Raw genomic sequence first — 230686 nt, 5'->3', positions numbered from 1 at the left:
TTGATAGAACCCTCAGCTTTTTTTTCATCATTCGAAGCCTTGGTCTTCAATTCATGATTGAAATGGAAAGGAGATACCACATCCTTTTTTAAAGAAATATGGTAAATCTTCATCTGCTTGTGCCAGTAAGGTTCGGGCTGTCGGGTACCCCAAGGTGAACCTACTTTAGTCTCGAAGTTTCTATCAGAAAGGAAATAAATCCAATTCCCATCAGGACTCCATTGCGGATTGTTGCTATTGGCCTTGTCTGTGGTCAGAGCAATCCTTTTGCCCGTATTGAATTCATAAGCAAATAATTGTGAAAAAGTATTGGAAGCCGTCTGGGCATAAGCTAGCCACTGACTATCAGGTGACCAGGCCATAGCCCCACTGATGCCCTCCCGATTAGTTGAAACTTTCACTTGCTTTTGGCTACCCAATTCCATGATCCACAAGTCCCTATTCAAATCGGTATAAGCCAATCGCTTTCCATCAGGAGAAGGAGTTAAATTGAATCTCAAGGTCTTTCCATCTTTTGTCAACTGCTTCCCAACTTCCAAACCCTTACTATCATATTCAAATATTTCAAACTCTCCACTTTCATCAGAAAATACATAGATGGATTTACCATTAGGAGCAAAGACCGCATCCCGAAACCTGACCCCATCTTTCCTGTCCAATCTCACTAGTCGACCTTCTTTTGCAGGTAAAACAAAACCCCTACCCCTTGCTGTCAAAGCGACAAAGTCCCCATCATTGCTCACAGAAATACCTGAAATATAACTCTCAGGATTAGTCACCCACTTCTCTCGCATTTGATCAAAATCAGAACTCAAACGAATATCCAATTTTTGCTCACTTCCCTCACGCAATTGATGTAAGTAAAGATCCGCTCCTACTCGATAGGCCATCAAGTTGCCATAAAATGACATCTCTCGCACATCATAAGAGTCCTGTTTGGTATGCTGTTTCAAGTCTTTACCATCCGCAGTCATAGACCATACATTCTGTATACCATCCCTTGATGATAAAAAGTAAACTCTTCCTTGATGAAAAGTGGGATGATGGTCTTCTCCTTTGTAATTCTGAGTCAACTTAACAGCCTCTTCGGAGCCATTGGTGTATTTCCATATCTGCCGAGCTGTCCCTCCCTCGTAACGTTTAGTAACATTGTTGTGAAAAGTTGGCCTTACAAAAAAATAAGTACTACCATCATCGGTAAAACTTCCCTCAGCGGCCATTTCAAGTGGTAATATAGTACGCTGACTCGTTTTGATATTTACAGTGATTGTTTGTAACCTAGGCAGTGTAGCATACTGATTGGTGGTATAGGCTAATTCCTCTGCTGATTTCCATGCTGTAGGTACCGATGCCGCAGCCTCGTAAGTCAATCGCTTTGGAATCCCTCCATCGATGGGGATGACATAGACTTCAGTTGGACCCTCGTAAGAAGCGGCATAAGCCACCCATTTACCATCGGGAGATATCTTAGGAGACATTTCCTCTCCGTGATGCGTTGTCAAACGCGTAGCAGTTCCCCCAGTAGTAGATACTTTCCATAAATCTCCCTCGGCCACAAACACAATCACATCTCCATGCAGATCAGGATGCATGTAATAACCTAATTCTTGCGCATGCAAGCCTTGAAGTACAAAAACAAATAAAATAGAGTAGAGGAATTGTCTCATGATTTTTTTAGGTAAAGTCAAACATTGCGTTAATTTAAATCATCCAACTACAATATCAAAACCACCCAAAAATCAAGTCAATTTTAATTCGATGTTTGATTACCTGTTTATTCACCACAGCAGGGTTAACAATTAAACTCCTTATCTACTAAGCATATAAAAAGAAACGGGGCACCAGAAACCGTAAATCCCGTGCCCCAAAAAAATAAATAAGATCATTTATAAGGTCCTAAAAATCAGCTTAAACTTTCCTTATATAGTTACAGATGAAAACTAATATCAAAACGATTAATCACCTTCGTAAAATTACTTAGCCAATAACCCAAAAAAAATACCCTGTTCAGGGTATTTTTCAACTCAAATTGCATTCAAAATTGTACCTTTTAAAGAAAACAAAACTATTCTTAGTAAAAAAACACACTGAACTCTTAGCTAAAAATCTTCCAATCTTCCTCAAATCCAAAATCTCTCCCATCTCTCGGCTTTAAAATCCCTTATTCCAAATAACTATTTAACTAAATAAAAAACAGCGGGGTGATGAACTAAATCCATCACCCCGCTTCACTCACGTAGAATACCAAAAATCAGTTAAGCTTTTCCTACATAGTTTTGGAATAAAATTAAACGAAAAAGTTGCTTAAATCACCCAAAACAAATGTAGACAGTCTATCACAAATAAAAAATACCCTGTTCAGGGTATTTTCACACTAATTTATCTCAATTTTCATCCATAAAGTTAAATTCTCTTAATCCTTTCCCTATAACTACCTATCCTCTTACCATCTCCATCAACGTGTTGCTTAAACTTTTAACACTTTAACATCCGTGTCCAGCTTAATCCTTAACGATCCTCCGCTATTTTTACAAGAACCCTTTCCCCCTTTCCATTCTTTGCCCCTCTGCACCCTTAGCGAGCCCCTTTTTCCTTTCCCCTTTCGTGTCCACGGGATCTCTCCTAAAAAGTTATTCAGTTAAGCGATTAAACATTCCTTCCTCCTCGTTTAACCTTTTTCCCTTTATCCTTTTCCCTAAAAAAAACTTAATCCACAATCAACGCCACCGTGTCAGCCTTCGTCCTCACCTTCAACCATTCCTCAAAGCGCTTCAGCTCTTGATTACCTGGTCTTTGGCGAAACTTCGCATAAGCCATCAACAAAGTGTCTTGCTTATTCTCAGCAATATTGGCCAATACAGCCCTATTCATAGAGAAAGTCAACAAACCAGTATGATTCACTTTCGCTTCCTTGGCTAGATCCATGACCTGTCTACTAGATTCAGCATACTGTGACAATTCACTTTCCAAAAAGGCGATCTTTTGATCCTTGTTTTGAATTAAAACCTCATTTCGCTCATAAAGGTCCTTTAAAACATCCGATCGCAAGAGATTTAAGTCGGGCGTGCCATCACCACTTTGCTTGACTTTCAAAAAAGTATTAGGAAGATTGAAAATCGAAAGCTTCTTCTGCAACCGCTCAATTTCTTCATCAGTGATCCTTTCACCTACCAATGAAACTTCTATACCGCTACTATCTGAAGCAAAATTAAAAGTGCTAGCAATTACCTGTGTTCTTGGAAAATCCATTTCAGTTAAGACAAATTGCTTTGCGTTTTTTTCCCAAAACGTCCTTGTTACTATATTATATGCCAAATAAATGCTAGGTATGATTGTCAATAAGGTAAAAATTGTAATATATCTTTTTACTGTCTTTTCCCTATTAGGATCTAGAAACTCCTTCTTAGGAAATTTCATAAATCTCACAATTAGATAAGTTGATAAACTAATGAAAACAGAGTTGATAAAAAATAAGTAGAAGGCACCAAAGAAATAATACAAGTTACCAGTAGCCAAACCATAACCCGCGGTACAAAGTGGAGGCATCAAAGCGGTAGCGATCGCTACCCCTGGAATGGCATTGGATTTTTCTTTTCTCGAGCCTGCTACGATTCCTGCAAGCCCACCAAACAAAGCAATCAAAACATCCCAAATACTAGGTTCGGTCCTCGCCAAAAGTTCAGACTGAGCGTCACTCAAAGGGGTAAAAGAAAAGTAAAATGTACTCGTGAGGATACTGATGACTACAGCAATTCCTAAATTTTTCATGGATCGCTTTAGCAACTCAAAGTCATTGATACCAGCAGCCATTCCTATACCCATGATCGGACCCATCAAAGGAGAAATTAGCATTGCACCGATAATCACTGCCGTGGAATTCACATTCAATCCGACGGATGCAACAAAGATTGCAAAAATCAAAATCCAAAGATTTGCACCTCGGAATTCGATGTTCTTTTTGATATAATCTATGGTCTCAAGTTCATCTTCCTTGCCTTCATGCAAATCAAATCTGTCCTTAAAAAAGAGTAAAAGTTGTAGTATCCTATTCCTTAATCCAATGGGGTGCTTATCCTCTTGCTGCTTCATTATCGTCTTTTAATTCTGACAACCAAGATATAGAATTTTTCAAAAACTATCGGCAAAATCATTCTATCCTAATTCAATACTTTAGACTTGGAAACTAATCCTTGCAGTTTTCAAATTGGCCTTTTCCACTATTCATGCTTCCTGCAATTATCATTTTTACTTCCCAAATCTAATCCAAACCAATTCATTCTCCATCAATTCAACGAGGGTAGGAGGGGTGTTTTTGTACAATCGAATATTAATGAAAACACCTCTCACCATAGTCTTTCAAGACTTAAGATATTCCTTAGAGCTGTATAGTTTGGCCCTCAATCTTAGCAGTTTTCAAACTGCTTTATTGGCAAGTTTAGGACCCCAGTCATTGACTCTGGTAACCAAATTTTTATTGTTTAAATATCCTTACTACCCTTCAAATCAATAAGGATCATCATAACAGATCAAAGCACAAATATAACTTAAATTAAAATTTTCTTGAAATTATTTAAGGTGTTGATATTATAGTCTTTAAATAAAGTTTAGCCAAGCCATAATATGTAATACCTAAATTAATTAGTCAATCCTAAATCAATAAATCATCCTACCAAAATCTCAATCAACCAATAATTACCTTCTCAATCTTACAATCCAAGCTACCACTTCTAACAAATAACTTTTTCCCAAATTTCTAACATTCTAACCCATCCTAAATTTCCGTTGCTTTCTCTCCACATCGATCGCTCAGCTCTTCCGTTGCGATGGCTACGAGTATCTAACCAACCGTCCTAAAACATGTGGTCCTTTTATGGTCAAAAGGAGACGAGGATTATCTTGTTTTCTAGTCACCATAGATTCCTACAGAGTCAACAATTTTCCATCATATGATCACTTCCCCAACTTTCCAACAACCCAATATTTCAACTTTCCTATCCAATCCCTTAATCAATCAATAACCAACTGCATTTCTCCATTTTTCAAATCTAAAATTCAAATACTATCGCTTCATCAGATAAAACCTTATTTTTGTGGAGACATATTATTGATAGCTTTAAAGAGAACCGAAAGAATCTTAAAAGTCGTACATCTTTAAAGTTTGATTAACATCAAGGAAAACTTTCATCAAATTCTTTTTTGAAACAATGGACAGAGCAATCAACAAAATCATTTTTGTGGATGATGATAAAATCCAGCATATGATCAACAAGAAAAATATGCTACGCATTAAACCGGATTTGGAACTTATTTTCTTTCAGAATCCTTTTTCGGCATTAGAATGGCTAGAGACTAATGACTTTGATCTCCTACTTTTGGATATCAATATGCCTGAAATGAGCGGCTGGGAATTTTTGGATGTTTTGGAAGAAAAGAAAATTCAAATACCAGTCAAAATGCTCAGCTCATCCATGGATCCTGATGATATCGCAAAAAGTAATGCTTACCAAATGGTAGAAGGCTTTTTGGTAAAACCACTTCAAATTGAAGTAATTGAGGAGTTACTTAATTGCCAAAAATGAAGAATATCTGTATAAGAATAATTGCTATATTTAATATAGAACATGTTAATCACTGAAACATAATATGTTTATGTACTTCTTTTCCGGAAGGTTCAATTCCATGATATATGTGCTAGCATTGATCCATATTAGTGAATATCTCAACTTCCTGCATAGGGCAGGTATCAATCAACATCTTTAAATAAAGTCAAACTGATAATTTGCTAAGATTCCCTTTTAACATACTAATTTCACATCAGTTTTAATTCAAATTGTTTACTTTCGTTAGTTAGAAAGAGATACTTATGTCAGAAAATATAGAAAGAAACAAACCTGTGATATCAAAAAAACTGGATAAGTTTTTTACCGGACTGGCAGATGCATTTCGCTTCGTCAAAAGGTTTTTTCAAGAAGTCTGGTTTCCTCCTTACGAGTTTAAAGAAGTTTTGCGCCAATGCTATGAAATTGGCTATCGCTCCTTACCCTTGATCTCGCTCACAGGTTTTATCGTCGGAATCGTATTTACCAATCAGTCTAGGCCCTCTTTATCAGAGTTTGGTGCTACCTCTTGGCTACCAGCCTTGATTTCTATAGCCATCATCAGAGCTATGGGGCCTTTGGTGACAGCCTTGATCGCAGCGGGGAAGGTAGGATCAAGCATTGGTGCTGAAATTGGCTCAATGAAAGTGACTGAACAGATTGATGCCATGGAGGTCTCAGCTATCAATCCATTTAAATACTTGGTGGTCACTCGAACTATTGCCACGACCTTGATGATTCCCATATTAGTGCTTTACACTGATTTTGTTGCACTCATCGGCTCTTTCATCAATGTTAACCAAAATGAATTGGTCAGCTTATCTACTTTCTTCGTCCAAGTATTCGAGGCGATTTCATTTTTGGATGTCTTTTCATCTTTAATCAAATCCCTAGTCTTTGGATTCACCATTGGTATCGTAGGATGTTATAAGGGATACAACTCCTCAAATGGAACCGAAGGAGTAGGAAAGGCTGCAAATGCCTCTGTGGTCATGTCCATGTTTTTGATATTCATCGAAGAGTTACTTGCACTTCAAATCGTAAATGCCATCCGATATGCCTAGTGACTACACCAAAAAAATCGTAGAAATCAGAGGAGTGAAAAAATCCTTTGATGAAAACCACGTTCTCAGAGGAGTGGACTTAGATCTCTATGAAAGAGAAAACCTAGTGGTTTTGGGAAAATCAGGTAGTGGAAAATCCGTTCTAATTAAATTGATGGTGGGTTTACTCCAGCAAGATGAAGGAACAATCAATATCTTTGGGCAAGATACGACCAAATTGTCACTCAAAGACCTTAATAAACTTCGCTTAAAAATAGGCTTTGCTTTCCAAGCTTCTGCACTATATGATAGTATGACCGTGAGGGAAAATATGGAGTTCCCCCTTGTGAGAAATGTCAAAAACCTCACGAGAAAAGAAATCAATCTCAAAGTGGAGGGACTTTTGGACTCTGTAGGTCTTCCCAAAACAATCAATCAAATGCCTGCAGAGCTTTCTGGTGGTCAAAAGAAAAGAATTGGTATCGCCAGAACTTTAGTGTTAGAGCCAGAAATCATGCTTTATGATGAACCAACGGCAGGTTTAGATCCAACTACCTGTATCGACATCAACAACTTGATCAATCAGGTAAGAGAAGAATACAACACCTCTTCTATCGTCATCACCCATGATTTAACCTGCGCTAAAGTGACTGGCGACCGGATGGCAGTTTTGATAGAGGGACAATTCCAAGCCATTGGAAGTTTTGAAGAAGTTTTTGCACAAGCCAAAGACCCAAAAGTAAAATCATTCTACGACTATAACTTCATTCAATAATGAGAAACGATAATAAAAAAACAGTTTTGGTTGGTGTATTCGTATTGATCGGAATCATCATCTTGGTAGCAGGAATCATGACCCTTGGGGGACAGCAGAAGAAATTCGTCAAAAGCATCAGCCTAAAAGCTGTATTTGATGATGTGGCAGGACTTCAGACTGGTAACAACGTCTGGTTTTCAGGAGTGAAAATCGGTACAGTTAAGAAAATCAACTTCTATGGAGATTCTCAAGTAGAGATCGAAATGAATGTTGAATCTAAGTCAAAAGAATATATCCGTAAAGATTCCAAAGCAACAATCAGCTCTGACGGGCTTATTGGTAATAAAATCATTGTCATTTATGGAGGAACTTCTCAGGCTCCTGTAGTGGAAAATGGTGACAGGTTGATTTCTGAAATGCCCTTGGACACAGATAAAATGATGGAGACACTTCAGGAAAACAATAAGAATCTCGTATCCATTACCAATGACCTCAAAATATTGACTGGCAAAATTGCAGATGGAGAAGGAATCATTGGAGCTGTTTTGACCGACTCTACCTTAGCGGTGAACTTCAGAAGCATTCTGCTAAACCTAGAGAGAACAGCAATCAGAAGCAATCAAATGGCCAATGATCTATCAAAGCTTTCCGCAAGTCTCAATCAAGAGGGAAATCTAGTACATGATCTCCTTACCGATCAGGAAATGTACGGCAATCTCCAAAAATCAATCATTGACCTTCAGTCAACTGCTGATAATGCTAAGCAGATGACAGATAATTTGAATATCGTCACCAACAAACTCAATGGTACGGACAATGCCATAGGAACGCTCTTGAATGACCCAGCCTTCAATGAAACTTTGAAAAGCACTTTTATCAACCTTGACAGTTCTACAATGAACCTCAATCGAGGTCTTGAAGCCTTAGAATACACTTGGCCATTTCGCCGTGGCTTTAAACGCATGAACAAAGCCAACGAAAACTAACCTGACTTACGTTCAATAAAATACCAAAACCCTTCCATCCGAAGGGTTTTTTTACACCCAATTGCCTAATTTCACTCCCGATTCCTCGAGGAACTCACTCAACAAGTACCCATACTTCACTAGTTTTGTTAAGCGTTAAAATTGTTCACCGTTAAAGGTAAGTTACCAGTAAACTCACGGTCTTCCTATTCTTAACACTTTCCCCTAATTCCCTAATCCCCTAATCACTCATTAACCACTTTCCAAGACTCCATCCTATTTTTCCGCAGGCATATTTCTACCATATATCGCAAAGCATATTTCACTCCAAAACCTTCCAACCCAATCCCTCAATCCCTCAATAACCCAACCACTCAGTAACTACTTCCCATTCCTTTAAAAATGCGTTTCTATTTCGCCGCAGGCATATTTCTACCATATTTCGCAAAGCATATTTCACTCCAAAACCTTCCAATCCAACCCCTCAATCCCTCAATAACCCAACCACTCAGTAACTACTTCCCATTCCTTTAAAAATGCGTTTCTATTTCGCCGCAGGCATATATCTACCATATATCGCAAAGCATATTTCACTCCATTACCTTCCAAGCCAATCCCCTCAATCTACAATCTCCTCGATCCCTAGGGGTTGAAATCTAAAATTTAATCCCCATTCCCTCCCCAAACTTTGCTCCTTTGCGGGACTCCGCGTCCTCCCTTTCTCCTTCCAAATCCATTTTTCCCCGATCATAGAGCCTTGTTTTGATTCGTTTAGGTCTTAGTGTATTTTCGTACATAGACAATAATCAAATAACTATGAAAAAAATATACCTCTCCTTTTTGGCGATCATGCTCTTTGCTGTCAGCATGGCTCAGCAAATCCCTTCGCCAAAAGAGCACTTTGGTTTCAATATCGGAGATGATTACATGCTCGCGACCTTTGAAGCTACAGATGCCTATTTTAGAAAAGTTGCAGAACTATCTGATAGAGTGAAGTTTGTAGAAATAGGGCCATCCGAAGAAGGAAGACAAATGCCAATGATGATCGTCACTTCTCCGAAAAACCACCAAAATCTCGCACAGTACAAAGAGATTTCCCAAAAACTCGGCAGGGCAGAGGTGGCAGAAGATGAGGCCAAAAGACTATCCAAAATGGGTAAGCCAGTAGTATGGATCGATGGAGGACTCCACTCCACTGAAACAGTAGCATCCCATCAATTGATCGAAACCTACTACCAATTGGTTACCAGAAATGATGAGGAGACTCTTAGGTTATTGGATGACTTGGTGATTTTGCTAGTTCATACCAATCCCGATGGACAGGAGATCATCACCAACTGGTACATGAGTCAGGAAGATCCTGAGAAAAGAAACATGCGCTCTCCTTACATGTACCAGAAATATGTGGGGCATGACAACAACAGAGATTTTTTCATGAACAACATGAAAGAATCCACCAACCTTTCCCTACAACAATATGTAGAATGGATTCCTCAAATTATCTATAATCACCATCAAACATCCCCTGCAGGAACTGTAGTTGCAGGTCCTCCATACAGAGATCCTTTCAATCATGTCTTTGATCCCTTGATCATGACAAGTTTGGATGGAGTAGGTGCTGCCATGATCAACAGGTTGAATGTTGAGGACAAGCCGGGCTATACCAGACTGAGTGGCTCTGTTTTTTCCTCCTGGTGGAATGGCGGATTGAGAACTACCCCTTATTTCCACAACATCATCGGAATTTTGACAGAAACGACAGGAAGCCCCACACCATCTGAAATTCCTCTAGTTCCAGAGAGGTTGATTCCTACACATGCGACACCTTACCCAGTGGAGCCTCAAGCTTGGAATTTCCAGAGATCTATCGATTATTCTGTATCCATGAACTATGCGGTCTTGGACTATGCCAGCAGAAATGCTGATGCTTTGCTTTTCAATATTTACAAGATGGGGAAAAATGCCATCGATAGGGGTAATATGGACCACTGGACCAAGTATCCAAAAAGATCAGCCGCAGTGACAGCAGCTTTCGAAGCTGATAGATCCAATGACAGCGGTAATAATAATTGGAGAAGGGGTGTTCCTACTGAGTTTTTTGACAAAATCTACAAAGATCCTGAATTGAGAGACCCTAGAGGTTTTATCCTTCCAGCAGACCAAACAGATTTCCCTACAGCAGTAAAGCTCTTGAATGCATTGATCAAATCAGGTATTCAGGTACACCAAGCCACCGCTGACTTTCAAGTAAATGGCAAGGCCTATCCAAAAGGTTCTTACATTGTCAAAACAGCACAAGCTTTCAGACCACATATCTTGGATATGTTTGAACCACAAGATCATCCAAATGACTTCCAATATCCAGGGGGACCTCCAGTTAGACCTTATGATGCAGCAGGCTGGACTTTGGCATTTTCCATGGGAGTTGAATTCGATAGGATTTTAGATGGATTTGATGGTCCTTTTGAAGCCTTGGCTTATGGTGAAGTGTTGCCTATGCCAGCTCAGACTTTGGCTGCTGGTTCAGGATTCATGCTAGATGTAAGAGTCAACAATACCTTTATAGCCATCAACGACTTGCTCAAGGCTGGTGTGGATGTGCAAAGGACAACCGAAGAAATAAATGGCATGCCAGCAGGTTCATTCTTTGTGGCAGCTAGAGGAAGAAATATCCTTCAGAAGGCAGCTCAAGAACATGGAGTCAAGGCTGTCCCCGCTTCCAAACCAAGAAACACAAAAAAAGTAACCCCTTCTAGAATAGCACTATTTGACTATTATGGAGGTTCTATGCCTTCTGGTTGGGTGAGATGGATGCTGGAGCAGTACAACTTCCCTTTCCAAGTGGTATATCCACAAGAGATTGACAAAGGAAACCTCAATGCCAAATATGATGTCATGTTATTTATCGGTCCTGGCATGCCAGGATTAGGTAATTCACCTTCTAGAAATCAAGCAGACCCAGCTGATATTGCTGAAGAGTTCCATGCACTACTAGGTACATTATCAACAGATACTTCCATTCCTGCCATCAAGCAGTTTATGGAAAATGGAGGAAAGGTAGTCGCAGTAGGAGCAGCAACTTCCCTAGCTTATCACTTAGAACTACCAGTAAAAAATGCACTGGTAGAGACTACTGCTGATGGCAGAGAGAGAAATTTGACCGGAGACAAGTATTACATCCCCGGAAGTATTCTCAGAGCCAATATCGCAACTGATAGTCCAGTGAACTATGGGATGAATCCTACAGCCAACATGATTTTCAACAATTCCCCTGTGTTCAAGTTGGCAGACAATGTGCAAGGTGTGAAACCTTTGGCATGGTTTGATGAAACTTCCCCACTTGTCAGTGGATGGGCATGGGGAGAAGACTATCTTAAAAATGGTGTAGTCGCCTTTGAAGCAAATGTAGGAAAAGGGAAACTCTATGCTTTCGGCCCCGAAATTACCTTCCGCGCTCAAGCACACGGCACCTTCAAAATGCTCTTCAACAACCTTTACCAAACAAAGTAACTCAAGAACCTTTGAGGTTTTCCAAAACCTCGAAGGTTTTTTACCTTCGCCTTTAATTTTCAGAATAGTAGATTAGATATGTAAGTGTAGATGCAATCTACACTCAGGAATAATCACTAATCTTTCATTAATCCAAAAAAAGCCTTTGAGATCCCTCTCAAAGGCTTTTTTTAATCTTCAATCCCCTTATTCCATCAAGGCAAAGAACTTATCCAAATCAGGAATAATCACAATCCGAGTTCTTCTGTTTTTTGACATGTTTTCTGGACTATCATTATCCACTAAAGGCACGTAGCTACTTCTTCCAGCAGCAATCAGTTTTTCAGGAGCTACATTGTATTTACTTTGAAGCGCCCTCACAATAGATGTTGCACGCTTCACGCTCAAGTCCCAGTTGTCTTGCAGTACAGCGGTATTGATACTTCTTGGGTCAGTATGCCCTTCGATCATTACTTCCATGGATGGCTCTGAATTGATCACTTCTGCCAATTTACTTAGTAAGCCGTCTGCATTTCTGCTGACTACATAGCTACCTGTATTGAAAAGTAAGCGATCAGAAACGGAAATCATGACAACAGTCTTATCTATATCGATTTGAATATCGTCATTCTCTTGTGCAGAACCGTCTGTGATTGATTTTTTGAGATTATGGGAGATGGCCAGATTTACAGAATCCTCTAATGTTTGCGCATTGGCGAGATTTTCAGGATCTACCTTAGCTAGTGTAGCTTTCAATTTGTCCCTGCCATTGTTCGACATAGGTACGGCTCCATCTAGAGTATACTTGCTATCGCTTTCCTCTCTTAAGGAGTTGATCTTAGCATTGTACTCTTCGACCCGTCTTTCTATTCTGGCAAATCGCTCTTCTAGAATGCGGTTTTCCTCTTCTAGTTTTTCCTTCTCTGAGGTAGTCTCAGAAAGCATATAAGCTGTAGTATTGTAGTCGTTTTCTAGGGCTACATACTTCTTCTTAGATACACAGGATGCTAACAAAGCTCCTGATAATAAAGTGATTGCTATTACTCTTTTCATAAGTCGGTTAGTTTAATTTTTACCAACTTTTTCAAAAACAAAGCCACAGTAAATCAGCTAGTATTTTTTACCCTATAAATGTCTATCTCAGAGCGTATTTTGTTAAAAAATAGCCAATAATATCACACATCCCAAACCTACAAACCCTCCTCGATTAACCCTTAACGACTTGTCCGCTATGGCGGATTTAACAGTTTACTCGCCACGACGGGCTTAACTTATAATCTACAGCATTGAATGTTGATTTGTTCATCGTTCTTTGTACTAATTGTGAAGTATCAAAACTTCAATATAAACTCCTGTAAATTATCCTCTCTAGTCAAATTCAGTTTCTTCCGTAGACGGTATCTAGCTATCTCAACTCCTCGCACAGAAATGTTCATCAAATAGGCAATTTCTTTGGTACTTAGATTCATTCTCAAATAAGCACTCAACTTGATTTCCTGAGGGCTGAGGTTCTCATGAATTTTCTTGAACCTTGACATGAAATCTCCATGAACTTGATCAAAGTGAATTTCGAATTGCTCCCAATCTTCATCTTCAGCAATGTTTTTCTCAATATTTTTAATCACCTTTTGTATTTCATTTTTGACTTCCTGATTCTTACTCTTTTTGATAATTCCCGTCAGATTACCCTTTACATGATCAATGAAACCATTTTTGGTAATCAAATGCATGGTTGCAGCGGCTAGCTCTTTATCTTTCAATTGAATTTCCTGCTTGAGTTTTTCATTTCTCAATCTTTCTAGCTCCTCTTGTGAGCTTCTCAGCTCTGAATTTTTAGCTTCTATGACTTTTCTTGAGGCACTTTTCAATTGTCTTGCCCTTTTTTGATATTTCTTTTCTACACTCAGATAACCCGTGAAACCTAATACACAGAATAGAAGGAAATAAATACCATAGGCCACCTGACTCCTGTACCAAGGTGGTAAGACTTCAAAACCCCAACTCGTCTCCTCTGCTAGTTCCCCATAAAGATTTCTGCTTCTGACATGAAAAGTATACTTATCTTCTCGGAGATTAGTATAAGCCTTCTCTCTTTTATCAATCCATTCTCCATATCCTTCCTCTAAACCCTCTAACCAAAACTGAAACTCCAAATCCTTTTCATTATTTGGGGTAGGATTACTGCTTTCAAATCGAATATTGGCTTTTTGGAAAGGAATTTTGATTGGCTTTTGATTGGCTTGTTTTGGAATTGAATAGGCATTTCCATCAAAAATCAAAGAGTCAACTGCACCAGTTAGGAAAACAGAACGAATAAGTGTAGGAAATTCATTGGGTTGATAGTTGTTTTGGTTAAGACTAAAACGAATAAATCCTTCATTTGCTGCAAATAATACCTCGTTACCTCGAGTCGTAGCGATATTTTGAAGGTCATCATTGAGCAAGGGGAGGAGTTGATTGAAAATCTGATGGTGCTTGACAAAGCTTCCATCTACTTTTTTCTCCAATACACCAGCTTCATTTTCTGCTATAAAATAAATATTGCCCAGTTGATCCTCTTGTAGATAATGTATGATATCTCCTGCACCAAAGTAATTCAAGAAAAAAGGATCTCTTTCAAATGACTGGTCTGATTCATTGAACTTAAATATCCCCGCTTGAGTAGTGAATATCAATCGATTGGCGACCTTCCAGACATTATTCAGTGTATTGGTAGGGAGTCCAGAGTCTGGCCCAAAAGCTGTCACGCTCACAGCTTCGAGTGCCTGATTTAATTGAAGCCTATAAATACCCTTATAGCCATGCGCTACCCAAATATTACCCTTCTCATCCTGTTCTATGATTCTACTCGATTCTGAAAAACCTTTGATTTGTTTTAAAAATCGTACTTGCTGATTACTAATTTCATAAAGGTAAAGTCCATTGTAGCCGCCAACTAAAATCAGGTTGGGATGATTTTTTAGTCTTTGAAAATTCCAGATACCTGCTGGTCCTTCTATTTTTTTTGCTTCATTTCCTTTAATGACAAATACCCCGTCATTATGGGCTACCAAAAGCTGATTTTGAATGGGCTTCAGCTGGTAAACCTGTCCATTTGAATTATTAATAAAATTAGCTTTTGAGTCAGTGTTTTGAACGTAAACTCCATTATTCGTCCCGAAATAGATTTTGTCATTAAACAAGGCTGAATGATAGCCTGTACCCGTCAAACCTGAGAATTGGTTGATTTTTCTAAACGGCTTACTCAACTCAATCAAGGTAATACCATTGTTATGCCCTATCCAAAGATTTCCAGAAAGATCCTCAAACAGGGAGACAACAGAGTTGTTATTGAGACCATTGTTATTGTTTAGATTCAAAAGGTTTTCTCCTCGTTCTGTTAGAATAAAAAGACCTTTGCTCTGGGTACCTATAGCAATGTTACCATTTTTTAATCGTAAAGCTGTATTGACACTACTTTGAAAGCTGTCTTTCCATTTTTTTATTTCTTGGTTTTGAAGCTCAAATATGCCCTCGTCTCGAGTAAAAATGATTTGCTGATTGCCTGAAAGCTGTAAAACGCCCGTAATCAGATTATCAATTAAAACATTTGAATTAGTTAAGCTGATTAGCTGACCATTTTGTAAGATATATAAGCCACTGCTAACTTCATTGACAAAAAGTTGATTGTTTTGATAATGAAAACTCTCAAAAGAACTTTTAGAGGTAAGATCATATTTATAGTTTTGATTCTTATCAAAAGCAAAGATTTGTTTAGTCGTACAAAAAATAATCTCCTCAGATGTAATGTAGACTTTCCAAACTTCTTCTAGGTTTCTAAATGCTTCTGGTAGCTTGATTTTTAAAGAATGGAATGTTAACTGACCTATATGATTTGGTTCGAAGTAACCAAAGTCTCCTTGTCCTGTCACATAGATTTGTCCATCCTCGTCTAATTGTACATGTCTCAATTTTGCTCCAGATGGCAAAGCATATCTTCTCCAAGTAGTTCCATCATATTCTAAGAGCCCATAATTATTGGCAATATAAATCAGACCTTTGGCACTCTGAGTAATAGCATAATTTTGAATTCCTCCCTGATACTCCTGACTAGAATAATACTTAGAAAAAGGTAAACCTATATCCTGTGCAATAATAGTGGCTTGAATGAAGAGAAAAACTAGGAGTAAATAGACCTTTTTCATATGCAATTTTATAATCTAGTTTCTAATTTAATAAATTTTTATTGATGTAGTCTTTCAGACAGGAGAATGAGTTTTATAGAAAAATGAAAATGCCTATTTATTTCATTTCAATCGATGTTTTTAATTACAATGTTGAGTTTTTGTGAAATAGTAAAAATGTTTTTGATGTAGTATTGATGTAGGACTTTTTTTCTAGTTATGGAAGTTTAAAACGACATTCGGAAATCAATAAATCCAAAACAAATGAGAAAACTATTACTAATGTGTATTGTGCTCTCACTCCACTATGGAGCATGGGCACAAGGAGAGGTAGTGAAAGGACAGGTCAAAGATGATACTGGCTTTCCGCTACCTGGTGTAAGTGTTTTGAAGCTAAAGTCTACAGTAGGTACTGTGACAGATCTCGATGGAAATTTCTCTATCAATGCTACAGCGGGAGATCAGCTTCAGTTTACTTTTATGGGGTTCAAACCTCAGACAGTTACAGTAGGTAGCAGTTCTACGATAGATGTAACTTTAATGGAAGACATCTCTAATCTCAATGAAGTCGTTGTTATTGGCTATGGTACTGCTACCAAAAAGGAATTGACAGGTGCTACATCTCAAGTCAAAGGAGAAGCCATAGAGCGGATGAACATGCCGAGGGTAGACCAAGCTTTGCAAGGTCAACTCGCTGGTGTCAACATCACAACCAACTCAGGTGCTCCAGGTGGAACTTCTAATATTAGAATTAGAGGATTAGGTACTTTTGGCGATAATGACCCATTGATTTTGGTGGATGGTGTAATCTACGATGCTGCTGGACTTAATGCCCTCAATCCAAATGATATAGAATCAGTAAACGTCCTCAAGGACGGTACTGCAGGGATCTATGGTGTAAGAGCGGCAAATGGGGTTATTCTTATCGAAACTAAGAAAGGAAATCTAGGGACAAAGCCTAGAATGGATTTTTCAGCTTTTTATGGTGTCCAAGAGACCGCCCGTAAGCTTGACCTACTCAATGCAAGGGAATATGCAATTTTAAAGAATGAAGCCTTTGCAGCTGGCGGACAGCCTATGCCTTTCAATAATGTTGAATTGGGAGAAGGTACTGATTGGCAAAACGCTGTTTTCCAAACAGCTCCTATTCAGGAATACAACATGACTGTAACAGGCGGATCTGAAAAGACCTCTTACTCAATAGGTGGATCCTACTTTGGACAGCAAGGTATCGTGGGCGGACCTAAAGCTAATTTTGAAAGATATACAGCTAGAATCAATTTTATCACTGAATTGGCTCCTAAAGTGAAATTAACCAATGTTTTGCTATATACAAGAGAAGAAAGCAAAGGTCTACCACAAGGAGGAATTGGGTCAGTATTATATAATACCATCAATGCTTATCCAACTGAGCCAATATTTGTAGGAAATAGATTTTCATACTTGGACAATGTCAATGATATCATTAATCCATTGGCACAAATGCAAAATACCTTCAATGATACTTGGGTAAATAAGCTCGTAGGTAAAGAAGAGATTGAATATAAGATCAATAGTAATTTCACAGCGACAGGTAGAGCAGGGTACAACTTTGCCATGGTAGATACCAAAGTATTTAATCCATTAGTTTGGTATGGTCCGGGAAAATTTGCCAACACTGCTAGAAATGCGAATCTAGATCCTGTTCTTGTAGATGTAGGCGGGGTTCAAATTGAAAGAGGTGCCAATGTGTTTGAGTCTAGGAATACATTCTTAGACTATAACCTTGAAGCCTTCTTGAATTATGAAAATAAGTTTGGAGAAGATCATACTGTAAAAGGTATGTTTGGTGTTTCTTTGGTTGGCAACAGAAGTGAAGGATTGAATGGTACAGGATTCAATATTCCTAACAATGACTTGAACTTCGCAGATATTTCTGCCAATCAGGCTCCTGGAGGATTTTTGAATAATGTAGGCTCATTCCAAAGCAGGCAAAGATTGACATCTGCCTTTTTGAGAGGTGAATATGATTACCAAAAAAGATATTTTGTCTCTGCTATCTTGAGAAGAGATGGCTCGTCTAATTTCGGACCTAACAATAGAATAGGGTATTTCCCTGCTATTTCAGGAGCTTGGTTGATATCTGATGAATCATTTTTTAATGTGAGTTTTATTGATTTCATGAAGTTGAGAACCAGCTTTGGTATTTCTGGCAATGACCAAATTGGACTTTTCCGATACAGAGGTTTATTGAATGGTTCGGCAACCTATGTTTTCAATGACCTCATCATCAATGGAGCTGCTATCGGAGCTACGAGTAATCCTGACTTAAAATGGGAGACTACATATCAGACCAATATCGGTTTGGACTTCTCTTTGTTCAATACCTTGGATTTCACAGCCAACTATTTTATCAAAAACACCAGAGACCTACTTTTCCAGCCTGATGTATCCGCCTTGTTGGGTTCTTATGGCCCAGGTGGATTTCCACCTGTGATCAACGCAGGTGATGTATTGAACAGAGGTTTGGAATTGGAATTGGGCTATGGAACTTCTAAGAAAGAAGGTGTCAACTTCAGATTTGATTACAATGTCACATTCTTACATAATGAAGTAACCGCTGTTCCCGAAGGGTTTGAGTTTATCCCTGGTGCAGCCTTTAGTGTAGGAGGAAATGTTGCGACAAGATTCCAAAAAGGATTTCCGATTGGATATTTCATAGGTTATCAGACTGATGGTATTTTCCAATCACAAGAAGAGATTGCTTCAAGTCCAGTGTCGCAAGCTGGTGCAAGACCAGGTGATTTGAGATTTGTAGATCAAAATGGTGATGGTGTGATCAACTTTGGTGATGATTCAGACAGAACCATGATCGGTTCTCCAATTCCAGATATGGTGATGGGTTTCAATTTCTCGGTAGATTTCAAAGGGTTTGACTTGGGAGCAAATATTTATGCGGCCTTAGGTCAGGATATCATTAGAAACTACGAAAGACAGCAGCCTTTCGCCAATCAATTGGCTTATAATATCAACAGATGGACTGGTCCAGGAACGACCAATGAAGTACCAAGATTGACTACAGGACCAACTAGAAATACTGTATTCTCTGATTTTTATGTTGAAGATGGCTCTTTTGTGAGATTGAGAAATGTACAACTTGGATATACTATTCCTTCTGTAATCTCTCAGAAAATCGGCATGCAATATTTTAGATTCTACGTTGCTGCCAACAACTTGGTAACCTTGACAAGATATCAAGGTTTCGATCCTGATGTGGGATCTGGTAATCCACTATTTGCTGGTGTGGATAATGGTATCTACCCGCAAGCTAGAACCATCATGGCAGGTGTTAACATTAAATTCTAAAAATCATGAGACGAATATATAAATGGTTATTAATTGTTCCCTTGGGAATATTCTCAGCCTGCGACAGTTGGCTGGATATTGATCCTGAGTTTACTCAGGATGCAGAGAACTTCTTCAATACCCAAGAAGACTTCAACAGAGCCATCATAGGGGTCTATGATATGATGCAGCCCGCCTATCTCAATATGTGGATAGGAGAGATTGCTTCGGACAACTCCATTGCTGGTGGTGAAAGTGTCAATGATACTAGAGGGCTACACGAGATCCAAGACATGAATCATGGCGGAGTCAATGAAGAATTGAGAGCAGTGATGCGTGTAAATTATACAGGTATCGCTAGAGCCAATTACATCTTTGAGAATCAGGATAAAATTGATTTTCCAGGTAAAGATTTGATCCTTGCAGAAGCCAAAATGATGAGAGCATATTTCTACTTCAATTTAGTAAAATATTTTGGTGATATGCCTCTGATTGTAGATAGAAGGCTTTCTATCAATGAAATATCTAGTACCCCACGTTCTCCCAAAGCTGAGGTCTATGCACAGATTGAGTCTGACTTACGAGCCTCTATTGAGGTGCTTCCTGCTACTGTGAATGAAACAGGTAGATTGACTTCAGGAGCAGCTAGTGCTTTACTTGGGCAAGTATTACTCTATCAAGATAAATTTTCAGAAGCTGCTACTGTACTGGGTAATTTGATTGATACAAATGCAGGTGGCTATGGTTTGTTTCCTGATTATACCACCATGTTTTTGGTTGCCAATCAAAATGTATCAGAGGATGTATTTACTATTCAATTTTCTGGCTTACAAGGTGGAGATTACGGTTGTCTGATTTGTCTAAATGGTAATGCTGCGGTAGGTTTCCATGGTATTAGACAATATGAAGGTCCATTCTATGCAGATGGGAATAGCTATAATTTACCTACTCAGGATCTCTATGATGCATTTGATGCAAATGATATCAGAAGAGACGCTACGATTTTGGATATAGAAGCTTTTATCTCTGCTCAACCAAATTCAGCTGATATTACTTACGCCATTGGTGGTGGTGGTCATACAGGGTATTATCAAAACAAGTATATCAAAAGAGCTGATGAAAGAGGCTTACCAGATGATGATTTGACGAGTCCATTGAATTACAGAGTGATCAGATGGGCAGATGTATTGTTGATGGCAGCAGAAGCATTCCAAAGGTCTGGAAATGATGGAAGAGCAAGAACTGAATTGAACAAAGTACGTGAGCGTGTCAATATGCCTGCAATCAATGCCTCTGGTGATGCTTTATACCAGGCTATTTTGAGAGAAAGGAGACTGGAATTGTCCGGAGAAGGATACAGATTCTGGGATTTGGTGAGAACGGGACAAGCTGCTGATCGCATCAGCGGGTTTGTAGTAGGCAAGCATGAATTATTTCCAATCCCTCAAGTTGAAATTGACCTAGCGGGTGGTATTTGGAATCAAAATCCAGGTTATTAATCAGACATTACCATGAAAAATATATTTAAATACCTTTGGCTATTGCTACCACTCGTGGTAGTCATGGCCTGTGTGGAGGAATATTCCTTAGATGGTGCTCCACCAACAGAAGCAGATGCAAATTTCACTTTCACACCTACAGCTGAAAGTGATAACATCCTCAGATTTACAGCAGATGGAGATTTCTTCATGATGAATTGGGACCTAGGTAATGGACAAACAGGTGAAGGAAAAACCATCACAGGTACTTATCCTTTGGCTGGTACATATACCGTGTCCTTGACAGTTTTCAATTCTGGTGGTAGTGCTACTTTCACAAGAGATATTGTGATTGAGCAGACAGATCCATTATTGCTCGATAGGCCAATATTCAATTTATTGACAGGAGGAGTGGATGCTGTGGAAGGAAAGACTTGGAAAATAGATGCAGGGCGAGCAGGACACTTTGGTGTAGGTCCAAATATCCCAACAAGTAATTTCCCTGAGTGGTACCAGGCAGTAGCCAATGAAAAAGCTGGCTCAGGAATGTACACAGATCGCTATACCTTTTTCCTTGATGGATTTAGATTTGTGATGGAGACCAATGGCCTTGTTTATTTGAATAGTGCACAAGGCAGCAATTTCCCCGGTGCTTTTGATCCAGGAGTGGGCGATTTGTCTGCACCATACGAGGCGCCAGATAATCTAAGGTGGTCTTTGGTTGAGCCTGAGGGACAATTACCAGAACTTTCTGTGACACAGGGTGGCTTCTTAGGCTATTTTGCAGGAGGTAGAACTTACCAAATTGTAAGATTGGAAGAAAATGAAATGTTCTTAAGATTCGTAGATCAAGCGAATACTGACTTGGCTTGGTATATCAGATTGATTCCAGAAGGTTTCGAACCTGATCCAGAACCTGAGCCAGAGCCAGAACCTGTAAATCCGGATGTGAGTTTCACACAAAGTGATTTGGTTGGTAATGGAAGAAAAGTTTGGGTACTGAAGCCAGCTGCTGGTGCATTTGGTGTAGGACCTAGTAGAGGTAGTGACTCTTTCTTCCCTAATGGAGATGATATTTCGGGTGATCGACCTTGTCTGTTCAATGACCTTTTTATCTTCAATTCTAATGGAACCTATGAGTACAATGCACAGGGTGATGTTTACGGAGAAGCTTACTTGGGTATTCCTGATGGCTGCCAACCAGAGGAAGACCTAATCGGTACTGCTGCGGAAGCTTGGGCATCAGGTTCTCATCAATTTAGCTTTACTCCAGGAACGCCTACAGAATTCCCTAAAATCACTGTAACGGGCACAGGTGCATTCATCGCTTTGCCTAAAGCCTTTAACGGTGGAGAATACAGCGCCGCTCCTCCAAGAGCTAATGAATCCGTAACTTACGAAGTGATCGCTTATGACGAAGCTACAGAGGAAATGACCATCTCCATCGATATCACCAATGATGGATCCGTTTTCTGGAATTTCACATTAATTCCTGCTGCGGATCAGTCAGTAGGTCAAGAAGCATTAACTGTTGCAGATCTAACAGGTGGTGGAGAGAGAGCTTGGAAATTGAAACCTGCCGCAGGTGCATTTGGCGTAGGTCCGCGTCCAGGAAGTGATGAGTTCTTCCCAAATGGAAATGATATTTCAGGTGAAAGAGATTGCTTATTCAATGACCTATTTATATTCAAGTCAAATGGAGAATACAGCTATGATCCACAAGGAGATATTTTTGCTGAAAGTTATATGGGTACTGGCTCTGAAGGTTGTCAACCAGCCAGTAACCTAGTAGGTACTGCAGGAGAAGCATGGGGCGCTGGAACGCACGAGTTTTCCTTTACACCTGCTTCTGATGGAGCAAATGCAAAAATTTCGGTAACTGGTACTGGCGCATTTATTGCACTTCCAAAAGCCTACAATGGCGGAGAATATTCAGCAGGACCTCCTAGAACAAATGAAACGGTTACTTATGATGTGTTAAACTACAATAGTAGCACGCAGGAGTTGACCATTGCCATTGATATTACAGACTCTGGGGCTGTTTGGTGGACTTTTGTCCTAGTTCCTGATAACGATTAAAAAATGATTATAATGACAAAAATGATTCAAGCAATATTCCTGTTCCTCACCCTTGCCGCAGCCAATAGCTGCAATCAAGACAATGGTGTGGAGCAGGTATTGCTCCCAACCAATTTGAATGTAGTGGTAGAGGAAAAGGGAGATGGATTGGTAGAAGTGAATTTCTCTGCTGATAGGACTAATTTCTTCCGAGTAGGATTTGGTGCAAATAACCAAGAACCGGAAATTGTACCTGGTAGCCGAGCTTCATTTAGATATACAGCTCCGGGAGATTATACCATTACAGTTCAAGCGCATGCGACTGAAGCTGATTTTATAAAAGAGGAGAAAAAAGTCACCATTACCGAGCAAACCCTTGGTCTAGGACTTCCTTCCACTGGATTTGAATCCCCAATGGAGTACAATGGGTATTCTTTGGTTTGGAATGATGAATTCAATTCCAACTCCCTTTCTTCTGATTGGGTATTTGAAATCGGTGATGGTTGTCCAAACCTATGCGGTTGGGGAAACAATGAACAGCAATTCTACAGAAGGGAAAATACAGAACTAAAGGATGGCTTTCTAATAATTACTGCCAAGCAAGAGAGTATAGGAGGTAAAAACTTTACTTCTTCACGAATCAAAACCCAAGGTCGTAAGAACTTTACTTTTGGTAGAATTGACATCAGAGCTGCTATGCCAAGAGGTCAGGGAATTTGGCCAGCACTTTGGATGCTGGGTGAAAGTATCACGGATATCAGTTGGCCTGCATGTGGTGAGATCGATATCATGGAAATGATCGGTGGCAATGCTCCTGGAAGAGATAATACAGTACATGGAACATTACATTGGGACAACAATGGTTCTTATGCCTATAGAGGTGGAGAGAAAAGACTCAGTGAAGGAGTTCTAGCTGATAATTTCCATGTTTATAGTATTATTTGGGATGAGAGAAAAATCACTTGGTTGCTAGATGATGTGGTATACCACGAGCAAGATATCACACCTACGTCCATGAGTGAGTTTAGAGAGCCTTTCTTTTTTATCATCAACCTTGCAGTAGGTGGGAATTGGCCAGGCAATCCAGACAGTTCGACCATCTTCCCACAGCAGTTGGCGGTAGATTATGTCCGAGTATTTCAAAAAGATTAAACCTATACCAATTTCGTAGATTCAGTTTGGATCATAGTTTAAATAAGGCCATTGGGAGACCAATGGTCATTTCTTTTGGATGTTGGGTAGATTATTTAGTGCCATTTGACTTATGAACGTATGATGACTATTTGATTTTTTTGATAAGATCCAAGATTTGATATCTTGACAACAATATTCAGATATATGTATATGCGCTTTCATGCAAGTAACCATATTTGATTAGGTAAATACTTTGAATTCATCTGAAATAGACTATTGACGAATTTGACCTTGCCTGAATTTCGTTTACACATTAGTGTCTAGTTTCATTGCGGATAATCACATTAAGATTAGTAAACTTTTAAAAAATGATCAAAACGTTTAAATCAGTAAACTTAATTAATTGGTGCGGATTTTGAAGAAAGATATATGTCTCATTAAGAAAAGCATGTAAAATATCACAGTATCTAAATCCTGCGGAATGGGAATATTCCCCTATATTTGAACTTTTAACCCGCTTTATTAATGCCAAAGTTAATTCGAATCACCACTGTCCCACTTTCACTCAAACTTTTGCTAAAGGGACAAATGAATTATATGAAATCTGCAGGATGGGAAGTATTGATGGTCAGTGCAGATGGTAGAGAAATTTATGACATCACCAAAAAAGAAGGTTGTAGACATCAGATTATACCCTTTACTAGACAAATTACCCCTTTTTGGGATCTATACTGCCTCTGGCTACTATTCAAACTTTTGAAGAGGGAGAAGCCAGATATCGTACATACCCATACCCCTAAAGCCGGTTTGCTAGGAATGATTGCTGCAAAGTTGGCCGGAGTCAAAGTGAGAATCCATACTGTGGCTGGAATGCCCTATATGGTCGCAGAGAAAAATAAGAAAAATCTCTTGATCAAAGCAGAGCGCTGGACTTACAAATATGCAACAGAGGTATGGCCTAATTCATATTCTCTAAGTGAGTTGATCATCAAAGAAAAACTTTGTAGCCCTACTAAGCTAAAGGTAATAGGTAAGGGGTCTAGCAATGGAGTTGATTTGCAGCATTATAGCAGGGAAGCTTTAAAAGAAAATCACTTGGTAGCAGCCACCATGCGTGTGATGCCTGGTGAAAATGAATTCATTATATTAGCTGTCGGTAGATTGGTCAAAGATAAGGGGATAGAAGAGTTGGTTAAGGCTTTTCTCGATTCTAAGATTGTCAATAGAGCAAAGTTGGTTTTGTTAGGCTCTTTTGAGCAAGAACTCAACCCGATCGATGACCATACTTTGAGACAGATTCAAGATCATCCCAAGATCGTTCAGATAGAATGGACAGAACATGTGTCGCATTATATGGCTATTTCGGATGTTTTGGTACATGCTTCGCACAGGGAAGGATTCCCTAATGTCCTGCTAGAAGCTGCGGCGATGCAGCTTCCGGTCATTTGCTCTAACATCATTGGGAATAAAGATATCGTGACAGATAGAAGTACGGGTTTGATGTTTCCAGTAAAGAAAGCTGATGTTCTCAAAGAAGCGTTAGAATTTGCCTATGTCAAAAGAGAATACATGCAGAAGCTTGCAGATAATTTGTACCAAGAGGTCACTATAAATTTTGAACGCAAGCAAATTCAAAATTTAATAAAAGAAAATTATGAACGTCTTCTAGAAGAAGAAGCTTCGAAATAAAGAATTTAAAAAGGGCTTATTCAAGTTATTCACAGATTTGGACACTTATTGATATTAGTGAATGGCAAGCGATGAATTGATGTTAAATGCAAAATAACTCACCATCATCCCAAGCTTTTCAATCCCGATACGTGGGACAAGCTCTTCAAACAATTAACCAATAACCAATCAGCTCAATTACTAATAACTAATAACCAACCCCAATCAAAAGATGAAATATTTCATAACTGGAACAGCTGGATTTATAGGTTTTCACTTGACTAATGTTTTGATCCAAAGAGGAGATGAAGTGGTTGGCGTGGATAATATCAATGATTATTATGATGTCAATCTAAAATACAGCAGATTGGAAGCAGCGGGTGTGTCGAGAGAGGTTATAAAAGTCGGCAAGCCAATTGAGTCAAACAGTCTAAAAGGATATACTTTCATTCAAATGGATATCTCAGATAAGCAGTTGATGATGGACATATTTGAAAGGGAAAAATTTGATGTAGTAATCAATTTGGCTGCCCAAGCTGGTGTAAGGTATTCATTAGAAAATCCCGACGCTTATATCCAAGCTAATATTCAGGGGTTTATGAATATCCTTGAAGCATGTAGAGCATTTCCTGTGAAGCACTTGGTCTATGCTTCTTCAAGCTCAGTATACGGAGCAAACACCAAGATGCCTTTTGCCACTACAGACAATGTAGACCATCCCGTAAGTCTTTATGCAGCCACCAAGAAGTCCAATGAATTGATGGCGCATACCTACAGCCACCTTTTTCAAATTCCTACCACTGGATTGAGATTTTTTACAGTATATGGCCCATGGGGAAGACCTGATATGGCACTGTTTCTTTTTACTGATGCGATGAAAAAGGGAGAGAAAATCAAGGTTTTCAATCATGGGAAAATGAAAAGAGATTTCACTTATGTGGATGATATCGTGGAGGGAATTGTCAGGGTATCTGATAGACCTGCCAAGCAAAACCCAACTTGGTCTGGAAACGATCCCGATCCAGGGAGTTCTTACGCACCCTTCAAGGTCTATAACATAGGGAACAACAATCCCGTGGAATTGATGGATTATATCGGTGCATTAGAAAAGGCACTAGGAGTGGAAGCAGTGAAGGAAATGCTCCCAATGCAAAAGGGTGATGTGCCAGCTACATTTGCAGATGTAACTGATCTTAGCGAAGATACAGGATATAAGCCAAGCACCTCAGTAGAGGATGGAGTGGCCAAGTTTGTAGCTTGGTACAATGATTTTTACAAAAAATAAAGTTTGCTCAATATGTCAAAGAATATTCTTATTACGGGTGGTGCGGGATTTATAGGCTGTCATGTGGTCAAACTCTTTGTCAATCGCTATCCTGCATACAAGATTGTAAATCTAGATTGCCTGACTTATGCAGGCAATCTTGAAAATCTCAAAGATATAGAGCATGCTGAAAATTACTTTTTTGAAAAAGTCAACATCTTGAATGCTGAGGAGCTCATGCGAGTATTTGAGCAATATCAAATCACAGATGTGATTCACTTAGCAGCTGAATCTCATGTAGATCGCTCGATTTCATACCCACTTGCATTTGTCCAAACCAACGTGATAGGCACAGTGAATCTGCTGAATGTTTGCAAGCAAACCTGGCAGAGTCTTGAGCAACATCTTTTTTATCATATTTCTACTGATGAGGTTTATGGTTCTTTGGGAGAATCAGGGTATTTTCTCGAAACTACCCCTTATGATCCCCAATCTCCTTATTCGGCATCCAAAGCCTCATCTGATCATTTTGTGAGGGCTTACACCAATACTTATGGGATGAATACTGTAATTAGCAATTGTTCCAATAATTACGGCCCAAACCAGTTTCCTGAGAAGCTGATTCCGCTTTGTATACATAATATTAGAAACAATAAACCACTTCCTATCTATGGGAAAGGTGAGAATATCCGCGATTGGTTATTTGTAGAAGATCATGCCAAAGCCATTGATTTGATATTTCATCGAGGGAAATCAGGTGAGACCTATAATATTGGAGGGTTCAATGAATGGAAAAACATTGACATCGTTCGCTTGATTTGCGATAAAATGGATGAAAAGTTGGGGCGAGCAGCAGGTACTTCAAAGCAGCTGATCACGTTTGTCAAGGATAGGGCAGGACATGATATGCGTTATGCCATTGATGCTCACAAAATCAAGCAAGAGTTGGGATGGGAGCCAAGCTTGCAGTTTGAAGAGGGCATCAGCAAAACTATTGACTGGTATATGGAGCATGAAGCTTGGCTGAATAATGTGACCTCAGGAGGTTATCAGAAGTATTACGAGGAGCACTACGAAGAGAGGTAGTCTTGTTTTGAGTGTTAAGAAACTTAAGTCTTGAATCTTAGGTAAAGTTTCACGCTATAAAAGCATGGGGCACGCTAAAGTAAAAATTTAATTTAGAAGTAAAACCCTTCTTGTGATTGATTCGAGCTCCTCTTAGGAGCCAGCGTGAAAAATTAACCTTAGAGATATCAAAAATAGACCTCAAAGGCTATCAGAACTTTGATCTTTGGAGATTCTAATAATTCTAAAGGTTTTAATAACTTTATTCCACTTAAACATAAAAAGCCACCCTTCCGGATGGCCTTTTTTATTTAAAATTCAATGCGAGGCATCAATTGATGTCTACCATTTCAATTTCCTTGAAGATATCGATTTTAGTATTTCTAGCCTTTTCTTCAAAAGCTTTCCAGTCATTATCGAAGAAGGCTTTCCAAACTTCCAATGCTTCAGCAGCACTTTCTTTGGCTTGATCAAAAAGACGCTGTTCTGTAGGGCCTGGAGCACCATAAGATGATGCTGCATAGCTTCTAGGAGTACCTAACCTGCTCATGGTAGTTGGATACAAGTTTCTGACGATTCCTTGACCTTCTCTGCTTGGTCCGTAAAATGCCTCTCTCGTCTTATCCAATTTCTTTCTGATATCTGCTACTTCCTTCATCAAGGCTTTTACTTCAGGACTATCTACATCTCTCGCATAAGCAGTCAGCTTGTCAAGTGTAGATCGAGCATCATCCAATTGTCTAGTGGCTTTACCTACTTCAGCACCAAGGGTTTCAGTTTGTTTGATAAAGGCTTCTCTAGCTTTCAAGTCAGCTAGATTAGCTTCGATTCTTGGGTCACCGTACACATTGATCATGGTTTCGGAAGTTTCTCCTCCATATGAGAATACAAGTTTGTAGGCTCCTGGGATAGCTGGTCCGCCTCCTGGCTCAAAGAATCCTCTTCCTCCTCCTCCAAATCTTCCACCTCTACCAAATGAACTTGCATCAACAGAAGATTTTCTATCCAAATTCCAGATCATTCTATTGACTCCTTGTTGAGGAACTGTTTTCAAAGTTCTGATTTGTTCTCCATCTGAATTGAAGATGGATACGGTAACGGTATCTTTTTTCTCTTTATCATCATTGATGATAAAGTGTAATCTTCCTCCAAAGACTCTGTTTTCTCCAGCATATTTGCCATCTGCTGGGAACCTTTCACCATGAGGCTGGTGAATTTCAGCTTGGAATGCATCAGAAGGTTGTACTGCTGTGATTTTTGCCGATGGAGCTTTTCCTTGATTTTGAGCATAGACCCTCAATGGTCTGATATCATCCAATACATAAAGGGACCTACCAAATGTTCCAATCACCAAATCAGCTTCTCTCTCCTGTATCACCATGTCATAAGTAGAGTTGGCATTAGGATAGCCATGTCTCCACTGATTCCAAGTTTTGGCGTTGTCAAAAGATACATATAAGCCAAATTCAGTTCCAAGGAAAACCAAATTAGGTTCTACAGGATCTTGGATGATGGATAGGGCATAGCCCCAAACTTTGCTATCATCAGCTATTCTTTCGTAGCTATTGCCAAAATTTTTTGTTCTATATGCATAGGCTGAGAAATCATTATTTCTGTAGTTGTTGGCTACTATCCATGCTTCCCCTGCATCATATCTTGAGGCTTGAATCTGCGGAATCCAACTCGCTTTCGGTAAGCCAGTGAGTTTGGCAGCTGTATTAGTCCAAGTCTTTCCCCCATCTCTGGTTACTTGTACATTACCATCATCTGTCCCTACCCAGATTACATTTTTATCTACTGGGCTTGGAGCAATAGCGATAATAGTCGTATGATTTTCGGCACCAGTAATATCAAAAGTTAATCCACCTGTCTCCTGTTGTTTTTGTTTTTCAGGATCATCAGTCGTCAAGTCTGGTGAGATGATTTCCCATGTTTCTCCTCTGTCTGTGCTCTTATGAAGGAACTGGCTACCATAATAAATAGTACCAGCGTCATGTGGACACTGAGCAAGTGCAGCGTTCCAGTTGAACCTCAAAAACACATCTTTGTCAGGATGAGTGGGTCTGATGTTTCTTTTATGTCCTGTTTCCTTATCAAACCTCGTTACATTACCGCCTTGAGACATGGAATAACCATATCTTGAATCTTCAGGGTCAGACGAGGCATCAAAGCCATCTCCGAATTGTAATTCTTGCCAATAAGTATTTCTGATACCATCTCTTCTCCACACATAAGCAGGACCTACCCAGCTGCCATTGTCTTGAAGACCCCCGTAAATATTGTAAGGGATCTCGTTGTCTACATTGATATGATACCATTGTCCTACAGGGATGTTTTCTGCAAAGTACCAAGTCTTACCACCATCTCTTGTAATGTTCAAACCACCATCATTACCATCGATCATTAATCTAGGATCATTGGGATTGATATACCAAGCGTGATGATCAGGGTGAACACCTTCGTATTGCAACAACTGGGTGAATGATTTCCCTCCATCTTCACTCATGCCAACTCTGGAATAGAGTGTGTAGATGCGATCTGCGTTTTTAGGATCTGCATAGATTTCATAGTAATAGAAAGGTCTATCACCAATTTCACCTTTGTCATTGACCAATCTAAATCTATTGCCTCCATCCTCGGATACATAAAGGCCATTTTTGGTAGACTCTACCAACGCATATACCTTTTGGCTATTTGACTTGGATATTGCAAGCCCCATTCTTCCATATGGGCCTTTCGGTAAGCCATTTTTCTCGTCTAACTTTTTCCAATTCTCCCCGCCGTCAATCGTTACAAATAATCCTGAAGAAGGACCACCTGAGTTGAAAAACCATGGATATCTTCTATGTTCCCACATATTGACAAATAGCTTATTTGGGTTATTTGGGTCCATAATCATTTCACCAACACCTGTTTTGGTGTCGATATAAAGGATTTTTTCCCAAGTTTTTCCGCCATCAGTAGTTTTGTACACACCCCTATCTTCTTGCTCTCCCCAAGGAGAACCGATAGCTCCTACATAAATCGTGTTGGGATCATCTGGATGTATAATGATTCTATGAATGGCTCTCGTTTTTTCCAAGCCCATCAATTCCCATGTTTCTCCAGCATCTAAGGATCTATAGATACCATAACCAAGGTTAAGGGAGTTTCTAGGATTGCCCTCTCCAGTTCCTACCCATACAATGTTTGGGTTTTTCTGATAGACAGCAATGGCTCCTATAGAGTGAACTTTTTCTTCTTCAAAAATCGGTTTCCAGGTAATTCCACCAGAGGTTGATTTCCATACACCTCCAGATGCAGCACCTGCATAGATAATGTTTGGATCATTGTCTATGGCAGCGACGGCGGTGATTCTACCACTCATGCCTGCAGGTCCTATGCTTCTGGTTTTCATGGTCTTGAACAGATCCATGTCTACTTGCTGTGCCGTCACAAACTCTGGTAAGCTCAGTAAAACCAAAAGAGCTAGTCCCCAAAGTTTGAATTGATTAAGCATTCTTCTTTGTGTTTTCATTGGGTATCAATTTTTCAAAATATTTTCTTTCAATTAAGGTTATAAAAACCAATGATAATACTGAAATCTTGTGGAGGGAAATTAAGGTTGATGAAAGGTAATTCCTTTTGAGAAAATGCTTTCCTATGGATTGGGCAATGGTATTGACCTTATAGTTATATGATTTCTGAGTGCAGCTTAGTGGAGTCCAATAGGTTAATGTGTGTTTTAGAGCAATTGATGCACAGATAACTAATCGACTAATAACAGTTAACGATTATCCGTAAGAATATTTGTGTTAAATATGTACACTGGTATAATTACGGATAATCAGATTATTTGACCAATGGCTTGCAGCGGGCTCAGATTTTGGGTTATTTTAGCAAAAAAACTTAGATAAATATGTTCAAAAGATTATGGTTTGCTGTGTGTGTTGCCTCATTGATGGGCATTTCCACACTTACATTTGCACAAAAGGACCGTTTCCAGCAAAAGGTCAAATATGAAATGGATGTGACCATGGATGTGGTGAAGAACCAATATACTGGTACACAGAAGCTACAATATACCAACAATTCCTCGGATACACTGACAAGAGCATTCTATCACTTGTATTACAATGCTTTCCAACCGAATAGCATGATGGATGTGAGGTCAAGAACGATCGCCGATCCGGACAGAAGGGTAAGAGATAGGATCCAAAACCTCAAGCCAGAAGAATATGGGATTTTGGAAGTCAGGAAATTGACCATGAATGGCAAACCAGTAAAATTTGAGCATGAAGAAACCATCCTAGAGGTAGATTTGGCTGAACCAATATTACCAGGTCAAACAGTCGTTTTTGACATGGAGTTTTTTGGTCAAGTACCACTTCAAGTAAGAAGAGCGGGTAGAGATAATGCAGAAGGAATCAGATATTCCATGTCACAGTGGTATCCTAAAATGGCCGCTTACGACGTAAGAGGATGGCATGCAAATCCATACATAGGGAGAGAGTTTTATGGTAATTTTGGAGACTTTGATGTAAAAATCACTATTGACAAAGATTACCTACTTGGTGGAACTGGCTATTTACAAAATGCCAATGAAATAGGGAAGGGCTATGAAGATGCGGGAGTGAAAGTGCCTGCGCCAAAAGGTAAGAACCTAACTTGGCACTTTGCAGCGCCAAATGTTCATGACTTCATGTGGGCTGCTGACCCGAATTACACCCATGATATGGTTCAGATGGAAAATGGACCAATGGTTCACTTGCTTTATGTGAAAAATGAAAAGACTGAAGAAAACTGGGCTGCTTTGATGCAATACACCATAGATGCGATTAAATATTGTAGTGAAAATTTTGGGACATACCCATATGAGCAATATTCTGTGATCCAAGGTGGAGATGGAGGGATGGAATATCCTATGGCTACTTTGATCACTGGTCATAGAAATCTTAGAAGTCTCGTTGGTGTGACAGTTCATGAATTGATTCATAGCTGGTATTATGGTGTGCTTGGCTTCAATGAATCTTCGGAACCATGGTTAGATGAAGGATTCACTACTTGGGGTACTTCAGTCGTGATGGATGCAGTATTTGAGAAAGATCCAAATTTTACGCACAATGGAAGCTATAGATCATACTTCAGGTTAGCAGAAGCTGGATACGAAGAACCTTTGACCACACATGGTGATCATTATAACTTGAATTCAGCTTATGGTCCTGGTACTTATAATAAAGGTGCTGTTTTTGTAGAACAGCTGTCGTATGTAGTAGGAAGAGAAAATTTCAATAAGGCTTTGTTGAGACTTTGGGATGATTGGAAATTCAAGCACCCTAATGGTAATGATGTGATCCGTGTATTTGAAAATGTAAGTGGATTGGAGTTAGACTGGTATTATGATTATTTCATTGCTTCTACCAAGACCATTGATTATGGAATCAAGTCTGTGGAAGCAGCTGGCAATGACACCAAACTTACGTTAGAGAGAGTGGGTATGATGCCTATGCCTGTGGATGTAGTAGTAACCTATCAGGACGGTTCGCAGGAGATGATTTATCTGCCATTGGTGATTCAAAGAGGAAGCAAGCCTGAGGAGGCTGGCATGCCTAAGCGAGTGAAGACGCAGAAATGGCCTTGGACTAACTATACGACTGAAGTGATGGTAGGCAGACCTATTGCCGATATCAAAAGTATAGAAATCGATCCTAGCCTAAGAATGGCTGATGTCAATAGAGAAAACAATAGGGTAGAAGTCTCTACTGAGATGGAAAAAAAGTAGCATTTTTTCATTTTAAAAAATATTTTCAAAAAGTCCTATCAGATAATTTCTGGTAGGACTTTCTATTTAGCAATAAGGCTTTGTTCCAGATAATACATTAGAATTAGTAGTGGTCTGTCCCAATTACCATAGAGAAGAGGTCAAAATGCAAAATATTCTACTAATTAGTGATCGCAGCATAGGTGTCTCTATAGGAGTGAGCTAAACCCTGCGAAGCGATAGGTTATAAAGCGTTTCACCCTCGAAATAAATGGTAGTCGTGGTGTAGAAATTCTAAGTCTTGTTTTGAATATATGTATAGCCGCTTTCATAGCAATAGCTAAACGAAATGGTGTCTTTTAAAGCAATTGATGCACTGATAACTAATCGGCTAATAACTATTATTTGCAAGAATATTTGTGCTAAATACCCATATTGTTTTCATTTCAGATAATCATATTAAGTATAAGTTTTTGCTACTATCTGAGTGATTGACTATAAAAAAATTGGCAAAAAAAAAGGAGATCATTATGATCTCCTTTTTATAAACTATGGTTTTTAGAATCAACCAGCGTTTTTCTTGTCCTGAACTTCCTTACGGATGTCCTGTGCCAAATTCTTAAGATCTTGCATTCCTTTTCTTACTCTAGTACCGGCAGCTTGGTTGCCTTTGTCATAGAATTTTTCGAAGTCTGCTTCTAGACCCATTACAAGATCTTTAATTTCGCTAAATCTGCTCATAGTAAAAGTTAATTTTAAGGTTGATGATATGTTTAATTATTGGTTCAATATATGCAAAATGTTTATAAAACAACAATAGGAGGCACTTTTTTAGAGAATTTTTTTATTCCCCGAATGATATTGCGAGTTCAGTAGTCTTATAATACCCGCTTGTAAGCTTCTCTTTAACAGCTTCGAAGGCAGCGATTGTTTCTGCCACATCTTCCAAAGTATGAACTGCGGTAGGTATTAACCTCAAGATAATCATGCCTTTAGGGACTACAGGGTAGATGACAACGGAACAGAAGATGTTATAATTCTCTCTCAAATCCTTGCTCATGGTAGCAGCTTCACCCACAGTACCGTTCAAAACGACAGGTGTAACTGGTGAATTGGATTTTCCTATGCTAAATCCTTTCTCAATCAACCCATTTTTTAGTGCATTGACGATTTTCCAAAGGTTATCTTTCAATTCAGGCTGTGTTCTCAGCATATCCAGTCTTTTTAGCGCTCCTTCTACTAGTAGCATTGGTAATGACTTAGCGAAGATTTGAGAACGCATATTATATTTCAAATAGTGAATCACTTTTGCGTCACCAGCTATAAATGCTCCGATAGAGGCCATGGATTTTGCGAAAGTAGAGAAGTATAGGTCTACTTCCTCTTGTACGCCTTGTTCTTCAGCTGTTCCGGCACCAGTCTGACCCATGGTACCAAAGCCATGTGCATCATCTACCAAAAGCCTGAAATCAAATTTTTCTTTCAATTTGACGATTTCTGCCAATTTACCTTGGTCACCTGTCATACCAAAGACACCTTCAGTAATCACAAGTATACCACCTCCTTGTTCTTGTGCAAGTTTGGTAGCTCTTTCAAGCTGCTTTTCACAATTATCAATATCATTATGCGGGAACACATAACGTTTACCAAGGTGCATTCTCAAAGCATCTATGATACAAGCATGGCACTCACTGTCGTATACGACTACATCTTTTCTATCAAGAAGAGAGTCTATCACAGACATGATACCTTGATAGCCATAGTTGAGTAAGTAGGCACTTTCCTTGCCAACGAATTCCGCCAACTCTCTTTCCAACTGCTCGTGAAGATCAGTCTGTCCAGACATCATTCTTGCACCCATAGGGTAGGCAGCACCCCATTTGGCAGCTGCTTCAGCATCTGCTTTACGGATGTCCGGATGGTTAGCCAAACCTAGGTAATTATTCAAACTCCAAGTCAAAACTTCCTTGCCTTTGAATTTCATCCTAGGGGCAATTTCCCCCTCGAGTTTAGGGAATGTGAAGTATCCTTCTGATAATTCAGAATGCTTGCCCAAAGGGCCAAGGTTCGTATTTAATTTATCAAATAAATCCAATGCTTTCAAACGTTTGGTTTTACAAAATTTTTCGTCGCAGAGTATACCGCTAAACTCGCCAAAAGTAATACATTTTGCCCACCCCTGCAAAATTTGAAAGGTCAATTCAAATATTCTTTCCTATCCTCGTTTTATTTTATTTACTTCGTGGGTTAAGCTTTTTGACACATAGAAAAAGACCCAAATATGAAAAAAATACAAAAGCTTTTGGTGGCTAATAGGGGAGAAATCAGTCTCCGTATCATGCGTACAGCTAAAGAGATGGGTATCAAAACGATAGCTGTCTACAGTGAAGCAGATAGGGATGCTCCTCATGTCAAATACGCCGATGAAGCAGTTTGTCTAGGGCCACCTCCATCTAATCAATCTTACCTTTTGATGGATAAGATCATACAAGTATGTAAAGAATTGAATGTAGATGCTATTCACCCGGGCTATGGATTCTTGTCTGAGAATGCTAAATTTGCCAGAAAGGTTGCCAATGCTGGAATTATATTCGTAGGACCTTCTCCTGAAGCAATTGAAGTAATGGGCTCCAAGCTTGCAGCCAAGCATGCAGTATCAACATACGATATTCCAATGGTCCCTGGAACTGAAGATGCAATCTCAGATATCCCTGCTGCCAAAGTTAAGGCTCAAGAAATTGGCTATCCAATCCTGATTAAAGCTAGTGCTGGAGGTGGAGGAAAAGGCATGAGGGTGGTGGAGCATGAAGGGGAATTTGAGGAGCAAATGCAAAGAGCTATTTCTGAAGCCCAGTCAGCTTTTGGAGATGGTGCTGTTTTTATAGAAAAGTTCATCACTTCACCAAGGCATATAGAAATACAAGTACTCGGAGATCAGCATGGTAATGTAGTGCATTTGTTCGAAAGGGAGTGTTCTGTACAGAGAAGACATCAGAAAGTAATAGAAGAAGCTCCTTCCGCGGTGGTTTCTGAAGCTATGCGTCAAGCTATGGGAGAAGCTGCTATTAAGGTGGCCAAAGCCTGTGATTACTATGGTGCAGGTACCGTGGAATTTATTGTGGATGAAAAGTTGAATTTCTACTTCCTCGAAATGAACACCCGCCTTCAAGTGGAACATCCTGTAACAGAAATGATTACGGGGAAGGATTTGGTGAAGGAACAAATATTGATCGCAGAAGGTCTACCACTGAGCTTTGAGCAGAAGGACTTGAAAATACACGGCCATGCAGTAGAGGTGAGAGTCTACGCCGAAGATCCAAGGAACAATTTTCTTCCTGATATTGGGAATTTACAAACTTATATTAGACCTCAAGGTTCAGGAATCAGAGTGGATGATGGATTTGAACAGGGCATGGATATACCTATTTATTATGACCCTATGATTGCTAAGTTGATTACCCATGCTGATAATAGAGAAAAGGCCATGGACAGAATGATTCGCGCCATTGAAGAATATCAGATCACTGGTATAGAGACCACCTTGGGTTTTTGTAAATTCGTGATGGAACATGAGGCTTTTAGAAGCGGTGAATTTGACACCAAGTTTGTTGATAAATACTTTACTCCAGATAAATTAGATATTCAGTGGACAGATTTGGAACTAAAGCTTCTAGGAGCCACAGCAGTAGAACTTTTGGAAAAACAGAAAAATGACCTTCGCAAAGTAAAGTCAATGCAGGACGGATCGATGCCAAGGACAAAATGGAAAAATAGATTGCTCTAATGGCAGAGATATTACCGATTAAAGCATGGCGCTACCATGAAAAATACAGCCGTCAAATGGAAGATTTGACGGCTCCGCTTTTTGATGTAGTATCAGCTAGTCAAAGAGAAGTACTTTACGTCAATCCACTCAATAGTATTCATCTTTCTGTTCCTTTAGGAGTTGCTCCTGCTGAAGAGGCAAAAAAGACATTGGCTGATTGGAAAAGTAGGGGAGTGATCTCTCAAGATCAGATCCCTGGAATCTATGTTTATTACCAATATTTCAGACTCCCAGGAGAAGAAAAAGAGATTTGCAGGAAGGGTTTTATTGCTCAGATTAAAGCTTATGATTGGGATGAAAACGTGGTGCTTAGACATGAAAGCACCATAGCCAAATCTGTAAATGATCGGGTGGAATTACTTAGGGAAACAAAGCTCCAATCAAGTGCCACGCATGGACTCTACGAGGATGAGGATCATTTATTAGAGGCTTATATGGACAAAGCCATAGAAGATCCTATTTATGATTTGGAGGATTATCAGGGAGTGAGAGAGGTTTTGGCAGTGATTCAGGATGCTTCAATTATCAAGAAATTTGTAAGCCTAATTCGCAATAAGCAAATCATTTTGGCAGATGGACATCATCGTTATGAAGGAGCTATCTCTTATAGGAAGGAGATGATGATGCAAAATCTAACTTCTCAAGGGAATGAAGCCTATAATTTCCACATGATGTATTTTACGAATGCATTGGATAGCAACCTCAGGATTTTACCTACTCATCGATTGTTTCTGAATTTTGATATTTCTGAAGGAGATTTATTGGAGAAATTAGAACATTACTTTACTATCAAGAAACTCAATGATGTGGAGGAGATTGAAGAGTTAATACTTCACAAGCAATGGGCTTTTGGTTTGATAGTAGGGGAGAATGCTTATAAAATTAGGCTTATACCTGAGCAGATAGATTATATGCCAGCTGATTTACCTCAGCCTGTAAGGCATTTAGATTTGATGGTTTTACATTATTTTCTGGTTGAAAAAGTATTAGGAATTCCTCTGAAAGAGCAACGCTATTCGGATCAGATTGAATATGAACGAAACCTTAGGAGATGTTTGAAGAAGGTTTCTTCGAGCAATGCTACTTTTGCAGTGATCACTAGAGATATTGCGATGCAAAAAGTAATGGAAGTGTGTAAGTCCGGCTATACCATGCCTCAAAAATCAACCTATTTTTATCCCAAGACCTTATCTGGATTACTGTTTGCGTCAGTGGATGAGGAGGAGTTTAAGTTTCCCTATGAAATGTTTCAATGATGATTGATTTAAAAGAAAACAAATTGGTTTTAGCCTCCAAGTCTCCCCGAAGAAATGAGCTTTTAAAAGGCTTAGGTGTGGATTTTACAGTGAGGTCTAAGGATACTGATGAAAGTTTTCCTATGGATATGGATCCATTTGAAGTAGCCGGATACCTTTCCAAAAAGAAAGCAGATGCATTTGTAGATGAATTGGCTGATGATGAAATAATTCTGACAGCTGATACTGTTGTGATTCTCGATGGTCAAATCCTCAATAAGCCAGCTGACGAGCAAGAGGCTTGTGAAATGATTGCTGCTTTGTCAGGAAAAGTACATCATGTGGTGACAGGAATTACCATAGGAAAAAGCTCCCATTTAGTTACCAAACAGGATGTTGTCAAAGTGCACTTTAAGGAATTATGCAAAGAAGAAATTAACTATTATGTCAAAAACTTTCTACCGTTTGACAAAGCTGGTGCTTACGGAATTCAGGAGTGGATTGGCTACATTGCTGTGGATCGCATAGAAGGATCATTTTATACCGTGATGGGATTGCCGGTTCATTTAGTATACGAGGAATTGAAGTGTATTTTATAAAGGCAAATCAATTCCTATTCACAATCCCTAAGATGTTAAAAACTATTGGTACTATAATTTCTCTTTTTTTGATTTCCCCATTTAAAACGTATGGAGACCATTTTTCAGGGTAATTTTTTACTAAATTATAAGCTACATTTGCTAAAGCTGGATGAATTTCTTCAGGGTATAATACTTCTATATCTTCAATTTCACCAGATTCATTTATAAAAAATGACATGTTTATCCTTGTCACTTTTTTCGAATAGCGCACTTCTTTAGGAACCCTAATGTTTTGGGCAATATAAGTGTTCCAGCCTATTTGGCCTAAATGTGGCTCGGGTAATTGTTCACTAATCTTTTCTATTTCATTTCCATTTTCATCAAAATATACTTCATCATGAATTAGGTTTCCAGTGAATACTTTTTGAAAAATAGTATTTCCTTCTGAATTCAATTCTTTAGATACAGTGAATCCAGTTTGTAAATTTCTAGTGATTTCAAAAGTGATATCACCAAATGAGTTAAACTTTGTAATTGATTCACTGATAGCATTTCCATCTTTTCCTTTTTCAAATACTCTTTTTCTAATTAATGTAGTGTCAGATAAAGTGTAAAAAATTTCCTCAATCTTTGTTTCAGTTTCTTTTGTTTTTGAAAAAAAGAAAGGGTTGGATTTTTTCTTATGTTCAACGGGGAAAAAGAATTCATTATAAAATTTCAATTCTTGACCGAAGGTTAAAATATAAGTAAATAATAAAGCTGTGGTTAAAAGTATTCTTTTCATAATTTATTATTTAGGTTGTAAACTTAAAAATCTCGATTTGAAAAACAAATAAAAAGGAGCATCAAAGTCAATTGATGCTCCTTTTTATTATAATTGGTGATTCAATTATTCAGTCTTTTTTGTCACTTTGAGCAAATCATCATTTTTGAGTTGTTTGCTTACAGTGAAATAAGGTCCTGAAATCACTTGCTCACCTTCAGTGATCCCTTCCAGTACTTCGATGTTATCGAAGTCAGAGATGCCTGTTTTGATTTCTTTTTGTACGGCTCTACCATTCTCCACTACAAAAATCAGCTCTTTTGGTTTTTTGCTTCCATCTGCTGTGGTATTGGTCTGATCTTCTCTTGTAGTCACAGCTGCCAAAGGAACTGAGAGTATATTTTCTTTTTTCTGAGTGATGATATCAACACTTGCTGTCATCCCAGGTCTGAAAGGGAATCTGTTTTTCTCAGTTACCAGTTCGGCGTAAGAGTCGTTGATAATTCTAATTTTAACCTCAAATTCTGTAACCGCATCCATACTAGCTTTGGTATTGGCTGAGTTGGCTATAGAAGTGACTATCCCCTTGAATCTTTTTGCTGAAGATGCGTAAGAATCCACATCAATAAGTGTAGTGTCTCCCAGACTGATTCGGATGATGTCATTTTCATTTACATTGACACGAACTTCCATTCTGCTGAGGTCAGCGATTCGGAGCATCTCGGTACCAGCCATTTGTTGGGTTCCAACTACACGTTCACCTTTTTCAACTAGTAATTTGGATACAGTACCATTTACTGGTGCATAGACATTGGTTAATCTCAGATTTTCAGCCGCCTCGTTGACTGTTGCTTGAGAGCTTTTGATGATATATTCTGCACCTAGTACTGATTGATTGGCCGATTCCAGATCATTTTTAGCTGTAAGGAAGTTGGCTTGCGCTAGTTCCCAATCAGAATCAGAGATGACTTTGTCATTGTAAAGTTTCTCATTTCTTTTATAATCTAATTCGGCTCTGGTAAATTGTGCCTCAGCTCTTTTTAAGTTAGCTTTAGATTGTGCAAGGTTGGCCATTTGCTGGTTTAAATTTGCCTTGGCTCTGTCCAAAGCAGAGATAAAGTTGTCAGGTCGGATTTTGACCAACAAATCTCCAGATTTTACAGAGTCTCCTTCCATAACATTCAACTCAATGATCTCTCCTGCTACATCAGGGCTGAGCTTGACTTCGATTTCAGGCTCAATCACACCGGATGCCGAAACCTTTTCAATGATCGTATTTTTTTTAGCTAGTGTGGTCTCTACTTGTATTTCTTTTTCTCCACCTATCCATCCAGCTGATCTGCCGATGATAGCGAATATGATCAATGCACCTACTATTCCTAATAGGATAAATAATACCTTGTTTGATTGTTTTTTTGCCATGATTTTGATTATAAACTAAGTGGATTTCCTAGGTAAAAATCCAAGACCTTAACTCTGAAAATATAATTGTATTTTGAATTGATTAAATCTGCTTGCGCATTGAATAGGTTATTTTGTGCCACTTGATATTCTACTGAGTTGATTGCACCAGCATCAAATCTCTGTTGTGCAATCCTGAAAGCTTCTTCCAAGGAAGCAACTCTAGTCTGTGATGCCCTGTATGAAAGTCTTGCAGCATTAGCTGTGGTGTAAGCTGATTCAATATCCTGTCTCAATTGGTTTCGGGTTTCAAATTCATTGATTTCACTCAATCTCATTTGTAACTTGGCTCTTTGTAATCCAGATTTATTTCTGAAATTAGAAAAGATCGGGATACTCAATTGTAAGTTAGCTGCTTGAGACAGGTTATTTTCTATTTGTGTAATAAATGAAGGTCTGTCAAATCCAGGAACTGTTCGGTCAATATAGTTTGAAAACAAGTTGGCACTAGCTCCTAATGTAGGGAGAAAAGCACCTCTTGCAGCCCTGACTCCATACTCAGCACTCAGTACAGAAAGCTCAGCAGCTTTGATCTGAGGAAGAATTTCTGCTGAAACTTGAAATATTTCATCTACATCTTGGCTGATCATAGCAATCTGATTGGGATCCAAATCAGGCGCAACTACATCCATCTCTTCTACAAAAGGAAGCTGCATCGCTTGTAAAAGATTAAGCTTTGCGATTCTTAGGTTATTTTCCGCATTAATGACCTCTAGTTCATTGGTTGCATTTTGTGCTTCCAAGTCCAATTTACTTGCAAAAGGTAAGGCGCCTGCCTCCACTCGCTTACTAGTCACTTCTAATTGTTCTTGGGTCGTTTTTAACTGTGTTTTTGCAATATTCAATTGCTCTTTTGAAAAGATTACATTGATAAATAAGTTAATCACATTCAAGCTGATATTATTCTCAGTAGCCTTGACATTGAGTTGGTTGACTTGGATATCAGTTTTAGCTTGATTGATAGAATTAGTAATCTGTCTACCGGCGAAAAGCGTCACATTTGAATTTGCAGAGACGTTAATATTACCAATTCTATTGGTTTCAAAGAGGTTGGTAACAGGGTTGATCGATCTACCCCATCTATAGCCAGTACTTCCTCCAGCTGAAATTGAAGGTATTCTCTGACCTTGACTTTGTAAAAGCGCTGCTTCGCTCAGAGCAAGGTTTGTTTCGCTTCTTTTGAGTGTCAGGTTATTTTCTAAGGCTATTTCTATGCAAGTTGCTAGATCTAGTCTTGTGATATCTGCATTTTGAGCAAATGTAATTTCAGAAAATAGGGAAACTGCTGCGATGAAGCTTAAAATTTTGTACTTGTTTATCATTTTTTATAAGTCAATATCTGGTATATATATAATTTGTTTGATCCATGGGATGCTGCGAAGATATTCTATTGTAATGGCTTGGATGCCAGAGTCCATTTCTATCACGTGGCATGCTTCATCATTTTTACCCTTTCTTGATACGGACATGGTAGCGATGTTGGCTTTTTCCTGAGCGATTACACTAGATATAAATGCAATAGCGCCCGAAATATCCTGTGCCTTGATGATCAGCGTATGGGATTGAGCAGTAAAATCTGCATTGAAACCATCTACAAAGGCGATATTAATCAATCCACCACCGAGACTTTCTCCTATGACTTCCACTTTTTGCTCCCCCTTGCTAATGTTCAGCTTGATGGTGTTTGGATGATAGACTGAAGCATTGCCAACTGACTTGAACTTATATTCTAAGCCCTGTTCTTTGGCTATTTCGAAGGCTTGCTTGATTTTTGGATCATCCGTTTTGAAGTCCATTAACCCTCCAATAATCGCCTTATCACTTCCATGTCCTTCATAAGTTCTTGCAAAGGAATTGTAAAAGGTGATTTCGGCCTTGTCTGGTTTAGCCCCAAGAACTCTTATCGCTGCCCTAGCGATCCTCACTACCCCCGCTGTATGGGAAGAGGAAGGCCCGATCATCACTGGCCCGATCATGTCAAATACACTGCTTTTGCCACTCATGTTTCCTTAGTTTTTCAATTTTTGTGCTAAAATAAGACTATTATTTATGGCATTTGTGAAATTGTCCTTTATTCCTGATAGATGGCATTAATTTTTGATTATTTAATTAATTTTAACGGATAGAGAAGAAAACATTATTTGAATTTGTACGATAACGAACAAAAAGATGAACGCTGGTGAGACAGTTTTTCGGAAGAAAATCAATTTTTCTAATTGGGTAGCGGCTGAACCGGAATCCTTCAATAGAGGGCTTCTTTTTGGAGATGGCTTATTTGAAACCATGATCTTTGATCAAGGTAAAATTAGATTTTCAGAATTTCACAAAGCAAGATTACTAGATGGCTGTAAGATACTAGGTTTGGAGGTCACAGGCTTGAGTACCATAGAAGAACTTGAGAGGTTGCTCAGATTGAATTTTGGAGATGAAAATCCTAAACGGATAAGGTTGACAATCTTTAGAAAAGGGGAAGGGAAGTATACGCCTTTGACAGATGAAATTCATGAAATCTTGCAAATACAGCCATTTACCCCTGCACCCTCGTTCAAAAACTCAGCCTTCGTTCATCCAGAAATATACCTTTCCCATAGCCCTTGGAGCCATTGCAAAACGATCAATGCACTTCCATACGTACTAGCCAATAGGGACCGTGCTCAATTGGGAATGGATGAAGTGCTGCTGTTGAGTCAAGGAAGTTATTTGTCAGAAGGAGGATCATCCAACCTTTTTTGGGTCAAAACAGGAGAGTTTTTCACCCCCTCACTTGCCACAGGATGTATTGCTGGAGTGGGAAGAAGTGTGATTAAAGCATACCTGTTGAAACAGGGTATTACCCTTCATGAAGGTTTTTATAGAATAGAGGATTTGTATGAAGCCGATACAGTTTTTACCAGCAATGTCACGGGAATTAGCTATTTGCGCATGATAGAAGGAAAAATGCTAGGTCAGGAGCGATTGAGAATGATAGAGCAACTGTTTGAATTGAGTGGTTGTTGATCCTTACCTAAAAAATATGTAAAGAGAAACCTTTAAACTGACTTTTTAAATAGGTGATATAGCCTAATTCGATATTGATTGATCCTAGATATCAATAAATATTAGCATAAGCAGAACTAATTGCTAATGATAAAAGCATTTCCTTAATGCTCAATAAAGCACTTATAAAATTTTTATAACTTGATTAGACTGCAACTGCTGCTTTGATATGTGGGTGTGGGTCGTAACCTACCAATTCGAAATCCTCAAACTTAAAATCAAAGATATCCTTTACTTCAGGATTGATCTTCATCGTAGGAAGTGGTCTACAATCTCTTGATAGTTGCAAGTTTGCTTGCTCCAAATGATTGCTGTAAAGATGTGCATCACCAAAAGTGTGAATGAAATCGCCCAACTCTAAATCACAAACCTGGGCAATCATCATCGTAAACAAGGCGTAAGAAGCAATATTGAAGGGTACACCCAAAAACACATCAGCACTTCTCTGATAAAGCTGGCAAGAGAGTTTGCCATCCGCTACATAAAATTGGAAAATAGTATGACAAGGAGGTAAGGCCATATTGTCCACATCCGCAACATTCCAAGCGCTGACGATATGCCTTCTACTATCTGGTTTGGTCTTGATTTGGTGAATAAGATTCTTGATCTGATCGATTTCTCCTCCTTTGCTATCAGGCCAATGTCTCCATTGGTAGCCATAAACAGGGCCTAGATCACCATTTTCATCTGCCCATTCATCCCAAATACTTACCTTATTGTCATTAAGGTATTTGATATTGGAGTCTCCTTTGAGAAACCAAAGCAGTTCGATGATGATAGACCTTAGGTGACATTTTTTGGTGGTGACTAGTGGAAAGCCATCCTGCAAATTGAATCGCATCTGATAGCCAAATACACTCAAAGTTCCTGTGCCAGTTCTGTCCCCTTTTTGGACACCATTGTCCAAGATATGTCTCATCAAATCGTGATACTGCTTCATAAATTTCAATTTACCTCATACAATTTGCCAAGATAAAAAGATTATAAATAATCAGAAAGACGTTTTGATGGTTTATATCTTTGAAACTTGTATTCAGTTGAAAATATGTTTGATAGAAAAAAATCAATGCTAGGTTTAGGTCTGGCAGCTTTGATCTCCGTACTTTTTGTAATTCTCCAACCTCAGGTCAAATTTGACTATGATTTTGAGCAGTTTTTTCCACAGGATGATGAAGAGCTACGTTTTTATCAAGAGTTCCGAACAACATTTGGGAATGACAATGATTACTTGCTGATCGCGCTGGGGCAAGAAAGGGGTGTTTTTGACCAAGAATTTTTAGATGAAGCCCTTGCTATCCAAGACAAAATCCAAGCTTTAGATTTGGTGGAAGCAGTCTTTTCTCTTTTGGAATTAGAGGAGCCTATCATTGGAGCTTTGGGTGTGAGCTATAGAAATGCCTTGGATTGGTCTTCTGATCAGAAATTGGAGCAATCCAAGAAAAGGTTGCTCAGTCATCCACAGTATGCTGGAAATCTTATCAGTCAAGATGGGGATTACCTGCTACTGATGGTCAGTAATAAGCAGCTGATTAGTAAAGAAGAAGGCGATGCGCTCAATTTAGCAATTAAGGAAATCCTATCAGACTCGGGAATCCCCCTTTTTTTTACAGCAGGCAAGATCAAGGCGCAGGGAGAATTTGTCGACTTGCTGCAAGCAGAGTTTGGGTTTTTCTTGGCAATTTCATTTGTGCTGATTTTATTGCTTCTTTTCCTCATTTTTCGCTCTTGGTGGGGAGTCTTGCTGCCTGTCATCGTACTGAGTGTGGGAATTGGCTGGACGATTGCACTGATTCTTTTGACGGGAAAGGCTTTGGATGTGATGTCTGTCATGCAACCTACCATCCTGCTGGTGATAGGCTTAAGCGCTTTGGTTCACTTGCTGAGCTACTATTTAAAATATTTGAGAAATGGGGTAGAGAAGTCCAAAGCAATCGCTTTGACCTTTAAGGAATTATTTCTTGCAGTCTTTCTGACTTGCTTTACTACTGCTTTAGGGTTTTCGACTTTGTATTTTACGAGTGCAGTGAGTCTGAAGCAATTTGGGATTTATACCGCATTGGGAGTTATGGTCATGTTTTTGGCTGTCCTATTGATTACCCCTGGCTTGTTACATTTGTTTAGTCCGTTAAAAGCTGCTGAAAATGATCGATTCAAGGAGTTTTGGAGGGTTTATTTGGGAGATGCGTTGCGATGGACTTGGGGAAATAGGAAGTTGGTTTTGAGTGGGTTTTCCATCCTTACCATGTTTTCAATCTTTGCATTAAGTGATCTGAAGATCAATGGTTATCTGCTGGATAATTTACCTAGAGACCACGAGTTAGTGCAAGAGTTTGAGTTCTTTGATCGGGAGTTTGGCGGATCTAAGCCGCTAGAGATCTTCTTGGAAGCGGGTGAGGAAGTCGAAGATGTCTTCGATTTGGAATTTCTAAGAGTGCTAGATAAAGTAGAACATTTTGTGAATGAGCACTATGAGTCTGGCGTAATCATTTCTCCATTGTCATTGGTCAAAGCGCTGAATCAAGCTCAAAATGGTGGTAATCCGAAAGCTTATGATTTACCATCTAGGGGGCAGTATCAGCGGATTCAACCTTACCTTGATCAAGCACTACTACAATCAAATTTTAAATTATCAGATTCGACTAAGCGAATTGGGAGGCTTTCGACGCGAACAGCAGATATGGGAAGTCATCGGAGTTTTGAGATCAAGAGGGACTTAGAGACTTTTGTCAAACAAGAGGTTGACCCTGAGATCTTGAAGATCCAACTCACAGGAACATCCAATTTGATTGATAAAAGTCATGAAACCATTTCTACTCAGATGGCTAGAGGACTAGGAGTGGCAATTATTTTGGTGGGGATCATAGCTGGATTTTTGTTTCGGTCTTGGCGGATTTCCCTGATGGTTTTGATTCCTAATGTACTACCATTGCTTTGGATGTGTGGTGTGATGTGGCTTTTGGATATTGAATTGAAGCTGACCACAGCGGTGATTTTTACAGTGGCATTTGGGATAGCGGTGGATGACAGCATACACTTCATGACCAAGCTTTACAATGAATTGGGTAAAGGAAAGCGATTGCTTTATGCCCTGAAAAGAACTTACATGGAAACAGGAAAAGCGATTATTTTGACGACCATCATTTTGGTGTCAGGGTTTGCCATTTTGACTTTGAGTGAATTTGGTGTGACCTTTTATGCAGGCTTGTTGATCAGTTTGGCTTTGTTTTTCGCGCTTTTGGCAGACTTGCTACTATTACCAATCCTGCTATTGCCTATGGATAAGGTTTGGCGGGAGAAGAGTAGGAGGAAGAATGAGTAATTGATTAATTGATAGGGGTTGCTACGGGCTATAAAATCTTGGTTAAATGCAGCTTCTACTTATTAGGTTAATTTAACAAAGTTGTCTTCTATTTTCACATTGAAGTTTATTTCTGCTTTCAATGCCCTGAAAACTTTCATAATAGTGTCTATTGTTGCACTATTAGCACTGCTTTCCAGTTTAGAAATTTGAGACTTTTGAACCCCAATTAGTTTGCCTAATTCTTCTTGTGTCATTTTTCTTTCAATTCTAGCTGACTTGATCATTCTACCTAAAATTTCCATTTTCAATTCGTACTCGTAGGAGTCTCTTTCGGGTGTTCCTTCTTTTCCGATGTATAGATCTTTCATCTCGGCCAATGTTGTCTTTTTCATTTTTTCAGAAGTTTTTTATTTGTTTTTTTTCTTTTGTTCAAAATATCCTGTTCTAATTGTAATAGCTTTATCTATTTCTTTTTTAGGAACCTTTTCAGATTTTTTTACAAAACCATGAGTTGCCAATACCAATGTTTCTTCGCTACCATCTTTGTCCCAAAAAGCAAGCAATCGAATTTGTAAGCCCAAATACTTTGTTCTGAATTCCCAAATTTCTCGCTCAAGTTTTTTTAGAAGTTTAGGGTCTTTAGTTTGTTCGGCGATGTCGATATTGTATAGCACTTTCTTGATGGTTTTTACATCAAGCGTAGCTACAAAATCTTCAGCTTCTTTAAGAAAGACAGTCTCAAAGTATTTCATTGATTGTCTGATTGTTGTGAACGTTCAAAAATAGAAAAAGTTTCTAAATATAGCAACTTATTAAGATGTATTGGGAATTGTTTATTTTAGATCTAACCCTTTTCAATTCTTTAACTCAATCACTCAATAAATCAAATAAACCTGACTCTCTTCTCTAAACTTTTCCAAATCAGCTTGCCATGAAGCTCTGATGTCAGCCTCTGATTTTCCTGCAATTATGTCTTTTCGGAGTTGGTCTGTACCGGCGAGTTTGTCAAAGAAACTGTTGAAAAACTTATCCTTCTTGCCGCTGATCTGATAGGCTTCTAGTAAATATGCTAGGGTGAATTGATGTGTCAAGGGTTCATTTCTCAGGTCTCTGCCATAGCATGTTTTGTCTTGGTGAGGTGGATTTTTGGACATGCCAGCTATGCTGACAGGTTTGAAGGTGTATTCCCCATATTTCTGATCTGGATAGCCAAATACTTGAAATGGGAAGTAAGTGCCTCTGCCTACGGAGATATCTGTGCCTTCAAAGAAACAAAGTGATGGATATAATCGGATGGATAAGTCATTGGGTAGGTTAGGAGATGGCTTTACGGGAAGGCTGTAAGCCATGTCTCTTGACCAATTTTCAATTTTAACTATTTCTAGCTCTGTTTTGACGTTGTTTTTTAACCAGCCCTCCCCATTGATCATCTGGGCAAGCTCAGCCACAGTAAGTCCATGGACTACGGGAATGGGGTGCATACCTACGAAACTTTCGAATCCCTTTTTCAAAACAGGTCCGTCTATGTAGTCTCCATTTGGATTTGGTCGGTCAAGGATCAGCATGGGGATATTATTTTCCGCCGCACTTTCCATGACATAATGCATGGTGCTGATGTAGGTATAGAATCTCAAGCCCACATCTTGAAGGTCATACACGATGATATCTAAGTCTTTGAGCGATGTTGGAGATGGCTTTTTGTTATTCCCATAGAGGGAGACAAGGGACAAACCTGTGCGCTGATCGATTTCATTGCCCACGGCTTCTCCTGCATCTGCATCCCCCCTGAATCCATGCTCAGGAACAAATACCCTTTTGACCTCAATTCCTTCCATCATCAGAAAGTCTACCAAATGGATATTTTGCTTGGTGGTCAAGATACTCGTTTGGTTGACTACCAAACCAACTCTTTTGCCTTCTAGTAAGGGAAGGTATGCTTCTGGTCTATCAGCTGCGGGTAGGATTTCTGTTGGGGAGAGGCTATCTTGAAGCTCGGTATTGGTTTGTGGATTTTTACAAAAAGCCATACTATGAAGTAAAAAACTAAGAAGGAATAAGATTTTCATTTGCTTCATGTTATTTTGCGCTAGATTTCTAACAAATTAAAGAAACTTCATTGAACCTTTCTTATTTCATTGCCAAAAGAATCAGTTTTAAGCGTACAGGTGGATTTACCGGGACGATACATCGCATAGCAGTAGCGAGTGTAGCGATAGGGCTAGCGATCACCATGATTTCATTTATGATTCTTGGTGGATTTCAGAATGAAATTTCGAATAAGGTTTTTTCATTTACAGGTCATTATCAAGGTCTGAAGTTCGTTTCAGGAAATGCATTTGAAGAAGTCCCTGTGTCGATGAATTCAGATTTTTTCCAAAATTATGGTTCTTTAGATTTTATTCGTCATGTACAAGTTTTTGCTCATAAGCCAGGATTGCTTAAAGGCGACGAAGAAGTAGAAGGGGTCTTGATGAAGGGCGTAGGGCCTGATTTTGACTCGCTGTCTTTTAAGCCATCTATCATCAAAGGACGTTTCATTCAGTTTTCTGATTCCGCTGCCAGCAATGAGGTGGTCATCAGCAAAAAGATAGCCAATAAATTGCTCCTAGATGTGGGGGAACGAGTGACCATGTATTATGTGCAGGAGCCTCCGAGATTTAGAAGGTTGGAAATTGTGGGGATTTACGAGACATTTCTGGAAAATTTTGATGATAAAATCCTCATAGGGGATATTCAGACCATTCGGAATCTAAGTGGCTGGTCAGATGACCAAGTTGGTGGATTCGAAATCTTTGTAGATGATCCCAAGAAAATAAATTATTATGCAGAGGGGCTATATGACTTTATGGATTTTGACCTACGCTTGGTCAAGGTTACTGATAAATACCTAGAAATATTTGATTGGCTACAGCTCTTGAACAATAATGTCTATGTGTTTCTAGGTTTGATCTTATTCGTAGCGGCTTTCAACATGGTCTCCATCTTATTTATTTTGATCATGGAGCGTACACAGATGATTGGAATTCTAAAAGCAGTAGGAGCTCAGAATAGACAAATCAGGAAGGTGTTTGTTTGGAATGGGATAAGAATCATCGGGAGAGGGATGTTGATAGGTAATGGAATAGGATTGGTGTTTGGTTGGCTGCAGGATCAGTTTAGGTTAATTCCCTTGGATCCAGAAAACTACTACATGAGCTTTGTTCCCATAGATTGGAATTGGCCAGTATTCATCATGCTCAATGTGGTAGTATTGGTGGTTACTACTTTGGTGCTTTTTATACCAGCGATGCTTATCAGCAATATCAAACCCATCAAAGCAATCAGATTCGATTGATGGATTGGTAGGATTTGAAGATACTTTTGATCTTCATGTAGATCACCCCAAAAATTGCTTCTTTGAAAATTCCAGAACTCATTTTGGAAGTACCTCTAGTTCTGTCTGTGAAGATGATCGGGACTTCTACGATTTTGAAGCCAAGCTTCCATGCAGTGAATTTCATTTCGATCTGGAAAGCATAGCCTATAAACTTGATCTTGTCCAAGTCCATGGCACGAAGTACACGAGCGGTATAGCACTTGAATCCTGCTGTGGTATCCTTGATTGGGATGCCGGTAATGAACTGAACATATTTACTAGCAAAAAAAGACATCAACACCCTTCCCATTGGCCAATTGACTACATTGACTCCAGTGATGTATCTAGAGCCAATGGCCATATCATTATCTTCTTCAGCACATGCCTTGTAAAGTCTGATCAAATCCTTGGGATCGTGAGAAAAATCAGCATCCATTTCAAAAATATATGAATAACCCTGATTGAGCGCATATTTGAACCCTTCAATGTAAGCTGTACCAAGTCCCAACTTCCCGGATCGCTGAATCAGGTGAAGTCTTTCAGGGAATTTTGTAGCAAGGTCTTTTACAACCTTAGCTGTACCATCAGGGGAATTGTCATCGATAATCAATAGTTCAAAATCACCCTCAAGATCCATGACGGTCTGTATCATGTCTCGAATGTTTTCAAGTTCATTGTAAGTTGGGATGATGACGAGTTTTTCTTTTTTCATAATGCAAGCTTCAAAAATAGAAGTTAATCATGGTTTTAGTAATGAATTTTTGATAAAATGATCTAATTTCAATTTCACAATTAAGTTTTGATACATATAAAATGAGTAAAATTGCTGTAATTACCTATGAAGCAAGGGGTTCCTACGCGGCAAGTACCGTAGCTGATGAAGATGAATTATTGAAAGAAATATTAACTAGCGAGGGCTATGATTTTGATTTTCAGGTTTGGTCTGATCCAATGGTAAATTGGGAAAAGTACAATAAGATACTTTTGAAATCTCCTTGGGATTATTTTGATCGCTATGAGGAATTCTTAAAATGGTGTGATCATATCAGAACGTTAGGCATACCCGTATTGAATAGTATTGAGACAGTTATCTGGAATTCAGATAAGCGGTACCTCCAAGAATTGGAGGAAAAAGGTTTTCCCATTGTACCTACCGAGTTTTTGAGTAAGGGTACAGCCGCCGAAGAGGTTAGAGCCTGTTTTGAGACCTTTGACACAGCTCATTTAATTATGAAGCCAGTAATCAGTGGTGGTTCTAAGCATACTTTGAAGCTGTCTATCTCAACTTGGGATCGATGGGAAGAGGAAGTAGGCTTGCTTTTGAAAGATGAGGATTTTATGATTCAGCCTTTTGTGGAAGAGATTGTCAAGGTGGGGGAATATTCCTATTTATTTTTCAATGGAGGTTTTTCCCATGCAGTTCTAAAGATCGCCAAAGAAGGAGACTTCAGAGTACAACATTTCTTCGGTGGGCAAATTGCTCTTGTGCAGCCGACTTCGGAGCAACTTGCTTATTTGAAGCCTTTGGTTGATACTTTTGCCAAAGATACATTATACGCCAGAGTGGATGGGGTATGGAGAGGAGAGGAGTTTCTATTGATGGAATTAGAATTGATAGAACCTTATTTGTTTTTATTTACATCGGAAGTCGCAAAGGCAAATTACGTACAGGCACTTAAAGAAAGACTTGGCTGATTTTACCAGAAGTATCCTTTGAACAGTTTGTCTAATTGTTTATTTAGGACCTTGGGATCTAGAGGTTCTTTATCCATAAGGGTGGAGCTTTTGAAGAAAATTGGCTGCGAAGTCTGATTGTCCACTATCGCTATGAATAAGGTGGAATTTGACTTGGATGGAACAGGGTAGTACATACCCATGGTCAATACACCTATTCCAATTGATTTGAGAATCTGCCCTGTATAGTTACCCTTTCTTCTTGTGAAACCACTATGAGCGCTAAGTAATCCAAATCTGCTCTGCTCAGCATCTAATGCTGCTATGACCATTGGTGGAACAGGTATATCTTGAATATTTTTACTGACAGCTAGCATATCTAAAAACTCGACAGTTTGCTGCGCTATAATCGAGGACTCGTGTGCATCATCGATATTGAGTTTAGAAATCTTAGGTAAGCGATATTGGTTCTGTTTGATGACATCCACCCAAAGTACTTGTGAATAAAAGGATAGACTGTCACTCAGTTCTGATTGATTACCTTTATTGATTCCATGGATGAAAGATACAGGTTCTAAAATACTCAGCTCAGAGATGGCACTTGGATCTGTTCCATTGGTCTTAAACTTTCCAGATGCACAGCTGCCGAGAAGTAGTATCGAAGCAGCAAAAATTGAATAAACTTTACTTTTCATCATAAGGGGTTAGTTGGTTCAAATATGATTAGAAATTACAGATTAAAAAATGGATCATCAGAATAAAATTTCAAATAAACTAAAAAGTTTTTTAAATTAGGGATCATTACTATTTTGATAAGTCGAAAAATGATCATCATCTTATATTTTCGAGAAAAATACGGCACTTTTTTAGGCACGCTGAAAAAAAAATGAAAATTTTTTAATTTTTTTTTCGAGCATGAATCAATCAAGAATTTGTGGTGAAATACAAATTATTCCAAGTGATAATCATTTACTTTTTTATGTAAAAATTATATGTCTATAATTATAGTTTGTTTATAGTTTTCAAACTGTATCACAGTGCTTTAGAGAGTTTGGAAATAAAAAATAAAGTGCAATCTTAGGGTATGAATTAGCTTAAAATCGCTTGAAAGAGGCTGAAATTCATGCTCAAAAAATGTAAAACCTTAACAAATTATAATCATATGAAGAACACAACGAAATTGATTTTGGCAAATGCATTTGCACTTCTAGCTGTGGTAGTATTTCTTACAGTAGGAAGCACATTTGGAGTAGAAGTAAAGAGTGCTTCTGCGTCATTGATGGTAAAAGCGCTATTCTTTTTGGTACCTCAGATGGGTTTTATTTACCTATACTGGAATTCTTTGAAAAAGGAAGCGCATAGAGAGATTGCTTAATAACCCGTAAGCAGTTCGGCTTGATCCCCAAAAACCCAAGATTCAGGTCTTGGGTTTTTCTTTTTGGAAAAATTTCTGTCAGAAAATCAGGACATTAATTATAGCTGTGATTTTTTAGGGATTGTCTGTTTGGAAAATTAAGGATTAGAGCTACCTTTGCAAACCGTAAGACATAAAGATGTATTGCGGAAATAATAGAGGAGTGGCAGATTTATCTGCCATCAATCTAGATACATTAAAGGATTTGGCAGATTTATCTTCCATCATCCTAGAAACAATAGAGGAGTGGCAGAGTGGTCGATTGCGGCGGTCTTGAAAACCGTTGTACCGCGAGGTACCGGGGGTTCGAATCCCTCCTCCTCTGCAAAAACAGTGTTTAAATCTTTTAAGATCAATTAGTTATAGATTTAAAAAAGATTCACTCACCGCTTTAGGATCAAAAAATAGCCAAAGACGCTTTATTTGAGCTTTAAAAGCAAGTTTTACAATTTTAAAAACACAAAAACCTACATCGGATAGATGTAGGTTTTTTGTGTTTTAAAGGCTTTTTGATCAAGATTTTCAAATAATATCAAATTTGAAATGCATGATTCGGTGAGTAATTTTTGAAAATAAAATCACTCCCTAGAATGGGTTTGAAATATTGAAAATTAACATGTTTGATTGAAGTGTATCATTGACGAATGACTCACCAAATCCTATCTTAAACTTTAAAATTGAGTCATTATGTTAGAATCAACATTCACAGTCCTATTTTATCGTAAACCTTTTCGTACCAAAAGCATGCATGCTTAAATGGTATATTTATTCAAGGATTACAGATGATAATCAGAGAGTAGAAATTTCTACAAAATTATTGTGGAATAAGTCAAATTGGAGTGTAATAATAAATAGAGCTACTGGGAAATCAGAGTATTCGAGACAGGTAATCGCCTTTATGGAAACCTTTCAACTAAAGGTCTTTTAGGCTCCCAAACTCATATTTGATAGATGTTAAAAAATTTCAACTTCCGTTTAACTTTTCACCTTTGGCTGAAAGCTCAGCTATCTGCTCTATTCTTGCTTTTCTCGTCTTTTCAGTTTTGGCTAATTTGATCCATCGAAGTACGAAGCGCTTACTCGAATCATTGATGGCATAGAAAAATTCCTTCGCTCTGGGCTTGTTATTCAAAGCTTCTTGTAAGTCCTCTGGGAAGAAAAGCTTGTCCACATCATCCATGAAGTCCCAAAGTCCATTTTGCTTGGACAGCTCAATAGACCGAAATCCGGCCTCCTGCATTTTTCCTACTTCAATCAACTTAGCAGCTCAGTCTTTGTAGGTCTTGGCCCAATGCTCTACTTTTCTTGGTGATATAAGCTGCATGGTTCTGTGTTCATCCAACTTCCTTCTGATTCCATCAATCCATCCAAAACACAAGAGTTCGTCTAAGACCTGAGAGGTGGAAAGGTATTTTTCTGGGATTGATTTTTTAAATGTTACTAGCCATACACTCTCTTTTTGCTGATGATTTTGCACCAACCAATTTCTCAATTCTTCTTGTGTAGTTATTTCTACTTTCTCAAAATTGTCTGTTTGGATCATTAGAGAGAGTTTTTAGTTCTTTTCCATATACTACCTAGCTTAACTCTTGATTGGATCAATAGTTTTGTATGGAACTTAACACAAAAAAAGTTTATCTTAACCTTCTTTCTGATTTCTTGTCGCTAAAATTTCTGGCTTAAGATTTGATCATTATTTTCATGTCCGGCGAGGACTTAAAAACAACAAAAAAATGAAACAAATCTTTGCTTTGATGTTGGTGGCTGGAATGGCTGTAGCAACATCTTGTGGCAACAAAGCTACTGAAGATGCGGTAGTAGAACCTGAACAAACTGAACAATTGGAAGAAACTCCAACCACAGAAGAGGTTCAAATCCAAGAAGAGGTCCTAAGCACCGATTCAGACACAATTGGATAATTTTGAAACAGACAAAAGGCGCTCAAAAGGCGCCTTTTTTTCTTTTGAGGTTTTCCTACTTTACCTCAATATTCAATTGCCTTCCCTCTTCCTTTGCTTTTTAATGCTTTTCAGAGTACTGCCAAAGGTTGCAAATCTCCACGAGCTCCTAAAGTAAGAATAGCAATATTCATCATGCGGGTTGGCTATCTTTTGATATTAGCTTCATATACCGCTATCCATTCTTTTACACTCACTTTTGCCATCAAGGCTCCGATAAGCTCAAATGGTATTTCTTCAAATTTTTTGAAACGGATACAACTCTTGCCCATATCTAACTTTCTGGAGCTATATTTTGGATAGGCTTCAAGAAACCACTTCAAAATACTCGGATCTGAATAAATCCCCATATGATAAAAATTGATGGAATGCTTTTGCGAAGCAATTCCTGCAAAAGGTAAAGGTTCACTAGGTTTGCAATGATAGCCTGATGGATAGATTGAATGAGGAACCACATAACCCAACCCACCATAACTAACGGCCACCTCAAAACCATCTGGTAGATTAGCAACAATAACTTGGTGTAGCCTATAGAAATAAGGAGCCCTATCTGATGGAATATTGCTTAAAATTTCTTCAACAGTGTTTCCAGGTACTAACATTTGATTGATTATGGAATCTAAGTTAATGGTTGCTTTTTTTTACAAAAATTTAGCCCTCTGAAATTTCCTTTAACTTTTCCAAGGCTGTTGGATAGGTTGTGGTAAAATAGTCTATGTATTCGTCTATTGTGTCCAACTCCACTATAACGGTTGTAACACCAATATTTTCCCGAAATGAATAATTTTCAAGACCGCCTGCCCATTGCTCGTGATAATGATTATAATATCTCGCAACCTCTTCTACTGTATTGATACGCTTTTCTTGAATCAACTTGACTAATGGGGGGCAATCCTGAAAATACGCTGATAATAATTGCCGCTTTAAACCAAACATTCCTTGAGTAGCACGTACCATCACAAAATCATTCTCCTTCAAGAAAAATGGAGCTGTATGAATCTGTAAATCATCATCAACAAAGTAATCAAGATAAATGCTTAATTGCCCTGCTAACTGTATCTCAAAAATTTTGTAATTCCTACCAGCATCAATTGCATACATTTCTTTGAATAAAGCATTGTTCCTTTTTACTCGCCAACTTACAAATTGACGCTCCCCCATGGTATAACCAGAGATTTTATGAGGTTTATATTTTTTGGCTGGACCTTTTCCACCTGGTTTTACCCTTACGCTTTCCAGGAATTGATCCCTGAATCCATGTTTTACATTGGCAACGTCACCGGCAATGACTTTTCCATTCTTCAGGGTAACTGAGCCTTCAGCATAATTGTATCTCTGCTTGCCCGGTTGGGCAATAGTTAAGCTAATGGGTAGCATCAATGCAAATAGGAAGCAAGTTATCTGTCTAGACATATTTAATTTTTATTATTTCCCTTCATTCCTTTAAGGTCTCACAATTCAATAATTCTATTCAATCAACTCCAATCTGCTATTTTTAATACAACATTACCTGTCTTTTGGCCAGTTTCAACATATTCATAAGCCTCTACTATTTGCTCCATGTCATATTGCCTGTCGATTACAGGTATGTAATGTCCTTCTTCAAAAAGCTCTCTCAAAAAACATGATCACCTTTTTTGAAGGTTGTAACATCCTTGCCAGTTTCTTCAACAATGCCTGAAAACTCACAACCTAATATTTGATATTTAGGACGAAACAATCCAGAAAAAAATCTTGACACAAAATACTCGGCACTGCGAAAACCTGCATCAGTTCGATTTACAGTAGAAGCAAATACTTTCATCAATATTTCATTGTCCTTGGGTTTGGGTTTTGGAACTTCCATCAACTTGGCTACGTCAGGAGGCCCATATTTGGAATATACTATTGCTTTCATTTGGATTAAACTTATTGGTTGATGGTTGTGTATTGCTATATTGTTAAGGATTTATTTTTAGATGTATCCGCTTTCTTGCATCTAGCCAAACAATAGATTGTTGGATGTACGTTTTCTAGTTCGGTTGACTATCGTCTCTTGACGGATATCCGTAAATTTTAACGCCTCTTTTCACATAACCAGTAACATTGCGGATAATTATCTAAATTGTCTACTATAGATTACAAGTAAAGGTCTTTTCATTTTATTTCGAATTTTTTTTGGCGAATTCTGAAGTATAGATGCCTACTTTTAATCAATGATGCAATTTTTTCACATAATTATGCAAGACTTTCTCCAAATTTCCTTTTCACCTTTGTTGGGATAGCACAAGTGAAAGATTTTCTAAGCACGAAGAGCAAGTATGAATTTGACATGAGTGATTAAACACAACACTATGAAAAACCTAAATCATAAACCTTTGAATCCAAAATATAGCCTAGTTGTGATGCAGCCAAACATAAAAGGCATTACCAATTCATTTCCATCGAAACAATATATCGAAAATGAATAAGCTTTTTAGAGGACTCTTTGCAGGATATGGTGCCCAGAAATTGGGGGGTGGATGCTTTGGTACAATTCTGATTTTTATCATCATCTACATGTTGTTAGGTCAATGCAGTTAAAAATTAAGTACACATTCAAATTTATAAATTAATCTAAACCAACTTAATTATGAAAAACCCAAATATTGAAGATCAAGCGCTGAGAAATGGGCCTAGAGAAGAAAGAGTGCTTACTGGAATGTTCGCTGACCGTGAAAGTACTGAAAATGCTTTTAATGCCCTCCAAGAAAGAGGTTATAGCCAGGAAGAAATCAACTTGATCATGTCTAAGGAGACTAGAGAAAATCATTACAACGAAGAATCTGCCGATAAAACGGAGATAGGTACTAAAGCAGCAGAGCATGCTGGTAAGGGATCTGCCATAGGTGGTACTTTAGGCGCAATCGCTGGTGTGATAGCGGCTATAGGAACTAGTGTAGTCATACCTGGTCTTGGAATTTTAATTGCTGGCCCTATAGCAGCAGGTCTGGCTGGTGCAGGAGCAGGAGGCTTGGCTGGTGGAGTGATTGGTGCATTAGTAGGTTCTGGAATACCGGAAGCTAGAGCTGAGCTATATGAATCAGGGATCAAAGAAGGTAATGTGGTGATTTCGGTAACCCCAAGAAATGAAGAAGACGCCAAATATTTAGAAGATAATTGGAAGAATAATCGTGGACAAGAAATCCATTATTAGGAAATGATTATCGAGTAAAGGGTCTGAAAAACCCTCTACTAAACTGAATTGAAAAAATACAAGAATAATATCTTGAAAATAGTTAGGTCAATTGATGCCATAGGATTAGCAGATTTATATAAGAGTGCTCTCCTTCATTTGACTATAGTTCTCAAGATTGTCACGAATCTCTAAAATATTAACCATAAAAATCATGAAAAATTTAATCAACTATAACACAATCCTGATGTACAGTTTGTGCTTCGTAGGACCAATATTTCTAACTACTGCTTGCTCAGAGAATAAAGCAAATGATTCTATGAAAGTAGCAAAGACTGAAAATACAGCTAAACTTACATCAAGAGATACTACAATACTCGTCATAGAAAATGATGATGATGCCAAGTTCTTGATGAAAGCTGCAGAATTGCAAATGGAAAGAATTAGCCTAGGTAAACTAGCTCAGCAGAAGGGCAACACTTCTCACGTCAAAGAACTGGGTAAGACAATGGAGACAGATTATTCAAAGTCTCATGCAGAGCTTAAGACCTTAGCTTTGGGGAAATCTGTATCTATTCCAAATACTTTAACAGATGATTCAAAGAAAGCTTATGAAAAGTTGAATGAAAAAACAGGAGCTGAATTTGAAAAGGCGTATAGCACTATGATGGTCGATGATCATAAAGATGCAGTTAAACTCTTTGAAAAAGCTTCTACTGACTCTGAAGATCCAAAAATAAGAAACTGGGCTTCTTAAATGCTTCCTACACTAAGGAAACATCTAAAACAGGCAGAGGAATGCAAAGACAAATCCCATAACCCAAAATCTTAAACCATATTTTTTTGTAGTGCAGTGGACATAGTCCACTGCACTTTTTTTATTAAACAAGACATTACGAAGAACAGAGGATTTTGCAAATACAACCTTTGCAAAAGAACAAAGTAGGATGATTTTTAAGTTTTTTGCTTTGGCAAAACTTACCACTTCCTATAATGGTTCAATCCAATGTTTTGTCCTTCTAACTCAGAATTGACTGCTGTATGATCGATGCTGATTTTATCGATATTAGGACTTCTTTGGTTTAGGACACGACCTGCGAGTTGTTGATTCTTGGCCCTAGTGTAGTCGAAGATTGCCGAATGATAATCTTTGAATTACTCCGATACTGGTATAATTGCAGATAATCATATAAGATTTCTATTAAACACCAGCATAAGCAGAAAAACCCCCATCAACTGGAACTATTAATCCTGTAATGAAAGCAGATTTTGGATCCAATAGCCAAAGCAAAGTAGAGGTAAGGTCTTCAGGTTGGCCAAATCTTCCCATAGGTGTCTGATTGATGATTTGTTGACCTCTTGCCGTCAGCGTTCCGTCATCGTTGGTCAATAAAGCCCTATTTTGATCTGCTAGAAAGAATCCTGGTGCGATCGCATTGACACGAATACCTGTCTTTGAAAAATGTACAGCCAGCCATTGAGTAAAATTATAGATGGCAGCTTTGGCACTACTATAAGCAGATACTTTTGTAAGTGGCTTGAGAGAAGCAATTGAGGCTATATTTATGATGGTACAGTCAGATCTTCCAATCATATCCCGAGCAAATACTTGTGTGGGAAGCAGTGTCCCCAACAAGTTGAGTTCGAAGACGGATTTGAAACCAAGGCTGTCTAAATCAAAAAAAGTTTTGATATCGGCATGATCCAGATCCCCACTTTCCATAAAAGGTTTATCTGTAATTCCATCAGGATGATTGCCCCCAGCACCATTGATTAAAATGTCACAAGGTCCTAAGTGATTCTTGATTTCTTGATTGACCTTTTCTAACTCCTCCTGATCAAGTACATCTGCTTTGACACCAAGCGCCTCAGTTCCTAGTTGTTGAAGTTCTTTGGCTAATGATTGAGCTTTTTCGAGATTTCTTCCTAGAATGGCGACTTTGGCTCCTTCATTTGCAAGAGTTTTGGCCATAGCTTGGCACAGTACACCATAACCTCCTGTGATGACTACGACTTTTCCCTTCAATGTTAATTTATTATGGTTCATATATTTATTGAAATCCTTTATTTAGATGCTCCAAATATGGCAGCAAGTGTATAAAAATAGATGATCAAAGATGTAAATTGATCAATAGAAATACAAGTTAAGGATTTGAAGTTATATTGACGGTGCTTTTGGTTTGTTCCCTGTGTTTTGAAATTCTCTTTCGATTCAAAATCTGTAATCCTTTCTGTTTTCGTAATTTGTATATGGTTTATATAATTCTAATTTTAGTTGTTGCTTTTTTTGCTTACAGCAATAGAGCAAATGAATCTGATGAATTATCTAAACCCGTACATTGTAGCATGGTAAAAAACATTTTTTTGGGAATTTTGACTTTCATGATGATGATGCAAGCGAAAGGTCAGCAAGATTCTATTGCCGTCAAACCAGTTATTTCTGTTTTACCACTTGTTTATTATACCCCTGAGACCTCTTGGTCTTTTGGTGCTGGAGCAGTAGGGAATTTTAAATTAGGAAATCCAGCTTTAGAGACTTACGAAAGCCAATTGGTAGTTGGGACAGCTTACACGCTTTTAGATCAGTTTCTTGCTTACAGTAGTTGGCGGGTATTTACAGAGGAAAATAAAAATTTATTCGCAGGAGAAATAGGCTGGTACCGGTATGTGTTTTTTTTCTATGGACTAGGCAATCAAGTTCAAGAAAGCGATCGAGAGCAGTATGATGCTGCCTTGCCAAGATTAAGATTTGATTACCTGAGGAAAGTTAGAGCGCATTTTTATCTGGGACTGAGGTATCATTTTGATGAATTTAATATTACAACTGTTGAAGAAAATGGACTATTGGCAAATGGTAACTTCTTAGGATCAGAAGGTGGTCGCATCAGTGGTTTTGGACCAATGGCTTATTATGATTCTAGAGATAGTCAGCTATACCCAACGCGTGGAATATTTGGCGAAGCAAGTTTTCAAACATTTAATCGGGCTTTGGGAAGTGATTTTCATTACAGTCGTTGGTTGATGGATTTCCGAAGTGTTCATGCTATCAATTCAAAATCAGTCTTTGTTTGGAATGCCTATTCAGAAGTTCTCGTTGGGGAGACACCTTTTTTTGCCTTGCCATTAGTAGGAGGTAATCGACTTTTGAGAGGTTTATTTGAAGGGAAGTTTAGAGATCAAAACCTCGCGCTTTTACAGGCCGAATACAGGTATAAGTTTCTATCACGCTGGGGCGCGGTTGTTTTTAGTGGAGTAGGGAATGTGTTTTCTAAGGAGAATTCTTTCCAATTCAATCAAAGCAAATTGACTTACGGAATCGGAGGAAGATTCCAATTGAGCAAAAGAGAAAAACTGAATCTTCGGCTTGATTTGGCACATGCTCCAGGTGAAGATTTTCGAATTTACTTGACTTTTGGTGAAGCTTTCTAATCAAAGTAATTAACTGAGAATTTTTAGCTCTAATTATTGATCTACAATTTTTTGTAAGATCGCGGAAAATTCAAAAAGTCTTGGGCTGCTGATGATGACGGGGGACTTTCTGTTTTGTAGAAAAATTTCTATTACGCCATTTTCAGAAGATAAGTAGATATCCTCAACCTCTCTAATGCGATAAAATCGGGAATCCCTACCAGCAGTAATTCCAAAGGATTGTTCCGATATACTGAGTCTACCTTCCATTTCGAGTTTATAGCCCATGTTTTTGTATCTCACACGGTTTTGTTGCCAAGTATCCAAGACACGGAGATTGAGTAGGCGACCTTCTGCCTCGAAATACAGCAATTGATCACTATCAGCCTTATCGAGTGGCTTTAACTCTTCGAATTGGATTTCCCTTAACCTTTTGAAAGCCGCAATCAGCTTTTTTTCTTCCTGAACCACAGGAGTCGCAATGTTCCACTTGACTTCTATGTCCGAAATAAGCGATTCTTCCTCCTCACTCAACTGATGGTCTGCAAGCACAGACTCGACCGCATCTTTGTAGAGCAAGAGAATCAGACCTTCAAGTGTTTTGGGCTCAACTTTAAGAAAATTTTGAATGTTATGAATTGGGATGATTTCACCTTCCTGAATCTGTTTTTCCAGCCAGTTGACTACACAATGAAGGGCAAGACGCTCTTGGTCTTTGAGAGCTATTTTCTCAGTATAATGATCCCAATTGGCTGCTGTCTGATCACTTGGCTCCAGTTGTAGCAGGTTGGCTGCTGATTGGTGGAAGTTCTTAGAGATCTTTTTATTTTTTTGATTCCAGAAGATCATAGCTGCACCCATGATTCCAAGTATGATTTTTGCCTCTATAGCTCCCACAAATAAGGCGATGAAAATCAACATAAAACCAATCACGAGTTTTGAGTTCCCTACTTTTTGAAATAAGGGAGGTAAGGAAAAATCAGGTTTCCCCATACTTTTGGGTAGATAAGTCAGGCCCGTATCGGTGAAAATCTCGGATTCTTCCAAAGCCCTACGGCCAATAGAATTTCCTGTTCCACCGGGAGATGGGTTGAAGGAAGAAAGATTTTTACGATAATACAACCCATGCCTTCCACCATGTACATAACTTTGCCCCCTTGAGTTTACGCCTAGACGCGCACCTTTGACTCCGGCAGATACGCCAAGGCCACTTTTTGATAGATTTATCCTGATTGGGCCAAAGTTAAATCCCTTTCTTAAGTAAAAAGCCATAATAAAAATTAGATGAATAGATTAAAATTCATTTTTTAAAAATATATTTTTTTAGCCCACTCTTTCCTTGGTTCTGATGTATAAGTCTTCTACTTTCTTTCTTGCCCAGTCAGTTTTGCGGAGAAACTTCAAACTTGAATTGATCGATGGATTGTTGTTGAAGCTATTGATATTGATTTTTGCACCAAGACTATTCCAGCCGTAGTGATTGACTAGATATTCTAGCATGTCAATTAATCTTACACCATGGAGAGGGTTGTTGATTTGAGTTTCTTTTTTAGGATTATCATTCATGGAGTAAATTTAAGTTAAAAACTATGCTTTTTCAAGAAGGAGATTCAAGACGAGAGATGCAAGATACAAGAAATTGCTGTATCGGGAATTTTGGAAATCAATCAAATATTAGCTGGTAGATGGAACACAGATGACGCTGATTGGGCGGATGATAGCGGATAGTTGAAGATAGTCCGACTAATAGGCACTTGAATCCCACTTTCAATCCCGATTCTCAGGACAAGCCCGTCCAACATTCCAACTTTCCAACCTTCAAACCTTCTAACTTTCCAACTTTAAAACCCCAATCTTCCAATCTTTCCCTCAAATCCCATCAAAAAGTTCAAAACTCTCCAGATATTCAGGAATGGTGGCATCCCAATCTAGCTCTTCCTTTAGTTTTCGTTGTAGGGCGATCCTGGCTTCATCTTCTCCATGGACTAAGAATGTGACTTTGGGCTTACTGGTAAACCCTTCCACCCAGTCGATCAATTCTTCCTGATCAGCATGAGCAGAAAGCCCTTCGATGTAGGAAATATTTGCTTTAACGGGAACGTCTAAGCCATACATACGAACACTAGTGTCACCATCGATCAGTTTTCTCCCTCTGGTGCCTTCCGCTTGATACCCGACGAATATGACCGAATCCTGCTCATTTGGCAATCTATTGTAAAGATGGTGCATGATTCTTCCTCCAGTAGCCATACCGCTAGCTGAGATGATGATGGCATCACCTCTTACGGCGTTGAGCGATATGGAGGCTTCTTGGCTTTGGTAATAGTGTAGATTTTTATGTTGGAATGGATTACATTGATCTTCTTCGAATAGTGGCTGCAACCTGTGACATTCCCCAAAAGCCTTATAAAGCTTGGTGACATCTATCGCCATGGGGCTATCTACATAGATGGGGATATCTGGAATTTTCCCTTTCTGCTGCAAGCGGTGCAAGTAGTAGAGCATCATCTGAGTTCTACCCACAGCAAATGCTGGTATCAATGCCACCCCACCTCTTCGATAGGCCTCTCGAATTGCCCTACCCAATTCTTCTTCAGGGTTTTTGATTTTGGAAACTCGGTCTCCATAAGTTGATTCTAAAAATAGTATGTCTGCAAATGGAAGTCTTGCAGGTGGATTCAGAATAGGATCATGATACCTTCCCAAATCTCCCGAGAAAACGATTTTTTTGACTTGCTGTGCACCATTTACTTTCAATTTGACGATAGCAGCACCTAGAATATGGCCTGCATTGTAAAAAGTAAAGTTAAATTCAGGATACTCAGACTGCTCTTCTTCGAAATCGGCACCTTTGAGGAGTGGAAAGACTCTCTCTGCATCCTCGATGGTGTAGAGGGGCAGAGGTTTCTCGTGCTTTGAGTAGCCTTTTTTCTGAGCATAAGCTGCTTCCTCCTCTTGAAGCTTTGCAGAATCGAGTAAGAGGATTTTGATAAGTTCCAAAGTGGCTTCCGTTCCATAGATAGGGCCTTTGAAACCCTCCTTGACGAGTTTGGGTAAGTAGCCACTGTGGTCAATATGAGCATGTGTCAAGATGACCATGTCTATTTCAGATGGGGAAATGGGGAAAGCCTCCCAGTTTCTCACTCTATAATCCTTGAGCCCTTGAAACAATCCACAGTCGACAAGTACTTTCAGGTGATTGATTTCGAGTAAATACCTTGATCCTGTCACTGTACCAGCTCCACCCAAAAACTTAACTTTTACCTTCATGATGATTTGTTTGATGCTTACTACCTAAAGATAAGGTAAAATAGGTAGATTGGTGTATAATTTTTTTAACTCAAATGATCTCTTTTATTAGAAGTAAATCTTAAGCCCAAAAGAAACTTATTTACACATTATTTCAATTATATTTTCACTATAGTGGCTGCCCAGGATGTATTGATGCAGGTTTTGATTTTGCACAAAAACAGCTTGATAAAGAATGCATTACTATTGTACTGACGAAAATTTCTAATCTTCGAAACCTGAAAATCAAATTTGGATATGAAAGTGTAGCTTCAAAAAATGTTTTCCTTGATACATTGGGGCTCTTTGAAGAAAAAGTAGCGGGTTATCCTAGGTTATTCAAATCGAATGAAATTTTTGATCTTGATAACTCTAATTTGAGAAAATACAAGGAGTTGGAGCAGATTTTATCTGAATGTGAATAGGGGAGTAGAAAGTCAAATTCCCTCAGCACTTTAAAAGTACTGCGGGAATTTTTCATCATATTATCTGCTTTTTATTACTGCCAAATCTAATTTCTATTTCAACTACATGTCAATATTGGTTTTAAGGTATTAATATCAAAGAACTCCGTGTTTTTTTAAAGGTCTTTAAATCAACCCGATGTGTTTTCAAACTAAGTAAAAAATATTTGACTAAAAACTTGTTTCTTTCTTTCTTTCTTTCTTGTGGAAGACTTATTTAGTGGCCACTTTTAAGTTTTTAATCAATTTATAACTATTTAAATTTATTTATCATGAAAAAGTCAATGTTTGTGCTCTTGTTAACAGTTGTTAGTTTGTCAGTTTATCCTTGTTCAGGTACATGGTATTCTTGTGGTGACTCTGAGGATTTGATAGATGATGCAATATTAAATTGTTGTGCAGGATCAGGATTTAATATTATTGATTGTGAAAAAGGGAGTATCTTCGTGAGTATTACAGAGGATGGACCAAATTCAAGTTGCATTGCTCAATAATGATGAAATCACATTACTTAAATTTTCTTTTATTAATAAATCTAGCCTGTACTCATCAAAGGATTGACAATGTACAGGCTGGATTTATTATAGGCTTAGAAGAGGTTCAAGTGGATTTTTCTAATACCTTCCTTTCTTCCAATGTTGGATTTATTTCTTGTCAATCTTTGAATAAAGAAAAACTATTAATTTTCAATCAATTTAACTGGAAATTAGAAACGATTGATTTCGAATCTTTTTTAGTTGAAGAAGTAATACAATTGGAGCAAGATGGACCTTCAAGTGTTTTTTATCCTGTTCATATTTTAGATTCAGAAGAGTTTTGGCTTTTTTTTGATCAATTTAACTTTGCAAGAATAAATAAATTAACTTTTGAGGCTGAGCGCTGGAATCTAAGAAAAAGTAAAAATCAAAACTTGGAAATTGGTTTGTCAGATTTAGAGTATTTGAAAGGATTAAACACTTTGAATACAATTTCTGATGTGGGGGGTAGGCGTAGAAACAAAATCTTTTTGTGGACAGAAGATATTAGAAATGGCAAATGGAGATTTTTGCAGTTTGACCCCGATAATGTAGTGTTGGAAGAGTTACCGTCGCCTTGGGAAATTAATTTGATAGAAGATCATACGATCCAAGTGGATCATGGGCGTGCCAAGATTCGAAATCAAGCTTTACCAAGTATTTTACCTATTCAAAATAAATTTGTAACTACCTATAATTTTAAAAATCAAATTGATATCTATGATCAAGACAGCGGAAACCAGATTTTTAAGAGATTTTTTCAAAGTAAGATGTATGAAAATGAAAAAGAAAAGCCCCGGAGAAATCAAAATGGTGTTGGGAAAGAATCTGATAAAGAAGATATCTTTGATTGGAATTTAGATGTTGAGTTTGGTCAACTTTACTACCAAAAAGAAATTGATAAATATATTCGTTTAGTTAGGTCTAAAACAGAAGGAAGTATCAAGAATGGATTTAAGGTATTTCTTTCCATTTATGACTCTAAGATGAAAATTGAAGGTGAAATTTCTTTGAGTGAAATGGAGGGTGATTTATCTTTCGAGCACTATTTTGTCAATCAAAATCTTTATATCAAAGCTTCAACAAATGAGGCTGAAGACAAAATGAAATTTTATAAACTTAAGTTTATGAATGAATAGACTTTGATCTTCAGATTCTTTTTTGAATATTGATGGAGTGGGTGCTTAAAAACAATTGGTCAAAAAAACACTATTTATTAGCATTGACCCAAGTTACAATGTAAAACTTGAAGAACACTACCACCACCTATAATTCTTCTTTTGGCAGTGGTAGTGTTTATTTTTCATTTCATAAAGTAGGCTCCACTAAACTTCACTCTAGACAAAGAGTCTGATTTGCTTTGCTTGTGTTCTGAGCGACAGTTCAGACAGAGCAGCCCATCTTCATTGAAAACCCAGTGATTTTGTAAATTCACATCTCTGATTTTATAACCATTTTTACCCAAAGTAGATCTGATAATTGGAATGGTACTTTTGTCCAAAACAAAAACCTGATCGTATGGAATCTCTAAAATCAAGTCCAATTCCTGTACCCTGAATTTGCCCATGCTGCTCAGGTCTACAGACCTATCCAATACCAACATGCTATCTACTAGTGTGTAAGAGTAAGGAATAGCTTGAGCATTAGCTATGGCGTCATCATAATTTTTTCCTCTGGCTTTGAATTCTTGGATTAGGGTAGTTTTGCCGCTATCCTTGCCAGCTATTTTTAAGGATACGTTTTGTTTGATATTGATTTTGGCAGTATTCTCTGCTGCCGAGATTACCAATGTTTGCTTAGGAAGGTCTAGCTCCTCCATTAGCGTATGTGTTCCTTCTGATTTGAACTGATTGATGACCGATGGGATCTGGAAAGCACAGATTCCCAAACTCAAAAGCCAAATTCCAAAGGCAATAAAGCCACTTTTTGCATCCAAAACACTTCTTTTGACCCAGACGCTAATGGCTAGAATAATCAAGATTAGTCCAGGGATCAAGATGACCAAAGAAGCTGCTATCGCCAGCCATTCTGATACGATTTCACTGATCCAAGCAGTGGGAAGCTGTGCACCGTCAAAGAGGTAATACTCTTGAGTTGGAACCAAGTTGAAATAAACAGCCAGTACGGCAATGGGAGCAATTGTGATAGCCAATCCAATAGCGAAGATAATCAACCCAAAGACGACTCTAATGATGGTCAACAGTACCAAGCCAAGTGGTCCTAGGGCTTTACCAAGATTATTGATAATCATTCCTAATAGCCTGAATGGTGCCAAGACTATTTTTTTGAAAGTGCCCTCCTCTTTTTCCATGACAGGATTTAAATTTTCCCTTATCGTGGTCTCTATATTGTCCAAGGTAATCGCTCCACCTTTCATTTGGATTCGCTCAGTGATAGATTTGGCCATTGGCGTGATGATCCAGAGGATCAAATAAATCACTAATCCTGATCCACCAGCGAAGATCAATGCTATGAATATCAACCTTGCCCACAATACTTCTATGCCAAAGTATGCAGCTAAGCCACTTGCAACTCCACCCAAAGTCCTATCATCTGGATTTCTGTAGAGTTTTTTGATTTGTTTACTCTCGGGGTCTTCGTGTGATACTGGAAGCATCACCCACAATACGATGTATGCAATCAAGGCAAAGAACCCCAAGGAAAGAGAGAAGTTGAAATTCCATGGGAAGGTTTCAAACTTAGCTCCACCTAGCTTCAGGTTACCGCTAAATAGCAGAAGAATAGCGATCAGTCTTGTCCACAGGGGATCAATAGAGAAATAATGTGCAAATCCCGCACAAACGCCACCGAGGATTTTCCCCTTTTCCATACGCATAAGCTTTTTATAGCCTCCAGCGTTGGTATCTTGAGGAGGAGTGATGTATTTGTAGAAATCATTCTCTTGCTTATCTTCACTTTGATTTTCGGTGGTTTCAGATTGGATTTCTTCTTCTTCTATGGCCTTAAAGTCAGCTATAGTCCCCATTTTTTCGATCAGATGACTGACATCCTCAGCTGTGATGACTTGCTTGTTGTTTTTGAGTTTACTCAGAAAGATTTCAGCGATTCGGTTTTCTATATCTGAGATGATCTCCTGGTTATCTTCATAGTGAGAAAAGTGCTTGTTGATAGCTTCCAAGTACTTTTTCAAAGTAGCGTACCCATCTTCTTCTATATGAAATAAGATGCCGCTGATATTGATGCTTATAGTCTTTTTCATGATTTAGTGCTTTGAGGTGATGAATTGGATGGATTGGATTAAGTCTTCCCAGGTTTGATCCAGAGTCACTAAGAAGTCTTTTCCTTCCTCGGTGATGGTGTAGTACTTTCTTGGTGGTCCCGTCTCTGACTCTTTCCACTGATAAGCTACTAAACCTGACTTTTTGAGCCGATTGAGTAGGGGATAAAGTGTGCCTTCCACTACGATCATTTTGGCTTCTGTCAGTTCATCAATCATATCCGAGGCATAGACCTCACCTCTGAATATGATGTGTAAAATGCAGAATTCCAATAGGCCCTTCCGCATTTGTATTTGGGTGTTTGAAGCGTTCATATATTATTATTTTTCTTTTCTTATTGGAGTTTATGATTAGCCGATTTGTACATGTTCAGCTAATACCCTGTGCCAAGAATGAGAGAAAAACTATACCAAAGTTAAAGAAGCTACCTTGTTATACCAGTTTCTTGGTATGGCCACAAGAGAAAATTTTTGTATCCTGCTAGAAAATATTTCTTAATTTCATTTAAAAGCCATTTTTGAATTTTTTGGGCTGAAAAGATTTTTTTGACACTCAAAAGACAAGTTAGCACCTAGCAAATCCTACTGTGGTTGAAGCGAACAATTTCTTGTCCGAAACCGAACAGAAAACTCCAAAAAAGACTGCTTTAATTTTTTGAAAATAAGCCAAATACTTCTTTTTTTATCATTACTTTGCAGTTGCGAATTGGGCTATTACATGGGAGTTTTTAAATATTTTGTGGTCTTTTTGGTAGGTCTTGGACTGATTGGAAGCAGTCATGCCCAGTCTATTGTACCGAAGTATTCTAATGAATTTATGAATATTGGGATTGGCGCCAGAGCGCTGGCTATGGGTGGCGCTCAAGTATCCTCTGTCAAAGACGTCACAGCAGCCTACTGGAATCCTGCGGGTTTACTTGGGGTAAAGCATGAGTATGAGTTTTCGCTGATGCATGCAGAGTACTTTGCAGGTATAGCCAAATACGACTATGCCGGATTTACCACTAATATTCAAGAGGATAATCAAATTGCGGTTTCTCTGATTCGCTTTGGAGTAGATGACATACCTGATACCAGATTTCTCTACGATGCAAACGGCGCCTTGAATTATAACAATATTCAATTCTTCAACGCCGCAGATTATGCCTTGCTTTTATCCTTTGCAAGAGATGTTAGCGATATTTTCAAATTTGGGGTGAATACCAAAATCATCCATAGAAATGTTGGAAAGTTTGCTCACGCTTGGGGATTTGGATTGGATCTAGGAGGGATGGTATTGCTAGATGAATGGAGAGTTGGCGTCATGCTCAGAGATGTGACCTCGACTTTCAATGCTTGGACGCACAATGCTGCGATGGTTAGAGAAGTCTATGCACAGACTGACAATGAGGTTCCTATCAATTCCATTGAGCTCACTTTACCCAGAGCGATTTTCAGTGTGACAAGAGATTTTGAGTTGAATGACGATATTCGCTTCCAAGGTGTTTTTGATTTGGATTTCACATTTGATGGACAGCGGAATACCATTATAGGTACAGGTATAGTAAGTGTTGATCCAAGATTGGGCTTGGAGGCTGGCTATAAGAATCTCTTTTTCCTTCGTGCTGGGGGTAGTAATATTCAGAGAATTCAGAATTTTGATGCTACACAATCATTTGCCTGGAGGCCAAGTTTCGGATTGGGGGTTTTTCTCAATGAAAAATTCCACATTGATTATGCACTTTCTGATATTGGGGGAGTTTCCCAAACCCCTTATTCCCATGTATTCAGTGTAAAAGTAAGTTTAAATCCTCTGGATGATAAGTTCAGATTGAATAAAGGTTGGAGGTATTGATGATGAAAAAATTATACTTCATAGCATTTTTGATGGTGGCTTATAGTTCTGTGTTTGCTCAGAACAATTGGATCAACTTTAATAACACATACTATAGAATTCCTACTGTAGAAGACGGGATTCACAGGATTTCATTTACCACACTTTCGGCTTCTGGTATCAATACAACAAATCTAGATCCAAGAGATATTAGGCTTTTTCACAGAGGAGAAGAAGTAGCCGTATTTATTCAAGGTGAAAATGACGGGCGATTCGATCAAGGAGATTATTTGGAGTTTTATGGTAAAAGAAATGATGGTACCCTAGATGCCAAATTTTATAAGGACCCTTCGCACGTGGGCAACACCATGTTCAATACCCACAATGATTCCACAGCTTATTTTTTCACAGTTACCCCTGGTGTCAGAGGAAAGAGAATGGCTACCAGACAAGCAGCTGATTCAAATTTGCCTAAGCTCAATAGTTATCGTACTCAAAAAGTAGAAATCTTTTCAGATCAGTATAACCTAGGTCCAACCTATTTCCCTGGTTCCAGATTATCCGAATTTGAAGAGGGCCAAGGTTGGGTTTCTGCACCAATTGTCAAAGGTACTCCAAGAAATATTGCGTTAAGTAATTTAGGGAATATCCCCGCCAATCAAACAGCCACATTGAGAATCGGCCTTACAGGAAGATCACAGACGCCTCACTTGACGGTAATTCGTGTTGGTCCAAATTCGTCTACCTTAAGAGAAGTGGGTTCCTTTGAGTACAACAACTTCCAGGCAATTCATGCGGAGGTGACAGTGCAGTCTTCAGATTTCAATACAGATGGTAGTTTGGCGATTCAAGTTATTTCAAATGGTGCTGCCAACCCTGATAATACTTCGCTTGCTTATGTGCAGCTTACTTATCCTAAGTTGATAGCGAATAGAGATTTAAGTAGTGAAATTATCATTACCCCAGCAGAGGAGAGTATACTTGAGTTGAGTGGATTAGTTTCTGAGTACCTCGCTCACGATATCCAAGATCCCAATAATCCTGTCAGGATTCCTGTAACAAAGGTTGGCAATAATGTAAGCCTAAAAGCAGGAGAAGCTGGAAGGACGAGTAAGATTTTCTTTGAAAATCAGCTCAAGGTAAAAGAAGTTAATGTCATGCGACCTGTGAAGTTTAGAAATTTTCTAGCACAGGCAGCAGACTACATTATCATCACCAACAGAGCATTACGTAGGCCTTCTGCTACCTATGGAGATCCAGTGACCGCTTATGCTGCACATCGTGCGTCTTCCGCTGGAGGAGGTTATGATACCCTTGTGGTAAATATCGACGAGCTTTATGATCAGTATACTTTTGGAGAAAAGACTCCTTTGGCGATTTATGAATTTCTGAGGGCTTACTATCCTGTACACAGACCAGATTTTCTTTTTCTTATCGGTCGATCTACAGGGATTTTTAGTACTGCTAGGGAAAACGGTGTCAATTATTTTTACAGAAATAGACCCTCGGCTTTTCAATTTCAAGATATGGTACCACCAGCTGGGTATCCTTATGCAGATAATAATTTCTCAATAGGTCTAGACCCACTTAATCCATTTGTCTCTACTATTCCAATAGGTCGAATTCCTGCCCGTACACCTAACCAAGTAGCTGATTATTTGGAAAAGGCCAAGGAGAAAGATGCCCTTGGTGTTTCTGAACCTTGGCAAAAAGAAATCATTCATTTAAGTGGAGGAGTTACTGCTTTTGAGTTAGATAGGTATTTCAATTTCCTCAATGGATTTAAAAACACAGCAGAAGGTCCTTTCTTAGGTGGTAATGTGACAACTTACAGGAAGAGATCCAATTCCACTGTAGAGTTGATTGATATATCTGGAGATGTGAACCGCGGCGTGAGTTTGATTACTTTCTTTGGACATGGAGCTCCTACTGTAATTGATATCGAAATAGGCTTTGCCTCTGACCCAACCATGGGCTACAACAATCAAGGGAAATACCCTATGCTATTACTCAATGGTTGTGATGCAGGAAATGCTTTTGGAAATGCCTTTACCTTTGGGGAAGATTGGGTGTTGACGCCAAACAGAGGATCCACCAACTTTATGGCACATGCCAATATTGGTGTAGATATTTACTTGAGACGTTACAGTGAATCTTTTTATGCAAAAGCTTTTGCGGATTCCTCAATGATCTATCAACCCATAGGGACGATTAGGCGAGAAACGGAAAAGCTTTTTTATCTCCGATATGGGACATCAGAAGTGAATAGAGCTCACGCAGAGCAATTAGTCATGTTAGGAGATCCAGCTATTAGAATGTTTCCAGCCAATAGACCTGATTACTCATTGAATGTAGAAGAAGTAAGTTTGAGTAGCTTTGATAACGAACCTTTCAATGCACTTGCTGATTCATTACAACTATCTGTTGTAGTTAGAAACTTGGGAAGGGTAGATTTTGATTCCATAGATTTCAGGGTAAGTAGGCGCTTGCCTGATGGTACGAATATCACATACCCGTCAAGAATGCTCGCTCCCATCAGTAGAAGAGATACGATTAATTTCACTATTCCTAATACAGGCATCCCTGCATTTGGGGATAATCTATTTACCATAGAGGTCAATAGGAGTAGAGATGTGGAAGAATTGACATTTGCTAATAATAGCATCACCTCTTCACAATTTATCCCATTGAGTGGTACGCTTAATCTACTCCCTTTCAATTTTGGCATCGTCAATGAACGTAATATCGAATTGATCACGCAGATTCCTGGGAAATCTGTGGAAGACCGTACCTTGATCATTCAAATGGATACCGCAGCAGATTTTACTTCTGCAAGGAGAAGGGAACGCAGAGTGACCACTTCGAATATTTCTAGGTGGAATATTGACTTATTTGAAAATATTGCAGCAAAGGATTCCATGACTTTCTATTGGAGATCTAAGTTTCTCAATCCGAGACAAGGAGAAAGTGACGAATGGGTGAATTCTAGCTTCTCTTATATACAAGATGGACCTGAAGGATGGACGCAACGAGCCATGCCTCAATTAGAAAGCAATAACTTGAACAATCTTGAGGTCGACAATACCAAGAAAGAATGGAAATACACGGATACCAAATTGAGTTTCGGTGTGTTTACTTTTGGTGTAGAGGCCGATAGTTTGACATTTAGAAATACGCAGTTTTACCTAGATGGTGTACCACAGATCATAGATAATGTGCTTAATGCCAATAGCAGACTGTGTCCAAATGGATCCTTAGGCCTTGTGGCTTTCGAGCAGAGATCATTGACACCATACCTTGTGATTCCGATACCTGGATTTGACATTTTAGATGGAAGAAGCTGTGGGAGAGTTCCACAGGTAATTCAGAGTATCAGAAACGCTTGGCTTGCAGACCCTAATCAGCGGATATTGATTGACTATATTGATGGTTTGGCGGAAGGCGATTATGTGACGATTTTCTCTGTTGGAAATGTGAACTTTGAGCAGTGGCAGGATTTTGTCTTTGAAAAACTCAAAGAAGTAGGGGCGAATGAAGCCCTACTGCGTAATATGAAAAATGGTGAGCCTTATATCCTTCATGGAAGAAAGGGTATGAAACCAGGTGAGGCCATAGAAATCGTTGGGAAAAGGAACATTGAAGTGGAGCCAAGTCAGCAGATTATTGAGTTTGAATCAGATGTGACAGGGTATTTTACATCAGGGAGTATCATTACACCAAGAATCGGCCCATCTTCTGAATGGAAACGTTTCTTCAATGAAGTCAAGACCAGAGATTGGATTGATGAGGAGTTGACCATCTTTGATGTGATCGGTATTAGAGACAATGGAGAAGAAACTGTACTCTTCCATAATGTCCGTGATGGTGAGATAGATTTGGGTTTTGTCAGTCCAGAACAATTCCCTTACTTGAGGTTGCGCTATTCGATGAATGACGAGCTCTCTACCGCCCCAGCTCAACTGAGCAGGTGGCAGGTTAATTATACAGGAGTTCCTGAGGGAGTATTGATTTACAAAGGAAAAGACCCTAAAATGACACTCCAAGAGGGTGAGAATACAACCTTGAATTTTGAATTTATCAATGTCTCGAAATATGACTACCTGGATTCGATCGTAGTACAATATGCTTTTAACAATACTACCAAGCGAAAAGTAGAGCGATTTGATTTTAAGATTCCAGCAGTCAAAGCAGGGGACAGCCATGAATTCAGTATAGACTTTGAATCAGCTGGTAGAGGTGGTAATGTAGGCTTGGAGGTTTTTGTCAATCCACGTATCATTTTGGAGCAAACTTACAGGAATAACCTGATTGATTTGGTCGATTACTTCAATGTCATTCCAGACAATACCAATGCTATTTTGGATGTGAGTTTTGATGGGACTTATATCATGGATGGAGATATTGTCTCCCCAAATGTACTGATCAATACCATGCTCAAGAATGAAAGGACACTGCTGTTGAAACGAGATACAATAGGGATAGAACTCTTTTTGAAGCGTCAATGTGAAGGATGTCAATTTGAGCGGGTGAACTTCTCTAATCCAAAAGTTGGCTGGTCTCCAGCTAGTGAAAATAGCAGCTTCAGGATAGAGATGCTTCCAGGACCATTGGAGGATGGCATGTATACTTTCAGAGTGGTGACGGAAGAATTGGGTGTTGACAAACCTTACGAGGTGAATTTCGAAGTAGTCAATGAATCCACCATTACCAATTTCTACCCTTATCCCAACCCATTCAGTACAAGTACCAGATTCGTATTCACTGTGACTGGGGCAGAAGTACCTGATCAGATCAAAATTCAGATCATGACAGTCACCGGTAGAGTGGTCAGAGAAATTCTTCAGGATGAGCTTGGCCCAATTCGCATTGGAAACAACATCTCTGATTTTGCTTGGGATGGTAGGGATGAATTTGGTGATCAGCTGGCTAATGGAGTGTACATCTATAGAGTATTGGTAAGAAAAGATGGTCAATTTGTAGAGCCGAGAGCCACCGCCGGTGATAAAGCCTTCAAGCAAGGCTATGGAAAGATGTATCTATTGCGTTGATCTATTTTCTGAAAAACCTCCAAATCCCCCAAATACTTAACAAAAGTAAGCCAAGGAATATCCACCCTTTGCCACTGATACTTTCTTGTCCTATAGCGCTGTAAATATCAAAAGCCAAAGTACCTGAGAAAAATGCTAGCGTAGTCCTAGGTAGCATGCCTATGGTGCCCCATATCACCAACTTTTTCCAGCCTGTTTTCATCAAGGCAAATAACAAGTTGGATAAAGCGAAAGGAATCACAGGGCTGATCCTTACAAATAAGATCAAAGCTCCGATGCTATCTTTTTTTCTTTCAATTAAGGCATCGGCTTTTGGATATTTTGCTAAAAGATCAGCAAGGGAATCTCCTCCCAATCGCTTGCCCCATCCATAACCTAAAAGTGTAGCAAAGGTATAGCTTAGGATAAGTAATGGAAATGTCTGCCATCCGAATATAAAGCCAGAAAGAATAGCAAAAAGGGTAGTTGGCGTCAAGGCTAATCCCATCATCAATGTGCCTACGATAACAAAAATCAAGCTTTCAGGGAATGTTGAAATATTTAGATCATAAGGGTTAGCTGATTTGCTGACGATGGTTGGGATCAAAATTAAGCTAAATACTGAAGGTGCAATACTTACCCAAAGTACAGCTAATGCCACCCTTGTATTATTCTTTCCGAAATCTTTTAATCTCTTGAAAATACCTGCCTTTTTTGTCATCTTTGGCCAAATTCATTGCAAAAGAAAGCAAATAAGTCGATTCAGCATCCCAAAATGGAAATTTTCCATAAAATTTGGAATTGTTCTGATGCTGACTTGTTAGTAATTGTAGCCCTTTCTTTAGGATAGGGATCAGATTATGGACCTAAATTTATTTCATTAAACCAATCACCATGAAATTTGGAACTAAAGCAATCCACGCTGGCGTAGAGCCAGATCCTTCTACAGGAGCCATCATGACTCCGATTTTTCAAACATCCACTTATGTGCAGCGATCGCCTGGAGATCATCAAGGCTATGAATATTCTCGAACGCATAATCCAACGCGAACAGCCCTACAAAACAACTTAGCCGCATTAGAAAACGGGAAACACGGCCTGTGCTTTTCTTCTGGCCTTGGAGCCATAGATGCCATTATCAAATTGCTCAACCCGGGCGATGAAGTGATCAGCACCAATGACCTGTATGGAGGGTCTTATAGAATTTTTACTAAGGTTTTCGAAAGATATGGCATTAAATTCCATTTTGTATCCATGGAGAACCCAGCCACGCTTGAGAGCTATATCAATGAAAGAACAAAATTGATCTGGGCAGAAACGCCGACCAATCCGATGATGAACATCATCGATATTGCTGCTATCGCTGAAGTAGCTAAAAAGCATAGCATCTTATTGGGCGTAGACAATACTTTCGCAACGCCATTTCTTCAGAATCCTCTTGATCTGGGTGCGGATCTGGTGATGCATTCTGTAACCAAATATCTTGGAGGCCATTCGGACGTGGTGATGGGAGCGATTATAGTCAATGATGATCAATTGGCCGAAAAATTAGCCTTCATTCAAAATGCTTGTGGTGCTACTCCTGGACCTCAAGATTGCTTCTTAGTCTTGAGAGGGATCAAAACTTTGCACTTGAGAATGGAGAGACATTGTCAAAATGGGAAGACAATCGCTGCATTTCTCAAAAATCATCCAAAAATAGAGAAAGTCTACTGGCCTGGTTTTGAAGACCATCCTAATCACGATATAGCCAAGAAGCAAATGAGGGATTATGGTGGGATGATATCTTTTACCCTTGTAGGAAACAAAATAGAAGATGCCACCAAAGTGTTAGAAAATCTTCACTACTTCGCTCTAGCAGAGTCTCTTGGAGGTGTAGAGTCGCTCTGTGGCCACCCAGCGACAATGACCCATGCAAGTATTCCAAAGGAGGAAAGAGAAAAAGTTGGCTTGGTAGATTCATTGATCAGGTTGAGTGTAGGAATTGAAGACGCCGAAGACTTAAAAGAGGATTTAAAAAAGGCTTTGGAATTGGTCTGAGTCCATCCTCAAACTTTACACATAAAAAGCCCTACTTGTGAGGGCTTTTTATGTGTAAAATCATCTGGTAATCTGATGATAATTTCTAAAAATGCATCCAGTCTTTCAATTTTCAAATGGGCTATTCCTCAATCCAAAATTCTATCAAAAAGATACTTACATTGTGATTCTACTTTGCTTGTCAGTGATTTTTTGTTGGACTTAAGAAAACTGTGTAGATCACGGTATTTTTTTGATATATCTTCTTTGTCTCCAAAATAAAAAATAAGATGCTGCATCAAGAGGTGATTTTGGTACCAATACAGGAGAGATTGCTGTAATTCTGCCATTTTTTGATGTACATCCGCTATAAAAATTGGATTGAATCCAGATTCGATTCGAATGTTTTCCATGACTATGATGACCCTCAAACCCTCATATATATCTTTTAAAGCCTTGAAGTCTAATTTTGACTTGTTGTCTAAATTAAAATATTCCAATTCTTCATTGATGATCTGGGTAGTAGCTGTATTGATCATCAAAGGCTTGAGATCTACACAGTATTTTCTCACCTGATCATAGAGCTGACTCCATGTTTCGAGAGATGTTCCAACTACCAATTCATAGATTTCATTGTAGAGTTTTTTCTTTTCATCAAGCAGGTATTTCTCATAGCTATTGTAAGTTAAGCCATTTTTAGCCTTCACGAAGTCCAATTGAGTTTGAATGTATTTGATATGTTTTGTCTTTTTTAGACCTTTAAATAGTTCTTTGAAAGGGCCAAATAGTTTAAATTTCAAATTGGGTGTTTCGAAATGAACTCTGCCAAGTAGCTCAATAAAAATCTCAATGAAAAGGAGTTTCTGCTCCAACTCAATGGCTTTTTTACCTTTGTATTGCCTACCGAGGTTAAGAAATGCATTTTTTCCTTCGTCAAATTGTCTGGAGTATAGACTGAAGATGGGTGAAACTTTTCCTTTCATTTCTTATGATATTCTGACCAATGTGGCGCCATAGCCAAATGGGCTCTTTTGTTCATCTTGAAAATACTTAATATTTTTCAATTGACTGAGGTGCTTGTGAATTTCTTTTCTCAGCACACCATTCCCTATGCCATGGATAAAGGTAATCTGATCCATACCATGTGCGATGGCGTAATTGAGATTCCTTTCGAAAGTTTCGAGCTGAAGTTTTAGCATTTCTGCATTACTCATGAAAGGATAGTCTTTTGTAAGCTTCTCAATATGAAGATCTATGTTTTTGTCAGGTTTTGGAAATTTGGTAACTGCTGCTGTTTGAGAAATCGACTTCAATTCTTCATTGAGCTCTTTGACATCGATTTCCTTTGTGTTTTCAGTCAGCTTAAATAAGTATCCGTTCTTATCTAGAATTGGGACTTTGCTTTTACTTTTGAAAAAAGTAGTGGCCTTGAATTTGATTCTTCGCTCAAAAGAAGGTTGTGTTTTTTCGATTTTTGTATGTATCGGAAAAAACTGACACAATAGCGTAGGCCAATCCTCAAAATCAGCGATTGATTTTTCTCCTATTTTCTTATTTCCTTGGGCTAGCAATTCTCCAGCTACTAATGTGCGGCTATTGTCTCCAAACACTTCGGATACCATCATCAAATATGCTCTGGAGCTTTGATTGACAAGATATATACTGTGGTCTTTGTCATTGATAGGGATGTAGGCTAGAAAGACACCTTCAGCACTGTTTTCTTTGGAGCTTTTAGGGTCGAAGGTCTTGGTTTCTTCTACTTTGACACCATCACCGAAGTATTCACGCTCAGAGGTAGAAATGACCACTACCTCGTTCTTCATCGCTGGAATTCGAAATCCATCTTCTATTTCGATTTCTATTCTGCCTCCATTTGAAATTTTTGTAATTACTCCTTCTTCATTGCCATGTAGCAACCTGACCCTATCTCCTATATTCATGAATTCAATGATGTTTTGTATGTTTCTATGGCTCTTTCTCGAGCAAATTTATGATCTATCATGGGTTTTGGATAGGCTAATGTACCATACTCTGGTACCCATTTCTTGATGTATTTCAGTTCTTTGTCAAACTTTTCTGTTTGAGATTCTGGATTGAAAACCCTAAAATAAGGCTGTGCATCAGTTCCAGTACCAGCAGCCCATTGCCAGCCTCCATTGTTCGAAGATAGTTCAAAATCCAATAGTTTCTTAGCGAAATATGCTTCACCCCATCTCCAATTTATCAAAAGGTGCTTGGTCAAGAAGCTTGCAACAATCATTCTGACGCGATTATGCATGTATCCAGTTGCATTCAATTCCCGCATACCTGCATCTACAATAGGATAGCCGGTTTTACCTTCACACCATTTGTTAAAATCCTCTTCGGAATTTCTCCAAGGTATGGCATCATACTGAGGTTTGAAAGCTTTATCTACAACTTGTGGATTATGAAATAGAATCATCATGTAGAATTCTCTCCAAATTAATTCATTCAGGTAAGTTTCATTTAGCTGCGCCGCTTCAAGGGCAAGTTTACGGATGCTGATGGTCCCAAATCTTAAATGAATTCCAAGTCTTGATGTCCCATTGATGGATGGGAAATTTCTCACTTTATCATATTTGGAGATAAGGGGCTTATCAATTTCTAGTGGAGGAATCGCAATTGAAGTTTGCTGGAATCCCATGTCTTCAAGGCTAGGGATTGGTAGAGGCTTGGTTTTGAAGAAATTTCTCTTTCTGCCATCTATTGATAGCAGTTGGATATTTGATTTTTTGAATTTGTCCAACCAAACTCGACTGTATGGAGTGAACACTTTGTAAAACTCCCCACTACCATTGACGATCTCTTCTTTTTCAAATATTACCTGATCTTTGAAGTCTAAGAACTGAATTCCTTTTTCTTTCAGAAGCCTTTTGATGGCTCCATCTCTTTCCAAAGCATAAGGCTCGTAATCTCTATTCGTGTAGACATTTTGGATTTCATAATTGTCCATTAGCTCCTCAAAAACCTCTTTTGGTTTCCCGTATTTTACCAAAATACTACTTTCGAAATCTTGTAGTTCTTTTGAAATTCTGCTGATTTGAGTATGTATAAATTCTACCCTCGCATCTGATTTGTCTGCCAAATCATCTAAAATGTTTTGGTCAAAAATAAACAGTGGCAAGACATTACTTTCCTGCTCAAAGGCATAATATAACCCTGTATTGTCCTCTAACCTCAAATCTCTTCTGAACCAAAATATGCTAATTTTTTCCATAGTTATAATTGCTAACAGTTCTTTAATACTTGAAATATAAAAATGTTTAGAAGTGTCCCTTTAATTTAATCCTCTAGCTTCATTTGATAGTCCAAGGGACTGACTTTTCTTTCTAAATTATCCAAGGGGATAGGTTTCCAGTTTTCCTGATCTTCAAATTGATACCTTAGGAAATCATCAGTATCATTGATTCTCAGCTTTTCTTTATTTTTTCTAGTCAATCTATCTACAAGTTCTTTGAAAGAATTGAAGGCTAAATTTTGAGAAACTGATATCCCATAAGTCGCTACGTTTCTAGAAAGCGAGAGTGAGGTAAAGGTATTGAAGTTGTTTCTATTATAAATTCTCAACCTGTATCGACCATCTTGGGTGATCAGATATTCTGCTTGCCAATCTCCCGCAATGCTATTGATGTCAGCATTTCCTTGCAAATCTGTAAAACCTCCATCCCTAGTGACCCTTAATCTACCATCCAAGAAGGTGTAAGCAACACGTAATTGGAAAGTTTCCAAGGCACTTTGGTCAAGACTAGCCAAGTCAATGTCTACTTCTAGATTTTGGTCTACTTGGGCGATAAAACTGTTCAATTGAGAAGATAATAGCTGACTAAGGTTAGAGCTAGCAATGTTACTTACACCACTGAATTGACCTTCCGGAGAAAATGAGCGCATCATGATCACTGAAAATACCTGTCGGTTCTTTTCCTGCTCGTCATTTGCAATTCTATTCCTGAAAGCAGATATATAAGTCTGAATATTTCCCTCTGGATACTCTGAAAAATCAAAATCAAAATCAATTTCTGGACTGAGAATATTCCCTTTCAAATCCATGATCACCTTAAGGGGCCATCTTCTGCGCATTTGAGGATCTTCGAGGTCACTTCCTTGTGTGGTTCCTGTTTGTAGATTCTGAAGAGACACAGACTCTTGATAGGTGGCACGTAAATCCATCACTCCTTCATATGGATCCCCAAACCAAGAAATACGCCCTCCAGGTTGTACTACAAATTCTCTTCTGATGATGTTATAAAGAGAGAAATTGTACTTGGCTTCTGTGATTTCATAATTCCCAGTCATCGAAAAGTTTCCCTGGGTATCGATATTTAGATTGAGCACACCTCTTCCTCTACCTTGGATATTTTCACCAGTTCTTGGGTCGATTTGGATTTCTACATATGCATCTGGGGTCACATCCAGAGCGAAATTCATTCGGACATTGTTGATAGCAATTCTTTCTACTTCATTTTGAAGATCAACTACCCTGGTAGTGTCTCTGACATTGATGATATTGATGAAGTCTTCTTGTGCCTGGACATTACTTGAACCAAAAGGAATGAAAATTCTGGTGTTGGCTTGAGAAGTAGCTCGGGCATTGATATCCAGATTATTTGCAGCCCCAAAAATATCTAAACGACCTGTAGCGTAAGCAGTACCATAAAAAAGATCATTATCTCGTGATGTGGTGTTGAGTACTTGAAAATTCTCCATATTTGAAGTGATATCCAAGATAAAGTCTTTGAAGCCATCATGAGTTACTCCTCCACGCATGTTGGCAATGTTGCCATTGATATCTTTGAGGGAAAGTTCTCTGAAGGAGATTTCATTGGTATCAAATACCAAATTTCCATCAATTGTATAAAAAGTGTTTAAGTAATTGATTTTCAAAGTTCCACCATTTACCCTTCCTGAGCCTAAAACCACAGGAGAAATGATATTACCAGAAATATTAAGGTCTCCATTGACTGTTCCTCCCATTTGTGTGAGGTATTCATCAAGAAAAGGTTCTAAAACGGAAATATTTGCATCTCTGAGCTGGGCTTTAAGCTCAATTTCATTATCCTCGGTATTGCTTAGATAACCATTGATATTGATTACTTTTTTACCTTCTCTGATATTTCCGAGCTCTAGGTTGATTTTATCATCTTCTATGTAAGTAGCTGCTTCTATGTCACCTATTAGAAAATTATTTATGTAAAGATCACTGATATTTAAGTTGCCATTGACCGCTAGAATATCATAAAAATTCCCAAAAGAAAATACTCCGTTGGCCGTACCTTCATAAGATTTCAGACTTAAAGTATTAAAAAAATCTAGGTTGACTTCATGGATTTCTAAGCCGAGGATTTGGTCTGGCTCTGGAGATATATTTCCATTGAGAGCTAGGAATTGATTTTCGTTAGTCAGCTTGATGTTGTCAAATTGGATGACTTTATCAGCTATGTAAATTTGATTATTAAGATCAAATTGCCAGATTTTGTCTAATACTTTGAGCTCAGAAGGATCCATGACAATGGAGGTATGATCTGGAAAAATCCTCACTTCACTACTAAGATTGATATAGCTATCTGAACTCAACTGGTCTTGTTTATAAGTAAGTTCAATTTTATTTTCATCCCAAATGGCCTCCATAGCCATATTGTTAAAAGTAAGTCTATTGGCTAATTCTTGTGTTTTTGAAAAAATATAGAATGAAGCTAGGACTTCTCCTGAGTCGGACAGCTTAGAAGTATTGAAGTCTAAATTGGTATCAAAAAGAAACCCACCATTGTAATAAATAGAATCAATACTTGAGAAAAAATTAAATATTGTATTGCTAGGAGTCTGATAAAAAGCGCCTTCCACAATTGTGTTTTTAGAAATGGAAGCCTTCGGTTCTATAATATTGATGATAGGGTTGATATCTATCAAGTTCAAATTGATGTCAATATTATATGGCTCGAAATCTAGCTGTTTTTGAACCGAAGTAGGGAGGGGGGAATTTGTCAATATAGCCCAATACTGCCTGCTGAGCAAAGAAACATCATCAATGAGCTTTTGAACTTCAAATGTCCCTGATATTCCAGCTACCAAAAGGTCTGAATTTAAAGATATCAATCTAGAATTATCTGTAAATAGGGATTGGAAAAAGAAGTTGTCAATTGTTAAGTTTCTCCCTTCATAGCTTAAGTTGACATCACTGAATCTTGCAATTCCCTCTATATCGTCTAATGTGATGCCTTGTGTATCCATATTGACTTTGCCACTGACAAATAGATCTCTGTCCATGATTTTTAAATCCATCAAGTAGGCTGTATCAATTTGGACGTTGAGTCTTATGGAGTCTTTGTTGTCTCTCAAATCCAATACTCCATCAAAATTAGCTTTGAGATTTGGATCATTTACTTCAAGTTGACCTCTGAAGAGATCCCGCCCAAAGGTTGCATTACTTACAATATTGGTATAATCATATCCATTGATTCCAAGTTTTTTGATATCAGCATCTACTTGTACCAGGGCTGTTTCAAGAGTCAATCCAGTCCCTTTTATTTGTCCTGTAAGGGTGACTTTTTGAAAATTTTCTTTGTCTTCAAGCAAAATCCCTAAGTCAATATTTCTTAGTTCCACCCGGCCATTGTAGGTGGGTTGGTTATTTGCAAAACGATAGTTTAGCCTTCCAATCATTTGTCCAATTCCTGTCCGGAAGTTGCCATTGGCGGTAAAATTGGTTAAGTAGCCTGAGAAGTCTGTATCAAATCTGATATCTCTGAATTTGTTGATTTCCCGCTGGGCTTCCTGGCTGAGGTAGGGAGTGAGGTCATTACTATTCAGAATAGAATTCACGAGTGACATCTCAAAAAATGTATTAGCTACATCAGGGAGTCCTTTGATATTGAACTTTCCAAAAAGTGCAGATCGCTGACCAAAACGAATCAGTAGCTGATCGGAGGTCAGTTGGTCAACTGTTCCATTGATGTCTCCACTGAGTGTTATCCGATCTTGGAAATCAGGGATTTGATCTGTGAAATATTTGAGATCTTGAATATCTAAAGTAGATTCATCCAAGCTTGCGAAGATTTGTACCTCTTGATTGAAATTAGATAGGGCAGAAGTAGATTCGTAGGTGAACTTGAGGTAATCTTTGATCTCCGTTCGGTTTGATCGTAGAAATAATTCATCAAACTCCATGGAGCTCGGCGAATATGTGAATTTTGTTTTAAGCTGCTGGATGACAATTCCAGAAGTGACTTCAATACCTCTCAAAAAATTGGTTTTGAATCCGACTTCTCCAGCGTAGGTGTAGAAATCATCTGCATCTGCTAGCAAATCCCTAAATCTAAGTTGGTTGTAATCAAAGCCAGAAGTCACCGGCGTGCCCTTGTAATTGATCACATCTAAAGAAGTCTCTTCAAAGAAAATGTTACTGATACTGAATTTTGGTTTAGTGGTAGGTTTGTCTGAGCTTGGTAGTAAATTATTGATCCGATCAAAAAAGATGGAAATATTCAATGCCTCTTCGCTGGGGTGGGATAGCAGTCTGACATTTCCATTGATCAATTTGATTTGGTCTAAACTAGGATTTTCACGATCCAGTAATCCTTTTATAGAAAAGTCTATAAAGACCTCTTGCAAGTTGATCATCAAACTGTCTTGGGTATCATAGATCAAAACATCGTCTAAACTCACAGCATCCCACCAACGAATATTGACCCTAGAAATAGAAGTTTCAAAACCAGTTTTTTTGGTAATATAGGTAGTCAGAAAACCAGTGAATTTTGTCTGAACTGATGGAATCTGAAGCGCTCCTGCTAGAAGGATTATTCCCAAGATTAGGAAAAGCATGAACCTGAAGAGCAGTTTAAAGGCTTTCAGTATTTTTTCCGTAACTTTCGACTTCTTTTCCAAAGGGGTAGTACAAAATGAATGTAAATATTCTAGCCATAGAGTCATCCTGTGACGAAACATCGGCTTCTATAATATCTAATGGCAAAATACTTAATAATATTGTCGCCACGCAATCAGTTCATGAAAAATATGGTGGTGTAGTTCCTGAACTTGCATCAAGAGCACATCAGCAACACCTTATTCCAGTTGTACAAGAAGCCATTGTTTCCTCTGGAATTTCAAAAAGTGAATTGAACGCTGTGGCAGTTACTTTGGGACCAGGTTTGATGGGTTCATTGATGGTAGGAGTTTCTTTTGCCAAGTCATTTGCTTATTCTCTTGGAATACCACTGATAGGAGTGAATCATATGGAGGCTCACATTATGGCACATTTTATAGATGAGCCAAAGCCTAATTTTCCTTTTATATGCCTGACTGTGAGTGGTGGCCATACCCAGCTTGTGCTAGTCAAAAGCCATTTGGTAATGGAGGTAATTGGTGAGACTATGGATGATGCAGTTGGTGAGGCTTTCGATAAGACTGCAAAGTTGCTAGGCTTACCTTACCCAGGCGGACCCTTGATTGATAAGTATGCCCAACTTGGAAATCCCCTAGCTTATAAGTTTCCAATTTCTGATATGCCAGGCCTGACATTTTCATTCAGTGGAATCAAAACTGCGATTCTTTATTTTCTTAGAGATCAAATCAAAGAAAACCCTAACTTTATTGAAGAACATATCAATGATATTTGCGCATCAGTACAGCACACGTTGATCCAGACTTTGATGCAAAAGCTAAAAAAAGCATCTAAAGAGTATCGGATTACAGAAATTGCAATCGCTGGAGGTGTTTCTGCTAATTCAGGTCTGAGAAAGGAACTAGAAGTACTCGCTGATAAGTTGAAATGGAAGATTTATATTCCGAAATTTGAATACTGTACCGACAATGCGGCGATGATTGCCATGGCGGCACACTATAAATACCAAAATAATGAATTTTTAGGGCTAGACGCGAGTCCAGAAGCGAGAATGAAGATATAAGCATATGAATAAGAAAAATAGATTTGAAAAAATCATCAATATAAAAAATAAAAAGGCTAGTTATGAATTCGAATTCATTGAGAAATTCACTGCTGGCTTGGTGCTGAAAGGTACTGAAATCAAGTCTATCCGAGAGGGAAAGGTATCTTTGACTGAGGCGTATTGCTATTTTAGGTCTGGAGAATTATATATCAAGCAGATGCATATTGCACCTTATTCTATGGCAGCCAGTTATAATCATGATGCTGTTCGTGAGCGTAAACTTTTGCTTAACAAGAAAGAACTTGATAAATTAGAAACTAAATTTTCCGAAAAAGGTCTTTCTATCATTCCCGTGAGAGTTTTTCTCAATGATAAAGGATTAGCTAAGCTTGAAATCGCTTTGGCAAGGGGTAAGAAACTTCATGACAAGAGAAATGACATCAAGGAAAAAGACCTTAAAAAGGAAATGAGTAGGCTGACCTATTAAACATTCAGATTAAACAGCATGTTTTTCGGTCAGTTTGGATTAATTAAACTGATTATGGAAAAGCGTGTTTTGGTACTGAACATGGATCATTCTCCCGTGGCTGTGGTGACAGTTCAGAAGGCATTTGTTTTGATTTTTTTGGAAAAAGCGAGTTGCCTAACTTATTATGAATCACTTACTATCCGAACGGTCAGTAAAATCTACAATTATCCTGCTGTAGTTCGACTCAATGAATATAAAAATATTCCATTCAGAGGAGTTTTGCTAAATCGTGCTAATCTATTTAGAAGAGATAAGGGAGAGTGTCAATATTGTGGATCAAAAAAAAATCTAACCATAGATCATGTAATCCCAAAATCAAAAGGAGGAAAAACAAATTGGACAAATCTAATTACAGCTTGTAACAGATGTAATGTAACCAAAGGAGACAAAACTCCAGAACAAAGTGGGATGGTGCTTCGCTCTAAACCGTTTAAACCGAGCCTTGCTTATTTTTTAGCTGAATATGCAGAGCGGCAAGCCGAGGAGTGGATGCCTTTTCTTCAAGTGAGGGCTTATTGATCTTTGGAATAGTTCTTGTCTTAGGAATTGCTGAAAATCTTGAAACATGAAGTCACCAAAGAATATTTTTAAAGTAGGAAACAAAGTCGCATTGGGGTTTCTCTTAGCCGTATTTTTAGTAATTAGTGTCAGCATAGTTACTTTTATTAGCATTCAAAATTTACTAGATACAGTAGAAAATCTATCAGAGCCAAATCAAAAATTAAGACAGCTCAATGGTTTGATGGCGGATGTTTATCTTTTGGATTTGTCGAAGGCTGATCGAACTTCTGATAAGGATTCAATTTTTAATGAAGCCTATGAAAGAATAGTAGATCGAATAAAATGGCTTAACCAAAATGCAGATAATAAATCAGAGAAAGAAAGTTTTGATAAAATCAACTTGAATATACAGGAGCTATTAGTTTCTTATGCGGGGTTGGAAGAAATCAGGTATAGACTAACCAATAGGAGTTTCAGCGAAGAGGCTTTAAAAACTATAGAAATAAAAATTCAAAGACAAAAGCAAACATCGGAATTGGAGTTTTTGGGAAATTTGAGAAGAAGGGATCTTTTTGGAGAAAGTGAAATTGCAATAAGTGAAGAAGAGGAAGAAATCTTAAGTGAGGAAGATAGAGAAAACATATCAGATATAGTAGAAGAATTAGAAGCGCTCAATTTGGTACAGTCTGGCACTCGCTTGTCTCGTCAGGAGTCTGATTCAGTGCTAGTCGCACTCAAAAACCTAGTTACTCGGCTTTATAAGGATGAACAAGAATTGAGAGAAAATTTCATACAGTTGGAAGTTTCCTTGCAAGGAAAAAATACTGAGGTATTTTCCGAAATACAGAACCTGATAAGTAATATGCAAAGAAGCCTATTGGCACAGTATAGAGAGAAAAATGAATCTGCATATAACTTAACCTACAATGTTTCTTTGATTTTAGGAGGACTTGTCTTTTTAGGGGTTATAGGTTCAGTTGGTTTTGTATATACTATACTTAAAGAAGTTCGAAGGGCTGATAAATACCGACTTGGATTAGAGAGAGCTAAGCAGCATTCTGATGACCTAGCAAAAGCCAAGCAGAATTTTTTGGCAAATATGAGTCACGAAATTCGAAATCCACTACATGCAATCCAAGGATATCAAGACTTATTAAAAAAGACTCATTTGAATGAACAACAAGCGGAATTTGTCCAAATGATAGGTTTTGCGTCAGGTACCTTGATGCAGATTGTCAATGATATTTTGGATTTCTCAAAATTGGAAGCTGGAAAGATCTCTATTGAGAAACAACCTTTTGAGGGATTACAATTATTTTTAGCGATGAAGAATTTTTATTCTTTCAAGACAGAAGAGAAAGGTTTGTCTTTTGATTGGGATATACATTTGCCTAAAAACCACTCCTTGGTAGGCGATCAACTGAGAATCAATCAGATAATGAATAACTTGCTTTCAAATGCGATCAAATTTACCGAAAAGGGATATGTCAACGTGCAAATTGTTTACAAAGATGAAAAACTTCATATGACTGTAAAGGACTCTGGGATTGGAATATCCAAAGAGGTCAAACAGCAAATTTTTAAGGAATTCAATCAAGGAGATGGTTCTATCACAAGGAAATTTGGAGGTACTGGTTTAGGTTTGTCAATTGTCAAAAGACTCGTGGATCTACAAAACGGATCAATCCAGGTAGACAGTGAGCAGGGTATGGGGACAAAAATTGAGATCAGCATCCCAATGGAGCTAAGTCGAGAACAACCTACCAATCAACTGGCGGCAAAACATGATTTCAAATTGGGAGGTCTCAGAATCCTAATAGTAGATGATGACCGAATGGGTTTGAAGTTGCTCCAGTTACTTTTGGAAAGTAAAGGTGCTACTGTGAATAGTTATTTGGGAGGTAAGTCCTTCAAAGAATCTTATCAACAAGAGGACTTTGATTTGGCGCTGATTGATATCCAAATGCCTGAAATAGATGGTGTAGAGGTGCTCAAATTACTTCAGAATGATTTTAGAAAAGATAGAAATAAAGTATTTGCCATGACTGCCAATGTGTTTGCAGACGAGCAACAGCAATTGAAAGAGAAAGGCTTTGTAGATATTTTACTAAAGCCATTTGATGAAGAAAAACTTTATACCTTGCTAAGTAGCCATCTTGACTCATCCTTGCTCAATTCTAATAATTCCAATGTAGAAGTTGTTGATATTGAATTAAATATAGCCGATGGGAAAACTTATGACCTTTCGGATATGAAAAAATTTTCAATGGGAGATCAAGAACTTTTTGATGAGATTATGCAAGATTTTATTTCGGAAGGTATCAAAGATATCGGTAGGTTGAAAGTGTGTATAGAGCAAAGGGATTTTTCAAAAATAAGAGAGATTACACATCAGCTTGCAAGTAGATTAGGCCAGATCAAATCTCCATTATCTGCAAAAGCAAAAGAGATAGAAGTGGCACTGAAAAATGGACAAAACGAAGGAATGGATGATCAGACTGTTGTATTGATCTCAGGGATGCAAACCCTTTTTAATAATTTAAAAGACAAATTGAATATTGAGTTTTAATAAATAGTTAAAGCGGCACACAATGTTTGTCTGTGTTACTTTTATACCTACTAATAACAGCTTTAATTTGTCCGATAACTATTTTTGAACAGCTAAAAAAAAGCGAAATGAACTAGTTCCAATGGATGTGAGTAGAGTTCTATAAACTGTATTTCTTCATTTTATTGTATAGCGTCTTTCTATCTATACCTAGTAATTCAGCTGTCTTGGTTTTATTATACTGAGTGGCAATAAGGGTCTCTTTGATTTTACTTTTTTCGTCAACTTCTCTCTGCTCCTTGACTGTAAGCTCAGATGGCTCATTGGATACATTTTGAGAAATCTCTACGGGAAGAGAAGCCAAGGAGATAAAAGAACCATTTTCCAACAAACTTGCTCTTCTGATTACATTTCGCAACTCCCTGAGATTGCCAGGCCAACTATATTGCAGGAATTGATTAATGACTTCTTCCAAAAACCCCTCGAGTTCTTTATTGAGTTTTTGGGAACTTTCTGCCAAAAATTGTTCTGCAAAAAGCATCAAATCTCCTTTTCTATTCTTTAAAGGGAGTGCAGTAATAGAGAACTCATTTAATCGATAATATAAATCTTCTCTAAATTTACCTTCTTGTACTTGTTGAAGTAGATTTTCATTAGTGGCGGCTAATATTCTAACATCAATATCAATTTCTTGAGTGCTTCCGATTTTCCTGATTTTCTTTTCCTCAAGAGCCCTCAAAAGTTTGATTTGTGACTCATAATCCAAATTCCCAATCTCGTCCAAAAAAATTGTACCTCCCTGAGCGGCTTCGAAATGTCCAGCTTTTGTTTCGCTTGCTCCAGTGAAAGCACCCTTCAAATGACCGAAAAGTTCACTACCTGCAAGATCTTTTGATAGTGTTCCACAGTCCACTGCAACAAATGATTGTTGAGATCGATAGGAGAGTTGGTGTATTCTTCTGGAAATATATTCTTTACCTGTTCCTGTTTCTCCTAAAATCAACACATTGAGATCAGTGGGTGCGACTAGCTGAATGTGATTTTCTAGTTGTATAGCATCTTGACTTTTACCAATGATATAGTCTAACGCATGTATGCTATTTGTATTCGAGGAGTCTTCTGTTGGCTTCGGTGACTTCAATGCATCTTTTACTGTTAGCAAAAGTTCATCAGGGTTAATAGGTTTGGTGATGTATTCAAAAGCCCCCATTTTCATGGCTTTTACTGCAATTCTAATATCAGCATAGTTGGTAATGAGAATGGTTGGAGTAATGCTATTGAGTGCTTTATATTGAGACATTAGCTCTAATCCAGTGCCGTCAGGTAATCTAAAGTCTGTGATGATCAAATCTATTTCTTCTCTTTTAGCAATTAGAAGTGCTTCTTTGATTTGGTCGGTAGCAAATACGTGAAAGCCGTTCTTTTCCAAAAAAGTCTTTATGATTCTTGAATAGCTAAGATCGTCTTCTACGAGTAAAATATGTTTCATGCAATGATTGAAAGTTGTACAAAAATATAGGTAAAAATAGGTGAATGAAATTTCCAAACACCTATTTATGATTCAAAAGGTCAAAACGAAAGCTTTTATTTAATTTCAACACCTTCAGCATCATATTTTTTAGTCAATCCTTCACCTCCGTTTCCGAATTTGATTTTAAAATATTTCTCCCCTTCTTCACTTTTCACTTTCCAAACCTCTAAAATTGGGAGCTCTGATATAGTTGCATCATCAGCGATACTTTTTTTGACTGGATCAGGAAGTGCTGAGGCCTCTATTTTTTCTTTTTCTTGAAGGTCGATTATTGTTTCTATGACAGCTAGATCTTTTGACTCACTTTGGAATGGTATAGTGGCAGCTCCATAGAACAACATTGCGGCAATCATTATTTGAGTTTTCATGGTATTTTAATTTAGGTTAATAAATTGAATTATGGTAAGTAAAAGCTTTTTTCTAATTCAGCTGAGTAGAACTCGTTCACCACTTCTACCCCTTGTTTGTATTTATGTTTCTGCAAGGAGAAATAGCTTGATGTGAATAGCATCATCATGCCAAGTAAAAGTGTCAATATCAAAGTGGACTTATTCATATCATAAACTATGAAAATCGTGTGCCAACGTTTGAAATCTAACCTTTAGCTTAATGAAGAAATGTTTGAAAGAATAGATGGGGAATTTTTCCACAATCTGAGAGGTGTCAAATCCCCATATTGTGTACTCGATGTCAGTTGAGGTTTTCATAATCAATCCTCCGATATCCAATTTTGTAGTAGCTATCGGAACTCTAAATACTTTTCTTTCTCATATCTTCCAAAAAAGGGCTAACTTTGCTACCTCAAATATAACTTTCCTCTTACCCAATGAGTGATCAGATCAAGCACGAATGTGGAATAGCTCTTATCAGACTCCGCAAACCACTTCAATATTATATCGATAAGTACGGTTCTCCTGCTTATGTGTCCAACAGACTTTATGTCTTGATGCAGAAGCAGATCAATCGTGGACAAGATGGGGCAGGAGTAGCCAATATTAAAATCAACACTAAGCCAGGAACCAGATATATTAGCAGGTATAGATCTATCGAGCCTCAGGCAGTCAATTTTATTTTTGACAAGATTCAAAAGAAATTCAAAAAGGCTAAGAAACTAGGGGGTGATCAGGCACTTTTTGATGCAGATTGGCTCAAGGAAAATATAGCCTTCACTGGAGAAGTATGGCTAGGACATTTAAGATATGGTACACATGGGGAGAACAGCATAGAAACTTGCCATCCTTTTCTAAAGCAAAATAATTGGAGAAGTAGAAACCTCGTCATGGCAGGTAACTTCAATATGACCAATGTGGAGGAATTGTTTGGGAAGCTAGTCGAACTTGGTCAGCATCCAAAGGAAAAGACTGATACAGTCACTGTCATGGAAAAGATCGGACACTTTTTGGATGAAGAAAATCAGCGAATTTTTGATAAATACAAGCATCAGTATTCCAATGAACAAATCACAGCAGTAATTGAGGATGAATTGGACGTAGCTAGAATCTTGAGAAGGTCTTGTAGGGATTTTGATGGAGGCTATGCAATGGCGGGTCTAATAGGTAATGGATCGAGCTTCGTAGTCAGAGACCCATCTGGAATTAGACCAGCATATTATTATGCAGATGATGAGATTGTGGTGGTAGCCTCAGAGAAGCCCGCGATTAAATCTGCATTTGACATCGATTTCAAACAAATCAAGGAAATTCAACCGGGTAATGCCCTAATCATCAATAAAGATGGAAGCTTTGCTGAGCATGAAATCATGCCAGCAAGGGAAAAAAAATCTTGCTCCTTTGAAAGAATCTATTTTTCTAGAGGTACAGATCCAGATATCTACAGAGAGAGGAAGCTTCTAGGTAAGGCTTTGATCCCTCAGATACTTCAAGCGATCGATTTTGATTTGAAAAATACAGTATTTTCATACATTCCCAATACAGCTGAAACAGCTTTTTTGGGAATGATTGAGGGGCTTGAAGATTATCTCAGTGCCAAAAGGAGAGAGGTTTTGTTAGAAGGCAAACCACACTTAGAGGATTTAGAAGAATTATTGAACTTCAGACCTCGGGTTGAGAAATTGGTATCCAAAGATGTCAAACTGAGGACTTTTATTACCAATGACACTGACAGAGATGCCATGGTAGCCAATGTCTACGATACGACCTATGAAGTAGTCAGGTCGGGCATAGACACACTTGTAGTGATCGATGATAGCATTGTGCGGGGAACAACCTTGGAGAAAAGTATTTTGACCACTCTTGATAAGTTGGAGCCGAAGCGCATCGTGATCGTCTCCTCTGCTCCACAGATTAGATTCCCAGATTGCTATGGAATTGATATGTCTAAAATGAAAGAGTTTATAGCATTCAGAGCAACAATTGCATTACTCAAAGAAAAAGGGATGGAGTCTTTGATGAATAATGTATATGAGCGTGCAAATTCTGGTGAAGTACTTGATATCAACTATGTTAAAGGACTTTACGAGCCATTTACAGATCAAGAAATATCAGATAAAATTGCTGAAATTATCACCTCAGAAGATATCAAGGCTGAAGTTAAAGTAATTTATCAAACGGTGGACAACTTACACAAAGCTTGTCCAAATCACTTAGGAGACTGGTATTTTACTGGAGATTTCCCAACTCCTGGAGGAATGCGTGTTGTGAATCGTGCTTTTGTCAACTACATGGAGGGCAAAACCATTAGAGCATATTAATTTAAAAAAGCAGCCGGATGGCTGCTTTTTTTATAACTTATTGATGACTTCAAGTAATTCATTGGGATTGATAGGTTTAGAAATGAAGGCATCAGCTCCCTTTTCTATTGCCTGATTGGCAATATCTTGATCACCATAGCGTGTAATCAGAATTATTTTTGAGCCAGGAGATTTTGATTTGAGTTTTTCCAAAATCTCTAAACCAGTCATGTCAGGAAGCCTATAGTCCAATATTGCCAACTTGAACTCATTCATTTCCATCAGTTCAAAAGCATCTCTTCCATTTTGGGCATCCATGACTTCAAAATTATTTCTTGATAGAAATTTTGTTAATAGTCTGCAGAAAACTACATCATCCTCTACAATTAATATCTTCTTGTTCATGATTCTTGGTTTTGGGTGGTAAAATAATCTTTAATTGGGCTATTGCCATAGGTCTTGATGGCATTTTGATCAATGGCATAGACGGCCATAGCACTTTGTATAAATCCTTTGATCAATTCATCTATACCCAATCCGAGCTGCCCAAAATTCCTGATGTCAAATAACATCAGTCTTTCGTCTGCATAAGTCCAACCATCTTCACCTTTAATAGAAAGGTTAGTTCCATATACTTCCCAAGAATTCATATCTTCTGGGAGCTCTTGATTGAGGGGAAATCTAGATCTTCTTGAGTATACAGCCAATGGTCTTATCCCCTCTGCTGTCGCATGCATCATCAGCCTAAGGTCAAATGCAAAGCTTCTTCCTTTGGAGTCTGGAATCGTACCTACATGATACCATGCTTTGCTGGGATCAAGGTTTTTGTTAAAGTTACTATGAATCAATTCTTGGATCAAATATTCGTCATCTGGATTTATTTCAGACATGGCATGGTCTAGTTCTTTTTGACTCACTACTGTGTATACACCTTGACCAGCATTAGAGTCTGGAACCTTGATCACCATGCTCCCTCCAAGTCTATCAAAATGACCCTGCAATTCTGCATATTTCACTTTCCTGAATGTCTTCGGGGTAAAGATTCCAATTCCTTTATCCTTAAATTGTTCATTGAAGACATCATAAGCAGCACTTGCGATTTCCTTATTTCTTCCTCCTGAAAGACATGCTTCGATTGGATTTAGGATAAGTGTTTTAGTTTGTTTGGGTAGCCTATTCCAAGGTTCCTGAGTGACATACCTAAAGGCAGCTCTTATTTTGACCCATTCTTCTTTTTCATTTCTGACATACATTGTACCGTCATCAAACTTCACCGGTGGATCGATATCCGCTTTGTCAAATTTGGCCAGAAAGACATTTTCTTCAAAAACATCTGCAACTGTAGCTGCATATCCAATATTTTCCATCGGATTTTTATCATAAATTACAGCAAGGGCACCATCCATTAAATGAGCATTGACCATTGGCTTGAATGTCCGCTCAATCAGCCTTTTATAACCACCTTGCTCTACATTCAGGTCCAGCAGTGGCATAGATTTTTGACCAGAAGGACAGCTGTTGGTCTCTATTACAGTCAGCTTTCTATTTCCCTCATGATTGGTGACATGCATCAAGTCTGTACCTGCCCATCGAAAATACTGAGGCTGATAGCGTAATATTTCCAATATACTTGCTAGATCACTTTGTGGATGGAGTCTGTGGTACCTTTCTGCCAACTGCTCGTGTGTCAGGTTGAGAAAATATGAGACCAGAGGGTGGATATTTGAGTTCAAAACTCGCGGATACCAATGATCTGTGGGCTCAAAATCCCCTGGCTCTACCAAGTGGACATTTTTTGAAATAGATAATTTCATATACTTATTTTTTTAATTTAAATAATAGATTCTATGGTGTCCCAGTTTTTCCAAAGCATAAGGATTCCACTCAAAACCATACTAGCGACTACAATTTGTCTGAAGAACAATTCTGATATTTTGGCTAGGATAAGCTTACCAAAATACACTGCTATCATAGAGGTTACGCCAATAAGGATACCATATTTGAGGACTTCACCAGTCACATAGCCAAAATAGGCATAGCTGATTATCTTGGTGATGTGAAGAAGAATTGCATTTGCAGACCGTGTACCCAGCAATGACTCTTTACTGATACCATAATTGAGATAGGCGGAATTCATCAATGGCCCAACTCCTCCAATAAGCCCAGATAGAAATGCAACGATCAAACCCATTGGAGCGAAATGCCATGCTTTTACCTTAAATCGGGGTTTACTCGGCTTTTTAAACTGGAAAATTGTAGAAACCAACAAAAGACCTATTAAGATTTGTAAATAATCACTAGAAAGACTTGCGAATAATCGTGCGCCTAAGATAGATCCAACTATAGTTGAAGGGAATAACCATAAGAAGAGATTCCAGTCAATATGTTTCCAAAATAATGCAACTTTTGAGGTCGAACTCAATCCTATACTGATAGCCATCACAGGAGCGACCGCTTTTACCCCAACGACTACAGCTACTAATGGCATCAATAATAAACTTGCACCACCTCCAGTTAATGTGCTTAATATGAAAACTATAAATGCTCCCAATAAAACAAGAAATATTTGCATGTCTTTAGAAAATTGTTTTGATCAAATTTGCTGGACTTTGATCAAAGAATTAAAATGTTCTTTTTATTTATTAAGAAAAATTCATACCAGTTTTAGTACTTTTGACTCTTGAGTTTTGGATTATTATAGTCATATTTTGGGGAGTTATTCCCCATTTTGGGTAAGTTGAAGAAAAAAATAAAGAGTAACATGGAAGTAAATGTATCCTTGCTGAAGCAAGTTTGTGAAATAGCTGGAGCCCCCGGCTTTGAAAAGCGTATTAGATCCTTGATAGTTGAATTGGTTACTCCATTGGCTGATGAGGTGAAAATGGACAATATGGGGAATGTCATAGCGATCAAAAAGTCAAAGAAAAATCCAGATGCTAAAAAAGTTATGGTTGCAGCTCACATGGACGAGATTGGCTTTATTGTCACACATATAGATGATAGTGGTTTTGTAAGGTTCCATACACTTGGTGGGTTTGATCCGAAGACACTGACAGCGCAGCGAGTGATCATTCATGGTAAGAAAGATTTGGTAGGAGTGATGGGTTCCAAGCCTATTCATGTCATGTCTGCTGAGGAAAAGACAAAGCTTCCCAAGACTACCGACTTTTTTATAGACCTAGGGATGTCCAAGGAAGAGGTTGAAAAATACATCTCCATAGGCGACCCAATCACCAGGGATCGTGAATTGATAGAGATGGGCGATTGTGTCAATTGCAAATCCATCGATAATAGGGTGGCTGTTTATATCCTTATCGAAACATTGCGTACAATCAAAGATCCTGCTTATGACCTATATGCTGTATTTACTGTCCAAGAGGAAGTAGGATTGAGAGGTGCAAATGTAGCCGCACATGGAATCAATCCAGATTTCGGGATTGCACTGGATACGACTATTGCATTTGATGTGCCAGGAGCACAAGCTCACGAAAAGGTGACAGAACTTGGCAAAGGAACAGCCATTAAGATCATGGATGCAATGACCATATGTGACTACAGAATGGTGGATTTTATGAAAAAAACAGCGGATCAATATCAAATCAAATGGCAACCTGAGATTCTTACCGCAGGTGGAACTGATACCGCGGGGGTTCAAAGAATGGGTAAGCAAGGAGCTATCGCCGGAGCTATCTCGATACCTACTAGACATCTCCATCAGGTCATTGAGATGGCGCATAAGCTGGATATTTCCAATAGCGTATTGCTACTCAATGCTTGTTTGGAAGATATGGATCAATATGATTGGAAGCATTGAAAATAAAAAAGCGGAGAATGACGTCTCCGCTTTTTTTATGAATTAGGCAGATTTCTTGTTAACCACCCACTTTTACCAGCTGTTGCAATAGCATATGGTGGAATCCAAAATAGGGAAAATGTATAAAAGATTGCATAGCTGTAAGCCCAGACTGCTTCTTCTTTTTCTCTATTGAGCGCAAAGAATAATGCAGGCAATGAAGAAAATAAGAATAAACCAATAAAGAGTGAGCTCAGTACCAATAAAGGTTGGATAATCAATAGGGTAATCAACAATGATAATGCTGGAAAAGCTAGTATGACTTTTAACCATTGATTAAACAAGAGTAGCCTAACCCCTGCTTTATTGCCACTTCTAAAGTGCGAGAAGGCAAACTTAGTCAGCATGATATTCTCTCTTACATTACTCCTTTCCCAGCGCGTGAACATTTTCGTAAGATTGCCATATTCTGTAGGAAGGTTGGTGTAGACTTCAGCATTTTTTTGAAATACGACTTCATAACCTTGTTTTAAAATCATATTTGTCATTGCCCGATCTTCACCAATTTTGGTTTTTTTTCCTAAAAACTCTTGATTAATCCAGTCTTCAAGACAGTTTAAGACAGCTGTTTTTCTGTAAGCTGCCAATGCCCCAGGCGTACAGAGTACCGAACCCAACATACTCTGAGCAGAACGAATAAATTCGAAACTAAAAGCAAAACTTACATTTAGCATTTTTGGAATGAGTCCAAGTTCCCGGTTTAAAACCATTACATTACCAGCTACTGCTCCGCAAGATTTGTTGACTACAAAAGGACTGACTAGATTTCTTAAGGTGTGCTCTTTTACAATCGAATCACTATCGACCGTCACAAAAATATCTCCAGTACCTTCCAAAAAAGCCCGATGAAGTGCCTCTCTCTTGCCCATATTTTTCGGTTGCTGATAGATGGTCAGTCGCTCTCCAAGTTCTTTCTTAGCTCTTTGCATCCATCGCCAAGTGTCATCTTTGCTTCCATCATCAATGGAGATAATTTGTAATTTTTTAATTGGATAACTGCTTTTAGCCAGACTTAAAAGTGTTTTATAAACCATCTCACCTTCATTATATGCTGGTACTATTACAGTACAGGAGGGTAACTTCTTATCTGAGACAGACTTGATTGCTTTATATTTTTTGTGCAAGTAGAAAAGCCAACTCAAAAAAATAAGTTTGATTGACAATATTGTCAAGGATATAACAAATGTCCAATAGCCCCAACCGGTATTTAATCTCGCAAGATGAAGCTCATCTAAATATCCTTCAAAATAGAAAAGTGAAATAATTGCAAGAGCAATAGGAGTGAAAGTCAGTATTAGAATTAATAATTGAATTCTACTAGTTTTTTTAGTTTTATGTTTTAATTGGACACTTCTTTTACTATTTAATAAATTAGAAGTATTCAATGATGATCTATACTTGGCTGGGTGAGTAGCACTATTGTATGTATTTATCATTTTGAGTTGGCTTTATATTTTAGTCAGCCAAGTACAATTCTAATGCCTCGTTTAAAACCTCCTTGTTAATGGATTTGAAAAATAAAAAATCAAGGTTGTTAGCTTCAAGGAGCTGTTTTTTATTTTCAAAATAAATTACTTCAAATTTTTGAGTAAGACAAACCAGTCTTTTCTTGAGTGAGTTTTTCTACGTTTTGGGGAATCTTGGGGAATTTAATTTTCAAAAAAAAATGCACCATTACAAAAGCTGTTATGGTGCATTTTTAGTTTGAGGTAATTTCTATCTAAAAAGCTCCTTTGAATCCTTCCATTTTCTGATCTACTTGGGTGTCCACCATAAAGGAAACAGCATAATTTTCCCAAGTCATGGTGATTTTTGCTACTTTGTTGTCTTCTGCAGAAATCGTGTATATCAATCTTTCTTGTGGACCACTCAATTTAGTGGTACTTGCTTTGAAAGCTACTAGATCATCTTTAGCGAGTGCTTCTTCGTCAATTTTACCATCTTTCATGTATGCAAATACTGAATTGCCCTTACTGTTGATTCTTACGGTCCAATCCCCTGATTCTGTTGGAGTCATGAAAATGGCATACTTTCCTGGACGAAGATTTCTACCTCCTACATTGACAGCTGTGCTGAATTCTATCATTGTGGTCGCATTGGCGCCAGCTCTCCAAGTAGTTCCGAATTTTTCAATTTCTCCGAAAATTTTTCTGCCTTTAACAGCAGGGGAGGAGTAGTCAATGCTGATTTTGGTAAAACCTACATTCTGTGATACAAATGCAGCAGGGCTTGGTGCTGGAGTCTGCAATTGTGCCATTGACTGTTCTGTACCCATGAAAAAGAATGTTAGGGCAAGGGAAGCGATAAGTAATTTAATTTTTTTCATAAATATTGAATAATTAGATGGGTTTATGTAAAACGAAGATACAACGATTAAATCAACATCTTGTTTATGCTTTTTGAGATTTCATGTACTTAGTTTCGACTTTTGAACAATAATTGCTTGTAATACTTATATAAATGAACCAAAATTTAAATTTTATGAGCTATACAGTAAGAATTACAGACATACTTTCCTTGACCCACGATGTCAAGATGTTGAAAACAGAGAAACCGAAAGGTTATAATTTTAAACCTGGTCAAGCTACAGAGGTAGCCATCAATAAGGAGGATTGGAAGGATGAAAAAAGGCCTTTTACATATACTTCACTCCCAGAAGATGATTATTTAGAGTTTGTAATCAAGTTCTACAGAGATCATGATGGCGTGACCAAGCAGATTGAGGATTTGGTAGAAGGGGATGAGCTGATCATAGATGACTCCTGGGGAGCTATTCAGTACAAAGGCAAAGGTGTGTTTATCGCAGGGGGTGCAGGAATCACACCCTTTATCAGTATTTTTAGAGACCTCAAATCAAAAGGTGATCTGGAAGGAAATAAGTTGATTTTTGCCAATAAGACGGGTAAGGATGTCATCATGGAATCTTACTTTCATGAAATTTTGGGTGAGGATTTCATATCTATTTTGGATCAAGAGAAAGTAGAAGGGCATGCAAATGGAAGAGTCAATATGAACTTTCTTAAAGATAATTTAGATGATTTTTCTCAAGAATTTTACGTCTGTGGCCCACAACCCATGGTCGAAGCCGTCAGCGAAATACTAAAGCAACTTGGTGCCAATCCTGATGGAATTACATTTGAAGAGTAAAACTACTGGTTATAGAAGTAGAAAAGCAGATGGCTCTCATCTGCTTTTATATTATTCCTCTGCATACTCTAAGATATCTCCTGGCTGACAATCCAATGCTTTGCAAATCGCTTCTAAGGTATTGAATCGGACAGCCTTAGCTTTTCCTGTTTTGAGTATAGAGAGGTTAGAAAGCGTGACATCTACTTTTTCAGAAAGTTCGTTCAAAGACATTTTTCGCTTGGCCATCATCACATCCAAATTTACAATTATGGGCATAGCTTAGACAGTTAATTCGTTTTCAGATTGTATCTCAGTACCTCGCTTGAATACTTGAGCAAGCGCATAGATCAAGGCTGCCATGAAAAGGTATTCAAATGCTCCGCTAACATATGCCGGAGAAACAGGAGGTAGATCAAAGCCTCTTTTGGCTAGCCACTTGAAGTAATGAGAAGAAAAGATGGTTAGAATACCTACCTGCAAGGAGACATAGCTAATTTTTTCTATCAAATTGAAAATAGTTAGGCTGAAAGGCTGTTTTAAATTGATTGCAAGAAAAATTTTGATCATTAAAAGGAAAATTACAGCTTTTAGTACTTGAATTATTATCATGAAAGATACTGCACCTAAATAATACCAGTAATTCTCCTTTAATAGCCCATAAAGATCTAATCCTTCATATAGATTTTTCGCAACAACTGGATTGAAAAAGCTATAAGTTGTATTCATTATAAGAGCTCCAGCTTTGATACAAAGTCCAATAAATATGGACCAGATGACCACTGTGATTAGCATAAAGCCTGGCTGATTCACCCATTTTTCCTTCCATTGATTTTTGATGCTCATAGTGTAGATTTTTAAATGATTTTTCAAACATCGATAAAAAATTATTGATAAACAATAAAAATATATTTTTTATAAATAAAAAAAACTCCATAGCAACTTGCTATGGAGTTAAATTCGTAGATAAGTTTATTATAACTTGGACAAAGCCTCTTCTAAGGCTTTTATTTTCCCTTCAGCATCAGCTTGCTTTTTTCTTTCGTTCTCAATAACAGCTTCGGGTGCACCTGCTACAAAACGCTCGTTACTGAGTTTTTTCATCACCGAATTCAAAAATCCTTTGGTGTATTCAAGGTCTTTGATGATGTTTTCTCTTTCTTCCTCTACGTTTACTTGTCCTTCCATTGGGATGAAACATTCGTCAGCTTTTACTACAAAACTTACTGAATTGTCAATAGAATCACCAAATGTCACCTCATCAAGATTCGCTAATTTTCTCAAAACAGCATCAAATCTATTGTAAAGATCTTCTTGTTTGGTTTTGATCGTCAGCGAGAATGCTTCTTTTGGCGAAATCCCTTTGGAAGCACGAATATTCCTTATCTGAGAGACAACTTCAAATACCTGCGCTGCTTCTATGATGATTTGCTTATCAAATGATTTTGCTTTTGGCCATGCAGATACTATTAATGCTTCTGATGTGTCCCTTTCTTTGATTTGATGCCAAAGTTCTTCTGTCAAGAAAGGCATAAACGGATGTAAGATTCTAAGAATATCTTCAAAGTATGCGATGGTCTTCTTTTGTGTAGCAGGATCGATTGGAGCTTGATAGGCTGGTTTGATCATTTCCAAATACCAAGAACAGAAATCATCCCATACCAATTTGTAAGTTGCCATCAAGGCATCAGAGATTCGGAATTTCTCAAAATGATCTTCTATTTCAGTAAGTGCTTCATTGAATCGGTTTTCAAACCAAGTGATCGCTGCTTGATTGCTTTCTCCTGAAAGGTTAGAATCAATTTCCCAACCGCTCACCAATCTATAGGCATTCCATATCTTATTGGAGAAATTACGACCTTGCTCAACCAATTTTTCATCAAAAGGAAGATCGTTTCCAGCAGGGGAGGAGAAGAGCATTCCTGTACGGACACCATCAGCACCAAACTGCTTGATCAACTCCAATGGATCAGGAGAATTGCCCAGAGACTTGGACATTTTTCTTCCCTGCTTATCTCTTACTATACCTGTGAGATAGACATTTTTGAAAGGTTTTTCTCCCATATATTCATATCCTGCAATGATCATTCTGGCTACCCAGAAAAACAAAATCTCAGGAGCTGTCACCAAATCATTGGTTGGGTAATAGTACTTCAAGTCTTCATTTTTCTCTCCAGTTTTGAATACTTCAGAATCAAATACTGAAATAGGCCATAGCCATGAAGAGAACCAGGTGTCAAGCACATCTTCGTCTTGAGTCAGGTCATTCAGCGAGTACGCTGTCCCAAATTTTTCATTTGCAATCTGAACAGCCTCTTCTTTTGTTTTGGCCACTACAAATTCGCCATTCGGAAGATAATAGGCTGGGATTTGATGTCCCCACCAAAGTTGACGAGAAATGCACCAGTCCCTTACATTTTCCATCCAAGAGCGATACATATTCTTGAATTTTGGTGGATGAAGTTGGATTACATCTTCCATCACTGAACTCAATGCCGGTTTGGTGATGTCTTCCATTTTCAAGAACCACTGTAAGGAAAGCTTTGGCTCAACAACTGCATCTGTTCTTTCTGAGTGGCCTACATTGGATTTGTATTCTTCGATCTTGTCCAACTGACCGATTTCATCCAGCATTTTGCCGATTTTCTTTCTTGCAATAAATCGATCTTCACCGACAAGAATCTGTGCTTTTTCATTGAGCGTGCCATTATCACTCAAAATGTCGATTACCTCAAGCTTGTGTTTGATGCCCAATTCATAATCATTGATATCATGGGCAGGAGTCACTTTCAAACAGCCTGTGCCAAATTCCATATCTACATAATCATCCTCAATAATAGGGATAGCTCTATTGATCAAAGGAATAATTGCTTTTTTACCTTTCAGGTGTGAGAATCTCGGATCATTTGGATTGATACAGATGGCCACATCAGCCATGATCGTCTCAGGCCTTGTTGTTGCAATGGTCAAGAAATCTTCGCTTCCTTCTATTTTATATTTGATATAATACAGCTTGGACTGTATTTCTTTCATGATCACTTCATCATCCGACAAGGCTGTTTTTCCCTGTGGATCCCAGTTGACCATTCGGATTCCTCTATATACCTTACCTTTGTTGTAAAGGTCTATGAAAACAGAGATCACAGCTTCACTCAAGTCAGCATCCATGGTAAACTTGGTTCTGTCCCAGTCGCAAGATGCTCCTAATTTCTTGAGTTGCTCTAGGATAATTCCACCATATTTCTCTTTCCATTCATAGGCATATTTCAGGAATTCTTCTCGAGAAAGAGATTTTTTATCGATTCCTCTTTCTTTGAGCATTGCAACTACTTTCGCTTCTGTTGCAATGGAAGCATGGTCTGTTCCAGGAACCCAGCAAGCATTTTTGCCTTCCATTCTAGCTTTTCGGATCAATACATCCTGAATGGTGTTGTTGAGCATGTGCCCCATGTGCAAGACTCCAGTGACATTTGGTGGAGGAATGACGATGGTGTAGGGTTCTTTTGTATGATCTACTTTGGAGGAGAAAAATTTATTTTCCATCCAGTAGGCGTACCACTTTGATTCTGCTGCTTCAGGATTGTATTTTGTAGCTAATGACATAGGAATTTAGCGCTTATTTAAAACTTCAAGGCGCAAAAATACAAGAAAATCCTGAGTCTCCCGTTCATTCCCAGATTTTCCTGAGTGTAAACTCTATGCATCGTGCTGCTAACTTAGCCGTACAGAGATCCTGATCAAAACTTGGGTTAAGTTCTACAACGTCCATACTGATCAATTTTTTACTTTGAGCGAGATACTCTAGAACTTTAAGAGCATAGTCAGGCGTAAACCCCATTGGTGATGCAGCGCTTACCCCAGGTGCATAAGCAGAAGAAAAAGCATCTAAATCAATACTCAAATAAACTTTGTTTACTTTATCTAAAAGGGAATTGAGTAGGTCTCTTGTTTTGTCCCAATCCAATATATTGCAGGATTCACTTTCTAGCCACCATGTCCCAGTTTTCTTAGCCGTAGCAAAAAGAGGGGAAGGGTTAGCAGCTTTTTGAATTCCTAGGCAAACATATTGAAGTGGCACTGCCTTTGATTTAGCATACTCGTGAAGCTGTAGAAATGGTGAGCCTGAATGACCTTGACCATTGACTTTTTCTCTCAAATCAAAATGCGCATCTAAATTTAAAATTCCTAAAGTCTCACCTTTTTCTGCTACATGATCGATAATGGCCGAGCCATGTGGAAAGGATAAATCATGGCCACCACCTAAAATCACAGGGAAATGCTTAGAACGAAGCAATTCTAATATGGTACTTTGGGTAAGTTCATGAATTGACTCTAAATCTGAACCTTCAAGCCAGATATTTCCATAATCTAAGATTTCTAAGCTTTCTGGCAGATGATAAGCCATCGACCCCATGACGCTTTTGATGCTATCAGGGCCTATCTGAGCCCCAACTCTTCCTTGATTTCTTCTAACTCCTTCATCAACTGCATAGCCTAATAATGCAATTTTCTTTTGGAGCTTTGTATCAGCTGATAAACTTTCGGTACAGCGTACTTTTTGATGCCAATATTCAAGTGAATCTGCACTTCTTCCTTTCCAAAAATATTGTGGTGTTGGTTTGTGGTTATCCATCTTTAATGCTTTAGTCTAATGTAAAGATTTAGGCGTCCGATATCAAAATATTAAATAAATTATTTATATCGCTCACGATATAAATACCTAGGTTTTGGTATATTTGTATCGTATACGATATAAATTCAAGTCAAATGGAAAATAAATTTTATGAATTCTCAGCTGAGGATATTAAGGGTCAAAGGATAGACATGTCTCAGTTCGAAGGGAAAACAGTCTTAGTTGTTAATACTGCAAGTAAATGTGGGTTGACGCCTCAGTTTGAAGGATTAGAGAAGTTAAACCAAAAGTACAAGGACAAAGGCTTGGTTGTCTTAGGATTTCCTTGTGATCAATTTGGTAATCAAGAGTTGGGTACAGATGATCAGATCTCTGAGTTTTGTCAGGTCAACTATGGAGTTTCATTTCCAATGTTCTCGAAAGTTGATGTGAATGGTGATCAAGCTCATCCCATATTCAAATATCTTAAGAGTAAATTAAAAGGAGGGATCTTGGGTTCAAAAGTGAAATGGAACTTCACCAAGTTCCTTTTGGATGCCAATGGAAGGCCAATAAAAAGATTTTCACCATTTACGAAGCCTGAAGCATTAGAAAAGGATATTGTAAAACTATTGGAAAAGAAGAAATAATGGATCAGCTTAAACTTGAAAATCAAATTTGCTTTCCATTTTATGCATTATCTAGATTGATAATTAGAGCCTATCAGCCCCATTTGGAAGAGCTTGGCCTTACCTATCCTCAATTTTTGGTGATGCTAGTTCTATGGGAGCAAGATCACCAGTCAGTCAATCAAATTGGTGAAAAATTGATCCTCAATACAAATACAATCACACCGCTTTTGAAAAGAATGGAGCTTATGGGGCTGATCAGCCGAAGAAAATCGAAGGAGGATGAAAGAAAAGTATTGATTAGCCTAACTCCTAAAGGACTTCAAAAGAAAGAAAAAGCATCATGTATCCCAGATGCGCTATTGGCAAATGTAGCTGATGAGCAAATAGACCGTACTCAATTTGACGAGTTGAAAAGTCAGCTCAATTTTTGGATTGAAGCTTTGAAAAAAGAGTGATTTAGCTCTGAAATTCCTGTAGTCGAGGATTCATCACTTTGAACCACAATGGAGGAATCAGTGCCATCAACATGCTGGCTGGATATCCCGTTGGAAGCTGTGGACTTTCATCCATGTGTCTTAGGATTTGATATTTTCTTGAAGCAAGAAAATGATGATCAGAATGCCGAGTCAATTCAAAAAGAACAATTCGACCCATTTCATGATCTGAATTCCAAGAATGTCTTGGCATGACCCTTTCGTATCGACCACTTTCCAACATTTTCCTACGGAGACCATAATGTTCAATGTAATTGATAGTTTCTAGAAGTAAAAAACCAACAACTCCAATTCCTAAAGCATAAGGTAAAATTCCAATTCCAAAATACCAGCAAACCCCTATTAAGTACGTGAGCTGGTAGACTGAAAACCTGATCATTTCATTATTCCATGTAAGATTTTTTATCCCTTTTTTCTCTAATCTTTCAGATTCGAGTTTCCAAGCATTCAGGTATTGACCAATGACGGATCTGAAATAAAATTCATAGATAGATTCATTTTTTCTAGCTGTAGCAGGATCATGATCTGTGGAAACGTGGCGGTGATGCCCACGATTGTGTTCAATGAAGAAATGCTGATAAAAAACCGGTAGTAATCCTGCTTTGGCAAGAAATTGCTCCCATTTACTACTCCTATGTCCTAGTTCATGGGCTACATTGATACCCAAAGATCCAAGGACAACACCAATGCTAAATGTCAAGCCGACAGTTTCTTTTATAGAAAGTGAAGTATTGGTAATGGTTTGAAAATAGAGGAAAACCAATACAAAACAGATGGGCGCACAGATATAAAGTAAAAAATCAAAGAATCTATTTGACAAACGCTTTTTTTCTTCGGTGTCAGAGTAGTTTTCTGTGGAAGCGGGGTAAAGTGCGTCCAAAACAGGAAAAATACCAAAGGCTAAAATTACTGTAGACCATGACCACCATCCTTGCCATTGCAATGCGAAATAGGCAGATAGCGGAATAGAGTAAGCAAGCAAATATTTGAGGTCTTTCATTGGGGTCAAGCTAATTTTATTAAAATTTCCACAATAAAATCACTAAAAGCAAGTATTAAAATCCTTTTTTGTTAGTTTCGATTTCAATTGAAAATTCATGAAGATTGTTTGGAAGATTTTAATCACATTATTGGGTGTACCGCTTTTATTTATTGATCCGAAACTTGCGTTAATTTATGTGATACTGTGCAATGTTGTATTTCTGATCGTTGACAAAAGGAGTAAAAAAAGTAATAGGTAAAATGAGGCATGCATATATTGCTAGGCTAATGATCTTTTATTTGGCACGAGAAATTTAAAAGTTCAATAAATCTTCATCTACCTTCTCGGGTATAGTGACTTTCAAACCAGGTGTTCTTTCCATTTCTCTTTTTATGGCAAATAAGGCCTCGTCATTTCTAGCCCAAGCTCTTCTTGATATCCCATTGTTCACGTCGTAGAAAAGCATAGACTGGAGCTTTCTTGCTGCTTCAGTAGTGCCGTCTAAGAGCATACCGAAGCCTCCATTGATTACTTCTCCCCAGCCTACGCCGCCACCATTATGGATGGAGACCCAAGTTGCTCCCCGGAAACTGTCACCAATCACATTGTGGATGGCCATATCTGCGGTAAACTTGCTTCCGTCATAGATATTACTGGTTTCTCGGAAAGGGGAATCGGTACCACTGACATCATGGTGATCTCTGCCAAGCACGATTGGGGCTGATATTTTACCTGCCTCTATTGCTTTATTGAAAGCTTGTGCAATCTTGATCCTGCCTTCTGCATCTGCATAGAGGATACGGGCTTGAGAACCCACCACCAGTTTGTTTTTGCCTGCTTCCTCTATCCATTTGATATTATCCTGCATTTGTTGTTGGATTTCGGCGGGAGAGGAGGACATGATTTCTCTGAGTACCTTTGCTGCTATTTTATCAGTTTTTTCCAGATCTTCTGACTTTCCAGAAGTACAAACCCATCTAAAAGGACCAAAACCATAATCAAAACACATCGGCCCCAAAATATCCTGCACATAGGAGGGATACCTAAAATCAATTCCATTTTGCGCCATCACCTCAGCCCCAGCCCGGGAAGCTTCCAACAAGAAGGCGTTTCCATAATCGAAAAAGTAAGTTCCTTTTGCTACATGCTTGTTGATCGCAGCAGCCTGTCTTCGAAGGGATTCTTGCACTTTAGTTTTGAATTGTTCTGGATCATTGGCCATCATCTCATTGGCTTCTACGAAACTTAGACCAGCAGGATAGTACCCACCTGCCCAAGGATTGTGCAGGGAAGTTTGATCTGAACCCAGTTCCACTTTGATATTTTCCTCGTCAAATTTCTCCCATACATCCACTATGTTGCCCAGATAGGCGATGGATATGATCTCTTGCTTTTCCTGGGCTTTTCTTGCCCTTTCACAGAGCTTATCCAAATCTTCAATTAATTCATCCACCCAACCTTGTTCATGTCTTTTGTAGGCAGCCTTTGGGTTGACTTCAGCACAGACAGTGATACAACCCGCAATATTTCCAGCTTTAGGTTGCGCGCCTGACATTCCTCCCAAACCAGCGGTAAGGAATACCTTGCCATTTGGATTGACAGCAGACCCCAGTTTTTTTCTAAAAGCATTCATCACCGTGATGGTGGTACCATGGACGATTCCTTGAGGGCCAATGTACATGTAAGATCCTGCGGTCATTTGTCCGTATTGTGTAACACCTAGGGCATTGTATTTTTCCCAATCATCAGGTTTGGAATAATTTGGGATCATCATCCCATTGGTAACCACTACTCGTGGAGCTTCCTTGGAAGAAGGAAAAAGTCCCATAGGATGACCAGAGTACATGTGCAGGGTTTGTTCTTCAGTCATCTCAGCCAAATACTTCATGGTGAGTAAATACTGCGCCCAATTTTGGAAAACAGCCCCATTTCCTCCATAAGTAATCAATTCTTGAGGATGCTGTGCAACTGCTGGATCTAGGTTATTTTGGATCATCAGCATGATGGCCGCAGCTTGTTGGGATTGAGCTGGATATTCCGAAATAGGTCTGGCATATATCTCATAATCCGGTATAAAACGATACATGTAAATCCTCCCGTAAACCTGTAATTCTTCAAAAAATTCATTTGCCAATTCCTTATGCCAAGCTTTAGGGAAATAGCGCAGCGCATTCCTCACTGCAAGTTTTTTTTCTTCAATACTTAAGATGTCCTTGCGCTTGGGAGCATGAGAAAAATTAGGATCAGGCTTCTTTTTGGAAGGAAGGGCAGTGGGGATGCCTTGAATTATAGATTCTTGGAAGGTCATGATATTTTATTTAATGGTCTTTGTATGGCAATCTGAAATACAGTAGAAATATGCTTCTCGAAAAAGAATAGAAATATTTTGTGTTAGCTTATTTCAACCATATTTCTATTTTATTTCAATCGGATTTCTACTTTATTTCAATTAAACCTTAACTCCATTTTTAATAATAATTGTCGGTTTCAATCTTCCTTGCTGATAAGTAATCTCTTGATAATCGTCCGTAGGAAAAAGGATAATATCTGCAAGCTTCCCGACTTCAAGCGTTCCTCGGTTTTTTATCCCTAAAGCTGCAGCAGCTCGATAAGTTATTCCTGCCAATACTTCTGCATTGCTTAGTTTTTCGAAAGTACCCAAAACAGAGGCTTGCATCAGTAAATCTCCCATCGGGGCAGAGCCAGGATTCCAGTCAGAGGCGATAGCCAAAGTAGCTCCTGAATCGAGTAATTTTCTAGCTGGCGTGTAAGCCATACCTAAGCCTAAAGATGCTCCCGGAAGGGCAACAGCTATGGTATCTGAACTTGCCAATAACTCAATTTCCTTATCTGTACTGGATTCTAGATGGTCTGCGGAGATTGCGCCGATATTCACGGCTACCTGAGAACCGCCAGCATGAAACTGATCCGCATGCACCGTAATATCAAAGCCCATTTCCTTGGCTTTTTGGAAGTAGGGTTGAATATCTTCGGCTGTAAAAGCTGTTTCCTCTATAAATGCATCGATCCGATTGGATAATCCTTCTATTTTGAGGATTGGAAAAACCTCGTCAGCAATGGTCTTCAAGTAATCTTTATTTGTACCTTGAAAATCCTTGGGGGGGATATGGGCGGCAAGGCAGGTTGGAATCAAATCAGCTAATGTATTTTTATTGGCTAGTTTGATCGCTCTAAGCATTTTGAGTTCTTCTTCAATAGCTAAGCCATAGCCACTTTTTACTTCAATTGTAGTAATCCCATCTTTGAGGTGCCTATTGGCTCTTTGCACAGTCAGCTGAGCTAGTTTGTCAAGGCTAGCCTTCCGCGTTTGGGAGACGGTATCCCAAATCCCTCCTCCAGATTTAGCAATCTCTAAGTAGGATTTCCCCGCATTGCGCATGGCATAATCTTGTGCACGACTACCTCCAAAACAAATATGTGTATGGCAATCAACTAATCCAGGCAGTGCAACAAAATCTCCTTTCAAGGATATCATCTCTGCTCCGATGGATTGAGCTTCAGGATAAAGATCCCAATAGGGGCCTATTTCATAGATTTCTTCATCCTTTATCAAAATGCCTGCTTCTTGGATAACTTGCAGCTGTTCATCTTTCAATGCGCCTTTGAGTGGGAGGTTGGCCATGGTGACGGCTTGGCGAATGGGGCCGATGAAGGTGTGTTTGATGGTTTGCATATATTTTTGGTTTGACCTTTGAGATTTTCAAAACCTCGAAGGTCTTTATGGTTTAGATTTTGAATTATTGAAATCCTAGAAGACCTGGTTTTGTGCTTTATCCTTGGGATAAACCTTCGAGGTCTAAAAAAAAGACCTCAAAGGTTAAGATCCTATAGTTTCTAGGAATTTGCAATTCAGAGGACAGTCTACATGGTTTCAAAATCCCTGTTGTTTTCAGTTTAACTTTTCCAAAGTTAACTTTTAGAACTGATAATTATAAATACCAATTCGATCTCTTATTGATAACTAAGAGGAATAATATAAATCGATTTAATGCTGAGACCTGAAATTGTACTCCAACTTTTTTTCAAAAACTATAAAAAAAGTTTAATCTATCGAAAAAATGGATTTTACTTACATTTTAGTTTGAATTCGGGGGGGGGGGGTAAACTAATTTTTAAAAGATTGTTTTGAAATTGACTATTTGAATAGTGCAATTTAGGGCAAGTAAATAGTTATTAGTGGTTAGTGATTTTGGATCAAAACATTTATTTTCTTAATTTCAATTATACATTTTAATCATTAATTTATTTAAAAACACATTATTATGAAGCATTTAAAAACATTTCTATTATTGACTGTTTTTTGTTTTTCCTTTTCAATCGGATCTTCATTTGGACAAGATGGTGATGACGTAGAGGGTTATGAAATGAAAGATCTAAAATGTTCAAGTGGGGAACCATGGAAGGTTTGTAGGGAAGAACCTAATGCAACCTGTTCAGTATCAGATCAAACAGTTTGCTAAATATTCTATTCATAGAAGGGAAGGGTTAGTCCTTCCTTTTTAAACCGAAAAAAGTCCCAAAAATGTATAGACATGTTTTTGTACTATTTCTTTCATTTTCATTTTTATGTGGCTGTAATGGGAAGTTGCAGGATTTTGATGTCCAAAAAATTGATATAAACCTTTCGGAATCAGAGGTTAATTCAATTTCTGATATAGCTCAAAATGTGAACTACATCCTTTTGGATACACCAGAGGAAATTCCATTGGTTAAACCTTATAAAATTGTTTTCCACAAAAATAAAATTTATGTTGAGGATCGAGTCCTTAGCAATTTATTAATTTTTGATAGATCAGGTAAACTGGTTAAATCAATTATGTCCACAGGTAAAGGCCCATCCGAGTTTTACCTGCTTGAGGATTTCTGCATCAATAACAACAAATTGTTTATTAAGGATAAAATACTTGGGAAAATTTTGACTTATGATCTGGATGGTAATTTTATTGAGGAAATAAGGCAATATGTGGATGGTCCTAATTTTTTTCGTGGAGAAAACTTTATTTTGGAGTATATGGACAATAAAATCAGTTGGCAAAATTTTAATTTTTTGCGGATCGAAAACTCCAAAATACAAGGTTTCGTTGATATAAAGAAAGGTTTTGAAAAATTGCGTTATTCGGACAATAATGGTTTTATCAAAAACCAAAAAAATAACCAAGTTATATTCAATATCCCATTTTCCTATTCTATAGCATTTTTTGATAGTAGTGGTATTTTAAAAAATCAAATTGAATTCGACTTAGGAAAAAACAGCATTGATGATTTAAAAAGAATTGATTTTAATCTAAATCATAATAAAAGACTACCCTATGTTTCAGAAAATGAAATAGTTGAGAATATTGGGTTATTTGCTCCTTACAAAGATTCTTTTCTGGTTACATTTCAACAAGGATATAAAGATAACCACCTTTTAATTTTAAATGACTCATTATCAATAATTTATCAAGCAAAAAATTTCATTAATGATTTAGATGGTTTTACGCTTAAATATTATCCATGGACTTTTTCTGAATTTGGCTTTGTTTGTTTGTTTTCATCCAGTCAATTGTACAATAGTTATATTGAAACTTTTCAAGGAAGAAGCTTAACGCCCTTGCCTGATGATATTCATGGTTTTTTTCAGGAAAACAAAGAAAAATTAAAAGGTGATTATCATGTCTTGGTGGAGTTCGAACTGAAATAAGAAAAAACTCTATTGGTTCAGTACTTACTCCTTCCTGATCAAAGCAAGTTTTTCTGATTACAATTGCAGACTTGAACTTTTTACCATTTATCAAAGTCCCCTGACCATTGCGTCTCCAATTCCAATCCTTCTTTCTCTGCAACTTCTCTCGCTATGGTAAGCAATTCCCCACTTCGGATCATCTCAATAGCGATTTCCATATCTTCATACATGATCTGATCTTCGGTGACATGTTTGATTTTGGTGCGTACATGTTCGTAGAGGGCGGTCATGATTTTCCCGGATTTCAATGGGGCATGAAAGTCCACAGCCTGGGCTGCACAGTATAGTTCTACACCAAGGATTTTTTCTACATTTTCTATTACCTGAAGGGCTTTCCTGGCTCCTATACTTCCCATACTCACATGGTCTTCCTGACCAAGCGAAGTTGGGATGCTGTCTGCCGAAGAAGGGAAGCAAAGTCCTTTGTTTTCACTTGCCAAAGCTGCAGTGGTGTACTGTGGGATCATAAAACCGGAATTCAGCCCTGTTTCCTTCAGAAGTAATTTAGGTACTCCGGGAGTATCTCCTTCCAGGGAAAGGTAAATCCTTCTGTCCGAAATATTGCCGATTTCGGAGGCAGCCAGACAGGCATAGTCCAAAGGCATGGCAATTGGTTGTCCATGGAAGTTTCCACCGCTGATGGTATGGTTTTCATCGAAGACAACAGGATTGTCGGTGACCGAATTGATCTCGATCTCCAAGGTTTGTTTCAGATGTAGCCAGGCATTTCTAGAAGCTCCATGCACTTGTGGCATACAGCGAAGTGAATACGGATCTTGAACCCTCGCGCACGCTGCATGGGAATGTACGATTTCGGATTCATGCAAGAGGTTTAGGATGGTCTGGGCTACATGTTGGTTTCCAGCATAGGGACGGAGTTCGTGGAGTTCGGAGGAAAATGGCTTGATTGAACCGAGCAAACCTTCCAACATCATCGCTCCGGTAATGTCCGCATGGGCGAGAATATTGTAGAATCTTTCTAGGACTTTTACCCCAAAAGCAGCCATGAACTGGGTTCCATTAATGAGTGCCAAACCTTCTTTTGGTCCTAAAGGAATTGAGGCAAGCTGATGAAGCTGAAATAGCTTTTGTGTAGGAATGACCTCGCCTTTGTAATGGACTTTTCCTAGGCCGATTAAGGGTAAAAATAAATGCGAAAGAGGTGCTAAATCTCCTGATGCACCCACGGAGCCCTGTTTTGGGACTACAGGAATGGCATTATTTTCTACGTGCCAGATCATTCTGTCTAGCGTAGCTTCCTGTATACCTGAATATCCTTTAGCTAGAGCATGAATCTTTAGGATCATCATCACTTTTGAAATATCGATAGGAATGGGTTCCCCCACTCCAACAGCATGGCTTTTCAAGATATTTTCCTGAAGCTTTCGAGTTTGGTCAGGCGAAATCATCGTGGTACAAAGTGGACCAAAACCGGTATTGATCCCATAGACAGGTTTTCCATTTGCAACAATTTTTTCTACAGCTGAAGCACTAGCTCGAACTTTTTTTCTAGTCTCCTCTGTGAGGATACCTTGGATTTCATCTTTAGCTATACTCAGGGCTATGGAAGCAGTGAGAAGTTGTTGGCCGTATTGGAAGGTAGTTTTCATAATCTAAAGTATTTCCTCTCGCAAAGAACCCAGAGAAGCTAAGTCCGCAAGAGACATTAAACAAAATTAAGTATACCTTATGATAATTATAAATACTATATTTATCAACTTGTAATTACTCTAGGTTATTTATTAAATTGCGATCTCTGCACCTTTGATTCCTTTGCGAGAAGCCAAAAAATGAATATAGAATTAAGACACCTCGAATATTTCCGTGCCGTAGCCGAAGAACTGAACTTTGGTAGGGCAGCGGAACGCTTATTTATCTCACAACCAGGACTCAGCCGTCAGATTAAGCAGATGGAGGAAATATTAGCGGTGCAGCTTTTTGAAAGAACTAAGAGAAGAGTAGAATTAACAGCTGCAGGACATTACCTCAAGTCTGAAGTAGATTACATTTTCAACCACCTCGAACTCACCAAAACCCAACTCAAGGAGATTGCAATTGGAAATATTGGTGAACTTAGAATAGGGTTTCTTGGATCTGCTGCCCATACTATCCTACCTGAACTTTTGGTGAAAATCTCCCAGCATTTCCCAGGTATCCAAACCACTATGGAGGAACTCAGCAACACTTTACAAATTGAGATGCTCGAAAAGGATAAATTGGATTTGGGTTTTGTGAGGCTAGCGCGGGTTCCTGAGGTACTACAGATGAAAATGGTGCAAGAGGATACTTTTTCATTGGTCCTGCCTTCAGACCACGATTTGTCTGAAGATAAATTCAAAAATGTATCGCAATTGAAGGAAGAAAACTTTATCTTCTTTTCCCATGACTACTCTTCCATTTACTATGATAAGATCATGTCAATTTGTGAGGACCAAAACTTTTCTCCTAGAATTACTCATAAGTCTGTCCATGCTTTGACTATTTTCAAACTGGTGGAAGCAGGTCTAGGGGTAGCTATCATACCAACTTCCCTGCAACAGGGGTATGACCTCAAGGTGAAATTTATAGAATTGAATAGGATCAAGCAAAAAACGGAGCTTTATTCAGTGTGGAAAAAGGGGAATAGGAATCCAGCTTTAGAGAAGGTTTTGGGTTGTTGAAATGATATATACTTCGTGAAATAAATTGAATTATAGTTGAAATCCGCCACGGCCAAGTTATACCCAAGGCTAAATATTTGTAGAGCCAAATCAATCAAATGATATCTTGTTTATTTGTCCTGATAATTGCTTTTATTCCGTTAGGATTTTTTTATCCGATCGTTTATCTTGTTTTTGTAAAAACTTAATAACATGAAAGTTACAGCGATAATTCCAGATGATTTGATTGCCGAAGCAATGGAGCTTTCTAAGTCTAGTACAGTTACAGATACCTTGAAAATAGCTTTGAAAACTTACATTAGATCTCAAAAACTAAAAGAGCTTGGAGCTTTGGTTTTGAATGAACCATTGGAATTCAAATATTCTTCTCAGGAATTGCGTGAAATAAATAGAAAATGAATGGTGTAGTTTTTAATACTTCAGTCTGGATTGAATTTTTGAAATTAAATCATTAGGTTTGAATTCATTTCAATAACAGTTTTCATGAAACAGACTTATATTTTCTTTTTTTGCATTACCCTACTATTATGCTACTCTTGTGATTCGAGCTCTAGAAAAGCAACAAAAGAATTTCAAATGACATCAAAAGGCAAAGTAAGTCTTTTGATTGATGAAACTACTCCTGATTTTAGTATGGGTCTACAATATGTGGAGGCAGAAAAGGAATTAGTCTTCAATATTAATTGGGCTACAAATTCACTTCAAATGTATGATTTAGAAGAAGGGAAATTGATCAAGTCTATTCCTTTTGAAAAAGAAGGTGATCAAGGTGTTGGTGAGTTGATGGCATTTCATGTACATACTTTAGATAGTATTTTTCTTTTTCCTTTTCAAGGAGCTTCATTTTCATTAGTAGATGGTTCAGGTAATTTGATAAAAAGGTTCAAATACAATTTACCGGAAAATCATACCGCAGGATTTGTGCATAATATCAGTTTTATAAGCCCTCCGATTATTCAGGGTGGTAAAATAAACTTCAAGACGAGACCAGCTATCATAGACAACTACCGTGAAATGACCAATGAGATGTTGGCCTCTTCCAAATTGAGTTTTAGACTTGATTTAAAAACCTTGGATACTGAGTTATTGATGCATCACTACCCTAGTGAATATTTAGAAAATGGATTCAAGCGCTTTGAATTCAGTAGGGCAGAGGGGGAAGGAAAAATCGTTTATTCCTTTTTTGGAGATCACCAGCTGTATTGGGCATCTGATTTTAATTCGCCTTTAGAAAAAGAAGAAGCCAAAAGTGAATATTTGAGTGACAAGCTTCCTTTGTTCCCAGTAGATGGGGCATTTTTGCAGTCTCAAAAGTATAGTAACGCCAGCTCTCGATATGATAATTTGATTCATGACCCTTACCGAGAGGTTTTTTATCGTTTTGCCTATCCTGATTTGGATGTAAATACCGAGGAAGAAGTTCGGGCTTTGAGAAATAACCCTGGTCCCTTTGTGGTAATGGTATTTGACAAGGATCTAAAACTACTTACAGAGACCTATTTTGAAGAGGGAAAGTATTTGCCGATGAATGCTTTTGTCGGAAAAAAAGGACTTTATCTTTCTACTAATAACCCTGATAATCCAGATGTTCAGGAAGATTTGATGGATTTTGAGATTTTTGCTTTAGTTGGGAAATAAGTTCATAATCAAGAGCAATGAGCTAATTATCTTCAAATTTTTGACTTGTTTAACTTCGTACCTCACTCCCTGTAGTTGAATTTATGCCTCTTGACTCTTGTATCTTGAGTCTTTTAAGAAATGCCGTCCAAATGTCGGGTGAAATCCTCTTATTTTTCGGGCTATATTTGTGAGAATCCTCACAACTTGCCATGGTCAAACAAAACTTTATAAATATGAATCAACCACAGCTAGGTCAAAAGATCCAAGAATGGAGAAAGGCCAAAGGAATGACCCAAGAGGAATTAGTGGAAAAATGTAATATCAACGTACGCACCATACAGCGCATTGAAGCAGGGGAAGTCACACCTAGGTCTTACACTGTCAAAGCTATTTTAGAAGCATTAGGTGTTGAAAATGAGAATTCATTTTCTATTTCGCATAGAAATGAAAGTTTTCAATTCTCTTCTCAGAGAAAGAAAATATTCTTGATTGGTGCTATATCAGGTTGCATTTATTTTCTGATTTCTTTTTTGGAATTTTATTGGGATGGGATTTTGTTTTTCGGATCTGCTTTAGAGATTCCTTCTTATTATATTCCTTTGAAAATTGCTGTAGGAGTGACTTTTTCCCTCTTTTTCTCAGGTTGGTTTAAGCTTGGAGAAGCACTTGATTCTGGATGGATTCGGTGGGGTTCTGTTTTTTTGATCATTGTAAGTATAAGTCTTATTTCTCTAGATATTAGTTTACTAGGTCAAACACTTACTGATTATAAATTAATTGGATTTGTTAAATTATTCTTTTTTGGTCTTTCTTTAATTCCGCTTTCAATTGGGTTGATACATCAAAGACAACAAATGGGAAATCTTTTCCTAGCATCTGGTATTGTTGGGCTTCTAGCAGCATTATTTTTTGTGACCTTTTTCTTTGCAATTGCAGGATTAGTGTTTGTAACGATATTCGATTTGATGTTGATCTACTTATTATTTTCAAATGCTAGTCAAAAAGAACATAAATTGATTGAAGGAATACTGGCTTAAACTATATAAAACTCAACTCCAAATAAACCTATCCCTATTCATTCTTAGATTTAGGGTTAGGTTTTCTTATTTTTGACCATGTCTGAACAAACAGTTGTTTCCAAAGCATACGAACTCATTACCGACGAAGGTGAGGAGAGGGCCTGTGAGGCTATTTCTGAAAGGGCCTGTAAGGAAACTCCGGGAAACTTTTTCAAAAATGTATTCAGCGGCTCTTTATCCAAATTAGCAGAGCAGTTGGTTAGTCCTGGGACCACTTTGCCTTGGATACTCTCTGCTTTAGGTGTTCCGAATCTATTCACTGGCGCATTAGTTCCCATTAAGGATGCTGGCTCTCTTTTACCTCAGCTTTTTGTCTCTGCCAAAATCCGAGCGTATGCCATCAGGAAATGGTTTTGGGTAGTACCTGCCGTGATTCAGGCAGTGGCTTTATTTGCCATGGCCTTTGTGGTTTTGGCTACAGAAGGTAATACTGCTGGGATTTTGATTTTAGGTTTATTGCTGATTTTTAGTTTGGCAAGTGGAATCGCAAGCATTAGCTTCAAGGATGTTATTGGCAAAACTGTCCCCAAAGGGAAGAGAGGGCAGTTGCTGGCCATGCGTTCCACAATCGGAGGAATATTGACCTTATTTGCAGGGGTATTTATCCTTCGAGACTTAGAAGGAGAGCAAGATAAAGAAATGCTGTTTTGGGTGGTGATGTCCGGTGCAATTTTATGGTTGATGTCCGCTTTTTTATTTTCCTTGATTGCTGAAGAAAGAGGAGCCACAGAAGGAGGTAGATCACCAGTAAATGAAATTACAAATGCATGGAATTTCTGGAAAGAAGATAGCAATCTGAGACGCTTTATTTTTACCCGAGGGCTTTTGATGGCAATCCCATTAGCACAGCCTTTCTTCGTAGTTTTGGGAAAAGAGGAATTGGGTAGCGAAGTGAATAATTTAGGTATTATGGTGATTGCAGCAGGCATTGCCAATATTGTGAGCAGTCCTTTTTGGGGGAGATTTGCTGATCAATCCAGCCGCAAGCTGATGGTTTGGGTTTCTATTCTTGGGATGGTGAATATTTCATTAATGGCACTCTTTCCATTTTGGCCTGATAGCTTGCAGAATATTTATGTTTTTGCAGCACTTTTCCTGATACAGGTCATGGCGCATGGGGGTGCCAGATTGAGCAGGAAAACGTACCTGGTAGATTTTGCTCCTGAAAAAGAAAGGCCCCTTTTTGTCTCACTTTCAAATACAATGATCGGGGTTTTTACATTAGTTGCTGCTGGGTTAGGGAGTCTGTCTTCCTTTTTTGGGGTGCAGGTGATGTTGTTTGTCTTTGTTGGCTTATTGATGATTGCTTTATTCTTGACTTTCAGACTCAAAGAAGTCTAATTGAAATCATTGGTGAAATTTAATTTGATCATTGATGTATTTTTGATGTAGTCATTTTTTAGCCTTAGCGATAAGTAATGATTTGTTTTGGTTATGCTAATTTCTTAAAATGAAATTAGCTCCTTCAATTGACTTTAACCCAGAATACAAATGACCAAAACACAAACTTACACCGTCAAGATTGCACTGATAGTAGCACTTGGCGGTTTTTTGATGGGCTTTGATGCTTCCGTGATTTCAGGAGTTGTCAAGTTTATAGAGCCAGAATTCAATTTAACCAAACTTCAACTAGGCTGGTCTGTAGCTTCTCTGACCCTGACTGCTACACTAGCAATGATGGTGGCAGGACCTTTAAGTGATAAGTTCGGCAGGAGAAAGGTATTACAGTGGTCTGCGATTTTATTTGCAGTCAGTGCGATAGGTTCTGCTCTTGCACCTACTTTTTTATTATTGGTTATAGCGCGGATGCTTGGTGGATTTGGAGTAGGGGCTTCTTTGATATTGGCGCCGATGTACATTGCTGAGATAGCTCCTGCCAACATGCGTGGCAGACTAGTGTCGTTCAATCAACTTAACATCGTAATTGGTATCTCTGCTGCTTTCTTTTCAAATTATTTGATCTTAAAATTTGCAGGTTCAGGAGCTGATTGGGCTTTGTCTTTGGGTTTTGATAAGTGGAATTGGAGATGGATGCTAGGCATAGAATTTTTGCCTGCGATGCTTTATTTTGTTGGTTTGTATTTTGTTCCTAAAAGTCCACGCTGGTTGGTAATGAAAGGACAGACAGATCAAGCGCTTTTTATCATGAAGCAATTTACAAATGTTGAAGATGCGCAGAAGCAAATCAATGATGCTGCACATAGCATTGAAGAAGAAAAAGACAAAGAAAAAGTAAAATTGACCGAATTTTTTAAACCAGCCTATAGATGGGTTTTATTAATAGGTGTGGTGGTAGCTATTTTACAACAAATCACGGGAATTAATTCTGTATTTTTTTATGCACCAATGATATTCGAGCAATCAGGAATTGGGACCGATGCTTCTTTTATTCAGGCAATTTTGGTCGGTTTGACAAATCTTGTGTTTACTGTTTTGGCAATTTTATTTATTGATAAATTGGGAAGGAAGCCACTTTTGGTTGGTGGATTAATTGGAATAGCTTTGTGCATGAGTTTACTTGCTTATGGATTTGGTTCTGCTACTTATCAGTTAACCGAGGAGAGTATAAAAGCACTTCCTGAGCAGGTAGATACCAATCGATTAGAGAACATGGTTGACGTAGTATTCGATACCGATGTTAGCTTCAAGCAAGCTTTGAGAGCCTCATTGGGAGAAGTCGATGCGTTGACTTTTGAATCTCAGGCTATTACAGCCTCCATCTCCATGAATCCAACCATTATTTTGATTGGTATCTTAGGTTTTGTAGCCTCATTTGCTATATCCATAGGACCTGTCATGTGGGTTTTATTTTCGGAGTTATTTCCGATCAATATCAAAGGTGCTGCTATATCATTTGTTGGTTTTATTAATTCTTTGGTGAGTTACTTGGTTCAGCAGTTTTTTCCTTGGCAATTGGATACATTCGGAAGTAGCACTACATTTCTTATTTATGGATTATTTGCTGCCATAGGGGTAGTGTTTGTAATTGTGGTTGTGCCTGAAACTAAAAATAAGTCACTTGAGGAGTTAGAAGCAATTCTTATAAAGAAGTGATATAAATTATACAATTAAAAACTGGAAGTCGATGAAAACTAAAATAATGAATTTTGCCAATATCTGGATTTATATGGTTGTGGCTATTTCTTTATTCTTTACAGCATGTTCAGGAAATCAAGAAAAGAATAATCTTTCAGAGCAAGAGAATACCCTCGCGTACACATTAGAAATACTTGCCAGTAGTCTCCATGAAGCTTCCTCAGCAGATATCAAGGAGAAAGCTGCCTCAGGATCTGCGATTGATTTAATGGCAGAGAGCTGGATGGCCTTTTATGCTGATTTTGAAGAAGCTGGTAGATATAATGTATCAGTTGTAGTGAAAAATATGGGTGATATACCTGCCAAGGTTTGGATTGAAGATTATTATGATAATCCTGATGATAGGACTTATGATGTGACTGGGAAAATTGAAGTTCCGGTTTCTACTGAAGCTCAATCTTTGGGAGTTGATGGTAGCCCTTTCAATCAAGGAAATCATCCTATGAAGTTTCATGTTTTGGAAGGTGAAGTGAGCATTGAGAAAGTGGTTTTCACGCTGATGGCATCACATCAGGTTTCTGAGAAGGTATTAGAGCAGACCATGGATGGAGAGCAGTGGGAGTTGGTTTGGTCGGATGAATTTGATGGAGATCAAGTGGATGAAAGCAAATGGACTTATGATTTGGGTGATTGGGGATGGGGTAACAATGAATTACAATACTATACTGTCAATCGTCCTGAAAATGCTAGAATTGAAAATGGTAATTTGATTCTTGAGGCAAGAAAGAATGATTTTGGACAGGAGTGGACTTCAGCGAGATTGACAACACGTGGAAAAGTAGCATTTCTTTATGGGAAGATAGAGTTTAGGGCAAAAGTTCCAAGACTCAAAGGTAACTGGGCTGCTGGATGGACACTAGGTAATACATATGTTGATGAAAAAGACTGGCCCTATTGCGGAGAAATTGACATTTTGGAAAGTGTAGGCTATGAAGTAGATAATGAAACTGGCGATGGCATAGCTCACGCGACAGTGCACACACCGGCTTATTATTTCAAAATTAATAATCAGATTTCAAGTCAGAAAGCTATTCCTAACATGGCTGGCGAATTTCATACTTATGCTGTGGAGTGGACTCCTACTGAGATCAAAATGCTGGTCAATGATGAGGTGTATTATACTTATGATAAAATAGCTAATGAAAAGGAATGGCCATTCCATATTCCTCAAAACATCATATTGAACCTAGCCATTGGTGGTGGATGGGGTGGATCTCAAGGTTTGGATCCAGACATGACTACCCAAGAATTTATTTTAGACTATGTAAGAGTCTACGAAAAGCGATAGAAGATGAATCAGGATTATTTAAAAATTGCAAATCAACAGCTACATTTCCAAAGTGAAGAAGTTTCGGGTTCGTTTGTGAAGAAAGGAGAGAGTCTTTTTTATAAAGTCAGTCATGTGGATCAGATGCCCCCTTTTTTCATGTCTATCGTGAGTCATGATGAACATTGGATGTTCATTGGATCTAATGGTGCTTTGACTGCTGGTAAAAAAAATGAAGAGCAATTACTTTTCCCGTATTACACTGACGATAAGATTCTATCTTCGGTTGAGAAAGTTGGCTCTAGCACAACAATAAGAATTCATACCGATAATGGGAGAAAGCTTTGGAAACCATTTTCTGAAACCTATAAAGGGATCTACGAGATAGAAAGGAATCTATATAAAAGTCAATGGGGCAATGAATTGATCTTTGAAGAAATCAACCATGACTTAGGTTTGATCTTTAGCTATTCTTGGCAGTTTTCTTCAAAATATGGCTTTGTCAAAAAGAGTAGCTTATGCAATTTGTCTGAGCATCAAGCTAATGTAGAAGTTTTAGATGGAGTGCTAGACTTGATGCCTTTTGGTGTTTCTTCGCAACTTCAATTGCAACGAAGTAACTTGGTCAATGCTTACAAGAGAAGTGAACTTGACATAAAAACAGGCTTGGGTGTTTTTGCGCTCAGTTCTCAAATCGTAGATCGAGCTGAACCCAGTGAAGCATTGAAAGCAACTCTTGCTTGGCATAGTGGTGTGGAAGTAAAACATGTTTTGTTATCTTCCTCGCAGCTAGCAAATTTTTGTAAAGGTGGAGAATTGAGGACTGAAAGTGATGTCAAAGGGGCTCCTGCATCCTATTTGATCAATTTTGATCAAAACCTACATGGCGAACAGCAAATTGAATGGAGTATTTGCATGGATATTCATCAAACTCCAGCTCAAATCAATAATCTAATTTCTCAACTTGATAAAAATAAAAAAAGTGTTTTATCAGACTTGAAAGCTGATTTGAAGCAAGGAACTAATATTTTAAAAAGTTTAGTAGGTAAAGCAGATGGTCTTCAATTGACGGCGGATCAAGCTGGTATCAATAGGCATTATTCCAATGTGCTTTTTAATCTTATGCGTGGAGGGATTTTTGAAGAAGATTATCAAATTGACAGAAAGGATTTCTTGGAATATGTAAAGACGATCAACCATGACGTATTTGATCAATTCCAGGATTTTTTCGAAGGAATAACAGCATATGAATCCTACCAATCTTTGAATCAAAAAGCTTTGAAGGAGGGTTATAGCGATCTTATTCGTATTTGCAAAGAGTACTTACCGCTGAGCTTTAGCCGAAGGCATGGTGACCCAAGTAGGCCGTGGAATAAATTTTCTATTGATCTAAAGAATCCTGATGGGAGCAAGAGAAGGGCTTATGCTGGTAATTGGAGAGATATTTTTCAAAACTGGGAGGCCTTGGCTGTTTCTTATCCTAAATTTGTGGAGGGGATGGTGTTCAAATTTCTCAATGCTTCTACTATTGATGGTTATAATCCTTATAGAATTTCCCGAAATGGGGTAGATTGGGAAGTTATAGAGCCAGAAGACCCTTGGTCTTATATAGGTTATTGGGGAGATCATCAGTTGATTTACCTACTCAAGCTTCTGGAATTGGGTAAGAAGCATCAAGCTATTTCTCTCAGAAATTTGGCAAATCAAGACTGGTTTGTATTTGCTAATGTCCCTTATCGGATAAGATCTTTTGAGGCAATAGTAAGAGACCCTCAAGACACGGTTGATTTTGAAGAGCAGCTAGAGAAGCAAATTCAATCCAGAGTTCATGTATTAGGGGCAGATGGAAAACTTACATTTAAGAATGATCAGCAAATTCTCAAGAGTAATTTTTTAGAAAAGTTGATAATTCCTTGGTTGACTAAATTGGGGAATTTTATTCCTGATGCAGGAATCTGGATGAATACACAAAGACCAGAGTGGAATGACGCCAATAATGCTTTGGTAGGCAATGGTACTTCGATGGTTACACTCTATTATATGTACCGATTCACAGATTTTTTAGAGAATTGGTTGAAAGATGAGTTATCTGAAGCCATCAAATTACACAAAGAAGTTTCAGATTGGATGCAATCCTTATTAGATGCTTTGATTAAGAATAAAACGCATTTGGATCAAGGTTTCTCAAATACAGCTAGATTCGAATTTGTGCAAAAGTTGGGGCTATTATCTGAAGCCTACAGAAACAAAGCTTATGCTGGATTCGCTGGAGAAAAGACTTCTATTGAAATCTCCCAGTTCTTGGATTTATTGACCTTGACTAAGCAGTACCTTGAGAAATCTATTCAAAACAACAAAAGAAGTGATGGACTATATCATGCCTATAATATAATTAATATAGAAGAAAAGGAGATCACAATAGATCACCTTTATGAAATGCTGGAAGGTCAAGTAGCTGTCTTGACATCAGGTTATTTGAAGCCTGAGGAGTGTTTAGCAGTGCTAGATCAGATGAAAAGCAGCAAGTTATATAGAGCTGATCAATACAGCTACTTGCTTTACCCAAATCGAGAATTAAAAGGCTTCTTGAATAAAAGTAAAATTCCTCAATCAGCACTAGATGAAATTCCTTTGTTGAAGGAAATGATCAAGGTAGGGGACCATCGTATCATTCATCAGGATGACCAAGGTCAACTGTATTTCAATAGTGAGTTCAACAATGCAAAAGCTCTCAAGAATTCTTTAGAGGAGTTTAAAGAAACTGATGATTTGGATAGGCTTGAAGCACTATACGAGCAAGTTTTCAACCACAAATCATTCACAGGTAGGTCAGGAACTTTCTTTGCCTTTGAAGGTTTAGGAAGTATTTATTGGCACATGGTTTCGAAGTTATTATATGCAGTTGGAGAATTGCTTTCAGAAAATCAAGAGATTGATGAAAAAGTACGGGGTAGATTGATCGATCATTATTATGAAATTCGTGCTGGAATAGGTATTAATAAGAGTCCTGAAGTCTATGGCGCTATTCCAACAGACCCATATAGCCATACCCCATCACATCGTGGTGCACAGCAGCCGGGTATGACTGGACAAGTCAAGGAAGATATCCTCAACAGATGGTTCGAATTAGGGGTTCAGGTAATTGATGGTTGTATTACTTTCAACCCAACATTTTTATCTGCGAATGAGTGGCTAACCGAAAATCAGGATTTTGAATATGTGAATTTACAAGGTAAACAAAGCAAAATTGGAGTTGAAAAAGAAGCCTTGGCATTTACTTATTGTCAAGTCCCAATTATTTATAAAAAGGACTCTAATGTTAAAATTGATGTGATATACAGTGACTCAGATGAAAATGAATCAATTCAAGGTCATGTACTATCTCAGAAATTGTCTGAAATGATCTTCTCAAGGTCACACGATATAGAAAGAATCGAAGTGAGTATTAGGTATAATTAAAAGAAGGGATGGTTGCTATACCTTACAGTGAGGAGGCTACCATTTCCTTTATCTTTTTCAAGATTTCAGCATTTTTTGGACTTTCTGAGATGATTTCGAGGATTTTTGGAGCAATAGATTCGCTGTAAAATTCATTCAATCCTTTTTCTAAACTTTCATCATCATTTGCAACGATGTATTCAAAACCAAAATCCTTGGCCAAATTCTCTGCGGTCAACGCTTGATTGGTTTCAAAAAACTCCTCTAACTCTGGTTGCCTTGCTGGGCCATCGATTAATCTAAATATCCCACCTGCATGATTGTTAAGGATTACAATTCTAAGGTTTGGTGTTGAATAATTGTGCCAGAAGGCATTTCGGTCATAGAAGAAGGCCATATCACCAGTAATCAATGTCACTGGATCTTTAGTGGTGAATGAGCAGCCTACAGCAGTGCTATTACTTCCATCTATGCCGCTCGTTCCTCGGTTGCAAATAATTTCTTGATTTCGAGAGCCTAGAAAATTTACATACCTCACAGACATACTATTGGCCAAATGGATTTTTGCATGATCAGGAGTCACATTTAGAACCTTTGAAATAGCTTTGTATTCTCCAAAATCAGCTTTATTCAAAGCAACAGTAAGGCTTTTCTTAACTAAGTTATCCAAAGACTTCCATTGAGTGAAATACTTTTGATTTTGTAATAGCTTTAGGTTTAAGAACTTCAAAAAGCTTATAGGGGCAACATTAATTACGGTAGTCAATGACTGAAAGGTATCGGGACTATACCCAGCATCTTGTACATGCCAATGAGCAGCAGTACTATTTCTTAAAAATAACTTCAAACTTTTTGAAATAATCGAATTTCCAAACGAAACAATCAAGTCAGGCTGAAGCTGTTCCTGAATCGATGAATTGCCAATAAAGTGATCGTGGAATGAAATAGTATGGGCTGATTGCAAATTGGAAATGGTATCAGTAACTACCACTGCCTTACCGCTAGATGCAAGTAAGTTGATTGATTCTTGAGTCTCAGCATCTGGTCTTTGCTGGCCAGGAATTATTAGGATTTTTTGAAATACTTTAAGTTTTTCTTCGAGCTGAGTTTCTTGAGTTGGAGAAATGTAGGACTCAGAAGCAAAGACCTCAATATTTTTAACAGGCTTGAATTCAAATTGCTCATCTACTTCTGGATAGAAGGGCTCTCTTAGTGGAATATTAAGGTGAACTGGGCCAGCAGGAAATTGAATAGACAAGTTAATAGCCTCATTGACCATGCGCTGGGCATGCCATACTTTGTCTGTTTTACTGAATTCATCCGGGAAGTCAAAGGATCCTTTCACATGTTTGCCATAAATTTGTGGTTGGCGAATGGTCTGTCCATCCCATTGGTCAATCCACTCGGCAGGTCTATCCGCTGTAATGACAAGGAGAGGGATTTGTTGAAAATAGGCCTCTGCCACAGCAGGTGCATAATTATAAGCTGCCGAACCAGAGGTACAGACCAAAGCCACAGGTTGATTTAACTGTTGAGCCATTCCCATTGCAATAAATGCAGCAGCTCTTTCATCAGATACCGTTCTGCACTTTATTTCTGAATGTCTAGCAAAGGCCAAGGTAATAGGTGCGCACCTTGATCCAGGGGAAAGTATGGCATTTTTGATGCCCTTTTGAGCACAAAGAGATACAAGATCGATGATAGGTTGGATGACCAAGGCTTAATTGTTGAGGTTGAGGTGTTTGCCGATTATTTCACATTTCATTTCTGTTTCCTCCCATTCTTTTTCAGGGTCGGAGTCTTCGGTAACTCCCGCACCAGCATAAAGTAGGGCAGCACCATTTTTGATTTGTGCTGTTCTAAGATTGACATAAATGGATGTTTCTCCTTCTACATTTACAGGTCCAATAAAACCTGCAAAGAGAGATCGGTCTAAATTTTCATGTTGAGATAAAAAATCAAAAGCAGCTTGCCTTGGCATGCCACAAACAGCAGACGTAGGATGTAGGAGTTCAAGCATAACTGTCCCTAACTGTGGGAAATTAGTGGTGGCCATATCCACTTTAAAGTCTGATCTAAGATGAAGTAAATTTCCAGCTAAAACTGTCTTAGGTCCAATTTCCTGGTATTCTCTCAACCTGATTTTTTTGAAACAATCAACAATATACCTTGAAACTAAAGCTTGTTCTTCAATTTCTTTCTGTGTCCAAGCAGCATTTTTTAGCGGATTGTCACCTTGGGCTTTTTGAGTGCCTGCTAGGGACATGGTATAGAATTCATCACCTTTGGTCTGAATCAATACTTCTGGAGATGCACCAATCCAAGTTCCAACTTCGGGTAGGTGGAAAAAATTAATAAAAGCATTTGGATAAGCGTTCAAAAGACTTTTGATTGATTGAATAAGGTCAAAGTTTTTCTGAAGCGCTATCTTTTTCATTTTTGCAGGCACTATTTTATTCAGGTACCCATCTCTGATAGCTTGAACTCCCTTATTCACTAGGTTAATAAATTCAATTTTACTGCATTCAAAGTTTTTGTTGACTGCTTCCCTTGTGGCGGTCCTTTTCAGGAAAAATTGATTAATGATAGATTTAGCTTCATTATTTTTTTTATCAATAGCTGTTAAACTTGAAAGTTGTGTTTCAATTGGTGCATTGAGATCTAGTTTGATATATTCACTAGCTTCAAGGTAATAAGCTTTCTTATCTTTTTGATCTACAAAGGGATGAATAATGAAACCCGCTCTAAGCTCTTCCAAGTGAGGAGAGATACGCTTGGTTTTACCAGTTTTATCAATCAGGATTTGTAAAAATTGGGATTTTGGTTTTCTCCAAACTGCAAACTGATGTCCATTTTCAATTAGCTCAGCAAAAAGCTGTTCTAGACAGCGTTCTAGACTTATGGTATCTTGATCTAATGCAACCTGCATGATTATTTTTTATCGATGACAGCCATAGTGATTCTGCTAATACAACTCAAATCACCAGATTCTGTATAAATTTTTATCTCCCAAATTTGGGTTTTTTTACCCAAGTGAATAGGCTTCGTAATCCCTCTAACCATACCATCTCTAACAGCTTTAATGTGATTAGCGTTGATTTCTAAACCTACACAGTATTGTTTTTCTTTATCTATGGTTAAGGTGGCAGCTACACTTCCTAATGTTTCTGCTAGGACTACATTTGCTCCTCCATGTAACAGGCCTAAGGGCTGTTTGGTTCTAGAATTTACAGGCATAGTAGCTTCAAGGAAATCTTCACCAATTTTTGTGAACTGAATATCTAAAAAATCTGTCATGGTATTAATTCCCCAATTATTAAGGGTTTCAAGACTTAGGTTTCGAGGAAAGATCATGAATTCTAGTATAAAAGCTTTTTATTTGAAGTCCAGAACAAAAATAGAGAATCTTGTTAAGTAAAAAAATATATCTAGTCCGTCATGGACAGACAGATTATAATCTAAAAGGTGTAGTTCAAGGTAGTGGTATTGATGCGCCTTTGAATAGCAATGGAATTAAACAGGCAAAAGCATTTTTTGAAGCATATAAGCATGTTGCATTTGAAAAAGTGTTTTATACTGGGTTACGGCGTACAAGACAGTCTCTTCAAGGCTTCATAGATCTTGGGATTCCAAATGAATCGATTTCTGAATTGAATGAAATTAGCTGGGGAAAATATGAAGGTCTGCCTATGACTCATGAAGAGAATGAATACTATCTTCATATGCTAGAGAGGTGGAGTAATGGTGATCTAGATTACGCGATTGCTGGTGGTGAAAGCCCCAATACTGTGGCGAAAAGATTAAAAATTGGAATTGATCGTATTTTGAACCAAGATCACAAAATCATTTTAATTTGTATGCATGGTAGGGCAATGAGAGTATTACTGAGTTTGCTGATGAATTATGACTTGAGGTATATGGATCAATTCAAACACCAAAATCTAGGTCTCTATGAATTAAACTTAGATGATTCGGGGGTTTTTAAAATTATCAAATACAACTCAGGCGAACACCTTAAGGATTGGACTTAAAAAATTTATTGGATTTTTTAGACTTTTGGTTTTTATCCTCGAGATTTGCTAGCAATTTTTGATAAATGTCTTTTGATTCATCAAGGTCAATAATCTGGAAAGCAACTTCATCTAGTGTAGCTATTTTTTCTTGGTTGATTCTGATAATAAAATCACCAATCATACACTTATCAATTTGTTGATGGCTTGTTTTTACTAAGATAGCAGCGTCGGAGTTACCTGAATAAGATTTGGTTTGAAAAATATTCATCAAACTGAGCTCAATATATTCAGGACTAGTTTTATTCAATTTTAACTCTGATTTGTCAAATAAGATTAAAAAGGTTTTTTCATTCGGGTTTTTAGAGAAAACCGAAGTAAAGATGTAAAAGAATAAAATTGTCAGAAATAAATTTTTCATAATCGAAATCTATGAAAATTAAACTGATAAGTCAAGATAAAGGTTTTAGTATTAGTAAACTTCCAAAAATAATACAGCAAAAAAAAGACCCGAATGATCGGGTCTTTAAAATTTATGCTTTAGCGCCTCTTTTTTTCTTTGGAGCTTCTTCTTCTATTTCATCTTCAACACCAGAAAAAATTCTACCGCAGTGTTCACACACTATCAGTTTCTTTTGCTCTCTGATATCTGCTTGTCTCTGAGGAGGGACTACATTGAAGCAACCACCGCAAGCGCCTCTTTTGACAAGTACCACAGCTAGTCCATTTTTGGCATTAGCTCTGATTTTGGTGTAAGACTTGATTAATCTGTCTTCGATTTTCTTAACAGCTTTTTCTCTATCAGCTCCAAGCTTTGCTTCTTCAGCTTCACTTTCAGCTACGATATTATCTAGCTCACCTTTTTTATTGTCAAGGTCTTTGTTCCTGTCTTTTACGACTTCTTTTAACTCTTCAAGATCAGCTTTCTTCGTCTCGATTTTTACCTGAGCTTCTCCAATTTTCTTTTTTGAAACTTGGATTTCTAGATCCTGAAGTTCTAGTTCTTTAGTGATGGCGTCATACTCTCTGTTATTTCTGACGTTCATCTGTTGTTCCTGATACTTCTTGATCAGTTTTTCAGATTCTTTGATGTTTTCTTTATGCTTTTTGATATCATCCTCAAGGGACTGAATATCAGCATTGAATTTATCGATTCTGGTTTCATAACCAGCGATTTCATCTTCTAAATCTTGAACTTCTTCAGGTAGGGCTCCTCTAACTTTAACAATGGCATCAAGGCGGGAATCAATCTTTTGAAGGTTATGTAGTGCTTCAAGTTTCTGTGCAACGGTACTTTCCATGTACTATAGGTAAGTTATGGGATTAGTAACTATTTTTGTAAAATAGAGTGCAATATTAGTGAATTTTTGTGACAAAAGCTCCAATAATAATTCTTTTGTAAATATTTCACTTTCATAATGTCCGATGTCGCAAATAACTATTTGATTATCAGCATCAAAGAATTCGTGGTATTTTACATCAGCTGTAATAAAGATTTCAGCCCTTGATTTTTTTGCTGCATTTAATAAAAATATACCAGCTCCACCACATATTGCGACTTTCTTGATTGGTTTGTTGATCAGTGTGGTATGTTTGATTACCTGTAAGTTCATGCTAGATTTTAGGTGTGCCAGGAAATCTTTTTCGTCTAGAGCGGTTGATAACTCACCGACCATACCAGCACCTACTTCTTGATTCTCATTTTCTAATTGATGGATGTAATAAGCGACTTCTTCATATGGGTGGGCATTTTTTAATGCCGTTATGATTTGGCTCTCCAAAAAAGAGGGGAACATAACCTCAATTTTTGTTTCTAATGCTTTTTCTGGTTTGTTTCTTTTTCCAATAGTTGGATTGGCTTTTTCTGAAGGAGTAAATGTTCCCGATCCTTCACTCATGAAGCTGCATCCACTATAATCTCCGATTTTACCTGCACCTGCATCAAACAATGCTGTCATGACTTGTTCCACAGCTGCTGAAGGTACGAAAGTGCTCAGCTTATTTAAAATCCCCTTTTTTGGAGAAAGAATTTTTGTGTTTTTCAATCCAATTTTGTCAGCGATTTTTTTATTAACACCATGCGCTACATGATCAAGATTGGTATGAATCGCAAAAATGCCGATGTCATTCTTTATCGCTTTGATAATGGTTCTTTCTACATAATTTTTACCTGTGAAACTCTTAAGTCCTTTGAACACAATAGGGTGATGTGCTACTATAAGGTTACATCCCAAAGAAATGGCTTCATCTACTACCGCTTCTGTTGCGTCAAGCGAGCATAGGATTCCTTTTACCTTTGTATTGGGATCTCCAGTGATGAGTTGAGCATTGTCATAAGATTCCTGATAAGCAGGAGGTGCGATGCTATCTAAAAAAGAAACAACTTCTCTAATCGTATAAACCATAGATTTTGTATTAATTTGTTGATCAAAATTAATCAAAATTACCCAATGCGTTGGTTTGAACCTTTACTTTTCCCTTTTTCGCTCCTGTATGATGCTGCTACGAGCTTAAGAAATTACTTATTTGATATAGGCCATAAAAAATCAATCAATTTTGATATCCCTACCATAGTGGTTGGAAACTTGAGTTTGGGAGGTACAGGAAAAACTCCATTTACTGAGTTTTTGATAAGAATGCTTGCGGACGATTTTAAAGTGGCTACACTGAGTAGAGGTTATGGTAGAAAGACTAGTGGGTTTTTTCTGGCTAATGATAGTAGCGATGCAAATCAGCTAGGAGATGAGCCTTTTCAGATTTTTGGGAAGTTCAAAGATAAAATATCTGTAGCGGTAGGAGAAGACAGAGTCATGGCCATTCCACAGATAATTGCAGAAAGACCTGAAACAGAAGTAGTTTTGCTAGATGATGCCTTCCAACATCGCTATGTAAAGGGAGATTTAAATATCATGTTGACGACATTCCAAAGGCCTTTTTTCGAAGATCGAGTTGTGCCATTGGGAACTTTAAGAGAGGCTAAAGGAGGAGCTTCCAGAGCTGATATAATCATTGTAACCAAATGTCCTGATGCTTTAGATAAAATCACGAAAGCAACATACCACAGGAAGATTAGGAATTATAATCAAAGAGCTAAGATTTTTTTTGTGGGCTTAAAATATGGACAACTTCAAAATGTATTGGACGATCAGCTACCAATTCCTCAAAACTTTGTACTAGTATCTGGAATAGCAAATGATCAGCTTTTCAAAAAAGAAGTAGAGAAGTTGTATCAGGTACCCTTCCATTTTTCATACTCAGATCACCACCATTACAAGGTAGAAGATGTGAAAGAGATCGTATACAAGTGTAATGAGGTCGAGGATTCAGGTATTTTAACGACTGAAAAAGATGCAGTTAAACTTAAAGCTTCTATCTTTCGTGATTATTTGGCAGAAATTCCGATTTTTGCCATGCCGGTGGAGATAAATATGGATATCGAAGATGCCAATTTTATCAAAGAATCGATTCTTCAAATTATCAAAGAAAAAGGATATAGCGAGTGAGTTTAAGATTATTTTCTACAGTTTTCATACTCTTTTTACTGTCTTCGGCAATGGAAGTGTTTGCTCAAAGACCAACTCGTATCCCACCAGTGACACAAGTTGGCAGAGAGATTCAGCCAGATCAAAGACAGACCGGCAATGAAGGAACTACAAGACAAGAAGGTGAAGATCAGCAAGGAGGAAGAAGAAAACTTATTGATGATTCTACCCAAATGGTTTTCGGGCCAAAAACCACGCTGTATTTTTTTGAAAGAGACATCAAAAGAAATCGTCTCAAAAAGCATGAATTGGATACCTTACTCAATAATTTCCATTATTACGAACCAGTAGCAAAGTCGGGTTGGAAATATCAGGATTTAGGGAATATAGGAACGGCGGCCCAATCTGTTTTTTATCAAGCGCCAGTGATGATAGGTACTACTTCTGGTTTTCACGCATATGATCTATATCACCAATCCCCAGATAGTATCAAGTATTACGATACTAAATCCCCGTTTACCAATATGGAGTTATTTTTTGGAGGTGGAAACAGAAATATGATGGACTTGGAGTTTGCCAGAAATGTCACTCCCAAATGGAATGTGGGTTTTACGCTCAATACCATTAGAGCCAGAAAAGTCCTTAACCCTAATCGAAGAGATGATAATCAGACGGTCAAAAATGCTTATGTTTTCCAGACTAGCTATAAATCCGATAATGATAAATATTTGTTATTAGCAAATTTTTCTAGGACTAGACATGTGGTAGCAGAGCAAGGAGGTATTATTCCTCCTTCCGTGGATAGTACATCTTTGTATTTTACCTATGAAGATGCAAAAGTATGGTTGAGAGATGCTAGTGCTATAGATTTAAGACAAGATTACCATCTTTATCACGAGTATGAGCTACTCAAAGGATGGCAAGTTTACCATGTTTTTGATAAAAGGAAACAAGATGTAACTTTTAAGTCTGCACTTTCTAGTCCTTCTAGTAATTTCTTTGATTTATATAATCCAGAGAGGTTCAACAGACTAGATAGTACGATCAATTACAATCATTTTTCTGAATGGAGAAATGAAATGGGGTTCAAAGGCGATATAGGACCGCTTTATTATAATGCATTCGCAAAGTTTAGAACTGGTAGAATGAAAGGTAATTTTCAAGTTGACCCCTATGGATTTGATGAACTTTCAATTGGGGGGGCACTACGAGGTGAAATTAATGAAAACTGGAGGTTTGAAGCAGAAGGAGAGTATTTGATTCCAAGTGCATTTAGAATCAATGGAAAGTTTATTTCTCCTTTCTTAGAAGCTACATATACCAAGGCATTGTACAAACCTACAGCCATGCAGATGCTCTACAGAGGTAATCATCATCGTTGGAGCAATAGATTCTCAAATATTGGTTTGGATCAGGTTCAAGGTGTAATCAAAGCTGATTTTAAACGCTGGAGCATTAGACCAAACCTTACTATAAATAGGGTTAGTAATTATGTCTTTTTCGATGAAAACCAACAAGCAGCACAATCATCTGGCGATGCTTTTATGTTGATCCCTGGTGTAAAAACAAGCTTCAACGTTGGAGGTAAGCTGTTTTGGGAAACCGAAGCATATTACACTCTAATCACTGGTGATGGCGCTGATAATTTTAGAATTCCAGAGATTTTTGCCAATAGCAGGATCTACTTTGATAGTCCAATGTTCAACGAAAATCTATTTATTCAAATAGGGATAGATGTTCGTTACAGAAGTGAGTATTTTGCAGATGCTTACAGTCCAGCAATGCAACAATTTTATTTACAAGACTTGCAACAACAAAGATTTGGAGTAGCAGGCTATCCAGTTTTTGACTTTTTTTTAAATGCAAGGATCAATAGAACTAGAATTTTATTGAGATATAATCATGTAAATGATAACTTACTTTCAGTGCCGGGGTATTTTGTAACTCCAGACTATACTGGGCTAAAAGGTTTGTTAGACGTGGGGATATCTTGGCCGTTATTTGATTAAAATGATTTAAAAAGATGAGTTGGGAAGAAAGTACAAAGCAAAAAATGCTGCATCTTCAGTTGCCTACAGATCCAAGATGGGTAAATATTGCTGAAATGAATATTGAAGATATTTTGGTAGATCATGCATACTGCGAACAAAAGGCTGCTACATCTTGTATTTCATTGATTGTGAATTTTTATGATTTTCAACAAGTTACTGATATTTTAACTCCAGTCGTAGCTGAAGAGTGGGGACATTTTGAAAGGGTTTTGGAACACCTCAAAAAGCGTGGTTATCCCCTTGGAAAGCCTAGGAAGGACGAGTACGTTATAAAACTCTCAGAATTTATCAAAAAAGGGGGGAGTAGAAAGAAGCAACTTTCCGAGTATCTACTAATGAATGCTTTGATTGAGGCTAGGAGTTGTGAACGATTTAAGCTGCTTTCATCTAATATTCAAGATGAGGAGTTGAAAAAATTCTACTATGAATTGATGATTTCTGAAGCCGGACATTACGTGAATTTCATTGAATTGGCAAGAGACGTCCATGATAGGGAATTAGTTAATCTAAGATGGAAAGAGTGGCTTGCTTATGAAGCTGAGGTAATTAAGTCTTTGGATATCAGAGGTGATAGAATGCATTGATATTTTCTTTCATAAAAATTCATAAAAATTATTGTCTTTTTCCATCAATGTAAGATATTAAAGCTCTGAGAAGCTTAAAATTTCGCTTTTTGTTTCAAAATCGTACAATTCATGAATCTGATCGAAAATATCAAGGAAGCCTTAAGGTCCGTTAAAACAAATTTATTAAGAACTGTTTTGACTGGTACAATCATAGCAATTGGAATAACTTCTTTGGTAGGGATGTTAACAGCGATTGATGCCATTAAGGCTCAAATAGAAGATAGTTTTTCTGGTTTAGGCGTAAATAACTTTGATATTAGGTCGAGAGGGTTTTCTGGGGGCAGATCTGTTCAATCAGGGAAAACAGAGAGGTCTTATCCAAATATCAAATACAAAGAAGCCCTAGAGTTTAAAGATACTTACCTCAAGACTGGTACGGCTACAGTATTTTCTACTGTCTCAGGAGCTGTAGAAATCAAAAGAGGTTCAAAAAAAACCAATCCCAATGTTCGAGTATCAGGAATAGATGATCTTTATTTTAATGTAAAGGGTATCAAAATTGAAGAAGGAAGAAATTTTAGCGCAACAGAAATTCAATATGGTAATAATGTTTGTGTTGTAGGGGTGGATGTAGTTAAGTCATTGTTTGATAATGAAGAGAATCCTTTGAATCAGCAAGTTTCTTTTTTTGGAAATAGGTACACGATCATTGGAGTGTTGGAAACCCAAGGTAGCGTAGGAGGTGGACCAAGTGCAGATCGGGCAATTTTTATTCCAGTAGAAAATGCAAGTAGACTGGATAGAAGAGGAACTTTCAGGTATACCATTACAGCAAGTTCTTCTAGTCCCGTAAGTTTGGATTATGACATGGGACAAGCCACTGGTATGATGCGGAAAATCAGGCAAGATCGAGTAGGGGAGGAAGATTCCTTTGAAGTTACAAAAAGTCAGACTGTGGGGGAAAGTCTTGAAGAAGTGGCAGGTTATCTTAGGATAGGGGGCTTTACAATCGGGTTTGTAACTCTAGTAGGAGCATCTATTGGATTGATGAATATTATGTTGGTTTCTGTTACAGAAAGAACGAGAGAAATTGGTATAAGAAAAGCTTTAGGTGCTACACCACTAAGGATTAGACAGCAATTTTTAATTGAAGCGATAGTTATTTGTATTATAGGAGGGATATTTGGGGTGATATTAGGGATAGGAATAGGAAATATTGTCGCTAATTCAATAGGCCCAGGAGGGTTTTTGATTCCCTGGATATGGATCATGGTTTCATTTATGATTTGTATTTTTGTTGGATTGGCCTCAGGTTATATCCCTGCTTTTAAGGCAAGTAAATTAGATCCGATCGAGTCGTTGAGGTATGAGTAAAAGTAAGACTGCCATAAAAAAGAGGGCAGTCTTGTTTGTTTTTAATACATTTAAATCAAATCAGTTTTCAAAGGACTTTCACCATACTTGTTGCTTTTTTCTTGACCTTTCTTTAGCCCAAGCCAAATAAACCCAATGAAGTTGATAGGGGGTGGAATCAATAGATACAGTGCATATTTCCAATCAAGACCAATGTCGTGTAGTCTTTTGATTGCTTGTATAAGTAGTAAAATGATGGTTGTAATAAGGACAATTCCAAATGCAACAAATGATATCAGGTCCGATAACATGTAAGATTCGTATAATTTGATCAGTGCGATTACATTTGTCCAATAAAAAATCAAAAACAGAACCCAGTATTTTCGTCTTGAAATTCTTCCTGTTGGTTTAAAGAAACTATTAGAATCATTCATAAATATATAACTTAAAAAAGATCCAAATGTTTAATAAGTTCTTTTTTAGATATATAAAATATAGGAATAATTAAATATTAATGTGTTTCATAGACTATTTGTGGCTCTTCTACTTCTACTGTTCCTGAATCGTTTATGGAAGCCAATGTGACAGTTTTGAGCTCGTTGATCAGAATTGGGTCATATTTAGCGGTGACTCTGATGTAATTCTCTGTAAAACCATGCATTTTCCCATTTTCCACATCATCTTCAAAAAGCACCGTGAGTGTTTTGCCTAAATTTTCTTCATAGAACTTCCTCTTCTTTTTCTCAGAAAGGATTCTCAACATTTTAGACCTTTCATTTCTCACTTTTATAGGAACGACACCCTCCATTTCCACCGCCCGGGTATTTGCTCGCTCTGAGTAAGTAAATACATGAAGGTAAGAGATGTCTAATCCGTTTAGAAAATTATATGTCTCCAAAAATAATTCATCGGTTTCTCCAGGAAAACCTACAATGACATCCACACCAATGCAGCAATGTGGCATTAGGTTTTTTATTTTGCTGACACGGTCTTCATAAAGTTCTCTTAGATACCTACGTCCCATCTTTCTCAGGATTTCATTTGATCCAGATTGTAAAGGAATGTGAAAATGTGGAACAAATCTCTTTGATTTGGAAACAAACTCTATTGCTTCATTGGTTAATAAATTAGGCTCTATAGATGAGATCCTAAATCTATCAATTCCTTCTACTGTGTCAATCTCTTTAATGAGGTCAATGAATTTTTCTTTTCTCTTTCCTTCTTGAATTCCAAAATCACCAATATTGACTCCGGTTAATACCACTTCCTTGACATCGGTTTTGGCAATTTCTCTGGCTGAGATAAGAATGTTTTCGATGGTGTCACTTCTGCTTTTGCCTCTTGCTAGTGGGATTGTACAAAATGCGCATCCATAATTACACCCATCCTGAACTTTCAAAAAGGTCCGAGTTCTATCGTGCATAGTATAGGCATTGTTAAAAGTATTAGCTTCTTGAATTTCAGAAGCAAGCACTTTTGTCTCTTGAGCTTTGGCAAATCCATCTAAAAGTTCAATCAATCGGAATTTTTCTGCTGCTCCAAGGACAGCATCCACGCCTTTTATTTCAGCAATTTCTTGAGGCTTAAGTTGTGCATAACAGCCTATGATGGTCACATAAGAGTTTGGAGATATCTTTTTTGCCTCTTTGACGATTTTTTTACATTTCTTATCAGCATTTTCAGTCACTGAGCATGTATTAATAATAAAAATATCTGGGTTCTCTTCAAACTCCACCTTTTGAAAACCTTTATTCTCAAACATTCTACTGATTGTAGATGTCTCAGAGTAATTTAATTTACAACCCAATGTATAAAACGCAACTTTTTTCACTATATCACCTGATTTTTAAGGTCACAAAGTTAATTAAATAGATCAAGTTTTCAATTTTCTATTTTTTTGACCAAAAATGAATGAAAATCGATCAAGTGTATCGTTTTTGACCTTTATTTTTTGAAAATACTGTATTTTTTTTCAAAAATTGGGTTTAAAATTGACTCTTAAGTGAGAAATAACAAATATTTTCTATTTTTGTAGGTATAAAAACAAACCACTTATTGTAGAAATGGCAACTTTAAGACAAAGAGCGCTTCTAATGGCGCAAGGCAGACCAAGTGTAAGTGTGACTGCACCATCACTTAAAATCTCTGATTATTTTGGAGTAAATGTATTCGGAACTAAGCAAATGAAAGAGTCACTTGCTCCGACAGTTTACAAGAAAGTAGAAGAAGCAATTGAAAAGGGAGCTAAAATAGACCCATCAACAGCAGAGGAAATCGCATCAGCGGTGAAAACATGGGCTTTATCCAAAGGTGTTACCCACTACACGCATTGGTTTCAGCCTCTTACAGGTTCCACGGCAGAAAAACACGATGCCTTTTTTGATGCACATGCTGGTATAGAAAAATTTAAAGGATCTGCATTGGTTCAGCAAGAACCAGATGCTTCTTCCTTTCCTAATGGAGGTATAAGGTCGACATTTGAAGCGAGAGGTTACACAGCATGGGATCCGTCTTCACCAATTTTTATTTTCTCTAATACATTATGTATCCCCACTATTTTTGTGGCATATACTGGAGAAGCTTTAGATTATAAAACACCATTATTGAAATCAATTGAAGCAATCAATGATGCATCGGTAGCTATTTGTCAGCTTTTTGACAGGAATGTCCGTAAAGTGACCCCTTCATTAGGAGTAGAGCAAGAGTATTTTGTCATCGATAAGGCTTTATTTGCTACTAGACCTGATTTGGTAATGGCTGGAAGATCAGTTTTTGGTCATAATCCGGCTAGAGGACAACAATTGGATGACCACTATTTTGGATCTATTCCCACACGGGTTAAAAACTTTATGATGGATTTTGAAGTGGAGGCATTAAAATTGGGGATTCCAGTATCTACTAGACACAATGAAGTTGCTCCTGGTCAATTTGAGGTAGCTCCTCTATTTGAAGAAATCAATAAGGCAGTTGATCATAATCAATTGCTCATGGATTTGATGGATAAAGTTGCCGATAAACATGACTTAAAGGTGCTTTTTCATGAGAAACCATTTGCTGGTGTCAATGGATCGGGAAAGCATAACAACTGGTCTCTTATCACGGATACAGGTATCAATCTTTTCCAACCAAGCAATTCAGCAAGAGAGAATTTACAGTTTTTGACATTTTTGGTTGGTACTATCAAAGCGGTATATGATTATGCTGATTTGTTAAGAGCAAGCATTGCCTCCGCTGGAAATGATCATAGATTAGGTGCTAATGAAGCACCTCCAGCGATTATTTCAGTATTTTTAGGTTCTACGCTATCTAGTATTCTAGATGAATTAGAAAAGAATGGGAATGTGAAAATCGAGAAAGGGGATAATATGTATATGAAACTTGGAATTTCAAAAATTCCAGAAATTATCCTGGACAATACAGATAGAAATAGAACTTCTCCTTTTGCATTTACTGGTAACAAGTTTGAATTTAGGGCAGTGGGTTCTAATGCCAACTCCGCCGGCCCAATGACTGTATTGAACGTAATTGTTGCTGAGGTGCTGAAGCAAATGGCTAAGGATATAGAAAAGGAGATGTCAGGTGGCAAGGAGAAGAAAATTGCTATTGTTAATGTGCTTAGAAAGTATATCAAAGATTCCAAAAAAATCAGATTTGAAGGAGATGGTTATTCCGAAGAATGGGAGAAGGAAGCTGCCAAAAGAGGGCTTTCAAATCTGAAAAGCACTCCTTTTGCTTTAGATACCTACTTGGATAAAAAAGTGATGGAAATTTTCTCCAAGCATAATGTCCTTTCTAATGTTGAGCTACATGCAAGACATGAAATTATGTTAGAGAATTATATCAAAAAAGTACAGATTGAATCCCGTGTCATGGGTGATCTTGCTTTAAATCACATCATTCCAACTGCGATTTTGTATCAAAATAAGTTGATAGAAAATGCAAATGGGTTGAAAGGTCTTGGCTTGGATAATACTACCGCTATTGAGACAATCAAAGATGTCAGTAGACATATTGAAGCAGTAAAATCCAATGTCAATCAAATGGTTGAAGCTAGAAAAAGATTGAATAAAGAGGAAGATATCGTTAAGATGGCAAAAGGATATAGTACTGATGTGAAAGAAGCTTTCTTTGACAAGATCAGATATTCAGTTGATAAGTTAGAATTATTGGTTGATGATGAGTCTTGGCCATTGGTAAAATATAGAGAGATGCTATTTATTAAATAATAAAAATGATTTTAAAATAACTAAAAAAAGAGAGCCATTTGGCTCTCTTTTTTTAGTTATTTCCTCTTCCCCCTCTGCTACTTGTGCCAGTGGATCTTGAAGAACTTCCTCCACTAGACCTTACTGTCCCACTACTTCTACTGCTTGAAGAGCTACTAGATCTTACAGCTGGACTAGAAGTACTTCTACTTCTTTGAGCTGGGGCAGCTTTTGGTGAGTTACTGCTACTTCTTTGTTGCGTCACTCTTGGACTAGACTGTCTCTGCTGGGGAGCAGTTCTCACTTGCTGTTTACTCTGCTGAGGTGTCGCTTGCCTAGTTTGAGTCTGTCTCTGTTGAGGTCCAGTTCTTACTTGCTCTTGCCTCTCTTGAGGAGTAGTTTGTCTAGTTTGAGTCTGACGTTGCTGAGGCGCAGTTCTGGTTTCAGCTTGTCTTTGCTGGGGCGCAGCTTGTCTAGTTTGAGCCTGTCTTTGTTGAGGAGCGGCTGTCCTAGTTTGTGTTTGTCTCTGCGGTGTATTTACAGTCTCACTTCTAGCGCTACTTCTTTGTGTCGGAGTTGCTGCTCTTTGATTGATTCGAGCATCATTTGTTTCTCTCATTCTAGAATTTGCTTCTGCTCGACTTTGTACTGCTGGTCTGCTTCTATATTCTTCAGCATTTACAGCTCTAGATGGTCTAGCTTGTGCATTTGCACTTCTAGAATTATCAATCTCAGGTCTGTATACATTTATTCCTCTACCATTGACTACTGCTCTTCCTGGTCTTCCAGAGTCATTTACTTGGTAAACAGGTACATTTCTTCTAGTTACTTGCTGAACCTCTCGTCTACTTGGGCCAGATACATATGTTCTGTTGTTGTAAACATAGGTATTGTTGATAATGGTCGTTCTGTTATAAATACTGACAACATTGTAAGACGGAACATAGTATCTATAGAAGTGCCTGTGACCAAATCTTCTTTGAGGTATAAATCTCCAATGGTGACTGTGGAACCCGAATGATACATTGATACCTATTCCAGGTCCTAATGGTGCCCATCCGTAATAGCCGCCTCCAGTTCTCCAGTTTACCCAAGCAGGACCCCACTCATATCCAGGTACCCAAGCCCAACCATAGTAATCATTCCAGAACCATCTTCCATAATGAAAGGGTGCCCACCCCCAAGCATAATTAGAAACCCAGGTGTTACCATAATTAGTCATTGCCCAGTATCCATTTGTTCCATAAGGATGGAATTCACCTCCTACATTCGGTATCCAAACATACCCATGGGTTGGATCCATTACCCAGTCGCCATACGGACTTAATTCATTGTAAAACACTTGGAAACTAACTCCCATTCTTGGTGGAGATGCTTCTGCTGTATTCTTTAGAGTCATCCCAATGCCTAGCATCAAGACAAGACTCAGACGGATTAGGATTAGATTTTTCATGATAGTGTGGTTTAGTATTATAGTTTGTTTTACGGGTATTCATAAAAAATTGTTTTGAATAAAATAACAGTACCTTATTAAAACGCTGAAAAAAACACACTTACAGTATAAAAAAAATATATAAACGTTAAGGAAACACTTAAAATATTATAAATAACACAAAAATAAAGCCTGACAATTTTGTCAGGCTGTTGTATCTGCTTTTAGCTTTGATTCTTTCTTAATTCATCAATTTTCTTAGCTATCTCCTCCGCCTCTGCCATCATTTTATCGGCTGCAGTCCTATTTGAGTGCGAAATTTTATGTGCTTTTTCTAAAGTCTCTTTATATAGATCTTGGAGCTTCTCCATTTCTGATTTTTTCTTAAATAATCCAAACATATCTTTTTTTTAAGTAACATTATAGATTATGCATTGTTTTTAATCATCAAATGTTTTAAACTTAATTTCATCTTCTGGGCCTTTTGGAGTCACTACTTCATCATCTTTGAAAGTAATCACTTGTTCCAATCTTCCATTCATATTGAAATATCTCCAAACACCTTCTTTTTTACCATCAACCATCTGTCCTTCAGATGCTATTCTTCCATTTTCGTGATAATATGACCATTTTCCTTCTGGTTTGCCTTCTTTATAGTTCCCCTCAGATTCTTTTTTACCATCAATGTAATAGGTGATTCTGGTACCATTCCCATCTTTCAGAGAGCCTTTATTCAGTGTTTTTGAGCCGTCATAAGTATAATATTCTCCAACATTCATCAAGCGACCATTTGACCAAAACTCTTCTTGTGTCAATTGTTTATTGTCATAGAAAAGTCCCCATGTACCCTGTTCGAAGCCCAAGAAATAGCTTCCTACAGACTTAAGTTGTCCTCCATCGTAGTAATAAAACCACTGTCCACTTTCTGATCCAAGGCTATATTCACCCTCAGCAATCAAAATTCCGATCTTATTGAAATATTTCCAAAGTCCTGTTTTTAAATCATTTTTATATTCTCCTATAGAATACAGCTCTCCATCAGGGAAGAAGTTTTTCCAAAGACCATCTTTCACTCCTCCTTTGTATTGACCACTAACTGATATGGATCCATCTGAATGATACTCAAGATACTCCCCAATTGGGACTCCAAGTTCATAAGTTTTCCTTTTTGCGAGATTTCTATTTGGGAAGAATTCTTCCCAAGTTCCTACTGGAATATCATTTTCATATTTTTCTATTCTCGCAGTTCTTTTGTTTTCATAGTAAAAAGTCCAAGTTCCTACTTTGTTACCCCTGTCGTCATAAAATTTTTCAGACTCAAGTGTTTTAGAACCAGGAAAGTAAGCTTTCCATTCACCAATTTTTCTTCCATTTTTAAATTGCCCTTCTTCCCAAACCATTCTTGGACCTGCATATCTCTTAAAGTCCCCTTCTGGTTTTCCATTGACATAAGTAACCTCTAACATCAGGTTACCATCAAAGTCAAATTCCTGATAACTCCCATTAAGATCCCCCGCTTGGAAAGTTTCTTTAATAGCAATAGTAGGAGGGAGAGCGTTGAAATAAGTCAGCCATACACCGTCTTTTTTTCCATTGATATAATTCCCTTCAATTTTTACCACATTTGGATTTAGGTTCGAAGCTCTACTTGTTTTTGGAAAATACTCTCTATAAGGTCCAACAGGGATGCTGTCTTTGAAAACAAGCTCCAATCTGGGGTTGCCAAATATATCAAACTCTCTAAATGTACCATTGAGCTTGTTTTGTTTGTATTCCGCTTCCAGCCTTTTAACTTTTCCATCATGGTAAGCCACAGTAATTCCTTCTCTAGCTCCATTAACAAAATTTGAAGTTTGTATCAGTGTGCCTGTTTTGGGGTTTTCAAATCTCCATAAACCATCCATTTGATTGTTTTTCATCACTCCAGTTCCTACGAATGTAGAATCTGAGTTGTATAAAGTGACAATCGATGAGTTTTGTGCATAAACGAAAAATGGAATCTTCAATAGAAATATAATTCCTATTATGCTCTTGGTTATTACTTGCTTTTTGAAATGCATATAGATGAATTCTAACTTGAGCTTTTTTCTTTAATCTAAATGAGTATTTAAATCAATTTAGTGATTAGTATAAATCACAATTTATAAATACGGAATTGTTATTTTGTGGTTCTAAATTAGTTTAAATTCAAGAAAAAACGAACTTATAAGCTTTATATATCAAGCAGTTGATGGAGTAAAAATAGAATCTCTTTTTTGACAGATGCAGTTTTTGAAATTTCTATTTTCTTGAAAGTGATCAATACATCAATTGCTTTTGAATGGGTTTTGTGGTTTTCAGAATCTAACAACACAGAAGATTCGAATATTTGGAGGTAATCAAATGGTCTGATATGCTGGCTCAAATAAAAATTATTAAGTAAAAGATTTTTATTAATAGCCTCTAGATTGTGGTTTGCTTTCCCGACTTGAACTATCATATATAGTCCATGACCCCACCAATTCAATACTCTTATGTTGAATCCATTTTTATTGTCAAAATCCCGAATTAAATCTAATACTTGATAAGGACACTTTTCCAAATTCGAACCTTGACTTACTTTACTTCCTTTTGATGCAGGGTGAATTTTGATCAGCATGTTTTGAGGAAATTCATTACCAATCTCGGTGAAAAGCTCAAAAAATAGGTCTTTTTGAAAATGGATCTTTTCAAAAAGGACTTTATTTTGAATGATTTCAAGATTGATTTCAGACTCCATCTCACCAAGTTAATAGGGCTGATGCCCATGTAAATCCGCTTCCAAAAGCAGCAAGACAAACCAAATCTCCTTCCTTCAGTCGGCCTTGTTCCCAAGCCTCGCTCAGTGCAATTGGGATGGTGCCAGCTGTTGTGTTACCGAGTTTCATGATGTTATTGAATACTTTTTCATCCGGTAAGCCCATTTTTTGTTGGATATAGTTACTAATTCTAAGATTAGCTTGATGTGGTACTAGGAGGTCGATTTCTGCTTTATTTTTCCCATTCGCTTCCAGCGCTTCTAATATTACCTCATTAAATCTAACTACAGCATGTTTGAAGACAGTATTTCCATTCATATACATCTTAAAGCTCGGGTTATCGACAATCTCAGGAGATAATCTTACCTCTCTGCTACTACCGGGGTCTTTGAGGTAGAGCTCTTCAGCAAAGTCGCCATCTGCATGAAGATGTGAAGATAGAATTCCGGGCTGATCCTGATCAACTGCTTGCAAGATGGCTGCTCCAGCCCCATCAGCGAAGATCACTGCACTAGATCTACCCGCATCAGACTTATCCAATGCGGAAGATTGAATTTCAGCGCCGACCACCAATATTGTCTTATACATCCCAGTTTTGATGAATTGATCTGCCACTGATAAGGCATAGATGAAACCAGAACAAGCATTTCTCACATCTAAAGCAGGCACTCCTTGTATTCCAAGTTCTCTTTGTAATAATACGCCATTACCCGGTACAAAATAGTCTGGAGTGATGGTGGCGAATACAATAAAATCGATGTCTTTATTAGCAATTCCAGCCCGTTTGATAGCCAACGTGGAAGCTGCTAGAGACATGCTTGTTACTGTATCTTTACCAGGTGTAAACCACCTTCTTTCTTCAATACCTGTCCTCTCTATTATCCATTCATTGTTGGTATCAATGATAGTGGAGAGGTATTCGTTCGTGATGATTTGATCTGGAACATAGTGACCTACGCCAGTTATTCTTGACTTTTTCATAAAAGTGATTTGATTACTTGGGCCTTATTCTAGATTTTTAATATCTCTTACAAATATACCATCCTGAATTGGTATTGTTTATTTCTACCCTAAAAATTGAAATCATTAGATTCTACCTTGGTTTTTCAGTTTCCAATAACGAAGAAGCCCTGCGACGGACATCCAGCTAGGATTTGCATACTCGTATACTTGCATGGTTTCGTTACTAACACCTTTTGAAACCAATTGTGATTTGGTATATTCCATAAAAGCTGGAATTATTTCTTGAGGTGTTTTTGCCTGCTCAAAATAAGGTTTCATCCAATTTGCCCAATCATCTATTAAAGCTTCTAAACTTTCAAGATGACTTTCAATATCTGTAACAATTCCAAAATGTGTTAAATACAATAATTTTGGTTCCTGACTTTTAATTAGTGCAATGGATTTTTTCCAATTTTCAATATGTATGTCAGGGGGAGGACAAGGAGGGACTACTGGCCCATTGTTTATTTTTACGCCACCCACATCACCTGTAAAAATCACATCATTCAATCTCCAAGCGATATGATGAACTGCATGTCCAGGGGTATGTAAGGCTTGAAAAGTCACATTACCAAATTCGAAAACCTCCTCGTGAGATACAGCATAAAGTAGAGACTTGTCAATCGGCTCCATCTTACCCCATAGTTTATCCATATCATCCCCATATATCTGAGCAGCAGAATTCCATAATTTCTCAGGTGAGTTCAAATGAGGAAGACCCACGGGATGTACATATATTTTTGCCCCTCGATTGGCAAATTCCCATGCAGCCCCAGCATGGTCAAAATGAATATGGCTAAGTAAGACATGCTGAATATCTTCTAATTTATAACCGACTTTTTCAATCCCCAATTTTAATTGACCAAAAGTAGTATTAGGACCTGTTTCAATGAGTATTGGCCCTACAGTTGTTTCTATCAAAAAACTGGCTATTGCTTCTTCTGTTTCTAAAAATATAAGATCTATGATATGTATTTGATGCATTATCCAAAGAGGGTGTAGTTTCCAAATTGATCCATAGGTGAAGTTTTTCTTAAAACTGCGGCAGTATCATTATTTATATTATTGACTAGTGGAGAAACAGTATAACTTGACATCTCTTCGGCAGGGAAAGGTTGGAGCATGGCAATTAACTGCTCTTCAGTGCTGTAGTTGTCTAACCACTTCTTTTCATCTTCTTTGCGTAGTATTACTGGCATACGGTCATGTACCTCTCCCACAGTTTTATTGGGTTCTGTTGTTAAAATTAAAAAGGTATGGTTAGTCTCACCTTTGTCATTTTCATATTCTTCCCATATCCCAGCAAAAGCAAATAGACCTTCATCACTCAAAGTAAACCTATAAGGTGTTTTTGTTTTTTTACCAATTCTTTTCCATTCAAAAAATCCATCTGAGGGGATCAAGCAACGTCTTTTTTCAAAAGAGGACTTGAAGGAAACCTTTTGGTTGATTGTTTCTGATCTCGCGTTGATTAATTTTTGGGAGACAGGTTTGTTTTTAGCAAAATCAGGAGTGATTCCCCAATAGAAAAATGAAAAACCTTTTGGGCTGTCTGAAGTCAAAACAGGAAGAAGTTGAGTGGGTGCAATATTAAATCGTGGTTTAAAATCACCAAGCATTTCTGCTTGAAACCTTTCTTCCAATTCTATTTTACTTTTGTTGAGTGAGTATCTTCCACACATGTGATTCGGGATATATTGGGTAAATTACTGATCTGAATTGATAAATTCAAATGCTCTTTTTTCTGACCAGTAGATATCGGCACTTTTTCTAGGACTGAAACCAACATGACCACCATATTTAGGGAATTCCATCCATATTTGATCTAACTTTTTCGCTTGAGAAATAGGAAAGCATTTTTCGGTCAAAAACGGATCGTTTTGAGCATTTAGAATCAATACAGGGATACTTATTCCTTCAAGAAAGTAAATTGACGAATTTTGTTCGTAGTAATCATGTGCATCTTTGAATCCATGAATGGGGCCTGTAAAATAATCATCAAAATCTTTAAGTGTCTTTATTTTTCTTAGAGTTCCAACTGGGATGTTATCTGGATAAATCACTGCTTTTTTTATAACTTTTTCTTTTAAAGTGGATAGGAAGCGTTTTGCATAAATGATATTCTCTCCTGAAGAAATCTTTTCGCACGAAGACTCCAAGTGTAAGGGTACTGATATAGCTACTGCTCTTTTGATTTTTGGATTGATTTGTTTCTGTTCGCCTAGGTATTTGAGTGTAAGGTTGCCGCCCAAGCTAAATCCAATTAAATAAATTTCTTGATAATCTATTGAGGCATGATTGACTACTGTATCGAGGTCATAGGTAGCTCCTGAATGGTAAAAAATTGGTTTTTTATTCATTTCTTCGCTACATCCACGAAAGTTCCAGGTAAGAACGTCAAAGTTTTTTTTAAAAAATTGATGTGCCATTCCAACCATATATGGTCTACGGCTATTCCCCTCTAGACCATGACTGATTATGACTAGTTTGGATGCATCAGACTTCAACCAATCCAAATCCAAGAAGTCACCATCGGGGGTGTTAATCCTTTCTCTATCAAAGGGTAAGGAGATGGATTCTCTGAAAAGACTTGGTATGATGGTCTGTAAGTGACCATTGAACATCCATTTTGGATTTTGATATTCTGTTGTTTTAATCAGTGGCATTTCTGAACTATCCTGCTACTTTATCGATTTCAAATCATGAAAATACTATTATTAAATTTGAATAAAGATATTTTAACGACTATTTTTGACCTGCTTAAAAATTGACTAGGATAGTAAAAACATATGGCCGAAATTATAAGAATGCCCAAGATGAGCGATACCATGGAAGAAGGGGTGATCGCAGCGTGGTTGAAGAAAGTTGGTGATGAAGTAAAACCTGGGGATATCCTTGCAGAGGTAGAGACCGATAAAGCTACCATGGAATTGGAATCCTACGAGGAAGGGGTGCTACTTCACATTGGTGTGCAAGAAAAAGACGCTGTACCTGTCAATGGGGTAATAGCCATCATTGGTGAAAAAGGAGAAAATATAGATGCTCTTCTGAAGGAAGCAAATAATGGTGAAAGTTCTTCTGCGGAGCAAAAAGAAGATAAGCCAGCTGCTAAAGAAGAGAAATCTGAAAAGGCTGAAAACTCGAAATCAGCTGAGAAAATAGATACTTCTGATATCAATGCTACATTGATCACCATGCCAAAAATGTCAGATACCATGACAGAAGGTGTGATTGCTTCCTGGCTTAAGAAAGTAGGAGATGAAATCAAAGCTGGTGATATCATCGCAGAAGTAGAAACGGACAAAGCTACCATGGAATTGGAGTCCTATGAAGATGGTACGCTACTTTATATTGGGGTAGAAGCAGGAGATGCTGTAGCAATCGATGGGGTGATCGCAGTGATCGGCGAGAAAGGAGCAGATTATGAAAAACTAATCAAAGCTCATGCTCAGAAAGATGACTCAGCAGACGAACCATCATCTGCTCAAGAAGAAAAGAAAGAAGAAGCACCTGCTCCAAAAACAGAAAGTAAGTCAGCACCTTCAGAGGTGTCACCAAATAATACAACTACAGCAGACGGAGATAGACTTAAAGCATCTCCTTTAGCAAAGAAATTAGCTTCTGATAAAGGTATTGATATTTCTCAAGTCAAGGGATCTGGAGAAGGTGGAAGAATCATCAAAAGAGATGTTGAGAATTTCAATCCAGCAACAGCACAAACTCCAGTAGCACAAGCCACAGCTGCTTCTGCTCCAATTGTAGGTCAAGAGTCTTTCACTGAGGAGAAAGTATCTCAAATGCGAAAAGTGATTGCTAAGAGATTGGCTGAGAGTAAGTTCACTGCCCCTCATTTCTACTTGACCATGGAAATCAACATGGACAAAGCTATAGAGGCCAGAAAAAGCATGAATGAAGTATCTCCTGTGAAAATTTCTTTCAATGATATGGTCATCAAGGCAGCAGCAGCAGCTTTACGTCAGCACCCGAAAGTAAATTCTTCTTGGTTGGGTGATAAAATCAGATACAATGACCATATCCACATTGGTATGGCTGTGGCGGTAGAAGAAGGGTTATTGGTTCCAGTGATTAGATTTGCTGATTCTAAGTCCCTTTCTCAAATATCAAATGAAGCTAAATCTCTTGGAGGAAAAGCCAAAAACAAAGAATTACAACCTAAAGATTGGGAAGGAAATACATTTACCATTTCTAATTTGGGGATGTTTGGTATTGACGAGTTTACTGCTATCATCAATCCGCCAGATGCATGTATCTTAGCAGTAGGGGGTATCAAAGAAACTGTGATTGTGAAAAACGGGCAAATGCAGGTAGGTAACGTGATGAAGGTTACTTTGTCATGTGATCATAGAGTAGTGGATGGAGCTGTAGGATCTGCCTTCCTGCAGACCCTCAAGGGGCTACTTGAAGATCCAGTTAGAATCTTGATCTAATCAATTTTAAAATTATATGTCAAAAAGTCCTGTTTATCGGGACTTTTTGTGTTTTGTATGGTTATTGAAAAGAGACATATATAATTTCTTTTGTCTTAAGTCTTAAAACATCATAAACATGGAAAAAATCAAATCCACCACGGTAGTTGCTATCAAGCACAATGGTGAAGTAGTCATTGGAGCGGATGGTCAGGCTACCATGGGTAATACAGTGGCGAAAAGTACAGTTAATAAAATCAGAAGATTGCAAGGAGGTAAAATTGTCACTGGATTTGCCGGGTCTACAGCAGATGCTTTCACACTTTTAGAAAAATTTGAAGAGAAGCTAGGAGCTTATGGGAATAACATGAAACGTGCAGCGGTAGAACTTGCAAAAGAGTGGAGAATGGATAGGATGTTGAGCAAGCTTGAGGCTATGATGATCGTAGCAGATGCACAAGATATCCTGATAATTTCTGGCACAGGGGATGTGATTGAGCCAGATTTGGAGATCGCTACCATCGGTTCTGGAAGTATGTATGCACAATCTGCCGGTAGAGCATTGAAGAAGTTTGCTCCGCAACTGACTGCGGAAGAAATGGTCAGAGAAAGTCTAGGCATTGCAGCAGATGTCTGTATTTACACCAATCACAACTTAGTAGTAGAAAAAGTCTCTCAGTAAGTTGAAAATTTCAAATCATAGTTTTTAAAAGCTAGGGGTTTTTTCTCCTAGTTTTTTTGTTTCGTTTCTGCGGATCCTTGTTGGTTACATTTCTATACCTGCATCTTTTTTCTCTTATTTATAGGAGTTCTGAGGTTGACTTCAAAAAACTAGATTATTTGCAGGGAATAATCTAGTTTTTTAAAACTTCAAGGAGCTTTCGGAGGTTATAGTGGTAGTAAAAAATAGCATCATGGAAAAAGCAACTGCTAAGAAAAACACAAAATCAGATCCGAAGCGTCAAATCATAGAAGGTTATATAACCTATATTTTGGAGCATGGGCAAGAACCAGCTTCTGTTTTTAAATTTGCCAAAGATCTTAAAATGAAGGAAGAAGCGTTCTATAACCATTTCACTTCTTTTGAATCAATAAAATCAGCTGTCTGGGGACATATATTTGAATTGACAATCCAGAATATAGAATCCCAAGAAGTATATAGAGAGTATAGTGCAAGAGAGAAATTACTTAGTTTCCTTTTTACCTGGATAGAAGAGCTTAAGAAAAATAGGTCTTATTTACTTTCTCTTTATACCAATAAGAAAGACGTGAAGAATTTACTCCCTTCCGAAATCAAGAGTTTTAAATCAAAATTCAAAGATTTCGCTAATGAGATAATTCTTGAAGGAAAAGAAACAGAGGAAATAGCCAATAGACCTATTATTGCAGATCGTTATGATGAAGCATTATGGATTCAGGTTTGGTTTGTGTTTCAATTCTGGTTGAAGGATAACTCACCGGCATTTGAGAAAACAGATGCAGCTATAGAAAAATCAGTAAACCTAGCATTTGATCTAATGGGTAAAAGTGCCCTCGATACTTTCATTGATTTTGCGAAGTTTTTATATCAAAACAAATAATCAAAAGGAATCATGGAGAGTAAGATAAGAGAGCAGGAGAGTATTCCTACTTCTAAAGTTCAGAGAGCTGCGAAGTTCATCAAAACAGGAGCAAAAGTCGGTGGTAACTATGTCAAGCATTATGCGAAAAAGGTGGTCAACCCATCATTGACAAAAGAGAATTTACATAATGAAAATGCCAATGACATCTACAACTCATTAAGCGAGCTTAAGGGGTCAGCTCTGAAGGTAGCTCAGATGATGTCTATGGACAAGAACATCCTGCCAAGAGCATATCAGGATAAATTTACGATGGCACAATACAGTGCCCCACCCTTATCATACCCTTTGGTAGTAAAGACTTTTCAAAAGTACTTTGGCCAAAGTCCTGAAGGTTTATTTGAGTCATTTACCAAGTCAGCAGTAAATGCAGCTTCTATTGGTCAAGTGCATCAAGCTACCATCGATGGTAAAAAACTAGCAGTTAAAATTCAATATCCTGGAGTAGCCGATTCTGTAAGTTCAGATTTGAAATTAGTTCGACCATTTGCATTGAGGTTACTCAATATGAATGAAAAAGAGCTTGATCACTACATGGAAGAAGTAGAGGAGAAGTTGCTTGAGGAGACGGATTATAAGCTAGAAGTGGCCAGATCTAAAGAGATTTCATCAGCATGTGCTCACATTGCTAATCTGAACTTCCCGAGCTATTATGAAGAGTTGAGTTCAGAAAGAGTAATCACTATGGATTGGATAGATGGTCTTCATATCAAAGAGTGGTTGGAACAAAAGAATCCTAGTCAAAAAGATAGGAATAAAATAGGCCAAGCACTATGGGACTTCTATCATCATCAGGTACACAACCTCAAACAAGTACATGCAGACCCTCACCCGGGAAATTTTATTATACAAAACGATGGTAAGTTGGGAATCATAGATTTCGGTTGTGTAAAAGTCATACCCGAGGATTTTTATCAGGGTTATTTTTCATTGATCAAGAGAGATTTGCTAATCAATGAAGAAGAACTCAATCAGATTTTCTATGGCCTAGAGTTTATTTCGGATAAAGATACTGAAGAGGAGAAAGGTTATTTCAAGGGCGTTTTCAAAGAAATGATTTCTCTTCTTGGAAAACCATTTCATGTGGAAACCTTTGATTTTGCTGATGATAGCTACTTTGAGCAGATTTTCCAACTCGGTGATAGGATATCAAATGAAAAGATGTTCAAGAAATCCCGACAAGCAAGAGGTTCAAGGCATGGTCTCTATATCAATAGAACCTATTTTGGCATCTACAATCTTCTCAATCAACTCCAAGCGAATATCAAAACTACGAAGCCTGATTGGCTGAAATAATCCTAGAAATTAATAATTGTGCACTTAAAGACAGAAAAGGGTAGCCATATTGGCCACCCTTTTTCTTTTTGTCTCAATATCATCTGGATTTAATTAACCAATCCCTCTTTTCTTAATTCTTTTTTCAATGCATCCACATATTCTCGAGCAAATCCACTAATATCATTAGGATTTAATGTTCTCGATTGAGCAGACCAAAGTAATTTGAGGGATTCAGAATCATATAGATTTGTTTCCATAAAGTATTTTTTGTCTGTAGTATAATACCCCTGATTCCAGCCTGCTCCATGCCAATGATTGAAATATCCGCCGAAATTCCCGTAGTATCCAAACCTACCCATTGGTGCAAAGACGGGGCCTACTTGTCCACCTGGGATATACCTTTCTTCCTCTTCTATATCGATCAAGGTGATGGTCATGATGGCTTCTGAACTGGTCGATTTTATAGCTTCTAGAATTTTATCCTTGCTAGGTTCTCCGCTATCAAAGAAATCAGGCGTGAGATTATCGATACTTTTTGTTGTGCTTACATTTCGATTTTGCAATCTGGATGCAAATTCATGCTCCACATTTTGTCTTATTTGTAGATCTTCTGTTAGAGCTGCTATATAAATACTGTTATAGCCTGATTTGGCTTCTTCTGATTTCCAGGTTGCTGTGATTTGGGTGGTGGGAGCACAGCTAGTTGACAAAATTAGAAGAGTGATTACTGAAAATAAAATAGTCCTTTTCATGATAGTAGTTAATTGATTAAACATCTGTTTTTTCAATAGTGCTACTCAAAAAGTGCAAACCTTATTCCAAAATTGGACTTTGATAGAAAAATAGAGCTATAATGAACATCAGTATTTGATTGGTTTATATTCTTTTTTCCAAAAATGCCACCATCTTTTTCTGTTTTGTATGATGATAATCTCGCCGATCAATACTTCTCTGGATTCCTCCATTTCAAAGTCCTGATAAATTGGCAGTTGGTCTTTTTTAAATTTCATTGAAACAGATTCATAACCAATGAAACGAACTTCTATTTCATTTTTATTTCTTTTCAAGTCATTTGGGATATCAATTTTGAATTTTCCTTCAATACTTGATGTGGTTCCTATTCGTGTGTTTTTAAGTAGAATAACTGCTCCAGGTATTGGTTCTTTTGTAATTGCATCAATTACTTTACCTGAAATGAAGCTTTCCGTACTAGCATTTTTTAAAACTTGAAAATTTATATTGAGCAATTCTGGAGAAGTCTGTCCTATTGTGAAATTTTTGTCTTGAGGGATTTGATTTTTTGCGTTGATTTTATCTGTCCCAGCAAATAGAAATAATCCTGTTATTACTTTGAAAGCTAAAGAGTGCCTATATGTTCTAGCTGCTTTGTAAAGAAAACTTTTATGGTGTATGTTTATTCTACCACAAACCTTTTGATTACTGTTGTTCATATATTGAAGAATTTCTTCATTCGATAAATTTGTAAAATCAACTACCGTCGTTTTACATTTTGAACAAAAGCCACCATTTTCATTTAAAGAAAATGACTCCCATTTTTTATCACACGGCTTTTTGATTGATACTTTTAGATTTTTATCAGCCATATTTATTGTTTTTTTTAAATTACTCCTCTATTTAAAACCTAAAAGGTTGTTTCACTGATTTGGTTGTTTGTCTTTTGGTTTTTTAAGTTCAATAGTATGAAAATCTGACAATTGATTTGTGCGGATTGTAACGGATTTTTTGTCATTTTCAAAATGGCTAAAAATTAGCTTTATTTTCTTTTTAGTATAGTTTACGGGTACTTTAAGGTTGAATTCTCCAATTTTATTTGTTACAGTTCCTTCAGTAGAGTTTTGAATTAGGATTGCGACACCTTCAAGTGGTTTTTTTGATTCGCTATCTATGACTTTACCTTTAATCATACGCTCCGAACTATCATTTATGAGCGATTGGAGCTTAAGTGTCCCAGATTTTTGTTCTATTTGTTTAGTGATAATGTTCTTGTCCTGGGGATAAATACTTTTGGCTATTACTTGAGAAGATCCAGCAAAATAAAATATTCCTGCTAAAACTATCACTACAGCAAAATTCTTGAAAGAAATGGCTGCATCAAAAAGAAAACTTTTACGATGTTTGTTTATTTTCGAACAATCTTTTTGACTTTTGGTGTTCATGTATTGCTGAAAAATTTCATGGTATAAATTCAAAAAATAGACAACCATCGATTCGTATTTTGAGAAATATTTAATATTTAGATTTATGGTAAATGTGCCCCATTTTTTATCATAAGGCTTTTTGGCTGATAGTTTTAAGTTTTTATTATTCATGTGTTTCCAAATCTCTTTAATGTATCTTATATCTAGTAGTAGACTTATACACTTTAATATACAAACTAAAACTTACAATCAAAATCCTTACCTCTTGTAGCTAATTCTATAAATGCAATTAGCCATATCATCAGAGACGAGTATACTTCCATCAGGGAGTTGGAGAACATCTACCGGTCTGCCCCATACATCTTGACTAGCATGGTCTAGCCAACCTTCAGCAAAGACTTCTTCTTTTTGTACTTTACCACTGTTGTCCAAGATTACCCTTGTAAGTTGGTAACCTGATTTCTTACTTCTGTTCCAGGAACCGTGCTTGGCTACGAAGATGGAATTTTTGTATTGACTTGGGAATTGACTTCCTGTGTAGAATCGCATACCTAAAGGGGCGGTGTGAGCACCAAGTTTTGCAGCTGGAGCAGCATAAGCATCTTTGCTTTTTCCTTTATTGCCAAATTCTGGATCCTTCACATCCCCAGCATGCCAATATGGATAGCCAAAATGCATCCCCTTCTTAGGAGCATGATTCAATTCGCAATCAGGGATATCGTCTCCCATCATGTCTCTTCCATTGTCTGTAAACCATAGCTCCTTGGTGTCTGGATGCCAATCGAAACCTACCGTATTTCTAACTCCCTGAGCAAAGATTTCTGGTTTGATAGTGCTGGCGTTGACATCAATTCTGGTGATAGTTGCATAGATTTCCTCAGGTTCACAGATATTACATGGAGCACCTATAGGGACATAAAGTAAGCCATCTGGCCCAAAAGCAATGAATTTCCAACCATGATGGGCCTTGTCAGGAAATTGGTCGAAGATGATTTCGGACTTTGGAGTGGCAAGGTTTTTCTCAATGTCTTTGAAGCGATGGATTTTGCTCACTTCGGCTACATAGAGGTGTCCTCCTTTGAAAGCCACACCATTGGGCATGCGAAGTCCTTCGGCAAGCGTGTACATTTTATCTGCTTTACCATCTTTGTTATTGTCTTGAAGTGCATAGACTTTATTGCCCTGTCTGTTACCTACGAAGACGGTTCCATTATCGCCAAGAGCTAGAGAGCGAGCATTGGGCACATCCTCAGCCCAGACAGAGATTTCAAATCCAGCTGGAAGTTTGATCGTCTCTAGCTGAATGTAATTATTTTTTTGATTTTGAGCATTACAAGCAAAACTGATTAGCATTGCCGTAACAAATAGTATGTTTTTATACATATCGATTTTTTTTAGCCATTCAATAACTTAAATATCAGTAAAATCTTTAAATATTCCGTCTTACTGATATATGAATGGGAGAATCCTTATTTTTGCGCCATGTTATCAATTAATAATCTTTCGTACTTCATCGGGGGCAGAGCATTGTATGAAAATGCCTCATTACATATCAAACCAAAGGATAAAATAGGGCTTGTCGGTCTCAATGGGACTGGAAAGTCTACATTGCTCAAATTGATCAACGGCGACTATCAGCCAAGCTCTGGAGAGATACAGAAAGCGAAAGATTGTACCATAGGGTTCTTGAATCAGGATTTGTTATCCTATCAGTCTGAAGATTCTATTTTGGATGTAGCGTTGGAGGCTTTTCAAGAGACACTTAGGCTTCAAGAAGAAATTGATAAAGTCCTCAAGCAGATGGAGACGGATTATTCTGATCAAATCATTGATAAGTTAGCCAAGCTTCAGGATCAGTTCGAAGCCAATGAAGGTTACACAATCAAAGCGAAAGCGGAGGAAGTATTAGAAGGGATTGGTTTCCAGACAGCGGATTTGCAAAGGCCTCTGAAGACATTCTCTGGAGGTTGGAGGATGCGGGTGATGTTAGCTAAGTTACTTTTAGAGAAGCCTTCCTTACTGATGCTCGATGAACCTACCAACCACTTGGATTTGCCTTCAATACAATGGGTGGAAAATTATCTCAAAACTTATGAAGGTGCAGTAGTGGTGGTCTCTCATGATCAGGAATTTTTGGATAATTGTATCGAAAAAACAGTAGAGGTGTCCCATGGGAGTTTGACTTTGTATGCTGGCAACTACTCTTTCTACAGGGAGGAGAAGAAGGAAAGAATGGAAATTCAGCAAAATGCTTATGAGAATCAACAGCAGATGATCAAGCAAACTGAGCGCTTTATTGAGAGATTCCGAGCAAAAGCGACTAAGTCTAATCAAGTACAGTCAAGAGTGAAAGCGCTGGAGCGATTAGATCGGGTCAATGAAGTTATTGATGATAATATTGCTGTTAATTTCAAATTCAAATTTTCTCAGCAATCAGGACGTGATGTGGTGACATTGGAGAATGTCTCCAAAGCTTATGGAGACTTAGTAATACTTCGAAATTCTACCGCTAGAATAGAAAGAGGGGATAAAATAGCATTGATTGGAGCTAATGGTAAAGGAAAATCTACTTTGCTTAGAATCGTAGACGGTACCGAGAAGATAGAAGGTAAGCGTGAAGAAGGATACAATGTCATCAAATCCTTCTATGCGCAACATCAGCTAGAAGCGCTCAATGTGAATAATGAAATTCTCCAAGAAATGAATCAGGCTGGATCAGCCAAAACTGAGCAGGAATTGAGGAATGTATTGGGCTGCTTTCTATTTACCAACGAGGATGTATTCAAAAAAATCAAAGTACTATCAGGAGGTGAAAAATCTAGAGTAGCCTTAGCCAAAACTTTGATTTCTGAGGCTAATTTCCTTTTGTTAGATGAACCTACCAATCACTTGGATATGCAATCTGTGAATATTTTGATTCAAGCTTTAGAACAGTATGAGGGTACATTTATCACTGTTTCTCATGATAGACATTTTATCAGGGGAGTAGCAAATAAAATATGGTATATCGAAAACCAAGAGATCAAAGAATACCTTGGGACTTATGAAGAATATTTGGATTGGAGTGCTAAGCAGGAATCTGAAAAAGCTCAATATGCAGGTATTCCAAAAGATATTGCCCCAAAAGAAGTTACCCCAAAACGTAGGGAAGTAGACCAGAATGAAGCAAATCAGTTGAAGAAGGAATTGAAGAAGAAGCAAAAAGACCTAGAGAAGTTAGAGTATGATATGATGGATATTGAAGAGCAGAAGGGAAGCCTAGAAGAAAAAATGGCTGATCCTGATGTTTTTAGTAATAGCCAAGAGTTAGATAAGCTAAATAGACAATACCAAAAAATCATAGATAAAGAAGCTGAACTAACCAAGTTTTGGGAGACTTTGGTGGAAGAGATCGAATACATTGAATTGGAGTTGGGGTAATTTTCAGAAATATCAATAACGAAATAGTATTTATTTGTTTAGGTTTAGAAGAGTTATTGTAATTTGGTCTGAAACTTGAACTGTAATTAAGATGCGTATTTATTTTCTTAGTCTCTTTTTATTAATATCATTCACTTCTTTTGGACAAGGTCCAATCCAAGATCGCGTTTATGAAGAAAACATACAGTCTGTAAGGCTTTTTCCTCAATCACAGGATTTTGCTTCTCAGATGAGTTCTCCAGCTATTTCATTACAAGCAGGTTCTCCATTATTGCTTTCTTTCGATGATATCGCCTATGATCCAGATATGTATTCTGCTAGGATCATTCATTGTGACATGGATTGGACTCCATCAGACCTCAAGGAGAATGACTACCTGGTTCAGTTCAATGAATTTAATGTGACAGATTATAATTATTCGATTGATACTCGAATTCCATACATCCATTACAATTTTGTACTTCCTAAAGTTACCAAAAGTGGTAATTATGTAGTCCAAGTGTATAGGGGCAGAGAGCAGGATAAAACAATCTTGACGAGAAGATTTATGGTTTTTGATAATTCCATTCAAGTAGGAGCGAGGGTTGTTCCACCAAGTCAAACAGAAAACCGCAGGAAGCAACAACAATTAAATATCAACTTGAATTATAAAGGGAGAGAAGTATTAGATCCTAGGACTGGTTTCAGGATAGTGATTAGACAAAATCAGCGTTGGGATAATTTTATAACTGACCTCAAACCTACTATGGTAAGAGAAGATCTTAAAACGGTTGCTTATGAATTGTTTGATGGATCAAATGCTTTTTTTGCCGGAAATGAATTTCGTTTTGTAGACCTTAGGTACGTGAGAGCTAGAGGAAATAATGTAGCGCGTGTACAGATGGAAGAAGATGTGGTATTTGCTGAAACTTTAGTGGAAAAAGCCAGGCCATCAGCAGCTTATTCTCAATATTTAGACATGAATGGACAGTATGTGATTTTTAATTTTGAAAGAAGGAATCATGATCTGGAAGGCGAATATATGCTTGCTACTTTTAATCTAAGTCCAGAAGGTATCACTGATACGCCATATATTGTAGGAGCATTGACTAACTGGGGTAGAACTCCAGAAGCAAAAATGGAATTAAATAAAAAGAGCAATACCTATCAAGCGACACTCTTACTTAAGCAAGGCTGGTATGATTACCAGTTTGCATACAAAACTGATTCTGGTTGGAACATGTCTCCTGTAGAGGGAGATCATTTTGAGACTGAAAATGAATATGAAGTCCTAGTTTACTTCAGAGATGTAGGGAGTAGGTACGATGAACTGGTAGGTTATGTCAATGTCAATCCAAATAAAAGAAGATTATAAAAAAAGCCCGGCCAATTGGCCAGGCTTTTTGACTTTTAAGCTTTTTGGTGATTAAGCCGATTCAGATTCATCTCCCTCTGATTCTTGAGTTTTGTTTCTTTCTTGCAATGATTTGTAAGGAATGAAACCTTCTCTTTTGAATTTGTAAGGTTCTGTTCTTTGGTTAGGTGCATGGTTTGCAAGGTCTAGCATACCAAAGCCTTTATGGGTGAATGCCCCAAGACCACATTTGAACACGAAATCCTGCACTTCTGGGGCTGCATATAAAGTGAAAGGAAGAGTATAACCTCTTACTTCATACTTGACATCCATGTCGTAAACAGAATAGATTCTAGCAAATTTCTTTTGCTGCTCTCTGAGCTTATTTACATAATTCATGTCAGGGACAACTTGGAACTTGTAGAAAGACTCCATCTGCTCTTGTGAGTACCAACCTGATCTTTCCATTCTGGTCAGGGTAGATTCATACAGTAGATCTGAAAATTCATCAGAATCTGGATTGATAAATCTCTTACCTGACTCATCATTGAAAGATGGAGTCAATAAGACAAGAGGGGAGATGCAGACGAACTTGTTCGAAGTCTCCAATTCTGGCTCTGTTTCCACCTCTGTATATTCAGGAGAGATGACTAAATTCCCCAATTCAATTTTCGGAGTTGCAAATACTTGCTCAAGCAGATAGTCCATAAACTCTTCATTGGGTGATGAAAGCACTAAAGTGACTAAGCTTGAGTAATAGTGAAGTCCGCTTCTACTTACCTTGGTCTGACCTTTTAGACCTGAGAAGTTGAAGTAATTGTAATTGAAAAACTCCTCGCGGCCACCTTTTACGATAAGCCCTTTGAGAAACTGTGCCAGAATATACTGGTGGTGAAATGGTAAATAAGCACCTTTGTTTTTTAACGAAAATATTAAACGAATTCTCACGGTTTGTTAAAAATAAGTTTGAAACAATTATTTAACTGTAATTTGACTTTAATTATGTGTTTTATTTAAAGGTTCTTGCAAAAGTACAAATTTTTTTCAAAGTTTCATTAAACATTGAATCTAAAATGCATAATATCACCGTCTTGGACTACATATTCTTTACCTTCTATTGCAATTTTACCATTTTCACGGCACGCAGCTTCAGTTTTGTACTTTTCATACTCTGATAGTTTGATCACTTCTGCTTTAATAAAACCTCTTTCAAAATCAGTATGAATAACACCAGCGGCTTGTGGAGCTTTCCAGCCTTTCTTGATGGTCCAAGCTCTTACTTCTTGAACACCTGCGGTGAAATATGTAATTAAATCCAACAAAGCATAAGCAGCTGCTATCAGCCTATTCAAACCACTTTCTTCTAGGCCATATTCAGAAAGGAACATTGCTTTTTCATCAGCGTCCTCAAATTCTGCAATTTGAGCCTCCAATGCAGCACATAGTATGATAACTTCCGCATTTTCTTCTCTAACTTTCTCTCTTAATTGACTGACAAATTCATTGCCTGACTGAATACTTCCTTCGTCAACATTGGCCACATATAAAACTGGCTTGATTGTCAAAAGGTGTAAATCTCTGACAGCTTCCAAATCTTCTTTTTCAACCTCTACTGCTCTAGCATTTTTACCATCTGTCAATGCCTGCTTGAATCTATTTAGGGTCTCTAATTCCTTTCTAGCCTTAGCATCACCTGATTTAGCTATTTTTTCCAGTCTTTGAATCTTTTTCTCTACAGATTCTAGATCTTTTAGTTGAAGCTCCGTGTCAATCACCTCTTTGTCAAACACAGGATCTACTCCACCAGCTACATGGACAATGTTGTCATCATTGAAGCATCTAATAACATGAATGATAGCATCTACCTCACGGATATTAGCTAAGAATTTGTTTCCTAGACCTTCGCCTTTGCTTGCACCTTTCACCAACCCTGCAATATCTACAAATTCTATTACAGTAGGCATTACTCGCTGAGGGCTGACCAAATTTTCTAGCACTTGCAACCTTCTGTCAGGTACAGTCACTACACCCACATTTGGTTCGATGGTGCAAAAAGGGAAGTTTGCAGCCTCAGCCTTTGCACTTGATAAAGCATTAAATAAAGTAGATTTTCCAACGTTGGGTAGGCCAACGATGCCACACTGTAAAGCCATTAGTTATCTTTTATAATTTGAATATTTTATACTCTTTATATCCCCTGTAAAACTCTAAAATAGAAACTCTAAATACAGTATAAACTGGGATGGCAAATATCATCCCAGGGATACCTGCGATTTTTGCACCCGCAAAGATAACAACAAAAATTTCAAGTGGATGCGCTTTTACAGATTTAGAAAATATCAAGGGTTGCAAGACCAAATTGTCGGTCAATTGTACTACTGAGAATACTGAAAGAATCTTGATGATGAAAAAAGGAATCTCACTACTCTCTCCAAAACTTCCCGTAGTCAATCCCACCAAAACTCCAAAGGTAGCTCCAAGTAAAGGACCAGCATAGGGGATTAGATTTGCTACCGCTGCAAAAAAGGCAATGGTCAAAGCATATTCAATACCTAAAATAGTCAATCCAATGGAAGCTATGGAAAATATTGCTGACATTTGAATCAAAAGACCAATCAGGTAATTAGAAAGTAATTTTTCTACCTTATTGAATGTAGATACATAAAGCTCAAAATATGCATTAGGGACTAGATTGATTATATTTCTTCTTAAAAGGCCATTTTCAAGAAGTAAGAAAAAAGTAATGAAAGCTACTGCCATCGTACCGACTAGTAAAGTACTTGTGGTACTTAAAACAGTGTTTACAAAGCCTTGGATGTTAATGATATTGAAGCTGGAGATTAAGTTTTCCCTTACTTGCGTGATCAAGAATCCTGGTTCGCTGTCAATAAGTCTATATTTGATCAATACATCCTCAACTTTTCCAGCGGGGTTTTGGATTTGTTCGTAAAGAAAATCCAAATCGTATGTCGCGATAATTTGAATCTGTGTAGAAATCAGGGGGATGAATAGTAGTCCCACTATGATTAAAAATGTGATGACAACTGTGAAGGAAACCAAAATCGAAAACCATCTCGGAATGTGCCTTCCAAGTAGATGGATTGAGCTTATTCTATTGGTTAGTGGTCTTAATACTGCGGCAATGATGACTGATATTAGTATGTAGAAGGCAATATTTGAAAAGTACCACCCTACTATAAAAAAAAGGATGGTAAATATGGAAACGTAAACGATTACCTTTTTCATAAAGTCTTATAAAAAAAGAGAAAGAAACAACGCTGGTAAAGTCATATAACTAACCTAATATAGACAAAATCTGTCTATTCTTGTTTCTTTCTCTTTTTAGGATATTATCAGAGATGGAAATCAATCCCATCTTAATTCGTCATCATACTCAGACTCTTCCTCGTCAAACTGTGAAAAGTCAACTTCCGGCATTAAGTCAGTTTTCACATGCTCAACTGTATTTTGTAAAGCTTCTAAAAACTTCCCAAAGTCTTCTTTGTAAAGGAAAATTTTATGCTTTTCAAAAGAGAAGGAGTCTCCATTGACTCTTCTTTTACTTTCGGTGATGGTTAAGTAGTAATCATTTGATCTTGTTGATTTTACATCGAAGAAGTAAGTTCTTTTACCTGCCTTCACTCTCTTAGAGAAGATCTCTTCTCTGTCATTTCCTCTGTTGTCTTCCACAGCCCTAAGTTTAATGTTGTTGTTTTAAGCAATTAAATCGGGAGACAAGATAAATCAATTCGTGATAGAAATTCAAGCAGTCAAACAGTTTTTTTTAAATATGAAGTCGAATAACTTTGTCGAACGCATGATTTACGTGTTTAAATAATTAAAGGGGCTCTTGCCCCTTTAATTATTCGCCATGCATGAAAATTTTCTTTGCAAGCAATTCTTCTTCGGATTCTCTGTGGTCCGGGTCATCCACACAGCAATCTACTGGACATACAGCTGCACACTGTGGCTCCTCGTGAAATCCTGTACATTCTGTACATTTCTCAGTGACAATGTAATAAAACTCGTCAGAGACAGGTTCTTGCTTCTCAGAAGCATCTACTATGGTACCATCGGGTAATGTCACTTCCTTAAGATTGGTCCCACCAGCCCAAGTCCATTCGATCCCACCTTCATATATCGCCGTATTCGGACATTCTGGTTCGCATGCACCGCAGTTAATGCATTCATCCGTTATCATTATCGCCATTTTTCAGTCAATTTTAAATTCGATTCAAAATTAATAAGCAATTAACATATGCACCAAAAAAATGTTGTCATGCTAATTAATTTATATTCAATCTAGCTAAGGTTTTTTAATTTAGGTAACTTTGTAGCAGAAATTTCAAAAAATGACACTATCAGAAAGAATAGATGCCTTTGTGCAATTAGGCGAAATAATCAAAAATCTAAGTAATGAAAAGTTTGAGAGCTTAGCTTGGCGAGTGGAAAACAACAATAGCTGGTTTACACCGGACCATACCAAGCTAGCTCTAAATGGTCTAGAGTTATTCTTAGAAAGAGCAGCTTTAGAAACTTGGACGGATCAATACAATATAGATTCAAAATTGATGACTAAAGAGATTGGTGTCTTAATGGCTGGTAATATACCAGCCGTTGGTTTTCATGATTTATTAGCGGTGTTGATTACTGGTCATAAAGCAGCTGTCAAGTTGAGCTCAGCCGATACGGTTTTGATAAAATGGTTGGTCAATGAGCTAATTCATATTGATGAAAGATTTAATGATTTGATCAGTTTTGAAGAAATGCTAAAGGCTAAGGACGCTTATATAGCAACTGGGAGTAATAATTCAGCTAGGTATTTTAATTATTATTTTGGGAAGTATCCAAGCATTATCAGAAAAAACCGAACATCTGTAGCAGTATTAAAAGGAGATGAAACAGCAGCAGATTTTGTTCGGTTGGGTAATGATATTTTTCAGTATTTTGGCTTAGGATGTAGAAATGTATCCAAACTTTTTATTCCAAATAAGCAGATCTTACAATCGATGCTGGACGCAATGGAAGGTTTTCATATTTTATCTAGTAATCATAAATACATTAACAATTATGATTACAATAAATCCATTTACCTGATTAATGGCGAAGATCATTTGGACAACGGATTTTTGATCTTAAAAGAAAGTCAAGACTTGGTTTCCCCAATTTCCGTGGTTTATTTTGAACTTTATGAAGATTTAGCTACGCTACAAAACCACTTCAACAAATTAAAAGATAATATTCAATGTGTGCTTAGCAGTGATGCATGGTTTGAAAACAGCATCCCTTTTGGTCAGGCTCAATGCCCAAAGTTGGATGATTATGCTGATGGAGTAGATACAATTCAGTTTTTATTAGGGTTAAAATAATCAAGTGTTTGAATAAATAGGGAGCGTAAACTCAAATTCGCTCCCTAAATTTTCTTTGCTCCTAATACTAAATTTACCATCATTTTTCTGAATGTAGTCTCGTACTAAAATTAAGCCCAAACCAGTTCCTGTTTCATTTCTTCTTCCCGAAGTTGTAAAGCTTTCTCCTTTTTCAAGTTTTTCGAGATTCTCTTTAGAAATCCCAGTTCCTGTATCTTTTACTTTAATAGATATTTCATTTCCAATTTGAGAAGCTTTCACTACAACTGTATCACCTGCTTGAGAAAACTTCAATGCATTGCTAAGCAAGTTTCTAACTACTAGATCAATCATATTTTTGTCAGCATTAGCAAAGAGTTGATCTTGAATATCAAGCTGTATTTTTATATTTTTTTCCTTCGCGAAACTATCGAAAAGAACTTGCTCCTGTTTCAATAGTTGAGCAACATCAAATTGACTTTTTTCTATATATTCTCCTCTGAGTTGGGAACTAGTCCAAGCTAGAAGGTTCTCTAAAAGCAAAGAGACTGAATCCATATTTTTAGACACTTCGGGTAGAATTTCAAAGAATTCGTCTTTACTGACAATGCCGTTAGAAGTTAATTTTACCAAATCTCTAACCCCCAAAATAGGACCTTTGAGATCGTGAGAGATAATTGAAAAAAGCTTATCCTTGAGTTCATTGAGCTTTTTAAGTTCTTCTGCTTGTTTGATAAGTTGTGCACTAGTCTCTTTTTCTTCAGAAATATCATCAAACTGTATCAGAGTACCACTGAATATACTTTTGTTGTCTAACAGTGGAATGATATCTATTTTGTAAACCCTAGCACCTTTCCCAAAATCTAATTTTAACTCCAAAGTTTGATTTTGACGTAGTTCAATAGTTTCAAGAATTTGCGAGTTTGTATTGAATAATTCTGTTACCGTTTTTCCGACCAATTTGATTTTATTTTGATTCATGATATCTAGTACTTGAGTATTGAAGTCAATAATTCGATTTCTCGGATCAATGACCAAAACTCCTGTACTCATGGCCTGGATTACCTTGGCTCTCGCGATAGGCTTGATATCGAATAGATCAAATTTGAGTAAGCCAACACCGATGATTATATATAGAAGTAAAAAGGAATAGGGTGTTAAGTCTATGTGTTCAAAAGGCCTATATCCGAGTAAGTAAAATAAGTTAACAAGCCATGGAAAGACTCCTCCTGCTATTATTGTGTAAGTCTGCTTTTTGAAAACTGGGTCTGTATTTTTGAATCTCAGAAAAAGTAAAATATTTCCAAACAATAATGCTACATAAAAGAAAGTCGTATGCACATAATACCAAGGTCCTATGGTAATTTTCAGCAAAGGAAATGGGCCTGTATTGACTAACTCTACTGCTGCGTAGTGTAATTGGTGAAGGTGGTTAGTTAATACAATTGAGTAAGTCATAATGGGAATAAAAAACACCAAAATCAGCGTGTTGGTATTTCTCCATCTTTCTAAACCCACATATTTGATGCAAAACCAAAGCCATAAACCAGGAGCAAAAGCTATCCCCAAATACTCAATTTTGATCCAAAATAGCATGTCTTCCAATCGGATACTAGCGAGTTCGAATCCATATGCAATTGACCATAATGCTACAGAAAGCATCGTGATTGCAAACCACCTCACATAATCATTGAGACGATAGATGATTACCGAGGACAAGATTGCTACCAAGAGCCCAGAAATCAGTAAAGTCAAGGAAAAAATATTGAAATCAAGTTGCATTAATTTATTGTGGTCTTAGGCAATTATAAAATTTCATCTAAATTAATTGAAAAAACAATCAAGTAGCATATACCCAGAAAAAAATTCCTTTTACTTTGAATATCAAATACAGCAAATCGAAAATGAACCGGTCTTATACCCTGTCGCCTACTTTTGTTTTAGCACTACTTTTAAGCTTCATAATATTCTTGTTTGCGACTTTTTTGACCAATCCACAAGAACGTGGGATATTCATGTACAGTTTTGATGTTTTGAAATTTTGGCAAATTGGATTTTGGGAACTTTTAGAATTTACGTTGCAAATGGTTTTGATTTTGATTTTTGGGCATGCCTTAGCCATATCTACACCAGTAGGTAGATTTTTGGATTGGATAGCGTCGGGTGTGAGAAATAATACACAAGCAGTACTTATGACAGCCCTGATAGCGATGGTTGCTGGCTATATCAACTGGGGTTTTGGATTGATATTAGGAGCAGTGTTAGCTAGACAGGTCGCACTACGTGCACTGAAATCTGGAGTTAGGATTAATTATCCTCTAGTTGCAGCTTCGGGTTATTTGGGTATGTTAATTTGGCATGGAGGACTTTCTGGATCAGCTCCACTCAAAGTAGCTGAGAAGCAACATTTCCTCGAAGCCAAAATCGGAGTAATTGGTGTCAATGAGACCTTGTTTTCGAATTTTATATTGGTATCAATTTAATTCTTTTTGTCGGTGTTGTTATTGTTTTGATTATACTATCTAAAATAAAATCTACTGACGAAGAATATCCTTTGGAGTTGAAAAGTAATATACCCATGATAGGTGAAGATAAGTTGGGCTTGATCCTAGGGTTATTGATTATTGGCTTATCAATTTCAGATATTGTGATGAACAAAGACTCATTTTCATTTATAGATCTTAATTATGTTAATTTCACCCTCATGGGACTAGGGATGCTGGCTTTCAAAAGTTTAGCAGCATACATAAAAGCCATCACAATTGCAATTAGTGGCGCAGTAGAGATATTGTTGCAGTTCCCTTTCTACGCAGGAATATTGGGAATGATGAAATATTCTGGATTGCTAGTAATGATTTCAGAGAAGATCGTAAGTTTTTCGACGGTAAATACTTTTCCTGTTTTTACATTTCTGAGTGCGGCTTTAGTTAATTTCTTTGTGCCATCTGGTGGAGGTCAATGGGCTATACAAGGTCCCATAATTATGGATGCGGCCATGATACTTGGATTGAATCCAGCAAAAATGGTGATGGTATTTGCTTATGGGGATCAAGTAAGTAATATGTTACAATCATTTTGGGCTCTACCACTTTTGGCTATTACTGGAGTTTCGGCTAAGAAAATATTAAAATTTACCATATACTTTTTTTGTTTGGCTATGTTAGTTTTTGCCATTGGAATCTATTTCTTTAGTATTTAAAAGTACATTTTTAGAGTCTATATAAATTACCAACACAATTGCCATTTTACTTCTCTTTTAAGCCTATTTTTTTATCTTTGCGGTCGATTTAAATAAACCTTTTCAACACTCTAAACCATACATTTCCAATGGCATTTGATATAGAAATGATCAAGGCGGTCTATGATAAATATCCGACAAGGATAGCTGCTGCGAGAAAAGCAACAGGTAGACCACTTACATTGACAGAAAAAATATTATATGCTCACCTTTCAGAAGGTGAAGCAAAAGCAGCATATGAAAGAGGTGTTTCTTATGTTGATTTCAAGCCAGATAGAGTAGCTATGCAAGATGCTACAGCTCAGATGGCATTGTTACAGTTTATGCAAGCTGGTAGAGATCAAGTGGCTGTTCCATCTACAGTTCACTGTGATCACTTGATTCAAGCTGAGGTAGGTGCTGTGGCTGATTTGACAAAGGCAAAAGATAAAAATAGAGAGGTTTATGATTTCCTAGCTTCTGTATCTAATAAATATGGAATAGGGTTTTGGAAACCAGGTGCGGGAATTATTCACCAAGTAGTTTTAGAAAACTATGCTTTTCCAGGTGGAATGATGATCGGTACAGATTCACATACACCAAATGCCGGCGGTCTAGGAATGATTGCTATTGGTGTAGGTGGTGCTGATGCATGTGATGTAATGGCTGGTTTGCCTTGGGAACTGAAATTTCCTAAATTAATCGGAGTGAAGCTTACTGGAAAACTTTCTGGTTGGACTTCTGCTAAAGATGTGATCCTAAAAGTAGCAGGTATACTTACCGTAAAAGGTGGAACTGGTGCAGTAGTTGAATATTTTGGAGAGGGTGCTAATTCTCTGTCTGCTACTGGCAAAGGTACTATCTGTAACATGGGAGCTGAGATTGGTGCGACTACCTCTATTTTTGGATATGATGAAAAATCCGCGGCTTACCTAAGAGGAACAGATAGATCTGATATTGCCGATATGGCAGATCAGATCAAAGAACATCTTAATGCTGATTCAGAAGTTTATGCAAATCCTGAGCAATATTTTGATCAAGTAATCGAAATCAATCTTTCGGAATTAGAGCCACACATCAATGGACCATTCACTCCAGATTTAGCTTGGCCATTATCAAAATTTGCTGCCGCTGTTAAAGAAAATGGTTGGCCTGCAAAGTTGGAAGTTGGCTTGATCGGTTCATGTACTAACTCTTCATATGAAGATATTTCAAGAGCTGCATCTTTGGCACAGCAAGCCGTAGACAAGAAATTGCTTGCCAAGTCTGAATATACAATCACTCCGGGTTCTGAACAGGTAAGATTTACAGTAGAAAGAGATGGATTCTTGAATGTATTTGATAAAATGGGTGGTGTGGTACTTGCGAATGCTTGTGGTCCATGTATCGGTCAGTGGGCAAGACATGGTGCTGAGAAGCAAGAGAAAAACTCGATCATCACATCTTTTAATAGAAACTTTGCAAAAAGAGCCGATGGAAATCCAAATACACACTCTTTTGTAGCATCTCCCGAGATTGTTACAGCATTGGCTATAGCAGGTGATTTGACCTTCAACCCCATGACTGATACCTTGACCAATGAAGAAGGTCAACAAGTGAAGCTCGAAGAGCCTAGAGGTCTTGAACTCCCGACAAAAGGATTCGCAGTAGAAGATGCAGGCTACCAGGCTCCAGCTGAAGATGGCTCTTCAGTTGAGGTTATTGTAGACCCTAAATCTGAGAGACTTCAATTGCTTGAACCATTCCAGCCTTGGGAAGGTACCGACTTGAAGGGTTTGAAGCTTTTGATCAAAGCCAAAGGAAAATGTACTACTGATCATATTTCAATGGCAGGACCATGGTTAAGATTTAGAGGTCATTTGGACAATATTTCTAACAACATGCTCATTGGTGCAGTCAACTTCTACAATGAAGAGACCAATAAAGTGAAGAATCAACTGTCAGGTGAATATGCAGAAGTTCCAGCAGTTCAGCGTCAATACAAGCTCCACGGTGTTGGATCGATTGTGGTAGGTGATGAAAATTATGGTGAAGGTTCTTCAAGAGAGCATGCGGCTATGGAGCCAAGATTCTTAGGCGTAAGAGCTATTTTGGTAAAATCATTTGCTAGGATTCACGAAACTAACTTGAAAAAGCAAGGCATGTTGGCTTTGACTTTTGCTAATCCTGCTGATTATGAATTAATACAAGAAGATGACAGCATTGATATCGTAGGTCTTGAGTCGTTTGCTCCAGGTGTACAATTGACAGTGGTCTTGAACCATGCCGATGGAAGCAAGGATGAAATCAGAGTGAATCATACCTACAATGCAGGTCAAATTGAGTGGTTTAAAGCTGGTTCGGCCTTGAACTTGATCAAAGCAGGAGTATAATATTAATTTCAAAAGTTTAAACTATATTGGTAAAATAGCTGTGATTCATCACAGCTTTTTTATTTGATTATTAGTTTTAATTTTGATAAAATTTCAAATTTTCAAGATATGCCTTTTACTATAAAATCTAGGATTTTTATGATCACCTTGATTGTAGTCTTAGGTCTGATTTTTATCAATTCGGGAAATGTTCATGCGCAAACAGTGGAGTCTGATGAAAGAGCACTCTTGAATGTGGACGAGGGAATCAAATTTTCAAAGGATTCCTTGTTCTTGATGAATCTGAGATTTAGAATGCAGAATAGAGCGGGTTTCAATTCTATTTATTCCGGTAGCAATCTTGGAATAGAGCAGTTTGAAATGCGTGTTCGACGACTCAGGCTTAGATTAGACGGCTATGTTTTAAGTCCAAAGTTTCAATACTATATACAACTTGCATTTTCTAAAGCAGATTTGGACTTAGAGACAGGGGATATTGCACAGCCAATTAGAGATGCTATTTTGTATTATACAGTTAATGATAACTTTTATATTGGTTTTGGGCAATCAAAGTTACCAGGGAATAGAGAGCGTGTGATCAGTTCTGGAAACTTACAGTTTGCTGATCGGTCTATTGCAAATAGTCTTTTTACGTTGGATAGGGATTTTGGGATTTTTGGATATTATACCTTAAGAACTAAAAGTACGGCAATATTTCTTTTGAAAGGAGCTATTTCTTCAGGAGATGGAAGGAATGCATCTGCTATTAACAATGGACTTTCATTCACAGGTAGGCTTGAAGCTTTGCCATTTGGTCTTTTCAAAAATAGTGGAGATTATTCAGAGGGAGATTTAGAATTTGAAATAAAACCAAAACTATCTATTGGAATTACATTGTCAGAAAATCAAAAGGCGGTAAGAACTGGAGGACAATTAGGACCAGAACTTTTTGGGTCTCGTACTTTAAATAGTTTGATAGTAGATGCGATGTTTAAATATCAAGGATGGGGGGTGATGTCTGAATATATGAGTAGATCAAGCAGGGATCCGATTACTCGGAATGATGCTGGTGATATTCGTTTTGTGGTTGTAGGACATGGAGTGAATACGCATCTTTCTCGGATGATTTCAAAAAAATCAGAACTTGCATTGCGGTATGCTTATGTTATTCCTAATGAAGCTATAGAAGGCTTGCAAAATAGGGTGGATGAAACTTTAATAGGGTATACACATTATTTAAATGGGCACAGGATTAAAGTTCAAGCAAATATTGGCTACAGATGGCTAGAAGGTCTATACCAGTTAGAAAATGCAGGGAATTCTTGGACTGGAATGTTTCAGGTAGAATTTGGGATTTGAGAATAGTCCAAAAGACAATTTTTATTATTTTAAAAACAAAATATTTGTTGTGAAAAACAATTTGTTGTATGTTTACGCATCAGAGAAGTTTAGGGAATCTCAATTAGTCATCCACACAGAGTACCTAATCTTTTTCTGATTTGAATCTATGAAGGAAAGGGGAATAAATAGTACTTTTAAAAAGATAATATATGAATCATCCGAGATGGTATTTCTCGCAGATGATACATTCCCTTATAATATTTTTTACAGTAATGTTTTATTTGACAAGCTAATTGGCCAAAATTTGAATGAAAAGAATTTGGTAGGTTTAGGCTTAGACATCAACGCTTATATTTTTAAAGAAGAGCTATTAATCAGTTTTCAGGATAAAGAATATTCATTTCAACTTGAGTTGCCTCAGGAGAATGGTTCTAATTATTTTCTATTCTATAAAGGTAAAGAAGTAAAAGGTATAGGGCTGCCTCCAAAAGCTGAAGCTCAACAATTTTTCAGAAACTCAATTGACCTGATAGCCATTGGCCAAGAGAATTTTCTCACTTGGGTAAGCGAGTCAATCAAGCCATTATTAGGGTATACACCAGAAGAGGTAATCAATATGGATTTATGTCAATATTTCCATATTGATGATTTAGATATTGTTCAATCACACCTTTTGGAGGTGAAAAAAGGAATTTCTACATCCCAATTCATCTCCAGGATGTTGCACAAATCGGGCGAGTATAGGTCGATTGATTGGCAGGTTCAATTCAAAGAGGGGAAGTTTTATGCTATTGGTAGGGATGTTACAGAATCTGAAATTGCTAAAAGGAATTTTGCTAAGCAGAATGAATTATTCAAACTAGGTGAAGAGGTTGCTAAAGTTGGTGTTTGGGAATTGAATTTGGAAGGAAACTCTGTTTATTGGAGTGATGAAGTCTATGCAATCCATGAATTAGAAGATATTAAGGAAAGCTTTGAGCTCAATAATGCTTTAGGCTTTTATTTACCAGCATTTCAGCCTGTCATCAAAACTGCGATAGATGAATGTATCAAAACAGGTAAAGAATATGACTTGACACTTAAAATCAAATCATTCAAAGGAAATGAAAAGTGGGTAAGAACTCATGGAAGAGCCAAGATTGAAAATGGAGAAGTTAGGCGGGTATTTGGGACTTTTCAGGATGTATCAGAAGAAAGACAACTAGTAGATGAGTTAGGTTTATTCAAAGAACTCTTTGATTTGTCCCCAGAGGCAATATTGATTTCAGACACAGCTGGTAAGATAATTTTCATCAACCAAGAAGCAAATAAACGTCTAGGCGTTTTTGAAGATAATTCCACTGATCACAGTGTTTTCCAATTTGATCAAAAGTTCGGTTCTGAGGAAGCGTGGAATAATCACCTCGATTCACTCAAGGTTGATAAAACATTAAGATATAGAAGTGTATTAAATCACAAAGAAGGTAAAGAGTATCCTGTAGAAGTTAGTTGTAATTTGATTAAGATTCAAGGTGAGGAGTACGTTATCTCCTTCTCTAGAGATATTACTGAGAGAATTCAATTAGAGAAATCTCTTCAGGATTCTTCTGACTTTTTGTTGCATCTAACAGAGCAAGTGCCTGGAGCGTTGTATCAGTTTGTTTTGGATAAGGAAGGAGAGATGAAATTCTCGTACTTAAGTCCAGGTATCAAAACGCTACTCGATCTGGGAGAAAAGGATATATCAAGCATGAATGATATCGGATTGGTGATTTCTAAGATTCACCCTGAAGATATTGCGCAAGTTTTGATGAGCTCCGTGGCTTCTGCCAAAAGACTTTCTTCTTGGAATTGTCAATTTAGAGTAAAAGACTCTGATACTAATGCCTATAAGTGGGTGATGGGTGCTGCTAAGCCTGAGCATTTAGAAAATGACGATGTAGTCTGGTATGGATACCTAGCAGATATCACAGAGCAAAAAGTCTTTGAAGAGACACTTAAAAATGCACGTGAAACCGCAGAGAAGGCTAATAAAATCAAATCTGAGTTTTTATCCATGATTAGCCATGAATTGAGAACACCGCTCAATGCCATTTCTGGTTCAGTTTATTCACTTTTACAAGATGAGCATACGTCTACTCAAGAGTCAGCCTTGAATACTATCAACTTTGCAGTAGATAACTTAATCATCATGATCAATGACTTACTTGATTTTCAAAAGATTGAAGCTGGTAAATTGAATCTTGAGATGAATCCAATGGGGCTTCAGGATGTAATACAGCAGGTGATCAATGGCTTAGAATTCCATGCAAGTGATAGTCAAAATAAACTTAATTTGTATTTGGAGGACTCAGCAAAAATAAGAGTACTTGGTGATAAAGTTCGTTTAGCTCAAGTGATGAATAACTTGATCACCAATGCACTGAAGTTTACCAAAAAGGGTAAAGTTGATGTGACAGTCAAGACGAAGTCTATCGATAGTAGCAAGGCAAAGGTTTATTTTGAAGTTAAAGATACAGGAATAGGAATAGCCAAAGAGCACCAAGAAAGAATTTTCCAAGACTTTGATCAGATTCAGCATTCTTTCAGCAAGAAATATGGAGGAACAGGATTAGGGTTATCCATTACCAAAAAACTTCTAGATCGAATGGGTAGTACGATTCAAGTTGAGTCAGAGGTTGGTGTTGGGTCTACTTTCTACTTTGAAGTGGAGTTTGATAAATTACCTGATCCTATCGATAACGGTGTCAAGCAACCAGTAAGTCAAGCATTAGATTTGACTTCTTTGAAAATTTTAATGGCAGAGGACAATGACGTAAATTCATTGGTACTTGGTAAGATAATTAAAAAATGGGGATTCCATTTTGAACGAGTTGTCAATGGACAAGAAGCAGTAGAGGCTGTAGAGAAAGGGGATTTTGACATAGTCCTGATGGATATCCAAATGCCAGTCATGAATGGTTTTGAAGCTACCGAAAAAATAAAATCTTTTTCCAAAGTTCCTGTGATAGCACTTACTGCTGCAGCTAAATTAGAGGTGATGGAAAATATTGAAAAAAGTGGGTTTGATGGATTCGTGGCAAAGCCAATTGATGCAGCAGAATTACTGAAGCGTATCAAGGAAGTACTTGCGGCCACTAATTATAAGTCTTGAGCTTTTTTGAAGTATTCTTGAGCTAGATCCATTCCAGGATCAAAGCTCAAAGCATCACTAAGGTATTTAAGAGCAGACGTTTTGTCGTCCATCATGTAGTAATAGATCCCTTTATTTCTCCAAGCATAAGCATTTTTTGGATTTTGTTTGATGCTGAAGTTAATATCTTCTATTCCTTTTTCCATATCACCTAAGAATAATGCATATAGTCCTCTATTGTTATAATAATAGGATTCACGGGGGTTTAATTGAATGGCTTTAGAAACCCATTCATGTGCTTTTTGGTATTCTTGTAAATCAAAGGCAATCATTGACCTTAAATTATAAATATTAGGTTCTTTTTCATTTACCGTTTCTGCTTTTTCTAATAACGAGATAGCCTGATCATAGCTTTTTTGATAATAAAGGATGGTTGCCATGTTGACGACTAAGTCGGGATTATTAGGGTTGAGGTTAAGTCCTTTTTGAAAAGCTTCTAATGCAGCACTGTTGTCCTTGAGTTTTTCATGAACCAAACCCATCAAAAAATAAGTCTTCCAGCTGTTGGAGTTTAATTTCTCTAATTGCTGAGCATCACTTAGGGCTTTATAGTACTCTCCATTGTCAAGATAAGCAAGTCCTCTTTGAAAATATACAGTGGTATCTATAAGTGAACCATTAGCCAAAATTTTAGTGTAATCAGCAATAGCGGCATCTAGGTTATTCAGTCTTTCATAAATAATACCTCTGTTGAGTAGGGCATCTGCAAAATCAGGATCAATTTTTAAAGCTTCTGAATAAAACTCAGAAGCTCCTTTTAGGTCATTTTCTTTTAATTTTTCATTTCCTTTAAGGAAAAATCTACCTTTTTTATCCTCGGCAGAATCACAAGAGGAAAAAGAAATTATCAGGGCTGATAAAATGATAATAAAACTAACTTTCTGACTCAATATTGTCGTTTTCATGATTGTTTTCTTCTCCGAGTAACAAAGCAAAAGGCTTGGTTGATTCACTGAGTTCAAATATTTTTCTCAATACAGCAAGTGTAGGAATGATCATAACCATTCCGATTACTCCCCAAATAGAAGCACCTACCAATAAGCCTATAAAGGTAATGAAGGCATTCAAGTTTACATTATTGCCAACAATCTTTGGTGTCAAAAAGTTACTTTCAATAAGCTGAATGACTAAGAAAGATACTACTACTCCTAAGGGGTAGAAGAGGCTGTCCTTAGTGAGGAAAGCAAAAATAGTAGGTAAGATTGCTCCTAAAAATGGTCCTAAATAAGGAATGATATTTAAAATAGCTGCAAACACAGCAAAAAATATGGCATGTTTGATCCCAAGACCAAATAATACTGCTGTATTCATTACCGCTAAAATCGCCATCACTTTGAGGATTCCGATAATATATTTTTGTACTACCTTCCTAAGTTCTCTAATTTCACTTTTTATATTCTCTTGCTTACTTTCCTTGAAAAGATGTACTAAGAAATCTGTGAGATGATCCCTGTAAATTAGGAAAAAGAATATAAATACAGGTAGAAGAATGATTCCAGACAAAGAGCCTATAGTATTGAGAATAAATTCAGCCAAACTAGAACTATTGGATTGTAATAAGTCTATCAAATGACCTTGGTCGATTCCTTGACCTACGCCTGTTTCAATATTAAAATTGTCCAATACCCAAGAATCAAAATCACTCAAATACCGATTTAGCCTTTCACCTACATTTTCCAAATCTCGGCTAAAGCTGGCTACCTGTAAAATCACAAAAGCCAAAATACCACATATAATTAAAAGACCTGAAATCAAAGATATTAGGGCACTGAACATTCTAGAAATCTTTTTTGACTCCAACCAATTTCCAATAGGAGTTAATAAAATTGAAATAAATCCACCCAAAAAAAGTGGAATTAAAATGCTTTTACCTATTACTAAAATAAAGATAATTGCAGTTGTTAGTAGAATCACTAACAGTGCTTTGATATATCCTGGTAAAATCAATTGGTTATTTTCCATAATCTTAAAAATTGCTGGTTTTAGATAGAAATTATTATTTTCAATATTGTAATTATTCGGGAGTTTTCAATAAAATATATCCTATTTTTGAAGCCCAAAGTAAGAGATTGACAAAGTGGAGAACCAAAAAGCCAAGTGGATTAAATTTTCTTTTGTAGTGAGCATCATCTTGTTGATGGTGAAGTTTTATTCTTATTATATTACAAACTCCACAGCTATACTCACTGATGCTTTGGAAAGCATAGTCAATGTCGTGGCAGCAAGTTTTGCTTCTTACAGCATATATCTAAGCTCACAGCCAAAGGATGCTAACCATCCTTATGGTCATGGGAAAATAGAATTTTTTAGTGCGGGAATAGAAGGTGTATTAATTATGCTCGCTGGTATCTTTATCATTTATCAGGCCATTTACAATTTCTTCATACCAAATGAATTGGAAATGCTCTTGGAAGGTATGGCATTGGTTGGATTTTCTGGTTTAATCAATGGAGTTTTAGGGATGAAACTCAAGAAAGAAGGAAAAAGACTCAATAGTTTAACGCTAGAAGCAAGTGGTAAGCATTTGATGACTGATACATTGACCAGCTTTGTTTTGATCATAGGAGTAGGGATAATTTATTTTACAAGGATTTATGTATTAGACTCCATTTTATCAATTCTTTTTTCTCTCTATATTCTTTACTCAGGGTATTTTTTGGTTAGGAAGTCTGTAGCTGGTCTGATGGATGAAGCTGACCCTCAGGCAGTCAGACAGGTGGTTGAAGTTTTGAATAAGGAGAGAAAGGCTGAGTGGATTGATATACATAATATGAGGGTACAGCAATATGGAGGGGATAAGCATGTTGATCTTCATTTGACTTTGCCTTATTATTTTGAATTGAGACAAGTTCATGAAGAGGTTGAAAAAGTGGAAGAATCATTAGAAAGATCATTTGAGGGTGACATGGAAGTTTTTATTCACTCCGATCCATGCATTCCTGAAAAATGTTGTCATTATTGCCAAATGATTTCTTGTCCAGTAAGGGAATTTGAAATGAACACAAGGATTATTTGGACTGCAAATAATATGTCAAAAAATCAGAAACATTACCATGATATAACAGACGATGAAAAACATTTTAAACTGTAAAATTTCAATAGTTTTTTATAAAAAAGGACTCTAATTTTAAAGTTTAGTACTAATTGTAATTTTTTGATATATAGTCAGTTATCGTATAGATAGGCTGTTTAAAAGACTTTTTACGTGCAAATACAAAATTTATTGTATGTCAATTAGAATATTAATTAAAAATTGATGACTTTTGTTGAAATCAACAGATTCTATTGTATATTCAACAAAAAAACAGCTATGAACGAGGATAAACAATTCAGACTACTACTAGCGATTTCGTCAGTAGTATGGTTAGTCTTGATAGGGTTCATTATGGTGATGTAAGATAAAGACTAATAGCTAACAGCTCTGCTAACAAAAGTATTGCTTTTCAAATGGATTAATAAGTTTTAAAAGGATGCACCTTTAGTGCATCCTTTTTTTATTTTTTAAATCAATCCTGCCCTTTTGAGCAAGGCATCAGGTTTAGGTTCTCTTCCTCTAAATCGCTTATAAAGGACGCTTGGATGTACGCTGCCACCTGCAGATAGTATATGTTTTTTGAAGGATTTAGCTGTTTCTAAATCAAAAATCCCTTTCTCTAAGAAGAGTTCGAAGGCATCCGCATCCAAAATTTCGGCCCATTTGTAACTGTAGTAACCAGCAGCATACCCACCTTGGAAGATATGGGAAAATGAAGTACTCATCAATGTGCCCTCTACTTCTGAAAGGAGTGAGGTTCTTTTCATTTGCGCTTGTTCAAATGCGTGAATATCGCTAATCAATCTTGGATTTGTACTGTGATAGGCCATATCTAATAGTCCAAAAGAAATTTGCCGTAGGGTCTGATAACCTTGTTGGAAATTGGAGGCATTTTTAATTTTTTCAATTAAGGAGCTAGGAATCGTCTCCCCTGTCTCGTAGTGACTAGCGAATAAATCCAAACAAGCTTTTTCGTAACACCAATTCTCAAAAATTTGGGAAGGAAGCTCGACGAAATCCCAATAAACACTTGTGCCCGATAGTGACTCGTAAGTACCCTTTGCCAACATGCCATGCAGTGCATGCCCAAATTCATGAAAAAGCGTAGTTACCTCATTGAAGGTAAGTAATGAAGGTTTGGTTTTGGTTGGTTTGGTGAAATTACATACGATGGATACATGTGGTCTTTGATCTTTGCCGTCAATGATTTTTTGCCCTCTATAACTTGTCATCCATGCGCCATTTCTTTTTCCTGCTCTAGGGAAAAAGTCAGCGTAAAAAACTGCTACATGATTTCCATTTTCGTCTTTGACTTCATATGCAGTGACATCTTGATGGTATACTGGAATATTTTTATTCTCTATGAAAGTCAAGCCGAAAAGTTTATTGGCAGTGGTAAAAACACCATTAATTACATTCTCAAGCTTGAAATAGGGTCTTAGTAATTCATCATCTACCTCGTATTTTTCTTTTTTTAATTTTTCTGAGTAATAGGCGAAATCCCACTTTTCAAGTCTATCTATTCCATCCAAAGATTTGGCATAATCTTCTAACTCCTTTACTTCTTCTATTGCTTTTGGTTTCGCTTTCTCCAATAGGTTGTTGAGGAAATCCAAAACAGCAGTACCGCTTTTTGCCATTCTTTCTTCTAGCACAAAGTCAGCATAAGAATCATAACCTAGGAGTTGAACTCTTTGGTTTTTAAGCTTTAGCATATCTTTGATGGATTGTTTATTGTCCAATTCATCGTCTTTGCAAGCTTTCGTATTGTAGGCGATAAATAGGTCTTTTCTCAATGCTCGATTATCGGCATAAGTCATGAAAGGAATGTAGCTAGGGAAAGCCAATGTAAATACCCATTTCCCTTTTTGTTCTTTTTCATCTGCTAGTTGTGCAGCGGCTTCTATGATGGAGTCAGGAAGTCCAGAAAGCTGTGATTCATCATCAACTACCAAGCTGTATTTATTGGTCTCTGCTAGAACATTTTCCCCGAATTTTAAGCCTAGCTGGGATAATTCTTGATCTATTTTTCTGAGATTTTCTTTTTGATCTTCTTTAAGGTTAGCACCGTTTCGGACAAACCCCTTGTAGGTTTTTTCTAAGAGTGTATTTTGTTCTTCAGAAAGGGCGAGTTGATTCTTCTGCGAATAGACTTGCTTGATTTGCTCAAAAAGATCAGCATCCAACAAAATATCATTACTGTGAGCTGTGAGTAATGGAGAAATTTCCCTAGCTAGTGCTTGAATTTCATCATTCGTTTCAGCTGAATTGAGATTAAAAAAAATAGAGGAAATCAAACCCAACCTATCGCCCGCATGATCTAGGGCAACAATGGTGTTTTCAAAGTCTGGAATCGGTTCTGATTTGATCTTCTGAATATCTGTTTTAGCTAAAGTAATTGCTGCTTTGATTGCTGGAAGAAAATCTTCGGTTTTAATCTTGTCGAAAGGAGGTGTTTCAAAAGGAGTGTTGAAATTTTCCAATAATGGATTCATATAATAATTGGTTTTGGTAATTGTATTTTAAAAACGCTTCTAACGCAGCAAAGTTAAAAATATCTTCTAAGACTTTCCTTTGGGGGAGCTACTTACCTGTATGCTAATACATAAAATGTTAACCAGCTTAAAAATGGAAGCAAATAACCAACAATTACAATCAAAGCTGATTCTTTAAGATTTCTTTTACTGTACGTGTGCACACCCAAAACCAAAAATATTGAATAGAAAATTTCAAAAAGGTTGAGATTTTTGAGTGGATAATGGTACTTGCTTGAAATAATTGAAAGATCGACCAATGAAGCAATAGAAAGTGGGAAATATTGTTTGATTTGCTCAAACTGAATTCCTTGGCCTGCGTTTAGAAAAACTAGCATAGTAATAAGTTCAGGAAGCAAGAAAATCGCCTCTGCAACTAGCACAAACTTCCATAAATCTAAGTAGCTGATCTTGTAACCCAAGCCAAAGGATCCAGTCCAAATAAAAAAACTGATAACAGTTACTTTCCAAAGAATTGAGAAAGGTGTCCAAATGTAATTCAAGCCGTTGAAAATATGAAAAAAGGTGAGAGAACCATCTTTGCTGAGCTCCTCGTGTCCTGGGATGGTTTCGAGAATAATGTCATTGATGACGAACCTGACAAGAATAAACAACAACGACAGTAGGATAAAAAATATTCTTTTGTCGAAATTAATCGCAGAGATAATTCGTTGTGAAATTTGGGTATCGGGTTTGCTCATTAAACAAAAATTAAATTTGGTTAAAAGTAATTTTTTGTTTTGAATACCTGATAGTTTTGCGTCAAGAAAATTACGAGGAATGAAATTAAAATTATTTATATCAATATTCATGGTGTTTGCTTCAGTGCACATTGTATTGGGGCAGGAAGAACTGACTATGGATAATTTTGAGCCGACTGGGCCAGCTTATTTATTGCTAGATAAAGGTCTACAGTTTAGAATCACAGATGCAGTCAATAGTCTCTATAATTTTGATTTTGCAACAGCCGAGAGGGGTTTTAGAGTGATGGAATACCAATATCCTGACCACCCTTTGTCTTATTTCTTGATGGGCTTGAGTACTTGGTGGAAGATTGCTGTTGATTTAGAAAATAAGCGCTATGATGATGTATTCATCAAACAAATGGATAAAACTATAGAAAAAGCAGAAAAGCTTTACAAAAAGGATCCTACAAATAAGGAAGCTGCTTTTTTCTTATCAGGTGCTTATGGCTTTCAGGGTAGACTTTACAGTGAAAGGAGAAGCTGGACCAAAGCAACATTTGCTGGGAAAAATGCCATGAAATACCTCAACCTTAGCAAAGGAGATGATGAATTGAATCCTGAGCTACTGCTTGGAGATGCACTATTTAATTATTTCTCAGTTTGGATTCCAGAGAATTATCCGCTTTTAAAGCCGGTGGTTGCATTTTTCCCAAAGGGGAATAAAGATCTCGGTCTCAAGCAGCTTGAAGATGTGGCTCAAAATGCTTTTTATGCAAGGGTTGAAGCTCAATATTTTCTTTTTAGATTATATGCATCAGAAGAGAAGCAACCTAATAAAGCATTAGCTATTACTGACTACCTGCACAACAAGTTCCCAAATAACCCATATTTCCATCGGTCTCATGCACGTCACCTATATGCTGTAGGTAGGATTGCTGAGGCAAAGGATATGTCTTTGGACATTCTTAGAAGGATAGAAGAAGGATGGACAGGGTATGAATCGAATGCGGGTAGATATGCAGCATTTTATATTGCTCAATACAACGAAAGAACTGGGAATAAGTCTGAAGCGAAGAAATATTATTTAAAAACTCTTTCATATGGAGAGGAGTCAGAGAGTCAAGAAAGTGGATATTACCTTTATTCTTTAATCGCGTTAGGTAAAATGGCTAATGAAGATAAAGACAAGAAAAAAGCTAAAGAATATTTCAATAAAGTAAAGAAATATGCCAAGCGAAAACATCCGGCTCACAAGGAGGCTAGAGATTATATCAAAAAGAATAAACTTTAATCAAACTATTGCGTAGTAGAGAAGGTAGATTCAGGAGATAATTTGAATATTTTCAATTACTTAATAAAAATCAATCGATTTATTCTATCAAAATAGGTTAAGAAATAACAATATTTTGTATCAGCGGTCGTTTTTTGTTGAGATTGTCTTTAAAATAATTTCAAATTATATTAACTTTGTGCCACATAAAATTTTGCAAATTCTTTATATTATGGATAACAGCGTAAGAGTAAAATTCGACAAAATAGACAGAAAGATCTTAGAGATTCTTCAAGCTAACGCTAAAATCACCAACGCACAGCTTTCGAAAGATATAGGATTGTCTCCAGCGCCAACTTTGGAAAGAGTAAAAAAATTAGAGCAGTCGGGCATTATTAAAAGTTATCATGCCAAGCTTGATCCGGAAAGAATTGGTTTGGGTGTTAGTACTTTCGTATTAGTGAGTTTGATCGGTCACAACAAAGGAAATATCGATGCCTTCATGAAGGAGATTAATGATATTCAAGAGGTGATTGAATGTCATCACATCACGGGTACTGGTGACTTCATTCTAAAAATTATTGCTAAAGACATCACAGCTTATCAGAAATTGATGTTAGAAAAAGTGAGTGAAATCAAAGAAGTAGATTCTATGCAATCTATGGTGATTTTGTCAACTTTCAAGGATAGCAAGGTACTTCCTATTCCAGCCTAATCTCAAGATTTACTATCTCAATTTGGGAGGCTAGCGATAGTCTCCCTTTTTTTATTTCTACTTTTGTAATTATGGAAAATCCTTGGACCACAAAATCTATTAAAGAAGTCTATGACAATCCATGGATCAGTGTCAGCCATAGAGAAGTGATCACGCCTAATCAGACGGAAGGGATATATGGCAAAGTTCACTTCAAAAATAAAGCGATCGGAATAATCCCACTAGATCAAGATGGGAATACTTGGCTTGTTGGTCAATACAGGTATACCATTGATGCTTATTCATGGGAGATCCCAATGGGAGGTGGTTTGATTGAAAATGATATTCTGGACGTAGCCAAGCGAGAGCTACAAGAGGAGACAGGGTTGACAGCATTCAAATGGACACAGCTGATGAAGTTACACACTTCAAACTCAGTAACAGATGAAGTAGGATATGTCTTTTTGGCAGAAATGCTTGAAGAAGGAGAGTCAAATTTTGATCCTACAGAAAAGCTAGTAATCAGAAAATTACCTTTAATAAAAGCTATATCTATGGTGATGGAGGGTGAAATAACTGATGCGATTTCCATTGCAGGACTTCTTAAAGTTGCAAAATTGTTGAATATTTGACCTTTCATATTTCGCTTCTCTAGCTATCATGTCTCAGTTTAATTTCAAAGATCATTTTTCCAAAACGTTTATTCTGGCTTATCCAGTCATGTTGAGTCAACTTGGACAGGTGTTGGTAGGTGTTGCTGACTCTATGATGGTGGGTAGGCTAGGTGCTGAACCGCTTGCTGCAGCTTCCTTGGCGAATAGTATTTTCTTTGTGGTACTGATGTTTGGCATAGGAGTTTCTATGGCCATCACGCCTCTCGTAGCGATGGCTGATGGTAAAAATAAAAGTAATAAAATTGGAAGACTATTTAGACATGCCTTCTCAATCAATATGGCTACTGGAATTTTCCTGTTTTTGTTGATTATGCTCTTCTCGCCAATGTTGAATTATATGAATCAGCCCTCAGAGGTTGTTCGTTTAGCAATTCCATATTTGGCGATCATTACACTTTCTATTTTACCATTTATGTTTTTTCAGACCTTCAAGCAGTTTGCTGAAGGACTATCTCAGACCAAACAAGCCATGTATATCACTTTGATCTGTAATGGTTTGAATGTTTTTTTAAATTGGGTATTCATTTATGGAAATCTAGGATTACCAGCTATGGGCTTAAACGGAGCAGGCTGGGCGACTTTAATTTCAAGAGTACTAATGGGGAGTATTATAGCCTATTATGTATTCAAGTCTAGCAGATATAAGTTGTTTGATCTTGGTTTCAAGATCAAAAGATTTTCATTTCCGATGGTTTCCAAAATGATTCGAATTGGTGTACCTACTGGTTTCCAATATATCTTTGAAGTGGGAGCTTTCAGTACAGCGGCGATTATGATGGGCTGGATTGGAGTTTCCGCTCTAGCAGCACATCAGATTGCGATCAACTTGGCATCTATCAGCTATATGATGGCTTCAGGTCTTTCTGCAGCAGCAATGGTAAGGGTTGGCAATCAGTTAGGTAGAAATGATATTCATACACTAAGATCCGCTGGTTTTACGGTGTTTGCAATGGCAGCTTTGTTCATGTTGGTTTCTGCGGTGATTTTTATAGTTTTCAGAGAGTTTCTACCATCACTTTATATTGATGATGACGTTGTGATTCAAATGAGTGCAAGCTTACTAGTGATTGCTGGGTTTTTTCAGCTATCAGATGGGATTCAGGTAGTTGGCTTGGGTGCTTTGAGAGGGATGGCTGATGTCAAAGTACCCACTATTGTGACTTTGGTTGCCTATTGGGTAATCGGGTTGCCTTTAGGTTATTTTTTCGCTTTCAACTTGGACCTTCAGGAAAAAGGTATCTGGTATGGTCTATTAATAGGACTTTCTGTAACTGGCGTGATGTTATTATATAGATTCCATGCACTCAGCGCTAATTTGCTTAAAAAGCAGAATAGTGCCAGAGCAGCCGTATAGCTTTTTCAAAATACTTTCAGTCATCTCAAATAAACTTTCTTTTGGGGTAGGTTAGCATTTTCCTTCATTACTTTATATTTTCAAATCAAAAAGAATGGTGGAAGCAAAAACCTCAAGTTTTTCAAGAGTCACAATGACAGAATTGATGATTCCCGCTTATGCAAATTTTGGAGGGAAGATTCATGGTGGGATTTTACTATCCTTGATGGATAAGGTGGCCTATGCAGCTGCATCCAAGCATAGCGGAGCCTATTGCGTGACTGTATCTGTGGATACAGTGGATTTTTTACAACCTGTGGAGGTTGGTGAATTGGTCTCTTTGATGGCATCTGTAAACTATGTTGGAAACAGTTCGATGGTCATTGGGATCAAAGTGATTTCTGAAAATGTCAAAACTGGTCAAGTCAAACATACCAATACCTGTTATTTTACCATGGTGGCCAAAGGAGAAGACGATAGACCTTCTATGGTTCCGAAATTGATTTTAGAAAATAAAACCGATGTTCGCAGGTTTGTGGAAGCTATTTTTAGAAAACGATTTAAGAAAGATTATGAATCGAACTTGAGTCAAATTAAAAAGTCTTGGGATAAACAAGAAATAGCTACTTTGCTGGCTACTGAACGGTGTATTAATCAATCCAAATAAATATGAAGCAATTCTTACTTAATTTTATCATTTTAATGCTTTTGAGCCCTTTTATCTTTGCTCAAAATCCAGCTATTCTTACTCAAAGAGCGCAAGCAACTGTTGTTGATCAATGGCTTGAAGAACGCATTCAATCCGTTTTGCCGCAAATAATGGAGCGAGAAGGTATTGATATGTGGCTGATTATTTCCAGAGAGTATAATGAAGATCCTGTCATCAGGACATTTTTGCCTGCAACTTGGTTTGCTGCGCGCAGGAGAACCATGCTATTGATGTATAAAGCTCAAGGAAGTAGTCAAGTAAAAGCGCTAGCAGTAGCTAGATATGATGTGGGGAAATCCTTCAAAAGGGCCTGGGATCCAGATACAGAGCCCGATCAGTGGAAAGCATTAGCTCAATTAATTGAGGAAAGAAATCCCAAAAAGCTTGCGCTCAATATTGCTGACAATTTTGGCCATGCTGATGGATTGACAGTGACAGATCACGAGCAACTCAAGAAATATCTTAGCCAAACGACCATGTCGAAAGTCGTGTCTGGAGAAAGATTATCAGTGGGCTGGTTGGAGACAAGAACTCCATCTGAAATGGCCACTTATAAGCATTTGCAAACCATAGCTAATAGTATAATTTCTGAGGGATTATCCGAAAAAGTAATCACACCAGGCGTGACCACCACAGATGATGTAGTATGGTGGTATAGGGAAAAGATTAAAGAGTTGAAGCTTGATACTTGGTTTCAGCCTACAGTGGATATTCAGCGTCCTGATCCAGAATCCAAAGAGCATCTAAGGTCATTTGCAGTTAGGCCAGAATCTCAAGTGATCATGCCAGGAGATTTGTTACATATTGATTTTGGAATCACATATCTTAGGCTCAATACAGATACGCAACAACTAGCCTATGTACTTAAGCCTGACGAAAAAGAAGTCCCAAAATACCTCAATGATGCATTCAAAGTGGGAAATAGACTGCAAGATATCCTGACTTCTCAATTTATCACAGGTAGAACAGGGAATGAAATTTTGAAGGCCACCAGAAGTATCATGGAAAAAGAGGGGATCAAGGGAAGTATCTATTCACATCCCATGGGCTATCACGGTCATGCTTCTGGTCCTACCATTGGTATGTGGGATAATCAAGGTGATACAAAAGGGGCCGGAGATTATCCATTATTCCCAAACACAGTCTACGCTATAGAGCTTAATGCCGTGGTATTCGTAAAGGAATGGAATAAAGAGGTCAGAATTATGTTAGAGGAAGGAGCCTTTTTTGATGGAGAAAAAGTTATCTACTTAGATGGACGTCAAAAAGAAATCATGGCGATACCTAGGCACCGTAATTATCTAGGCAATTAATTAATTTTTGATAGAAAAGGCATCTTTAGAAGGTGCCTTTTTTGTTTCTTTTTCAATCTGCATCATCATGCCATTGACAATAAAATAATGACCTACTACATAGAATACCATCACCAAGGCAAGTGTGAAATTCCGAGTAAAGAATAAGTCATCCCCCATCAAAGCATCGCTTATAAAAAATGAGAATACACCTACGATAGTAAAAGAAAAACTTTTTCTACCTATGTAAAACCGCCGATTGAGTGCAAAGATGATGGTAATAGCCGTAACTAAGGCATAGATTAATGCAGGGACGGTAAAATCTCCCAAGGAAGGATATACAAAGGCAGTAGCTGATATGGTAACTACTATAGCTAATAGTTCAGGCCATCTTTGTATCAGTGTAATTACTCTCTTTTTTTTATTCTTTATTGATATGTAGAATAATGCACCATAAGCAGCTTGAGCAATGATGAAAGTACATATTCCTAGCAATTTAAAAAATGTTTCATCTAAGGTAATCATTAAAAAAATATCACCAAGAAAAGAAAAGAAGGTTGCGATCATGAGCAATGGAATCAAAGGATGTTGTACTTTCTTGAATTTTTGAAATAAAAACAAAAGCAAAACTGGAACAATAAGGGGTTTGGTAAGGTAAAAACCAACACTGAATCCCATGAATAGGAAGGTAATGCTGATTGCAGATACAATCAGAAATAGTACATTGAAAAGTTTATTTTCCCGCATTTTTGATTCAAAATGTAATTAATCTTGAAGCAATTTAGACGAAAAAAAATAAAATAAAATACTAGATACTGAGGAATTATTATTCAAAAAATATTCCATGACTCTAAGCCTTTAAAGTGTTAAAAGTCAGTGTTATAATCTGAATTTTTATATTATTTCATCAAAAAATTTAAACTTACCTATTTATTTAATTTTATAAAGAAATATTTTGATTTTTAGGTATTGTAAGAAGATAAATAAAAGCTAATAAGGAAGTGATGGTGCCGAGAGAAAATACTAGAAAAAAGTTCTCCACTTTGTTTTGAAATACAAATCCGGAGGTAATGGCTCCAATACCTATTCCTGCTTCTAGCGCAATGTACATTGTAGCTAAGGCTCTTCCTCGAAATTTATCTAGTGATAGATCTATCGTCCATGCAGAAATCGTTGGCGAGTTCATTCCCACGGAAGCTCCAAAAACCACTCCTCCAAATAAAAGCATAGTTTTTGTTGATGCTAATGCAATAATTAGCATAGCCAAGGCCATCGAAAGAGAAGCTATCTTCATCACAGGGATCCTCCCATATTTATCGGAGGCTTTTCCAGCTATTATTCTTATACCAAGAGAAGATAATGTAAATACAGCAAAGAAAAGTCCTTTATTTTTGATTCCAAGGAATTCCGAATAATCTGGAATGATGGTTAATACCACTCCAAATGAAAAAACTGTCAGAAATAAAACCAATGAAGGAGGTAAAACTCTTTTCTCTATGATTTCATGACGTTGAAGTTTGAAATGATGGAGGGCTAATGTTTCTTTCTCTTCCAAGGTCTCCTTCAATCTTAGAATAATTAATATAGACAATATTGCTGTAGCAGCAGAAGCATAAAATAGTGGGTTGATACCATACTCAGCTGCTATATATCCACCAGCTGCTGGACCTGCAGCCATCCCTAAAGAGCCAAATAGAGATTGTATCCCCATAGCCTCACCGCGTCGGTTGAATGGTACAATATCGGCGACGAATGCAGAAGTACCAGTAGGAGTGAAGCCAGTTGAGAAGCCATGTACAAATCTTAAAAGTAAAAATCCAGCTACTGATGTAATCACAGGATAAAGCATGCTGATAACAAAACATACAATTGCTCCAAAGACCATAACGGGAATCCTACCAATCTTGTCAGCTAACTTCCCGCTAAAAGGTCTAGATAGTCCAGCAGTTAGGGTGAATAAGGAAATGATCAATCCTTTGTAATCTTCTCCACCTAGTGAACTGAGATAGGAAGGAAGCTCTGGGATGATCATATTGAAGCTAGCAAAAAACAAAAAAGAACTCAAGCAGAGAACAAAAAAATTCAATGTAAAAAAAGGTGGGAGGATACGTTTTAGTTTTCCCGAAGCTCTAGACATACCTTACTGGCTATGATCAAAAAACCTCCCGACATGAAAAAGGTTTTCTATCGGGAGGTTATTTGCTTTTATAAATTATTCTTTATTGGCTTCCTCTTCGTTTTGAGCGAGTAGGAATGCTTTGATGAATTCATTCAGCCCTCCATCTAAGACAGCCTGCGCATCAGATGTTTCATGACTTGTTCGTGCATCTTTTACCAATTTGTATGGATGCAAGACATAGTTTCTGATCTGAGAACCAAAGTCGATTTTCATCTTTCCAGATTCAATTTTTGCTCTTTCTGCATTTCGCTTTTCCATTTCTAGTTGGTAGAGTCTGGATTTAAGCATCTGCATGGCCTTTTCTCTGTTTGCAAGTTGAGATCTTTCAATTTGACAGACAACTACTATACCTGTAGGCTTGTGAGTCAATTGTACTTTGGTCTCGACCTTATTGACATTTTGACCACCGGCTCCTCCAGATCTTGAGGTGTGTAACTCTACATCTGAGGGATTGATTTCTATTTCAATTGTATCATCAATTACCGGATATACATAGACTGAAGCAAAAGAGGTATGACGTCTTCCACTACTGTCAAAAGGTGAAATTCTAACCAACCTATGTACACCAATTTCTGATTTGAGAAAACCATAAGCCAATGGGCCATCAAACTCTAGGGTGACAGACTTGATTCCAGCAACCTCACCTTCTTGAAGATCGACTTCTCTGACTTTGTAGCCATTTTTCTCTCCCCACATGATGTACATTCTCATCAAGATGGATGCCCAATCATTACTTTCTGTACCACCGGCACCAGGATTGATTTCCATTAACGCGCTCAGTTGATCTTCTTCACTGCTGAGCATTTTCTTCAACTCAAGATCTTCTACTTCTTTGAGAACCTTGCTGTATTCCGATTTGAGTTCCTCTTCCGGTACCTCATCCATGGAGTAAAACTCGTATAATACATCCAAATCTTGAATACCCGTCTCTATCTTTTCATAGGAGTTGGTCCAAGACTTTTTACTTTGGATTACTTTCATTGTTTTTTCGGCTTCCTCTGGATCGTTCCAAAAATCTGCCTGGGCAGAAACTGCCTCTAAATCTTCTATTTCTACTTTCTTACGATCGTAGTCAAAGATACCTCCTCAAAGCCGAAACGCGGGCTTTCAAGTCTTTCAACTGGTCTGATGTCATAATTTATTTAGTTTTGGAGGGGCAAAAATCGGAAAAATATCACTCTAAACCTATTTCTTTTCAATCTCCATAAAGGATAATCAGTTGTATTTTATTCCTGCCCTTTCTTTTGAAATGTTTGTAACGCACCTTGGATAAAACAAACCCACTTCCAAATAAGGCAGCAGTTGTAATCAAAGAACCATTCTCAATATTGACATTCCCTTCCTGATAAAGACTATTGATTACATTAGCGGAAAGAAATATTGCACCAGCGCCGTAGCTTAGAAATGATAAATTCTTCAAAGTCTGATTTCTTGGGTCCTTGTCGTAAATGTAAACAGCTGTAATATCTTCAGGTCTGAGAACATTTTCAGACAAGACTATAATTTCTGGTTGAATGTCCCTGATGACGTCTGAAATATAGAAGTCATTATTTTTTGTTTTGTAGGTAAATATTTCACCGACTTCGTATTTGATTCTGGTTTTTTGGTTAGTTCCTTTTTGAAGCAAAATAAATTTCTGGGCATGTATTTCAAAATTGCTACTTAGTAGGATAACTAGAAATAGGATAAAAGTTTTATAAAAAGAATTTTTCATAGCCATTTTTCTTGATGTAGGAAGATAATAAAATTTGAGTCACTTAAAAAGTAAGGGTGTCAATTTTGATATGACACCCTACGTATTTTATATCCTGATTGTACGCTTCTATTCCAGAGAGTCCAATGAATATCAAAGTTAAACTAAATCGGTTTTTTTACCAAAACCGGCAAAGCCCCGTATATGCATATTTTATAATTTGATGATCCAGCCATGGACATCTTCTACATTGCCGTATTTGATGTCATCCAATGTTTTCAGTATTCTATTACTAAACGCAGACTCGTCTTTTTCTGGTAATATGTAATCATTTCCACTGACATGGATCTTTGCAATATGGGCTATTGTTGCAGCAGTACCTGTACCAAATGCCTCTTTGAGCGAGTTATTTCTCAATGCATCTTCCAATTCAGCTACTCTAAGAAATCTTTCTTCAACTTTTATCCCCATTTCTCTAGCTAAAGTTAAGACTGAATCTCTAGTGATGCCTTTGAGGATAGTACCAGTAGTAGTTGGAGCAGTGATCAAGGTGTCGTTAATCATGAACATCACGTTCATGGTTCCACTTTCTTCTATATGTTGATGGGATTTACCATCAGTCCAGAGCAATTGATCAAAGCCTTCTTTCTGTGCTAGTAAAGCAGGGTACAATGAGCCTGCATAATTTCCAGCAGCTTTGGCATAACCTGTTCCACCTTCAGCAGCTCTAGTGTATTTACATTCCACTTTTACTGACACCGGCTTGGAATAGTAGTTCCCTACTGGACATGTGAAAATGATGAATTTATATTTTTCAGATGGACGAATACCCAGGTAATCATCTGTAGCAAAAACAAATGGACGGATGTATAATGAACAACCAGGTTTATTTGGAATCCAAGCATTATCAATTTCCAATAGTTTCAGCAAACCATCCATAAAAATCTCTTCTGGAACTTCAGGAATACACATCCTTTTAGCTGATTCATTCAGTCGTTTTTGGTTGGCATCTGCCCTGAAAAGTAAAGTATCCCCTGCATCATTTTTGTAGGCCTTCATTCCTTCAAATACAGACTGACCATAATGCAATGTCGCATTGGCTGGATTCAGCTGTAATGGTGCATAAGCTTCAATTCTGAAGTTTCCCCATGTGCCATTTTCATAATCTGCCACAAACATGTGATCACTGATCGTTTGACCAAATTTCAGATCGTCAAAGTTGGTATCTGGAAGTTTGGACTTGGATGTTTTGTTGATTGCGATGGTTAATGTAGTATTCATAAGCTTAATGTCTTGGCTTCCAGGTTACCTCTTCCACTCCGAGCTCGATAGCCATCAATCTCCCGAGAACAAATAGGTAATCAGAAAGTCTGTTTAAATATTTTACAATGATTTCATCAACAGGCTCTATTTCCATGAGGTCAATGACACAGCGCTCAGTCCTCCGACAAACGGTTCTTGCAACATGACAGAATGAAACTGCTGTATGTCCTCCTGGGAGTATGAAATTTTTCAAAGGAGGTAGTTTTGAATCCATTTGATCAATTTCTTTCTCCAATAATTCCAAGTCTGATTCATGTAGGTCGGGTCTTTTTATGTTTTGTTTGCCATACTCAGTGGCAAGTGTTGCCCCTATAGTAAACAACCGATCTTGAATTTCCTTCAATACAGCTTCTCTTGAAGTATTGACTTCTTGATCACGAAGTAAGCCAATAAAAGCATTGAGCTCATCTACAGTGCCATATGCATCAATTTTGAGGTGACCTTTGGGTACTCTTTTACCTCCCAGCAATGAGGTTGTACCTTGATCTCCTGTTTTGGTATATATTTTCATAAAAAAACCTGATAGTCAAATTAAAATGTTCCTGCTATTGAGCACAAAAGTAACATTCTAATTTCAGAAAAGGTCTATTTACTGTGCTAATTGTGGAGCAAATGATTGGGTTGGGTTTGCGTTAATTTCATCAGACTCAACTAGTCCATCTCTCAACCTAATTACACGATGAGCATAATGTGCAATGTCATCTTCATGCGTTACCATGATGATAGTGTTGCCTTTTTGGTGCAATTCATGAAATAACTCCATGATGCTATATGAAGTCTTTGTATCCAAATTACCTGTGGGCTCATCTGCAAGGATGATGCTTGGATCATTTACCAGGGCTCTAGCAATTGCTACACGCTGACGTTGACCACCTGAAAGCTCGTTAGGTTTGTGATGAACCCGGTCTGCAAGGCCTACATTTTTGAGGGCTTGATAGGCTTTATCATCTCTATCAGCTTTATTGAAACCAGCATAGATCAGTGGTAAAGCTACATTTTCTAAACAGCTGGCTCTTGGTAATAGATTGAAGGTCTGAAATACAAAACCAATTTCCTTATTTCGGATTTCTGCCAATTCATTTTCAGACATGTCACTGACATCCTTTTCATTGAGAATATAAGTTCCTGAAGTGGGGGTGTCAAGACAGCCAATGATATTCATCAAAGTTGATTTACCTGAACCGGAAGGCCCCATAAAAGCTACATATTCTCCTTTGTTCACAGAAATAGAAACTGACTTCAGTGCTTGGACTTCTTCTGCACCCATTCTATATACTTTTCTGATTTCTGAAGTCTCTATTATTTTTTTCATGTTAATTCACGTTTGATTTCCAAATTAATTAAAAGAAAATGAAAGGGAAAATTGATTTGATAAACGGTTAAAGTTATTCTTGGTTTTCTATTAATAATTTTTCTAAATTCTCTTTTGATATCCAATGCTTCATTTCGTCAAGTGCTCTAGTACCATAATTTTCAAGGCCAATCACACGACTCTGATTCACAAAAGCAAGCCATAATTTCGGGTCTTTGTTATATTGAATGGCTTCTTGTAAGATTTCATATTTGAGCATTGGATCAGATACCTCAGCGAGTCCTTTGAATAGGAGAGGTGTGAAATAGGCATTCCTATAAGTCGAAAGTTTAGGCTTAATCAGATTTGCCAAACCAGTAGAAAGCTCAGTTTCTTTTTGAGTAAATAGGAAATCTACGAAACTCTGAAAGTCATCCTTAGTCCAAATTGCATTTTGTCCTTCCGTCAGGTATGTATTGATCAATGCTAGCTGTTCTTTATCCAACCAATGACCTTTGTGTATCAAAATGAAATATGCTAAATCAACCTTAAGATTATTATTGTCTAAGTTGATCATTTTATCAAGGAGGTAGTCTGCTGTTTTACTATGAAACTCAGTTAAAATCGAAAAAAATTCAGCTTGTGGAGTTTTGGCTAAATTACCAGCTTCATTAAAAATCATCCAAGAAGGAAAATCTAATTCAAACTTTTGATGATAAGTAAAAGCTACATCTGGACGTCCTCCGAAATAAAGAATGGCCAAGTGAATCGGCTTGATTCTGGAACTCTGAACAGCAGCAGCTAGTACCAATTCTTTTGCGGCCTTTTCGAAGTCTAATTGACTTGCGAGAACCTCTGCGGCGATTACTTGATAAGTATCTGATTGATTAGGGAAATTAAAAACAGCTCCTGAAAGATACTTAAGCGCTTCATTTATTTGATTTTCCTGTAGCACCCTTATGATTTTAGAATCTCTATAATTTCTCTCTAAGCTTACATTTGCTGTTTGATTGATTAAACTATCAATCATTGTAAGATCGACATCATAGTCGTCGATAGATTGATTCGTCCATTGATTTCGGATTCCGGTTGAGAGTACAAAGTCATTTTTAGGAAGCTGATCGAAAGCTACTTGAATATCCGCTAGGTTTCCATTTTTATTTTCCAAAGCCAATAAATTGATCTGAGTAATGGGATCTGAAGTTTTTTTGAAATCTTCTTCAATTGGGAATAGATGTTTGATTGATAGACCTACAAGATTAGAAATAGCTACTTCTTCTGAATTTTTCAAATCGAGGAGCAACCTTATGGCTTCGGATCCTTTATTTGTTTTTGAATAGAAGAGGGCGAGATTGTTTGTTAGATATGGATTGTTAGGGAAATATTCTAGCCCCTTTTCTAAGTAGAAAATTGCTTCAAGAATTCTATTTGCCTGATGCAGCCTAGCGCTTAAAAGTAGAATATTGGGAACATTTGGTGCATAATCAAAACTCTCTTCAAGCTGCCTAATAGCGGCACTAGGTTGCTTGTCTAAAATATACAAGTGTGCAACAGTATTTTTTGCCCTATCATTTTTGATGTACTGAGCCCAGCTGTTTTCATATAAAATCCTAGCGTGTTGAGGTCTTCCAGTTTGGTAATAATAGTCTGCACTCAAATTAAGCGAAGCACTATTTAGTTGCGTAGCAATGATAGCATCTGCGAAAATCACGAGAATGACCAAAGACATGATTGCCCCAATCCTCATGTGGAAATATGCAAAAAAACGTGGTTTAAAAATAACTTGGTCTAAAGCAGATCCATTATTGATGATACTTGAAAAATTGGTCATTAGATAAGCGAAAAACAACAAGGAAAGCGCTATTTGACCATATAGAAAAATATGGTTGAAAAACTCAACTAAAGGTTGATTATAGGTGTAAACTGCCTTTCCCCATATCAATGTTGTCAAAGCAAAGCCAATTAAATACAAAGATTTACCAACAGTTGGGGAGTCAAATACTTGCTCTGTTTGGTTGATCTTTTGATCTAATACAAAATAACCAATAATACCCGCCACAAACATCAGTACCAAAGGAGGTAGGGTAGGGAAGGGTAAGTTGACTTCTCCCATCAAGTCAAGTAATGTGAAAAGAACCAGCGCAAAATATAAAATAGAAATTACAGTTATATGCCAGCTAATCTTTAAGCCTGCTCCTTGGTTGATTTTTAGTAGGAATATGCTGCTTCCAGAGATGACTGCATGGCCAATATGAAGCAAAAATAAAGAGCATACAACGGTAAGTGGTAGCGTGACCTGTTCAGAAATATAGAGGAATGGAGCCTCGATACTTGTGAGCATCATCAGGATTCCAAATCCAATTATTTGACATGTCACAAGCAATGTAAATCTATGAACTAGCCCCCAATCTGGTTTGAAAAATGAGATGTAACTGATAGGAATCAAAATAGCTGTTATCATTCCTATCAGTGGATAATTTGTAGCAATACCTCCGATATTCAGTCCATTTAACCCACTGAAAGTCAAAAAGAAAATAATAAAAGCTGCCCCGCCTATGAAGTACATTTTCTTGAAACTGCTTATCAAGCTTATTCCAAGTGCGATTAATATGAAATAAACTGCGCCCAAAAAAATACTATACTTACTATTTAGCACCTGAATGAATGATTCAAAAGTTTGGAAAAGCAAGAAGTTTTCTACTTCTATGCTAATGATGTCTGTTCCAAGTCTGAAAAAATTTAATGGGACAGGAATTTGTTCTGTGAAAAAACCAGCCAAGATGGGCATGCTAGGGCTATCAAGAACAAAATGATATATCAATAGGAAAAGGCCTCCAAAAACAGCAACTGCTCCAGGTAGGCCTTTAAAGATTATATTTTCAAGTTTACGGTTATGCGTTTTGGACATTATTCAAGTACCTTTGGAACTCTGAAATAGTCTGAATCACGCTGAGGCGCATTTTTTAAGCCGCTTTCGTGAGGTAAATGCTCCCCAACTTTGTCCTCTCTTAGTACATTGACTTCTGAAGACATGGTAGTGATAGGTTCTACTCCTTCAGTATCTACTTCATTGAGTTGCTCTACCCAATCTAGGATTTGAGTCATGTCCAGAGTCATTTTTTCAGCACTAGTCTCGTCAAATTCTAAGCGCGCCAAATGAGCAATTTTTTTAAGTGTATTGGTGTCTACTTTCATAATTCTAATTCTATTTCAGCTGAAAGCTTATTGTCCAGCAAAAGCTGTTTCTGTATGGTTTCAAAGCAATATGATTTCAGTCTACTTAAGTCTTCTCTAGTCATTTGAGTTGTGACTACCGGAGGGTGAAATACCATCTTGGCAGATTTAAAACTCAACAACAAGAACTTTTGATCAGGTAAAATTAAATGATTAAATGATAAAGTGACAGGAATTATTGGGATTTGTTTTTCTATCGCCAATGTAAAAGCCCCGTCTTTAAACTTTTGAAGAAATGGAGGTTCATTGGTTGTAATCCCTCCTTCAGGGAATATGACCAAGCTACTACCTTCATCCAATGCTTTTTTGGATCTTGCTAATACTTCTGCTCTACTCCTTGCACTAGATCGATTCACTGCTATATGAAGCTTTTTAAAGTAATAGCCAAATAACGGAATTTTCCCCAATGAACTTTTCCCGACAAAGACCACATCTCCAGGTGCAAACCCCATCATAGCAATATCTATGTAAGAAAAATGATTGGCTATGAAAATATATGGTTTCCCTTTTTGGATATTTTGCTTTCCTTCAAATTTTATTGGTTTGAAGATGATCAAAAAATAAATATTTGCCCAGATTCTATTGATCTTCCTACCATATTTTTTCAATCCTGGAATCCAAATGGCAATCAATAGCAAGGGGAAGAGCAAAAGAAAACTCAAGCAAAAAGCTAAAAATGCATAAGTGGTATATATTGCTTTGAGAGTTGTCATTGATTGACCATATGGTTTGCAACTTGTACAAAATACTTCATCATGGTTTCTTTGGTATTTTGATCCATTTCGATTTTATCTATGGCAGCAAACATACAATTGAGCCAGCTATTTCTCAAATCACCATCTATCTCCCACTGGAAGTGTCTCTTCCTAAGCATCGGATGTCCCCTTTGCTCCGAGTATGTTTGAGGGCCTCCAAATACTTGTTGAAGAAACAAAAATAATCGCTCTTCAGCTGGTTCAAGTTCCTCTGGATAAAGCGTCAATAGTGCAGGTGTTTCTGCAACTTTTTGATAGAAGTGATGCACAAGAGCTTTGATTTTAGCTTCTCCGATAGATTGATAGATGGTCTGAAACTCGTACATGAATAAATTTAAAATTTTATAGAAATTAAGTCAAAAAAAAGACTGCGTGAGCAGTCTTTTTTAGTGTTTATATAAAATGATATTATTTTTTGATCACAGAGAAATCAAATGTTTCCAAGAACTTGGTTGTGAATTCTCCCTTCTTGAATTGTTCATTTTCGAGTAATGCGATATGAAAAGGAATGGTAGTCTTTATGCCGTCGATTACAAACTCTTCCAAGGCTCTTTTCATTCTTACGATGACTTCTTCCCTTGATTGTCCACTTACTATAAGTTTGGCAATCATGGAGTCATAGTTAGGTGGAATCACATAGCCTGCATACACATGACTATCTATTCTCACTCCACGGCCTCCTGGTAGATGAAGGTTTACAATTTTACCAGGACTTGGTCTGAAACCGTTGGCAGGATCTTCCGCATTGATTCTACATTCCATTGCATAAAGCTTAGGGTAGTAATTTTTGCCAGAAATCTTCTCACCTGCAGCCACTTTGATTTGCTCTTTGATCAGATCAAAATCAGTTACTTCTTCTGTGATAGGATGTTCTACTTGGATCCTAGTGTTCATTTCCATGAAGTAGAAGTTTCTATGCTTGTCGACCAAAAACTCGATAGTACCAGCACCTTCATAGCCAATGGCTTCTGCACCTTTGATGGCTGCTTTGCCCATAGCTTCTCGAAGTTCATCCGTGATGAAAGGTGAAGGTGTCTCTTCTACCAATTTCTGATGTCTTCTTTGTATAGAACAGTCTCTTTCAGATAAGTGACATGCTTTTCCATTACTATCGCCAACGATCTGGATTTCTATGTGCCTTGGTTCTTCTACAAACTTCTCTAAATAGAGCCCGTCATTTCCAAAAGCCGCACTGGATTCCTGTCTGGCATCATCCCATGCTTTTTTGAATTCGCTTTCTTCTTTAACTATACGCATTCCTCGACCTCCTCCGCCAGCTGTAGCTTTCAAGATGATAGGATAGCCCATTTCTTTAGCTATTTTGATGCCTTCTTCCATTGAATCTAAGAGTCCTTCTGATCCAGGAATAGTAGGAACACCTGCTGTTTTCATGGTAGCTTTGGCAGTAGCTTTATCCCCCATTCGATTGATCATCTCAGGGCTTGCGCCGATAAACTTGATGTTATATTCTTCGCATATCCTTGAGAATTCAGCATTTTCAGAAAGAAATCCATATCCTGGATGAATGGCATCAGCATTGGTGATTTCGGCAGCTGCTATGATTCTTGGGATATTGAGATAGGAATCTCTACTTGGAGGTGGGCCTATACAAACTGCTTCATCTGCAAAACGTACATGTAGGCTGTCTTTATCTGCAGTGGAATAAACTGCAACAGTTTTGATACCCATCTCTTTACAAGTACGGATCACCCTGAGTGCAATTTCACCTCTGTTTGCTATTAATATTTTTTTAAACACAATGATTGAGTTTTGTGAGACAAAAGAAATTATCCTGCTGGATCTACTAGAAATAAAGGTTGATCGTATTCTACAGGGGTAGCATTGTCAACTAATACTTTTACGATCTTACCAGATACTTCCGACTCGATCTCATTGAAAAGTTTCATCGCCTCAATGATACAAACTGTTTGGCCTGCTTTTACTGAATCACCTACATTCACAAATGAATCTGCGTCTGGATTTGGTGTTCTGTAGAATGTACCAATCATTGGGGATTTTATCTCAATATATTTGGAAGTGTCATCCTTAGCAGGTGCCGCTGCTGGAGCAGAGGAAGCCGGAGCAGGTGCTGCTGCAGTAGCAGGAGCTAAAGTAGGAGCGGGAGCAGCAGGAGCAGCAGTCACGAAGTGTGTTTCAGAATTCTTTTTGATAGACAATTTGAATTCTTCCGTTTCTATTTTTACTTCTGCCAATCCAGAATTTGAGATAAAATCTATAAGGTCTTGAATTTCTTTTGCTTTCATAATTTAGTCTAGTTTGAGGAAACCGGGATGACCGATTTCAGTTTTGGTTTGGGTTTAAAACAATAAAGCCATGTAATTTAACAAAATCACATAGCTTTTTGAATTTATTTTACTCTTTCTGAGTAGGATCCATCTCTGGTATCTACTTTTATCATAGTATCCTGCTCTACAAAAAGCGGAACCATTACAGTAGCTCCAGTTTCTACAGTCGCTGGCTTGAGTGCATTAGTGGCTGTGTCACCTTTGATACCAGGTTCAGTATAAGTAATCATCAATTCTACAAATGGAGGAAGCTCTACTGTAAGTGGAGTCTCTGTTTCAGCATGTACCAAAACGTCTACAATTTGTCCCTCTTTCATCAAGTTAGCTCTTTCGATCAATTTCTCTTCGATTCTTATTTGTTCGAAAGTATCAGTATCCATAAAGTGTAGACCCATTTCATCTGAATAGAGATATTGATGTGGTCTTTTTTCTACCCTTGCTGTGGTTACTTTTTCTCCTGCATTGAAAGTCTTGTCCAATACTTTTCCATTGGTAAGGCTCTTCAACTTGGTTCTTACAAATGCAGCACCTTTGCCAGGCTTTACGTGCTGAAATTCTGTAATGGTATAGATGTCATGATTAAATTCAAGACACAGTCCATTTTTAAAATCCGCGGTACTTGCCATTATTTATTTACTTAAGTTAGATTTAGGTTTATTTGGGGTCATATCCCCATTTTAGATAAATAGCACCCCAAGTGAATCCCCCTCCAAATGCTGCAAGGATAATGTTGTCACCTTTTTTCAATTGTGATTCATAATCCCACAGACAAAGTGGTAGCGTACCAGCTGTAGTGTTACCATACTTTTCTATATTCATCATGACCTTGTCTGGTCCTACTCCCATTCGGTTGGCTGTAGCATCTATGATTCTCTTATTGGCTTGATGTGGAACTAACCATGCTACATCATCTGCTGTAAGTCCATTTTTCTCCATGATTTTGGCACTTACATCTGCCATATTAGTGACTGCAAATTTGAAAACAGTGGAGCCTTCTTGGAATGCAAAATGTTCTCTAGCTTGTACAGTTTCAACTGTAGCAGGTTTTCTACTTCCCCCAGCTTTCATGTGCAGGTATGGAGCACCTGAGCCGTCAGCATGTAGGATGCTGTCCATAATGCCCACTTCTTCTTGCGTAGGTTCTAATAAAACAGCGCCACCCCCGTCTCCAAAAATGATACATGTAGCCCTATCTTGATAATCAATAATGGAAGACATCTTATCTGCTCCTACGATGATTACTTTCTTATGCATGCCTGTCTCAATAAATTGGCTCCCCATAGTCAATGCATATAGAAAGCCAGAACAAGCTGCTGATATATCAAAACTAAAACTATTTTTTGCACCTACATTATCGGCTATGATATTTGCCGTTGCGGGGAAAGGCATATCTGGAGTGACTGTAGCACATATGATTAAATCAATGTCTTCCGGATTGGTATTTGTCTTTTTTAGTAATCCCTTCACCGCTTCTGTTCCGATGACTGAGGTTCCTAGATTGTCACCTTTGAGGATTCTTCTTTCTTTGATACCTGTTCTGGATACAATCCACTCGTCGTTGGTGTCCACCATGGTTTCAAGTTCTTGGTTGGTCAATACATAATCTGGAACCCAACCCTGAACCCCTGTAATTACTGCTCTGGTTTTTTTCATCAAATGGTTTTGTTTAGGCAACAGCTTATAGTTTTTATTTAAAGCTGCTGACTTACAGTAGTTTGCTTGTAATATTATTCTGTAAAGCTAACTATTGCTTTTAATTGAGGCTTCAAAAATATTTAAAATGTACTGTTCCACCAAAGTTTTTTCCTTTTTGGGATGTTTATAATCTTTTGAATGGAAATTTTCGAGTCTTCGATCAAGCGATTAAACGAAAAAATCCATTCTGAATTTCAGAATGGATTCTTATTAAAAGGCCTTTTTTTGTTTTTTTAAGCAAGCACTTCTTTCTCCATGATAACCTGTCCTTTGTAGTACAGTTTACCATCAAGCCAAAATGCTCTATGTGGCATGTGATACTCACCCGTAGTAGGGCACTGTGCCAAAGAAGGAGCTGTCAACTTATAGTGAGTTCTTCTTTTGTCTCTTCTGGTTTTCGAAATTTTTCGTTTAGGATGCGCCATCTCTATACAATTTTAGATTAATCTTATTTCTTTAACTTTTTTAATATGTCCCATCTGGGATCGTTGCTTTCTGATTTGCTTTCGGAAGAAGCTTCTTGATTTTCGTCTTCTTCTACATTTTCCTCAGAAAAATATACTAACTCTCCTTCACCTTCAAAATCATCTTCGTCCATTTCTTCTAAGTAATCGGGATGAATTTTTTTTGCAGGTAAGGCAAGTAAGATAAATTCATAAATCAATTGTGCTACATTGATACTTGGAGTATCTCTAGTAATCATAAAGACATCTTCCGTGATCTCAGTTTCTTCAAGTCCATACTTATAGATCACTTTTTCATCTGTTATTAATTCTTGATCAAACTCCTCAAGACTTCTGTCACAGATTAATCGAACTGTTCCGTTGATATGAAACTCAGCTTCCATTAAGGAAGTAAGCTTGTGTAAATTTATTGTAGCACTAAGATTTCCATCTTTTAGGAAATCCTGAACATCGAAATGACTGAAAAACTCTCCATCTATGGGGAAAGTAAACTCGTGCTTACCTTCTTTGAGTTTGATGACATCTATGTTGTAATTTTTCAAGAATTTCATCCAGCCCTCCTTATTTCAAGACCGCAAATTTAGAGATATCTATTAGAAAAATAAAATTTGGTGAAGAATTATTTCTCAGTATTTTTCTAATGTGGTCGTTCAGCTTCTGAATCAGCATGTTTGATAAATTTGAATGCTTGAGAAAGAGATCAATTATCCTCCTCATCTTCCCAATTCCCTCGATTTCTGATGATATCATAAGCTTGTAGGATAGCCGCGCGCATAGATCCTTCATCAGCAACATTTTTGCCCGCGATATTGTATGCTGTCCCGTGGTCAGGAGAAGTCCTTATAATTGGTAGTCCAGCTGTGAAGTTTACTCCCGTTTCAAAAGCAATGGACTTGAAAGGTATTAATCCTTGGTCATGATACATAGCAAGGACACCTTCAAATTTCTTCTGATGCATCATTCCAAAAAATCCATCTGCCGGATAGGGACCAAATACCAAATTTCCCTTGTCCTTAAATTCGCGAATAACAGGTTGTATGATATTGATCTCCTCATCACCCAAAAGCCCATCTTCACCAGCATGTGGATTTAGACCTAATACCGCAATTCGTGGTTTTGTAATTCCAAAATCATCTGTAAGAGATTTCAGCATCAGGTTAAGTTTTGATTTGATGTTGTTAGGCGTGATGTTTTGAACGACATCCTTGAGAGGAATGTGTCCTGTGACAATTCCAACACGGATATCTTCTGCAACTAGAAACATTAAACTTTCTTTGGTTTCAAATGCTTCCGTTAGGTACTCGGTATGTCCAACAAACTTCAAGTCTCCAGAATTGATGTTGTTTTTATTCAATGGAGCTGTGACCAAGGCTTCAATCTTCCCTGCTTTCAAATCTTCAATCGCATGATTCAAAGCAGCAAGAGCCATTTTGCCAGCTTCTTGAGTTTCTACTCCAGGAATTACCTCGGGACTATCTTCCACTACATTGATAAGATTGATTTTCTTATGATGGATTTCATCTACAGAGCGGATTTGCATGAAATTGAAATCATCTATTTCTAGCTGTTTTCTATAAAAAGTGATTGCTTTGCCATGCGCATAGATGACTGGAGTGACTAGTTTTTGAATTCTATTATCCAATAATGCCTTCATCGTAACTTCAGCACCAATGCCATTGATATCTCCTATGCTGATTCCTATGACTGGTTTGTTCTTTCTCTGATTCATCAGTTTATCTCAATTCTTAGAAGTCTTATTCTTCATTCACATATTTGCTGATTACCAGCAGAATGGTAAATAATTTAGACCTTAATGATTATTGTCTTATTTTTGGAATTGCAATTTATATAAAATTATCTGAGTAAGCGCATGGAAAAAGTCAAACCTAAAAAACACCTTGGACAGCATTTTCTTACTGATCTTAGTATTGCTGAGAAGATTGCCAAGGCTGTCACAGGACATGGAGGGGTGAAAAAAGTCCTCGAGATAGGCCCTGGGATGGGGGTTTTGACAGATTTTCTTTTGCAAGATGATTGGGATCTTCACTTAGTAGATATAGACAAAGAATCCATCACTTATCTTCACCATAAATATCCAACCCTTGGAAACAAAATTATTGATGGAGATTACTTGAAAGAAAACTTCAAGGCAATCATGAATGGTCCCTACGTCGTTGCAGGAAACTTTCCCTATAATATATCAACTCAGATTTTCTTCAAAGTTCTTGAAGAAAGGGATCAGGTAACTGAAGTGGTATGTATGCTTCAAAAAGAAGTTGCGCTAAGAATTGCTTCACCCAAAGGAAATAAAGATTATGGTATTCTATCTGTTTTGCTTCAGGCCTTCTATGATATTGAATATTTGTTCACAGTACCCCCAGGTGTGTTCAACCCACCACCAAAAGTGAATTCGGGAGTGATTCGATTGAAGAGAAATCAAGTTGAAAAGTTAGATTGTAATGAAAAATTATTTTTTCGTGTAGTCAAGCAAGGGTTTAGTACACGAAGGAAGACTTTGAGAAATGCGATCAAAAGTATGGGGATTTCAGAAGCACTAAAAGCAGATACTTTGTTAGATAAGCGTGCTGAGCAGTTAGGAGTTGAGGAATTTATTTATTTAACCAACAAAATCGAGGAATCTTGGAACCAATAAAAATATTTGAGTTATCAAAGGAGTATCTAGAGAGCTTAAGGGAGGCAATTGAGCTGACTGATATTGACTTCATCAAACAGTCATTTGATGGAGCTAATGAAGCTGACATAGCGGCTCTTTTGGATGAGCTAAATATGCAAGAAGCACTTTATGTACTTCGCTTGTTGGAGGCTGAAGTAGCTGCTGATATCCTGATAGAGCTGGATGAAGATTCGTTGACTAAAGTGATTTATGAAATGGAGCCTACAGAATTGGCTTCATATATAGATCAGATGGACTCCGATGATGCTGTGGATATTTTGAACCTCCTTACGATAAGAGAGCGGGAGGATGTGATCAGTCATCTTCAAGAAAAAGAGAAATCAGAGCACATTCTTGATCTATTACGCTATGATGAGGATAGTGCTGGTGGTTTGATGGCTAAGGAATTTATCAAAGCCAATAAAAACTGGAATGTAATCCAAACTATAGAAGAGATTAGAAGGCAGGCTGAGAAAGTAGAGAAAATCTACTCAATCTATGTAGTAGACAATAAGCAACATTTGCTGGGACGTGTCTCTTTAAAGAAAATCATTTTAGCATCTTCTGACACAAAGATTGCAGATATTTATGAGCCTGAGCTGATCTCAGTCCCAACACACCTAGACGAGGAAGAGGTCGCAGAAATCATGAGGAAATATGATTTGGAATCTATTCCTGTGGTCAATGCGAAAAATAAGCTGGTAGGTAGAATTACAGTCGATGATATTTTAGATGTCATAAGAGAGCAGTCTGAAGAAGATATGCAAGCCATGACTGGTATCTCAGCAGATGTAGAAGAATCAGATTCTATATTTAGAATTTCAAAAGCGAGATTGCCATGGTTGTTGATTGGTGTAATTGGGGGGTTGATGGGTGCTAAAATCATTGGTTTTTTTGAAGAAGGCTTGAGTAAATATATTGCTCTAGCCTCTTTTATTCCCTTAGTTGCTGCAACTGGGGGGAATGTGGGTATTCAGTCATCTTCTTTAGTAGTACAAACTTTAGCTTCTAAATCTGTATTCGACGACACACCTTGGCAGCGTTTTGTAAAAGGTCTATTAATAGCCTTGCTCAATGGGGTCGTTCTTGGTTTTTTTGTGTTTGCAGTTGTAAAATTCATCTATGGTTTCGATGCTATATTTGGTTTCACGATCGGTTTAGCTATGTTTTGTGTGGTTTTATTGGCATCATTTATGGGTACTGTTACCCCATTAGTCCTCAACCGATTTGGAATCAATCCTGCCATTGCTTCGGGGCCTTTTATTACGACCGCCAATGATTTGATTGGCTTGGCAGTATATTTTGGGGTTGCAATGATGTTATTGAAGCTTTAAAATTAATTGATTGCAGTATGCTAGTTTTTAAGATATTGACTTCATCATTCTAAAAAAATTGAAAATAACCTATTAAATCACTCTATTGTATGAAAAATATTAACCCAACTTCAACTCAAGCTTGGCAAAAGCTAAATCAGTTGGCTGAAGCTAAAAAATCAATTACAATTCGTTCACTTTTCTCCAATCCTAATAGATTTTCGGAAAATTCAATTGAACTAGAAGATATACTCCTAGATTATTCTAAAAATAGAATAGACAAAGAGACTAAACAGACGTTGATTGACTTAGTTAAGGAAATAGATCTCAGTTCGGCGATCAACGCTATGTTTGAAGGTGAGAAGATCAATCTTACTGAAAAGAGGGCGGTATTACATACTGCATTAAGAAACAGAAGCAACAATCCAGTACTTTTTGAAGGGAATGATGTCATGCCTGAAGTGAATAATGTATTGGCTCAGATGAAAAATTTTGCTGATCAGGTATATGGTGGAAAATGGCTTGGTTACACAGGAAAACCTATCAAGTCATTGGTAAACATAGGAATTGGCGGTTCGGATTTGGGGCCAGTTATGGTGACGGAAGCATTGAAACCATACCAAAATACTGATTTGGAGATCTTCTTTGTTTCCAATGTAGATGGTACACATATCGCAGAGACTTTGAAAAAAGTAGATCCTGAGACTACATTGTTTTTTGTTGCTTCAAAAACATTTACTACTCAAGAGACCATGACCAATGCCCATACAGCAAGAGCTTGGTTTTTGGAACATGCTAAAAAAGAGGAATCCGTAGCTAAACATTTTGCAGCGTTGTCAACCAATGCTAAGGCAGTTGCTGAATTTGGAATTGATACAGCTAATATGTTTGCGTTTTGGGATTGGGTAGGAGGTAGGTACTCACTCTGGTCTGCGATTGGATTGCCCATAGCTTGTGTGATCGGTTTTGAAAAATTTGAGGATTTACTTGCTGGAGCACACAGCATGGATCAGCATTTTCTAAATGCTAAATATGAGGAAAATATACCTGTTTTATTGGCTTTGATAGGAGTTTGGAATACTAATTTCCTTGGAGCGACCTCAGAGGCTATTTTGCCATATGATCAGTACATGCATAGATTCGCAGCTTATTTTCAGCAAGGAAACATGGAGTCTAATGGCAAATATGTAAACAGAGAAGGCGAAAAAGTAACATATGCTACAGGTCCAATCATTTGGGGAGAGCCTGGTACCAATGGGCAACATGCTTTTTATCAATTGATTCATCAAGGAACACATTTGATACCTTGTGATTTCATTGCTCCTGCCAAATCTCATAATCCAATTGGAGATCATCATAATAAGCTTTTATCAAACTTTTTTGCGCAAACAGAGGCCTTGATGAATGGAAAAAACCTAGAAGAAGTTCAATCTGAAATGAAAGCAGCTGGTAAAAGCTCTGAAGAAATTGAGAAAATAGCACCTCATAGAGTGTTTGAAGGCAACAGGCCTACTAATTCCATATTAGTAAAAGAAATCAATCCATATACTCTAGGGCAATTGATAGCTATGTACGAGCATAAGATTTTTGTCCAAGGTGTAATTTGGAATATTCTCAGCTTTGATCAGTGGGGGGTAGAGCTAGGAAAAGTTCTTGCAAATGCTATTCTTCCCGAGTTAGAGCATGATGATGAGATTAGCAGTCATGACGCCTCGACCAACGGATTGATCAATGCTTATAAGGCAATGAGGAAGTGAAAATAATTATTAATAGGGAGTTCATCATTTTGAGATCCCTACCTGTTTTTTGAACCATAGTAGTCAAAGCATATTCAAAAAATAGATAAGTCCAATACTACCATAAAATTAGATCATGAAAGCAATCATTCTTAATAGATCCTTAGAGCAGAAAATTGAAATCGCAGAAATTGAAGAGCCACATTTAGGGCCAACAGAAGTGCTTATTCAAGTAAAAGCCGCTGCCTTGAATCATAGAGATGAGTGGTGTCGTCAAGGACTGTATCCAGGTCTACAAGATGGGATTGTGTTGGGTAGTGATGGTGCGGGTGTGATCATGAAAACTGGTGGTATGGTAGATGCATCTATGGTGGGAAGAGAAGTGTTGATCAATCCAGCGATGAATTGGGGTGATGATCTTAAAGCCCAATCTAAGGACTTTAAGATTCTTGGCATGCCCGATCATGGAACTTTGGCAACATACGTGAAGGTCAATACAGATAGACTTCATGATAAGCCTGATAATTTCACATGGGAAGAAGCTGCTGCATTGCCTTTGGGGGGATTGACCGCTTATCGAGCACTGATGACGCAAGGTAAGGTCCAATCAGGTGAAAAAGTTTTGGTCACAGGCTTTGGAGGAGGAGTAGCACAGTTTGCAGCTCAGTTTGCAATAGCTGCGGGAGCTGATGTTTATGTAAGTAGTAGTTCTCAAGAGAAATTGAATGTTGCTGAGAAAATAGGTGCGCTTGGAGGTTATAATTACACAGATGAAGATTGGGTAAAAAAATCTTTAGAGGAAACTGGTGGCTTTGATTTGATCATTGACAGTGCCATGGGTGATACGCTGAATAATCTGATCAAGGTGGTCAAGCCAGGAGGGCGAATCGTGTTTTATGGAGCTACCAAGGGAAATCCTACTATGTTAGATGCTAGAAAGATTTTCTGGAATCAAATCCAATTGATTGGAAGTACAATGGGAACTGACCGAGATTTTGAGCAAATGCTTGAATTTGTCCAGAAACAAAACATCAAACCAATCGTAGATCAAATATACCAAGTAGAACAGGCGACAGAAGCTTTTGACAGAATGAAAGCAGGAGAGCAGCTTGGGAAAATAGTAATCAGTTTTAAGGATTCAGATTAAATCATAGTCAATTAAGAAATTTTGATAGCTGTTTTGAAGTTCACTCAATGCATGTTGATCTCCTACTTCTTTGGCTAGAGCAATTCCATTTTCATAGATGCTTTTCGCTTCTTCTAAGTGATCCATCTCGGCATGAAGCAAAGCTGCATGGTAATATGTAGGGAGATAAACCTTGTGCTCTGAAAGGAGTTTATTAAAATAGTTTAGGGCTAGTTCGGGATTTGCACTTCGGTATTCCAAAGCTAAAGCATACCAATTGAAAGGATTATCAGGTTCTTGTTCAGCATAGGTTTGAAGTAATTCAATGCGAGACAAATTGCTCATGATTTCTTTTTTTAATTAAGGCCTTAATCACTAAATTCACGCAATTTAAATAAATAAATAACCTAAATATACATAATGAAAATTCTTGTCTGTATTACACACGTACCGGATACTACATCCAAAATTCAGTTTACTGACAACAACACCAAATTTGATAAAAACGGGGTGCAGTTTATTATCGGTCCATACGATGACTATGCGCTTGCAAGAGCTGTAGAGCTTAAAGAACAGTTGGGTGCAAGCTTGACAGTATTGAATGTAGGAGAAGCCGAGACCGAACCTACTTTAAGAAAAGCATTGGCCATTGGTGCAGATGATGCGATCAGAGTAAATGCTTTCCCTAAGGATTCACTTTTTGTCGCCAATCAAATTGCAGCCATTGCTAAAGAACAGAATTATGATTTGATATTGATGGGCAGAGAGTCTATTGATTTTAATGGGGGAATGGTTCACGGTATGGTAGGTGAATTATTAAATATGCCTTCAATTTCACCAGTAATGAAATTGGATATCGACGGAGATACCGTAAAAATGGCTAGAGAAATAGAAGGTGGAAAGGAATATTTGGAGGCTAAGTTACCATTAATCGCAGGTTGTCAAGAACCAATAGCAGAATGGAAGATTCCAAACATGAGAGGAATCATGTCAGCTAGGACTAAGCCATTGAATGTGGTAGAACCAAAAGATGACAATACTGCAACAGCGGTGGTAGAATTCAAACTTCCTCCTGCAAAAGGAGCTGTCAAATTAGTAGATAAAGACAATGTAGAGGAGTTGGTGAGGCTGTTGAAAAATGACGCCAAAGTTCTTTAATTTCGTTTCAATCATTTAAAATAAGATTATATGTCAATTTTAGTATATATAGAGCACGCAGAAGGTGCTGTCAAAAAATCAAGTCTTGAGGCGGTATCCTACGGAAAAGCTCTTTCTGACAAGTTGGGTGGAGGTGATGTTGTAGCAGTTGCTCTTGGTACCATAGCTGAAGGTGAACTATCCAAAGCAGGTACTGCTGGAGCATCCAAAGTACTTCATGTAAATGATGATAAGCTGACCGCAGGAATAATTCAGGCACATGCAGAGGCAGTAGCTCAGGTTTATATGAAAGTAGGTGCGAATACCCTTGTGTTAGCAAAGTCTTCGTTGGGAGATGCTGTGGCCGCTAGACTAGCAGTGAAGCTCAATGCTGGATTAGTTTCTAATGTTGTAGACCTCCCTGACACTTCTTCAGGCTATCAAGTCAAAAGGAGTATTTACACTGGTAAAGCATTTGCTGAGACTACAGTAAGTACTGAACATAAGATTTTGGCAGTGAAGAAAAATGCCGTAGACCTGAAAACAGATGGTGCTGAGGCAGCTGTAGAAACAATAGATTTATCTATTTCGGATGCAAGCTTTGCGACGAATATCACTTTAACAGATAAAGCAACTGGAGATATTCTATTGCCGGAGGCAGATATTGTAGTGTCAGGAGGTAGAGGGTTGAAAGGGCCTGAGAATTGGGGGATGATTGAGGGGTTAGCAAAAGAATTGGGTGCTGCAACTGGTTGTTCCAAGCCTGTTTCAGATATTGGATGGAGACCTCATCACGAGCACGTAGGGCAGACTGGAGTAAAAGTTGCGCCAACTTTGTACGTAGCAGTTGGAATTTCGGGTGCTATTCAACATCTTGCGGGAGTAAATTCTTCAAAATACATCGTAGTTATCAATAAGGATCCAGAAGCACCATTCTTTAAAGCTGCAGATTATGGAATTGTTGGTGATGCTTTTGAAGTACTACCCAAACTAACGGAGGCTATTAAAGCGATCAAATAAAGTGGACAATACTATTGAATTAGAAATTCTTGGGCTTACATCGAATCATACCCAATCGGGTTCTTTTACACTGGTGCTAGGAGAGCTTGAAGGAGGAAGAAGACTTCCTATCGTCATTGGAATGTTTGAAGCTCAAGCAATTGCTATAGAAATAGAAAAAATTATACCCAACAGACCCATGACCCATGACTTGTTTAAGTCCTTTGCAACAGGGTTTGGTTTTTCTATTGAAAGAATTCTAATCTCTGATATGCAAGAGGGCGTATTCTTTGCAAAGATAATTTGTAAAAATGCTTCTAAAATGGTGGAAATAGATGCTAGGCCTTCTGATGCTATAGCCATAGCTGTGAGGTTTGACGCACCTATCTTCTGCACTGCAAAAGTAATGTCAGAAGCAGCAATAGAAGTGAACGAGGACGAAGAGAAATCAGTATCTTCGAAATCCTCTAAATCTAATAGACCAGTTCCAAGTCCTAAAAAGCCTTCGGATTCTCTTAAAGATTTCAGTCTAGAAAAGCTGAACCAGCTATTAGATAAAGCAATACATAATGAAGATTATGAAAAGGCAGCTCGGATAAGGGATGAAATCAATAAAAGAAACTAAAACTGAAAAGCCTGGTCAAAAGCCAGGCTTTTCTTTTATTAATTATCGATGTAAAACCTTTATCTTTAGCGATTATTTCAATCATAATTAGTTAACCTAGCCCAAAGCTTGTTTGAATGGATTATTTCAGAGGACTTATTGGAATCATAGTTTTATTGCTTGTAGCATTTATTTTTTCAGCCAATAAAAGGAGAATTGACTGGAGACTAGTTGGTATTGGAGTAGTGCTTCAAGCTGTATTTGGTTACTTAATTACCAAAGTGGAATTTGTAGCTAATATATTTGCAACAGTGAGTAGGGGGTTTGTAAAGTTTTTGTCTTTCTCTGAAGCAGGTGCTACATTTATTTTTGGTGATTTAGCTACTAATTCATTTGGTTTTATTTTTGCCTTTCAAGTACTCCCAACTATCATATTTTTCTCGACAGTTTCAGCCGGTCTATACTACCTTGGGATCTTACAAAAAGTTGTATTCGTCATCGCTTGGGTTATGTCGAGAACTATGCGCTTATCTGGCGCTGAGTCCTTGTCAGCTGCTGGCAATATATTTTTAGGACAGACCGAAGCACCGCTTTTGGTTAGGCCATTTATTCCAACCATGTCAAAGTCAGAATTGATGTGTTTGATGACAGGAGGTATGGCAACTATTGCAGGGGGGGTGCTTGCTGGTTACGTAGCTTTTTTAGGTGGAGATAGCTTGGAAGAGCAAAGTAGATTTGCAGCATATCTTCTGGGTGCTAGTATCATGAATGCTCCTGCTGCGATAGTAATGTCCAAAATCATGATTCCAGAAGTGCAAAAAGAAAATATCAATGATAAGCTAGAAGTCAATCAGGAAAATATGGGTGTCAACTTGATTGATGCGATGTCGATAGGGGCATCAGAAGGATTGAAGTTGGCATTGAATGTAGGAGGGATGCTTTTGGCGTTTATCGCAGTGATCGCTGCATTGAATTTTATTTTATCAGGACTAATTGGTGAATGGACAGGTCTCAATGCCTTCGTTGTAGCTTCTACTGAAGGACAATTTTCTGGCTTTTCTTTAGAGTATATCTTAGGTCAGATTTTCAGAATATTTGCTTGGGTAATCGGAGTGGAATGGAGTGAAACCTTGGCTGTAGGTTCACTATTAGGTCAGAAGACAGTTATAAATGAATTTGTTGCTTATTTGAGTTTAGCTGATTTAAAAGCGACAGATAGCTTATCTCCCAAATCTATTGTCATAGCCACTTATGCACTCTGCGGATTTTCAAATTTTAGTTCAATAGCTATTCAAGTAGGAGGGATAGGTAGTATAGCTCCCAATCAACAAGGTAATCTTTCCAAATTGGGTATGCAGGCACTATTTGCGGCAACATTGGCTTGTATGATGACAGCTACGATTGCAGGAGCATTATTTGGATGATATCATAAAGAAGATGACCAAAAACAAAAAAGACCTTGCATAGAGGTCTTTTTTGTTTTTGGTCTTTCTGAAACTTAAGCTTCGTTAACTACAATTTTCTCAATTTTGTCACCAGCTCTGATATCATCAATTACATCCAACCCTTCGATAACTTTTCCAAAGCAGGTATGATTTCTATCTAGATGACTGGTATTGTTCCTGCTATGACAAATGAAAAATTGCGACCCTCCAGTATTTCTTCCTGCATGCGCCATGGATAGTACACCCCTATCATGATATTGATTGTCTCCTGTAAGTTCGCAATCAATTTTATAACCCGGACCACCTGTTCCTGTTCCATTGGGACACCCACCTTGAATGACAAAATCAGGGATTACTCTGTGGAAAGTCAATCCATCATAGAAGCCTTTTTTAGACAAAGTAATAAAGTTTTCAACTGTTTTTGGTGCATCATTTTCATAGAACTCTACTTTCATGATACCTTTTTCGGTATGTATCTCTGCTGTTTTCATATTAAATATTTGTTTGTGCAAAAATAACAAAACTTTGAATCTATGGATTCAAGTTGTGTTTATTAAATGAGTATCCTCCAATATGAGTCTTTGCCAAGTAGAAACTAAATAAAGATTATCCACAAGAAAATTTGTGTTAAATATGCATAGTGGTATCATTGCGGATAATCATATAATATTATTAAACAAAAAGGAGTACCGAAGTACTCCTTTATTTGGGCTTATATTTAAAAGGGCCAATTGATTATAGGTTTGGAGATCCTGCTAGGATATCTTCAGTAGCAAAATCTTTGTATTTTTTGAAGTTGGCTATGAAAGCTGCTCCGAGTTCTCTTGCTTTTTTATCATACGCGTCTTTATCATCCCAAGTTGCTCTAGGGCTCAAAACTTCGTCTGGAACATTTGGACATGACTCTGGAATACCTACTCCGAATACACTATGTTTTCTAAATCCAACATTGTCAAGCTTTCCTTCCAAAGCTGCTGAAATCATCGCTCTGGTATATTTTAATTTCATTCTAGAGCCTATTCCATATGGACCACCTGTCCAGCCAGTGTTGATCAACCAAACATTTACTTGGTGTTTTTCCATCTTTTCGCCAAACAATTCTGCATACCTTGTAGGGTGAAGCGGCAAGAAAGCAGCTCCAAAACAAGCAGAGAAGGTAGTCTTTGGCTCTGTAACGCCGACTTCAGTACCAGCTACTTTGGCTGTGTAGCCAGAGATGAAGTGATACATTGCTTGGCTTTTGTTTAATTTAGATATAGGGGGTATTACACCAAATGCATCTGCTGTTAAGAAGAATATGTTTTTAGGAATTCCAGCCAATGATGGTTCAATGGCATTTTTGATATGGTGAATAGGGTAGGCTGTTCTGGTGTTTTCAGTAACCGTATTATTAGTATAGTCAACAGTTCTAGTGCCTTCATAGAAACTGGTATTTTCTACGATTGCTCCAAATTTAATAGCATCCCAAATTTCAGGTTCTTTTTCTCTAGTAAGGTCAATTACCTTGGCATAACAACCACCTTCAAAGTTGAAAATGGATGTTTCATTCCAACCATGTTCGTCATCTCCGATTAAGCCTCTATTAGGGTCTGCAGATAAAGTGGTCTTGCCTGTTCCAGATAAGCCGAAGAAAATAGCTGTATCTCCATCTTGCCCAACATTAGCAGAGCAGTGCATAGAAAGCACACCTTTTTCGTGAGGGAGGATAAAGTTGAGTACTGAGAAAATTCCTTTTTTCATTTCACCTGCATAGGCTGTTCCGCCTATCAAAATCATTCTCTTGCTGAGATTGATGATGGCAAAGTTCTTTTGTCTAGTACCATCTACCTCTGGATCAGCTTCAAACTCTGGAGCACAAATGATGGTAAAGTCTGACTCAAAGTTTTTTAGCTCTTCACTAGTTGGTCGCAAGAACATGTTGTAGCAAAATAGGTTTTGCCATGCTAGCGTATTCACAACTTTGAGGTTTAACCTGTAATTAGGATCTGCTCCAGCATAAGCTTCTCTGACATAAAGTTTCTTATCGGCTAAAAATTCAACCATTTTTTGATGAAGTGAATCAAATTTCTCTTCTTCAAATGGGATATTGATGTCTCCCCACCAAACGCTATCGGCTGTTTTAGCATCTTTTACTATAAACCGATCTTTAGGCGACCTACCAGTAAATGTACCGGTATCAGCCATCAGAGCTCCATTGTCTGTGAGCACTGCTTCATTGTTGAAAAGTGCATGTTCTACCAATTCAGCAGGAGTTAGGTTCCACATAACCTCTGCGGTGTTGTTGATGCCTAGTTCAGACAAGCTTTTATTAGCTGACTTGAGCTCTAGATCTTGCATATTCATGATGTTTTATTTGGGTTATTTTCGAAGCCCAAAGATATGGAATAAAGAATTGTCATTTTACTAAAAAGTGCCTTTTTTTTGCCATTCAATCGATTTCGGAACATAAAAGGAGGTAATTATATATAGCTGGTTTAGTAAGTGTTTATTTGGTGTGATTTTCAACTTTCTTGATTAAAAATCCTTAAAAAGCTCAAGTATAAAACAATAGTGAAGGGCTATCAGAATTTAAAAAAATCTCTTATCATTGTAGCTCTTATGTTTTAATTCACCTTAAAAATTCTGATAAATTGGAAAAACTTCCTAATGATGCATTGAAGTCCGTCGGTGAGGACATCTTAGATGGACCTACTTTATTTGGACATCCTAAAGGTCTGATGACTTTATTTTTCACAGAGATGTGGGAAAGATTCAGTTACTATGGAATGCGAGCTTTGCTTATTTTATTTATGACCACACCTGTAGTAAGTGGTGGCTTGGGCTTTGATGATCGTACAAGTGGTGCCATTTATGGACTTTACACCATGGGTGTATATCTATTAGCACTTCCAGGAGGTTGGTTTGCGGATAGACTGTTTGGTTTGAAGCAGTCTGTTTGGTATGGTGGTATTATTATTACAATAGGACACTTTACAATGGCACTCCCGGGATTATTGGAGTTGTTAACTGATTCAGCAACAGCTACATCAGAGTTATCTGCTTGGGATACCAATTCATTTTTTCTAGGGTTAGTTTTGATCGTAATCGGGACTGGTTTATTGAAGCCAAATATTAGCTCTATCGTTGGTCAACTTTACCCTGCTGGAAGTAGCAAGCGTGATGCTGGTTTTTCTATTTTTTATATGGGTATCAATATTGGGGCATTTATTGCACCGATTGCTTGTTCCACTTTAGCTGTTTACAATTGGCACTTGGGATTTGGTTTAGCAGGTTTAGGCATGTTGATTGGATTAGTGCAGTATAAGTTGACTGGTCATTATTTAGATGGAAAAGGAGAGGCTATCTCAGTTACCACAGCTGAAGAGAAAAAGACAAGGTCTTCGTTGATCAAGTATGCAAGCATTGCAGTTACAATCTCAGCCGTAGTAGTCTTATTGATGTTTATAGGTGTAATTCAGATCAATGCTTTTCAAATAGCCAACCTTGCCTATAAAATTATTGGAGCAATTACTTTACTTTATTTTGGTTATGTTTTCATTTTTGGAGGCTTGAATGCTGATGAGAAAAAGAAAACATTAGCCATTGTAATCATTATAATATTCTCAGCTTTATTTTGGTCAGGATTTGAGCAGGCAGGATCTACTCTCAATCTTTTTGCTGAGAGATTCACTGATAGAACATTTCTAAATTGGGAGATTCCTACTGGTTATTTTCAATCTATCAATTCCATGTTTATCATCCTTTTTGCACCGTTTTTTGGTGCGATGTGGGTATGGCTTGGAAGAAGAAACCTCGAACCAAGTTCTCCTCTCAAGTTCACTTTTGGTTTATTGTTGCTTGGTTTAGGCTTCCTGGTAATGTTTTTTGCCGCTAAAATCGCTGCTTCTGGAGAATTAGCAGCGCCGACTTGGTTAGTTTTTACTTATTTACTTCACACCTTTGGAGAATTGAGTTTGAGCCCTGTAGGTTTAAGCTTGACAACAAAATTAGCCCCAGAAAAATATCAAGGTCAAATGATGGGTATGTGGTTTATCTCTGTAGCCCTTGGAAATTTGATTGCTGGATTGATTGCTGGGGAAGTAAGTGGGGGTACAGAAGATGCTTTGCAAGCTATGCCAAGTCAGTATTTACTGATTGTTGCTACTGCCATTGGGGCAGGATTGCTCTTGTTTGCAATTAGCAAACCAATTCGCAAACTGATGGGTAATGTGCATTAGAATCAAAAAAGGCTCCGAAGGAGCCTTTTTTGATTCTAATATCTTGTGTAATCTTAATGCTTGTCTTCTTCAGAATCTTTCTTGAACAAGGTGCTTCTGATATCAATAGCAGATAGACCTGCTCCCAAACCAATCAAAATACAAACAATTAACAAGAACAGTTGAGCACCAGACTCAATAGGAGAGTTGAAAATTTGTAGTAGCATATTATATAAGATTTTAGTTTATTTCATTTGAATTCATGCGCAAGATAATACACAGAAGCAACCCGTCAAAGAAGTAAATAAAAAAAGCAGAATCGAAGAGACTCTGCTTTGATCTTGTTAGATTAATCAATTTCGTCATCGAAGTCTTCGTCGAAATCATCGTCGTCGAAGTCGTCATCATCGTCGAAATCTAAAATGCTGTCGTCTATCAATTCGCTGTCTTCGTCGAGGTCATAAACCTCGTCCTGAAATTCCTCAGCAAACTCATCATCATCATCTTCGAAATCTTCGAAATCATCAAATTCATCTTCAAAATCGTCCATAGTCTGATATTGATTAGTGACTCAAATATATAAATTGGATTGGTAATCACTAAATACAGCAAAATTTTTATTTATGCCAATACCCCTACTTTATTATTTTTATTTACTTGATAATTATCCTTGATTTCCAGACCTATATTTTCTTGTTCCAGCCATTGATTTTCAATAATCTTAGTCCACACTTCTAAATAATAGACCACATCTTCTTTGTTGTTTTTAACAAGTTTATGACGGCGTTCGATTGGGATTTCTTTAAGCACAATAGGAGAAGAGAGTTTTTCCAAATGAGCCAAGTCATCAATTGTCAGACCCGCTTGTACCAATTTGTCAATCACTAGGTCCATGGGTACTCCACTGCTAGGACAATAATCTATCAATTGCTCGTTCCAGTCACCATGTCGCTGCATGGCATATTGGTGAATTTCTGCTTTTGTGAATTGTGTTATTTCTTGTGCAAGGTTGCCACAATTGCAAGCTCCCATGTGACCCCATTGATAAGGAGCCCCGTTTTTCAGTTTCTCAATTGTTCTTCTAAAAGCTTGAATCAATTCTATACTAGGTCTAGCCATACGTCTTATTTAGAATTATGTGTTTAAAATATATAACAAACAAAATACAAGGAGGTTTGGACAAATTACAAAAAGATAGAGGACTGTAATATATTTGATGACGTATGTTGGAAAAATATAAAACGGGCTTGAAGCCCGTTAATTGAAAATCGTTTTGATATACTTTTTTATCAAAGGTTTTGATAAATATTGCTTGACTAGTTGATAGTTATTTGCTTTGTTGATATCTCTTTCATCTACTGAACTACTGAGAATATAGACTTCTGGCTGATAGTCAGAGGGCTCAAATTCTTCCAAAAAATCCCAACCTGTCATTTCTGGCATGTTGAGGTCAAGAAATAGGTAATTAGGATGGATATTTGAAATATCCTTTAGAGCATCAGTTGCGCTTTGGAATTTAAAAATTCTGCAGGGAACTTTGATGTTTTTTGAAATCAACTTTTCCGTAACGAAAGTGCTGATTGGGTCGTCGTCTATAAGTACTATCTTAAGCATTGAAGTGCAGAATAGTTGTGTTGAAATACATAAATATTGATACAAAAATACATCAATACTTTTGATATTCAATACACTTCTTAAGAATTTTTTTCAAAATCAAGTTAATTATGGATTAATTTTCTGTTTTTTGGTCAAAATCTCGTAAAAAAGGATGAAATCTGAGGCTAAACTGTAAAAAGGATACTTAAAAGTAGCTGGTTTATTTTTTTCAAAGAAAAAGTGACCCACCCAAGCAAATCCGTAACCGACCAAGGGGATGGTAGTCAAATACCAAAACCTACTCAGAAAAATGCTCAAAATCAAAATGATTAGGACAAGCCCCGTTCCAATGAAATGTAACAGCCTACTTGTTGGGTTTTGATGCTCTTGAAGGTAGTATGGATAAAATTCTTTGAGGGAGTTGATTCGCTTTTCCATAGAAAGGATCATTTAGACAAGTTGATTTTAATTTTGATTCATATGCTGATCATAAGCTTTGATAATCTTTCCAACCGACTTTGTAGTTAGATTGTATTTTGATTCGATTGAAGACACTTCTGTAACTGCCATCACACGAATATACATTTTGTCTTGTGATGGATCAATAAAATCCATTACTAGCTGAATCACTTCATAGTCTTTAAATGATATTGTATTTTGCCTTCTGCTGATTCTTGCATCATTGCTATATGAATTCCATGATGGAGGACCTAATGGATATTGACTTCGGAAAATTTCTTTATTTCTAGGTTCTTCATTGGAACTGAATTCGATAATCAAATCTGGTGTGTTACTATCATAATAGAGGCCTAATTTCATCATCTTAAATTCTATTTCCTTGATTATTTTTTCATTTAACAAATCATCAGCAACTCCATTCAGATTATTTTCTTTGTTCAAAATCATGTAGGATCTATTCTCCTTATATGGACTCAATTCGATATTTTCCTTATAAATTTCAATGGAACTACATGAGATATTGAATAATAATAATGACAGCAGTAAAGTAGGTTTGTTTAATTTCATTCTTAAATACTTAAATTGAAAAGTGATTTTTAAAATCTAGTAAATTAGGTAAGTCGAGATTAATTTTTTTCCATATGCTGATCATAAGCTTTGATAATTTTATCTACTGATTTTATAAGCTTTTTATTTTTGGTTTTGATAGTAGATGCTTCCGAAACCGCAGTGAAACGCATCAACATTTTATCTTGCTTCGGATCAATAAAATCAATTATGAGTTGAATCAATTCATAATTTCTTGTTGATACCATGTTCTGTCTACCCATAAATCTAGGATCATACATCCAAGGATCCCATACACGCATCCCCCACATGGGGAACTGATTTTGAAAAACTTCTTTTTGTCGTGGATCTTCATTCGAACTGAATTTGATAACCACATCAGGCGTATCTCGGTCATAATATAGACCTAGATCCTTCATTTTAATTTCTATTTCATTGATGATTTTTTCATTCATCAATTCGTCTTCGACTCCTTTTAGGTTGATTTCTTTATTAACTATCACGAAGGACCTATTTTCTTTGTACGGTCGCAGTTCGACTTTTTCTTTAAAGAGTTCAATTGAACTACATGAAAAATTGATGCAACATATGATTAGGAATAGGGTGATTTTATGAAGCTTCATACTTACTCGTTTTTTAATATCGAAACGTATTTTTTTGATTAAGTATTTAAATTTTACATTTTTGAAAATTGTTTGATTTTAATGTTTTATCTAAATATAACCAAATGAAAAATCTATTTACATTTTGCTTCTTCTTATTTATTATTTCTCAAACATTTGGCCAAGATATAGACTCTTTGAATATAGTAACCAAAAAAGATACGACTTATTGGGATTCAGAGTTTAGCGCAGGTTTAAATTTTAATCAAGCCGCATTTAGTGGAAACTGGAAAGCTGGTGGTGTTAATTCAGTTGCTTTTGGATCAATTGTCTCAGGAAAAGCTAACTATGCAAAAGACAAATTCAGTTGGGATAATCAATTAGAATTGATGTACGGCATTGTCAAAAATGAAGGACAGCAAGTGAGAAAATCTAATGATAGGATTTTCTTTGATTCAAAAGTAGGTGTCAAAGTCAGTAAAAATTGGTCTTATTTTGGGTCTTTGAATTTTTTAACCCAATTCACTGATGGGTTTGATTTTGGACCAGATGAGCAAAGAACTTTGATTTCTGGGTTTTTTTCACCAGCTTTTTTGACTTCTGGTATTGGTATGGAGTATAAGCCTAACAAGGACTTTGCATTGCGTATTGCGCCATTTTCACCCAGATTTACTTTTGTGACTGATCCTACAATCATCCAAAATGTTCCTAGTAATTACGGTGTGCCTGAAGGCCAAACCGTTCGAACAGAATGGTTAGCTTTACAGCTTTTTGCTACTTACAACAAGGATATCACGGATAATCTTTCCATTAGATCTAGGTATCAAATGTTTGCAAATTATGAAACATTAGCGTTTAGAACGATAGATCACAGACTGGATGTGACACTGATTGCAAAAATCACGCGATTTGTTGATGTGACTTTCACTAGTATCAATGTCTATGATCTTGACATGGACCCTGGTATTCAGTACTCTCAGGCGCTCGCACTAGGTATTTTGTATAAGGTCAATAACAAAAAATAGGTTTTTATACACCTTTTCTGTAAAAAATTTTGAATATTGTTTTTATATAGTATTTTTGTTTCAATTGTGGTAGTTAAATAATAGTTGGTTTAGTTTTCATATAAAGAGCAGGAGAAATTCTCCTGCTTTTTTATTTTGTAAACCAAAACCTAAAATGCCTATTACAGTTAGATTGAATTTTTTCTCAAACTGATCACTGGTATATCTATCATAGCGATCAAATTTTCCGTGACACTTGGTGAGAAATATTGAAGTAAGTCAGATTTGCCAAATGTAATTACAGCAACTGCATCAGCTTGAGTGTTTTTCGTAAACTGTATTATGCCGCGTTCTTCCCGGAAGGCATCTATAATATTAATTTCATGGTTGTAAGTTGCAAATTCATCTAAAAATAACTGTCCGATTTTTAAGATGTCGTTTGTCTCTACAAAATGATCAGGCGTATTGACGTATAGTACCTTTAATTCTGCTTGAAGCAATTCAGCAAAGTTTTCAATTTGTGCAAAGGATTTACCTGTCTCTTCTCTGAAATTAGTTGCGATTACTAAGGTGTCTAGACTGCTATGTTCAAATCCTTCTTTAATGACTATGACAGGTACATTGGTTCTTCTAAGCATGGAATAAGTATTAGAGCCTAGCATATGCTCTTTGAAGCCATAAGTTCCGTGTGAACCCATCACTACCAAATCAACCTTTTCTGATTCTACATACTTATTGATTCTTTCTGCTCCATTGGAATAAACGAGTAGTTTGTTTGCCATCACACCCATTGCTTGTGCTTTTTCCATAAGCTCTTTGAGATTTGCCTTTGCAGTGTTGATTTCACTTTTTTTATCAGGGAATAAGTTTTCCTGTTCAGGTGTGAGTTTAGCCCATACTATAGGAGTGATAATGATATGCATGAAAAGAACTTCTGCATCAATCTTTTTAGCAAGTGCAATACCATATTTTTCAGCTGCTTTGGCACAGCTTGAGAAGTCAGTGGGGATTAGGATCTTTTTCATATGCTTGAGGGTTTTTAATGGTTATTACTCAAATATAAACGGTAATAGCTTATTTATCAGTGAGATAGATTAGTTTAAAATATGATAAAAGTCAGTTAGGTTCGGCTGGGGATGTAAAAAAATAATCCCACTAGTATCAGGTACTAGTGGGATTATGTGCGCTCGGAAGGATTCGAACCCTCAACCCTCAGAGCCGAAATCTGATATTCTATCCAGTTGAACTACGAGCGCTTAAATAAGGATTGAGCAAACTCAATCCTTATGTGTTTATAATTTATGCAATTGCTTCTTTTACTTTTTCAGCTGCTTCTTTTAAAGTAATTGCAGAAGAAACTTTCAAACCTGATTCGTCGATGATTCTAGCACCTTCTTCAGCATTTGTACCTTGTAGCCTTACGATGATCGGAACTCTGATATCTCCAATAGACTTGTAAGCTTCTACTACGCCATTAGCAATTCTGTCACATCTTACGATACCACCGAATACATTAATAAGGATAGCTTTTACATTTGGATCTTTTAAAATAATTCTGAAACCAGCCTCTACAGTTGTAGCGTTAGCCCCGCCTCCAACATCTAGGAAGTTAGCAGGTTCACCACCAGAAAGCTTGATCATATCCATAGTAGCCATAGCTAGTCCAGCTCCATTTACCATGCAGCCTACGTTTCCGTCAAGCTTTACATAGTTCAAGCCTGATTCACCAGCTTCTACTTCCAAAGGATCTTCTTCAGCTAGGTCTCTAAGGTCAGCTAGGTCCTTGTGTCTGTAAAGTGCATTATCATCCAAATTCACCTTCGCATCTACCGCCAAGATCTTGTTGTCAGATGTTTTAAGCACAGGGTTGATTTCAAACTGTGAAGAATCTGTTCCTTCATAAGCTGCGTAAAGGGCGGTGATAAATTTCACCATTTCTTTAAATGCATTGCCTTCCAAGCCTAGTTTGAAAGCAACTTTCCTTGCTTGAAAACCTTGAAGCCCTATTTTCGGATCGATCCATTCCTTGATGATTTTTTCTGGAGTCTTTTCAGCTACTTCTTCGATATCCATACCACCTTCTGTAGATGCCATGATTACATTGCAACCTTTTGCTCTGTCAAGTAGGATAGATAGGTAGTATTCTTTAGGCTCTGAGTCACCAGGATAATATACATCCTCAGCTATCAAGACTTTGTTTACTTTTTTACCTTCAGGACCTGTTTGATGCGTCACCAATGTTCCACCAAGGATGTTTTTGGCTTTTTCAGCTACATCTTCCAATTTTTTGGCAAGTACCACACCATTGGAGTCAGTTTCCTGAACTTTACCTTTTCCACGTCCACCGGCATGGATCTGTGCTTTGATCACATACCATGAAGTGCCTGTCTCTGCATTGAGTTTCTTGGCCGCTTCGAGTGCTGCTTCAGGGGTTTCCGCTACGATGCCTTCCTGAATCTTAACACCATAACTCTTTAAAACTTCTTTTGCTTGATATTCGTGTATATTCATCCTTGTGAAATTTTTGCCCGAAGTTAAGCCCTTAGTCTTGATTTTTCAAGTTAACCATGCCTCTTTTTGGTAAAATAGTGGCATTTTTGAGGGAAACTTCGAATATGTTTTAATTTTGATCCTCAATCAATTTACACAATGCTGGAAGCTAAAGGAATAGAAAAATATTATGGAGATCTCCATGTGCTTAAGGGCGTGGATGTTATGATCAAGTCGGGTGAAGTAGTATCTATCGTTGGGGCATCTGGTGCCGGAAAAAGTACCCTTTTGCATATTTTGGGAACTTTGGACAATGCAGACAAAGGTGAAGTCAAAGTGGGAGATACTGTTATTTCCAAATTGAAAGGAGATAAACTGGCAGCCTTCAGAAATAGAGAGATTGGTTTTATTTTTCAATTTCATAATCTCTTACCAGAATTTACAGCAGAAGAGAACATTATTATTCCGGGGTTGATAGCTGGGGGACAGGAATACCAATTGAAAGAAAAAGCTAAATCTTTGGCTAATATACTTGGAGTTGAAGGCCGCTTAGAACACAAGCCTTCAGAACTATCTGGAGGAGAACAGCAAAGAGTTGCAGTCGCCAGAGCATTGATCAATGATCCTAAGATCATTTTTGCAGATGAACCTAGTGGAAATCTAGATTCTAAAAGTGCGGAAGATTTACATCAGTTATTTTTTAGATTGAGAGATGAATTCGGTCAGTCCTTTGTCATTGTTACGCATAATCAAGAATTGGCGCAGATGGCAGATAGAATGCTGACTATGCAAGATGGAAAGATCCTTCAATAATTACATTTTAAATTTTAGTCTTTAATGTATTCAGAATGATACTGTCCTTTAACTAAAGGATAAGATTGAACTATTACGATTGATAATTCCTTAAACGTTCATTAATCATCCTAAAAATCTAAGCTATTGAGCAAGAAAAGTGTACAGCACATGCTACTGGCAGGGTTTCTGTTCGCCTTGATGAATGTATCTGTCAAATTGATTCCGCATATCCCTGCGATAGAAATTATACTTTTCAGATCAGTGCTCAGTTTTTTTATGACTTATATTGCATTGAAGCGTATTCATGTGCCACTTTTTGGGAAAAATAAACCATTATTGATCACAAGAGGAATAGCAGGTTCCATTGGCTTGATGGCGTTTTTCTATAATCTACAGACTATTCCATTAGCAAGTGCTGTGACGATCAATTACCTCGCACCTATTTTTACTACTATTTTGGGGATATTTATTGTCAAAGAAAAAGTAGCAAAAAGAAAATACATCTTTTTTGGGATCAGTTTTGTTGGTGTTTTGATTATCGAGGGGTTTGATCCTAGGATTTCTGCTTTTGATCTTGGAGTAGGCCTGATTGCTTCCTTAGCGATGGGTGTAGCTTATAATGTGATCAGAAAACTCAAAAATTCTGAACACCCTTTAGTCATCATGTTTTATTTTCCATTGATTACTACTCCTATAGCTGCTGTAGTTTCTTATTTTTTCTGGGTGATGCCTCAGGGATGGGATTGGGTCGTGCTCCTCACTGTGGGTGTCCTTACCCAAGGTGCACAATATTTCATGACTTTGGCTTACCAGAATGCAAACTTGTCAAAAGTGGCTAGTTTGAGTTATGTAGGGATTGTATATGCACTCGGGTTTGGTTTTTTGATTTTTGACGAGACTTATAGTCTATTGACTTATTTGGGAATGATTCTCGTTCTAGCAGGAGTATTGTTGAATGTAACCTCAAAAAAATAATCCTCAAGTAATTGAGGATTATTTGAAAATGGAGTAAGTCAGCTGCTATTTATTTAGATTTATTTAATTATGGTCTATTTCCTGGACCTTTAGGATTATTAGGATTACCGTGTCCATTTTCATGAACACGGATTCTGATTTTAATATCAGTTAATTCTATGATTCTGGCTTTAATTTTTTCATAAATTGAAGTGTTTGTATCGGGGTTGATCAGCATCACGCCGTCAATAATTTCAGCATTTTCAAACTCGTCTGCGGTAATATCATTGAACCATTTTATCGCATGAAGTTCTACCAGCATGGTCGCTTTATCCAGTTGATCAAACTCCAAGGCTTCGTTACGATCTTTAGCTTCGAATTTTCCATCAAAATTGAAAATTTCGCCATAAAGCTCGTATTTCATAGGAACTACTTCACCAAGGGAAGTTTCAAATTCTCCAGAAAGTGAAGCAGCTACATCATCAGGTGCCTGTACAATATCTAAATCAAACATTACCTGTCTGTAAGATGCTCTTGGCATTCTGATATTGATGTCTTGTCCATTTTCATCATTGGTATAAACAATCCTTTTTGGTGTATTTGGGAAGTCAAAAGTAAAGTTTCTATCTAGGTTGGAGCCGATAGGCATTTGACCAAGTACGCGTATATCTAATTTGCGGACATTCATGACAGCTTCATTGA

At 37.5% G+C, this 230686-nt stretch carries 196 protein-coding genes and 2 tRNA genes (2 of these 198 only partly in view); 86 read left to right on the top strand and 112 right to left on the bottom strand.

Annotated features, from left to right (window positions below; translation table 11 throughout):
- Both CHB66_RS01190 and CHB66_RS01185 read right to left on the bottom strand, forming a co-directional pair.
- Positions 1-1667 carry the 5' portion of a S41 family peptidase gene (locus tag CHB66_RS01190; RefSeq protein WP_089237122.1) on the bottom strand. It extends 1558 nt beyond the left edge of the window, so 1667 of the gene's 3225 nt are visible here — the first part of the coding sequence; its start codon is at positions 1665-1667; its stop codon lies beyond the left edge, outside the window.
- 1039 nt (positions 1668-2706) lie between these two features.
- Positions 2707-4089 (bottom strand): TIGR00341 family protein, encoded by a 1383-nt coding sequence (locus CHB66_RS01185; RefSeq protein WP_089237120.1) that lies wholly within the window; start codon positions 4087-4089, stop codon positions 2707-2709.
- A 1115-nt stretch (positions 4090-5204) separates the two neighbouring features.
- Here CHB66_RS01185 and CHB66_RS01180 point away from each other — a divergent pair.
- The 5 genes from CHB66_RS01180 to CHB66_RS01160 all read left to right on the top strand — a co-directional run bounded on the left by CHB66_RS01180 (position 5205) and on the right by CHB66_RS01160 (position 11872).
- Positions 5205-5579 (top strand): response regulator, encoded by a 375-nt coding sequence (locus tag CHB66_RS01180; RefSeq protein WP_089237118.1) that lies wholly within the window; start codon positions 5205-5207, stop codon positions 5577-5579.
- A gap of 284 nt (positions 5580-5863) precedes the next feature.
- Complete coding sequence (locus CHB66_RS01175) at positions 5864-6661, top strand: MlaE family ABC transporter permease (protein ID WP_089237116.1); 798 nt, start codon at positions 5864-5866, stop codon at positions 6659-6661.
- Positions 6654-7415 carry an ABC transporter ATP-binding protein gene (locus CHB66_RS01170; protein WP_089237114.1) on the top strand — a complete coding sequence of 254 codons (762 nt, stop codon included), beginning with the start codon at positions 6654-6656 and terminating at the stop codon, positions 7413-7415. The genes CHB66_RS01175 and CHB66_RS01170 overlap by 8 nt, the downstream gene beginning before the upstream one ends.
- The gene (locus CHB66_RS01165; RefSeq protein ID WP_089237112.1) at positions 7415-8383 is read left to right on the top strand and encodes an MlaD family protein; all 969 of its coding nucleotides are present in this window, start codon (positions 7415-7417) and stop codon (positions 8381-8383) included. The genes CHB66_RS01170 and CHB66_RS01165 overlap by 1 nt, the downstream gene beginning before the upstream one ends.
- Positions 8384-9178: 795 nt before the next feature.
- Positions 9179-11872 (top strand): M14 family metallopeptidase, encoded by a 2694-nt coding sequence (locus CHB66_RS01160; RefSeq protein ID WP_089237110.1) that lies wholly within the window; start codon positions 9179-9181, stop codon positions 11870-11872.
- A gap of 186 nt (positions 11873-12058) precedes the next feature.
- Here CHB66_RS01160 and CHB66_RS01155 read toward each other — a convergent pair whose 3' ends face one another.
- Positions 12059-12904 (bottom strand): OmpA/MotB family protein, encoded by an 846-nt coding sequence (locus tag CHB66_RS01155; protein WP_089237108.1) that lies wholly within the window; start codon positions 12902-12904, stop codon positions 12059-12061.
- 278 nt (positions 12905-13182) lie between these two features.
- Positions 13183-16035, bottom strand: coding sequence for a regulator (locus tag CHB66_RS01150; RefSeq protein ID WP_245812639.1), 2853 nt, complete (start codon positions 16033-16035; stop codon positions 13183-13185).
- Between the two features lie 243 nt (positions 16036-16278).
- On the opposite strand from CHB66_RS01150, the gene CHB66_RS01145 reads away from it, so the two are divergent.
- The 7 genes from CHB66_RS01145 to rfbB all read left to right on the top strand — a co-directional run bounded on the left by CHB66_RS01145 (position 16279) and on the right by rfbB (position 28026).
- Positions 16279-19359: a SusC/RagA family TonB-linked outer membrane protein gene (locus CHB66_RS01145; protein ID WP_089237106.1), complete on the top strand. Its 3081-nt coding sequence runs from the start codon at positions 16279-16281 to the stop codon at positions 19357-19359.
- 5 nt (positions 19360-19364) lie between these two features.
- Positions 19365-20837, top strand: coding sequence for a RagB/SusD family nutrient uptake outer membrane protein (locus tag CHB66_RS01140; protein WP_170932401.1), 1473 nt, complete (start codon positions 19365-19367; stop codon positions 20835-20837).
- Positions 20838-20849: 12 nt separating this feature from the next.
- Positions 20850-22895, top strand: coding sequence for a PKD domain-containing protein (locus tag CHB66_RS01135; protein ID WP_089237104.1), 2046 nt, complete (start codon positions 20850-20852; stop codon positions 22893-22895).
- A 12-nt stretch (positions 22896-22907) separates the two neighbouring features.
- Positions 22908-24026, top strand: coding sequence for a glycoside hydrolase family 16 protein (locus CHB66_RS01130; protein WP_245812638.1), 1119 nt, complete (start codon positions 22908-22910; stop codon positions 24024-24026).
- 507 nt (positions 24027-24533) lie between these two features.
- Positions 24534-25697, top strand: a complete 1164-nt coding sequence (locus CHB66_RS01125) for a glycosyltransferase family 4 protein (RefSeq protein ID WP_089237100.1) — start codon at positions 24534-24536, stop codon at positions 25695-25697.
- Positions 25698-25908: 211 nt separating this feature from the next.
- Entirely contained in the window at positions 25909-26961 is a 1053-nt protein-coding gene (locus CHB66_RS01120) for an NAD-dependent epimerase (protein ID WP_089237098.1), read from the top strand.
- Between the two features lie 12 nt (positions 26962-26973).
- Positions 26974-28026, top strand: a complete 1053-nt coding sequence (gene rfbB / locus CHB66_RS01115) for a dTDP-glucose 4,6-dehydratase (RefSeq protein ID WP_089237096.1) — start codon at positions 26974-26976, stop codon at positions 28024-28026.
- Between the two features lie 310 nt (positions 28027-28336).
- Here the strand turns inward: rfbB and CHB66_RS01110 are convergent, their stop codons facing one another.
- Positions 28337-31522 (bottom strand): VPS10 domain-containing protein, encoded by a 3186-nt coding sequence (locus tag CHB66_RS01110; RefSeq protein ID WP_089237094.1) that lies wholly within the window; start codon positions 31520-31522, stop codon positions 28337-28339.
- A 381-nt stretch (positions 31523-31903) separates the two neighbouring features.
- Here CHB66_RS01110 and CHB66_RS01105 point away from each other — a divergent pair, with 381 nt between their 5' ends.
- Complete coding sequence (locus CHB66_RS01105; RefSeq protein ID WP_089237092.1) at positions 31904-33766, top strand: M1 family metallopeptidase; 1863 nt, start codon at positions 31904-31906, stop codon at positions 33764-33766.
- A gap of 543 nt (positions 33767-34309) precedes the next feature.
- Here CHB66_RS01105 and CHB66_RS01100 read toward each other — a convergent pair.
- Both CHB66_RS01100 and CHB66_RS01095 read right to left on the bottom strand, forming a co-directional pair.
- The gene (locus CHB66_RS01100; RefSeq protein WP_089237090.1) at positions 34310-34486 is read right to left on the bottom strand and encodes a histone H1; all 177 of its coding nucleotides are present in this window, start codon (positions 34484-34486) and stop codon (positions 34310-34312) included.
- A 103-nt stretch (positions 34487-34589) separates the two neighbouring features.
- The gene (locus CHB66_RS01095) at positions 34590-35840 is read right to left on the bottom strand and encodes an aminotransferase class I/II-fold pyridoxal phosphate-dependent enzyme (protein ID WP_089237435.1); all 1251 of its coding nucleotides are present in this window, start codon (positions 35838-35840) and stop codon (positions 34590-34592) included.
- Between the two features lie 186 nt (positions 35841-36026).
- On the opposite strand from CHB66_RS01095, the gene accC (CHB66_RS01090) reads away from it, so the two are divergent.
- The 3 genes from accC (CHB66_RS01090) to CHB66_RS01080 are packed head-to-tail and all read left to right on the top strand — an operon-like array spanning position 36027 to position 39405.
- Positions 36027-37529, top strand: coding sequence for an acetyl-CoA carboxylase biotin carboxylase subunit (gene accC, locus CHB66_RS01090; RefSeq protein WP_089237088.1), 1503 nt, complete (start codon positions 36027-36029; stop codon positions 37527-37529).
- Positions 37529-38827: a DUF1015 domain-containing protein gene (locus tag CHB66_RS01085; RefSeq protein ID WP_089237086.1), complete on the top strand. Its 1299-nt coding sequence runs from the start codon at positions 37529-37531 to the stop codon at positions 38825-38827. Before accC (CHB66_RS01090) ends, CHB66_RS01085 begins: the two co-directional genes overlap by 1 nt.
- On the top strand, positions 38824-39405 hold the full coding sequence (locus CHB66_RS01080; protein WP_317045567.1) for a Maf family nucleotide pyrophosphatase: 582 nt from the start codon (positions 38824-38826) through the stop codon (positions 39403-39405). Before CHB66_RS01085 ends, CHB66_RS01080 begins: the two co-directional genes overlap by 4 nt.
- A gap of 7 nt (positions 39406-39412) precedes the next feature.
- Here the strand turns inward: CHB66_RS01080 and CHB66_RS01075 are convergent, their stop codons facing one another.
- The 4 genes from CHB66_RS01075 to sdaAB form a co-directional block, all read right to left on the bottom strand.
- Positions 39413-40171, bottom strand: a complete 759-nt coding sequence (locus CHB66_RS01075; RefSeq protein WP_089237084.1) for an energy transducer TonB — start codon at positions 40169-40171, stop codon at positions 39413-39415.
- Between the two features lie 105 nt (positions 40172-40276).
- A complete protein-coding gene (locus CHB66_RS01070; protein ID WP_089237082.1) occupies positions 40277-41572 on the bottom strand; it encodes an efflux RND transporter periplasmic adaptor subunit in 1296 nt (431 codons plus the stop codon).
- Between the two features lie 8 nt (positions 41573-41580).
- On the bottom strand, positions 41581-42933 hold the full coding sequence (locus CHB66_RS01065) for a TolC family protein (protein ID WP_089237080.1): 1353 nt from the start codon (positions 42931-42933) through the stop codon (positions 41581-41583).
- A gap of 3 nt (positions 42934-42936) precedes the next feature.
- Positions 42937-43614: an L-serine ammonia-lyase, iron-sulfur-dependent subunit beta gene (gene sdaAB, locus CHB66_RS01060; protein ID WP_089237078.1), complete on the bottom strand. Its 678-nt coding sequence runs from the start codon at positions 43612-43614 to the stop codon at positions 42937-42939.
- Positions 43615-43780: 166 nt separating this feature from the next.
- On the opposite strand from sdaAB, the gene CHB66_RS01055 reads away from it, so the two are divergent.
- Positions 43781-44608, top strand: a complete 828-nt coding sequence (locus CHB66_RS01055) for an aminotransferase class IV (RefSeq protein ID WP_089237076.1) — start codon at positions 43781-43783, stop codon at positions 44606-44608.
- Between the two features lie 184 nt (positions 44609-44792).
- On the opposite strand, the gene CHB66_RS01050 is transcribed toward CHB66_RS01055, so the two are convergent.
- Positions 44793-45587 (bottom strand): thymidylate synthase, encoded by a 795-nt coding sequence (locus CHB66_RS01050; protein ID WP_089237074.1) that lies wholly within the window; start codon positions 45585-45587, stop codon positions 44793-44795.
- A 105-nt stretch (positions 45588-45692) separates the two neighbouring features.
- Here CHB66_RS01050 and CHB66_RS01045 point away from each other — a divergent pair, with 105 nt between their 5' ends.
- The gene (locus tag CHB66_RS01045) at positions 45693-47966 is read left to right on the top strand and encodes an efflux RND transporter permease subunit (protein ID WP_089237072.1); all 2274 of its coding nucleotides are present in this window, start codon (positions 45693-45695) and stop codon (positions 47964-47966) included.
- A 62-nt stretch (positions 47967-48028) separates the two neighbouring features.
- Here the strand turns inward: CHB66_RS01045 and CHB66_RS01040 are convergent, their stop codons facing one another.
- From CHB66_RS01040 to CHB66_RS01030, 3 genes are all read right to left on the bottom strand, one after another.
- The gene (locus tag CHB66_RS01040) at positions 48029-48340 is read right to left on the bottom strand and encodes a helix-turn-helix domain-containing protein (RefSeq protein ID WP_089237070.1); all 312 of its coding nucleotides are present in this window, start codon (positions 48338-48340) and stop codon (positions 48029-48031) included.
- Positions 48341-48355: 15 nt separating this feature from the next.
- Complete coding sequence (locus CHB66_RS01035; RefSeq protein ID WP_089237068.1) at positions 48356-48700, bottom strand: type II toxin-antitoxin system RelE/ParE family toxin; 345 nt, start codon at positions 48698-48700, stop codon at positions 48356-48358.
- A gap of 123 nt (positions 48701-48823) precedes the next feature.
- Positions 48824-50023: an exo-beta-N-acetylmuramidase NamZ family protein gene (locus CHB66_RS01030; RefSeq protein ID WP_089237066.1), complete on the bottom strand. Its 1200-nt coding sequence runs from the start codon at positions 50021-50023 to the stop codon at positions 48824-48826.
- A 41-nt stretch (positions 50024-50064) separates the two neighbouring features.
- Here CHB66_RS01030 and CHB66_RS01025 point away from each other — a divergent pair, with 41 nt between their 5' ends.
- On the top strand, positions 50065-51282 hold the full coding sequence (locus CHB66_RS01025; RefSeq protein WP_089237064.1) for an ABC transporter permease: 1218 nt from the start codon (positions 50065-50067) through the stop codon (positions 51280-51282).
- Here the strand turns inward: CHB66_RS01025 and CHB66_RS01020 are convergent.
- Complete coding sequence (locus CHB66_RS01020; RefSeq protein WP_089237062.1) at positions 51269-52015, bottom strand: polyprenol monophosphomannose synthase; 747 nt, start codon at positions 52013-52015, stop codon at positions 51269-51271. The genes CHB66_RS01025 and CHB66_RS01020 overlap by 14 nt on opposite strands.
- A 101-nt stretch (positions 52016-52116) precedes the next feature.
- Here CHB66_RS01020 and CHB66_RS01015 point away from each other — a divergent pair, with 101 nt between their 5' ends.
- The gene (locus CHB66_RS01015; protein WP_089237060.1) at positions 52117-52998 is read left to right on the top strand and encodes an ATP-grasp domain-containing protein; all 882 of its coding nucleotides are present in this window, start codon (positions 52117-52119) and stop codon (positions 52996-52998) included.
- A 2-nt stretch (positions 52999-53000) separates the two neighbouring features.
- Here CHB66_RS01015 and CHB66_RS01010 read toward each other — a convergent pair whose 3' ends face one another.
- Positions 53001-53675 (bottom strand): hypothetical protein, encoded by a 675-nt coding sequence (locus CHB66_RS01010; RefSeq protein ID WP_141107348.1) that lies wholly within the window; start codon positions 53673-53675, stop codon positions 53001-53003.
- Between the two features lie 464 nt (positions 53676-54139).
- Between CHB66_RS01010 and CHB66_RS01005 the strand changes: the two genes are divergently transcribed.
- Entirely contained in the window at positions 54140-54352 is a 213-nt protein-coding gene (locus CHB66_RS01005; RefSeq protein ID WP_076502404.1) for a hypothetical protein, read from the top strand.
- 279 nt (positions 54353-54631) lie between these two features.
- Positions 54632-54716: transfer RNA gene (locus tag CHB66_RS01000), tRNA-Ser, on the top strand.
- A 639-nt stretch (positions 54717-55355) separates the two neighbouring features.
- On the opposite strand, the gene CHB66_RS17085 is transcribed toward CHB66_RS01000, so the two are convergent.
- The gene (locus CHB66_RS17085; protein ID WP_212668430.1) at positions 55356-55649 is read right to left on the bottom strand and encodes a YdeI/OmpD-associated family protein; all 294 of its coding nucleotides are present in this window, start codon (positions 55647-55649) and stop codon (positions 55356-55358) included.
- A gap of 9 nt (positions 55650-55658) precedes the next feature.
- Positions 55659-55934, bottom strand: a complete 276-nt coding sequence (locus CHB66_RS17080) for a YdeI/OmpD-associated family protein (protein WP_212668429.1) — start codon at positions 55932-55934, stop codon at positions 55659-55661.
- 190 nt (positions 55935-56124) lie between these two features.
- On the opposite strand from CHB66_RS17080, the gene CHB66_RS00985 reads away from it, so the two are divergent.
- Positions 56125-56310 (top strand): hypothetical protein, encoded by a 186-nt coding sequence (locus CHB66_RS00985; protein WP_076502184.1) that lies wholly within the window; start codon positions 56125-56127, stop codon positions 56308-56310.
- Between the two features lie 185 nt (positions 56311-56495).
- On the opposite strand, the gene CHB66_RS00980 is transcribed toward CHB66_RS00985, so the two are convergent.
- From CHB66_RS00980 to CHB66_RS00965, 4 genes are all read right to left on the bottom strand, one after another.
- On the bottom strand, positions 56496-56951 hold the full coding sequence (locus CHB66_RS00980) for a DUF1801 domain-containing protein (RefSeq protein WP_089237054.1): 456 nt from the start codon (positions 56949-56951) through the stop codon (positions 56496-56498).
- 49 nt (positions 56952-57000) lie between these two features.
- Positions 57001-57762: a hypothetical protein gene (locus CHB66_RS00975; protein WP_141107347.1), complete on the bottom strand. Its 762-nt coding sequence runs from the start codon at positions 57760-57762 to the stop codon at positions 57001-57003.
- A gap of 62 nt (positions 57763-57824) precedes the next feature.
- The gene (locus CHB66_RS00970) at positions 57825-57968 is read right to left on the bottom strand and encodes a zinc-binding dehydrogenase (RefSeq protein ID WP_089237050.1); all 144 of its coding nucleotides are present in this window, start codon (positions 57966-57968) and stop codon (positions 57825-57827) included.
- Positions 57965-58246 (bottom strand): alcohol dehydrogenase catalytic domain-containing protein, encoded by a 282-nt coding sequence (locus CHB66_RS00965; RefSeq protein WP_089237048.1) that lies wholly within the window; start codon positions 58244-58246, stop codon positions 57965-57967. The genes CHB66_RS00970 and CHB66_RS00965 overlap by 4 nt, the downstream gene beginning before the upstream one ends.
- A 714-nt stretch (positions 58247-58960) precedes the next feature.
- Between CHB66_RS00965 and CHB66_RS00960 the strand changes: the two genes are divergently transcribed.
- On the top strand, positions 58961-59524 hold the full coding sequence (locus CHB66_RS00960; RefSeq protein WP_089237046.1) for a hypothetical protein: 564 nt from the start codon (positions 58961-58963) through the stop codon (positions 59522-59524).
- A gap of 193 nt (positions 59525-59717) precedes the next feature.
- Complete coding sequence (locus CHB66_RS00955; protein ID WP_089237044.1) at positions 59718-60260, top strand: DUF4142 domain-containing protein; 543 nt, start codon at positions 59718-59720, stop codon at positions 60258-60260.
- A gap of 444 nt (positions 60261-60704) precedes the next feature.
- Here CHB66_RS00955 and CHB66_RS00950 read toward each other — a convergent pair whose 3' ends face one another.
- Positions 60705-61550 carry an SDR family oxidoreductase gene (locus CHB66_RS00950; RefSeq protein WP_089237042.1) on the bottom strand — a complete coding sequence of 282 codons (846 nt, stop codon included), beginning with the start codon at positions 61548-61550 and terminating at the stop codon, positions 60705-60707.
- 299 nt (positions 61551-61849) lie between these two features.
- Between CHB66_RS00950 and CHB66_RS00945 the strand changes: the two genes are divergently transcribed.
- Complete coding sequence (locus CHB66_RS00945) at positions 61850-62932, top strand: BamA/TamA family outer membrane protein (protein ID WP_170932399.1); 1083 nt, start codon at positions 61850-61852, stop codon at positions 62930-62932.
- A 33-nt stretch (positions 62933-62965) separates the two neighbouring features.
- Here CHB66_RS00945 and CHB66_RS00940 read toward each other — a convergent pair whose 3' ends face one another.
- The 3 genes from CHB66_RS00940 to CHB66_RS00930 all read right to left on the bottom strand — a co-directional run bounded on the left by CHB66_RS00940 (position 62966) and on the right by CHB66_RS00930 (position 66181).
- Positions 62966-64183, bottom strand: coding sequence for a DUF4236 domain-containing protein (locus tag CHB66_RS00940; RefSeq protein ID WP_089237038.1), 1218 nt, complete (start codon positions 64181-64183; stop codon positions 62966-62968).
- A 51-nt stretch (positions 64184-64234) separates the two neighbouring features.
- Positions 64235-64477 (bottom strand): VF530 family protein, encoded by a 243-nt coding sequence (locus tag CHB66_RS00935; protein ID WP_089237036.1) that lies wholly within the window; start codon positions 64475-64477, stop codon positions 64235-64237.
- Positions 64478-64780: 303 nt separating this feature from the next.
- Positions 64781-66181: an MBL fold metallo-hydrolase RNA specificity domain-containing protein gene (locus CHB66_RS00930; RefSeq protein ID WP_089237034.1), complete on the bottom strand. Its 1401-nt coding sequence runs from the start codon at positions 66179-66181 to the stop codon at positions 64781-64783.
- Positions 66182-66935: 754 nt separating this feature from the next.
- Between CHB66_RS00930 and CHB66_RS00925 the strand changes: the two genes are divergently transcribed.
- Both CHB66_RS00925 and CHB66_RS00920 read left to right on the top strand, forming a co-directional pair.
- Positions 66936-67157, top strand: coding sequence for a hypothetical protein (locus CHB66_RS00925; protein ID WP_089237032.1), 222 nt, complete (start codon positions 66936-66938; stop codon positions 67155-67157).
- Positions 67157-68317 (top strand): hypothetical protein, encoded by a 1161-nt coding sequence (locus CHB66_RS00920; RefSeq protein WP_089237030.1) that lies wholly within the window; start codon positions 67157-67159, stop codon positions 68315-68317. The genes CHB66_RS00925 and CHB66_RS00920 overlap by 1 nt, the downstream gene beginning before the upstream one ends.
- Before the next feature lie 164 nt (positions 68318-68481).
- On the opposite strand, the gene CHB66_RS00915 is transcribed toward CHB66_RS00920, so the two are convergent.
- Together CHB66_RS00915 and CHB66_RS00910 are read right to left on the bottom strand one after the other, a co-directional pair.
- Positions 68482-70398: a PspC domain-containing protein gene (locus CHB66_RS00915; RefSeq protein ID WP_089237028.1), complete on the bottom strand. Its 1917-nt coding sequence runs from the start codon at positions 70396-70398 to the stop codon at positions 68482-68484.
- A gap of 3 nt (positions 70399-70401) precedes the next feature.
- On the bottom strand, positions 70402-70731 hold the full coding sequence (locus CHB66_RS00910; RefSeq protein ID WP_089237026.1) for a PadR family transcriptional regulator: 330 nt from the start codon (positions 70729-70731) through the stop codon (positions 70402-70404).
- A gap of 403 nt (positions 70732-71134) precedes the next feature.
- Here CHB66_RS00910 and CHB66_RS00905 point away from each other — a divergent pair, with 403 nt between their 5' ends.
- Together CHB66_RS00905 and porU2 are read left to right on the top strand one after the other, a co-directional pair.
- A complete protein-coding gene (locus CHB66_RS00905) occupies positions 71135-72250 on the top strand; it encodes a putative type IX sorting system protein PorV2 (RefSeq protein WP_089237024.1) in 1116 nt (371 codons plus the stop codon).
- On the top strand, positions 72250-77277 hold the full coding sequence (gene porU2 / locus CHB66_RS00900) for a putative type IX secretion system sortase PorU2 (RefSeq protein WP_394335266.1): 5028 nt from the start codon (positions 72250-72252) through the stop codon (positions 77275-77277). Before CHB66_RS00905 ends, porU2 begins: the two co-directional genes overlap by 1 nt.
- 1 nt (position 77278) lies before the next feature.
- Here porU2 and CHB66_RS00895 read toward each other — a convergent pair whose 3' ends face one another.
- Positions 77279-77977: a TVP38/TMEM64 family protein gene (locus CHB66_RS00895; RefSeq protein ID WP_089237022.1), complete on the bottom strand. Its 699-nt coding sequence runs from the start codon at positions 77975-77977 to the stop codon at positions 77279-77281.
- 173 nt (positions 77978-78150) lie between these two features.
- On the opposite strand from CHB66_RS00895, the gene CHB66_RS00890 reads away from it, so the two are divergent.
- On the top strand, positions 78151-79296 hold the full coding sequence (locus CHB66_RS00890; RefSeq protein ID WP_089237020.1) for a cystathionine gamma-synthase: 1146 nt from the start codon (positions 78151-78153) through the stop codon (positions 79294-79296).
- A 128-nt stretch (positions 79297-79424) separates the two neighbouring features.
- Here the strand turns inward: CHB66_RS00890 and CHB66_RS00885 are convergent, their stop codons facing one another.
- The 4 genes from CHB66_RS00885 to CHB66_RS00870 form a co-directional block, all read right to left on the bottom strand.
- Entirely contained in the window at positions 79425-80258 is an 834-nt protein-coding gene (locus CHB66_RS00885) for a hypothetical protein (protein WP_089237018.1), read from the bottom strand.
- 3 nt (positions 80259-80261) lie between these two features.
- On the bottom strand, positions 80262-81215 hold the full coding sequence (locus CHB66_RS00880) for a Smr/MutS family protein (RefSeq protein WP_089237016.1): 954 nt from the start codon (positions 81213-81215) through the stop codon (positions 80262-80264).
- Positions 81212-82513 carry a cryptochrome/photolyase family protein gene (locus CHB66_RS00875; RefSeq protein ID WP_089237014.1) on the bottom strand — a complete coding sequence of 434 codons (1302 nt, stop codon included), beginning with the start codon at positions 82511-82513 and terminating at the stop codon, positions 81212-81214. The genes CHB66_RS00880 and CHB66_RS00875 overlap by 4 nt, the downstream gene beginning before the upstream one ends.
- 65 nt (positions 82514-82578) lie before the next feature.
- Positions 82579-87111, bottom strand: a complete 4533-nt coding sequence (locus tag CHB66_RS00870) for a translocation/assembly module TamB domain-containing protein (RefSeq protein ID WP_245812637.1) — start codon at positions 87109-87111, stop codon at positions 82579-82581.
- Between the two features lie 77 nt (positions 87112-87188).
- On the opposite strand from CHB66_RS00870, the gene tsaD reads away from it, so the two are divergent.
- Genes tsaD through CHB66_RS00850 form a run of 4 tightly spaced genes read left to right on the top strand, consistent with a single transcriptional unit; the run spans position 87189 to position 91774 of the window.
- Positions 87189-88193, top strand: a complete 1005-nt coding sequence (gene tsaD / locus CHB66_RS00865; RefSeq protein WP_089237012.1) for a tRNA (adenosine(37)-N6)-threonylcarbamoyltransferase complex transferase subunit TsaD — start codon at positions 87189-87191, stop codon at positions 88191-88193.
- Between the two features lie 4 nt (positions 88194-88197).
- Complete coding sequence (smpB, locus tag CHB66_RS00860) at positions 88198-88662, top strand: SsrA-binding protein (RefSeq protein ID WP_089237010.1); 465 nt, start codon at positions 88198-88200, stop codon at positions 88660-88662.
- A 54-nt stretch (positions 88663-88716) separates the two neighbouring features.
- Complete coding sequence (locus CHB66_RS00855; protein ID WP_089237008.1) at positions 88717-89223, top strand: HNH endonuclease; 507 nt, start codon at positions 88717-88719, stop codon at positions 89221-89223.
- 46 nt (positions 89224-89269) lie between these two features.
- Positions 89270-91774: an ATP-binding protein gene (locus CHB66_RS00850; RefSeq protein ID WP_089237006.1), complete on the top strand. Its 2505-nt coding sequence runs from the start codon at positions 89270-89272 to the stop codon at positions 91772-91774.
- Between the two features lie 139 nt (positions 91775-91913).
- On the opposite strand, the gene CHB66_RS00845 is transcribed toward CHB66_RS00850, so the two are convergent.
- From CHB66_RS00845 to CHB66_RS16850, 3 genes are all read right to left on the bottom strand, one after another.
- On the bottom strand, positions 91914-93242 hold the full coding sequence (locus CHB66_RS00845; protein WP_089237004.1) for a sigma-54-dependent transcriptional regulator: 1329 nt from the start codon (positions 93240-93242) through the stop codon (positions 91914-91916).
- Positions 93243-93337: 95 nt separating this feature from the next.
- Positions 93338-93652, bottom strand: coding sequence for a hypothetical protein (locus tag CHB66_RS00840; RefSeq protein ID WP_089237002.1), 315 nt, complete (start codon positions 93650-93652; stop codon positions 93338-93340).
- A 29-nt stretch (positions 93653-93681) separates the two neighbouring features.
- A complete protein-coding gene (locus CHB66_RS16850) occupies positions 93682-93840 on the bottom strand; it encodes a hypothetical protein (protein WP_170932398.1) in 159 nt (52 codons plus the stop codon).
- 270 nt (positions 93841-94110) lie between these two features.
- Between CHB66_RS16850 and CHB66_RS00835 the strand changes: the two genes are divergently transcribed.
- Positions 94111-95994 carry an amidophosphoribosyltransferase gene (locus CHB66_RS00835; RefSeq protein WP_089236999.1) on the top strand — a complete coding sequence of 628 codons (1884 nt, stop codon included), beginning with the start codon at positions 94111-94113 and terminating at the stop codon, positions 95992-95994.
- A 30-nt stretch (positions 95995-96024) separates the two neighbouring features.
- Here the strand turns inward: CHB66_RS00835 and CHB66_RS00830 are convergent, their stop codons facing one another.
- Genes CHB66_RS00830 through CHB66_RS00820 form a run of 3 tightly spaced genes read right to left on the bottom strand, consistent with a single transcriptional unit; the run spans position 96025 to position 98545 of the window.
- The gene (locus CHB66_RS00830; protein WP_089236996.1) at positions 96025-96378 is read right to left on the bottom strand and encodes a response regulator; all 354 of its coding nucleotides are present in this window, start codon (positions 96376-96378) and stop codon (positions 96025-96027) included.
- Positions 96375-97787, bottom strand: a complete 1413-nt coding sequence (locus CHB66_RS00825; RefSeq protein ID WP_089236994.1) for an ATP-grasp domain-containing protein — start codon at positions 97785-97787, stop codon at positions 96375-96377. Before CHB66_RS00825 ends, CHB66_RS00830 begins: the two co-directional genes overlap by 4 nt.
- A gap of 17 nt (positions 97788-97804) precedes the next feature.
- Positions 97805-98545: a sulfite exporter TauE/SafE family protein gene (locus CHB66_RS00820; protein WP_089236992.1), complete on the bottom strand. Its 741-nt coding sequence runs from the start codon at positions 98543-98545 to the stop codon at positions 97805-97807.
- 189 nt (positions 98546-98734) lie between these two features.
- On the opposite strand from CHB66_RS00820, the gene CHB66_RS00815 reads away from it, so the two are divergent.
- Positions 98735-99787, top strand: a complete 1053-nt coding sequence (locus tag CHB66_RS00815) for a M42 family metallopeptidase (protein WP_089236989.1) — start codon at positions 98735-98737, stop codon at positions 99785-99787.
- A 35-nt stretch (positions 99788-99822) separates the two neighbouring features.
- Here the strand turns inward: CHB66_RS00815 and CHB66_RS00810 are convergent, their stop codons facing one another.
- Together CHB66_RS00810 and CHB66_RS00805 are read right to left on the bottom strand one after the other, a co-directional pair.
- Positions 99823-100968: a glycosyltransferase family 2 protein gene (locus CHB66_RS00810; protein WP_212668427.1), complete on the bottom strand. Its 1146-nt coding sequence runs from the start codon at positions 100966-100968 to the stop codon at positions 99823-99825.
- Positions 100969-101546: 578 nt separating this feature from the next.
- Complete coding sequence (locus CHB66_RS00805) at positions 101547-102152, bottom strand: DUF2911 domain-containing protein (RefSeq protein WP_089236984.1); 606 nt, start codon at positions 102150-102152, stop codon at positions 101547-101549.
- Positions 102153-102307: 155 nt separating this feature from the next.
- On the opposite strand from CHB66_RS00805, the gene CHB66_RS00800 reads away from it, so the two are divergent.
- Complete coding sequence (locus CHB66_RS00800) at positions 102308-102973, top strand: FAD-binding oxidoreductase (protein ID WP_089237431.1); 666 nt, start codon at positions 102308-102310, stop codon at positions 102971-102973.
- Between the two features lie 51 nt (positions 102974-103024).
- Here the strand turns inward: CHB66_RS00800 and CHB66_RS00795 are convergent, their stop codons facing one another.
- From CHB66_RS00795 to hutG, 4 genes are all read right to left on the bottom strand, one after another.
- Positions 103025-103231: a helix-turn-helix domain-containing protein gene (locus CHB66_RS00795; protein WP_089236982.1), complete on the bottom strand. Its 207-nt coding sequence runs from the start codon at positions 103229-103231 to the stop codon at positions 103025-103027.
- Between the two features lie 3 nt (positions 103232-103234).
- Complete coding sequence (locus tag CHB66_RS00790) at positions 103235-103798, bottom strand: DUF2975 domain-containing protein (RefSeq protein WP_089236980.1); 564 nt, start codon at positions 103796-103798, stop codon at positions 103235-103237.
- Between the two features lie 129 nt (positions 103799-103927).
- Entirely contained in the window at positions 103928-106555 is a 2628-nt protein-coding gene (locus tag CHB66_RS00785; RefSeq protein WP_089236977.1) for a valine--tRNA ligase, read from the bottom strand.
- Positions 106556-106619: 64 nt separating this feature from the next.
- Positions 106620-107585, bottom strand: a complete 966-nt coding sequence (hutG, locus tag CHB66_RS00780) for a formimidoylglutamase (RefSeq protein ID WP_089236975.1) — start codon at positions 107583-107585, stop codon at positions 106620-106622.
- Between the two features lie 134 nt (positions 107586-107719).
- Between hutG and CHB66_RS00775 the strand changes: the two genes are divergently transcribed.
- Positions 107720-108214, top strand: a complete 495-nt coding sequence (locus tag CHB66_RS00775) for a glutathione peroxidase (protein WP_089236973.1) — start codon at positions 107720-107722, stop codon at positions 108212-108214.
- Complete coding sequence (locus CHB66_RS00770; protein WP_089236971.1) at positions 108214-108651, top strand: MarR family winged helix-turn-helix transcriptional regulator; 438 nt, start codon at positions 108214-108216, stop codon at positions 108649-108651. The genes CHB66_RS00775 and CHB66_RS00770 overlap by 1 nt, the downstream gene beginning before the upstream one ends.
- A 1-nt stretch (position 108652) precedes the next feature.
- Here CHB66_RS00770 and CHB66_RS00765 read toward each other — a convergent pair whose 3' ends face one another.
- From CHB66_RS00765 to hutI, 3 genes are all read right to left on the bottom strand, one after another.
- On the bottom strand, positions 108653-109690 hold the full coding sequence (locus tag CHB66_RS00765; protein ID WP_089236969.1) for an alkane 1-monooxygenase: 1038 nt from the start codon (positions 109688-109690) through the stop codon (positions 108653-108655).
- A gap of 295 nt (positions 109691-109985) precedes the next feature.
- Positions 109986-111980 (bottom strand): urocanate hydratase, encoded by a 1995-nt coding sequence (locus CHB66_RS00760; protein ID WP_089236966.1) that lies wholly within the window; start codon positions 111978-111980, stop codon positions 109986-109988.
- Between the two features lie 141 nt (positions 111981-112121).
- Positions 112122-113366: an imidazolonepropionase gene (gene hutI / locus CHB66_RS00755; protein WP_089236964.1), complete on the bottom strand. Its 1245-nt coding sequence runs from the start codon at positions 113364-113366 to the stop codon at positions 112122-112124.
- An 849-nt stretch (positions 113367-114215) separates the two neighbouring features.
- Here hutI and CHB66_RS00745 point away from each other — a divergent pair.
- A complete protein-coding gene (locus CHB66_RS00745; RefSeq protein ID WP_089236960.1) occupies positions 114216-115376 on the top strand; it encodes a 6-bladed beta-propeller in 1161 nt (386 codons plus the stop codon).
- 80 nt (positions 115377-115456) lie between these two features.
- Here CHB66_RS00745 and hutH read toward each other — a convergent pair whose 3' ends face one another.
- Positions 115457-117028 carry a histidine ammonia-lyase gene (gene hutH, locus CHB66_RS00740; RefSeq protein ID WP_170932397.1) on the bottom strand — a complete coding sequence of 524 codons (1572 nt, stop codon included), beginning with the start codon at positions 117026-117028 and terminating at the stop codon, positions 115457-115459.
- A 180-nt stretch (positions 117029-117208) separates the two neighbouring features.
- Between hutH and CHB66_RS00735 the strand changes: the two genes are divergently transcribed.
- From CHB66_RS00735 to CHB66_RS00700, 8 genes are all read left to right on the top strand, one after another.
- The gene (locus tag CHB66_RS00735) at positions 117209-118078 is read left to right on the top strand and encodes a LysR family transcriptional regulator (protein ID WP_089236956.1); all 870 of its coding nucleotides are present in this window, start codon (positions 117209-117211) and stop codon (positions 118076-118078) included.
- Between the two features lie 192 nt (positions 118079-118270).
- Positions 118271-118477 (top strand): type II toxin-antitoxin system VapB family antitoxin, encoded by a 207-nt coding sequence (locus CHB66_RS00730; RefSeq protein WP_089236954.1) that lies wholly within the window; start codon positions 118271-118273, stop codon positions 118475-118477.
- A 177-nt stretch (positions 118478-118654) separates the two neighbouring features.
- Entirely contained in the window at positions 118655-119716 is a 1062-nt protein-coding gene (locus tag CHB66_RS00725; RefSeq protein ID WP_245812636.1) for a DUF4221 family protein, read from the top strand.
- 215 nt (positions 119717-119931) lie between these two features.
- Positions 119932-120735, top strand: coding sequence for a helix-turn-helix domain-containing protein (locus CHB66_RS00720; RefSeq protein WP_089237430.1), 804 nt, complete (start codon positions 119932-119934; stop codon positions 120733-120735).
- 78 nt (positions 120736-120813) lie between these two features.
- The gene (locus CHB66_RS00715) at positions 120814-122118 is read left to right on the top strand and encodes an MFS transporter (RefSeq protein ID WP_089236950.1); all 1305 of its coding nucleotides are present in this window, start codon (positions 120814-120816) and stop codon (positions 122116-122118) included.
- A gap of 150 nt (positions 122119-122268) precedes the next feature.
- Positions 122269-123831: a sugar porter family MFS transporter gene (locus CHB66_RS00710; RefSeq protein ID WP_089236948.1), complete on the top strand. Its 1563-nt coding sequence runs from the start codon at positions 122269-122271 to the stop codon at positions 123829-123831.
- Between the two features lie 31 nt (positions 123832-123862).
- The gene (locus CHB66_RS17075) at positions 123863-125161 is read left to right on the top strand and encodes a glycoside hydrolase family 16 protein (RefSeq protein WP_212668426.1); all 1299 of its coding nucleotides are present in this window, start codon (positions 123863-123865) and stop codon (positions 125159-125161) included.
- A 3-nt stretch (positions 125162-125164) separates the two neighbouring features.
- A complete protein-coding gene (locus CHB66_RS00700) occupies positions 125165-128599 on the top strand; it encodes a hypothetical protein (protein WP_089236946.1) in 3435 nt (1144 codons plus the stop codon).
- 22 nt (positions 128600-128621) lie between these two features.
- Here the strand turns inward: CHB66_RS00700 and menD are convergent, their stop codons facing one another.
- Genes menD through CHB66_RS00685 form a run of 3 tightly spaced genes read right to left on the bottom strand, consistent with a single transcriptional unit; the run spans position 128622 to position 131932 of the window.
- Complete coding sequence (gene menD, locus CHB66_RS00695; RefSeq protein WP_089236944.1) at positions 128622-130295, bottom strand: 2-succinyl-5-enolpyruvyl-6-hydroxy-3-cyclohexene-1-carboxylic-acid synthase; 1674 nt, start codon at positions 130293-130295, stop codon at positions 128622-128624.
- A gap of 3 nt (positions 130296-130298) precedes the next feature.
- Positions 130299-131507, bottom strand: coding sequence for a chorismate-binding protein (locus CHB66_RS00690; protein WP_089236942.1), 1209 nt, complete (start codon positions 131505-131507; stop codon positions 130299-130301).
- 2 nt (positions 131508-131509) lie between these two features.
- Positions 131510-131932, bottom strand: coding sequence for a hotdog fold thioesterase (locus tag CHB66_RS00685; protein WP_089236940.1), 423 nt, complete (start codon positions 131930-131932; stop codon positions 131510-131512).
- 53 nt (positions 131933-131985) lie between these two features.
- Between CHB66_RS00685 and CHB66_RS00680 the strand changes: the two genes are divergently transcribed.
- Entirely contained in the window at positions 131986-132609 is a 624-nt protein-coding gene (locus CHB66_RS00680; RefSeq protein ID WP_089236938.1) for a histidine phosphatase family protein, read from the top strand.
- Here CHB66_RS00680 and CHB66_RS00675 read toward each other — a convergent pair.
- The 3 genes from CHB66_RS00675 to CHB66_RS00665 all read right to left on the bottom strand — a co-directional run bounded on the left by CHB66_RS00675 (position 132593) and on the right by CHB66_RS00665 (position 134993).
- Positions 132593-132898 carry a hypothetical protein gene (locus CHB66_RS00675; protein WP_245812635.1) on the bottom strand — a complete coding sequence of 102 codons (306 nt, stop codon included), beginning with the start codon at positions 132896-132898 and terminating at the stop codon, positions 132593-132595. The genes CHB66_RS00680 and CHB66_RS00675 overlap by 17 nt on opposite strands.
- 223 nt (positions 132899-133121) lie before the next feature.
- Positions 133122-133889: a zinc ribbon domain-containing protein gene (locus tag CHB66_RS00670; protein ID WP_089236933.1), complete on the bottom strand. Its 768-nt coding sequence runs from the start codon at positions 133887-133889 to the stop codon at positions 133122-133124.
- A gap of 3 nt (positions 133890-133892) precedes the next feature.
- Complete coding sequence (locus CHB66_RS00665; RefSeq protein ID WP_089236931.1) at positions 133893-134993, bottom strand: Nif3-like dinuclear metal center hexameric protein; 1101 nt, start codon at positions 134991-134993, stop codon at positions 133893-133895.
- Positions 134994-135038: 45 nt separating this feature from the next.
- Between CHB66_RS00665 and lpxK the strand changes: the two genes are divergently transcribed.
- From lpxK to CHB66_RS00645, 4 genes are all read left to right on the top strand, one after another.
- Positions 135039-136091: a tetraacyldisaccharide 4'-kinase gene (gene lpxK, locus CHB66_RS00660; RefSeq protein ID WP_089237427.1), complete on the top strand. Its 1053-nt coding sequence runs from the start codon at positions 135039-135041 to the stop codon at positions 136089-136091.
- Positions 136092-136141: 50 nt separating this feature from the next.
- Positions 136142-138079, top strand: coding sequence for a putative porin (locus tag CHB66_RS00655; RefSeq protein WP_089236929.1), 1938 nt, complete (start codon positions 136142-136144; stop codon positions 138077-138079).
- 14 nt (positions 138080-138093) lie between these two features.
- Positions 138094-138705 carry a tRNA-(ms[2]io[6]A)-hydroxylase gene (gene miaE, locus CHB66_RS00650; RefSeq protein ID WP_170932396.1) on the top strand — a complete coding sequence of 204 codons (612 nt, stop codon included), beginning with the start codon at positions 138094-138096 and terminating at the stop codon, positions 138703-138705.
- Positions 138706-138816: 111 nt separating this feature from the next.
- Positions 138817-140061: an ABC transporter permease gene (locus tag CHB66_RS00645; protein ID WP_089236927.1), complete on the top strand. Its 1245-nt coding sequence runs from the start codon at positions 138817-138819 to the stop codon at positions 140059-140061.
- Positions 140062-140111: 50 nt separating this feature from the next.
- Here the strand turns inward: CHB66_RS00645 and CHB66_RS00640 are convergent, their stop codons facing one another.
- Both CHB66_RS00640 and mtaB read right to left on the bottom strand, forming a co-directional pair.
- Positions 140112-140474, bottom strand: a complete 363-nt coding sequence (locus tag CHB66_RS00640; RefSeq protein ID WP_089236925.1) for a DUF805 domain-containing protein — start codon at positions 140472-140474, stop codon at positions 140112-140114.
- A 77-nt stretch (positions 140475-140551) separates the two neighbouring features.
- A complete protein-coding gene (mtaB, locus tag CHB66_RS00635) occupies positions 140552-141871 on the bottom strand; it encodes a tRNA (N(6)-L-threonylcarbamoyladenosine(37)-C(2))-methylthiotransferase MtaB (RefSeq protein WP_089236923.1) in 1320 nt (439 codons plus the stop codon).
- A gap of 232 nt (positions 141872-142103) precedes the next feature.
- Between mtaB and CHB66_RS00630 the strand changes: the two genes are divergently transcribed.
- Complete coding sequence (locus CHB66_RS00630; RefSeq protein WP_089236921.1) at positions 142104-144266, top strand: glutamine synthetase III family protein; 2163 nt, start codon at positions 142104-142106, stop codon at positions 144264-144266.
- A 52-nt stretch (positions 144267-144318) separates the two neighbouring features.
- Here the strand turns inward: CHB66_RS00630 and CHB66_RS00625 are convergent, their stop codons facing one another.
- From CHB66_RS00625 to CHB66_RS00595, 8 genes are all read right to left on the bottom strand, one after another.
- Entirely contained in the window at positions 144319-145698 is a 1380-nt protein-coding gene (locus tag CHB66_RS00625; protein WP_089236919.1) for a DUF6600 domain-containing protein, read from the bottom strand.
- A gap of 203 nt (positions 145699-145901) precedes the next feature.
- A complete protein-coding gene (locus CHB66_RS16780; protein ID WP_139325561.1) occupies positions 145902-146078 on the bottom strand; it encodes a Lacal_2735 family protein in 177 nt (58 codons plus the stop codon).
- A gap of 39 nt (positions 146079-146117) precedes the next feature.
- Positions 146118-147737: a toxin-antitoxin system YwqK family antitoxin gene (locus CHB66_RS00620; RefSeq protein WP_245812633.1), complete on the bottom strand. Its 1620-nt coding sequence runs from the start codon at positions 147735-147737 to the stop codon at positions 146118-146120.
- A gap of 152 nt (positions 147738-147889) precedes the next feature.
- Positions 147890-148435 (bottom strand): hypothetical protein, encoded by a 546-nt coding sequence (locus tag CHB66_RS00615; RefSeq protein ID WP_089236917.1) that lies wholly within the window; start codon positions 148433-148435, stop codon positions 147890-147892.
- A 1-nt stretch (position 148436) separates the two neighbouring features.
- A complete protein-coding gene (locus tag CHB66_RS00610; protein ID WP_089236915.1) occupies positions 148437-149435 on the bottom strand; it encodes a 3-oxoacyl-ACP synthase III family protein in 999 nt (332 codons plus the stop codon).
- Between the two features lie 105 nt (positions 149436-149540).
- A complete protein-coding gene (locus CHB66_RS00605) occupies positions 149541-150440 on the bottom strand; it encodes an MBL fold metallo-hydrolase (RefSeq protein ID WP_089236913.1) in 900 nt (299 codons plus the stop codon).
- On the bottom strand, positions 150440-151138 hold the full coding sequence (locus tag CHB66_RS00600; RefSeq protein ID WP_089236911.1) for an SOS response-associated peptidase: 699 nt from the start codon (positions 151136-151138) through the stop codon (positions 150440-150442). The genes CHB66_RS00605 and CHB66_RS00600 overlap by 1 nt, the downstream gene beginning before the upstream one ends.
- A gap of 24 nt (positions 151139-151162) precedes the next feature.
- Positions 151163-152122: a YheT family hydrolase gene (locus CHB66_RS00595; protein ID WP_089236909.1), complete on the bottom strand. Its 960-nt coding sequence runs from the start codon at positions 152120-152122 to the stop codon at positions 151163-151165.
- Between the two features lie 123 nt (positions 152123-152245).
- On the opposite strand from CHB66_RS00595, the gene CHB66_RS00590 reads away from it, so the two are divergent.
- From CHB66_RS00590 to CHB66_RS00575, 4 genes are all read left to right on the top strand, one after another.
- A complete protein-coding gene (locus CHB66_RS00590; RefSeq protein WP_089236907.1) occupies positions 152246-153904 on the top strand; it encodes a pyruvate dehydrogenase complex dihydrolipoamide acetyltransferase in 1659 nt (552 codons plus the stop codon).
- A gap of 118 nt (positions 153905-154022) precedes the next feature.
- Complete coding sequence (hslV, locus tag CHB66_RS00585) at positions 154023-154565, top strand: ATP-dependent protease subunit HslV (protein WP_089236905.1); 543 nt, start codon at positions 154023-154025, stop codon at positions 154563-154565.
- Positions 154566-154797: 232 nt separating this feature from the next.
- Positions 154798-155463 carry a TetR/AcrR family transcriptional regulator gene (locus tag CHB66_RS00580; RefSeq protein ID WP_089236903.1) on the top strand — a complete coding sequence of 222 codons (666 nt, stop codon included), beginning with the start codon at positions 154798-154800 and terminating at the stop codon, positions 155461-155463.
- Between the two features lie 12 nt (positions 155464-155475).
- Positions 155476-156798, top strand: a complete 1323-nt coding sequence (locus CHB66_RS00575) for an ABC1 kinase family protein (RefSeq protein WP_089236901.1) — start codon at positions 155476-155478, stop codon at positions 156796-156798.
- An 89-nt stretch (positions 156799-156887) separates the two neighbouring features.
- On the opposite strand, the gene CHB66_RS00570 is transcribed toward CHB66_RS00575, so the two are convergent.
- From CHB66_RS00570 to CHB66_RS00555, 4 genes are all read right to left on the bottom strand, one after another.
- Positions 156888-157532, bottom strand: a complete 645-nt coding sequence (locus CHB66_RS00570) for a hypothetical protein (RefSeq protein WP_141107345.1) — start codon at positions 157530-157532, stop codon at positions 156888-156890.
- 108 nt (positions 157533-157640) lie between these two features.
- Positions 157641-158384, bottom strand: a complete 744-nt coding sequence (locus CHB66_RS00565) for a carboxypeptidase-like regulatory domain-containing protein (RefSeq protein ID WP_089236897.1) — start codon at positions 158382-158384, stop codon at positions 157641-157643.
- A gap of 51 nt (positions 158385-158435) precedes the next feature.
- Complete coding sequence (locus tag CHB66_RS00560) at positions 158436-159110, bottom strand: carboxypeptidase-like regulatory domain-containing protein (protein WP_089236895.1); 675 nt, start codon at positions 159108-159110, stop codon at positions 158436-158438.
- A gap of 87 nt (positions 159111-159197) precedes the next feature.
- Positions 159198-160292 (bottom strand): PQQ-dependent sugar dehydrogenase, encoded by a 1095-nt coding sequence (locus tag CHB66_RS00555; RefSeq protein ID WP_394335269.1) that lies wholly within the window; start codon positions 160290-160292, stop codon positions 159198-159200.
- 129 nt (positions 160293-160421) lie between these two features.
- Between CHB66_RS00555 and CHB66_RS00550 the strand changes: the two genes are divergently transcribed.
- Positions 160422-162359, top strand: coding sequence for an ABC-F family ATP-binding cassette domain-containing protein (locus CHB66_RS00550; protein WP_089236891.1), 1938 nt, complete (start codon positions 160422-160424; stop codon positions 162357-162359).
- Positions 162360-162450: 91 nt separating this feature from the next.
- Positions 162451-163713, top strand: coding sequence for a type IX secretion system plug protein (locus tag CHB66_RS00545; protein ID WP_089236889.1), 1263 nt, complete (start codon positions 162451-162453; stop codon positions 163711-163713).
- A 51-nt stretch (positions 163714-163764) separates the two neighbouring features.
- Here the strand turns inward: CHB66_RS00545 and cas6 are convergent, their stop codons facing one another.
- The 5 genes from cas6 to CHB66_RS00520 all read right to left on the bottom strand — a co-directional run bounded on the left by cas6 (position 163765) and on the right by CHB66_RS00520 (position 167902).
- Positions 163765-164640 (bottom strand): CRISPR-associated endoribonuclease Cas6, encoded by an 876-nt coding sequence (cas6, locus tag CHB66_RS00540; protein ID WP_089236887.1) that lies wholly within the window; start codon positions 164638-164640, stop codon positions 163765-163767.
- Positions 164641-164747: 107 nt separating this feature from the next.
- Positions 164748-165845, bottom strand: a complete 1098-nt coding sequence (gene ychF / locus CHB66_RS00535; protein WP_089236885.1) for a redox-regulated ATPase YchF — start codon at positions 165843-165845, stop codon at positions 164748-164750.
- A gap of 10 nt (positions 165846-165855) precedes the next feature.
- Complete coding sequence (locus CHB66_RS00530) at positions 165856-166938, bottom strand: AI-2E family transporter (RefSeq protein WP_089236883.1); 1083 nt, start codon at positions 166936-166938, stop codon at positions 165856-165858.
- 120 nt (positions 166939-167058) lie between these two features.
- The gene (locus tag CHB66_RS00525; protein WP_076502626.1) at positions 167059-167382 is read right to left on the bottom strand and encodes a DUF3276 family protein; all 324 of its coding nucleotides are present in this window, start codon (positions 167380-167382) and stop codon (positions 167059-167061) included.
- 172 nt (positions 167383-167554) lie between these two features.
- Positions 167555-167902 (bottom strand): 4Fe-4S dicluster domain-containing protein, encoded by a 348-nt coding sequence (locus CHB66_RS00520; protein WP_089236881.1) that lies wholly within the window; start codon positions 167900-167902, stop codon positions 167555-167557.
- 142 nt (positions 167903-168044) lie between these two features.
- Between CHB66_RS00520 and CHB66_RS00515 the strand changes: the two genes are divergently transcribed.
- Positions 168045-169061, top strand: a complete 1017-nt coding sequence (locus tag CHB66_RS00515; RefSeq protein WP_089236879.1) for an acyl-CoA reductase — start codon at positions 168045-168047, stop codon at positions 169059-169061.
- Here the strand turns inward: CHB66_RS00515 and CHB66_RS00510 are convergent, their stop codons facing one another.
- Entirely contained in the window at positions 169062-170822 is a 1761-nt protein-coding gene (locus CHB66_RS00510; RefSeq protein ID WP_089236877.1) for a sensor histidine kinase, read from the bottom strand.
- Positions 170823-170944: 122 nt separating this feature from the next.
- On the opposite strand from CHB66_RS00510, the gene CHB66_RS17070 reads away from it, so the two are divergent.
- The 5 genes from CHB66_RS17070 (at position 170945) to CHB66_RS00490 (ending at position 179082) form a co-directional block, all read left to right on the top strand.
- Entirely contained in the window at positions 170945-171523 is a 579-nt protein-coding gene (locus CHB66_RS17070; RefSeq protein ID WP_212668425.1) for a TIGR00366 family protein, read from the top strand.
- Between the two features lie 77 nt (positions 171524-171600).
- On the top strand, positions 171601-172239 hold the full coding sequence (locus CHB66_RS17065) for a TIGR00366 family protein (RefSeq protein ID WP_212668424.1): 639 nt from the start codon (positions 171601-171603) through the stop codon (positions 172237-172239).
- 128 nt (positions 172240-172367) lie between these two features.
- Positions 172368-174629: an aconitate hydratase gene (locus CHB66_RS00500; protein WP_089236875.1), complete on the top strand. Its 2262-nt coding sequence runs from the start codon at positions 172368-172370 to the stop codon at positions 174627-174629.
- Between the two features lie 108 nt (positions 174630-174737).
- Positions 174738-175967, top strand: coding sequence for a porin (locus CHB66_RS00495; RefSeq protein WP_245812632.1), 1230 nt, complete (start codon positions 174738-174740; stop codon positions 175965-175967).
- 205 nt (positions 175968-176172) lie between these two features.
- On the top strand, positions 176173-179082 hold the full coding sequence (locus tag CHB66_RS00490) for a PAS domain-containing hybrid sensor histidine kinase/response regulator (protein WP_245812631.1): 2910 nt from the start codon (positions 176173-176175) through the stop codon (positions 179080-179082).
- On the opposite strand, the gene CHB66_RS00485 is transcribed toward CHB66_RS00490, so the two are convergent.
- Positions 179070-180026 (bottom strand): tetratricopeptide repeat protein, encoded by a 957-nt coding sequence (locus CHB66_RS00485; RefSeq protein ID WP_089236871.1) that lies wholly within the window; start codon positions 180024-180026, stop codon positions 179070-179072. The genes CHB66_RS00490 and CHB66_RS00485 overlap by 13 nt on opposite strands.
- The gene (locus CHB66_RS00480) at positions 179995-181083 is read right to left on the bottom strand and encodes an AI-2E family transporter (protein WP_089236869.1); all 1089 of its coding nucleotides are present in this window, start codon (positions 181081-181083) and stop codon (positions 179995-179997) included. Before CHB66_RS00480 ends, CHB66_RS00485 begins: the two co-directional genes overlap by 32 nt.
- A 115-nt stretch (positions 181084-181198) precedes the next feature.
- Here CHB66_RS00480 and CHB66_RS00475 point away from each other — a divergent pair, with 115 nt between their 5' ends.
- Positions 181199-182212 carry a cation diffusion facilitator family transporter gene (locus CHB66_RS00475; RefSeq protein ID WP_089236867.1) on the top strand — a complete coding sequence of 338 codons (1014 nt, stop codon included), beginning with the start codon at positions 181199-181201 and terminating at the stop codon, positions 182210-182212.
- Positions 182213-182622: 410 nt separating this feature from the next.
- Here the strand turns inward: CHB66_RS00475 and CHB66_RS00470 are convergent, their stop codons facing one another.
- Together CHB66_RS00470 and CHB66_RS00465 are read right to left on the bottom strand one after the other, a co-directional pair.
- On the bottom strand, positions 182623-184650 hold the full coding sequence (locus tag CHB66_RS00470; protein ID WP_089236865.1) for a M3 family metallopeptidase: 2028 nt from the start codon (positions 184648-184650) through the stop codon (positions 182623-182625).
- A 92-nt stretch (positions 184651-184742) separates the two neighbouring features.
- Positions 184743-185390 carry a sulfate ABC transporter permease gene (locus tag CHB66_RS00465; protein ID WP_089237419.1) on the bottom strand — a complete coding sequence of 216 codons (648 nt, stop codon included), beginning with the start codon at positions 185388-185390 and terminating at the stop codon, positions 184743-184745.
- 79 nt (positions 185391-185469) lie between these two features.
- Here CHB66_RS00465 and CHB66_RS00460 point away from each other — a divergent pair, with 79 nt between their 5' ends.
- The 6 genes from CHB66_RS00460 (at position 185470) to CHB66_RS00435 (ending at position 191368) form a co-directional block, all read left to right on the top strand.
- The gene (locus CHB66_RS00460; protein WP_089236862.1) at positions 185470-186666 is read left to right on the top strand and encodes a tol-pal system protein YbgF; all 1197 of its coding nucleotides are present in this window, start codon (positions 185470-185472) and stop codon (positions 186664-186666) included.
- Between the two features lie 211 nt (positions 186667-186877).
- Positions 186878-187360 (top strand): Lrp/AsnC family transcriptional regulator, encoded by a 483-nt coding sequence (locus tag CHB66_RS00455; protein ID WP_076502638.1) that lies wholly within the window; start codon positions 186878-186880, stop codon positions 187358-187360.
- Positions 187361-187431: 71 nt separating this feature from the next.
- The gene (locus CHB66_RS00450) at positions 187432-187971 is read left to right on the top strand and encodes an NUDIX domain-containing protein (RefSeq protein WP_089236860.1); all 540 of its coding nucleotides are present in this window, start codon (positions 187432-187434) and stop codon (positions 187969-187971) included.
- Positions 187972-187999: 28 nt separating this feature from the next.
- Positions 188000-189367 carry an MATE family efflux transporter gene (locus tag CHB66_RS00445; RefSeq protein ID WP_089236858.1) on the top strand — a complete coding sequence of 456 codons (1368 nt, stop codon included), beginning with the start codon at positions 188000-188002 and terminating at the stop codon, positions 189365-189367.
- 94 nt (positions 189368-189461) lie between these two features.
- Complete coding sequence (locus tag CHB66_RS00440) at positions 189462-190013, top strand: acyl-CoA thioesterase (RefSeq protein ID WP_245812630.1); 552 nt, start codon at positions 189462-189464, stop codon at positions 190011-190013.
- 2 nt (positions 190014-190015) lie between these two features.
- Positions 190016-191368, top strand: coding sequence for a M24 family metallopeptidase (locus CHB66_RS00435; protein WP_089236856.1), 1353 nt, complete (start codon positions 190016-190018; stop codon positions 191366-191368).
- Here the strand turns inward: CHB66_RS00435 and CHB66_RS00430 are convergent, their stop codons facing one another.
- From CHB66_RS00430 to pdxA, 18 genes are all read right to left on the bottom strand, one after another.
- Positions 191369-192094: a lysoplasmalogenase gene (locus tag CHB66_RS00430; protein ID WP_089236854.1), complete on the bottom strand. Its 726-nt coding sequence runs from the start codon at positions 192092-192094 to the stop codon at positions 191369-191371.
- Between the two features lie 193 nt (positions 192095-192287).
- A complete protein-coding gene (locus tag CHB66_RS00425) occupies positions 192288-193484 on the bottom strand; it encodes an MFS transporter (RefSeq protein ID WP_089236852.1) in 1197 nt (398 codons plus the stop codon).
- A gap of 75 nt (positions 193485-193559) precedes the next feature.
- Positions 193560-194661 (bottom strand): peptide chain release factor 2 gene (prfB, locus tag CHB66_RS00420; RefSeq protein WP_141107344.1). Its coding sequence is split into 2 segments (ribosomal slippage): positions 193560-194600 and positions 194602-194661, totalling 1101 coding nucleotides; the frame shifts between segments, so codons are not numbered across the junction.
- Positions 194662-194721: 60 nt separating this feature from the next.
- On the bottom strand, positions 194722-195240 hold the full coding sequence (locus CHB66_RS00415; protein WP_089237415.1) for a hypothetical protein: 519 nt from the start codon (positions 195238-195240) through the stop codon (positions 194722-194724).
- Positions 195241-195432: 192 nt separating this feature from the next.
- The gene (locus CHB66_RS00410; protein WP_089236848.1) at positions 195433-196500 is read right to left on the bottom strand and encodes a branched-chain amino acid aminotransferase; all 1068 of its coding nucleotides are present in this window, start codon (positions 196498-196500) and stop codon (positions 195433-195435) included.
- A gap of 4 nt (positions 196501-196504) precedes the next feature.
- Positions 196505-197053: a cob(I)yrinic acid a,c-diamide adenosyltransferase gene (locus tag CHB66_RS00405; RefSeq protein ID WP_089236846.1), complete on the bottom strand. Its 549-nt coding sequence runs from the start codon at positions 197051-197053 to the stop codon at positions 196505-196507.
- 78 nt (positions 197054-197131) lie between these two features.
- Positions 197132-197854, bottom strand: a complete 723-nt coding sequence (locus CHB66_RS00400; protein ID WP_089236844.1) for an ABC transporter ATP-binding protein — start codon at positions 197852-197854, stop codon at positions 197132-197134.
- A 73-nt stretch (positions 197855-197927) separates the two neighbouring features.
- Complete coding sequence (locus tag CHB66_RS00395; protein ID WP_089236842.1) at positions 197928-200741, bottom strand: tetratricopeptide repeat protein; 2814 nt, start codon at positions 200739-200741, stop codon at positions 197928-197930.
- Positions 200741-201028 (bottom strand): Asp-tRNA(Asn)/Glu-tRNA(Gln) amidotransferase subunit GatC, encoded by a 288-nt coding sequence (gatC, locus tag CHB66_RS00390; protein WP_089236840.1) that lies wholly within the window; start codon positions 201026-201028, stop codon positions 200741-200743. Before gatC ends, CHB66_RS00395 begins: the two co-directional genes overlap by 1 nt.
- Positions 201025-201780, bottom strand: a complete 756-nt coding sequence (locus tag CHB66_RS00385; RefSeq protein ID WP_089236838.1) for a lysophospholipid acyltransferase family protein — start codon at positions 201778-201780, stop codon at positions 201025-201027. Before CHB66_RS00385 ends, gatC begins: the two co-directional genes overlap by 4 nt.
- Positions 201777-202148 carry a globin domain-containing protein gene (locus tag CHB66_RS00380; RefSeq protein WP_089236836.1) on the bottom strand — a complete coding sequence of 124 codons (372 nt, stop codon included), beginning with the start codon at positions 202146-202148 and terminating at the stop codon, positions 201777-201779. The genes CHB66_RS00385 and CHB66_RS00380 overlap by 4 nt, the downstream gene beginning before the upstream one ends.
- An 82-nt stretch (positions 202149-202230) precedes the next feature.
- A complete protein-coding gene (gene accC, locus CHB66_RS00375) occupies positions 202231-203580 on the bottom strand; it encodes an acetyl-CoA carboxylase biotin carboxylase subunit (RefSeq protein ID WP_089236834.1) in 1350 nt (449 codons plus the stop codon).
- A 29-nt stretch (positions 203581-203609) separates the two neighbouring features.
- Positions 203610-204086 carry an acetyl-CoA carboxylase biotin carboxyl carrier protein gene (gene accB / locus CHB66_RS00370; protein ID WP_089236832.1) on the bottom strand — a complete coding sequence of 159 codons (477 nt, stop codon included), beginning with the start codon at positions 204084-204086 and terminating at the stop codon, positions 203610-203612.
- Between the two features lie 104 nt (positions 204087-204190).
- Positions 204191-204754: an elongation factor P gene (gene efp / locus CHB66_RS00365; RefSeq protein WP_076502655.1), complete on the bottom strand. Its 564-nt coding sequence runs from the start codon at positions 204752-204754 to the stop codon at positions 204191-204193.
- 28 nt (positions 204755-204782) lie between these two features.
- On the bottom strand, positions 204783-205781 hold the full coding sequence (locus CHB66_RS00360) for a beta-ketoacyl-ACP synthase III (RefSeq protein WP_089237413.1): 999 nt from the start codon (positions 205779-205781) through the stop codon (positions 204783-204785).
- Between the two features lie 275 nt (positions 205782-206056).
- Positions 206057-206248 carry a 50S ribosomal protein L32 gene (gene rpmF, locus CHB66_RS00355; RefSeq protein WP_089236830.1) on the bottom strand — a complete coding sequence of 64 codons (192 nt, stop codon included), beginning with the start codon at positions 206246-206248 and terminating at the stop codon, positions 206057-206059.
- A 23-nt stretch (positions 206249-206271) separates the two neighbouring features.
- Positions 206272-206838, bottom strand: coding sequence for a YceD family protein (locus CHB66_RS00350; protein ID WP_089236828.1), 567 nt, complete (start codon positions 206836-206838; stop codon positions 206272-206274).
- Positions 206839-206987: 149 nt separating this feature from the next.
- Positions 206988-208016 (bottom strand): 4-hydroxythreonine-4-phosphate dehydrogenase PdxA, encoded by a 1029-nt coding sequence (gene pdxA / locus CHB66_RS00345; protein ID WP_089236826.1) that lies wholly within the window; start codon positions 208014-208016, stop codon positions 206988-206990.
- A 141-nt stretch (positions 208017-208157) separates the two neighbouring features.
- Here pdxA and rsmA point away from each other — a divergent pair, with 141 nt between their 5' ends.
- The 4 genes from rsmA (at position 208158) to CHB66_RS00325 (ending at position 213157) form a co-directional block, all read left to right on the top strand.
- A complete protein-coding gene (rsmA, locus tag CHB66_RS00340) occupies positions 208158-208940 on the top strand; it encodes a 16S rRNA (adenine(1518)-N(6)/adenine(1519)-N(6))-dimethyltransferase RsmA (RefSeq protein ID WP_089236824.1) in 783 nt (260 codons plus the stop codon).
- The gene (gene mgtE / locus CHB66_RS00335) at positions 208928-210295 is read left to right on the top strand and encodes a magnesium transporter (protein WP_089236822.1); all 1368 of its coding nucleotides are present in this window, start codon (positions 208928-208930) and stop codon (positions 210293-210295) included. Before rsmA ends, mgtE begins: the two co-directional genes overlap by 13 nt.
- Positions 210296-210384: 89 nt before the next feature.
- The gene (pgi, locus tag CHB66_RS00330) at positions 210385-212031 is read left to right on the top strand and encodes a glucose-6-phosphate isomerase (protein WP_089236820.1); all 1647 of its coding nucleotides are present in this window, start codon (positions 210385-210387) and stop codon (positions 212029-212031) included.
- A gap of 115 nt (positions 212032-212146) precedes the next feature.
- Positions 212147-213157: a zinc-binding dehydrogenase gene (locus CHB66_RS00325; RefSeq protein WP_089236818.1), complete on the top strand. Its 1011-nt coding sequence runs from the start codon at positions 212147-212149 to the stop codon at positions 213155-213157.
- On the opposite strand, the gene CHB66_RS00320 is transcribed toward CHB66_RS00325, so the two are convergent.
- Positions 213149-213481 carry a tetratricopeptide repeat protein gene (locus tag CHB66_RS00320; RefSeq protein WP_089236815.1) on the bottom strand — a complete coding sequence of 111 codons (333 nt, stop codon included), beginning with the start codon at positions 213479-213481 and terminating at the stop codon, positions 213149-213151. The two genes, CHB66_RS00325 and CHB66_RS00320, sit on opposite strands and share 9 nt — an antisense overlap.
- Positions 213482-213556: 75 nt before the next feature.
- Here CHB66_RS00320 and CHB66_RS00315 point away from each other — a divergent pair, with 75 nt between their 5' ends.
- The 4 genes from CHB66_RS00315 (at position 213557) to CHB66_RS00300 (ending at position 217300) form a co-directional block, all read left to right on the top strand.
- Positions 213557-214294 (top strand): electron transfer flavoprotein subunit beta/FixA family protein, encoded by a 738-nt coding sequence (locus tag CHB66_RS00315; RefSeq protein ID WP_089236813.1) that lies wholly within the window; start codon positions 213557-213559, stop codon positions 214292-214294.
- Positions 214295-214324: 30 nt separating this feature from the next.
- Entirely contained in the window at positions 214325-215293 is a 969-nt protein-coding gene (locus CHB66_RS00310) for an electron transfer flavoprotein subunit alpha/FixB family protein (RefSeq protein WP_089236811.1), read from the top strand.
- Position 215294: 1 nt separating this feature from the next.
- Positions 215295-215897, top strand: a complete 603-nt coding sequence (locus tag CHB66_RS00305) for a bifunctional nuclease family protein (protein WP_089236809.1) — start codon at positions 215295-215297, stop codon at positions 215895-215897.
- Positions 215898-216013: 116 nt separating this feature from the next.
- Positions 216014-217300: a NupC/NupG family nucleoside CNT transporter gene (locus CHB66_RS00300; protein ID WP_089236807.1), complete on the top strand. Its 1287-nt coding sequence runs from the start codon at positions 216014-216016 to the stop codon at positions 217298-217300.
- Between the two features lie 74 nt (positions 217301-217374).
- On the opposite strand, the gene CHB66_RS00295 is transcribed toward CHB66_RS00300, so the two are convergent.
- Both CHB66_RS00295 and pckA read right to left on the bottom strand, forming a co-directional pair.
- Entirely contained in the window at positions 217375-217812 is a 438-nt protein-coding gene (locus CHB66_RS00295) for a peptidylprolyl isomerase (protein ID WP_089236805.1), read from the bottom strand.
- A 244-nt stretch (positions 217813-218056) separates the two neighbouring features.
- Positions 218057-219658 carry a phosphoenolpyruvate carboxykinase (ATP) gene (gene pckA / locus CHB66_RS00290; protein ID WP_089237411.1) on the bottom strand — a complete coding sequence of 534 codons (1602 nt, stop codon included), beginning with the start codon at positions 219656-219658 and terminating at the stop codon, positions 218057-218059.
- Between the two features lie 380 nt (positions 219659-220038).
- Between pckA and CHB66_RS00285 the strand changes: the two genes are divergently transcribed.
- The gene (locus CHB66_RS00285) at positions 220039-221538 is read left to right on the top strand and encodes a peptide MFS transporter (protein WP_394335268.1); all 1500 of its coding nucleotides are present in this window, start codon (positions 220039-220041) and stop codon (positions 221536-221538) included.
- A gap of 53 nt (positions 221539-221591) precedes the next feature.
- Here the strand turns inward: CHB66_RS00285 and CHB66_RS16845 are convergent, their stop codons facing one another.
- The 7 genes from CHB66_RS16845 to CHB66_RS00255 all read right to left on the bottom strand — a co-directional run bounded on the left by CHB66_RS16845 (position 221592) and on the right by CHB66_RS00255 (position 224642).
- Complete coding sequence (locus CHB66_RS16845; protein WP_170932395.1) at positions 221592-221744, bottom strand: hypothetical protein; 153 nt, start codon at positions 221742-221744, stop codon at positions 221592-221594.
- Positions 221745-221866: 122 nt separating this feature from the next.
- Positions 221867-222067 carry a hypothetical protein gene (locus CHB66_RS16840; protein ID WP_089236801.1) on the bottom strand — a complete coding sequence of 67 codons (201 nt, stop codon included), beginning with the start codon at positions 222065-222067 and terminating at the stop codon, positions 221867-221869.
- 71 nt (positions 222068-222138) lie between these two features.
- The gene (locus tag CHB66_RS00275) at positions 222139-222636 is read right to left on the bottom strand and encodes a hypothetical protein (protein ID WP_089236799.1); all 498 of its coding nucleotides are present in this window, start codon (positions 222634-222636) and stop codon (positions 222139-222141) included.
- 138 nt (positions 222637-222774) lie between these two features.
- Complete coding sequence (locus tag CHB66_RS00270; protein WP_076502673.1) at positions 222775-223131, bottom strand: response regulator; 357 nt, start codon at positions 223129-223131, stop codon at positions 222775-222777.
- Between the two features lie 108 nt (positions 223132-223239).
- Complete coding sequence (locus CHB66_RS00265) at positions 223240-223551, bottom strand: DUF962 domain-containing protein (protein ID WP_089237409.1); 312 nt, start codon at positions 223549-223551, stop codon at positions 223240-223242.
- Positions 223552-223578: 27 nt separating this feature from the next.
- Positions 223579-224139: a DUF4136 domain-containing protein gene (locus tag CHB66_RS00260; protein WP_089236797.1), complete on the bottom strand. Its 561-nt coding sequence runs from the start codon at positions 224137-224139 to the stop codon at positions 223579-223581.
- Between the two features lie 59 nt (positions 224140-224198).
- Positions 224199-224642: a DUF4136 domain-containing protein gene (locus CHB66_RS00255; protein ID WP_245812629.1), complete on the bottom strand. Its 444-nt coding sequence runs from the start codon at positions 224640-224642 to the stop codon at positions 224199-224201.
- A gap of 224 nt (positions 224643-224866) precedes the next feature.
- Here CHB66_RS00255 and CHB66_RS00250 point away from each other — a divergent pair, with 224 nt between their 5' ends.
- A complete protein-coding gene (locus CHB66_RS00250; RefSeq protein WP_089236793.1) occupies positions 224867-225766 on the top strand; it encodes a DUF3078 domain-containing protein in 900 nt (299 codons plus the stop codon).
- A 167-nt stretch (positions 225767-225933) separates the two neighbouring features.
- Here the strand turns inward: CHB66_RS00250 and CHB66_RS00245 are convergent, their stop codons facing one another.
- The 3 genes from CHB66_RS00245 to sucC all read right to left on the bottom strand — a co-directional run bounded on the left by CHB66_RS00245 (position 225934) and on the right by sucC (position 228256).
- A complete protein-coding gene (locus tag CHB66_RS00245) occupies positions 225934-226770 on the bottom strand; it encodes a universal stress protein (RefSeq protein WP_089236791.1) in 837 nt (278 codons plus the stop codon).
- Between the two features lie 157 nt (positions 226771-226927).
- Positions 226928-227001 (bottom strand) — tRNA-Arg (locus CHB66_RS00240).
- A 43-nt stretch (positions 227002-227044) separates the two neighbouring features.
- A complete protein-coding gene (gene sucC / locus CHB66_RS00235; RefSeq protein WP_089236789.1) occupies positions 227045-228256 on the bottom strand; it encodes an ADP-forming succinate--CoA ligase subunit beta in 1212 nt (403 codons plus the stop codon).
- 138 nt (positions 228257-228394) lie between these two features.
- On the opposite strand from sucC, the gene CHB66_RS00230 reads away from it, so the two are divergent.
- Positions 228395-229048, top strand: a complete 654-nt coding sequence (locus CHB66_RS00230; RefSeq protein WP_089236787.1) for an ABC transporter ATP-binding protein — start codon at positions 228395-228397, stop codon at positions 229046-229048.
- A gap of 150 nt (positions 229049-229198) precedes the next feature.
- Positions 229199-230005: a DMT family transporter gene (locus CHB66_RS00225; RefSeq protein ID WP_089236785.1), complete on the top strand. Its 807-nt coding sequence runs from the start codon at positions 229199-229201 to the stop codon at positions 230003-230005.
- Positions 230006-230072: 67 nt separating this feature from the next.
- Here the strand turns inward: CHB66_RS00225 and CHB66_RS00220 are convergent, their stop codons facing one another.
- Positions 230073-230686, bottom strand: the 3' portion of a protein-coding gene (locus CHB66_RS00220) for a hypothetical protein (RefSeq protein WP_089236783.1). It continues 178 nt past the right edge of the window; only the last 614 of its 792 coding nucleotides appear in the window; the start codon falls outside the window, past its right edge; the stop codon is at positions 230073-230075.

The sequence above is a fragment of the Belliella buryatensis genome (genome assembly GCF_900188245.1).
GTDB classification, from domain to species: domain Bacteria; phylum Bacteroidota; class Bacteroidia; order Cytophagales; family Cyclobacteriaceae; genus Belliella; species Belliella buryatensis.
This window is presented reverse-complemented; position numbering and strand designations above follow the sequence as displayed.

Bases quoted from the DNA above. Each gene is read 5' to 3' on its own strand.
- CHB66_RS01185 (WP_089237120.1), bottom strand. From the start codon at position 4,089: ATGAAGCAGCAAGAGGATAAGCACCCCATTGGATTAAGGAATAGGATA.
- CHB66_RS01180 (WP_089237118.1), top strand. From the start codon at position 5,205: ATGGACAGAGCAATCAACAAAATCATTTTTGTGGATGATGATAAAATC.
- CHB66_RS01175 (WP_089237116.1), top strand. From the start codon at position 5,864: ATGTCAGAAAATATAGAAAGAAACAAACCTGTGATATCAAAAAAACTG.
- CHB66_RS01170 (WP_089237114.1), top strand. From the start codon at position 6,654: ATGCCTAGTGACTACACCAAAAAAATCGTAGAAATCAGAGGAGTGAAA.
- CHB66_RS01165 (WP_089237112.1), top strand. From the start codon at position 7,415: ATGAGAAACGATAATAAAAAAACAGTTTTGGTTGGTGTATTCGTATTG.
- CHB66_RS01160 (WP_089237110.1), top strand. From the start codon at position 9,179: ATGAAAAAAATATACCTCTCCTTTTTGGCGATCATGCTCTTTGCTGTC.
- CHB66_RS01155 (WP_089237108.1), bottom strand. From the start codon at position 12,904: ATGAAAAGAGTAATAGCAATCACTTTATTATCAGGAGCTTTGTTAGCA.
- CHB66_RS01150 (WP_245812639.1), bottom strand. From the start codon at position 16,035: ATGAAAAAGGTCTATTTACTCCTAGTTTTTCTCTTCATTCAAGCCACT.
- CHB66_RS01145 (WP_089237106.1), top strand. From the start codon at position 16,279: ATGAGAAAACTATTACTAATGTGTATTGTGCTCTCACTCCACTATGGA.
- CHB66_RS01140 (WP_170932401.1), top strand. From the start codon at position 19,365: ATGAGACGAATATATAAATGGTTATTAATTGTTCCCTTGGGAATATTC.
- CHB66_RS01135 (WP_089237104.1), top strand. From the start codon at position 20,850: ATGAAAAATATATTTAAATACCTTTGGCTATTGCTACCACTCGTGGTA.
- CHB66_RS01130 (WP_245812638.1), top strand. From the start codon at position 22,908: ATGACAAAAATGATTCAAGCAATATTCCTGTTCCTCACCCTTGCCGCA.
- CHB66_RS01125 (WP_089237100.1), top strand. From the start codon at position 24,534: ATGCCAAAGTTAATTCGAATCACCACTGTCCCACTTTCACTCAAACTT.
- CHB66_RS01120 (WP_089237098.1), top strand. From the start codon at position 25,909: ATGAAATATTTCATAACTGGAACAGCTGGATTTATAGGTTTTCACTTG.
- rfbB (WP_089237096.1), top strand. From the start codon at position 26,974: ATGTCAAAGAATATTCTTATTACGGGTGGTGCGGGATTTATAGGCTGT.
- CHB66_RS01110 (WP_089237094.1), bottom strand. From the start codon at position 31,522: ATGAAAACACAAAGAAGAATGCTTAATCAATTCAAACTTTGGGGACTA.
- CHB66_RS01105 (WP_089237092.1), top strand. From the start codon at position 31,904: ATGTTCAAAAGATTATGGTTTGCTGTGTGTGTTGCCTCATTGATGGGC.
- CHB66_RS01100 (WP_089237090.1), bottom strand. From the start codon at position 34,486: ATGAGCAGATTTAGCGAAATTAAAGATCTTGTAATGGGTCTAGAAGCA.
- accC (WP_089237088.1), top strand. From the start codon at position 36,027: ATGAAAAAAATACAAAAGCTTTTGGTGGCTAATAGGGGAGAAATCAGT.
- CHB66_RS01085 (WP_089237086.1), top strand. From the start codon at position 37,529: ATGGCAGAGATATTACCGATTAAAGCATGGCGCTACCATGAAAAATAC.
- CHB66_RS01080 (WP_317045567.1), top strand. From the start codon at position 38,824: ATGATGATTGATTTAAAAGAAAACAAATTGGTTTTAGCCTCCAAGTCT.
- CHB66_RS01075 (WP_089237084.1), bottom strand. From the start codon at position 40,171: ATGAAAAGAATACTTTTAACCACAGCTTTATTATTTACTTATATTTTA.
- CHB66_RS01070 (WP_089237082.1), bottom strand. From the start codon at position 41,572: ATGGCAAAAAAACAATCAAACAAGGTATTATTTATCCTATTAGGAATA.
- CHB66_RS01065 (WP_089237080.1), bottom strand. From the start codon at position 42,933: ATGATAAACAAGTACAAAATTTTAAGCTTCATCGCAGCAGTTTCCCTA.
- sdaAB (WP_089237078.1), bottom strand. From the start codon at position 43,614: ATGAGTGGCAAAAGCAGTGTATTTGACATGATCGGGCCAGTGATGATC.
- CHB66_RS01055 (WP_089237076.1), top strand. From the start codon at position 43,781: ATGAACGCTGGTGAGACAGTTTTTCGGAAGAAAATCAATTTTTCTAAT.
- CHB66_RS01050 (WP_089237074.1), bottom strand. From the start codon at position 45,587: ATGAAGCAGTATCACGATTTGATGAGACATATCTTGGACAATGGTGTC.
- CHB66_RS01045 (WP_089237072.1), top strand. From the start codon at position 45,693: ATGTTTGATAGAAAAAAATCAATGCTAGGTTTAGGTCTGGCAGCTTTG.
- CHB66_RS01040 (WP_089237070.1), bottom strand. From the start codon at position 48,340: ATGAAAAAGACAACATTGGCCGAGATGAAAGATCTATACATCGGAAAA.
- CHB66_RS01035 (WP_089237068.1), bottom strand. From the start codon at position 48,700: ATGAAATACTTTGAGACTGTCTTTCTTAAAGAAGCTGAAGATTTTGTA.
- CHB66_RS01030 (WP_089237066.1), bottom strand. From the start codon at position 50,023: ATGAAGCAAATGAAAATCTTATTCCTTCTTAGTTTTTTACTTCATAGT.
- CHB66_RS01020 (WP_089237062.1), bottom strand. From the start codon at position 52,015: ATGAAAAAAGAAAAACTCGTCATCATCCCAACTTACAATGAACTTGAA.
- CHB66_RS01015 (WP_089237060.1), top strand. From the start codon at position 52,117: ATGAGTAAAATTGCTGTAATTACCTATGAAGCAAGGGGTTCCTACGCG.
- CHB66_RS01010 (WP_141107348.1), bottom strand. From the start codon at position 53,675: ATGATGAAAAGTAAAGTTTATTCAATTTTTGCTGCTTCGATACTACTT.
- CHB66_RS01005 (WP_076502404.1), top strand. From the start codon at position 54,140: ATGAAGAACACAACGAAATTGATTTTGGCAAATGCATTTGCACTTCTA.
- CHB66_RS17080 (WP_212668429.1), bottom strand. From the start codon at position 55,934: ATGATCCAAACAGACAATTTTGAGAAAGTAGAAATAACTACACAAGAA.
- CHB66_RS00985 (WP_076502184.1), top strand. From the start codon at position 56,125: ATGAAACAAATCTTTGCTTTGATGTTGGTGGCTGGAATGGCTGTAGCA.
- CHB66_RS00980 (WP_089237054.1), bottom strand. From the start codon at position 56,951: ATGTTAGTACCTGGAAACACTGTTGAAGAAATTTTAAGCAATATTCCA.
- CHB66_RS00975 (WP_141107347.1), bottom strand. From the start codon at position 57,762: ATGTCTAGACAGATAACTTGCTTCCTATTTGCATTGATGCTACCCATT.
- CHB66_RS00965 (WP_089237048.1), bottom strand. From the start codon at position 58,246: ATGAAAGCAATAGTATATTCCAAATATGGGCCTCCTGACGTAGCCAAG.
- CHB66_RS00960 (WP_089237046.1), top strand. From the start codon at position 58,961: ATGAAAAACCCAAATATTGAAGATCAAGCGCTGAGAAATGGGCCTAGA.
- CHB66_RS00955 (WP_089237044.1), top strand. From the start codon at position 59,718: ATGAAAAATTTAATCAACTATAACACAATCCTGATGTACAGTTTGTGC.
- CHB66_RS00950 (WP_089237042.1), bottom strand. From the start codon at position 61,550: ATGAACCATAATAAATTAACATTGAAGGGAAAAGTCGTAGTCATCACA.
- CHB66_RS00945 (WP_170932399.1), top strand. From the start codon at position 61,850: ATGGTAAAAAACATTTTTTTGGGAATTTTGACTTTCATGATGATGATG.
- CHB66_RS00940 (WP_089237038.1), bottom strand. From the start codon at position 64,183: ATGGCTTTTTACTTAAGAAAGGGATTTAACTTTGGCCCAATCAGGATA.
- CHB66_RS00935 (WP_089237036.1), bottom strand. From the start codon at position 64,477: ATGAATGATAATCCTAAAAAAGAAACTCAAATCAACAACCCTCTCCAT.
- CHB66_RS00930 (WP_089237034.1), bottom strand. From the start codon at position 66,181: ATGAAGGTAAAAGTTAAGTTTTTGGGTGGAGCTGGTACAGTGACAGGA.
- CHB66_RS00925 (WP_089237032.1), top strand. From the start codon at position 66,936: ATGAAAAAGTCAATGTTTGTGCTCTTGTTAACAGTTGTTAGTTTGTCA.
- CHB66_RS00920 (WP_089237030.1), top strand. From the start codon at position 67,157: ATGATGAAATCACATTACTTAAATTTTCTTTTATTAATAAATCTAGCC.
- CHB66_RS00915 (WP_089237028.1), bottom strand. From the start codon at position 70,398: ATGAAAAAGACTATAAGCATCAATATCAGCGGCATCTTATTTCATATA.
- CHB66_RS00910 (WP_089237026.1), bottom strand. From the start codon at position 70,731: ATGAACGCTTCAAACACCCAAATACAAATGCGGAAGGGCCTATTGGAA.
- CHB66_RS00905 (WP_089237024.1), top strand. From the start codon at position 71,135: ATGGGAGTTTTTAAATATTTTGTGGTCTTTTTGGTAGGTCTTGGACTG.
- porU2 (WP_394335266.1), top strand. From the start codon at position 72,250: ATGATGAAAAAATTATACTTCATAGCATTTTTGATGGTGGCTTATAGT.
- CHB66_RS00895 (WP_089237022.1), bottom strand. From the start codon at position 77,977: ATGACAAAAAAGGCAGGTATTTTCAAGAGATTAAAAGATTTCGGAAAG.
- CHB66_RS00890 (WP_089237020.1), top strand. From the start codon at position 78,151: ATGAAATTTGGAACTAAAGCAATCCACGCTGGCGTAGAGCCAGATCCT.
- CHB66_RS00885 (WP_089237018.1), bottom strand. From the start codon at position 80,258: ATGAAAGGAAAAGTTTCACCCATCTTCAGTCTATACTCCAGACAATTT.
- CHB66_RS00880 (WP_089237016.1), bottom strand. From the start codon at position 81,215: ATGAATATAGGAGATAGGGTCAGGTTGCTACATGGCAATGAAGAAGGA.
- CHB66_RS00875 (WP_089237014.1), bottom strand. From the start codon at position 82,513: ATGGAAAAAATTAGCATATTTTGGTTCAGAAGAGATTTGAGGTTAGAG.
- CHB66_RS00870 (WP_245812637.1), bottom strand. From the start codon at position 87,111: ATGCTTTTCCTAATCTTGGGAATAATCCTTCTAGCAGGAGCGCTTCAG.
- tsaD (WP_089237012.1), top strand. From the start codon at position 87,189: ATGAATGTAAATATTCTAGCCATAGAGTCATCCTGTGACGAAACATCG.
- smpB (WP_089237010.1), top strand. From the start codon at position 88,198: ATGAATAAGAAAAATAGATTTGAAAAAATCATCAATATAAAAAATAAA.
- CHB66_RS00855 (WP_089237008.1), top strand. From the start codon at position 88,717: ATGGAAAAGCGTGTTTTGGTACTGAACATGGATCATTCTCCCGTGGCT.
- CHB66_RS00850 (WP_089237006.1), top strand. From the start codon at position 89,270: ATGAAGTCACCAAAGAATATTTTTAAAGTAGGAAACAAAGTCGCATTG.
- CHB66_RS00845 (WP_089237004.1), bottom strand. From the start codon at position 93,242: ATGAAACATATTTTACTCGTAGAAGACGATCTTAGCTATTCAAGAATC.
- CHB66_RS00840 (WP_089237002.1), bottom strand. From the start codon at position 93,652: ATGAAAACTCAAATAATGATTGCCGCAATGTTGTTCTATGGAGCTGCC.
- CHB66_RS16850 (WP_170932398.1), bottom strand. From the start codon at position 93,840: ATGAATAAGTCCACTTTGATATTGACACTTTTACTTGGCATGATGATG.
- CHB66_RS00835 (WP_089236999.1), top strand. From the start codon at position 94,111: ATGAGTGATCAGATCAAGCACGAATGTGGAATAGCTCTTATCAGACTC.
- CHB66_RS00830 (WP_089236996.1), bottom strand. From the start codon at position 96,378: ATGAACAAGAAGATATTAATTGTAGAGGATGATGTAGTTTTCTGCAGA.
- CHB66_RS00825 (WP_089236994.1), bottom strand. From the start codon at position 97,787: ATGAAATTATCTATTTCAAAAAATGTCCACTTGGTAGAGCCAGGGGAT.
- CHB66_RS00820 (WP_089236992.1), bottom strand. From the start codon at position 98,545: ATGCAAATATTTCTTGTTTTATTGGGAGCATTTATAGTTTTCATATTA.
- CHB66_RS00815 (WP_089236989.1), top strand. From the start codon at position 98,735: ATGGAAGTAAATGTATCCTTGCTGAAGCAAGTTTGTGAAATAGCTGGA.
- CHB66_RS00805 (WP_089236984.1), bottom strand. From the start codon at position 102,152: ATGAAAAAAATTAAATTACTTATCGCTTCCCTTGCCCTAACATTCTTT.
- CHB66_RS00800 (WP_089237431.1), top strand. From the start codon at position 102,308: ATGAGCTATACAGTAAGAATTACAGACATACTTTCCTTGACCCACGAT.
- CHB66_RS00795 (WP_089236982.1), bottom strand. From the start codon at position 103,231: ATGCCCATAATTGTAAATTTGGATGTGATGATGGCCAAGCGAAAAATG.
- CHB66_RS00790 (WP_089236980.1), bottom strand. From the start codon at position 103,798: ATGAGCATCAAAAATCAATGGAAGGAAAAATGGGTGAATCAGCCAGGC.
- CHB66_RS00785 (WP_089236977.1), bottom strand. From the start codon at position 106,555: ATGTCATTAGCTACAAAATACAATCCTGAAGCAGCAGAATCAAAGTGG.
- hutG (WP_089236975.1), bottom strand. From the start codon at position 107,585: ATGGATAACCACAAACCAACACCACAATATTTTTGGAAAGGAAGAAGT.
- CHB66_RS00775 (WP_089236973.1), top strand. From the start codon at position 107,720: ATGGAAAATAAATTTTATGAATTCTCAGCTGAGGATATTAAGGGTCAA.
- CHB66_RS00770 (WP_089236971.1), top strand. From the start codon at position 108,214: ATGGATCAGCTTAAACTTGAAAATCAAATTTGCTTTCCATTTTATGCA.
- CHB66_RS00765 (WP_089236969.1), bottom strand. From the start codon at position 109,690: ATGAAAGACCTCAAATATTTGCTTGCTTACTCTATTCCGCTATCTGCC.
- CHB66_RS00760 (WP_089236966.1), bottom strand. From the start codon at position 111,980: ATGACCTTCCAAGAATCTATAATTCAAGGCATCCCCACTGCCCTTCCT.
- hutI (WP_089236964.1), bottom strand. From the start codon at position 113,366: ATGCAAACCATCAAACACACCTTCATCGGCCCCATTCGCCAAGCCGTC.
- CHB66_RS00745 (WP_089236960.1), top strand. From the start codon at position 114,216: ATGTATAGACATGTTTTTGTACTATTTCTTTCATTTTCATTTTTATGT.
- hutH (WP_170932397.1), bottom strand. From the start codon at position 117,028: ATGAAAACTACCTTCCAATACGGCCAACAACTTCTCACTGCTTCCATA.
- CHB66_RS00735 (WP_089236956.1), top strand. From the start codon at position 117,209: ATGAATATAGAATTAAGACACCTCGAATATTTCCGTGCCGTAGCCGAA.
- CHB66_RS00730 (WP_089236954.1), top strand. From the start codon at position 118,271: ATGAAAGTTACAGCGATAATTCCAGATGATTTGATTGCCGAAGCAATG.
- CHB66_RS00725 (WP_245812636.1), top strand. From the start codon at position 118,655: ATGACATCAAAAGGCAAAGTAAGTCTTTTGATTGATGAAACTACTCCT.
- CHB66_RS00720 (WP_089237430.1), top strand. From the start codon at position 119,932: ATGAATCAACCACAGCTAGGTCAAAAGATCCAAGAATGGAGAAAGGCC.
- CHB66_RS00715 (WP_089236950.1), top strand. From the start codon at position 120,814: ATGTCTGAACAAACAGTTGTTTCCAAAGCATACGAACTCATTACCGAC.
- CHB66_RS00710 (WP_089236948.1), top strand. From the start codon at position 122,269: ATGACCAAAACACAAACTTACACCGTCAAGATTGCACTGATAGTAGCA.
- CHB66_RS17075 (WP_212668426.1), top strand. From the start codon at position 123,863: ATGAAAACTAAAATAATGAATTTTGCCAATATCTGGATTTATATGGTT.
- CHB66_RS00700 (WP_089236946.1), top strand. From the start codon at position 125,165: ATGAATCAGGATTATTTAAAAATTGCAAATCAACAGCTACATTTCCAA.
- CHB66_RS00690 (WP_089236942.1), bottom strand. From the start codon at position 131,507: ATGCAGGTTGCATTAGATCAAGATACCATAAGTCTAGAACGCTGTCTA.
- CHB66_RS00685 (WP_089236940.1), bottom strand. From the start codon at position 131,932: ATGATCTTTCCTCGAAACCTAAGTCTTGAAACCCTTAATAATTGGGGA.
- CHB66_RS00670 (WP_089236933.1), bottom strand. From the start codon at position 133,889: ATGGAAAGTACCGTTGCACAGAAACTTGAAGCACTACATAACCTTCAA.
- CHB66_RS00665 (WP_089236931.1), bottom strand. From the start codon at position 134,993: ATGGTTTATACGATTAGAGAAGTTGTTTCTTTTTTAGATAGCATCGCA.
- lpxK (WP_089237427.1), top strand. From the start codon at position 135,039: ATGCGTTGGTTTGAACCTTTACTTTTCCCTTTTTCGCTCCTGTATGAT.
- CHB66_RS00655 (WP_089236929.1), top strand. From the start codon at position 136,142: ATGGAAGTGTTTGCTCAAAGACCAACTCGTATCCCACCAGTGACACAA.
- miaE (WP_170932396.1), top strand. From the start codon at position 138,094: ATGAGTTGGGAAGAAAGTACAAAGCAAAAAATGCTGCATCTTCAGTTG.
- CHB66_RS00645 (WP_089236927.1), top strand. From the start codon at position 138,817: ATGAATCTGATCGAAAATATCAAGGAAGCCTTAAGGTCCGTTAAAACA.
- CHB66_RS00640 (WP_089236925.1), bottom strand. From the start codon at position 140,474: ATGAATGATTCTAATAGTTTCTTTAAACCAACAGGAAGAATTTCAAGA.
- CHB66_RS00630 (WP_089236921.1), top strand. From the start codon at position 142,104: ATGGCAACTTTAAGACAAAGAGCGCTTCTAATGGCGCAAGGCAGACCA.
- CHB66_RS00625 (WP_089236919.1), bottom strand. From the start codon at position 145,698: ATGAAAAATCTAATCCTAATCCGTCTGAGTCTTGTCTTGATGCTAGGC.
- CHB66_RS16780 (WP_139325561.1), bottom strand. From the start codon at position 146,078: ATGTTTGGATTATTTAAGAAAAAATCAGAAATGGAGAAGCTCCAAGAT.
- CHB66_RS00620 (WP_245812633.1), bottom strand. From the start codon at position 147,737: ATGCATTTCAAAAAGCAAGTAATAACCAAGAGCATAATAGGAATTATA.
- CHB66_RS00615 (WP_089236917.1), bottom strand. From the start codon at position 148,435: ATGGAGTCTGAAATCAATCTTGAAATCATTCAAAATAAAGTCCTTTTT.
- CHB66_RS00610 (WP_089236915.1), bottom strand. From the start codon at position 149,435: ATGAAAAAGTCAAGAATAACTGGCGTAGGTCACTATGTTCCAGATCAA.
- CHB66_RS00605 (WP_089236913.1), bottom strand. From the start codon at position 150,440: ATGCATCAAATACATATCATAGATCTTATATTTTTAGAAACAGAAGAA.
- CHB66_RS00600 (WP_089236911.1), bottom strand. From the start codon at position 151,138: ATGTGTGGAAGATACTCACTCAACAAAAGTAAAATAGAATTGGAAGAA.
- CHB66_RS00595 (WP_089236909.1), bottom strand. From the start codon at position 152,122: ATGCCACTGATTAAAACAACAGAATATCAAAATCCAAAATGGATGTTC.
- CHB66_RS00590 (WP_089236907.1), top strand. From the start codon at position 152,246: ATGGCCGAAATTATAAGAATGCCCAAGATGAGCGATACCATGGAAGAA.
- hslV (WP_089236905.1), top strand. From the start codon at position 154,023: ATGGAAAAAATCAAATCCACCACGGTAGTTGCTATCAAGCACAATGGT.
- CHB66_RS00580 (WP_089236903.1), top strand. From the start codon at position 154,798: ATGGAAAAAGCAACTGCTAAGAAAAACACAAAATCAGATCCGAAGCGT.
- CHB66_RS00575 (WP_089236901.1), top strand. From the start codon at position 155,476: ATGGAGAGTAAGATAAGAGAGCAGGAGAGTATTCCTACTTCTAAAGTT.
- CHB66_RS00570 (WP_141107345.1), bottom strand. From the start codon at position 157,532: ATGAAAAGGACTATTTTATTTTCAGTAATCACTCTTCTAATTTTGTCA.
- CHB66_RS00565 (WP_089236897.1), bottom strand. From the start codon at position 158,384: ATGGCTGATAAAAATCTAAAAGTATCAATCAAAAAGCCGTGTGATAAA.
- CHB66_RS00560 (WP_089236895.1), bottom strand. From the start codon at position 159,110: ATGAATAATAAAAACTTAAAACTATCAGCCAAAAAGCCTTATGATAAA.
- CHB66_RS00555 (WP_394335269.1), bottom strand. From the start codon at position 160,292: ATGCTAATCAGTTTTGCTTGTAATGCTCAAAATCAAAAAAATAATTAC.
- CHB66_RS00550 (WP_089236891.1), top strand. From the start codon at position 160,422: ATGTTATCAATTAATAATCTTTCGTACTTCATCGGGGGCAGAGCATTG.
- CHB66_RS00545 (WP_089236889.1), top strand. From the start codon at position 162,451: ATGCGTATTTATTTTCTTAGTCTCTTTTTATTAATATCATTCACTTCT.
- ychF (WP_089236885.1), bottom strand. From the start codon at position 165,845: ATGGCTTTACAGTGTGGCATCGTTGGCCTACCCAACGTTGGAAAATCT.
- CHB66_RS00530 (WP_089236883.1), bottom strand. From the start codon at position 166,938: ATGAAAAAGGTAATCGTTTACGTTTCCATATTTACCATCCTTTTTTTT.
- CHB66_RS00520 (WP_089236881.1), bottom strand. From the start codon at position 167,902: ATGGCGATAATGATAACGGATGAATGCATTAACTGCGGTGCATGCGAA.
- CHB66_RS00515 (WP_089236879.1), top strand. From the start codon at position 168,045: ATGACACTATCAGAAAGAATAGATGCCTTTGTGCAATTAGGCGAAATA.
- CHB66_RS00510 (WP_089236877.1), bottom strand. From the start codon at position 170,822: ATGCAACTTGATTTCAATATTTTTTCCTTGACTTTACTGATTTCTGGG.
- CHB66_RS17070 (WP_212668425.1), top strand. From the start codon at position 170,945: ATGAACCGGTCTTATACCCTGTCGCCTACTTTTGTTTTAGCACTACTT.
- CHB66_RS00500 (WP_089236875.1), top strand. From the start codon at position 172,368: ATGGCATTTGATATAGAAATGATCAAGGCGGTCTATGATAAATATCCG.
- CHB66_RS00495 (WP_245812632.1), top strand. From the start codon at position 174,738: ATGCCTTTTACTATAAAATCTAGGATTTTTATGATCACCTTGATTGTA.
- CHB66_RS00490 (WP_245812631.1), top strand. From the start codon at position 176,173: ATGGTATTTCTCGCAGATGATACATTCCCTTATAATATTTTTTACAGT.
- CHB66_RS00485 (WP_089236871.1), bottom strand. From the start codon at position 180,026: ATGAAAACGACAATATTGAGTCAGAAAGTTAGTTTTATTATCATTTTA.
- CHB66_RS00480 (WP_089236869.1), bottom strand. From the start codon at position 181,083: ATGGAAAATAACCAATTGATTTTACCAGGATATATCAAAGCACTGTTA.
- CHB66_RS00470 (WP_089236865.1), bottom strand. From the start codon at position 184,650: ATGAATCCATTATTGGAAAATTTCAACACTCCTTTTGAAACACCTCCT.
- CHB66_RS00465 (WP_089237419.1), bottom strand. From the start codon at position 185,390: ATGAGCAAACCCGATACCCAAATTTCACAACGAATTATCTCTGCGATT.
- CHB66_RS00460 (WP_089236862.1), top strand. From the start codon at position 185,470: ATGAAATTAAAATTATTTATATCAATATTCATGGTGTTTGCTTCAGTG.
- CHB66_RS00455 (WP_076502638.1), top strand. From the start codon at position 186,878: ATGGATAACAGCGTAAGAGTAAAATTCGACAAAATAGACAGAAAGATC.
- CHB66_RS00450 (WP_089236860.1), top strand. From the start codon at position 187,432: ATGGAAAATCCTTGGACCACAAAATCTATTAAAGAAGTCTATGACAAT.
- CHB66_RS00445 (WP_089236858.1), top strand. From the start codon at position 188,000: ATGTCTCAGTTTAATTTCAAAGATCATTTTTCCAAAACGTTTATTCTG.
- CHB66_RS00440 (WP_245812630.1), top strand. From the start codon at position 189,462: ATGGTGGAAGCAAAAACCTCAAGTTTTTCAAGAGTCACAATGACAGAA.
- CHB66_RS00435 (WP_089236856.1), top strand. From the start codon at position 190,016: ATGAAGCAATTCTTACTTAATTTTATCATTTTAATGCTTTTGAGCCCT.
- CHB66_RS00430 (WP_089236854.1), bottom strand. From the start codon at position 192,094: ATGCGGGAAAATAAACTTTTCAATGTACTATTTCTGATTGTATCTGCA.
- CHB66_RS00425 (WP_089236852.1), bottom strand. From the start codon at position 193,484: ATGTCTAGAGCTTCGGGAAAACTAAAACGTATCCTCCCACCTTTTTTT.
- CHB66_RS00415 (WP_089237415.1), bottom strand. From the start codon at position 195,240: ATGAAAAATTCTTTTTATAAAACTTTTATCCTATTTCTAGTTATCCTA.
- CHB66_RS00410 (WP_089236848.1), bottom strand. From the start codon at position 196,500: ATGAATACTACATTAACCATCGCAATCAACAAAACATCCAAGTCCAAA.
- CHB66_RS00405 (WP_089236846.1), bottom strand. From the start codon at position 197,053: ATGAAAATATATACCAAAACAGGAGATCAAGGTACAACCTCATTGCTG.
- CHB66_RS00400 (WP_089236844.1), bottom strand. From the start codon at position 197,854: ATGAAAAAAATAATAGAGACTTCAGAAATCAGAAAAGTATATAGAATG.
- CHB66_RS00395 (WP_089236842.1), bottom strand. From the start codon at position 200,741: ATGTCCAAAACGCATAACCGTAAACTTGAAAATATAATCTTTAAAGGC.
- gatC (WP_089236840.1), bottom strand. From the start codon at position 201,028: ATGAAAGTAGACACCAATACACTTAAAAAAATTGCTCATTTGGCGCGC.
- CHB66_RS00385 (WP_089236838.1), bottom strand. From the start codon at position 201,780: ATGACAACTCTCAAAGCAATATATACCACTTATGCATTTTTAGCTTTT.
- CHB66_RS00380 (WP_089236836.1), bottom strand. From the start codon at position 202,148: ATGTACGAGTTTCAGACCATCTATCAATCTATCGGAGAAGCTAAAATC.
- accB (WP_089236832.1), bottom strand. From the start codon at position 204,086: ATGAAAGCAAAAGAAATTCAAGACCTTATAGATTTTATCTCAAATTCT.
- efp (WP_076502655.1), bottom strand. From the start codon at position 204,754: ATGGCAAGTACCGCGGATTTTAAAAATGGACTGTGTCTTGAATTTAAT.
- CHB66_RS00360 (WP_089237413.1), bottom strand. From the start codon at position 205,781: ATGAAAAAAACCAGAGCAGTAATTACAGGGGTTCAGGGTTGGGTTCCA.
- rpmF (WP_089236830.1), bottom strand. From the start codon at position 206,248: ATGGCGCATCCTAAACGAAAAATTTCGAAAACCAGAAGAGACAAAAGA.
- CHB66_RS00350 (WP_089236828.1), bottom strand. From the start codon at position 206,838: ATGAAATTCTTGAAAAATTACAACATAGATGTCATCAAACTCAAAGAA.
- pdxA (WP_089236826.1), bottom strand. From the start codon at position 208,016: ATGAATCAGAGAAAGAACAAACCAGTCATAGGAATCAGCATAGGAGAT.
- rsmA (WP_089236824.1), top strand. From the start codon at position 208,158: ATGGAAAAAGTCAAACCTAAAAAACACCTTGGACAGCATTTTCTTACT.
- pgi (WP_089236820.1), top strand. From the start codon at position 210,385: ATGAAAAATATTAACCCAACTTCAACTCAAGCTTGGCAAAAGCTAAAT.
- CHB66_RS00325 (WP_089236818.1), top strand. From the start codon at position 212,147: ATGAAAGCAATCATTCTTAATAGATCCTTAGAGCAGAAAATTGAAATC.
- CHB66_RS00320 (WP_089236815.1), bottom strand. From the start codon at position 213,481: ATGAGCAATTTGTCTCGCATTGAATTACTTCAAACCTATGCTGAACAA.
- CHB66_RS00315 (WP_089236813.1), top strand. From the start codon at position 213,557: ATGAAAATTCTTGTCTGTATTACACACGTACCGGATACTACATCCAAA.
- CHB66_RS00310 (WP_089236811.1), top strand. From the start codon at position 214,325: ATGTCAATTTTAGTATATATAGAGCACGCAGAAGGTGCTGTCAAAAAA.
- CHB66_RS00300 (WP_089236807.1), top strand. From the start codon at position 216,014: ATGGATTATTTCAGAGGACTTATTGGAATCATAGTTTTATTGCTTGTA.
- CHB66_RS00295 (WP_089236805.1), bottom strand. From the start codon at position 217,812: ATGAAAACAGCAGAGATACATACCGAAAAAGGTATCATGAAAGTAGAG.
- pckA (WP_089237411.1), bottom strand. From the start codon at position 219,658: ATGCAAGATCTAGAGCTCAAGTCAGCTAATAAAAGCTTGTCTGAACTA.
- CHB66_RS00285 (WP_394335268.1), top strand. From the start codon at position 220,039: ATGACTTTATTTTTCACAGAGATGTGGGAAAGATTCAGTTACTATGGA.
- CHB66_RS16845 (WP_170932395.1), bottom strand. From the start codon at position 221,744: ATGCTACTACAAATTTTCAACTCTCCTATTGAGTCTGGTGCTCAACTG.
- CHB66_RS16840 (WP_089236801.1), bottom strand. From the start codon at position 222,067: ATGGACGATTTTGAAGATGAATTTGATGATTTCGAAGATTTCGAAGAT.
- CHB66_RS00275 (WP_089236799.1), bottom strand. From the start codon at position 222,636: ATGGCTAGACCTAGTATAGAATTGATTCAAGCTTTTAGAAGAACAATT.
- CHB66_RS00270 (WP_076502673.1), bottom strand. From the start codon at position 223,131: ATGCTTAAGATAGTACTTATAGACGACGACCCAATCAGCACTTTCGTT.
- CHB66_RS00265 (WP_089237409.1), bottom strand. From the start codon at position 223,551: ATGGAAAAGCGAATCAACTCCCTCAAAGAATTTTATCCATACTACCTT.
- CHB66_RS00260 (WP_089236797.1), bottom strand. From the start codon at position 224,139: ATGAAATTAAACAAACCTACTTTACTGCTGTCATTATTATTATTCAAT.
- CHB66_RS00250 (WP_089236793.1), top strand. From the start codon at position 224,867: ATGAAAAATCTATTTACATTTTGCTTCTTCTTATTTATTATTTCTCAA.
- CHB66_RS00245 (WP_089236791.1), bottom strand. From the start codon at position 226,770: ATGAAAAAGATCCTAATCCCCACTGACTTCTCAAGCTGTGCCAAAGCA.
- sucC (WP_089236789.1), bottom strand. From the start codon at position 228,256: ATGAATATACACGAATATCAAGCAAAAGAAGTTTTAAAGAGTTATGGT.
- CHB66_RS00230 (WP_089236787.1), top strand. From the start codon at position 228,395: ATGCTGGAAGCTAAAGGAATAGAAAAATATTATGGAGATCTCCATGTG.
- CHB66_RS00225 (WP_089236785.1), top strand. From the start codon at position 229,199: ATGCTACTGGCAGGGTTTCTGTTCGCCTTGATGAATGTATCTGTCAAA.